General features: G+C 70.4%; 195 protein-coding genes, 1 pseudogene and 1 riboswitch (2 of these 197 only partly in view). Of the genes and pseudogenes, 92 read left to right on the forward strand and 104 right to left on the reverse strand.

The features are described 5' to 3' along the window. A protein-coding gene (locus BDK92_RS31695) for a helix-turn-helix domain-containing protein (protein WP_121160044.1) crosses the window boundary here: on the forward strand, positions 1–544 show its 3' end. The gene continues 650 nt to the left of window position 1, outside the view; 544 of the gene's 1194 nt are visible here — the last part of the coding sequence; its start codon lies off the left edge, out of view; its stop codon occupies positions 542–544. On the opposite strand, the gene cutA is transcribed toward BDK92_RS31695, so the two are convergent. Beyond that, positions 486–821 carry a divalent-cation tolerance protein CutA gene (gene cutA, locus BDK92_RS31700; RefSeq protein WP_121160045.1) on the reverse strand — a complete coding sequence of 112 codons (336 nt, stop codon included), beginning with the start codon at positions 819–821 and terminating at the stop codon, positions 486–488. The two genes, BDK92_RS31695 and cutA, sit on opposite strands and share 59 nt — an antisense overlap. A gap of 214 nt (positions 822–1035) precedes the next feature. Between cutA and BDK92_RS31705 the strand changes: the two genes are divergently transcribed. Genes BDK92_RS31705 through BDK92_RS31715 form a run of 4 tightly spaced genes read left to right on the forward strand, consistent with a single transcriptional unit; the run spans position 1036 to position 1935 of the window. Further along, the gene (locus BDK92_RS31705; RefSeq protein WP_147457188.1) at positions 1036–1260 is read left to right on the forward strand and encodes a hypothetical protein; all 225 of its coding nucleotides are present in this window, start codon (positions 1036–1038) and stop codon (positions 1258–1260) included. Then, positions 1257–1403, forward strand: a complete 147-nt coding sequence (locus BDK92_RS39350) for a hypothetical protein (RefSeq protein WP_170208760.1) — start codon at positions 1257–1259, stop codon at positions 1401–1403. Before BDK92_RS31705 ends, BDK92_RS39350 begins: the two co-directional genes overlap by 4 nt. Further along, positions 1403–1717, forward strand: a complete 315-nt coding sequence (locus tag BDK92_RS31710) for a hypothetical protein (protein WP_147457189.1) — start codon at positions 1403–1405, stop codon at positions 1715–1717. The genes BDK92_RS39350 and BDK92_RS31710 overlap by 1 nt, the downstream gene beginning before the upstream one ends. Next, the gene (locus tag BDK92_RS31715; RefSeq protein ID WP_121160048.1) at positions 1714–1935 is read left to right on the forward strand and encodes a hypothetical protein; all 222 of its coding nucleotides are present in this window, start codon (positions 1714–1716) and stop codon (positions 1933–1935) included. The genes BDK92_RS31710 and BDK92_RS31715 overlap by 4 nt, the downstream gene beginning before the upstream one ends. A gap of 113 nt (positions 1936–2048) precedes the next feature. Here BDK92_RS31715 and BDK92_RS31720 read toward each other — a convergent pair whose 3' ends face one another. The 4 genes from BDK92_RS31720 to BDK92_RS31735 all read right to left on the reverse strand — a co-directional run bounded on the left by BDK92_RS31720 (position 2049) and on the right by BDK92_RS31735 (position 7586). Continuing rightward, positions 2049–3539: an MFS transporter gene (locus BDK92_RS31720; RefSeq protein WP_121160049.1), complete on the reverse strand. Its 1491-nt coding sequence runs from the start codon at positions 3537–3539 to the stop codon at positions 2049–2051. 297 nt (positions 3540–3836) lie between these two features. Beyond that, positions 3837–4040 carry a helix-hairpin-helix domain-containing protein gene (locus BDK92_RS31725; RefSeq protein ID WP_246017599.1) on the reverse strand — a complete coding sequence of 68 codons (204 nt, stop codon included), beginning with the start codon at positions 4038–4040 and terminating at the stop codon, positions 3837–3839. Positions 4041–4146: 106 nt separating this feature from the next. Then, positions 4147–5166 (reverse strand): ribonucleotide-diphosphate reductase subunit beta, encoded by a 1020-nt coding sequence (locus BDK92_RS31730; protein WP_121160050.1) that lies wholly within the window; start codon positions 5164–5166, stop codon positions 4147–4149. Positions 5167–5213: 47 nt separating this feature from the next. Continuing rightward, entirely contained in the window at positions 5214–7586 is a 2373-nt protein-coding gene (locus BDK92_RS31735; protein WP_121162758.1) for a ribonucleoside-diphosphate reductase subunit alpha, read from the reverse strand. A 141-nt stretch (positions 7587–7727) separates the two neighbouring features. Continuing rightward, positions 7728–7957: riboswitch (cobalamin riboswitch) on the reverse strand. Between the two features lie 131 nt (positions 7958–8088). On the opposite strand from BDK92_RS31735, the gene BDK92_RS31740 reads away from it, so the two are divergent. Beyond that, positions 8089–9144, forward strand: coding sequence for a Gfo/Idh/MocA family protein (locus BDK92_RS31740; protein ID WP_121160051.1), 1056 nt, complete (start codon positions 8089–8091; stop codon positions 9142–9144). 90 nt (positions 9145–9234) lie between these two features. On the opposite strand, the gene BDK92_RS31745 is transcribed toward BDK92_RS31740, so the two are convergent. Next, positions 9235–10230, reverse strand: a complete 996-nt coding sequence (locus BDK92_RS31745) for an MBL fold metallo-hydrolase (RefSeq protein ID WP_121160052.1) — start codon at positions 10228–10230, stop codon at positions 9235–9237. Between the two features lie 185 nt (positions 10231–10415). After that, on the reverse strand, positions 10416–11297 hold the full coding sequence (locus BDK92_RS31750; RefSeq protein ID WP_121160053.1) for a serine hydrolase: 882 nt from the start codon (positions 11295–11297) through the stop codon (positions 10416–10418). Positions 11298–11358: 61 nt separating this feature from the next. On the opposite strand from BDK92_RS31750, the gene BDK92_RS31755 reads away from it, so the two are divergent. After that, positions 11359–12594, forward strand: coding sequence for a LysR family transcriptional regulator (locus BDK92_RS31755; RefSeq protein WP_246017357.1), 1236 nt, complete (start codon positions 11359–11361; stop codon positions 12592–12594). Positions 12595–12950: 356 nt separating this feature from the next. On the opposite strand, the gene BDK92_RS31765 is transcribed toward BDK92_RS31755, so the two are convergent. The 3 genes from BDK92_RS31765 to BDK92_RS31775 form a co-directional block, all read right to left on the reverse strand. Continuing rightward, positions 12951–14084: a hypothetical protein gene (locus BDK92_RS31765; RefSeq protein ID WP_147457190.1), complete on the reverse strand. Its 1134-nt coding sequence runs from the start codon at positions 14082–14084 to the stop codon at positions 12951–12953. 141 nt (positions 14085–14225) lie between these two features. Further along, on the reverse strand, positions 14226–15395 hold the full coding sequence (locus BDK92_RS31770; RefSeq protein WP_211349703.1) for a MalY/PatB family protein: 1170 nt from the start codon (positions 15393–15395) through the stop codon (positions 14226–14228). Positions 15396–15495: 100 nt separating this feature from the next. Next, positions 15496–18084, reverse strand: coding sequence for a M64 family metallopeptidase (locus tag BDK92_RS31775; protein WP_211349438.1), 2589 nt, complete (start codon positions 18082–18084; stop codon positions 15496–15498). Between the two features lie 375 nt (positions 18085–18459). Between BDK92_RS31775 and BDK92_RS31780 the strand changes: the two genes are divergently transcribed. From BDK92_RS31780 to BDK92_RS31790, 3 genes are all read left to right on the forward strand, one after another. Then, on the forward strand, positions 18460–19701 hold the full coding sequence (locus BDK92_RS31780) for a glycosyltransferase 87 family protein (protein WP_121160056.1): 1242 nt from the start codon (positions 18460–18462) through the stop codon (positions 19699–19701). Positions 19702–19785: 84 nt separating this feature from the next. Then, positions 19786–20433, forward strand: coding sequence for a nicotinamide riboside transporter PnuC (gene pnuC, locus BDK92_RS31785; RefSeq protein ID WP_121162761.1), 648 nt, complete (start codon positions 19786–19788; stop codon positions 20431–20433). Then, positions 20430–21512 carry an AAA family ATPase gene (locus BDK92_RS31790; protein ID WP_246017358.1) on the forward strand — a complete coding sequence of 361 codons (1083 nt, stop codon included), beginning with the start codon at positions 20430–20432 and terminating at the stop codon, positions 21510–21512. The genes pnuC and BDK92_RS31790 overlap by 4 nt, the downstream gene beginning before the upstream one ends. Before the next feature lie 6 nt (positions 21513–21518). Here BDK92_RS31790 and BDK92_RS31795 read toward each other — a convergent pair whose 3' ends face one another. Continuing rightward, complete coding sequence (locus BDK92_RS31795) at positions 21519–22235, reverse strand: M15 family metallopeptidase (protein WP_121160057.1); 717 nt, start codon at positions 22233–22235, stop codon at positions 21519–21521. A 181-nt stretch (positions 22236–22416) separates the two neighbouring features. Between BDK92_RS31795 and BDK92_RS31800 the strand changes: the two genes are divergently transcribed. Continuing rightward, positions 22417–25296: an AAA family ATPase gene (locus tag BDK92_RS31800; protein ID WP_121160058.1), complete on the forward strand. Its 2880-nt coding sequence runs from the start codon at positions 22417–22419 to the stop codon at positions 25294–25296. On the opposite strand, the gene BDK92_RS31805 is transcribed toward BDK92_RS31800, so the two are convergent. The 9 genes from BDK92_RS31805 to BDK92_RS31845 all read right to left on the reverse strand — a co-directional run bounded on the left by BDK92_RS31805 (position 25268) and on the right by BDK92_RS31845 (position 37943). Continuing rightward, positions 25268–27076: a thiopeptide-type bacteriocin biosynthesis protein gene (locus BDK92_RS31805; protein WP_121160059.1), complete on the reverse strand. Its 1809-nt coding sequence runs from the start codon at positions 27074–27076 to the stop codon at positions 25268–25270. The genes BDK92_RS31800 and BDK92_RS31805 overlap by 29 nt on opposite strands. Continuing rightward, complete coding sequence (locus BDK92_RS31810; protein ID WP_121160060.1) at positions 27073–28290, reverse strand: hypothetical protein; 1218 nt, start codon at positions 28288–28290, stop codon at positions 27073–27075. Before BDK92_RS31810 ends, BDK92_RS31805 begins: the two co-directional genes overlap by 4 nt. Positions 28291–28298: 8 nt before the next feature. After that, positions 28299–30269: a TOMM precursor leader peptide-binding protein gene (locus BDK92_RS31815; RefSeq protein ID WP_121160061.1), complete on the reverse strand. Its 1971-nt coding sequence runs from the start codon at positions 30267–30269 to the stop codon at positions 28299–28301. Continuing rightward, positions 30266–32116: a hypothetical protein gene (locus BDK92_RS31820; RefSeq protein WP_147457191.1), complete on the reverse strand. Its 1851-nt coding sequence runs from the start codon at positions 32114–32116 to the stop codon at positions 30266–30268. The genes BDK92_RS31815 and BDK92_RS31820 overlap by 4 nt, the downstream gene beginning before the upstream one ends. After that, positions 32113–33378 carry a lantibiotic dehydratase C-terminal domain-containing protein gene (locus BDK92_RS31825; RefSeq protein ID WP_121160063.1) on the reverse strand — a complete coding sequence of 422 codons (1266 nt, stop codon included), beginning with the start codon at positions 33376–33378 and terminating at the stop codon, positions 32113–32115. Before BDK92_RS31825 ends, BDK92_RS31820 begins: the two co-directional genes overlap by 4 nt. Next, complete coding sequence (locus tag BDK92_RS31830; protein WP_121160064.1) at positions 33375–36014, reverse strand: lantibiotic dehydratase; 2640 nt, start codon at positions 36012–36014, stop codon at positions 33375–33377. The genes BDK92_RS31825 and BDK92_RS31830 overlap by 4 nt, the downstream gene beginning before the upstream one ends. Beyond that, on the reverse strand, positions 36011–36766 hold the full coding sequence (locus BDK92_RS31835; RefSeq protein ID WP_170208761.1) for an ABC transporter permease: 756 nt from the start codon (positions 36764–36766) through the stop codon (positions 36011–36013). The genes BDK92_RS31830 and BDK92_RS31835 overlap by 4 nt, the downstream gene beginning before the upstream one ends. 1 nt (position 36767) lies before the next feature. Next, positions 36768–37670 (reverse strand): ABC transporter ATP-binding protein, encoded by a 903-nt coding sequence (locus BDK92_RS31840; protein ID WP_246017600.1) that lies wholly within the window; start codon positions 37668–37670, stop codon positions 36768–36770. Positions 37671–37745: 75 nt separating this feature from the next. Further along, a complete protein-coding gene (locus BDK92_RS31845) occupies positions 37746–37943 on the reverse strand; it encodes a thiazolylpeptide-type bacteriocin (protein ID WP_211349439.1) in 198 nt (65 codons plus the stop codon). Positions 37944–38392: 449 nt separating this feature from the next. Between BDK92_RS31845 and BDK92_RS40915 the strand changes: the two genes are divergently transcribed. Together BDK92_RS40915 and BDK92_RS31855 are read left to right on the forward strand one after the other, a co-directional pair. Further along, positions 38393–41239 (forward strand): ATP-binding protein, encoded by a 2847-nt coding sequence (locus BDK92_RS40915; protein WP_170208762.1) that lies wholly within the window; start codon positions 38393–38395, stop codon positions 41237–41239. 115 nt (positions 41240–41354) lie between these two features. Next, the gene (locus BDK92_RS31855; RefSeq protein ID WP_211349440.1) at positions 41355–41537 is read left to right on the forward strand and encodes a thiazolylpeptide-type bacteriocin; all 183 of its coding nucleotides are present in this window, start codon (positions 41355–41357) and stop codon (positions 41535–41537) included. Between the two features lie 121 nt (positions 41538–41658). Here BDK92_RS31855 and BDK92_RS39355 read toward each other — a convergent pair whose 3' ends face one another. After that, on the reverse strand, positions 41659–41826 hold the full coding sequence (locus tag BDK92_RS39355; protein ID WP_170208763.1) for a hypothetical protein: 168 nt from the start codon (positions 41824–41826) through the stop codon (positions 41659–41661). A 295-nt stretch (positions 41827–42121) separates the two neighbouring features. On the opposite strand from BDK92_RS39355, the gene BDK92_RS31860 reads away from it, so the two are divergent. Continuing rightward, complete coding sequence (locus BDK92_RS31860; RefSeq protein WP_246017359.1) at positions 42122–43063, forward strand: RNA polymerase sigma factor; 942 nt, start codon at positions 42122–42124, stop codon at positions 43061–43063. Between the two features lie 199 nt (positions 43064–43262). Further along, positions 43263–44099, forward strand: a complete 837-nt coding sequence (locus tag BDK92_RS31865) for a GNAT family N-acetyltransferase (protein WP_121160070.1) — start codon at positions 43263–43265, stop codon at positions 44097–44099. A gap of 147 nt (positions 44100–44246) precedes the next feature. On the opposite strand, the gene BDK92_RS31870 is transcribed toward BDK92_RS31865, so the two are convergent. Further along, the gene (locus BDK92_RS31870; protein WP_246017360.1) at positions 44247–45302 is read right to left on the reverse strand and encodes a LacI family DNA-binding transcriptional regulator; all 1056 of its coding nucleotides are present in this window, start codon (positions 45300–45302) and stop codon (positions 44247–44249) included. A gap of 143 nt (positions 45303–45445) precedes the next feature. On the opposite strand from BDK92_RS31870, the gene BDK92_RS31875 reads away from it, so the two are divergent. From BDK92_RS31875 to BDK92_RS31905, 7 genes are all read left to right on the forward strand, one after another. Further along, positions 45446–46753, forward strand: coding sequence for an ABC transporter substrate-binding protein (locus BDK92_RS31875; RefSeq protein ID WP_121160071.1), 1308 nt, complete (start codon positions 45446–45448; stop codon positions 46751–46753). After that, a complete protein-coding gene (locus BDK92_RS31880) occupies positions 46750–47748 on the forward strand; it encodes a carbohydrate ABC transporter permease (RefSeq protein ID WP_121160072.1) in 999 nt (332 codons plus the stop codon). Before BDK92_RS31875 ends, BDK92_RS31880 begins: the two co-directional genes overlap by 4 nt. Then, on the forward strand, positions 47745–48611 hold the full coding sequence (locus BDK92_RS31885) for a carbohydrate ABC transporter permease (RefSeq protein ID WP_121160073.1): 867 nt from the start codon (positions 47745–47747) through the stop codon (positions 48609–48611). Before BDK92_RS31880 ends, BDK92_RS31885 begins: the two co-directional genes overlap by 4 nt. 260 nt (positions 48612–48871) lie before the next feature. Then, positions 48872–50497 carry a glycoside hydrolase family 43 protein gene (locus BDK92_RS31890; protein ID WP_121160074.1) on the forward strand — a complete coding sequence of 542 codons (1626 nt, stop codon included), beginning with the start codon at positions 48872–48874 and terminating at the stop codon, positions 50495–50497. A gap of 339 nt (positions 50498–50836) precedes the next feature. Beyond that, positions 50837–52030, forward strand: coding sequence for an endo-1,4-beta-xylanase (locus BDK92_RS31895; protein ID WP_121160075.1), 1194 nt, complete (start codon positions 50837–50839; stop codon positions 52028–52030). A 93-nt stretch (positions 52031–52123) separates the two neighbouring features. After that, entirely contained in the window at positions 52124–53173 is a 1050-nt protein-coding gene (locus tag BDK92_RS31900; RefSeq protein ID WP_121162765.1) for a polysaccharide deacetylase family protein, read from the forward strand. 26 nt (positions 53174–53199) lie between these two features. Continuing rightward, complete coding sequence (locus tag BDK92_RS31905) at positions 53200–53790, forward strand: polysaccharide deacetylase family protein (RefSeq protein ID WP_121160076.1); 591 nt, start codon at positions 53200–53202, stop codon at positions 53788–53790. 72 nt (positions 53791–53862) lie between these two features. Here the strand turns inward: BDK92_RS31905 and BDK92_RS31910 are convergent, their stop codons facing one another. From BDK92_RS31910 to BDK92_RS31920, 3 genes are read right to left on the reverse strand one after another with little or no spacing between them, the layout of a single operon-like run. Next, positions 53863–54627: an ABC transporter permease gene (locus BDK92_RS31910; RefSeq protein ID WP_170208764.1), complete on the reverse strand. Its 765-nt coding sequence runs from the start codon at positions 54625–54627 to the stop codon at positions 53863–53865. An 11-nt stretch (positions 54628–54638) separates the two neighbouring features. Further along, positions 54639–55460 (reverse strand): ABC transporter permease, encoded by an 822-nt coding sequence (locus tag BDK92_RS31915; RefSeq protein ID WP_121160078.1) that lies wholly within the window; start codon positions 55458–55460, stop codon positions 54639–54641. A 2-nt stretch (positions 55461–55462) separates the two neighbouring features. After that, positions 55463–56416, reverse strand: a complete 954-nt coding sequence (locus BDK92_RS31920) for an ABC transporter ATP-binding protein (protein ID WP_121160079.1) — start codon at positions 56414–56416, stop codon at positions 55463–55465. A gap of 201 nt (positions 56417–56617) precedes the next feature. Between BDK92_RS31920 and BDK92_RS31925 the strand changes: the two genes are divergently transcribed. The 8 genes from BDK92_RS31925 (at position 56618) to BDK92_RS31960 (ending at position 69777) form a co-directional block, all read left to right on the forward strand. Continuing rightward, positions 56618–57133 (forward strand): DinB family protein, encoded by a 516-nt coding sequence (locus BDK92_RS31925; protein ID WP_121160080.1) that lies wholly within the window; start codon positions 56618–56620, stop codon positions 57131–57133. Between the two features lie 165 nt (positions 57134–57298). Then, a complete protein-coding gene (locus tag BDK92_RS31930) occupies positions 57299–58723 on the forward strand; it encodes an Nramp family divalent metal transporter (protein ID WP_121162766.1) in 1425 nt (474 codons plus the stop codon). A gap of 186 nt (positions 58724–58909) precedes the next feature. Further along, entirely contained in the window at positions 58910–59389 is a 480-nt protein-coding gene (locus BDK92_RS31935; RefSeq protein WP_246017361.1) for an RNA polymerase sigma factor, read from the forward strand. Further along, positions 59379–60779 (forward strand): WD40 repeat domain-containing protein, encoded by a 1401-nt coding sequence (locus BDK92_RS31940; protein WP_121160082.1) that lies wholly within the window; start codon positions 59379–59381, stop codon positions 60777–60779. The genes BDK92_RS31935 and BDK92_RS31940 overlap by 11 nt, the downstream gene beginning before the upstream one ends. A 103-nt stretch (positions 60780–60882) precedes the next feature. Then, on the forward strand, positions 60883–61062 hold the full coding sequence (locus BDK92_RS31945; RefSeq protein WP_121160083.1) for a hypothetical protein: 180 nt from the start codon (positions 60883–60885) through the stop codon (positions 61060–61062). A 102-nt stretch (positions 61063–61164) separates the two neighbouring features. After that, positions 61165–62934, forward strand: a complete 1770-nt coding sequence (locus tag BDK92_RS31950; protein WP_121162767.1) for a thiamine pyrophosphate-dependent enzyme — start codon at positions 61165–61167, stop codon at positions 62932–62934. Then, positions 62931–63938, forward strand: a complete 1008-nt coding sequence (locus BDK92_RS31955; protein ID WP_121160084.1) for an SDR family oxidoreductase — start codon at positions 62931–62933, stop codon at positions 63936–63938. Before BDK92_RS31950 ends, BDK92_RS31955 begins: the two co-directional genes overlap by 4 nt. Positions 63939–64152: 214 nt before the next feature. Further along, the gene (locus tag BDK92_RS31960) at positions 64153–69777 is read left to right on the forward strand and encodes a ThuA domain-containing protein (protein ID WP_121160085.1); all 5625 of its coding nucleotides are present in this window, start codon (positions 64153–64155) and stop codon (positions 69775–69777) included. Positions 69778–69904: 127 nt separating this feature from the next. On the opposite strand, the gene BDK92_RS31965 is transcribed toward BDK92_RS31960, so the two are convergent. Further along, positions 69905–70129 (reverse strand): hypothetical protein, encoded by a 225-nt coding sequence (locus BDK92_RS31965; protein ID WP_121160086.1) that lies wholly within the window; start codon positions 70127–70129, stop codon positions 69905–69907. Between the two features lie 151 nt (positions 70130–70280). On the opposite strand from BDK92_RS31965, the gene BDK92_RS31970 reads away from it, so the two are divergent. Further along, positions 70281–71699: an RtcB family protein gene (locus BDK92_RS31970; protein ID WP_121160087.1), complete on the forward strand. Its 1419-nt coding sequence runs from the start codon at positions 70281–70283 to the stop codon at positions 71697–71699. On the opposite strand, the gene BDK92_RS31975 is transcribed toward BDK92_RS31970, so the two are convergent. The 3 genes from BDK92_RS31975 to aceA form a co-directional block, all read right to left on the reverse strand. Next, positions 71700–72125 carry an archease gene (locus BDK92_RS31975; protein WP_121160088.1) on the reverse strand — a complete coding sequence of 142 codons (426 nt, stop codon included), beginning with the start codon at positions 72123–72125 and terminating at the stop codon, positions 71700–71702. 181 nt (positions 72126–72306) lie between these two features. Beyond that, positions 72307–73953 carry a malate synthase A gene (aceB, locus tag BDK92_RS31980; RefSeq protein ID WP_121160089.1) on the reverse strand — a complete coding sequence of 549 codons (1647 nt, stop codon included), beginning with the start codon at positions 73951–73953 and terminating at the stop codon, positions 72307–72309. Beyond that, on the reverse strand, positions 73953–75290 hold the full coding sequence (aceA, locus tag BDK92_RS31985) for an isocitrate lyase (RefSeq protein ID WP_121160090.1): 1338 nt from the start codon (positions 75288–75290) through the stop codon (positions 73953–73955). Before aceA ends, aceB begins: the two co-directional genes overlap by 1 nt. Positions 75291–75565: 275 nt before the next feature. On the opposite strand from aceA, the gene BDK92_RS31990 reads away from it, so the two are divergent. Continuing rightward, a complete protein-coding gene (locus tag BDK92_RS31990; RefSeq protein WP_121160091.1) occupies positions 75566–76990 on the forward strand; it encodes a short-chain fatty acyl-CoA regulator family protein in 1425 nt (474 codons plus the stop codon). A gap of 31 nt (positions 76991–77021) precedes the next feature. On the opposite strand, the gene BDK92_RS31995 is transcribed toward BDK92_RS31990, so the two are convergent. Next, positions 77022–78176, reverse strand: a complete 1155-nt coding sequence (locus BDK92_RS31995) for a magnesium and cobalt transport protein CorA (protein WP_121160092.1) — start codon at positions 78174–78176, stop codon at positions 77022–77024. Positions 78177–78323: 147 nt separating this feature from the next. On the opposite strand from BDK92_RS31995, the gene BDK92_RS32000 reads away from it, so the two are divergent. The 3 genes from BDK92_RS32000 (at position 78324) to BDK92_RS32010 (ending at position 81982) form a co-directional block, all read left to right on the forward strand. Further along, the gene (locus BDK92_RS32000) at positions 78324–78671 is read left to right on the forward strand and encodes an ArsR/SmtB family transcription factor (RefSeq protein ID WP_121160093.1); all 348 of its coding nucleotides are present in this window, start codon (positions 78324–78326) and stop codon (positions 78669–78671) included. Continuing rightward, positions 78671–79318: a cation efflux transmembrane domain-containing protein gene (locus BDK92_RS32005; protein ID WP_121162768.1), complete on the forward strand. Its 648-nt coding sequence runs from the start codon at positions 78671–78673 to the stop codon at positions 79316–79318. The genes BDK92_RS32000 and BDK92_RS32005 overlap by 1 nt, the downstream gene beginning before the upstream one ends. 174 nt (positions 79319–79492) lie before the next feature. Next, positions 79493–81982, forward strand: coding sequence for a beta-N-acetylhexosaminidase (locus BDK92_RS32010; protein ID WP_121160094.1), 2490 nt, complete (start codon positions 79493–79495; stop codon positions 81980–81982). Positions 81983–82085: 103 nt separating this feature from the next. Here BDK92_RS32010 and BDK92_RS32015 read toward each other — a convergent pair whose 3' ends face one another. The 3 genes from BDK92_RS32015 to BDK92_RS32025 all read right to left on the reverse strand — a co-directional run bounded on the left by BDK92_RS32015 (position 82086) and on the right by BDK92_RS32025 (position 84196). Further along, a complete protein-coding gene (locus tag BDK92_RS32015) occupies positions 82086–82688 on the reverse strand; it encodes a class I SAM-dependent methyltransferase (RefSeq protein ID WP_121160095.1) in 603 nt (200 codons plus the stop codon). Between the two features lie 121 nt (positions 82689–82809). After that, the gene (locus tag BDK92_RS41340) at positions 82810–83853 is read right to left on the reverse strand and encodes a T3SS (YopN, CesT) and YbjN peptide-binding chaperone 1 (RefSeq protein ID WP_121160096.1); all 1044 of its coding nucleotides are present in this window, start codon (positions 83851–83853) and stop codon (positions 82810–82812) included. After that, on the reverse strand, positions 83840–84196 hold the full coding sequence (locus tag BDK92_RS32025) for a hypothetical protein (RefSeq protein ID WP_121160097.1): 357 nt from the start codon (positions 84194–84196) through the stop codon (positions 83840–83842). The genes BDK92_RS41340 and BDK92_RS32025 overlap by 14 nt, the downstream gene beginning before the upstream one ends. 244 nt (positions 84197–84440) lie before the next feature. Between BDK92_RS32025 and BDK92_RS32030 the strand changes: the two genes are divergently transcribed. Continuing rightward, positions 84441–86117: a hypothetical protein gene (locus tag BDK92_RS32030; RefSeq protein WP_121160098.1), complete on the forward strand. Its 1677-nt coding sequence runs from the start codon at positions 84441–84443 to the stop codon at positions 86115–86117. Positions 86118–86291: 174 nt separating this feature from the next. Here the strand turns inward: BDK92_RS32030 and BDK92_RS32035 are convergent, their stop codons facing one another. From BDK92_RS32035 to BDK92_RS32060, 6 genes are all read right to left on the reverse strand, one after another. After that, the gene (locus tag BDK92_RS32035) at positions 86292–86831 is read right to left on the reverse strand and encodes a helix-turn-helix transcriptional regulator (protein ID WP_121160099.1); all 540 of its coding nucleotides are present in this window, start codon (positions 86829–86831) and stop codon (positions 86292–86294) included. A 352-nt stretch (positions 86832–87183) separates the two neighbouring features. Further along, positions 87184–88221 carry a glycosyltransferase family 2 protein gene (locus BDK92_RS32040; protein WP_121160100.1) on the reverse strand — a complete coding sequence of 346 codons (1038 nt, stop codon included), beginning with the start codon at positions 88219–88221 and terminating at the stop codon, positions 87184–87186. Beyond that, positions 88218–89231, reverse strand: a complete 1014-nt coding sequence (locus BDK92_RS32045; RefSeq protein WP_121160101.1) for a glycosyltransferase family 2 protein — start codon at positions 89229–89231, stop codon at positions 88218–88220. Before BDK92_RS32045 ends, BDK92_RS32040 begins: the two co-directional genes overlap by 4 nt. After that, positions 89228–90199, reverse strand: coding sequence for a UbiA prenyltransferase family protein (locus BDK92_RS32050; protein ID WP_121160102.1), 972 nt, complete (start codon positions 90197–90199; stop codon positions 89228–89230). Before BDK92_RS32050 ends, BDK92_RS32045 begins: the two co-directional genes overlap by 4 nt. A 12-nt stretch (positions 90200–90211) precedes the next feature. Further along, on the reverse strand, positions 90212–91261 hold the full coding sequence (locus tag BDK92_RS32055; protein WP_121160103.1) for an NAD-dependent epimerase/dehydratase family protein: 1050 nt from the start codon (positions 91259–91261) through the stop codon (positions 90212–90214). After that, complete coding sequence (locus tag BDK92_RS32060) at positions 91255–92568, reverse strand: aspartate aminotransferase family protein (RefSeq protein ID WP_211349705.1); 1314 nt, start codon at positions 92566–92568, stop codon at positions 91255–91257. The genes BDK92_RS32055 and BDK92_RS32060 overlap by 7 nt, the downstream gene beginning before the upstream one ends. A gap of 275 nt (positions 92569–92843) precedes the next feature. Between BDK92_RS32060 and BDK92_RS32065 the strand changes: the two genes are divergently transcribed. From BDK92_RS32065 to BDK92_RS32075, 3 genes are all read left to right on the forward strand, one after another. Then, the gene (locus BDK92_RS32065) at positions 92844–93845 is read left to right on the forward strand and encodes a glycosyltransferase family 2 protein (RefSeq protein ID WP_121160105.1); all 1002 of its coding nucleotides are present in this window, start codon (positions 92844–92846) and stop codon (positions 93843–93845) included. After that, positions 93842–94558, forward strand: coding sequence for a polysaccharide deacetylase family protein (locus BDK92_RS32070; protein ID WP_121160106.1), 717 nt, complete (start codon positions 93842–93844; stop codon positions 94556–94558). Before BDK92_RS32065 ends, BDK92_RS32070 begins: the two co-directional genes overlap by 4 nt. A gap of 93 nt (positions 94559–94651) precedes the next feature. Next, entirely contained in the window at positions 94652–95458 is an 807-nt protein-coding gene (locus tag BDK92_RS32075) for an AfsR/SARP family transcriptional regulator (protein WP_121160107.1), read from the forward strand. 58 nt (positions 95459–95516) lie between these two features. Here the strand turns inward: BDK92_RS32075 and BDK92_RS32080 are convergent, their stop codons facing one another. The 5 genes from BDK92_RS32080 to BDK92_RS32095 all read right to left on the reverse strand — a co-directional run bounded on the left by BDK92_RS32080 (position 95517) and on the right by BDK92_RS32095 (position 100975). Further along, positions 95517–96185, reverse strand: coding sequence for a class I SAM-dependent methyltransferase (locus BDK92_RS32080; protein ID WP_121160108.1), 669 nt, complete (start codon positions 96183–96185; stop codon positions 95517–95519). Positions 96186–96212: 27 nt separating this feature from the next. Beyond that, positions 96213–97217 (reverse strand): lysylphosphatidylglycerol synthase domain-containing protein, encoded by a 1005-nt coding sequence (locus tag BDK92_RS40595; protein ID WP_246017363.1) that lies wholly within the window; start codon positions 97215–97217, stop codon positions 96213–96215. After that, positions 97214–98281: a glycosyltransferase family 2 protein gene (locus BDK92_RS40600; RefSeq protein ID WP_246017364.1), complete on the reverse strand. Its 1068-nt coding sequence runs from the start codon at positions 98279–98281 to the stop codon at positions 97214–97216. Before BDK92_RS40600 ends, BDK92_RS40595 begins: the two co-directional genes overlap by 4 nt. A 196-nt stretch (positions 98282–98477) precedes the next feature. Continuing rightward, positions 98478–99590, reverse strand: a complete 1113-nt coding sequence (locus BDK92_RS32090) for an endonuclease/exonuclease/phosphatase family protein (protein ID WP_170208765.1) — start codon at positions 99588–99590, stop codon at positions 98478–98480. A 164-nt stretch (positions 99591–99754) separates the two neighbouring features. Then, positions 99755–100975, reverse strand: coding sequence for a glycosyltransferase 87 family protein (locus BDK92_RS32095; RefSeq protein ID WP_121162769.1), 1221 nt, complete (start codon positions 100973–100975; stop codon positions 99755–99757). 207 nt (positions 100976–101182) lie between these two features. On the opposite strand from BDK92_RS32095, the gene BDK92_RS32100 reads away from it, so the two are divergent. Continuing rightward, positions 101183–101677, forward strand: coding sequence for a DinB family protein (locus BDK92_RS32100; protein WP_211349441.1), 495 nt, complete (start codon positions 101183–101185; stop codon positions 101675–101677). A gap of 234 nt (positions 101678–101911) precedes the next feature. After that, a complete protein-coding gene (locus tag BDK92_RS32105) occupies positions 101912–106285 on the forward strand; it encodes a S8 family serine peptidase (protein ID WP_121160110.1) in 4374 nt (1457 codons plus the stop codon). Between the two features lie 81 nt (positions 106286–106366). Here the strand turns inward: BDK92_RS32105 and BDK92_RS32110 are convergent, their stop codons facing one another. Continuing rightward, complete coding sequence (locus BDK92_RS32110; RefSeq protein ID WP_121160111.1) at positions 106367–106639, reverse strand: DUF6289 family protein; 273 nt, start codon at positions 106637–106639, stop codon at positions 106367–106369. A 210-nt stretch (positions 106640–106849) separates the two neighbouring features. Here BDK92_RS32110 and BDK92_RS32115 point away from each other — a divergent pair, with 210 nt between their 5' ends. Further along, positions 106850–108424: an MFS transporter gene (locus BDK92_RS32115; RefSeq protein ID WP_121160112.1), complete on the forward strand. Its 1575-nt coding sequence runs from the start codon at positions 106850–106852 to the stop codon at positions 108422–108424. A 26-nt stretch (positions 108425–108450) separates the two neighbouring features. Here BDK92_RS32115 and BDK92_RS32120 read toward each other — a convergent pair whose 3' ends face one another. Then, on the reverse strand, positions 108451–108921 hold the full coding sequence (locus BDK92_RS32120; RefSeq protein WP_121160113.1) for a winged helix-turn-helix transcriptional regulator: 471 nt from the start codon (positions 108919–108921) through the stop codon (positions 108451–108453). Between the two features lie 54 nt (positions 108922–108975). Here BDK92_RS32120 and BDK92_RS32125 point away from each other — a divergent pair, with 54 nt between their 5' ends. Then, the gene (locus BDK92_RS32125) at positions 108976–109524 is read left to right on the forward strand and encodes a PaaI family thioesterase (RefSeq protein WP_246017365.1); all 549 of its coding nucleotides are present in this window, start codon (positions 108976–108978) and stop codon (positions 109522–109524) included. 62 nt (positions 109525–109586) lie between these two features. Here BDK92_RS32125 and BDK92_RS32130 read toward each other — a convergent pair whose 3' ends face one another. Next, positions 109587–111044 (reverse strand): aminotransferase-like domain-containing protein, encoded by a 1458-nt coding sequence (locus tag BDK92_RS32130; RefSeq protein WP_121160114.1) that lies wholly within the window; start codon positions 111042–111044, stop codon positions 109587–109589. Positions 111045–111289: 245 nt separating this feature from the next. On the opposite strand from BDK92_RS32130, the gene BDK92_RS32135 reads away from it, so the two are divergent. Next, on the forward strand, positions 111290–114472 hold the full coding sequence (locus BDK92_RS32135) for an AfsR/SARP family transcriptional regulator (protein WP_211349707.1): 3183 nt from the start codon (positions 111290–111292) through the stop codon (positions 114470–114472). 13 nt (positions 114473–114485) lie between these two features. Here BDK92_RS32135 and BDK92_RS32140 read toward each other — a convergent pair whose 3' ends face one another. After that, positions 114486–114980, reverse strand: a complete 495-nt coding sequence (locus BDK92_RS32140; protein WP_170208766.1) for a Calx-beta domain-containing protein — start codon at positions 114978–114980, stop codon at positions 114486–114488. Positions 114981–115192: 212 nt separating this feature from the next. Here BDK92_RS32140 and BDK92_RS32145 point away from each other — a divergent pair, with 212 nt between their 5' ends. From BDK92_RS32145 to mmsB, 10 genes are all read left to right on the forward strand, one after another. Next, positions 115193–115807, forward strand: coding sequence for a sporulation delaying protein family toxin (locus tag BDK92_RS32145; RefSeq protein ID WP_147457194.1), 615 nt, complete (start codon positions 115193–115195; stop codon positions 115805–115807). A gap of 22 nt (positions 115808–115829) precedes the next feature. After that, positions 115830–116525 carry an SdpA family antimicrobial peptide system protein gene (locus BDK92_RS32150; RefSeq protein WP_121160117.1) on the forward strand — a complete coding sequence of 232 codons (696 nt, stop codon included), beginning with the start codon at positions 115830–115832 and terminating at the stop codon, positions 116523–116525. After that, the gene (locus BDK92_RS32155) at positions 116519–117529 is read left to right on the forward strand and encodes a sporulation-delaying protein SdpB family protein (RefSeq protein ID WP_121160118.1); all 1011 of its coding nucleotides are present in this window, start codon (positions 116519–116521) and stop codon (positions 117527–117529) included. Before BDK92_RS32150 ends, BDK92_RS32155 begins: the two co-directional genes overlap by 7 nt. 445 nt (positions 117530–117974) lie before the next feature. After that, positions 117975–118961 carry a LacI family DNA-binding transcriptional regulator gene (locus tag BDK92_RS32160; RefSeq protein WP_211349708.1) on the forward strand — a complete coding sequence of 329 codons (987 nt, stop codon included), beginning with the start codon at positions 117975–117977 and terminating at the stop codon, positions 118959–118961. 252 nt (positions 118962–119213) lie between these two features. Continuing rightward, a complete protein-coding gene (araB, locus tag BDK92_RS32165) occupies positions 119214–120977 on the forward strand; it encodes a ribulokinase (protein WP_121160120.1) in 1764 nt (587 codons plus the stop codon). Continuing rightward, positions 120974–121651: an L-ribulose-5-phosphate 4-epimerase gene (locus tag BDK92_RS32170; protein WP_121160121.1), complete on the forward strand. Its 678-nt coding sequence runs from the start codon at positions 120974–120976 to the stop codon at positions 121649–121651. The genes araB and BDK92_RS32170 overlap by 4 nt, the downstream gene beginning before the upstream one ends. 2 nt (positions 121652–121653) lie before the next feature. Then, complete coding sequence (gene araA, locus BDK92_RS32175) at positions 121654–123195, forward strand: L-arabinose isomerase (RefSeq protein ID WP_211349442.1); 1542 nt, start codon at positions 121654–121656, stop codon at positions 123193–123195. 140 nt (positions 123196–123335) lie between these two features. Continuing rightward, positions 123336–124463, forward strand: coding sequence for a multiple monosaccharide ABC transporter substrate-binding protein (chvE, locus tag BDK92_RS32180; RefSeq protein ID WP_121160122.1), 1128 nt, complete (start codon positions 123336–123338; stop codon positions 124461–124463). Between the two features lie 106 nt (positions 124464–124569). Beyond that, positions 124570–126102 (forward strand): multiple monosaccharide ABC transporter ATP-binding protein, encoded by a 1533-nt coding sequence (gene mmsA, locus BDK92_RS32185; protein WP_121160123.1) that lies wholly within the window; start codon positions 124570–124572, stop codon positions 126100–126102. A 6-nt stretch (positions 126103–126108) separates the two neighbouring features. Beyond that, the gene (gene mmsB, locus BDK92_RS32190; RefSeq protein ID WP_121160124.1) at positions 126109–127377 is read left to right on the forward strand and encodes a multiple monosaccharide ABC transporter permease; all 1269 of its coding nucleotides are present in this window, start codon (positions 126109–126111) and stop codon (positions 127375–127377) included. Positions 127378–127495: 118 nt separating this feature from the next. On the opposite strand, the gene BDK92_RS32195 is transcribed toward mmsB, so the two are convergent. Beyond that, on the reverse strand, positions 127496–128230 hold the full coding sequence (locus BDK92_RS32195; protein WP_246017367.1) for a hypothetical protein: 735 nt from the start codon (positions 128228–128230) through the stop codon (positions 127496–127498). Between the two features lie 62 nt (positions 128231–128292). Continuing rightward, on the reverse strand, positions 128293–129306 hold the full coding sequence (locus BDK92_RS32200; protein WP_121160125.1) for a zinc-dependent alcohol dehydrogenase: 1014 nt from the start codon (positions 129304–129306) through the stop codon (positions 128293–128295). 202 nt (positions 129307–129508) lie between these two features. Between BDK92_RS32200 and BDK92_RS32205 the strand changes: the two genes are divergently transcribed. Beyond that, positions 129509–131221 carry an IlvD/Edd family dehydratase gene (locus BDK92_RS32205; protein WP_121160126.1) on the forward strand — a complete coding sequence of 571 codons (1713 nt, stop codon included), beginning with the start codon at positions 129509–129511 and terminating at the stop codon, positions 131219–131221. Positions 131222–131276: 55 nt separating this feature from the next. Here the strand turns inward: BDK92_RS32205 and BDK92_RS32210 are convergent, their stop codons facing one another. Next, on the reverse strand, positions 131277–132899 hold the full coding sequence (locus BDK92_RS32210; protein ID WP_121160127.1) for an ABC-F family ATP-binding cassette domain-containing protein: 1623 nt from the start codon (positions 132897–132899) through the stop codon (positions 131277–131279). A 288-nt stretch (positions 132900–133187) separates the two neighbouring features. On the opposite strand from BDK92_RS32210, the gene BDK92_RS32215 reads away from it, so the two are divergent. The 3 genes from BDK92_RS32215 (at position 133188) to BDK92_RS32225 (ending at position 134543) form a co-directional block, all read left to right on the forward strand. Then, positions 133188–133526, forward strand: coding sequence for a hypothetical protein (locus tag BDK92_RS32215; protein ID WP_121160128.1), 339 nt, complete (start codon positions 133188–133190; stop codon positions 133524–133526). A 102-nt stretch (positions 133527–133628) separates the two neighbouring features. Next, on the forward strand, positions 133629–133961 hold the full coding sequence (locus BDK92_RS32220) for a putative quinol monooxygenase (RefSeq protein ID WP_121160129.1): 333 nt from the start codon (positions 133629–133631) through the stop codon (positions 133959–133961). Positions 133962–133988: 27 nt separating this feature from the next. Beyond that, the gene (locus BDK92_RS32225) at positions 133989–134543 is read left to right on the forward strand and encodes a gamma carbonic anhydrase family protein (protein ID WP_211349443.1); all 555 of its coding nucleotides are present in this window, start codon (positions 133989–133991) and stop codon (positions 134541–134543) included. On the opposite strand, the gene BDK92_RS32230 is transcribed toward BDK92_RS32225, so the two are convergent. Next, positions 134530–135480, reverse strand: a complete 951-nt coding sequence (locus BDK92_RS32230; RefSeq protein ID WP_170208767.1) for an N-acetylglucosamine kinase — start codon at positions 135478–135480, stop codon at positions 134530–134532. The genes BDK92_RS32225 and BDK92_RS32230 overlap by 14 nt on opposite strands. A 128-nt stretch (positions 135481–135608) precedes the next feature. On the opposite strand from BDK92_RS32230, the gene BDK92_RS32235 reads away from it, so the two are divergent. The 6 genes from BDK92_RS32235 (at position 135609) to BDK92_RS32260 (ending at position 141836) form a co-directional block, all read left to right on the forward strand. Continuing rightward, entirely contained in the window at positions 135609–136526 is a 918-nt protein-coding gene (locus BDK92_RS32235) for a MurR/RpiR family transcriptional regulator (RefSeq protein ID WP_246017368.1), read from the forward strand. Beyond that, a complete protein-coding gene (locus tag BDK92_RS32240) occupies positions 136523–137284 on the forward strand; it encodes a sugar isomerase domain-containing protein (RefSeq protein ID WP_121160132.1) in 762 nt (253 codons plus the stop codon). The genes BDK92_RS32235 and BDK92_RS32240 overlap by 4 nt, the downstream gene beginning before the upstream one ends. 21 nt (positions 137285–137305) lie before the next feature. Beyond that, complete coding sequence (ngcE, locus tag BDK92_RS32245) at positions 137306–138727, forward strand: N-acetylglucosamine/diacetylchitobiose ABC transporter substrate-binding protein (RefSeq protein WP_121160133.1); 1422 nt, start codon at positions 137306–137308, stop codon at positions 138725–138727. Positions 138728–138733: 6 nt separating this feature from the next. Further along, positions 138734–139660, forward strand: a complete 927-nt coding sequence (locus tag BDK92_RS32250; RefSeq protein ID WP_342775863.1) for a carbohydrate ABC transporter permease — start codon at positions 138734–138736, stop codon at positions 139658–139660. After that, complete coding sequence (locus tag BDK92_RS32255) at positions 139657–140550, forward strand: carbohydrate ABC transporter permease (RefSeq protein ID WP_121160134.1); 894 nt, start codon at positions 139657–139659, stop codon at positions 140548–140550. Before BDK92_RS32250 ends, BDK92_RS32255 begins: the two co-directional genes overlap by 4 nt. 89 nt (positions 140551–140639) lie before the next feature. Next, on the forward strand, positions 140640–141836 hold the full coding sequence (locus tag BDK92_RS32260; protein WP_246017369.1) for a carbohydrate-binding protein: 1197 nt from the start codon (positions 140640–140642) through the stop codon (positions 141834–141836). Between the two features lie 117 nt (positions 141837–141953). Here the strand turns inward: BDK92_RS32260 and ypfJ are convergent, their stop codons facing one another. Beyond that, the gene (gene ypfJ, locus BDK92_RS32265; RefSeq protein ID WP_121160135.1) at positions 141954–142850 is read right to left on the reverse strand and encodes a KPN_02809 family neutral zinc metallopeptidase; all 897 of its coding nucleotides are present in this window, start codon (positions 142848–142850) and stop codon (positions 141954–141956) included. Positions 142851–143187: 337 nt separating this feature from the next. Here ypfJ and BDK92_RS32270 point away from each other — a divergent pair, with 337 nt between their 5' ends. Together BDK92_RS32270 and BDK92_RS32275 are read left to right on the forward strand one after the other, a co-directional pair. Further along, positions 143188–144771 carry a hypothetical protein gene (locus BDK92_RS32270; RefSeq protein ID WP_121160136.1) on the forward strand — a complete coding sequence of 528 codons (1584 nt, stop codon included), beginning with the start codon at positions 143188–143190 and terminating at the stop codon, positions 144769–144771. Between the two features lie 36 nt (positions 144772–144807). Then, positions 144808–145872, forward strand: coding sequence for an amidohydrolase family protein (locus BDK92_RS32275; protein ID WP_211349444.1), 1065 nt, complete (start codon positions 144808–144810; stop codon positions 145870–145872). 43 nt (positions 145873–145915) lie between these two features. Here BDK92_RS32275 and BDK92_RS39360 read toward each other — a convergent pair whose 3' ends face one another. The 5 genes from BDK92_RS39360 to BDK92_RS32295 form a co-directional block, all read right to left on the reverse strand. After that, positions 145916–146056, reverse strand: a complete 141-nt coding sequence (locus BDK92_RS39360) for an MFS transporter small subunit (RefSeq protein WP_170208768.1) — start codon at positions 146054–146056, stop codon at positions 145916–145918. Next, positions 146053–147477 (reverse strand): OFA family MFS transporter, encoded by a 1425-nt coding sequence (locus BDK92_RS32280; protein WP_121160138.1) that lies wholly within the window; start codon positions 147475–147477, stop codon positions 146053–146055. The genes BDK92_RS39360 and BDK92_RS32280 overlap by 4 nt, the downstream gene beginning before the upstream one ends. A gap of 170 nt (positions 147478–147647) precedes the next feature. Next, positions 147648–148982, reverse strand: a complete 1335-nt coding sequence (locus BDK92_RS32285; protein WP_121160139.1) for a YibE/F family protein — start codon at positions 148980–148982, stop codon at positions 147648–147650. A 93-nt stretch (positions 148983–149075) separates the two neighbouring features. Continuing rightward, positions 149076–151493, reverse strand: a complete 2418-nt coding sequence (locus BDK92_RS32290) for a M14 family zinc carboxypeptidase (protein ID WP_147457195.1) — start codon at positions 151491–151493, stop codon at positions 149076–149078. 281 nt (positions 151494–151774) lie between these two features. Continuing rightward, positions 151775–153385, reverse strand: a complete 1611-nt coding sequence (locus BDK92_RS32295; protein ID WP_121160141.1) for an amidohydrolase family protein — start codon at positions 153383–153385, stop codon at positions 151775–151777. A 203-nt stretch (positions 153386–153588) separates the two neighbouring features. Between BDK92_RS32295 and BDK92_RS32300 the strand changes: the two genes are divergently transcribed. Genes BDK92_RS32300 through BDK92_RS32310 form a run of 3 tightly spaced genes read left to right on the forward strand, consistent with a single transcriptional unit; the run spans position 153589 to position 158100 of the window. After that, complete coding sequence (locus BDK92_RS32300) at positions 153589–154245, forward strand: TetR/AcrR family transcriptional regulator (protein WP_246017370.1); 657 nt, start codon at positions 153589–153591, stop codon at positions 154243–154245. A gap of 34 nt (positions 154246–154279) precedes the next feature. Beyond that, positions 154280–156013 carry an ABC transporter ATP-binding protein gene (locus tag BDK92_RS32305; protein WP_121160142.1) on the forward strand — a complete coding sequence of 578 codons (1734 nt, stop codon included), beginning with the start codon at positions 154280–154282 and terminating at the stop codon, positions 156011–156013. 59 nt (positions 156014–156072) lie between these two features. Then, a complete protein-coding gene (locus BDK92_RS32310) occupies positions 156073–158100 on the forward strand; it encodes an ABC transporter ATP-binding protein (protein ID WP_121160143.1) in 2028 nt (675 codons plus the stop codon). Between the two features lie 66 nt (positions 158101–158166). On the opposite strand, the gene BDK92_RS32315 is transcribed toward BDK92_RS32310, so the two are convergent. The 25 genes from BDK92_RS32315 to BDK92_RS32435 all read right to left on the reverse strand — a co-directional run bounded on the left by BDK92_RS32315 (position 158167) and on the right by BDK92_RS32435 (position 186432). Continuing rightward, the gene (locus tag BDK92_RS32315) at positions 158167–161718 is read right to left on the reverse strand and encodes a ThuA domain-containing protein (RefSeq protein WP_121160144.1); all 3552 of its coding nucleotides are present in this window, start codon (positions 161716–161718) and stop codon (positions 158167–158169) included. Positions 161719–161932: 214 nt separating this feature from the next. Beyond that, the gene (locus BDK92_RS32320; protein ID WP_121160145.1) at positions 161933–162814 is read right to left on the reverse strand and encodes a sugar phosphate isomerase/epimerase family protein; all 882 of its coding nucleotides are present in this window, start codon (positions 162812–162814) and stop codon (positions 161933–161935) included. Positions 162815–162873: 59 nt separating this feature from the next. After that, positions 162874–164067, reverse strand: coding sequence for an ABC transporter substrate-binding protein (locus tag BDK92_RS32325; RefSeq protein ID WP_121160146.1), 1194 nt, complete (start codon positions 164065–164067; stop codon positions 162874–162876). Positions 164068–164143: 76 nt separating this feature from the next. Beyond that, positions 164144–165154: an ABC transporter permease gene (locus BDK92_RS32330; RefSeq protein WP_121160147.1), complete on the reverse strand. Its 1011-nt coding sequence runs from the start codon at positions 165152–165154 to the stop codon at positions 164144–164146. Continuing rightward, entirely contained in the window at positions 165151–166155 is a 1005-nt protein-coding gene (locus BDK92_RS32335; RefSeq protein ID WP_121160148.1) for an ABC transporter permease, read from the reverse strand. The genes BDK92_RS32330 and BDK92_RS32335 overlap by 4 nt, the downstream gene beginning before the upstream one ends. Next, positions 166152–167792: a sugar ABC transporter ATP-binding protein gene (locus BDK92_RS32340; RefSeq protein ID WP_121160149.1), complete on the reverse strand. Its 1641-nt coding sequence runs from the start codon at positions 167790–167792 to the stop codon at positions 166152–166154. Before BDK92_RS32340 ends, BDK92_RS32335 begins: the two co-directional genes overlap by 4 nt. A 131-nt stretch (positions 167793–167923) precedes the next feature. Further along, positions 167924–168943: a LacI family DNA-binding transcriptional regulator gene (locus BDK92_RS32345; protein WP_121162778.1), complete on the reverse strand. Its 1020-nt coding sequence runs from the start codon at positions 168941–168943 to the stop codon at positions 167924–167926. A 51-nt stretch (positions 168944–168994) separates the two neighbouring features. Continuing rightward, a complete protein-coding gene (gene yjfF, locus BDK92_RS32350; protein WP_121160150.1) occupies positions 168995–170011 on the reverse strand; it encodes a galactofuranose ABC transporter, permease protein YjfF in 1017 nt (338 codons plus the stop codon). Then, complete coding sequence (locus BDK92_RS32355; protein ID WP_121160151.1) at positions 170008–171057, reverse strand: ABC transporter permease; 1050 nt, start codon at positions 171055–171057, stop codon at positions 170008–170010. Before BDK92_RS32355 ends, yjfF begins: the two co-directional genes overlap by 4 nt. Then, complete coding sequence (locus BDK92_RS32360) at positions 171054–172580, reverse strand: sugar ABC transporter ATP-binding protein (protein ID WP_121160152.1); 1527 nt, start codon at positions 172578–172580, stop codon at positions 171054–171056. The genes BDK92_RS32355 and BDK92_RS32360 overlap by 4 nt, the downstream gene beginning before the upstream one ends. Before the next feature lie 83 nt (positions 172581–172663). Further along, a complete protein-coding gene (locus tag BDK92_RS32365) occupies positions 172664–173614 on the reverse strand; it encodes an ABC transporter substrate-binding protein (RefSeq protein WP_121160153.1) in 951 nt (316 codons plus the stop codon). A 996-nt stretch (positions 173615–174610) separates the two neighbouring features. Beyond that, positions 174611–175465, reverse strand: coding sequence for an ABC transporter permease subunit (locus tag BDK92_RS32370; RefSeq protein ID WP_211349445.1), 855 nt, complete (start codon positions 175463–175465; stop codon positions 174611–174613). Next, a complete protein-coding gene (locus BDK92_RS32375) occupies positions 175465–176403 on the reverse strand; it encodes an ATP-binding cassette domain-containing protein (RefSeq protein WP_121160154.1) in 939 nt (312 codons plus the stop codon). The genes BDK92_RS32370 and BDK92_RS32375 overlap by 1 nt, the downstream gene beginning before the upstream one ends. A 134-nt stretch (positions 176404–176537) precedes the next feature. Beyond that, positions 176538–177221 (reverse strand): response regulator transcription factor, encoded by a 684-nt coding sequence (locus BDK92_RS32380; RefSeq protein WP_121160155.1) that lies wholly within the window; start codon positions 177219–177221, stop codon positions 176538–176540. Positions 177222–177252: 31 nt separating this feature from the next. After that, the gene (locus BDK92_RS32385) at positions 177253–178440 is read right to left on the reverse strand and encodes a sensor histidine kinase (RefSeq protein WP_121160156.1); all 1188 of its coding nucleotides are present in this window, start codon (positions 178438–178440) and stop codon (positions 177253–177255) included. 178 nt (positions 178441–178618) lie between these two features. Continuing rightward, positions 178619–178945: an immunity protein YezG family protein gene (locus tag BDK92_RS32390; RefSeq protein WP_121160157.1), complete on the reverse strand. Its 327-nt coding sequence runs from the start codon at positions 178943–178945 to the stop codon at positions 178619–178621. 15 nt (positions 178946–178960) lie between these two features. Continuing rightward, the gene (locus tag BDK92_RS32395) at positions 178961–179401 is read right to left on the reverse strand and encodes a DNA/RNA non-specific endonuclease (RefSeq protein WP_170208770.1); all 441 of its coding nucleotides are present in this window, start codon (positions 179399–179401) and stop codon (positions 178961–178963) included. A gap of 169 nt (positions 179402–179570) precedes the next feature. Continuing rightward, positions 179571–180065, reverse strand: a complete 495-nt coding sequence (locus tag BDK92_RS32400) for a WXG100-like domain-containing protein (RefSeq protein WP_121160159.1) — start codon at positions 180063–180065, stop codon at positions 179571–179573. A gap of 5 nt (positions 180066–180070) precedes the next feature. After that, positions 180071–180394: a hypothetical protein gene (locus BDK92_RS32405; RefSeq protein ID WP_147457196.1), complete on the reverse strand. Its 324-nt coding sequence runs from the start codon at positions 180392–180394 to the stop codon at positions 180071–180073. 207 nt (positions 180395–180601) lie between these two features. Continuing rightward, positions 180602–180961, reverse strand: a complete 360-nt coding sequence (locus BDK92_RS32410; protein WP_121160161.1) for an aldo/keto reductase — start codon at positions 180959–180961, stop codon at positions 180602–180604. 304 nt (positions 180962–181265) lie between these two features. Continuing rightward, positions 181266–182444 (reverse strand): serine hydrolase domain-containing protein, encoded by a 1179-nt coding sequence (locus tag BDK92_RS32415; protein WP_246017371.1) that lies wholly within the window; start codon positions 182442–182444, stop codon positions 181266–181268. Between the two features lie 341 nt (positions 182445–182785). Further along, positions 182786–183436 (reverse strand): response regulator transcription factor, encoded by a 651-nt coding sequence (locus BDK92_RS32420; protein ID WP_121160163.1) that lies wholly within the window; start codon positions 183434–183436, stop codon positions 182786–182788. Further along, on the reverse strand, positions 183433–184860 hold the full coding sequence (locus tag BDK92_RS32425; RefSeq protein ID WP_121160164.1) for a sensor histidine kinase: 1428 nt from the start codon (positions 184858–184860) through the stop codon (positions 183433–183435). The genes BDK92_RS32420 and BDK92_RS32425 overlap by 4 nt, the downstream gene beginning before the upstream one ends. A 37-nt stretch (positions 184861–184897) precedes the next feature. Next, positions 184898–185698 (reverse strand): ABC transporter permease subunit, encoded by an 801-nt coding sequence (locus tag BDK92_RS32430; protein WP_246017372.1) that lies wholly within the window; start codon positions 185696–185698, stop codon positions 184898–184900. After that, the gene (locus tag BDK92_RS32435; protein ID WP_121160165.1) at positions 185695–186432 is read right to left on the reverse strand and encodes an ABC transporter ATP-binding protein; all 738 of its coding nucleotides are present in this window, start codon (positions 186430–186432) and stop codon (positions 185695–185697) included. The genes BDK92_RS32430 and BDK92_RS32435 overlap by 4 nt, the downstream gene beginning before the upstream one ends. Before the next feature lie 234 nt (positions 186433–186666). Here BDK92_RS32435 and BDK92_RS32440 point away from each other — a divergent pair, with 234 nt between their 5' ends. Together BDK92_RS32440 and BDK92_RS32445 are read left to right on the forward strand one after the other, a co-directional pair. Further along, positions 186667–187038: an HflX-like GTP-binding protein gene (locus tag BDK92_RS32440; protein WP_121160166.1), complete on the forward strand. Its 372-nt coding sequence runs from the start codon at positions 186667–186669 to the stop codon at positions 187036–187038. A 97-nt stretch (positions 187039–187135) separates the two neighbouring features. Beyond that, positions 187136–187618 carry a GNAT family N-acetyltransferase gene (locus BDK92_RS32445; RefSeq protein ID WP_246017373.1) on the forward strand — a complete coding sequence of 161 codons (483 nt, stop codon included), beginning with the start codon at positions 187136–187138 and terminating at the stop codon, positions 187616–187618. 172 nt (positions 187619–187790) lie between these two features. Here the strand turns inward: BDK92_RS32445 and BDK92_RS32455 are convergent, their stop codons facing one another. Continuing rightward, positions 187791–188264, reverse strand: coding sequence for a GNAT family N-acetyltransferase (locus BDK92_RS32455; RefSeq protein WP_121160168.1), 474 nt, complete (start codon positions 188262–188264; stop codon positions 187791–187793). Between the two features lie 364 nt (positions 188265–188628). Here BDK92_RS32455 and BDK92_RS32460 point away from each other — a divergent pair, with 364 nt between their 5' ends. Beyond that, positions 188629–189075: a glutaredoxin domain-containing protein gene (locus BDK92_RS32460; RefSeq protein WP_121160169.1), complete on the forward strand. Its 447-nt coding sequence runs from the start codon at positions 188629–188631 to the stop codon at positions 189073–189075. On the opposite strand, the gene BDK92_RS32465 is transcribed toward BDK92_RS32460, so the two are convergent. The 3 genes from BDK92_RS32465 to BDK92_RS32480 all read right to left on the reverse strand — a co-directional run bounded on the left by BDK92_RS32465 (position 189072) and on the right by BDK92_RS32480 (position 193209). After that, entirely contained in the window at positions 189072–189782 is a 711-nt protein-coding gene (locus BDK92_RS32465; protein ID WP_121160170.1) for a VOC family protein, read from the reverse strand. The two genes, BDK92_RS32460 and BDK92_RS32465, sit on opposite strands and share 4 nt — an antisense overlap. A gap of 391 nt (positions 189783–190173) precedes the next feature. After that, positions 190174–192561, reverse strand: coding sequence for an ATP-binding cassette domain-containing protein (locus BDK92_RS32470; RefSeq protein WP_211349446.1), 2388 nt, complete (start codon positions 192559–192561; stop codon positions 190174–190176). Between the two features lie 291 nt (positions 192562–192852). Beyond that, positions 192853–193209, reverse strand: coding sequence for a VOC family protein (locus tag BDK92_RS32480; protein WP_121160171.1), 357 nt, complete (start codon positions 193207–193209; stop codon positions 192853–192855). A gap of 269 nt (positions 193210–193478) precedes the next feature. On the opposite strand from BDK92_RS32480, the gene BDK92_RS32485 reads away from it, so the two are divergent. Next, positions 193479–194345 carry an oxidoreductase gene (locus tag BDK92_RS32485; RefSeq protein WP_121160172.1) on the forward strand — a complete coding sequence of 289 codons (867 nt, stop codon included), beginning with the start codon at positions 193479–193481 and terminating at the stop codon, positions 194343–194345. A 4-nt stretch (positions 194346–194349) separates the two neighbouring features. Here BDK92_RS32485 and BDK92_RS32490 read toward each other — a convergent pair whose 3' ends face one another. Together BDK92_RS32490 and BDK92_RS32495 are read right to left on the reverse strand one after the other, a co-directional pair. Continuing rightward, on the reverse strand, positions 194350–194958 hold the full coding sequence (locus BDK92_RS32490; RefSeq protein WP_121160173.1) for a hypothetical protein: 609 nt from the start codon (positions 194956–194958) through the stop codon (positions 194350–194352). Between the two features lie 145 nt (positions 194959–195103). After that, positions 195104–196183, reverse strand: coding sequence for a TetR/AcrR family transcriptional regulator (locus tag BDK92_RS32495; protein WP_121160174.1), 1080 nt, complete (start codon positions 196181–196183; stop codon positions 195104–195106). Between the two features lie 103 nt (positions 196184–196286). Here BDK92_RS32495 and BDK92_RS32500 point away from each other — a divergent pair, with 103 nt between their 5' ends. The 3 genes from BDK92_RS32500 (at position 196287) to BDK92_RS32510 (ending at position 200230) form a co-directional block, all read left to right on the forward strand. Further along, the gene (locus BDK92_RS32500; RefSeq protein WP_246017374.1) at positions 196287–197510 is read left to right on the forward strand and encodes a cytochrome P450 family protein; all 1224 of its coding nucleotides are present in this window, start codon (positions 196287–196289) and stop codon (positions 197508–197510) included. 90 nt (positions 197511–197600) lie between these two features. Further along, a complete protein-coding gene (locus BDK92_RS32505) occupies positions 197601–198554 on the forward strand; it encodes a hypothetical protein (protein ID WP_121162782.1) in 954 nt (317 codons plus the stop codon). Continuing rightward, entirely contained in the window at positions 198551–200230 is a 1680-nt protein-coding gene (locus BDK92_RS32510) for a M16 family metallopeptidase (protein WP_121160176.1), read from the forward strand. Before BDK92_RS32505 ends, BDK92_RS32510 begins: the two co-directional genes overlap by 4 nt. An 11-nt stretch (positions 200231–200241) precedes the next feature. On the opposite strand, the gene BDK92_RS32515 is transcribed toward BDK92_RS32510, so the two are convergent. Continuing rightward, a complete protein-coding gene (locus BDK92_RS32515; RefSeq protein ID WP_147457197.1) occupies positions 200242–201249 on the reverse strand; it encodes an endonuclease/exonuclease/phosphatase family protein in 1008 nt (335 codons plus the stop codon). 74 nt (positions 201250–201323) lie between these two features. Continuing rightward, complete coding sequence (locus BDK92_RS32520) at positions 201324–202106, reverse strand: TetR/AcrR family transcriptional regulator (protein WP_121160178.1); 783 nt, start codon at positions 202104–202106, stop codon at positions 201324–201326. Between the two features lie 95 nt (positions 202107–202201). On the opposite strand from BDK92_RS32520, the gene BDK92_RS32525 reads away from it, so the two are divergent. The 4 genes from BDK92_RS32525 (at position 202202) to BDK92_RS32540 (ending at position 207669) form a co-directional block, all read left to right on the forward strand. Further along, positions 202202–203191, forward strand: a complete 990-nt coding sequence (locus tag BDK92_RS32525) for an ATP-binding cassette domain-containing protein (RefSeq protein WP_121160179.1) — start codon at positions 202202–202204, stop codon at positions 203189–203191. A gap of 29 nt (positions 203192–203220) precedes the next feature. Next, the gene (locus BDK92_RS32530; protein WP_121160180.1) at positions 203221–204015 is read left to right on the forward strand and encodes an ABC transporter permease; all 795 of its coding nucleotides are present in this window, start codon (positions 203221–203223) and stop codon (positions 204013–204015) included. Positions 204016–204952: 937 nt separating this feature from the next. Continuing rightward, positions 204953–206863, forward strand: coding sequence for a DEAD/DEAH box helicase (locus BDK92_RS32535; protein ID WP_246017375.1), 1911 nt, complete (start codon positions 204953–204955; stop codon positions 206861–206863). Then, complete coding sequence (locus BDK92_RS32540) at positions 206860–207669, forward strand: SWIM zinc finger family protein (RefSeq protein ID WP_211349447.1); 810 nt, start codon at positions 206860–206862, stop codon at positions 207667–207669. The genes BDK92_RS32535 and BDK92_RS32540 overlap by 4 nt, the downstream gene beginning before the upstream one ends. A gap of 58 nt (positions 207670–207727) precedes the next feature. Here BDK92_RS32540 and BDK92_RS32545 read toward each other — a convergent pair whose 3' ends face one another. Beyond that, the gene (locus BDK92_RS32545) at positions 207728–209011 is read right to left on the reverse strand and encodes an SGNH/GDSL hydrolase family protein (protein WP_121160181.1); all 1284 of its coding nucleotides are present in this window, start codon (positions 209009–209011) and stop codon (positions 207728–207730) included. A 176-nt stretch (positions 209012–209187) separates the two neighbouring features. Then, positions 209188–209910 carry a haloacid dehalogenase type II gene (locus BDK92_RS32550; protein ID WP_121160182.1) on the reverse strand — a complete coding sequence of 241 codons (723 nt, stop codon included), beginning with the start codon at positions 209908–209910 and terminating at the stop codon, positions 209188–209190. Positions 209911–210041: 131 nt separating this feature from the next. Between BDK92_RS32550 and BDK92_RS32555 the strand changes: the two genes are divergently transcribed. Next, the gene (locus BDK92_RS32555) at positions 210042–210953 is read left to right on the forward strand and encodes an NADP-dependent oxidoreductase (RefSeq protein ID WP_121160183.1); all 912 of its coding nucleotides are present in this window, start codon (positions 210042–210044) and stop codon (positions 210951–210953) included. Positions 210954–211012: 59 nt separating this feature from the next. On the opposite strand, the gene BDK92_RS32560 is transcribed toward BDK92_RS32555, so the two are convergent. From BDK92_RS32560 to BDK92_RS32585, 6 genes are all read right to left on the reverse strand, one after another. Beyond that, positions 211013–212110, reverse strand: a complete 1098-nt coding sequence (locus BDK92_RS32560; protein ID WP_121160184.1) for an ABC transporter ATP-binding protein — start codon at positions 212108–212110, stop codon at positions 211013–211015. Continuing rightward, a complete protein-coding gene (locus tag BDK92_RS32565; protein ID WP_121160185.1) occupies positions 212107–212928 on the reverse strand; it encodes an ABC transporter permease in 822 nt (273 codons plus the stop codon). Before BDK92_RS32565 ends, BDK92_RS32560 begins: the two co-directional genes overlap by 4 nt. Further along, a complete protein-coding gene (locus tag BDK92_RS32570) occupies positions 212916–213845 on the reverse strand; it encodes an ABC transporter permease (protein ID WP_121160186.1) in 930 nt (309 codons plus the stop codon). Before BDK92_RS32570 ends, BDK92_RS32565 begins: the two co-directional genes overlap by 13 nt. A 7-nt stretch (positions 213846–213852) precedes the next feature. Further along, positions 213853–214983 (reverse strand): ABC transporter substrate-binding protein, encoded by a 1131-nt coding sequence (locus BDK92_RS32575; RefSeq protein WP_246017376.1) that lies wholly within the window; start codon positions 214981–214983, stop codon positions 213853–213855. Between the two features lie 398 nt (positions 214984–215381). Continuing rightward, on the reverse strand, positions 215382–215774 hold the full coding sequence (locus BDK92_RS32580) for a YybH family protein (protein ID WP_121160188.1): 393 nt from the start codon (positions 215772–215774) through the stop codon (positions 215382–215384). 103 nt (positions 215775–215877) lie between these two features. Further along, positions 215878–216219, reverse strand: coding sequence for a hypothetical protein (locus tag BDK92_RS32585; RefSeq protein WP_121162784.1), 342 nt, complete (start codon positions 216217–216219; stop codon positions 215878–215880). Between the two features lie 190 nt (positions 216220–216409). Here BDK92_RS32585 and BDK92_RS32590 point away from each other — a divergent pair, with 190 nt between their 5' ends. Both BDK92_RS32590 and BDK92_RS32595 read left to right on the forward strand, forming a co-directional pair. Continuing rightward, positions 216410–217462, forward strand: a complete 1053-nt coding sequence (locus tag BDK92_RS32590) for a hypothetical protein (protein ID WP_147457198.1) — start codon at positions 216410–216412, stop codon at positions 217460–217462. 72 nt (positions 217463–217534) lie between these two features. Then, a complete protein-coding gene (locus tag BDK92_RS32595) occupies positions 217535–219109 on the forward strand; it encodes an FAD-dependent monooxygenase (RefSeq protein ID WP_211349448.1) in 1575 nt (524 codons plus the stop codon). Between the two features lie 39 nt (positions 219110–219148). Here BDK92_RS32595 and BDK92_RS32600 read toward each other — a convergent pair whose 3' ends face one another. The 3 genes from BDK92_RS32600 to BDK92_RS32610 all read right to left on the reverse strand — a co-directional run bounded on the left by BDK92_RS32600 (position 219149) and on the right by BDK92_RS32610 (position 221290). Continuing rightward, on the reverse strand, positions 219149–220207 hold the full coding sequence (locus tag BDK92_RS32600; protein ID WP_121160190.1) for a hypothetical protein: 1059 nt from the start codon (positions 220205–220207) through the stop codon (positions 219149–219151). Between the two features lie 99 nt (positions 220208–220306). Further along, entirely contained in the window at positions 220307–220687 is a 381-nt protein-coding gene (locus BDK92_RS32605; protein WP_121160191.1) for a PadR family transcriptional regulator, read from the reverse strand. 93 nt (positions 220688–220780) lie between these two features. Beyond that, complete coding sequence (locus tag BDK92_RS32610) at positions 220781–221290, reverse strand: SDR family oxidoreductase (RefSeq protein ID WP_246017603.1); 510 nt, start codon at positions 221288–221290, stop codon at positions 220781–220783. On the opposite strand from BDK92_RS32610, the pseudogene BDK92_RS40605 reads away from it, so the two are divergent. Next, positions 221264–221350 (forward strand): annotated as a pseudogene (locus BDK92_RS40605) (MarR family transcriptional regulator); the annotation flags it as partial. The gene BDK92_RS32610 and the pseudogene BDK92_RS40605 sit on opposite strands and share 27 nt — an antisense overlap. A gap of 120 nt (positions 221351–221470) precedes the next feature. On the opposite strand, the gene BDK92_RS32615 reads toward BDK92_RS40605, so the two are convergent. Then, positions 221471–222160, reverse strand: coding sequence for a DinB family protein (locus tag BDK92_RS32615; RefSeq protein ID WP_121160193.1), 690 nt, complete (start codon positions 222158–222160; stop codon positions 221471–221473). A 93-nt stretch (positions 222161–222253) separates the two neighbouring features. Between BDK92_RS32615 and BDK92_RS32620 the strand changes: the two genes are divergently transcribed. The 8 genes from BDK92_RS32620 (at position 222254) to BDK92_RS32655 (ending at position 230650) form a co-directional block, all read left to right on the forward strand. Then, positions 222254–223012 (forward strand): hypothetical protein, encoded by a 759-nt coding sequence (locus BDK92_RS32620; RefSeq protein ID WP_121160194.1) that lies wholly within the window; start codon positions 222254–222256, stop codon positions 223010–223012. Between the two features lie 111 nt (positions 223013–223123). After that, on the forward strand, positions 223124–223516 hold the full coding sequence (locus BDK92_RS32625) for a GntR family transcriptional regulator (protein ID WP_121160195.1): 393 nt from the start codon (positions 223124–223126) through the stop codon (positions 223514–223516). After that, on the forward strand, positions 223513–224415 hold the full coding sequence (locus BDK92_RS32630) for an ABC transporter ATP-binding protein (protein ID WP_121160196.1): 903 nt from the start codon (positions 223513–223515) through the stop codon (positions 224413–224415). The genes BDK92_RS32625 and BDK92_RS32630 overlap by 4 nt, the downstream gene beginning before the upstream one ends. Beyond that, positions 224412–225407, forward strand: coding sequence for an ABC-2 transporter permease (locus BDK92_RS32635; RefSeq protein WP_121160197.1), 996 nt, complete (start codon positions 224412–224414; stop codon positions 225405–225407). Before BDK92_RS32630 ends, BDK92_RS32635 begins: the two co-directional genes overlap by 4 nt. Before the next feature lie 165 nt (positions 225408–225572). Beyond that, complete coding sequence (locus tag BDK92_RS32640) at positions 225573–226217, forward strand: GNAT family N-acetyltransferase (protein WP_121160198.1); 645 nt, start codon at positions 225573–225575, stop codon at positions 226215–226217. Positions 226218–226313: 96 nt separating this feature from the next. Next, a complete protein-coding gene (locus tag BDK92_RS32645) occupies positions 226314–226823 on the forward strand; it encodes a GNAT family N-acetyltransferase (RefSeq protein WP_121160199.1) in 510 nt (169 codons plus the stop codon). Positions 226824–226938: 115 nt separating this feature from the next. Further along, positions 226939–227619, forward strand: a complete 681-nt coding sequence (locus BDK92_RS32650; protein ID WP_121160200.1) for an antibiotic biosynthesis monooxygenase — start codon at positions 226939–226941, stop codon at positions 227617–227619. Between the two features lie 181 nt (positions 227620–227800). Continuing rightward, entirely contained in the window at positions 227801–230650 is a 2850-nt protein-coding gene (locus BDK92_RS32655) for a M36 family metallopeptidase (protein ID WP_246017377.1), read from the forward strand. Here BDK92_RS32655 and BDK92_RS32660 read toward each other — a convergent pair. Then, a protein-coding gene (locus BDK92_RS32660; RefSeq protein ID WP_246017378.1) for an HAD family hydrolase crosses the window boundary here: on the reverse strand, positions 230603–230686 show its final stretch. It continues 696 nt past the right edge of the window; 84 of the gene's 780 nt are visible here — the last part of the coding sequence; the start codon falls outside the window, past its right edge — the gene reads right to left on this strand; its stop codon occupies positions 230603–230605. The genes BDK92_RS32655 and BDK92_RS32660 overlap by 48 nt on opposite strands.

Here is a 230686-nt window from a genome sequence, read left to right on the forward strand (position 1 = left end):
GGGCGACGACGCGACGCCCGGCGTCCGGGCGCTGCTGCACAGCCGGAAGGCGTGGGCCCACGCGATCGCCGGCCAGGCAGGGGATGCGGCTAGGCACCTCGGTCTGGCGGAGAACTGTCTGACGGAGGCCGACGACCGGCCCGACCCGGACTGGGTGTACTGGGTCGATCGGAGCGAAATGGAGATCATGACCGGCCGCTGCTGGGCAGTGCTGCACCGGCCGCTGCGGGCCATCTCCGTCCTCGGGCAGGTCCTCGCCGCATACGACGACACCCACGCCCGGGACAAGGCGCTCTACCTGACGTGGCTTGCGGAGGCGTACCTCGACGCGAACGAACCGGAGCAGGCATGCGTCACCGCCGGTCGCGCCATGCGCCTCTCGTTCGGCGTCGGGTCAGTCCGGCCCGCGAAACGGCTCGACCTGTTCCTCGGCCGCCTCGCTCCCTACGCAGCACTGCCGTGCGTCGGTGACCTGCGTGCCGTGGCTAGGGAGTGGGCCCAGCAGCGCCGACTGATTGCCGGAGCCACTCCAGGCACTCGCTAGATCCCGCGACGATCGGGGTAGCGACGACTTGGGGGTTACTCCAGGGATGGCGTCCCAGCAGGTGTGCTTCCAGGGCGTCGTACCGGTCGGCCGTGGTGTAGAGCAGCAGCCGCCACTCCTCGGCGGTGCCCTGCTCGCCGAGGTGCCAAAACACGCTGACGACCGGACCGATCACCTGGGCGCTGCCGGCCAGCCGTGCCGCTACTGCGGACTGTGCGAGGTCGACGGCGGCGGCACGTGTCTCGGTTGCCGTGGCCACCTGGAGGTAGTCGCTCATCGCCGGAGCTTAACGTCGTCTGCGGACGGATCGGGTGAGGTGGCGGACACTGATCAGCTTTCGCCCACCGTAGCCAGAGGCGACGCTACTTGTGGGCGCGACGACCTTTCAGTGAGGGGTGTGCGGGGTCGTCGTGCCCACCCCGATCGTGCGGGGCGTGGTCGGCCGGCTCGCTCGTACCACGTCCCCGCACCTCCCTGACCTGAGGTGGGCGATGAACAGCACGCGACGGAAGTGGTTCCTGAACCCCGATGAGGCGGCGCCGGGCGACCAGTCCGCTCCGGCACCGGCGCCGGTGCCCACGCCGACGCCCGTGGTGGAGCGGTCGGCCCTGGAGTTGGTGACGCTCGCGGTGGGCGCGGCGGCGATCGGCGGCTCCCGCTGGTACGGTGCCCGGCCGGCCATGCCCCGGCGGAACTCCGGGCGGTGGCCGGCATGACCAGTGACGCTGAGCGGATGGTGCGCGAGGCGCTGCGGGTCACCGCCCAGCACGCCAACGGCGGCCGGTGCGAGCAGTGCACCGACACCGGGTGTCCCGCGCTGACCAAGGTGCAGGGCCTGACCAAGCCGGGTGAGTGGTGATGGGCGTCGTGCTGCGCGGCGTCGTGCTGCGCGACCTGGTCGTGGTCCTGGAACCGGGCGAGTGGTACGTCAGGTTCGGCGTCCCGGCCGCGACACGTCGCACGATCCGGCTCGGCGATGTCGACCGGATCCACACCCGGCTCACCGGACCGGACGGCAAGCAAGAGGAGATGTGGGTGTCCGGCCACAAGGGCGACTGCCGCCCGACCTGCGGCCGAGGATGCATTGCCGAGTACGTCGCCCTGGCTGCCGTCGAACGGGCGCTGGTCAAGCGGGACGGCCCGCTGGTGATTCGACCGGACGAGGCGTTGTGAGCCGGAACGAGGAGCGGACCGACCCGGCCGCCCTGCGAATGGCCGCTGATCTGACGTGGGCGCAGCACCAGCCGGGCGGGAACATCTATCGGCCCGGAACCTGCTGGCAGTGCACCCCGGGCGGCTGCGCCCAGTTGCGCTGGGCGGAGGAGGTCCGCGCCGGTCGGAACACGGAGTATCCGGAACCACGGCAACAGCCGGGGGCGATCGGCTGGTAGGCGCACAGTGACCGATGGGGACGACGGGGGGCGGGGTTGACGAAAGTCACCTACAACCTGTCACCGGGTGCGGTCGATGCGCGGGACGAGTTGGTTGTCGGGTGGCGGTCGCGTCATGCCGACGGACTCGCTCCGGCACTCGGTGGCCGGCGTGTGGTGGAGCGGCGGATCGTGGCGAGCAGCGGCGGGGAGTCCCACGCCGACTCGCCGCCGAACCAGCGTTGCACCTCCGGAGATGGCGGGCGTAGGCCGCCCAGCGGGTAGAGCGCGACCGCGAGCAGCGTTCCGCCAGCGGACACGCCGAGGCAGATCCAGAGGGCCACGCGGACGCCTTCCACGGGACTGTCGCCGACGGTCGCGGCGACGTAGAGCAGGATTGGCGCGATCATGAACGCGGCCACCGCCCGCAGCAGCTCGACGATCGCGAAGACCCGCTGAAGAGCCGCGTTGCGCAGCGAGAAGCCGGCGATGAACAGCGCCGGGGTGACCGACGCGCCGACGCCGACGCCGATCAGCCCCGTTGCGATCAGCGTACGGGTGGTGCTGGGTGGGACGCTGGCGGCGATGAGTGCGATACCGGAGATCAGCGAGAGCATCCCCACCAGCGCGAAGTAGTGCAGTGCTCGGGTGGTGAACAGCTTCGCGAACACGATCGCCGCGATCACCGCCCCGGCGAACTCAGGCAGGTAGAGCAGTCCCAGCTCGAGGGGCGAGTACCGATCCCGAAGCACGACGCCCGTCAACGCGACCGCGGGCACGGAGGTCGCCGCCGCGGACATGGCTACCACTATCCCCACCACCGGCAGTGTGCTCGTGAGGGGGCGCAGGATCAGTAACGGGCGCTTGGCGCGGTACTGCTGGATCAGCAGGATGACGATCAGCGCCAAGCCTCCGGCCAGCGGCGCCAGCGTGGCGGTGTCGAGAGATCGGCCAGGCAGGAACTGTGAGGCTCCGTAGAACGCGGCCACACAGCCGGCAGTGGCCAGTACGACGGCGACCGGGGAACGCGTGGCCGTGTGGTCGGCCGCCGGCACATCCTGAAAGGTCAGCAGTGACAGCAGCAGCGCCACGATGGCGATCGCCGCGATCACCCAGAACAGCGGCCGCCAACTGTTTGCCTCAACTTGGACCCCGGCGATCAGTGGGCCCAACGCGACCCCTCCGAAAATCGACAGGTTCAAGATCACTGCCGTCGGGGTGAGCTTCGACGGCGGGAACCCGGTGACCAGCGGAGGTACGGCAGCGATCAACAGGAGACTGGTGCACAGGCCCTGGAGTATGTGCCCGACGATGAACAGCACCGGCTCGGTCGCTGCCGCCGCGAACACCGAGCCGACCACGAGGAAAGTGGTGTAGATGAGCATCATCCGGCGCTGGGGCAGATGCTGGGCGGCCTGCACCGACAGCACAGTGCCCAGCGCATAGCCGGCGTTGGCCAGGCCCACCGCCAGGTTCGTCTGCGCCGTGCTCATGTCGAGATCCCGGGCGATGATCGGCGCGAGCGGATCCAGCGCCACCGAGACGACCAGGTACGGGACCAGCGCGGCGACGACCATCGCCGCCACCGCCGGGTAATTGTGGGCGAGCGGTCCTTTCCTCGTCATTCCGTCAGCCTCGTCATCCCGGCGGCCTCGCCGACGGACCCGAGCCGGTTGTGCTCGGCCGCAGGTCGCGGGCGCCGAGCACGGCTCGATCATGGTCCAGGGTCAGGGCGAGGGATCGCCCAACTCGGTGAGGACGGAGGCCGCTGTACGTTCATTGATCCGTGCTGGAGGCACCGATCGTCCCACCGAAGCTACCCGGCGAGAGGGTCGTATGGGCGCGATTGCGCCGAAATCGAACGCGACCAGCCAGGCCCCTCAAGGAAGCCCGACACCGGCGACGGCGACCCGGTCGGTCTGCTAACCCAGACTCAGGTTGTGCTGCTCGAGCGCACTCTGAACAATCCCGAGCGCTCTCGGCCCCATGCCGTGCAGCTTGGCCAGCTCGGCGCGCGGCACCCCTGCGAGGTCACCCAGGACCGTGTAACCAGCGTTGTTCAAGGCACGCGTCGCAGGTGCGCCGATCTTCGGCAAGGTGTCGAGGGAGGAATCCACGCCTTTCATCATGTCGGATCCGGCCCATGGCCGCGCCGACCCGGAGCCGGAATCCCGCCACCGGAGGGGAGCGGGCGGTGGGTGGGTGGACCGACGGCCCACCCACCCCGGCCGCTCAGAAGTCGTCGTCGAAGCTGACCGTGCCGCTGACACCCACCTGGTACGCCGACACCCGGCGCTCGAAGAAGTTCGACAGCTCCTGCACGTCCTGGAGCTCCATGAAGGCGAACGGGTTCTTCGACCCGTACAACGGGGGCAGGTCGAGCTGGGCGAGCCGCCGATCGGCGACGTGTTGCAGGTACTCGCGCATGTCGGGCAGGGACATCCCGGAGACACCCTGTTCGAGCAGGTCCTCGGCGAACTGCACCTCACACTCGACCGCCTCGGCGAGCATCTCCCGTACCTGCCGGGCCATCTCGTCGTCGAACAGGTCCGGCTCCTCCCGACGTACGGTGTCGACCACGTCGAACGCGAACGCCATGTGCATCGACTCGTCGCGGAACACCCAGTTGGTGCCGGACGCGAGCCCGTGCAGCAGCCCCCGGGAGCGGAGGAAGTAGACGTAGGCGAAGGCGCCGTAGAAGAACAACCCTTCGATGCAGGCGGCGAAGCAGATCAGATTGAGCAGGAACGCCCGCCGGTCCTCGCGGGTCCTCAGCTCACGCAGTTCGAAGATGGAGTCGATCCAGCGGAAGCAGAACTCGGCCTTGCGCCGGATCGACGGGATGTTCTCGATCGCGTCGAACGCGGCGAACCGCTCGCCCTCGTCGGGCACGTACGTGTCGAGCAGGTTCAGGTAGAACTGGACGTGCACGGCCTCCTCGAACAGCTGCCGGGACAGGTAGAGCCGGCCCTCGGGGGAGTTGACGTGCTGGTAGAGGTTGAGCACCAGGTTGTTGGCGACGATGGTGTCGCCGGTGGCGAAGAAGGCGACCAGTCGGCCGACCAGGTGCCGTTCGGCCGGCGAGAGCCGATCCAGGTCCGCCAGGTCGGAGTGCAGGTCGACCTCCTCGACCGTCCAGGTGTTCTTGATGGCATCCCGGAAGCGGTCGAAGAAGTGCGGGTACCTCATCGGGCGCAGGGTCAGGTCCATGCCCGGGTCGAGCAACATCGTGGTTCTTGCCGTGCTGGTCATCGTGGTGCCTCACTGTGCGTCAGGATCGTGGGCAGGAGTGGGTACGGCTACTGGCAGGCTTCGCAGGACTCCGGGTTCTCCAGCGAACAGGCGAGCGCCTCGGCGTCGACGGCCAGCGCCGGCCGGTTGATCGCCACGGTGGCCTGCTGGATCCGGGTCGCCGGCCGGGAACGCAGGTAGTAGGTGGTCTTCAGTCCCGACTTCCACGCGTACAGGTACATCGAGCTGAGCTTCCCGATGCTGGGGGCGCTCATGAACAGGTTCAGTGACTGGCTCTGGTCGACGAAGGGTGAGCGGGCGGCGGCGAGGTCGATCAGCGCCCGCTGGGGCAGCTCCCACGCCGTACGGAACAGCTCCCGTACCTCCGCCGGCAGTGCCGGGAGACCCTGGACCGAGCCGTCCGCGCGCTTGATCTCGGTGCGGATCTCCTCGGTCCAGAGACCACGCTCCTTGAGCTCCCGGACCAGGGCGGTGTTGATCTGGAGGAACTCGCCGGAGAGGGTCTCCCGCTTGAACAGGTTGGAGACCTGCGGCTCGATGCACTCGTAACAGCCGGCGATCGAGGCGATCGTCGCCGTCGGGGCGATCGCCACCAGCAGCGAGTTACGCAGCCCGTGGGCGGCCACCCGCTCCCGTAGCGTCGCCCAGCGCTCCGTCTGCGACGGGGTGACCCCCCAGAGATCGGGCTGGAGCTGGCCCCGGGCGGCCCGGGTCTGCGCGTACGCCGGATGCGGCCCGAACCGTGCGGCCAGCTCCGCCGAGGTTTCCAGAGCGGTCAGGTAGATCTCCTCCGAGATCCGGGTGGAGAGCTCCTTCGCCGGCTCGGAGTCGAACGGCATCCGGAGTGCGAAGAACACGTCCTGCAGGCCCATCAGGCCGAGCCCGACCGGCCGCCAGCGCGGGTTGCTCGCCGCCGCCTCGGCACTCGGGTAGTAGTTGATGTCGATGACCCGGTCGAGGAAGAGCACCGCGGTACGCACCGTCTCACGCAGCCGCTCCCAGTCGAGGTCGTCGCCGGCCAGGTGCGCGGCCAGGTTCACCGAGCCGAGGTTGCAGACCGCTGTCTCGCCGTCGCCGGAGACCTCGACGATCTCGGTGCAGAGGTTGGAGAGGTGCACCACGTTGCCCGGTTCGGCGGTCTGGTTGCAGAGCCGGTTCGACGGGTCCTTGAACGTCATCCACCCGTTGCCGGTCTGGGCCAGGGTGCGCATCATCCGTCCGTACAGGTCGCGGGCCTTGACCTGACGCACGAACCGGCCCGCCGCCTCCGCCGCCCGGTAGGTGGTGTCGAACTCGTCGCCCCACAGGTCCGGCAGCTCCGGCACCTCGGCCGGGTCGAACAGCGACCACACCTCGTCAGCCTCGACCCGGCGCATGAACTCGTCCGGGATCCAGTTGGCCAGGTTCAGGTTGTGCGTACGTCGCGCGTCCTCACCGGTATTGTCGCGAAGCTCGAGGAACTCCTCGACGTCCGGGTGCCACGGCTCCAAGTATACGCAGGCCGCGCCCTTGCGCCGGCCACCCTGGTTGACCGCCGCCACGCTCGCGTCCAGGGTCCGCAACCACGGCACGATCCCGTTGGAGAGCCCGTTCGTGCCCCGGATCAGCGCACCCCGGGAACGTACCCGGGACCAGGAGATGCCGATTCCGCCGGCGAACTTCGACAGCTTCGCCACCTGGGCGTACCGGTCGTAGATCGAGTCGAGTTCGTCGCGGGGCGAGTCGACCAGGAAGCAGGAGGACATCTGGGTGTGCGCGGTGCCGGAGTTGAAGAGCGTGGGCGAGCTGGGCAGGTAGGCCAGCGACGACATCAGCCGGTAGAACCCGATCGCCTCGGCCGGGGTCTCGGAGAGTCCGCAGGCGACCCGCAGCAGCCAGTACTGGGGGGTCTCCACGGTCAGCCGGGTCACCGGGTGGCGCAGCAGGTAGCGGTCGTAGACCGTACGCAGTCCGAAGTACTCGAACCGCAGGTCGGCCGTGGGATCGATCGCGTCGTCGAGCTTGCGGGCGTTGACCGACACGAACCGCGCCGTCTCGTCGCCGATCAGCCCCTGTTCGTGACCGAGCCGGATCGCCTGGCTGAACGAGGCGATGCCCTGGCCACGTACCTCCTTGTCGACGTATCCGGCGAGCAACCGGGCGGCGAGCCGGGAGTACTGCGGCTCCTCGCCGGTCATCGCCGCGGCGGTCTGGATCGACAGCCGGTCCAGTTCGGCCGTGGTCGCCCCGTCGTAGAGGCCGCTGATCGTCTTCGTGGCCACCCGTAGCGGGTCGATCTCGGTCAGGTCGTCCGCCCACCGCGCCACCGCCCGGACGATTTTCTGTACGTCGACCGGCTCGGTCGCACCGTTGCGCTTACGTACGTGCATCTGGGTACGGCGCTGCCCCGGTGCGAGTGGACCACCCTCGCCCGTCACCATCTCCGTGACCGTCACCTGTCACTCCTCGTACTCGTCGTGGACGAGGTCCGAGTGCGCAGGCAGGCGGAGACGCGCAGCCCACGGGGGCGCGTCGCAGCCGTCGACCGTCCCACGCGGTCTCGGACCGCCGCGCGCGGTTCGCCGGGCGCGGCGCTACTGGCAGGTCTTCGGACTCGCGGGCACGGCCACGGAAACCCGTGTCCTCCTACTGGCCGTCGCTTCCCAGGTGACCGGCGGACGCCGGTGCTCCCAGTGCTCTGTGACGGCGGTCGTTCCCACTCACCGCTGCGGGGCAGTCCCGGATTCACACCGGGTTCCCTGTTGCCTCAACCGGCTGGATGCCCGGCTGAACCAGTTGCGTCACGAACTATATATGGGGTGGCGGAGAAAAACGAACACCAGATGTCGTGTCGGTGTGTTGCTCGGGCTGCCGATTTCTGTCCCAACGCCCACGGGCCGACACCACCGACACCCTGCCGGGCGATGCCCTAAGGTTGCCCGGATGGCAGGCGAGACGTCCTTTGCGTTGATCGGGTTCGGCTGGCGGGCGCAGGCATTCTGGCGGTTGTCCGCCGCGCTGCCCGACGTGACCTGCGTCGGGGCCGTGGTCCCCACACCCCGGGCACTGCCGGTGCCGTACTTCGGTTCGCTCGCCGACTGCCTGGCGACCGCCCGGCCGGACTTCCTGGTTACCGCCCTGCCCCGAGCGGTGAACGCGGAGGTTGTCACTGCGGCGGTGGCGAGCGGCGTACCGGTGCTGACCGAGACCCCGCCCGCGTCCGATGTCGCCGGACTGCGTCGGCTCTGGGACGAGGTCGGCGGATCCGGCCTGGTCCAGGTCGCCGAACAGTATCTGCTGATGCCCGCACACGCCGCCCGCGCGGCGGCCGTCCGCTCCGGCATCATCGGTACGCCCACCCAGGTCCAGGTCTCCTCGACGCACCAGTACCACGCCGTCTCCCTCATCCGTGGCCTGCTCGGTGTCGGTCATGACCCGGCCACCGTTCGGGCGAGCCGGACCACCGCACCGCTGCTCGACCCGCAGACCCGCCAGGGCTGGACCGACGACCCGACACCGAAGCCGGCCACCACCACCATCGCCACCCTGGACTTCGGCCACGGTCGCTCCGGGCTCTACGACTTCACCGACAACCAGTCACGTAACCAGCTACGGTTCCGGCGGCTGCTCGTCCGGGGCACCCACGGCGAGTTGCGCGACGACGAGATTGTCCACCTGGCGGCACCCCGGACGATCGTGCGCACACCGTTGGTGCGGCGGCAGACCGGTCACGACCTGGACCTCGACGGTTACGACACCGGGACCATCACCCTCGGTTCCGAGGTCCTGTACCGCAACCCCTATCCGGGCCAGCGCTGGAACGACGACGAGATCGCCACCGCGCGCATGCTGCAGGCCATGGCCGCATGGGTACGCGGTGAAGGCCAGCCGCCGTACCCGCTCGCCGACGGGGCGCAGGACCACCTGATCGGGCTGGCGATCGAGGAGGCCGCCGACACCGACCGTACCGTCACCACGACCACCGAGGCGTGGGCCTGAACCGGCCGGATGATCCGCCGCGTCGACCGGCCGCTCGGTGCGTGCCCAGCAGGTTCGCCGGGCACGCACTGACGTGCAGCGGGTAGCCGGTCAGGCGAACCTGTAGCCGGTCAGGTATTCCGGCACCACGATCCTGGTCCCGGGGGCGACCCGCCGGATCGTCTCGACCATCGTCTCCAGACGCTGCCGGTCGGCCGGCAGGGCGGGCGGCGGATTCTTCAACTCCGTCTCGAAGTTGTCCCAGTGCACCGGCACCACGATCTCCGGGCGGTCCAGGGCCTCGATCAGCCGGGGCAGGTACGCGTGCGTCGCGTCGCTGGACGCCATCGCGATCATGGCGATGTCCGGTGCCAGTCCGGTCACGTTGCGCTCCACGAAGTCGCTGGCGCCCATGAGGAACACCTTCGGGCCGTCCTTGATTGTCAGCTGGTAGGCGAGGGTGTCGCCCTCCGGCAGGTCGGCGACCGTGGCCGGCTTCGGCGGCTGGCTCAGCCGGACTCCCGGGATACCAACCGAGTACGCCGCGTTCCGGCTGTGCAGGGAGGCGACGACCTCGACGGTGAAGTCGCCGAATTCGAGCACCTCACCACCCTTCACCAGACCGAGCTGGGCCGACGGGATGCCGGAGGCCAGCCCGAGCTGGTAGGTCGTCATGGTGCCGATGACCCGCGCCCCGGTTGTCGTGGCGATGTGCGGTACGTCGTTGAAGTGGTCCCAGTGCGAGTGGGTCACCAGCACCGTCTCCGGTCGGCCCACGTGCTCGGCGATGGTGGAGGCGGCCACAGTCAGTGGCGTCGCCGGGTTCATCCCGCCGTCGAAGAGACCGGTCCGGTACCGGCTCAGGTACGGGTCGACCAGCACGGTCCGCTGGCCGATGTCGATCCGCCAGCCGGCCGTACCGAACCAGCGGAATGTCGCGGCGGCGCTGGCACTGCGCGTCCTGGTCCGGCTCGTCGGGGCCGAGCGCCCGACCGCGGCGGCGGGTGTCGCCAGTCCGGCGGCCGAGGTGGCGGCCAGTCCGGTCGCGGCGGCGCCGACGGCGGCGGTCCGGAGCAGGTTGCGGCGGTCGAGTCGAGGTTCGGGCATGACGAGGTCCCTCCGATCAGGCTCGGTCGGGCAGTGGTGTTCCCGGCCGAGCGGACGAGTGCCGGAACTCAACCACCGGCCGGCCGCCACCGTCCAAGACCACCGGCCCGAAGCGCCGATATGTGTACGGATATCGGCCCTGCTCACGGCCGTGCGGCTGGTCGCCGTCGAGGTCGAAATCGAGATCACTGACCGCGCAGGAGCTCCACAGCGGTCCGGGCCGCCTCGCCCATCGCCAGGTCGACGTCGATCCGCCGGGTGTCGAGCTGCCGCATCCGGGCGAAGATCGCGATCGCGTACCGGCCGCCGTCGGGATACTCGGCGACGCCGGCCTCCATGTGCAGCCCGGGCAGCGTGCCGGTCTTCGCCGACACCCGTACCGGCGGCGGGAAGCCGGACGCGATCCGGGTCCAGAAGACCTGTCGGGCCATCAGGTCCCGGACCAGGGCACCTGTCGGTGGCGGGCCGGCCTCCTCCCGCCAGATCAGCCCGAGCAGACGAGTTATCTCCCGGGGAGTGCTGGACGTCGTACGCTCCGGGTCCAGCACCCGCAGGGAGCGGATCCGTTCGTCGGACAGGGTCGGGAAGACCCTGACGAACTCGGCGTCATCCCGGGCACCGACGTCGATGTACATTGATTCCAGCAGCTGTCGTGGTCCACCGACGATCCGGGTACGGGTCAACCCCAGCTCGGCGGCGAGCAGCGGCAGCAGGTCCGGCCCGATCCGCCGTAGCAGCAGGTCGGCTGCGCTGTTGTCGGTGACCGACATCGCGAAGTACGCGAGGTCCCGCAGCGACAGTTCGATGTCGTCGGCGCAGCCCGCCGTACCCCAGCCGCCCAACCTGTCCTCGGCCCGGACGACGACCCGCTCGGTCGGGTCGAGCTGGCCGGCCGCGGTCTGCCGGGCGAACTCCAACACCAGGAGGATCTTGAAGACCGAGGCGAGCACCACCTGCTCGTCGGCCCGGATCGCGACCTCGGCTCCGCTGTCGATGTCTGTCACATGCAGTTGGGCGTCGACACCCACGACGGTGAAGATTCGGTTGATACGTTCCAGGGTCGGCACGGACAACGACAGTAGCCTCCAGCGGATCTGCGCTGATATCCGAACGCATATCCTCGGCTCCGTGGACCTAGCGCGGCACCTGCGGCAGTTCCTTGTCGTCGCGGAGGAGATGCACTTCGGGCGGGCGGCCGAAATCCTGGGTATCGCCCAACCACCGCTGAGTCAGGCGATCCAACGGCTGGAACGGGAACTCGGGGTCGAACTCTTCGACCGGTCCCGGCGCCAGGTCAGCCTGACCACCGCCGGGCAGTTGCTCCTGGTCGAGGCGCCCGCGATGCTCTCGGCCGAGGAGCGGATCCGGGTGATGATGCGCAAGGCCGGCGAGGGTGAGATCGGTACGTTGCGAGCGGGCGTACCCCCGGAGACCCCCGCTGTCACCCTGCAGGCGCTGCTGACCCGGATGGTTGAGCGGGCACCCGGACTCGACGTCGACCTCCATGAGTTGACCAGCGCCGAGCAGCTCCGGATGCTCGCCGAGGCTCGGCTCGACGTCGGGCTGGTCCACCACCCGGTGGAGGTCGACGAGCTTCGGTTCGGTTCGGCCGTGACGGTCCGGCTGGGGGTGGTGCTGCCGCGCGCCTCACCCCTGGCCCAACTCCGCGAGGTCACCCTCGCCGACCTCACCGGTCACGACCTGGTCCTCTTCCCCCGTGCCACCGCACCCGGCTGGCACGACGAGATCCTCGACGTGTGTCGTCGGTCCGGCTTCACACCCCGACGGATCCGGCACGCCCGCAATCCGGATTTCCTGCTCGGCCTGGTACTCGGCCGGCACTGCGTGACGTTCGAGCCGGAGTCGACGGCCCGGCGTGAGCCGAGGGTCGCCTGGCGTCCGCTCGCCGAACCGGTGCTGAGCCGACGCACGTCAGCGGTCTGGCCGGTCCGGTCGCCGCACCCGGCCGCCGGGACGTTCGCCCAGGTCGCCACCGAGATCCTGGGCGGTCCCGCGCCGACACCCCCGGTGGTCGTCGCCCCGGACCGGATGCGGCCCTGGTCGATCGTCTACACGCCAAGCGACGTGCGGGACGACCCCGGGAGGTCACACCGAGTCGCGGATTGCGGCCAACCCGACGGCCACAAGCATCCCGAGCGCGACGAGGCCGATTCGCAGCCAGGGGACGTTTCGGACGGGCTTGACGCCCACGGAGAACGCCACGCCGACCGTGGCGGTCATGACCACACACATGGCGATGCTCAGTACCCGGTACGCCACGCCGTACTCCGACCACCACGCCCAGGTGCCAAAGACGGCTGGGGCGAGCAGGAGCATGCTCAGCCCGATCAGCGGAAAAGCTAGCTGCCAGCGTCTCCAGGGGCTGATCATCGCGCGCTGTCCTCGGACGGGACACTCCCAGAGGTGCTGTCCCCGTCAACGCGTGACTGTTCCCCCGCGTCTCGGAGCCGTCCCGCCTGCCGATCGATCTCGACACGCTCGGCTGGCGCGAGGTCGTCTCTCTGGGCCAGTGACTCGGCGAACGCGTCGCCAAGCGCCTGTCCGTACCAAGAGTGACCGGCAGCGGCACGAAGGTTGACTTCTCCGCCAAGGACGGAACGGGCCAACGATCCGAGTGGGTCGTTTGCGCCGCGAGTACGAGTGAGCGCCTTCAGCACTGCGCGGGCGAGGGGTTGCTGGCTGATGTCGTCGGTCATGCCCTATCCCTGGTAGCCGGCGGGGTGCCGATATGCCTTGAGGTCCGGTAGTGCGGCAAACTCCAGTCCGATCCTGACCATCGCGATCGTTCCTGCCATGCCTCGGAAAGTGGTTTCGGCGTTGCCGTAGATCTTCGAAATTTCCTTGTAGAGGCCATATGCCTGCCATGCGTAATACGCTGCCACGCTGTAGCCGGCGACCGCGCCGATCCCGGTTTCGATTGTTGCCGTGCCGACCACCGATGCCAGGTTGACGATGATGAGAACGTCGATGAGCTTGCTTATCAGGCTGGTTATCACAGCGTAGAAATGCTTGACCGCCTCAGCCGCCTGCAAGTAAAGGTCGGCGTATCGGTCGCAGGCGGGGCGCAGAGCCATCGCGGCAGCCCCGAGGGCGACCTGGAACTCCTGCTCCGCTTCTGCGGCCTGGCCGCGCCACACAGCAGGGACCCCGGCTGCGCTCGCGGTCAGATTGCGGCCGACGTCGAATATCGTGTTACCGACGATCCGCCATGCGGCGGCGCAGTGCACGTACGACTCCCAGTCACCGCTGAACGCGCTGCCCCAGCCCTCGAACGGGTCGTGGCCGAAAAGCCACACGCTGACCTGTCGTAGCCACGCAGCCGGACTGATCAGGTCCGTCAGCGGGTTGATCTGCCACATCTCGATGCTAGTGGCGTAGTTGGGTGGAACCAGGTGGCGGGCCGGTTCGGCTACGTCGGAGAAGGGTGGTCGCTCGGTTGTCGGCCAGAGGTCGGTTCGGCCGGTGGCCAGCATGCCTCGAATTGCAGCCGGATCTTGAGCGCCGGGATAGTCCTGGTCCAGCCGTGCGGCGGCCGAGGTGTCCGATGCGGCGTAGTCCCGCTGCGCCATGTTGATCTGGGTGGCGGCACTGCTTGTCAAGGCACGGAGACGTTCCAGGGCCTCGGTCATTCGCGTGTACGCGCTCTCGTGCGAGCCGGCGAAGATGGAGATCCAACCGCGTTCGTCGAACTCCAATTCGCAGTGCTGGATGGTGTACCGCAGTGTGTCGTCGGCGTCGCCGGATGCGCGGTGGAGCACGTTGTACAGCCCGTCGAGGCCGGCTGGGTCCACATAGAAGCCGCTCATGTTCCCCCGTCGAACGTCGGTCGGCACCTCGCGGCAGGCTAGTGGCGGGCGATCGCCAGAGTCAACGGTTCGTCGCCATCGGTAACGGATCGGACAGTGACGCGGTGAGCCGTCGATGCCCGCCGCCGCTGACGGTGCTCCTGGCGGGTGTTGTGTCTCCTGGCCCGGTCAACGTACGGCGGTGGCCATCCGACGCACCGCCTCGGTAATGATCTCCGGGGAGGTGGCGAGGTTGAACCGGACATGGCCGGTGCCTCCGGTGCCGAAGGCGGGTCCGGGCACGAACGCCACCCGGCCCTGTGCCAGGAACACCTCCGCCGGGTCGGCGGGCAGACCCAGGGCCCGGCAGTCCAGCCAGGCCAGGTAGGTGCCGTCCGGCGGCCGGTACCGAACCAGCGGAAGCTCCTCGGCGAGTAGTTCGCCGAGGAGCCGCCGATTGTCGTCGAGGCCCGCCAGCAGGCCGTCCAGCCAGGCGCCGCCGAGTCGTAACGCCGCGCTGTGGGCGATGACGCCGAGGTGGCTGGGGCCGTCGCCGACCTCCGGCGGCATCCGTGCCAGGTCGACCGCCGCCTCCGGTCCGGCCACCGCCACCGCCGCCTTGAGCCCGGCCAGGTTCCACGCCTTCGACGCCGAGAGCAGCGCGAAGGCGTTCGCCGCGGCCGGCACTGACAGGTACGGGACGAACGTCGCGCCCGCGTACACCAGCGGCGCGTGGATCTCGTCCGCCACGACCCGTACGCCGTGCCGCTCGGCCAACTCGGCGACCGTGGTCAACTCCTCGCGGGTGTGCACCGTTCCGGTCGGATTGTGCGGGCTGCAGAGCAGGTAGGCGGCGCGCCGCCCGCCGGCCACGGCGTCGGCGAACGCCCGGTCGAGGGCCTCCGGGTCGAGCCGGTGCCGCGCGTCCAGCGGGGCCTCGACGATCCGCCGGTCCAGGCTGCGCAGGAACTGGTAGAAGGGCTGGTAGACCGGGGGACTGACCACCACCGCGTCGCCGTCACCGGTGACCAGCTTGAGTACTTCGACGATGCCCATCATCACGTCCGGTACGACCGTGGTGTGTGCGATCTCGGGCGTCCAGCCCCACCGTTCGGTGGCGAAGCCGGCGAGTGCCTCCGCGTAGCCGGTGCCGTGCGGATACCCGGTGTCGCCGAGCGCGATGGCGGTGGTGAGCGCCCGGACGACCGGTTCGGCCAGGGGTACGTCCATCTCCGCGACCCAGAGTGGGAGCACGTCCGACGGGTACCGCCGCCACTTCTCGCTCGTACGGAGGCGTAGCTCGTCCAGCGACACGTGAAAGGGGCTGCCCACAGCCGCAGACGTTACCTCAGTCGTGATCGATCCGTCCCGTACCGGCAGGCGTGGACACCCGGCCGAAACGAGTGGTGGGCCGGCGCCCGGCCGGCCCACCACCTGTCAACGTGCGATCACGACGGGCTCAGAGCTTCGCGCAGTCACCGCTGCGGGCGCCGTTCACCTTGTTCGGCGCACCGAAGTCCTTGACCTGGGCGCTGTTGCCCGAGCAGCTCAACGCCCCGTTGAGCCGGTTGCCCACCAGCAGCGGCCCGTACGCGCCCGCCAGCCGGCTGTACCGCTCGTTCGCCGAGACCTGGGTGTTGTTCGACAGCGCGACCGCGCCGTTGAACGTGCTCCCGGCGATGGTCACGTCACGCGTGGTCCCGGTGATCTGGGCCGCCCCGTTCAGGGTGGAGCCGAACATCTGCACGGCCTGCGCACCGGCCGACACCAGCGTCCCGTTGATCGAGCTGTCCCGGACCACCAGGGACGCGCCGGCACGTACCGTCACCGCGCCGTTGACCTGGGCGTTCGTCAGACAGGTGACGCCCTGCTCGACGACCACCCGCGACTGCCGCCCGGTCAGGGTGGTGGTGCAGGCGGGGGAGGAGCCGGGCAACACGGTGGCCCGGTAGCTCTCGGGCGTACCGATGTTGCCGGCCGGGTCGATCGCCCGGTGCTCGACCAGGTGCGTGCCGAAGCCCGGTACGAAGCCGCCGCTCGGGTGGTCGTCCGGCAGGGTCTGCTCGAACGTGGCCCGGGAGAGCCCGCCGGTGCCGAGGTTGCCGTACGTCAGCGCCTTCACGCTCGTCCCGGAGTGGCGGAACTGGAACGGCGAGGAGGGCATCGGCTGTTCCGGGAAGCCGAAGTAGTTGAACCAGCCGTCGTTGTCCAACCGGAGCTGACCGACGACGTACCGCTTCTCGTCGTAGCCGGCCTGGTTGTCCTGCGGGTCCAGCCACATGTCCCAGCCGTCGAAGTAGACCGGGTGCTCCACTGCGCCGGGCAGCCGGGTCAGCGGCGCCGACAGCGTCCGGGGCGCGGTCGGCAGGGCGTTGTCGACGGTCCATTCGATCTGGTCGGAGACGCCGCCCGGGTCGGCCGGGTCGGTCACCCGCGCACTCAGCTTGTGGGTGCCGGGGGCCAGCTTCAGTGCAGCGAGGTCGAGGATCCGGCTGTTGCTCGGGTTCGGCAACGCCTTCCCGTTGAGCGACCAGGAGACGTCGACGATCCGGTCGGTCGGGTGGTTGGTCTCCACGAAGACGACCTCGTCGCCGGCGACCGGCTGGGTGGTGATCGTCGCCGAGGTGATGTCCGCCTCGGGGGCCGACGGTACGGCGGTGGTGTCTCCGACCGTCCACTCCCGGGTCTGCACGAACCGGGGTCCGTTGTAGCCGGAGTCCGAGGCGGTGTTGTTCGTCGACGGGTTCCGTACCCAGTCGATGCCGTCCGGACCCACCGGGTCGCGTACCTCGACGTGCACCACCGTGCCGGCGGGCAGATCGAGCGGGTCCAGGTCGAGGCTGCGGCTGTTCCGGGTGTCCAGTACGGGGCCGTCGGCCCCACCGATCCGCCAGGTCACCTGGAGCTCGTGGTAGCGCGGTTGTCCGGTCTCGACCCAGAGCACGCCGTCGCCGGGTACGGTGCCGAGCGGCGCCTGCCCCATGTTCATCTGACCGGCGTTGCGCATCCCGGTGATCCGGGCCACCATGTTCTCCCGGCCGATCTGGTCCAGGTCGAACCCGATCCACCGCATCATCGAGTGCTCGCTCGGACGACGCTGGCCGCAGGGGTACGTGCCGCCGCCCTCGTGCAACCCGATCGTGCCACCGGAGAGGCTTTCCTCGCCCAACCAGCGGAACCACTTGTGCTGGTCGGCGATCATCTGCCGCTCGTCCGAGTAGGTGGTGTGGTGGAAGCTGCTCGGCTCGTTGCCGGTGTAGCAGTTCCGGATCACGTCACGGGAGCTGTACGGGTACTCGTCGGCCAGGGTGCCGAGCGAGTGTCCCAGCTCGTGCAGTGAGATCAGTGGACCCTGCGGCGAGCCGCCGGAGGTGGTCGCGTTCGTGCCGCCGATCCCGCCGTACGTGAACGTGTTGAAGATGGCGAGCGACTGCACGTTCTGCGCCGTGCGGGGCAGGCCCAGCACGGGGGTGACGTACCTGTCCATGATCCGGTTGTGGGCCTGGTTGCCGGTCTCGCAGGGGTTCACCCCCTCCGGGTAGTAGCCGGCGTAGCTCTGGCAGTTCAGCGGCGCTCCGCCGTAGACCGTTCCCCGGGAGAGCGGGTCGGCACAGCCGTTCTGGTAGATCATCCGCAGGGCGGTGTTCTTCGCGTCGATCGGACCCTCGCGCTCACCGGTGTCCCGGATCGTTCCGTCCGGGTTCCGGACCCGCCCGTCCGGGTCGCAGCGGACGCCGTAGTCGATGGAGGCGAGCTCGACCGCGTACACGTTGATGTAGTCGCGGTAGGAGCGGAACGGCTCGGTGGCCCACATGACGGCGAGGTTGCGGTCCACGTCGGCGAAGAAGAGGCTCTGCTGGTCCGCCTGGTAGCCGTCACCCATGATGACCAGGTTGAGTCGTTCGGTGGCCGGGCCGGTGACCTGGATCGGATGAACCTTCGGCTCCGGCAGCGGCGCGTTGTCGGCCAGTGCGGCCGGGACCGGTCCGGCGACCAGCAGACTCGCCGCCAGGCCCGCCACCGCGAGCGTTGCTCTCCAGCGTCTCACAAGCTTCACCTCACCTTTCAGGTGCCGGTACGACGCCGGCACGCGACTGTCTGGCGGTGCTCGGAGTGGAATCCGCCCGGCCAACTCCAGCGGGGGCAGGAAGTGATCCGCCAACATCTATTCCGGGTCGCTGCACCGTATCCGCCGGCCTCGATCGACAGCACCGGACACCTGACGGAAGTTCCACGTACGCGCTCCGTCCAACGTCGTAACGGCGGCGAGAGCGGTCCTGTCGGGAGGGATGGCTGAACCCTGCGCCCGGTCTACAATCTGTCCGCCGACATTTACCTTGACGGATGGGTGGGGCGGGTGCCGACAACCGGTCGCGCGGGTGGAGAGTCGCACGGTAGAAGCCGGCTGTGGTCGACAGCCGGTGTGGTCGGGGTCTGGATCGCCACCCGGGCAGTGTTCGTCCTGATCTACGCGAACGTCATCAAGGCCCCGGTCGGGAACGTCTTCGCCGACGTGGCGCTCTACCATCGCTGGAGCGACGCGCTGCTGCACTGGCAGATCCCCCCTGACGACCCGATGTGGCAGTATCCGCCCGGCGCCGCCGCGCTCTTCCGGTCGCTGCGCCACATCGCGGGGGACTCGGTCCACTCGTACGAGATCACGTTCTTCACCCTGGCACTCGTCGCCGACCTGCTGGTCCTGCTCACCCTGCTCCGACTCGCCCGCGGCGAGGGGCTACTCCTCGGCGCCTGGGCCTGGGCCGTGGTCGTCCCGCTGCTCAACCTGCTGACGTACGCCCGGTACGACATCTTCGCCACCGCGTCCGCCGTTGTCGCGCTCGCCGCCACCGTCCGACGCCAGGTGGTCGCCGGTGCCGTTCTGGGTATCGGCGCTCTGATCAAGGTCTGGCCGGCGGTGCTGCTGATCAGCGCCAGGCCGTTCGCCGGTCTCCGGCCCGTGCTTTCCGGCTTCGCCGTGACGCTCGCGGTGCTGGGCGGTGTCCTCACGCTCGCCTTCACCGAGGCCTGGTCCGGTTTCACCGGCAACCAGGCGGGCCGTGGCCTCCAGATCGAATCGGTCGGCGCCACCCCACTGGTCCTGGCCCGCCTCGGCGACCACACCATCGACATCCGGTACGTCTACGGCGCGATGGAGTTCGTCGACCACCCGTTCGTACGACCCGCGACAGTCGGGCTTCTCGTCCTGACCCTGCTCGGACTGGGCTTCCTGGGCCTCTGGTGGCTCGCCATGGGACGGCGACTCGTCTGGAGCAGCACCGTCGGCTTCGACATCGCCCTCCTCGCGATCCTGATGACAGTGGTGACCAGCCGCGTCTTCTCCCCGCAGTACATGCTCTGGCTGATCGGTCTGGCGGCGGTCTGCCTTACCCGCCGGGACACCACGCAACGCGTCGCGTGCGCCCTGGTCATGGTCGCGACCGCGTTGACCAGTGCCCTCTTCCCGTGGTTCTACGCACAGGTGTCGACGGATCCCGACTGGCCGGGCACAGCGCTGCTGGTCATCCGGAACGCACTCGTCGTGGCGGCGCTCGGCATCGGCTTCCACACGCTGACCCGCGGTGCCGTACGGACACGGCCGGACACCGGTGGGACACGACCCGACCCGGTCACGAACACCGCGACCGGTAGCGACGTCATGCGGTGATGCGTGTGGACCGACGCCCTCGCCCGCCGCACCGCCACGACCTCCGTTAGCGTGAGCCGACTGCCGAGCGAACGGACGGGATCGATGCTGGACTGGCTCAACTCACCGGCGGTGACCACGTTCGGCGCCCCGACGTCCTGGGCGGAACTGCTCGGCTTCGCCACCGGGATGCTCTGCGTGCTGCTCGTCGTCCGGCAACACGTCGCCAACTGGCCGGTCGGCATCCTCAACGTACTGCTGCTGATGGTGGTCTTCTGGTCCGCCGGGCTCTACGCCGACGCCGGGCTGCAGACCGTCTACGTGCTGCTCGGTGGCTACGGCTGGTGGCGGTGGACGGCGCGCGGTGTCGACCACACCCCGTTGCCGGTACGCAGGACGTCCGGGGCCGAGTGGGTCGCGCTGGGGGTCGCCGGGGTCGCGCTCACCGGTGCGCTCTGGTTCTTCCTCGAGCGGTTCACCGCCTCGACGGTGCCGTTGCCGGATGCGGCCACCACCGCACTGTCGCTGCTGGCGACGTACGGCCAGGCCCGCAAGCTGGTGGAGAGCTGGTGGTTCTGGGCCGCCGCCGACCTGGTCTACATCCCGCTCTACGGCTACAAGGGCCTGTGGTTGACCGCGATCCTGTACGTCGGCTTCCTCGGTCTCTGCGCGCTCGGTTGGCGGGCCTGGCGGGCCGATCTGCGTGGCGAGCCGAGAGGCAGTGAATCCCTGGCCGCGTCGGTGAGCGGGTGAGCGTGCCCCGTCGTTTCGTACACGGGTTGGTGGTGGGGAAGTTCTACCCGCCGCACGCCGGTCACCACCACCTGATCGCCACCGCCGCTGCGGCCTGTGACCGGCTGACCGTGGTGGTGGCCCCGGCGAGCGTCGAGTCGATCCCGCTCGACCTGCGGCTCGACTGGCTGCGCGAGGTGCACGCGGCGACGCCCTGGGTACGGTTCGCCGGTGTGCTCGACGACCACCCGGTCGACTACACCGACCCGCTGGCCTGGGACGCGCACTGCGCCGTCTTCCGCAGTGCGCTCGACGCCCCGGTCGACGCCGTCTTCAGCTCCGAGTCGTACGGCGACGAGCTGGCCCGACGGTTCGGCGCCAGTCACGTCTGCGTGGACCCGGCGCGTGGCACGGTCCCGGTCTCCGGCACCGGGGTGCGGGCGGATCCGGTGGCGTACTGGCAGCATCTGGCGCCGCCGGTGCGGGCCTGGTTCACCCGCCGGGTGGTGGTGGTCGGCGCGGAGTCGACCGGCACCACCACGCTCGCCCGGGACCTGGCGGAGGCGTTGCGGGGGCGCGGGGGTCCGTGGTCGCGGACCCGTTGGGTGCCGGAGTTCGGTCGTGAGCTGACCGCACGCAAGCTCGCGGTGCTGCGGCGTACCGACCCGGCCGCGACCGTCTTCGACGTGACCTGGTCGCCAGAGGACTTCGCCGAGGTCGCCGGGACGCAGAACCGGGCCGAGGACGAGGCGGCCCGGTGCGGGGGACCGATCCTGGTCGGCGACACCGACTCCCGGGCCACCGCCGTGTGGGAGGAGCGTTATCTCGGCGCCCCGTCGGCGGCGACCGTCGCCGCCGCCCGGCGCCCGGATCTCTACCTGCTCACCGACCACGCGGGGGTGCCGTTCGAGGACGACGGCCTGCGGGACGGGGAGCACCTGCGCGGCTGGATGACCGGACGGTTCCGGGAGGTGCTGGGGGACAGCGGTGTACCGGTGCGGGAACTGGCCGGGCCGCCCGACGTCCGGCTCGCCGCCGCGCTGTCGGCCTGCGACGAACTGCTGGCCGGTGGCTGGCCGTTGGCCCCACCCCTGGGGTGACCCGGATCAGCCGCCGGTGCTGCTGAAATGTTGGTAGTCCGGCGCCCGGAAGTCGCCACCCCAGGACCAGCCGACCGCCGCGAACGCCCTGACCAGTGGGCCGTCGGGCACCGCGAGGCCCGGGTGGTCGCGGTCGCGATCGGCGTACGCGGCGCCGGCCGGTGGCAGCACCGCACCGTCGACCAGGTACGGGTTCTCCACCGGGTTGATGTCGATCGCCTGTCCGTACGCGTGCGCGGACCACTTCGTCGGACCGGTGGCCACCGCCGCACGACAGTTGAAGCCGGAGGTGTTGTCGTCGGCCATCGACCGGTCGTCGTCCCCGCCGTACGCGTCGACCGGGGTCATCCGCCGGATCGGGAATCGTTGGTCGTACAGCGAACGGAAGACGGTGACCACGTCCTTGGCGACCGTCCGGTTCACCACGATCGTGCCGGTGTGCGGCTGCGCGTCGAATCCCCAGTAGCTCAGTGTGAGCAGGTCGAGCTGGTTCGGGCCGACCGGGCAGCCGGGGCGCCAGCTCTGGGCGACGTCGGCACCGGTGACGGGTGCGACGCTGGCGACGAACTCCGGTGGCGGGCCGGTGCTGGTGGCAGCCGGTGCCGGCGGCGGGGTCGGGGCGGTGACGCCGGGTGCCGGCGAGGCCGGCGGTGCCGCGCAAGCCGCCGTCACCAGGGCGGGGAGCAGCACACCCAAGATCAGTTTGTGCCGGTTCCGACGCATTGCCGACACGGTACTCCGAGGGCGGCAGGGGGCCGTCGCGGCGGCTGAGGTCCCGTGACTTGGCGTACTCCGGGCCGAATATCGGCTTTCCGCCGTACGTCGTCCTTTCGCCCATGGTGCGCAGTTGCCGGCATGTGATTGGCTCGGCGCCGAACGTGATCATCGCCGGGAGGTCCTGCACATGATTGCCCCGAAACCGGTCGCCGACGCCCGCCCCCGACTGCTCGGACGAGAGCCCGAGATGGACCGGATGCGCCGGTTGCTGACCGGCACCGGGGAGCCGGTCTTCGTTGTGCTCACCGGGGATCCGGGCATGGGCAAGTCACAGCTGCTCGCCGCCTTCGCCACGGCGGCCACCGACCGACCGGCGCTGCTCGGCCGCGCCACCGAGTTCGAGCGCAGCGCCCCGCTGGCGCTGGTACTGGACCTCCTCGAAGACGCGGACCGGCACCCCGGCCTGGCCCGACCCGCCGGACGGCTGCGGGTTGCCCTCACCGCCCGGATCGGGCCGACCACGCCCGACGCGGCGGTCAGCGGCGCCGGGCCGGCAGCCGGCCTCGAACGGCACCTGCTCTTCCGCAAGATCCGAACCGCGTTGGAGACGACCGCGGCGACCACGCCGCTGCTCCTGCTCCTCGACGACGTGCAATGGGCCGACGACGCCTCGACGGCACTGATCGACTACCTGGTCCGGCATCCGCCGAGGGCCGCCGTGGTCACCGTCCTCGCCGCCCGTACCGGCCGGCTGCCGGCCGAGCTGCACCGCTCGCTCGACACCACCCCGGCACAGGTGGTCCGGATGCCGCTCGGTCCACTCTCGCCCGCCGACGCCGACCTGCTGCTCGCCGACCGACCGGCCGCGTACCGGCGCCGGCTGTACCGGGCCGGCGGCGGCAATCCGCTCTATCTGGAGATCCTGAACCAGCTACCCGGCCCGATCGTGCACGAGCTGGGCCGGACCCCGACCACCGGAGAGTCCGGCCCGGCGGCGATAGGCCCGGCGGCGATCGGCCTGGACGTCCTGATCGCCCGCGACCTACAGGCCCTGGACGGGTTGCCCCGGCGGGTCGTACACGCGGCGGCACTGACCGGTGCCGAGCTCGACGTGGCGCTCGTCGCGGCGGCGGCCGGTACGACCGAGGAGGAAGCCGCCGCCGCGCTCGACGAACTCGTGCGCCGTGACCTGCTCCGGGTCGTCAACGGAGAGTTGACCTTCCGACATCCGCTGGTCCGGGCCGCCGCCTACCGGATGGCCGGCCCGGCCTGGCGGGCCGCCGCACACGGCCGGGCGGTCGTCTACCTGACCCGGCAGGGAGCGCCGCTCTACCAGCGCGCCGAGCACCTGCAACACGCGGTACGCCCCGGCGACCTGGCCGGTGCGGAACTGCTCGCCACGGCCGCCGCCGCGACCCTGGAGACCGCGCCGGCGACGGCGGTCTGCTGGCTGCGGCCCGCGCTGCGGGTCCTGCCGGACGGTCCGGCGCTCGCCGAGCGGCGGGCGGAGCTGCGGTTGCTGCTGGCCGAAGCGCTGATCAGGACCGGACGGCTCGACGAGGCCCGGGAGATCCTGCATTCACTGGTCGCCGGGGCGAGCACGCTCCGATATCGCGCGGTCGAACTGCTGGCGGTCACCGAACGGGCGGTCGGTCGACTGGCCGAGGCCCGGGCGCTGCTCGGTGCCGCACTGGTCCGCGCCGACGCCGACCGCAGTCACGCCCGCGCCGGACTGCTGGTGGAGTTCGCCGCCACCGAGATGTTGCAGGGCAACTGGGACGCCGGGGTCGAGCGGAGCAGCCAGGCGTTGGCCCTGGCCGGCGACGACACCCGATCCGCCATCTCCGTCACCGCGACCACGCTGCTCGCGCTGAGTGAGCTGTACCAGTGCCGGTTCGGCCGGGGGTTCGAGTTGCTGGAGCGGGCGCGTCGGGGCACCGACGCGCTGACCGACGTGGAACTTCGCGGCGACCTGGGCGTGGTGGCGGCACTGGCCTGGGCCGAGTACCTGGTCGACCAGCACGAGGACGGGCTGCGACATGTCGAGCGGGGCCTGCGCCTGGCGCGCGCGTCCGGGCGTACCGGCCACGAGGTGTCGCAACTGTACGTGGTGCGGTCGGTGATCCACGCCCGTACCGGCGACGCCGCCCTGGCACTGGCCGACGTGGAGGACGGTGAGGAGAGTGCCCGCCACATCGACAGCCCGGAACTGCGGGCCTTCACCCTGGCGCTGAAGTCCCGGCCACTGCTCTGGCAGCGTGGTCCCGAGGCGGCCCTGCCGATCCTCGCCGAGCTCCGCCGCGAGCAGAGCATCCGTTCGGCGTGGTGGCGGGGGATCGCCGACCAGCACGAGGCCGAGGTGCTCTTCTTCGTCGACCAGACCCGTGCCTGCCGGGACCTGCTGGCGCGCCGACTCAGCCCGGACCCGACCGGGCTGGGGCCGTACGCACCCTCGGTGTACGCGTTGCGCGCGCAGGCGGAGGCGGCCTGTGGCGACCTGACGGCAGCCTGGGAGTGGTACGAGCGGGCGGCGGCCGTCGCCGCGACCGGGGCACCCCGCGCCCAGCTCGGCTGCGTGACGCGCACCCAGGCGGTGTTGTACGCGGCCGAGGGCCGGTACGCGCAGGCCCGTGAGGCGGGAATGGTCGCGGTCGAGCATTTCGAGGCGACGCGCCTGCCGATCGGTGCGGGGCTTGCCCGGACCGTGGTCGCCGACATCCTGGTCCGGTCCGGTGACTGGGCGGCGGCCAGCGACCAGTTGGGGCGGGCCCGTGAGGCGTTCGACGGTTGCGGCGCGCCCTGGCTCAGCCAATGGGTCGGACGGGAGCAGCGCCGAGCGGGCGCCCGACAGCCGCGCGACGCCGCCCGGGACCAGCTCTCCGGACGGGAACGGGAGATCGCCACACTCGTGGCCGAGGGGCTGACCAGCCCACAGATCGCCGCCCAGCTCTTCCTCAGCCCCCGCACGGTCGAGTCCCACCTGAACCGCATCTTCGCCAAACTCGGGGTGAGTACCCGGGCCGCGCTCGCCCGACTCGTCACCGCGGAGTCGGGTGTCGGTCGGTGACCCCGCCGGCCGGGCCGGGCCGGTCACGGCCGGCGCGACGCTCTCCGCCGCGCCCCAGCGGAAGGAGGTAGACGAGCAGGTCGTCCACCCCGTCGAGGCCGAACAGTTCGTGTGCCACGTCGTCGTAGAAGCCACCGATCGTGCTCAACTCCAGTCCGGTGGCCGCCGCGACCAGGGCCAGGTTCTGGGCCAGGTGCCCGGCCTCGGCGATGGCGAAGCGGAGCCCACGCAGCCCGTACCTCGGCCGCAGCGCGCCGAGTTCCACGTAGAGACCGAGCAGGGCGGGGAGTTCGCTGATGCCGACCCGGCCGCCCCCGGAGTCAGCGTCAGCGTCGGCATCGTCGAGCCAGGCCGAGGTGCTGGCCACCTCCGCCAGGCTGGCCGCCCGACCCAGCGGCCAGAGTGACCGGGTCACCCCGTCGACGTCGTAGCAGCCGGCCGGCAGTCCCGGCACGTCGAAGACGAGCAGTCGCAGCCGGGCCGCGCTGCTCGCGCCCGCACTCGGGTACGGACGGTGGACCAGGTCCATGCCGGTCCCGTCGGGCAGGACGATGCCGGTGGTCCGGGTGGCGGCGTACGAGCTCCAGAGCAGTGTGCCGAGGTCGGGCGCGGCGACCGGCCCGGTGAGTCGGCCCAGGGCGGAGCGGCGGCGCAGCAGTGCCTCACCGAGCGCCATCGTGGGCGGTAGCGCCGCCGGCAGCGGCACCGACCGGGCGGCGGCGCGGCGGCGTTCCCGGGGCCGTGTCTTCGCCGCCGGATCCTGGTCGGAGCGTCCGGGCAGCAACTTGCTCGCCTCGTGGTAACGCCGGTCCGGTGCCTCGGAGGTGTCGGCGAAGAACGGTGTGACCCCGTCCGGCGCCAGCGTGGCCGACGCGACCAGCCAGCAGAGGGTCCGCTCCTCCTCCGGTGTCACGCCGAGACGGTTGAGCAGCATGTGCAGTTGCGAGGCCCAGACCGGCAACCAGGGGTGGACCTGTTCGCCGGCCAGGCCGCGCCGGGCCCGGCGTACCGTCGCGGCCCAGTCCCGTACGACAGCCGGCCAGCCGGTGGCCGGAGTCCCGTCGGGCGCCGACAGCAGCCCGGCGATGGTCGACCAGCGGGCGGCGATCGCGCCGGACTGTCCGGTCAGGAGACCGGTGACCCGCGCCTGGGCGGCCACGGTCGGCGGCATCACCACCTCGTCGACCCAACGCCAGCTCATCGCGTGGGACCGCAGCCAACGGGCCGCGAGCAACCGGTCCAGCTCCAACGCCTGCGCGGTCGCGGTGATCAGGTCGACCGCCGCGGTGAGCCGTGCGCTGCGCTGGTTCGTGGCCGCCACCGTACGGACCGCCACCTCGCTCGAACGGCAGAAGACCTCCTCCGCGACCGGGAGCGCGGCCGGGCCGCCGTACCGGCCGACCTCCGGCAGGTAGTCGATCCGGCGTACGGTCCCGTGCGGTTCGAGGTCGTCGCGCGCTTCCAGGGCCAGCACCGGGTACGGTGCCGAGGCGATCGCGGTGCGGAACTCGTCCGGCAGCGCCTCGACGATGTCCGGATCGGCCCCGAGCAGTCGTAGCCGCAGGTGGGGGCCGCTCTCGGCGTACCTGATGTAGAACCAGTCGGCGATCCGGCCCTGTTCGCGGAGTACGTCCAGCCGGGGTGCGACGGTCTCCACCAGGAACCGGTCGAAGTGATCGGAGCGCCAGTACGCGAAGCAGTGCAGGCTGAGCCACTCCGCCGGGACCGGGCCGCTGTCCGTCTTCGTGGCGCCGTCCGTCATCGTGACGTTTCCCGTCATCGTGGTTCCTCCCCGGAGAGGCGGTAGGCGAAGCCGCCGAAGCGGGTGCGTCCGATCAGCAGGAGGTAGACGAAGTCGTGCCCTGCTGGGGCGCCCGCCGCCGCCTCCAGCCGGGCCTCGTAGACACTGCGTACCGGGCGGCAGAAGAGTCCGGCGACGGCGGCGGCCGAGGCGACGTGCTGCGCGACCGCGCCGGCGGTACGCAGCACCGCCCGATAGCCGGCGGCACCGCCGGTGGTCGCCGAGGCACCCAGGTCGGCGGTCATCACCCAGGCCACGTGCATCGCGGCGACGTCGGCCTGGGCCCGTTCGTAGCTGAAGGCGCTCTGCACCCGGTCGAGCGCGTCCCCGCCGACGAGTCGTTCCACGTGCGCGGCAGCGTCGACGGCGTACCAGCCGTCGGGATGGCCGGCGACCCGGCTCAGTGCGAGCCGGTGCCGCAACCGGCCGTCCCCGGCGGGTGAGCCCGGTGGCGGCCGCATCGCCGCGTGGGCCAGGGTGTGCAGGGTCTGCGTCGCGAGCGGGCGCGGGTCGGGCGCCACCCCGACCGGGTACGGACCCGAGCTTCGCGGCGCGGTGGCCCGACGCCACCAGCTTTCGGTGTCGGTGACCCGGTCGGCCTCCACATCGTCGCCGAGTGTGGCGTGGTCCGGGGATGCCGCGAGGACGGGGCCGAGCAGGAGCGCGTCGTCCTCGATGTCGGCGGCGAGTCCCAGGCCGGCGGCCGCCTCGGCCAGCGCGGCGAGGACGTGACCGGATTCCAGCACGGCGAGGGCGTCGGCCATCGGACCGTATCCGGCCGTCAGCCGCTCGGGGTGCCGGGTCAGCTCCAGCCGAACCCCGCTGTCGAGCCCCGGTTCCACCGCCGGCCCGCTCAGCAGCCGGCGTACCGGATCCACCCGCCAGCGCCGCCCCCGCTCCACCAGCCACACGTCCACCAGGAACGCCGACCGGGGTGAGGGATGGGCACGGTGGTCGTTGTACGGGTTCCACGGCTCCCACCGGCGCGGGCCGAGCGCGGTGGCGAGCACCCGGACCACCGCCCCGGCCAGCGGGCCGCGCTCCCCGACGGTGGCGAAACGGTGCCCGCCCGCCGTCGCGCGCGTGCGTACGGATGCCGCCCCGCCGCCCCGGACCTCCTTGCCGTGGCCGTGCGCGTACACCTCGGCCAGTACCTCCCTCAGGGCGGCGGTGTCGGGGGAGCGGTCGAACATGTCGGGCCTCACGGGAAGGGGTGCGGGTGCAGGGGCAGCGCCTCGTAGCGCAGCGGTGCCGGCACCCGGCCGAGCCGGTACGGCACCTCCAGCAGTCGTGGCAGGCCCAGGGTCCGGTGGTTGATCTGCCCGAAGGTCATCGGGAGCGTGCCCGGAACAATCACCTTTGCCGCGTACAGGCCGAGGCGCGCGGCGATCGCCGGATCGGTCTGGTCCACCGCGAGCACCTCCAACCCGAGGTCGCCGAGGCGGCCGACCGTCTCGTCGAGCGCGCGGCCGAGGTCGGGCGTCGGTGCCGGCAGGCCGGGCCAGAGTTCCCGCCAGTCGGCCGGGTCGCCGCCGTCGAACAGGAAGGTGTGCCGGGACGCCGCCTCCGGCAGCGTGTTCAGCCCGACGTGGTCGTCCAGGCTGTGCACCAGCTCCGGCCGGTCCAGCATCGGGCGGAGCCGGTCCCGGTCCAGGTAGTCCGGTCGAGACCGGGCCAGGTCCGGCGCGATCATCGTGTTCACGGTCGCCTCCGCGGCGGCGGAGCGCATCGCGGACAGGGGATTCGGGTGCGCCCCGGCGGCGAAGAACGCCACCGGAGCGCGCTCGTCGTCGCCCCGGTACCTCGTCATCGCGAGCACCGCCGGCACCCCGAGGTCGTTGGTGGCATCGAAGAGAAGCAGCTCGTACCCGATCCGCTCCAGGTCGTCGACCAGGTGGGGCAGGAGCGGGTCGTCGTCGGGCAGCGCGATCCGCCGCAGCGGGGTACGGGCGTACCAGGCCATCAGGAACGCGTCTCGTTCGGCAACCTCGAACAGCCCGTAGAGGATCGCCTCGGTGCGGCTGTTGCCGAGGCCGCAGCCGTTGGAACTCTCGTACAGGAACCGTGGCCCAGGTCCGCGTGGCAGCCCCCAGTACGCCACGTGTTCCGGCACCGCGACCGGGCGCCGGTGCCGCAGCGACCAGCCGTACACCCAGTGAACCCGCAGGTCCGGCCGGTACGCCGTGAAGTGGAACGCGGGGTGGTCGTGATAGCGCGGATCGTGCGGGCCGAGCGTGACCGGGTCGACCGCGATCTCCGGACCGAGTTCGGCGAAGGATGCCTCGACCACCGTCCGCCGTCGGCGCGGACGCATGCCGGTGAGCCGTTCGACCGCCTCGAAGAGCGCGACCCGTTCGGCTTCGGCGTACCCGACCGCGCGGCCGTAGCCGCCCTCCCGTACCGCACTCTCGCCGACCAGTTCGGCGGTGACCAGCGGCACCGGGAGGCGTTCCTCCCGGAAGACGTGGGCGACCGGACCGTACCGCCAGTCGAACAGGGAGTCGCGCAACCCACGGCGGCCGGTTCTCGGATTCGCGGCGCGCAGCGAACCCGGGTCCGTGGTCGGGTGGGGGCCGGTCAGGCCCTCGACCGGCTCGGGCCGGTCGTCGGGCAGCGGCCCGCAGATCTGGCAGCCGCCGCCGCGCGGGCGTACCCGGTGCGTGCTGCACGTCGCCCGATCGGCCCGGATCGCCACCACGGTGGCGTTGTACCGCTGCGGGTCGGCGAGCATCGCCGCCGCCACCGCGACCAGTACGGGACCGAGCACCGGAACCGGTACGCCACCGAGCCGCAGGCCGGGCACGCCGTGCGGAACCTTCGGACCCATGCTGGTCAACCGGGCCGACTCGGCGCAGCCGAGGCAGGTCGACGCGCCCGGGCCCAGCATCGGACCGACGAGCACCAGGCCACCGTCGAGACAGACAGGCAGCCAGCGGGCCGAGGTCTCCCACGCCCGTCGGGACAGCGTCTCGGCCACCTCGGGAGTCCACTGCGCCAGGGCGACCAGCGCCGTACCGCCCTCGGCGGCGAGTGCCGTCGTCAGGTCGTACACCGGGTGTCCGGCATCGGTGAGCAGCGCGGCCAGCCCGGACCGGGCCGGCTCCGCCTCGGCACCTGCCTGGTCGACGTTGATCGGGCGTGGGGCGAGCGCGTCCAGGGCGACCGTCGTCATGACCGCACCTCGACAACCTCGGCGACGCGCTGCGGATGGGCGCCCACGATCGTCGGCAGCCGGGTCAGCGCGAAGCCGGCGCGCAGCACCCCGGGGTCGACCATCGCCGTCAGCGGCTGCTCCGGTGGTGGCCCCACCAGTGGTTCCAGTGCCCGCTGGAGTTTCTCCTCGGCCTCGGCGATGCCGGCCGGCCAGTGCCAGTTCGGTGTGGACCGGCCGCCGGTGTCGGGTTCCGGGGGCAGCCAGCCGGGGGCCGCGCCGTTGAGCGTGATCCCACCGGTCGTGACCGCGACCCCGGCTGCCCGCGCCTGGGCGACGCCGGTGGCGGCGAGCGCGGCGAGTCCCACGGCGTCCGCCGCCGTGGCCTCGACGGCCCACGCCAGGACGGTGCCACCGGCGATGATCTCCGCGTGCATCGCGGTCGGTGCGAGCCGGCGCACCCGTACCCGCGCGTCGATGCCGAATCGCAGGGTCAACGCCTTCCACCAGCGGCGGGCGGCCGGCGAGTCGGCCCAGGACGATTCCGGTACGTCGGCACCGGGCAGCGAATTCCGCGCCGCGTGGACGGCACGGCGCAGTGCGACTCCGGCGGCGTGCCGGGCGTCCACCCCGACGACCCAACCGTCACCGGCGAGCCGTTCGGCCGCCCGGAGCCCGGCGTCCAATCGGGCCGCGTCGGCGGTGGCGCCGATGCCGAGCACCTTGTCGGCGATGGCCAGGGCGGCCGGCACCTGCGGTAGGTCCGCCGGTTCGGGTGGCGGCAGAAGCCCCAGTTCCGGATCGCAGAGCACGTCGAGGCGGCGCAGTGCGACCGCCAGGTCGACGGCAGCGGCCGGCAGGGCAGCGGCCGGCAGGGCAGCGGCCGGTCCGGCATCGGCGGGTTCGCGTCGGGCGCGATCCCGGACCCCGGTCGGTGCGGCGCCGGCGTCGCCGAGCCACGGGTGGTAACTCGCCCGCAGCGGGTCCATCCGGGCGACCAGCACGGCGGGGTGCACCGGTCCGGCCGGCTCCTCCGGTGGCGGACCGTCCGCGATTTTGATCTCCTCCGCCGGGTCGAGCAGGCCGCCCACCGAGGCGAGCAGGCGGTGCACCGCCGCCCCACCGACCAGCGCGGCGAGGGGTACGGGCGGGTCGGCGGCTGGTACGGCCCGCAGCCGACCGGCGAGCTCGGCGACCACGGCCGGCAACCGGCCCGCAGTGCTCACCGGGGTCACGAAGGCGACCTCGTCGCCGCAGCCGGCGCCGGTCGCCGCGACCACCCGGCCCTGCCGGTCACGGGCGAAGAGCGCTACCGTCCGCAGCTCTACCGCCTGCCCGACGGCGTCGCGACCGGCTGGCTCGGCGTGACCGGACGGCTCGGCGTGACCGGCTGGCTCGACGTGACCGGACGGCTCGTCGCCGCAGCGCACACCGGCGTCGCGGAGGGCACGACGCGCCGCGTCGGCCACCGGTCCGGCCCCCCGGACCTCGACGGTCACGTCCCGCAGCCGGGACCAGGTCGACGCCGGGGAAGCGGCAACCGCTTCCAACCAGCGGGCCACGCCACTCGGCGGCAGTTCCGCCACGCCGGACTCTCCCCAGCCCTGGGGCACCTCGACCAGCAGGTCGTGCGCGTGCAGCTGGTCGAGGAAGCCCTCGATCGCCCGGCGTACCTCCGGTGGCAGCCCGGCTGGCGCGGCGAGCTGGTCGCCGGGTACGCCCGCGGCAAGTTGTCCGGCGAGTGCCGACCAGACCCGCCAGAGACCGGCACCGCCCTCGATCGTGAAGCTCGACGCCCAACCCCTCACATGCACCCCGGTGGAGATCGGGGTGGCGAACACGGTGGGCCGTAGCCGGTGCACGGTCAAGATTTCGCTCCCTGTCCGATGATGGCGCCGCTGCCGCTGCCGCTGCCGCTGCCGCGATCGGGGTTGCCGTCGCGGGCCTCGGCGGCGAGGACCGCGAGATAGCCGTTCAGCCGCTCCCGCCAGGTGATGCCGGTGAGGCGCTCGGCGGCCCGGCTCATCAGGTACGCGGCCAGGTACCGTTCGACCGGCGTGACGTCGCAGATGGTGAGCAGCAGGTACAGCACGTTCGTGGCGAAGCGGTAGACGACGAACTCCCGCTGGTGCCGTACCCGGTTGAAGTCGATCTGTTGGAGCAGTTGGTGGTAGTCGCTGTACGCCGTACGCCGCTGCGGGTCCCACCGCCGGCTGGTGCTCTCGTCGCCCATGCCACGGGCCCGGGTCAGATAACCCGCGCCCGGTACGGGCGGCAGATGCCCCCGGTCGTACACCGGCTCGGCGAGTGTGCGCGCGGACCTGGTCCAGGCCAGCCAGGCGTCCTCGGCCGGATCCGCGGCCCCGCCACCGGCCACCCGGGCCACCGCTTCGGTGACCGCGTCACCGTGCCGCTCCCACTGGCGCTGGTAGCGCGCCCGCAGGGTGCCCTCCGGATCGGAGTGGAGCAGGAACTCCTCCAGGTGGGAGAAGAACGACTGGTGACCGTCGCCGAGCCCGAGCGGATACTGGCCGGCGTGGGCCGACATCGCCGCGACGGTCAGCCAGACCCGGGCGCTCGCGGTGTCTCCGGCGGCGCCGAGCCGGGCCAGCGTGGCACCGACGGTGGGCAGGCCGAGCCGGAGCAGCGCGGCACGGCAGCGCACCGCCTCGGTGGTTTCCAGCAGGTCGAGCATGCGTCCGTCGTCGACCTGCTCGATCCGTACCGTGTTGTCCGGGTGGATCGGCGTGTACGGCGGCGGGATGAGTTCCGCCTGCCCGGCCAGCTCCGAGCGGGCCAGCAGCGTGTCCGTCGAGACGTCCACCGTGGAGGGATGGATTGCCAGGTGTTCCCGGAGACGCCGCGCCATCCGGTTCGCCGCGCGGTCGACGGACGCGGCCGCACCGGTCAACTGCACCCGCAGGTGCGGACCGTGGCGCCAGTGCCGCTCGAGCTGGGCGAAGACGTCCGGGTGCTCCCGCCCGGCCGCGTCGATCGCCGGCAGGACGGCGTCCCGCAGCAGCGGGGCCTTCACCGGTTCGTAGTAGTAGCAGACGACGGCGGCGGTAGCTGCGGCGATCGGCGTGACCACGTGGCCGGGCAGCCCGTGCTGGTGACCGGCTTCGGTCATGACGCCCTCCGGTAGGTCTCGGTGACGAGTTCGACAACCCGTCCGGTGGGGCTCTGTACGCCGGGCACCGGCATCGCCTCGCTGATCTGCACCGCCGAGCTGTGCCGGCCCAGCAGGCGGGACAGGCAGCGCAGGTGCAACGCGTTGCCGAGGTCCACGTACTGCGGCTTGGGCCGGTCGAGGTAGTGGAACAGGTCTTCCGGGCGCCGCAGCGTCGCGCCGTCGGAGCTGAGGAAGACGTGCTCGGGCAGCCCCCAGCGGGCCCGCCCGCGCGCCGTGGCCAGCGCCGGCACCTCCCCGTCGGCGTCGAGTTCGGTCCGCCACCCGGCAACCCGGTCCGGCGGTACGGTCCACGACCGCCGGCTCAGCACCACGTTCCGGTAGCGCAGCCGGGGCCGTACGGCCACCCCGTCGACGGTGGCCGCGGTGGTCAGGTGACTGAGGTCGACGATCCCGCACCCGAGGTCGCCGTAGAGCGGGGCGAACCGGTCCGGCATCACGAACGGCACCAGGAACCCCAGGTACAGCACGTCGACGAACTGACCGCTGCCGCGGTGGCGCAGCCGGATCTGATCGGTTTCGGCGTGGTGCCACAGCTCCAGTTCGTCCGCGACGATGCCGCCCAGCGCCGGGTCCTCGACCACCTCGTCCGGTGCCACCAGCGGGTGCAGGTTGGCGTTGAAGCCGTTGACCGGCCGGAACTGCGCGAGCCGGGCGGCCGGGTCGAATGTGCGGCGCAGCTGGGCGGCGACGGCGGCGCCCGCGCTCGGGTGCACCAGGTCCAGGAACCGGCTGGTGAAGCGGCCGAATCCGGCGTACACGTGGTTGACCGCCAGCAGTGGGCCGGACGGGGTGACCGCCGGTTGTACGAAGAAGCTGTATGACGCCGGCCTCCCGTACGCCCAGCGGGGCACTGCCTCGGCCGCCTCGGTGAGCAGTCGCCGGTGCAGGCGCACCTCGGGTGCGCCGGGCTCGGCACAGGCGCGGATGGCGGCGGTGAGTGCGGCCCGTCCCTCGGCTAGCCCCCGCAGTTCGTCGGTGAGCAGGTGTTGCCGCTCGCCGGAGGCGGCCATTCGGCCGTCCACCCCGACCAGGTCGGCGGCCTGCCAGATGTCGGTCAGGTCGGCGGTGAACTCGGTCAGTTCGGCGCATCGTCCGCCGATCCCGAACTGGGCGACGAAGCGGTCCCGGAGCAGCCGGCGGACCAGCAGGTGCTGGTCGAAGAGTTCGACCAGGGCGCCGAGTTCGGGCAGGGTGGCGGCGGCGTCCGCGCCGTGCGTGGGCCCGAGCAGCATCCGGCCCCGTCGGCCGACGTCTTCGGTGAGCGGGGATGCCGGCGACTCCGGTACGCCGGCCTCGTCGCAGACAACCTGCCACCGCTGGGTGATCCGGTGGAGGGCCGCCGGTCGGTCGGTCGCGGTCAGCTCGGGGAACGTGTCGGCGTCGGCCTGGAGGTCTCGCAGGCCGGAGGCGAGCCGGGTCGCGTCGTGCCGGTCCAGCCAGTCGGCGAAGTCGCGTACCGCCGTGGCCCGCTGGGGGTCGAACGGGGCCACCGGAGTGAGCAGACCCGCCTCGACCAGGCCGCGTACGTAGGTGAGCGCGGCCGGCCCGGTCCGCTCGGCGGGGCCGGGCAACCGGGCGGCGAGTGTGCCGGCGAGGTCGGCCGGGGCGGCACCGGCCGGACCGGCGGCCCGGACCGCCGCGACGACGAGGTCCAGCGGTCGGTTGTGCGCCAGCCCCACCTCCTCCTCGCGCTGCACGGCCAGCCGGTGGGATCCGGGCACCGGCACATCCCGTCGGAAGACCACCCGGCCGTCGAGCAGCCGCAGGCCGGGGGCGAGGCGGTGCGGCAGTTGGTCGCGGCGGGGCGCGGCGCCGAGCACCGAGGCCGTCACGGCGGCCAGCGGTGTCCGGTTCAGTGCGGTCACCGCCACCGGGGCACCGGCGTCGACCCGTTCGGCGGTGTCCGGACCGGCCCAGCCGGCCCAGGCGACCTGGGTGAACCAGGACAGTGGGCTGGTTTTCGAGGAGGCCCGCAGGGCGTACCGCAGCACCGTCGGCTCGGCCTTGCGCGCCCGGCTGTCCGGGTGGGCGCCGGAGGCGGCGACCCGGTCCACCCCGCGCAGCAGGTCGGTGCCGATCAGGGTGACGGCGCGTCGTACCTCGTCGTGGCGGCAGATGCCGGCGAGCGCCTCCCGCTCGGCGGCGAGCGCGGCCGGCGCGGCGGCCGCGACGGTCCCGGTGAGCCGGGCGATCTCGTCCTGCGCGCGCAGCCACTCATCCAGCCCGGGTACGCGTTCCGCGAGGTCGCCCAGCGCGGACCGGGTCGTCGTTCGGGGCAGCCGTCCGTTGTGGATGTCGCGGCGCAGCGGCAGCACCACCGTGCGGTGGAATCTCGGGTCGTGTGCGGTCGCCGTGTCGTGCAGGGCGTCGCTGAGTCCGGCTGCCGTCGCCCCCGCCTCGGCGCTGCGCTGGACGAGTTCGGCCAACGCCGACCGGAACGTGGCGGACCCGGCCGGCGCCGTCGGGTACGGCACCGCGGCCATCCGGACCAGCGCGTACGGAGCCAGTTCGGTTGCCGGAGCCCGTTGGAGGGTGTCCGGATCGGACACGGCGGCGATGGGGGCGGGGCTCATCCGTACCGCACTCCCTCGTCGCGTCGGTAGCCGTCCCGGGCCACCAGCGCGAACAGCACGGTCCAGGCGGCGAGCAGGCCGATCATCCACGGCGGCGTGGTGATCTGGTCGGCCCGGCCGATCGCGCTCAGGACGAGGTGCAGGTATTCGTGCGTGGGCAGGTAGGGGGCGACGGCCTGGACCGCGCCCGGCAGCATCTCGGCCGGCACCAGCAGGCCGCCGCAGAACGCCAGGATCAGGAAGACGATGTTGCACACCATGGCGGCGGCCGGGGCCGGCAGCCGGTAGCCGAGCGCCATGCCGAGCAGCCCGAACGGGATCGCGCCGACCACCACCACGCCCAGCCAGAGCGGCCAGATGACCACCGGCAGCTTCAGGTCGGTGGCGAGCCCGGCGACCACGAGCAGCGGCAACCAGCTGACCACGTTGAAGACCAGGACGTAGAGCAGCCGGCCGAGGAAGCGGGTCAGCACCGCGATCGGCAGCAGTCGCAACCGCTGCTCCCACGGGTTCTCCCGGTCGGCGGCGACGCCGGCGGAGAGCGAGATGAGGGTGACGTTCAGCGTGGTGAAGAGCAGGAAGGGGGTGACGACGTACTCGCTGCCGAGCCCCTGGCGGGCCAGTTGACCTGCGGAGGTGAGCCCGAACAGGAGGAAGAAGAGCATCGGGAACAGCAGCCCGGGGACCCAGTACATCGGCACCCGGACCATGTCGCGCAGGTGTGCGCCGGCGTGGAGCAGTACGTATCGCATGTCAGGCCGTCCGAAGTGGCTCGTGGCTGGGTTTGGCTTCTGCTGCCGTACGGATCGCCTCCTCGAGGCCGACCCGGTCGACCCGGATGGCGCGGAACGGCACGTCATGTCGGACCAGGGCGCGTACGGTGGCGTCCGGGTCGGTGGTGTAGAGCCGGGTACGGGCTCCGACGGGTTCGATCCGGACCGCGTGTGCGGTCACCGGCTCGGGCAGTGGACCGGGCACCTCGGCCTCGACCAGGTGCAGCCCCACGTTCGCGCACACCTCGTCCACGCTGCCCACCTGCGACACCTGGCCGCCGGCGATCACCACGACGTGGCTGGCGAGGCGTTCGACCTCCGGCATGTTGTGGCTGGTGAGCAGCACCGAACGCCCCTCGGCGGCGACCTTCTCGATGGCCGCCCAGAGCAGGTCGCGACTCTCCACGTCCAGCCCGGTGGTCGGTTCGTCGAGGAACACCAGATCCGGGTTGCCGACCAGGGCGGAGGCGAGCACCACCCGGCGGCGTTGTCCGCCGGAGAGGGTGCCGTTGCGGCGATCCCAGATGCCGGCGAGGTCGAGCCGGTCGGCGAGTGCGGTCGGGGCGATCGGGTCCGTGTAGTGCGCCGCCAGCAGGTGCAGGGTCTCGGCGACGGTGAGCCGCCAGGGCAGCGCCGTGGCCTGGGGCGACAGCCCCAGCCGGGCCCGTACGGCGAGGCTGGCCGGATCTCCGCCGAGCACCTCGACCCGACCGGAGGTGGGCCGGCGCAGCCCGGCGAGGATGTCGATGGCGGTCGACTTTCCCGCGCCGTTCGCACCGAGGATCGCGGTGACCCCTTGGGGGATGGCGATCGACACGGCGTCGAGCGCGACGATCCGCCCGTACGTCTTTGTCACGTGATCGAGGCGGGCGACGACTTCCATGGTCACTCCAGTGGGGTAGGAGGATGAGGGGGTACCGGGGCCGGTGCCCCCTCCTCCGGTGATCGTGTGGGCCTGTCAGCCGCCGGTGGAACCGTCGTCCGGGTTCACGCTGCCGCCGCCGCCACAGGACGCGCAGCAGGACGAGGACCCACAGGTCGACGACGCGCTGCACGAGCTGGAGCCGGACGACGCTCCGGTCTCCGGCAGCGCCACCGAGTCGCGCATCGACGTCACGGTGATGTCGTCGAGGTCGAGGTCTGCCAAGTCAAGCATTTCAATCATTTCCTTCACCTCCTGATCGGGCTCCCGCCGGCTGTCCGGTCAGGCGACCGGAGGGCTGGCGGGGCGAGGTGAACTCTCACATCTGTTCAGCGGAACCAGCATCCGCGAAATCCCCCATTCACCGATCCGGATCGATTTCCGTCGCCATTCGAACGCCCATCACGCTGCGGCCCGGCCGAACCGGACGGATCGCGGATCGCCGGACCGTGCCGAACCTGCTCCGGCCACTGCCGACGCCCGTGCCGGCCTGGTGCCGCGCGGCCCTGGTCGGCGGTGCCGGCTCGACCCGCGTACGGGGACCGGTGCGCATTTTGGCCACTGTGGACGGAGGCGTTGCGTAGTTTCGCGGATGTTCCGTACTCGGTCGTACCGGCAGCCTCTCCTTTGTCGATCATGCGCACGGGCACGAGGGACGGGGTAGGGGCGATATGGGGCATTCGATGACGGTGGACCACCTGATCGGGCGGGAAACCGAGCGCACCGTGTTAGGCAAGATACTGGCTAATCCACCCCATCAGTCCGTATTCGTAATGGTCGAAGGTGATACCGGAATCGGTAAGAGTCGCCTGCTCGCCGAATTCATGGCCGCCGCCACCCAACGCGGGTACGCCGTACTGAATGGCCGCGCCAGCCAGTTCGAGGTGGGGCTCCCGTTCGGCCTGCTCTTCGACGCCCTCGCCAGGGAGCAGGCGTCTCCGGTGCTCGCCGCGCGAGGCGGCCCCGCCTGCGAGAGCCTGGTCCAGTTCGCGCACTCGGTCGGTGCCGACTGGCGTACGAGCACGGTGCGCGTGAGCGACGGGCCTACTTTCCCCGTGCTCGGTGTCGAGCGCCACCAGCTCTACCGCACCGTACGGGAGGTGCTCGCCGAGATCGCCGGGGGCGGCGGCCTGGTGGTGGTCCTCGACGACGTGCACTGGTCCGACGAGGCGTCGGTGGAACTCCTCGACTACCTGGTCCGCCATCCCGTCGATGGCCCGCTCGTATTCGTCCTGGCCTACCGCACCGGACAGTGCCCGGTCCGGCTCGCCCTGCAACTCGGTCGCGCCCACCCGTCGCCAACCCACCTGCCGCTCGGCCCGCTCTCTCCGGCCGACGTCGACGCCTGGTTTCCCGACATGTCGCCGCAGCGTCGCCGCTCACTGTACGAGGCGAGCAGCGGCAATCCGCTCTACCTCGAGATCCTCGCCGCCGGTACGGACGCGGTGGTGCTCGACGCGGGATGTGCCCCGGCGGTCGTCGACGACCGGGTGGCCATCGCCCTCGACGCCCTGGTCACCGCCGAGCTGTGTGGGCTGCCCGGCACGGAGCGGCTGACCGTGCAGGCCGCCGCGCTGGCCGGTGAGGAGTGCGACCCGGTGCTGGTCGCCCACGCTGCCGAGATCTCGGTGGCGGTGGTCACGAACGCCCTCGACGCGCTCGTCCGACGGGGAATCCTCCGACAGGTCGAGGGCCGGATCGTGTTCCGCCACCCGCTGGTGCGCGCGGCCGCGTACCAGAGTGCCGGCGTGGCGTGGCGACTGGCCGCGCACGACCGGGTGGCCCGGCACCTCGCGGCCGAGGGCGCCGGCCCGGTGCGTCAGGCCCAGCACCTGGAACACTCCGCGCGGGTCGGGGCCGAGCACGCCGCCGAGGTGCTGGCCGCGGCGGCGGAGGCCACCCTGGACAGCGCCCCGGCGACCAGTGTGCGCTGGCTGCGCGCCGCGCTCCGGGTCACCCCGGACCGGGTCGACACCGCACAACGGCGCGCGGCGCTCCGGCTGGCCCTGGCCCGGGCGCTCAGCATCTCCGGCCGACTCGCCGACAGTCAGCGGATCCTGCACGACCTGATCGGCGATGCGCCGCAGTACCGATGTCCGGCGACCGAGCTGCTCGCCTCGACCGAGCGCATGCTCGGCCGGCTCAGCGAGGCGCGGGCGCTGCTCTCCGGTGAACTGTCCCGACCGGGCGGGGCGGGCGCCTGTACGGAGGCGACGCTGCGCCTGGAGTTGGCGGCCACGGAGATACTGGCGGGCCGCTTCACCGACGCGGCGGAGAACGCGGCCCGGGCCGGTGAGCTGGCCGGGCAGGAGGATCACCGGGGGTTCGCCGCCGCCGCCAGCACCCTGCTCGCCCTGGCCTGGCTGCTCGACCGCCGTCCGGGGTACGACGCCCGCGGGCAGCTCGTACGGGCCCAGTGGGCGGTGGACGGCCTCGATGACGGTGCGCTGCGTGGCGTGATCGACCTGGTGCCGGCGATGGTCTGGGCGGAGGTGCTCTGCGAGGACAGTGACGCCGCGGTCCGGCACCTGGCCCGGGGTTTCCGGGTCGCCCGGCGGTACGGACGCGGCCACGTTCTGCCCGAGTTGTACCTGGTGCGGTCCGTCCTGCACGGCCGGCTCGGGGACCTGCGGCAGGCCCAGCGTGACGCCGAGGACGCCGAGGAGATCGCCCGCGCCCTGGGCAGCGAGGAGTTGCGGCGGTTCGCGCTGGCGATCCGGGCACCGCTGCTCGCCTGGCGCGGCGGGCCGGTGGCGGTCGCCGGCCCGCTGGCTGAACTACGTGCCGCTGCTCCGCTACGTTCGCGGTGGTGGCGTTCGGTGGCCCAGGCCGGGCTCGCCGGGGTGTTGATCGAGATGAACGAGCCGGAGTCCGCCCTGGCGTTGTTGACCGAGGGCGGTGAGCCGGCGCCGACCGCGGAGGGTCTGGCGCTCGTCGCCCGGGCCCAGGTGCTCTGCGGTGACCTCGGCACGGCGCAGGAGTCCCTGGACCGGGCGGTGGGGTCGGCCGAGCGGAGCGGTTCGCATGGCGAGGCGGCGGCGGTGGGTCAGGCACGGGCGGAACTGCTGGCGGAGCGCGGTGACGTGGTGGCGGCGGTGGACGCGGCGCGGTTGGCCGCGACCGCTGCCGCGCTGGCCCATCAGCCACTCCGCGAGGGTCAGGCGCTGGTGACCCTGGCCACCATGCTGCACCGCGCCGGTGACCTGGCGGCGGGTCGGCAGACCCTGGGGGAGGCCAAGCACCGACTGGCGTGGTGTGGGGCGGACTGGCTGGTGGGTCGGGCGACAAATCTGCAGCGGCGGTTCGCCGCCGCCCATCCCCGCCCCCGCGACGTTCGACCCGATCCGCTGTCCGGTCGGGAGCGCGAGGTGGCCGTGATGGTTTCCGAAGGGCTGAGCAACCGCGCCATCGCCACCCGGTTGTTCCTCAGCACCCGGACGGTGGAGTCACACGTATCCAGGATCTTCGTCAAACTCGGTGTCTCGACCAGGGCCGCCGTCGCGCGCCACGTGTCGTTGGCCGACCGCTGAGCCGTACCCCGGTTGCCGGTGTTCTCCCGGATGCTCGCGACGGCCCGGAACTGACACGGTGGTCTTCGCCCCCGCCCGACCCGGGCGGGGCCTGCCTGGAGAGGAGTGGACTTCCGTGGAGCTCGACGTCTTCGACCTGGACGATCTGGACCTGGACGACATCACCGTGACATCGATGCGCGACGCGGTCGCGCTGCCGGAGACCGGCATGTCGTCCTCGGGCGACGCCGCCGCCGCGTGCTCCTGCTGCGGTTCCAGCTCGTGCTGCCCGAACATCGACACCTATCAACCGTACTGACCGTCTGGCCGCCGCTTCGGTCGGCCGTGACGAGCGGCCCGGCGCAGACACGACGGCGCCCTGGTGGCCCGGGTGGGGACCGTTCCTGAGTCACCCGGGCCGGCAGGGCGCCGACTGTCTGTTACCAGGTGCCGCCAGCACCGCCCCCGCCGCCGCTGCCGCCGCCCCACTCGAACGGGCCACCGTCGGCCGAGGCCGCACCGGCGCTCAGCGCGAGCGCCGCCGCACCGGCGGCGATGATCACCGCCGCGCGCAGGGCCTTCCGGCCCGTCTTGGTCTTCTTGCGCATCAGGTCCTCCTGTGCTCACTGTCCGTGCCCGGGTCGGGCCGGATCCGGCTGGGACGTCGCGAAGCGGGCCGCAACCGCACGCACCACTGTGCCGGCGAAGCCGGTCGGCCAGGATCCGGGCGATCACCTAATCCTGTCGCCGGTCGGTAGCCAGGTCGGCCCAATGCCTGTTCCCCCGGTACGGGTAGCTTTGTCCTGCCCACTCGGGTGTCGTGCCAGGTCGGCCGGCTGGAGGAGGTTCGCTTCCACGGGCGGGTCAGGTGGCGACATCCCGAGCGGTCGGAAGGGGCATGGCGTGATTTCAGCCGAGAAGTCAGATGCTGAGCTGGTGCATGTTGCCCGCTCGGGAGATGTCGCCGGCCTCGGCGCACTCCTGCATCGGCACGAGGCCGGGATGAAGGCCGTCGCGGTGAGCCTGCTCGGTTACGGGCCCGACGCCGAGGACGCGGTCCAGGACGCGATGCTGGTCGCCCTGCGGCGGATCGACGGGCTCCGGGAGCCCGCGGTGGTGGGCGACTGGCTGCGGTCGATCGTCCGGAACGGGTGCCGCAACCGGCTGCGTGCCTCCCGTCGGGTGGTCCTGCGCGACTTCGCGGCCCTCGACCTCCCGGCCGCCGCGCCGAACCCGGAGCAGCTACTCGAGCAGGCGTCGTTGCGGGACTGGACCTGGCACGCGGTCAACGAACTGTCCGAACCATTGCGGCTGGTCACGCTTCTGCGCTACTTCAGCGGAGCCTCCTCGTACGAGGAGATCGCCGCCCTCTGCGGGGTGCCGGTCGGCACCGTACGCAGTCGGTTGAACCAGGCACGGCGCAAGCTCGCCACCGCTCTGCGGGACACGGCCGACCTCGCGCACGAGGACTCGGCGGCGCTCCACGACACCTGCCGACGCCAGTTCGAGGAGGTGCTGGCGGCGGCGGGACGGGGCGAGTTCGAGCGGGCCGTGCGGGAGTACTGGTGGCCCGACGCCGACTTCATCCGGCCGAACGGGGAACGCCGCACCGAGCGGTCGTACCTGGTCGAGGCCATGGAACGGGACCTGGCCGCCGGCGTACGTCAGCGGATCACCGGTGCGGTGGCGAGCCGGGACGTGATGGTCTGGGAGGCGGCCCTGATCGACCCGCCGGACGACCCGGAGCACTGTCCGCCGGCAGTGGTCTGGCTGCACAGCGTGCGTGCCGGCCGGACCAAACGGCTGCGCCTGTTCCACGCCCCCCGGGCGGCGGTGGCGAGCTGAGCGGGCGGACTCCGGCCCGGTGCCGGGCCCTGTGGTGTGCGGTGACGGCCGGGTAGTTCGATCGACGGCCGGAGCGGTTAATCACACGGGCGGAGCTTGGCGGACAGCGGTGTCGGCGGCACCATGAGAACGACACCGAACGCATTTGGTGCTGATTCGGGTCGCTTATCAAATTCGCACTGAAGGAGCAGTCTGTCCGATGGATCGGGAACAACTGGGCCGGCTCGCAGAACTCGCCGAAGCGGAGTTCATGCTCCAGTACGTGGCCGGCGCACCTCAGACTGCCTCGTCCGCGCTCGGAGTCAGCCACGAGCGGATCGGCGGTGGCGTGGCCCTCTCCCTGCTGCGTGCCCCGACCCCCTACTGGAACAAGGCGCTCGGGTTCGGCTTCGAGGAGCCGGTGACGCGGGACCTGATGGACCGGGTGTTCGGGTTCTACCGCGAGCAGGGGACCGAGGTCGCCACGATTCAGATCGCCCCGGACCGGCTGCCCCGTGACTGGGACGAGATCCGGGCGGCCGAGGGTCTGGAGCCGGGCGGCGTGATCATCCAGTTCGCCTGCGAGATCGACTCGTTCCGGATCGACGGCGCGACCGACCTGCGGATCGGGCTGGTCCCTTCCGACGACGCCGCCCAGTGGGCCTCGGTGCTCATGGACGGGTTCGGATGGCCGCCGGGCGGCCCGTTGGCCGAGTTGCTCGCGGCGACGGTGGGCAACCCCAGCTTCCGCGCGTTCGGCGCCTGGGACGGTGACCAGGTGGTCGGCGCCGCCGCGCTCTTCGTACACGACGAGGTGGCGGTCCTGTCCGGAGCGGCGACCCGGCCGAGTCATCGGGGGCGGGGTGTGCAGTCCGCGCTCATGGCGATCAGGGCCGGTGCGGCGGCCGAGGCCGGCTGCCGCTGGGTGGTCGCGCAGACTGGTCGGCCGGCGACGGGCTCGGTGAACCACTCGCTGAACAACATGCTGCGCGGCGGTCTGCGCCCGCTGTACGACCGGCAGAACTGGATCCGGCGGGCGGCGCCCGGCGGACAGTGACGACACCGGCCACGCGGCAACGTCACCGGGACCTCGATTCTGTCGGGGTCCCGGTGACGTCTCGTCGCTGGCTGCCGCGTACCCCGCCGCTCACCCGCCGAGCGGTAGCGGCCCCTGCCTACCGCGCGAACTGCTCACCGCGCGAACTCAGCCTCCCGCCGTGGCGGTGTGGGCGGACAACGGCAGGCTCCGCAGCGCCGGGGGATAGCGGCGGCAGGACGCGCGGACGACCAGTTCGGTGGGGAGCCGGATGTGCGTGTCGCGCTCGACGCCGCCGATCAGGTCGACGAGCAGGCGCAGAGCCTCGGCGCCCATGCGTTGCAGCGGTTGCATGATCGTCGTCAGCGGCGGGTTGACCAGCGCGGACTCCGGCACGTTGTCGAATCCGATCACGGACAGGTCGTCGGGCACGGTGAGTCCCATGCCCCGGGCGACGTCCATCGTGGATATCGCGGAGAGGTCGTTTCCCGCGAAGACCGCGGTCGGTCGGTCGGGGAGGGCGAGCAGCTCCGCGGCCGTACCGGCGGCGCTCTCGATCCGGAACCCACCGACCCGTACCAGCCGCTCGTCCACCGCCACGCCGGCGTCGTCCATGGCCTTGCGGAAGCCCGCCTCGCGCAGGCGTGCCGACTCCAGGTCGGGGCGTCCGCTGATGTGCCCGATGCGTCGGTGGCCGAGCGACAGCAGGTAGTTGGTCGCGAGCATGGCGCCGGCGAAGTTGTCGGAGTCGACGGTGGGCAGGCCGGACGGGCCGGTGTGCGGGTCGACCGCCACGACGTGGAAACCCTGTTTGGTCTCGACCACGGTCGGCGTGACGATCACGGCTCCGTCGATGAGTGTTCCGGACAGCCGGGCCAGCGAGCGCCGTTCCCAGCCTATGGCCGCGCCGTCGCCGTCGCCGCCGGAGTAGGCCAGCAGTTGGTAGCCGGTGCCGGCGACCTCTCTGGACGCCCCCTTGAGCAGCTCGGTCGAGAACGGCTCGAATTCGGCGACCAGGATGCCCAGCACGTTCGTACGGTGGCTGCGCAGGCTCTGTGCCCCCAGGCTGGCCTCGTACCCGAGCTGGTGGATGACCTCTTGGACACGTTCCACCGTCGCTTGCGCCACGCCGTACCGGCCATTGATCACCTTGGATACTGTCGCCACGGAGACGCCGGCCACACGGGCCACGTCCGACATCTTGACACGCTGCGGGAACGCCACGGAGACGATGATAGAGGGCTCTCCGCGCCCCGTCGCGGGGGAATCGAAAACGTTATCGACAACGGTTGACACCACGTTACGGGACTGTAAAACTCGCCATCAGTCCGAGTACCGCGACTGCCTGACAAGTCGAGGAGACATCGATGACGATCAAGCGCCGCGCTGGCGCCGTCCTAGCGCTGTTTTTGACCAGTGCACTGCTTGTCGCCGGGTGCAGCGGCGGCGACGACGCAGGCCCCTCCGATGATGAGCCATTCAAGAACCCGGTAACCCTGACCTGGTGGCACAACGCCTCGCAGGACGGGCCCGGCAAGACCTACTGGGAGAAGGTCGCCAAGGACTTCTCCACTCTCCACCCGACCGTCAAGATTGAGATCGAGGGGATCGAGACCAACCAGCTCCAGCGCACCCGGCTCCCCGCCGCGCTGCTGAGCAACGACCCGCCGGACATCTTCCAGGCATGGGGCGGCGGCGAGATCCGCGAGCAGGTGGAGGCCGACTACCTCAAGGACATCACCAACCAGGTCCAGACCGAGGTCGCCAACATCGGTAGCGCGGCCGAGATCTGGCAGGCGGGCGGCAAGCAGTACGGCCTGCCGTTCCGGATGGGCATCGAGGGCATCTGGTACAACAAGGACATGTTCGCGCAAGCGGGCATCGCCGCTCCTCCGACCACGTTCGAGGAGCTCAACGACGCGGTCACGAAGCTCAAGGCCATCAACGTCATCCCGATCGCCCTGGGCGCCGGTGACAAGTGGCCCGCCGCGCACTGGTGGTACAACTTCGCGTTGCGCGCCTGCTCGGTCGACACGCTGAAGAAGGCGTCCGCCGACACGGTCTTCGATGATCCGTGCTTCCTCAAGGCGGGCCAGGACCTGAAGACCTTCATCGCCACCAACCCGTTCCAGTCCAACTTCATCGCCACACCGGGTCAGAACGATCCGACCAGTGCGAACGGCCTGCTCGCCAATGGCAAGGCCGCGATGGAGCTGATGGGTGACTGGAACAAGGGCACCCTGGAGACCGTCGCCCAGGACCCGGAGGCCCTCAAGAAGTTCCTCGGCTGGTTCCCCGTACCGGCGATCTCCGGTTCCGCGGGTGACCCGAAGGCGGCCCTCGGCGGCGGCGACGGGTTCGCCTGTGCCAAGAACGCCCCGGCCGAGTGTGTCGAGTTCCTCAAGTACATCGTGAGCACCGACGTGCAGAAGGGCTATGCCGAGACCGGCACCGGCCTGCCCGTCACCAAGGGCGCGGAGGCCGGCGTGGCGGACCCCGCGCTGAAGTCCATCCTGGAAGCGACCTCCAGCGCGACCTACGTACAGCTCTGGTTGGACACGGCCTACGGCAGCACCGTCGGCACCGCGATGAACAACGCAATCGTCGCCATCTTCGCCGGCACCGGCACCCCTGAGCAGGTCGTCTCCGCAATGAAGGCGGCCGCGAGCAAGTGACCGCTCCCAACCCGACCCTGAACCCTGCCGGCGGCGCGTCCGCGCCGCCGGCAGGCGGCCGGCCGCCCGGGCGTTCGTCCAGCCGCGCGGCCGAGACCCGACGCAAGTGGTACGAGATCATCGGACTCACCACGCCGGCGGTGATCGTCTATGTGATGTTCGTGCTGGTTCCGATGGGCTTCGCGGTCTACTACAGCCTCTTCCGCTGGCGCGGGGTGGGACCGCCCACCGACTACGTCGGTTTCGACAACTACGTGCTCGCCTTCCAGGACCCGATCTTCCTCGACGCGTTGCGCAACAACAGCATCATCGTGGTCGGGTCGCTGCTGATCCAGGGCCCGATCGCCCTGGGCGTGGCCCTGCTGCTGAACCGCCGCTTCCGTGGGCGCACCGCGTTCCGCCTGCTGGTGTTCGTGCCCTACGTGCTCGCCGAGGTCACCGTCGGCATCATGTGGAAGCTGATCCTGACCGACGGCGGCACGCTCGACGGGCTGCTGCGGTCACTGGGGCTGGGCGGTCTGGTGCAGGCGTGGCTCGCCGACCTCGACATCGTCATCTGGACGATGCTGTTCGTTCTCACCTGGAAGTACGTCGGCTTCGCCATCATCCTTCTGCTCGCCGGCCTGTCGAACGTGCCGCACGAGCTCACCGAGGCAGCCGAGATCGACGGCGCGAGCTGGTGGCAGATCCAACGTCACGTCACGCTTCCGCTGCTGGGCCCGACGATCCGGATCTGGATGTTCCTGTCGGTGATCGGCTCGCTCCAGGTCTTCGACGTGATCTGGGTGACCTCGGTGCCCGCGGTGCGGTCGCTCGGCGCGTCCGGCACCATGGCGACGTACATGGTGGACAACGGCTTCTTCGCCCGACTGTGGGGCTACGGCAACGCGGTCGCCGTGATCCTGTTTGTCATCTCGTTCGTCGCGGCGCTGCTGTTCCAGCGCTTCCTCCTCCGTCGTGACATCCAGGGCGCCATCACCGGAAGGGTGAACTGATCGTGGCCGCGAACGCCGTCCTGCCCCCGTCCTCCAAACGCCGCCCGGTGTCGTGGAGCAGTCCGCTCACCTACGCGCTGGCGCTCGCGGTCGCGGCCGTGTCGATCGCCCCGGTCGTCTACGTGATCGTCGGTGGTTTCCGTACCACCCCGCAGATCGTCGCGGACCCGGCCGGGTTGCCCGACCCGTGGGTCTGGGACAACTACGCCAGGGTGCTGACGCAGAGCGACTTCTGGGGGCAGGCCTTCAACAGTGCGGTGATCGCCCTGGGTACGACGCTCGGCGTCGTGGTGCTCGGTGTCTCTGCCGCGTTCGTGCTCGCCCGGTACACCTTTCGCGGGCGGGAGGGGCTCTACACCTTCTTCACCCTCGGCCTGCTCTTTCCGGCCGGCGCGGCGATCCTGCCGCTCTACCTCATGCTGCGTGACCTGAATCTGATCAATTCCTACTACGCGGTCATCCTTCCGCAGGTCGCCTTCTCGTTGCCGCTCACGATCGTGATCCTGCGTCCCTTCCTGGCCGCCGTGCCCCGCGAGTTGGAGGACGCCGCCGCGATCGACGGCACGGGCCGGATCGGCTTCCTCTGGCGCATCATGCTGCCGCTGTCGCGGCCCGCGCTCGTCACCGTCGGGGTCCTCGCGTTCGTGGCGAGCTGGAACGCGTTCCTTCTGCCGTTGCTCGTCCTCGGTGATGTCAGCCTGCACACGCTGCCGCTGGGGGTGCAGAACTTCTCGAGTCAGTACACCTCCGACACGGCGGGAATCCTCGCCTTCACGTCGCTGTCGATGTTGCCGGCGCTCATTTTCTTCACGCTCGCCGAGAAGCAGATCGTCGGGGGCCTGCAGGGTGCGATCAAGGGCTGAGGACGGTGTGCCGTCATGATCCATCCGGTCGAGGTGATTCGCCACGATGGCGGTCGACGGTGGAGAGGGGCATGGCTGCGCAATCGTCGCTCGTGAGTCGGCACTTCTGGTCGGTGGGGCGCGCGTGTCGAGCCGCGCGCCCATGATCGAGGACCGTCCACTGCCGACTCACGCCGTTCTCGTGATCGATAACTTCGATACATTGGTTCCGAAACTTCCGGAAAGCTGCCGGAAGCTGGATCATCAGAGGGGAACAAACTATGTCGACCGAGTTCGCGGAGGTGGCGACAGCCACCGGGTCGATTCGCAACCCGATCCTCACCGGCTTCCATCCGGACCCGTCGATCCTGCGGGTCGGCGACGACTACTACCTGGCCACCTCCACCTTCGAGTGGTATCCGGGGGTGCGGCTGCACCACTCGCGTGACCTGGTGCACTGGCGGGCGCTGGGTGGTGTGCTCACCGAACGACGCCTGCTCGACCTGAGCGGCACCGGTGACTCCAACGGGGTCTGGGCGCCCGACCTGACGTACGCCGACGGCGTGTTCTACCTGGTGTACAGCGATGTCGCCAGCTTCGCCAGCGGCTACTGGGACCCGCAGAACTACCTCATCACCGCGACCGACATCAACGGCCCGTGGTCTGACCCGGTCCCGCTGCACGCGCATGGTTTCGACGCCGCGCTCTTCCACGACGACGACGGCAGCAGTTGGCTGTTGGCGATGAGCGCCGACTGGCGTCCCGGTCGGGACCGCTTCGGTGGCATCGAGATCCAGCGCTACGACCGGGCCAGTCGCCGGCTCGTCGGCAAAGCCCGGCTGATCTTCGACGGCACCGAGGTCGGGCTCACCGAGGGTCCGCACGTGTACAAGCGCGACGGTTGGTACTACCTGTTGACCGCCGAGGGCGGCACCAGTTGGGAGCACCAGGTCACGATGGCCCGGTCCCGTAGCCTGTTCGGCCCGTACCAGTCCGACCCGGATGGCCCGCTGCTCACCTCCGTCGGGCATCCCGAACTGCGGTTGCAGAAAGCCGGTCACGGCAGTCTCGTGCAGACCCAGACCGGGCAGTGGTACCTCGCGCACCTGGTGGGGCGTCCCTACACCCCGCTGGGCAACTGCGTCCTCGGTCGGGAGACGGCCATCCAACAGGTCGACTGGCCCGTCGACGGATGGCCGGTCATTCCCGGCGGCCACCCCGCCGACGAGGTCGCCATGCCCGACCTGCCCGCCCACCCGTGGCCGGAGGAGCCCGCCACCGACCACTTCGACGCCGGGAAACTCGGCACGGCCTGGTCGACACTGCGCCGTCCGGCGACCCCGGACTGGGTCGACCTGACCAGTCGCCCGTCCCACCTGCGTATCTTCGGTGGCCAGTCGCCGGTCGGCCGGCAGCGGCCGAGCCTGGTCGCGCGTCGGGTCGGTGCCACCCACTGCTCGCTGGAGACGGTCCTGGAGTTCGACCCGGCCGACCACCGTCAGCTCGCCGGCATCACCGGCTACTACAACACCGCGAATTGGTACTACGCGTACGTCACCCGGGCCGACGACGGCCGGCGCACGCTCGAGGTGCTCAGCTGTGACGGTGGTCGGCTCACCGCGTACCCCGAGCTGAGCCGGGATCTCGGCGCGGTCGGGCGGGTGGGACTGCGGGTGACGTTCGACGGGCCGACGCTGCGCTTCGACTACCACCTCGGCGAGGGTTGGTCGGGGGTGCCGGCGGAGTTCGACGCGACCACCCTCTCCGACGAGCATGCCGCGATCGTCGTCGACGGTGAGCCGGCCGCCTGGGGATTCACCGGCGCCTTCCTTGGACTCTGGGTACAGGATCTGGGCGCCGACGGCGCGTACGCGGACTTCGACTACGCCACCTACCTCGAACACTGACCCGTTCCGGTACATCAAGGCGTGGCTTGCTGAGCAAGCCACGCCTTGATGCCTTTCTGAAACTTCCGGGATGATTTCTACGGCTTACATCGCTCTTTTCAAGGCACTTTCCTGCCTCAGGTCTGTTGACGCTCATCGATTGCAGTCGTAAGGTTTCGGCAAAGTTACGGAAGACCGGGGCGCGTACGGCGCAGCTCCCGTCCGCGTACCCGCACCGCTGCTTCGGCAAGCGACGAAGCGGTTCCTGCCTGCCTGAAACACCCGTCCGCTCGACCGCCACCGCCCGGAACCCGTTCCCCGGCCCCGGGCGGGACCCGTCCCAGTCCCGAAAGGACGCTGATGAAGTTGAGACGATGGATCGTCGTCGGTGCCGTTGCCCTGGCGACCGTCGGCACGCTGAACAGCCTGCCGGCGTCCGCCGGTGGCCAGCCCCGACCCGCGGACCAGAGTCTGCGTGCCCTCGGCATGCGCCACGATCTCTACATCGGCACCGCGGTCGACATGGCCGCGCTGAACGACCCGGCCGACCCGCAGTACCGACAGCTCGTCGGCTCGCAGTTCTCCTCGGTCACCGCGGAGAACGTGATGAAGTGGGAGAGCCTGGAGCCGACCCGGGGGACCTACAACTGGGGCCCCGCCGACCAGCTGATCGCCTACGCGAAGCAGAACAACCAGCGGGTCCGTGGTCACGTACTGGTGTGGCACAACCAGTTGCCGGGCTGGCTCACCACGGGTGTCGCCGACGGCTCGATCGACACGGCCGAGCTGCGTGACATCCTGCGTAACCACATCACCACCGTGGTCAAGCACTTCAAGGGCAAGATCTGGCAGTGGGACGTGGTCAACGAGGCGGTCAGCGACCCCTGGGACAACCCGCCGGCTCTGCACTACAAGGGCTTCTGGGCCCAACACCTCGGCCCCGGGTACGTCGCTGACGCGTTCCGGTGGGCCCGTGCCGCCGACCCGAACGCGCTGCTGTTCTACAACGACTACAACATCGAGGCGTTCGGTTCGGGCAACCCCGCCGACGACAAGACCCAGTTCGTGTACGACATGGTCAAGCGGCTACGGGCCACCGGCGTGCCGATCGACGGCGTGGGCAGCCAGGGCCACCTGGGCACCCAGTACGGCAACTACGACACTCTCCAGGTCGCCGACGCCCTCGAACGCTTCGGCGATCTCGGCCTGGCCACCGCCTTCACCGAGGTCGACGTACGCAGCCAGATGACGCCCGGGGTGCAGGCCGGGGACTCGAACGAGATCAACCCACGGTTGCAGGCGTCGGCGGCGAACTACAGCGTTCTGCTGCAGGCGTGTCTGTTGAGCCGGCACTGCCTGTCGTTCACCGTGTGGGGCTTCACTGACCGGCACTCCTGGATCCCGGGCTGGTTCGACAATCCGCCCGAGGGTCTGGCCACGCTCTACGACGAGAACTACCAGCCGAAGCGGGCGTACCAGACGGTGAAGGCGGATCTGATCTTCGCCGGTGCACCCCACGTGCTGCCACGCATTCCGCAGAAGCCGCGCCGGTAGGCGCGTACCGAGGACCCGGTGCGGCCGTCCCGTCCCGTCCTGTTCGGCCGGCCGCACCGCGTCACCGCCCTCCTTCACCCCAAGGAGCTGGTCATGTCACCCAGACGCCACCCCTCCCGGTCGGCCGCCGCCGTCCTCTCCGCGCTGCTCGCCGCCGTTGGCGGGGCCGCGGTCCTGCTCGGCGCCGGCCCGTCGCTCGCCGCCCCGAACTGTAGTAACGGCTATGTCGCCCTGACCTACGACGACGGGCCCAACGGAGGAACCACCACCAGCCTGCTCAATGCGCTCACCGCCAACGGCGTACGCGCCACCTTCTTCAACATCGGGCAGAGGGCGCAGCAGAACCAGGCGCTGGTCCGGGCTCAGCAGCAGGCCGGCATGTGGATCGGAAACCACAGCTGGACCCATCCGCACCTGACCCAGATGAGCGCCGCGCAGATGACCTCCGAGCTGAGTCAGACCCAGCAGGCCATCCAACAGGCGACCGGCACCGCGCCACGGCTCTTCCGGCCTCCGTACGGCGAGACCAACGCGACGCTGCGATCGGTCGAGTCCCAGCTCGGGCTCACCGAGGTGTTGTGGAGCGTGGATTCCCAGGACTGGAACGGCGCCAGCACCGCCGCCATCGTGCAGGCCGCGAGCAGCCTGCAGAACGGTGGCGTGATCCTCATGCACGACGGCTACCAGACAACCATCAACGCCATCCCGCAGATCGTCGCGAACCTGACCAGCCGTAACCTCTGCGCGGGCATGATCTCCACCAGCACCGGCCGGGCGGTGGCGCCCGACGGTGGCAACCCGGGTCCGACGGCCACCTCTTCGCCGCCCCCGCCCGGCGGAGCCGCCTGCACCGCCAGCTACCGGGAGACGCAGCGCTGGGGTGACCGTTTCAACGGCGAGGTCACCATCCGGGCCGGCGGCACCGCCCTCACCAGTTGGACGGCGACCGTGACCGTACGCAGCCCACAGCGGGTCGCCACGGTCTGGAACGGCAGCCCCAGCTGGGACAGCAGCGGCACTGTCATGACCGTCAGACCCAGCGGCAACGGCAGTGTGCCGCCTGGTGGCAGCACCACCTTCGGCTTCACCGTGATGGCCAACGGCAACTGGGCCGCTCCGACGGTCTCCTGCCGTACCCCCTGACCCGACGGAAGGAAGGCGGACCCGAGATGATCGACACCGCCAGCGGTGACGGCAACGTCGTCAGTTACACCTTCGATGACGGACCGAACCCCGCCGACACCCCACGACTCCTCTCGGTCCTGCGCGAACATCACGTCAAGGCCGTGTTCTGCCTCTGGGGGGAACACGCCGTGGCCCACCCCGACCTGGTACGCGAGATCGTGTCCGCCGGTCACACCCTGGGCAACCACGGGATGCGACACGACGACATGGGCGGCTGGACTCCGGAACAGATCGAGGCCGACCTTCGGGACACGAACACCGCGATCCGTGCCGCGGTTCCCGGTGCCCGCATTCCGTACTTCCGTGCGCCCTTTGGCAGTTGGGGCCGGACGCCGGCGGTGGCCGCCCAGATGGGGATGCAGCCGTTGGGCTGGCGGCTGGCCATCGCCGACTGGGCACCACCCGGCACCGAGACGCTGGTCGACCGCCTGCTGACCGGCGTGACGCCCGGTGCGGTGGTGCTGATGCACGATGGCGGCGGTGACCGGAGCCAGACCGTCGACGCCGTCGAGCAGACCGTTCCGCTGCTGACGTCGCGGGGGTGGCGTTTCACCCTTCCGGCCCGAGCCGGCTGAGGGCTCTGTCCGGCTCCGACCGTGGTGGTCGGGCGGGAACCGTGCCGGCCGGTCCGGCGGGGCTGGCGCGGATCAGGTGAGCAGCATGCCGCTCAACCGACGGACCGCCAGCCACGTCCCGCCCACCCCCATCGCCACCAGGTACGCGACCGCGCCGAGCATGCCGACGCCGAGCTGCCCGGTGGTCAGCCCGCGCAGCAGTTCGATGCTCTGGTAGAGCGGCAACGCGGCGACCAGCGCCTGCACCGCTGTCGGGTACACCGACAGCGGGTAGAAGGTCGTCGCGAACAGGAACATCGGCAGCATGCAGAGTTGCAGGTACTGATGGTGGTGCGGTTCGTCGATGTACGTCGCCGCGGCGAGCCCGGCGGCCGAGAAGGCGAAGGCGATCAGCACGGCGGCCGGTACGGCGAGCACCGCCCACCAGGAGTGGACCATGCCGAGTGCGGTGATGACCAGGAGGAAGCAGGTGGCGGAGAGGGTGCTGCGCAGCACCGACGCGGCGATCTCGCCGACCGCGATGTCGCCGGTCCGCATCGGCGTGGTCACGATCGCGTCGTAGAGCTTGTCGAAGCGCACCCGCCACCACACGTTGCTGGTGGTCTCGTTGACGGCGCTGTTCATCGCCGAGGTGGCGAGCAGGGCGGGTGCGACGAACGCGGCGTAGCGGCTGGCGTCGCCGCCGGTCGCGCCCCCGTCCACGAGCTGCCCGATGCCGATGCCGACCGACAGCAGGTAGAGGAAGGGCTCGAAGATTCCGTTGACGACGAGGTTCCAGGGGCGACCGTGACGCAGCACCCACAGGTGGCGTAGGACGATCAGGTGCGCGGACGACAACGGTCGGCTCCCTACGCGTAGAGGTTGCGTCGGTAGTTGCGGCGGGCGAGCAGGTAGCCGGCGGTGACCAGGGCGCTGAGGTAGGCCACGTGTGCCAGGCTGGTCGGCCAGGTTGCCGTACCGAGGCTCAGGGTGCGGCAGAGATCGACGCCGTGCCAGAGCGGCGTGACGTAGACGACCGGGCGCAGCGCATCGGGCAGCTGCTCGACCGCGAAGAAGGTGCCGGAGAAGAGATAGAGCGGCATGACCACCCATTTGAAGATCCCGGTCACCGGACCGACGTCGGTGAGCGTGACCGCCCAGGCGGCGGCCGGCAGGGCGAACGCCATACCGGTGAGCGTCGCGGCCAGCAGGGTCAACCAGACCAGCGGTGACCGGGCCGCTCCGAACGCCACCATCACCAGCAGGAACGCGGCGGCGCTCAGCGCCACCCGTACCGTCATGAAGAGCAGGTGGCCGTGGAGGATGTCCTCGGGCTCCAGTGGCGTACCGGCGGCGACCGGGTAGGCGCCGCCCGGTCGGCGGCTCCAGCTCACCGGGAAGGCCGCCTCGATGATGCCGTTCTGCATCGACGCGGCGGCGAGCATGCCGGGGGCGAAGAACGCGAGATAGTCGACCCCGCCGAGCACGGCGCTGTCCGGGCTGATCAGCCGGCCCAGTCCGAGACCCATCGCGATCAGGAAGAGCAGCGGGTTCGCCACACTGATCACCACGGTGCCGCGCCAGGTCCGTCGGTAGCGCAACGTCCAATAGCGGTACGCGCGCAGCGCCCGCTCGGTCCCCGTACCCGTGCCCGTCTCGCGGCCGACCGGGGTGATGATTCCGGTGGTCATCCTCAGTCCACCAGCGTCCGGCCGGTCAGCGCGAGGAAGACGTCCTCCAGGCTCGCCCGGCGCACCATCGCCGTGACCGGGCTCAACCCCAACTGGTGTACGACACCGAGCGCCGTTTCGCCCTCGGCGGTGTACCAGAGCAGCCGGTCGGGCAGTGCCTCCAGTCGGTCCCGGACACCCGCCGCCTGTAGCTTTTCCAGTGCGGTGGCCTGCTCGCCGATGCCGAACCGCAGTTCGAGGACCTCGCGGGTCGAGTGGGTGGCGATCAGTTCGGCCGGGGAGCCGTGCGCCACGATGCGGCCGGCGTCCATCACCACGAGCCGGTCGCAGAGCTGTTCGGCCTCGTCCATGTAGTGGGTGGTGAGGATGAGGCTGACGCCCTGTTGCTTGAGCCGGAACAGTCGGTCCCAGAGGATGTGCCGGGCCTGCGGGTCGAGGCCGGTCGTCGGCTCGTCGAGCAGCAGGATCTCCGGCTCGTTGATCAGGGACCGGGCGATGGTCAGCCGGCGTCGCATCCCACCGGAGAGTGCTTCCACCCGTTCGGCACCGCGCTCGGAGAGCTGGGCGAACTCCAGTAGCCGGTCGGTGCGGTCCGCGATGACCTGCTTGGGGAGGCCGAAGTAGCGGCCGTAGATGAGCAGGTTCTCCCGTACGGTCAGCTCCCGGTCCAGTGCGTCGTCCTGCGCTACGACGCCGATCCGGGCCCGGATCCGCCGGCCGTCCGTCACCGGGTCCATGCCGAGCACCCGCAGCGTTCCGGCGGTGGGAGGGGAGACACAGGCGATCATCCTCATGGTGGACGACTTGCCTGCGCCGTTCGGGCCGAGAAACCCGAAGGCCTGGCCACGATGGAGGGTGAAGTCGATGCCGTTGACCGCGGTGAAGCTCGGGGAGCGGCGATCGCGGGGCGGGTAGCGCTTGACGAGGCCGACGGCCTCCACGAGGAGAGCGGTCACCCGCCGAGCGTATAAAAACAGGACAGCGACATGCAAATATTTAACAGAATGCCGCAAGAAGCAGGATGACTCGCTCGGCTGGTGTCGTCGTGGAGTCAATCCGGTGATCGCCGGTGATCGCCAGCGCGCCGGTCGATACCTCCGACCCTATCCGGATAATCGGGCTGCGGTGACGTGTCGATCCGGGTAGCGTCGGCCGACATGTCCTCACCTCCCCGGATCCGCCCCCCATTCGTGGCCGACGAGCGGACCCAGCTTCTCGGCTGGTACGACATGCAGCGCGCGATCGTGCACTACAAGTGCGAAGGGCTCTCCGACGAGGACGCGCACCGATCGCTGCTGCCGACCTCGCCGTTGATGACCATGGCCGGCATCGTCTCCCATCTGCGCTGGGTGGAGCACACCTGGTTCGAGGTCCTGTTCCTCGGTCGACCGGCCGACGGGCCGGCGTTCCAGGAGGGGCCCGAGGCCGCCGACATGATGGTCGAGGGGATTCCGATCGGCCAACTGCTGGCCGACTACGAGCGGCAGTGCGCGATCTCGAACGAGATCATCGCGAGTCACTCGTTGGACGAGGTCGGCCAGCACCCGGACTTCAGGTCGGCGGCGGCGACCCTGCGCTGGATGGTGATCCACATGGTCGAGGAGACCGCCCGGCACGCCGGCCACATGGACACCATCCGCGAGCTGCTCGACGGTGAGACCGGCTACTACTGATCCGACCCCCGGGGTCAGCACCAGCTTCCGGTGCCGGCCCACCGTGTGCTCGTGGCCGTGATCGCGGGCACCCAGGATACGTATCGGTGTGCGACGATGTTTTGAGTGGGTTTCGGTGCCCGCTCACTCCGGGTACGGGCAGGACCCACCCCCCTGGAGGTCCACATGACACAGACCGCCCCCGACCGCTTCCCCACCCGACATCTGCCCCGGGTGAGCGTCCGGGACCTGCCCGAGCCGCCCACCTCGGCCTGGCCGGTGATCGGGCCCGGGGTGATCGCCGCCGGAGTGGGGCTCGCCTCGGGCGAGTTCATCCTCTTCCCCTACATCGCCTCCCAGGTGGGACTGGTCTTCCTCTGGGCCGCCGCGGTCGGCATCGTCACCCAGTGGTTCCTCAACATGGAGATCGAGCGGTACACCCTGGCCACCGGCGAGACCGCGCTCACCGGCTTCTCCCGCTTCTGGCGGCACTGGGGTCTGGTCTTCGCGCTGATGGTCTACTTCGCGAACCTCTGGCCCGGCTGGGCGTCGAGCTCGGCGACCATGGTGACCTACCTCTTCGGCGGTGACGCGACCTGGATCGCGATCGGCATGCTGGTCGTGATCGGGCTGACGCTGACCCTGGCGCCGGTGATCTACACCGCGCTGGAACGGGTCGAGTTCGTCAAGGTCGGGCTCGTGGTGGTCTTTCTCGTGGTCGCGGTGATCTTCGCGGTCAGCGCCGACGCCTGGCGCGCGCTGCCGGACACCGTCACCGCACCGGAGTTCCCCACCGAGCTCGGCTTCGCGTTGATCCTCTCCGCGCTCGTCTTCGCCGGTGCGGGCGGCGGGCAGAACCTGGTGCAGAGCAACTGGATCAGGGACAAGGGCTTCGGCATGGGCCGGTACGTGCCCCGCCTGGTCAGCCCGGTCACCGGTCGTCCCGAGGCGGCGCCGGACGCGGCCGGATTCGTCTTCGAGCCCACCGAGGAGAACCTTGGCCGGTGGCGGCGCTGGTGGCGGTTGGCCAACCGGGAGCAGTTGGTCACCTTCGTACTGATCTCGTTCGTCACGATCGTGCTGATGTCGATGCTCGCCTACTCGACCGTGTACGGCACACCCGGCCTGGCCAACAGCGTCTCCTTCCTCAAGGTGGAGGGGGAGCGACTCGGTGACTCGGTCGGCCCCTGGTTCGGCACCCTGTTCTGGGTGATCGGCGCGGTCTCCCTCTTCGCCGCCGCGATGGGCATCGTCGACTACACCAGCCGGCTCGCGGCGGATGTGCTCAAGACCTCGTACCTGCGCCGGCATTCCGAGAGCCGGATCTACTTCGTACTGGTCTGGGGACTGGTCGGGCTCGGCTGCGCCATCCTGCTCGCCGGGTTCGACCAGCCGCTGCCGCTGCTGGTCGTCTCCGCCTGCGTCGGCGGGTTGATGATGTTCATCTACTCGATCCTGTTGCTGGTGCTCAACCGCCGGGTGCTGCCCCCACAGATCCGGCCCCGCTCGTTCCGGGTGGCGGCGTTGGTCTGGGCGGTCCTGCTCTTCGGGGTCTTCTCCGCGCTGACCATCTGGCAGCAGGGCGAACGGCTCCTCGACTGGCTGCGCTGACGGGTGCGGTGCCCTGGTCAGCGGTGCGCGGGGACCACGGCGCGGCCGGCCCGCTACCAGGCGGCGCCGACCTCGTCCGGGTCGCCGAGGTAACCGCTGACCATGGCGCCGTCCGGGAGCGACCGGCGGAAAACCCCGACGCGCACGCAACGAAAAGGCGCAGGTGTGCGCCCTACAGATGTGTTGGTGCAAACGCCCGCGCACGCGGAGGCGACCTTTGACGCGGTGTACGCCGCCCACTACGTCGTGCTGGTTCGGCTCGCCTACGTCACCACCGGCAGCCGACAGGTCGCGGAGGACGTGGTGCAGGAGGTCTTCATCGAGTGGCTGCGGCGGATCGACGACGTCCGTGAGCCGGTGCCGTACCTGCGCCGGGCGGTCGTGTCGCGGTGCACCTCGTGGCTGCGCCGCCGGATCGTGGAACGCCGGCACAGCACGGTCGACCAGGGGCCACCACCACTGCCGCCACCGGATGGCACGACCACGGCCGTACGCGCCGCGCTGACCCGGCTCAGTCACCGGCAGCGGTCGGTGGTCTTCCTCCGGTACTACCTGGACCTCCCGGTGGACGAGATCGCCGCCACGTTGGACTGCCGACCCGGCACCGTGAAGTCACTGCTGCACCGTTCGCTCTCCGCCCTGCAGGAGCACCTCGATGACGAGTGAACCCGACCGCCGGATCACGGCCGGGCTGCGGCAGGTCGCCGATGCGCTCCCGGTCACGCCGCCCCCGGTCGGCCAGCTGCGCGCCCGTGCTTTCCACCGTGCCTCGACCGGCAGAGCCGCCTGGCGCCGGCCCGCGTTCGCCGCCGCCGCGGTGCTCGCCGTGCTGGTGGTGGTCGCCCTCCTCCCCGTTCCCGGCACCGGCGGACGTGGGTGGGATCCGGCGAGTCCGGCCGTCAGCCCCACGTTGCCGCACCGGTTCGCCGGCATGTCACTGCTGACCGCGTCGGTGTCGACCGCACCACCCGGCCCCGCGATGGCGCTCTACGGTCAGGGGTCACTCGGCACCCGGCTGGGCACCAGTCAGGTGCTGGTGCTGGGCGTGGACGGGCGGACGTACCGCCGGCTCGACCTGGCCGAGCAGCGCGGCGCGACGGGCGACGACGGTGAGTGGCATGCGGCCGGGGTGCTGCTCGCACCGGACGGCACCCGGGTCGCGGTCGCGAGCGAGCAGCGCGTCGACGACGGGTTGGAACTGGTCGACCTCCGGACCGGCGCCGTCCGGCGGATCCCGCTCGGCCGGCCGGTCACGGTGCGGCTGCTCGCCTGGACCCCGGACGGCTCCCGCCTGGTCATCTCCATGGGCGACGGGGCTCTCGACGGGTCGGGTTCCCGCAACGGCCGGCTGGCCGTGGTCGACCTGGGTAACGGGCGGGTGAGCATGGTCGGCCAGGAGTTGCTGCCGGATCCCTACCTGAAGGTGGCGGTCTCGCCGGACGGGGAACTGTTGGCCGTGCCGACCGGACCGGGTCGGGTCGCCCTGGTCGATCTCACCGGTGTCGTACGGCGCAGCCTCACCCTGCCCGAGGGCTACTACCTGGACAGCCCGGCTGCCTGGTCGCCCGATGGTCGGCTGCTCGCCGTCCAGCATCTCGGTGCGGTACGGGGTGGACTGGCCTTTGTTGACGTGACCGGTGTGGGCGCTCCGACGCCCGCGCCGCTCTCGGCTCTGGCGCACCCGGCCGCACTGCTCGGTTGGGCGTCGGAGCGGGCCGTGCTGGTCGGGGTGGAGGGCGGAGACTACGAGATCGTCGAGCGGTCGGTGGACGGCGCGGTTACCCGTACCGTCGCCCGGGCGGGTCAGGGACCGGGTCGGATCGGCCGGGTCGACGGGTTGCAGCTGGCCAAGGGCCTGCTTGAGGATCTCCGGGTGGCCGAGGTGGGCGGTCCGGACCGGGGGCCCTGGCCCCGCTGGTGGATCGTGTCCGTCGCGGCCCTCGTCCTCGGTGGCTGCTGGCTCATCCGGCCCCTGCGACGCCGGGTGACGCGGATGCTGGCCGGCTCGGCCGCACCGGTCGACCGCCCGGCCGCGCATGACCCTGACCGGGAGTGAGCGTCCGGATCGAAGTCAGGCTGTATGTCCAATATCTTGCGAAAGGTGAGCTATCGTCGGCTTGGCGCGGGCGACGGTCGGGGGGCGCGAGGGGGTGCGGCGCATGGCTCACGGACGCCTCGGTGACGTGGCCACCGGTGTGGTCGGCGACGCCGCCGGCACCGTGGTCGATCCGAAGCAAGGGCTCCAGCGGCTCAAGGGAGGGCGTCTCGGTCCGGCGCTGGTCGTGGTCGGGGTGGCCCTTGTCGTCGGCTATCTGATCGGACGTTGGTCACGCCGCTGACCGGTCATGTCCGGATCAACACGGAACCGGGTCGACGTCACCGGTGGCAGGCGTCGTCGGGCGATCGGCGACGCGGCCGCGCCACGGACACGGGGAGCACTGATGCAGGAGATCGTCGGGGAAGCGCTGGCGAAACGTCTGATCGACTGGGGTGTCGACACCGTCTTCGGACTGCCGGGTGACGGCATCAACGGTCTGATGGAGGGCTTCCGTCGCCAGCGTGAGCGGCTGCGGTTCGTGTTGGTCCACCACGAGGAGGCCGCGGCGTTCATGGCGACCGGACACGCCAAGGCGACCGGCCGGCTGGGCGTCTGCGCCGCCACCTCCGGCCCCGGAGCGATCCACCTGCTCAACGGTCTGTACGACGCGAAGATGGACCACGTGCCGGTGTTGGCGATCACCGGTATGCAGGAGACCTCGGTGCTGGGTACGCAGTACCAGCAGGAGGTGCAGACAACCCAGCTCTACCAGGACGTGGCCGGCGCCTACAACCTGATGGTGACCAACCCGCAGCAGGTTCCGGGGGTGGTCGACATCGCCATCCGGCACGCCCTGGCCAAGCGCACGGTGGTGCACCTGACCTTCCCGAACGACATCCAGGTGGCAGCGGCTGCCGCGGACCCGTACCGGCATGTCAGCCCGGGGGCGCCCCCGGCCAGCAGTCCGGTGCTCTCCCGGCCGCCGGCTCCTGCGGCAGACGAGGAACTGGGGCGGGCGGCCGCCGTACTGGACGCCGGCCAGAAGGTGGCGATGCTGGTCGGCATCGGCGCACGGTACGCCCGGGAGGAGGTGCTGGCGGTCGCCGACGCCCTGGGCGCGCCGATCGTCAAGACACTCCCCGGTAAGCAGGTCGTCCCCGACGAGCACCCGTTCACCACCGGCGGCCTGGGGCTGCTCGGCACCAAGCCGAGCGAGGAGCTGATGGAGGAGTGCGACACGCTGCTGATGGTCGGCACCTCGTTCCCGTACGGCAGCTACCTGCCCTCGCCGGGGCAGGCCCGGGTGGTGCAGATCGACCGGGACGCCAGCCAGATCGGCATCCGGCTGCCGGTCGAGGTGGCGGTCACCGCCGACGCCCGGGTGGCGCTGAGGCAACTGCTGCCGCTGCTGCGGCGCCACGACGAGCGATCCTTCCTCACCAAGCACCAGCGGGGCCGCGACACCTGGCGGGAGGAGATGAAGGCGCTGCAGGACCCGGGCCGTACCCCGATCGCACCGCAGTACCTGATTGGCTGTGTGGATGAACTGGCCGCCGACGACGCGATCCTGACCTGCGACTCGGGCACCATCGCCACCTGGTCGGCGCGACACTGGACGATCCGGGGCGGGCGGGAGTACTACCTCTCCGGCAACCTGGCGTCGATGGCGCCGGGGCTGCCGTACGCGATCGGGATCCAGCTCGCCCACCCCGGGCGCCAGGTGATCGCGTACGTCGGTGACGGTGGCTTCGCGATGCTGATGGCCGAGTTCCTGACCGCGGCGCGACACGAACTCCCGGTCAAGGTGATCATCAACAACAACAACGCGTACGGGCAGATTCTCTGGGAGCAGATCATTCTCGGCTATCCGGAGTACGCCGTACGTCATCCGGAGCCGGAGCCGGACTTCGCCGTCTGGGCGCGCAGTTGTGGCGGGTACGGGGTCAAGGTGACTGATCCGGGTCAGTTGCCCGGGGCGGTCCGGGAGGCGTTGGCGTACCCGGGGCCGGCGCTGGTCGACTGCAGTGTCAACCCGAACGAGCCGCCGATGCCGGGCAAGGTCCGGTACGAGCAGGCGAAGGAGTTCACCGAGGCGTTCCTGCGGGGTGAGCCGAACCGCATCGCCACGCTCGCCACGGTCGCCCGCGACAAGATCAACGAGTTGCGCAAGTGAGCCTGGTCGCCGTCGTCACCGGAGCGAGTGCCGGGATCGGTCGGGCCACCGCCCGCGAACTCGCCCGTGACGGTGCGAAGATCGCGCTGCTCGCCCGAGGCTCGGTCGGGTTGGCGGCGGCGGCCGGGGAGGTCCGGGCGGCCGGCGGGGTGGCCCTGCCGATCGAAACCGACATGGCCGACTACGCGCAGGTCGTGGCGGCCGCCGCCCGGGTCACCGCCGAACTCGGAGACATCGACCTCTGGATCAACAACGCCTTCACCTCGGTGTTCGCGCCGTTCGTCGAGATCACACCGGAGGAGTTCCGCCGGGTGACCGAGGTGACCTATCTGGGCTTCGTACACGGCACCCGGGTCGCCCTGGACCACATGCTGTCCCGGGACCACGGCACCATCGTGCAGGTCGGCTCGACGCTCGGATACCGCTCGATTCCGTTGCAGTCGGCGTACTGCGGTGCGAAACACGCGATCGTCGGCTTCACCGAGTCGCTCCGCTGCGAGCTGCTGCACGACCGGAGCCGGGTGCGGGTGACCATGGTGCAGTTGCCGGCCGTCAACACCCCCCAGTTCGACTGGGTCCTGTCCAGGTTGAGCCGGCCCGCCCAGCCGGTGCCGCCGATCTACCAGCCCGAGGTGGCGGCGAGGGCGATCGTGCACGCCGCCCGTCGGCCCGGTCGACGGGAGTACTGGGTCGGAGCGTCGACGGTGGTCACGATCCTGGCCAACCGGATCGTGCCCGGGATCCTCGACCATCACCTCGGCCGGACCGGGTACGCGTCCCAGCAGACGGAGCGGCCCACCGACCCGGACCAGCCGGTCAACCTCTGGCAGCCGGCAGACGGCGAGAGGGGTGCGGACTTCGGCGCGCACGGGTCGTTCGACCACCGGGCCCACCGGCACAGCCCGCAGTTCTGGCTCTCCCGGCACCGTCGTTCGCTGCTGACCGGCGCCGTCGGGCTGGCCGTCGGAGTGGCCGCGGCCGGAGCGGTGCTGGGTCGACGCTGAGCCGGCGAAGGTGCACCGAATTCTCCGGCTGGGCCACGATGATCCACAGTGGTACGTCAAGATCGGGTGACTTCTCGATCGAAGGGGTTGACGCCTCCTTCGCCCGGCAGGCAGAGTCCCACCGGTACAGACGAAAGACTCGGCGGCCTTTCGGTGACAACCCCCACAGGTGCGGCGGCGCGCTCCTCCTGACCGACCTCGTGAAGGAGCACCCATGCGCCGACGCCTCATCGCGTCCGCCGCCAGTGCCGCCCTTGTCCTTACCTCACTCGTCGCGATCGCGGCACCCGCCGCCGCCGCGCCCACGGCCCAGGCCGAACCGATCCTGCAAGAGGTGACCCTCGCCAAGGGACCGGCCGCGATGGGCGAGCCGATGGCACTCACGGTCCTGCCCGACCGGACCGTGCTGCACACCTCGCGTGACGGGCGGATCTTCGCCACCGACACACTCGGCAACACGATCCTCGCGGCGACCCTCCCGGTCTACAACCACGACGAGGACGGTCTGCAGGGCATCGCCGCCGACCCCGACTTCGCCACCAACCGGTGGATCTACGTGTACTACGCGCCGGTGCTCGCCGCCACCCCGGCCGGCGACGCCCCGGCCAACGGCACGGATGCCGACTTCGCCCGCTGGCAGGGCCACAACCAGCTCTCCCGGTTCACCGTACGCACCGACGGGACCGTCGACCTGGCCAGTGAGAAGAAGCTGCTCCAGGTCACCGTCGACCGGGGGATGTGCTGCCACGTCGGCGGCGACCTCGACTTCGACGCCCAGGGCAACCTCTACCTGACCACCGGTGACGACACCCAGCCCTGGTCCTCGGCCGGCTACACGCCGATCGACGAGCGTGACGGCTTCAACTGGGCCTTCGACGCCCAGCGCAGCTCCGGCAACACGAACGACCTGCGCGGCAAGCTGCTCCGGATCCACCCGGAGGACGACGGAAGCTACACCGTCCCCGCCGGCAACCTCTTCGCCCCGGGGACGGAGAAGACCCGCCCGGAGATCTACGCGATGGGGTTCCGCAACCCGTTCCGGATGTCGGTCGACAAGGCCACCGGCGTGGTCTACGTCGGCACGTACGCCGCCGACGCCGAGGTCGCCGACCCGAACCGGGGCGACGGTGGACACCAGGAGTTCGAGCGGATCACCGGCCCCGGCAACTTCGGCTGGCCGTACTGCCAGGGTTACAACTCGCCGTACAACGACTTCGACTTTGCCACGTTCACCTCGGGGCCGAAGTTCGACTGCGCCGCGCCAGTCAACCACTCACCGCACAACACCGGTCTGACCGAACTGCCGCCGGCCCAGCCGGCCTGGATCGCGTACGACGGTGGCCTCGACTCGCCGCTGGGCAACGGCGGCGGCCCGATGGCCGGCCCGGTCTACCACTTCGACCCGGCCCTCGACTCACCGACCAAGCTGCCGGCGAGCTTCGACAACAAGTTCTTCGCCGGTGAGTTCACCCAGGACTGGATCAAGACGATCACCGCCGACGGTGACGGCAGCGCCGGCACGATCAGCGACTTCCCGTGGACCCACAAACACATCATGGACCTGGCGATGGGACCGGAGGGCGCCCTCTACGTGCTCGACTACGGCGCCGGGTGGTTCAACGGGGACGAGAACTCGGCGCTCTACCGGATCGAGACCGCCCCGAACGGCAACCGTGCCCCCACCGCCGTGGCCACTGCGGACCGTACCTCCGGGCCGGGGCCGCTCACGGTCACGTTCGGCTCCGCCGGATCGAGCGACCCCGAGGGGGACGCGCTGAGCTACTCGTGGAGCTTCGGCGACGGCGCCACCTCCACCTCCGCCAACCCGAGCCACACGTACGCGGCCAACGGCACCTATCCGGCGAAGCTCACCGTCCAGGACCCGGCCGGCAACTTCGGCAGCGCCACGGTCACGATCACGGTCGGCAACACCGTTCCGACGGTCACCATCAGCGGCCCGCCGGCCGGTTCGGGTTTCGCCTTCGGTGACCCGGTGCCGTACCAGGTGACCGTGACCGACCCGGAGGACGGCACGATCGACTGTACGAAGGTCGTGGTCAACTTCGTGCTCGGGCACGACGAACACGGTCACCCGATGACCAGCGCCACCGGCTGCACCGGTGTGCTCCAGACCACCGCGAACAGCGAGCACGGGCCCAGCGACAACCTCTTCGGTGTTATCGACGCCGCCTACACCGACGGCTCCGGCCTGGTCGGACACGCCCAGGTCGTGCTCCAGCCCCGGCACCGGCAGGCGGAGCACTTCGCGAACTCCAGCGGCAACCTCGCCGTCTACCAGAGCCCGGCCAGCGAGGGCGGGTACGTCGGTGCGATCGACAACGGCGAGTGGATCTCGTTCGACCCGTACCACCTGGTCGGCGTCACCGGCTTCAGTGCCAGGGTCTCCTCGGCCAACGCCGGTGGCACACTCGCCTTCCGGACCGGCTCGGCGACCGGACCGGTGGTCGGCTCGATCACCGTGCCCGGCACCGGCGGCTGGGACAACTTCGTCACCGTCAACGGCACGATCAGCGGTGCCAGCGGCTCCGGGCCGCTCTTCCTCACCTTCGCCGGTGCCCCCGACCAGGCTCTGTTCAACGTCGACAGCTTCACCTTCACCGGCGGCGGCACCGCCAGCAGCGACCTGGCCCGCTACCGCCCGGTGACCGTCTCCTCCACCTACGAGGACTACCGGGTGGGGAGCCTGGCCGTCGACGGCGACGCCACCACCCGCTGGTCGAGCGAGTACGCCGACCCGCAGTGGATCAGGGTCGACCTCGGCGCGGCGCACGAGCTGGCCCGGGTCCGGCTGAGCTGGGAGACCGCGTACGCGACCGGGTACGAGATCCAGACCTCGCTCGACGGCGACAACTGGACCACCGTGCACAGCACCACCAACGGCAACGGCGGCGTCGACGACATCGAGATCAGCGGCACCGGACGCTACGTGCGGATGTACGGCACCGCACGGGCCACCGGCTGGGGCTACTCGCTCTTCGACTTCAACGTGTACGGCCCGTCCGAGGAGGAGAACCCGCCGGAGACGTACCAGGTGATGGTCTTCTCCAAGACCGCCGGCTACCGGCACGAGTCGGTCGAGGCCGGCATCTCCGCGATCGAACAGCTCGGCCGGGAGAACGGCTTCCGGGTCGACTCGACCGAGGACGCCACCTCGTTCACCAGCGCCAACCTCGCCCAGTACGAGGCGGTGGTCTTCCTCTCCACCACCGGTGACGCGCTCAACAACGAGCAGCAGGCGGCGTTCGAGGCGTACATCCGGGGCGGTGGTGGTTTCGCCGGGGTCCACGCGGCGGCCGACACCGAATACGACTGGCCGTGGTACGGCGGGCTCGTCGGCGCCTGGTTCGACTCGCACCCGGCGACCCAGCCGGCCACCGTCCGGTTCGAGGACCGGGCGAACCCGTCCACCGCGCACTTCGCGCCGAGCTGGACCCACACCGACGAGTGGTACAACTACCGGACCAACCCCCGGGCGAACGTCAAGGTGCTCGCCACCGTGGACGAGTCGACCTACAGCGGCGGCGGGATGGGGGCGGACCACCCGATCACCTGGTGCCAGGAGTACGACGGCGGCCGGGCCTGGTACACCGGAATGGGGCACACCACCCAGTCCTTCGGCGAGGAGAACTACCTCAGGATGCTGCTCGGCGGCATCCGGCTCGCCGCCGACCAGGCCGACGCGGACTGCCGACCGGAGACCGGTTACACCGCGCTGTTCGACGGCACCCAGCCGACCTTCGAGCAGTGGCGACAGGCCGGCCCCGGCGGGTTCACCCTGGACAACGGCACGCTCACCTCGTTCGGCGGGATGGGACTGCTCTGGTACCCGGCCCGGACGTACAGCAACTACTCGCTCAAGGTCGACTGGATGATGCCGGGCGACGACAACGGCGGCGTCTTCATCGGGTTCCCGGACCCGCAGGGCGACCCGTGGAAGCCGGTCTCCGACGGGCACGAGATCCAGATCGACGCCACCGACGCCGACCCGACCCGGACCACCGGCAGTGTGTACAGCCTGAAGGCCCCGGACACCGCGCTGCGGGAGGCGAACCTCAACCCGCCGGGGGAGTGGAACACCTACGACATCCGGGTGCACGGACAGCAGGTCGAGGTCTATCTCAACGGTGTGAAGCTCACCGATTACACCAGTTCCCGCAACATCGCCGAGGGCTTTTTCGGGGTGCAGAACGACGGCGCCGGAATGGACATCAGTTACCGCAACATCCGGATCCGGACCGACGGCATCCCGACCGGTGAGGACCTGGCGCGGGACCGGCTGGTGACCGCCTCCTCGGTCGAGCCGGACTCGTCCCACCTGCCGGGCAACGCGGTCGACGGCGACCCCGCCACCCGCTGGGCGAGCGAGCACCTGGTCGACCCGCAGTGGATCACGGTCGACCTCGGTGCCGAGTACGAGCTGGAGCGGGTCCGGCTCGCCTGGGAGGCGGCGTACGCCAGCGCGTACGAGGTGCAGACCTCGACCGACGGCAGCACCTGGAACCGGATCTACGGCAGCACCACCGCGGACGGCGGCGTGGATGACCTCACCGTGGCCGGAGCCGGTCGCCATGTTCGGGTGTACGCCACCGCACGGGCCACCAACTGGGGCTACTCGCTTTACGACATCAACGTCTACGGCACCCCGGTCGAGGAGCCGGAGCCGGACACCACCGCCCCGGTCACCCGGGCCGACGTCGCCGGACCCGCCACCGGCGGCTGGTTCACCTCGGCCGCGACGGTAACTCTGACCTCGACCGACGAGACCGGCGGCAGCGGGGTCGGGTCGACCGAGTACCAGGTCGACGCGGACCCGACCTGGACCGTCTACACGGGGCCGGTGCAGGTCACCGGCGACGGCGAGCACGTCTTCCGCTACCGGTCCACCGACCGGGCCGGAAACGTGTCGGCACCCGGCGAGGTTCCGGTCCGGATCGACGGCACCGCTCCGGTCAGCACGGCGGCGTTCGCACCGGCCAACGACAACGGCTGGCATGCCGGGGCGGTCCCGGTGACGCTCGCCGCGACCGACGCCGGTTCCGGGGTCGGCCCGCTCGAATGGTCGCTCGACGGTGGGCCGTGGACGGCGTACGCCACCCCGGTCGACGTCACCGGCGACGGCCAGCACGAGTTGCTCTACCGGGCGAAGGACGCCGCCGGCAACCTGGAGACTCTCAAGTCCGCCCTGGTGCGGATCGACGGGACGAAGCCGACGGTGATCGTCTCCGGGCTCGCCGACGGGCAGCTCTACGGCGACAGCCAGGACGTCCGGGTCACCTTCCAGGCCGTCGACCCGACCTCAGGTCTGGCCGCCACGGTCGGCACCCTCGACGGTGCGCCGTACGCCAGCAACACCCTGCAGGCCCTGTACGAGCTCAGCCTGGGTCTGCACGAGTTGACGGTCACCGCCACCGACAAGGCCGGCAACACCAGCACGAGTTCCGTACGGTTCTTCGTCACCACCTCCTTCCGGGACATGGGCAACCTGCTCGACCGGTTCAGGGCGACGGAGCGGCTCAGTGCCAAGGCGCACCGGCAGCTCGTCAACAAGCTGGCGGCGGTACGTGACTCGGAGGCGGCCGGCAACGACAAGCGGGCGGTCCAGCAACTCGCCGCCTTCACCGAGTTGGCCTCGGACGCGGTGCTCGTACCCGACGCCGACGTACGCGGGGTGCTGGTCCGCGACGCCGACGCGATGATCGTGCTGCTCGGTGGCGCGGCCAGCACCGCCGGTGTCGCGGCGAACGAGGGCCGGCAGCTGAAGGGCGCCGGCCGTCCCGACGGCGACACCACCCGCGTCCCCAGGGGCGGCAGGCTCTAGCCAACCTCAGGGGTGGGGGAGAGCCGCCGGTCGCGACTTCCCCCACCCCCCGGGTACGGCAGTGTGTGTTGCGCCGGGCGGACCCGCACGTAGCCATCAGAGTCGATGAGTGGACGTTGAGAAGTGGTCAGCCGCCAGCGGCGCTGCCGGTCAGACTGCGGACCAGTTCGAGGGCACGAGCGGCCCGATCGATGTCCTCGCGCTGTATCTGATCGATGAACTGGCGCACGTCGTCATGCTCGGCGGCGTCTTTCTTGTACTGCTCGTAGACCTGGCCACCCTTGAGCGCGTGGTACTGGATCGAGACCAGGTTGTAGACGATGTCGTCCGCGTGCTTGTGGGAGTTACCCATGGTTTCTCCTGTCCGATGATGCGCAGGGTCGGGCACCTCCCTTAATACCGTGGACGCCGGGGCGTCGCCTGGCATTGGCCATCATTCGCGCTGGAAGCGTCGATTCGCTGACCCGGGTGTGTCGACCCGTCAATCGGGTAGCCGGCGTCCCATGGAACTGGTCGAGGAGTCGCCGTACCGGTTCCGGATCGACCAGCGGGATCCGATGCGGGTGCCGGGGGTGGTCTTCGCGTCCCGTGCGCTGCTGCCCGACATCGCCGGGGACCGGTCGCTGGAGCAGGTGGCGAACGTCGCGACCCTGCCGGGCATCGTCGAGGCGTCCTATGCGATGCCCGACGTGCACTGGGGATACGGGTTTCCGATCGGCGGTGTGGCCGCCACCGATGTCGGGGCGGACGGCGTCGTCTCACCCGGCGGGGTGGGTTTCGACATCTCCTGCGGGGTCAGACTGCTCACCGCCGATCTTGACCGGACCGCGCTCCCCGCGTTGCTGACGGGACTGATGGACGGCCTCGACCACGCCATCCCGCGCGGGATGAGCAAGGGCGCGGTCTGGCAACTCGATGGACGTGCCCAGCTCGACGAGGTGATGCGTGGCGGTTCGCGGTATGCGGTCGAGCGGGGCCATGGTGTCGAGCGTGATCTGTACCGGTGTGAGGACTACGGTGCGGTGACCGACGCCGACCCGGGCCAGGTGAGCGAGCGGGCCGTGCAGCGCGGGCAGGGCCAGGTGGGCAGCCTCGGCTCCGGCAACCACTTCCTCGAGGTGCAGGCGGTCGACGAGGTGTACGACGAGCCGGTCGCGACGGCGTTCGGACTCCGGGCCGGTCAGGTCTGCGTGATGATCCACAGCGGTTCACGGGGGTTGGGGCATCAGATCTGCACCGACCACGTCCGGGTCATGGAGCGGTCCATGACCCGGTACGGCATCGAAATACCCGACCGGCAGTTGGCGTGCAGCCCGGTCTCGTCGCCCGAGGGCCGGGCCTACCTGGGCGCGATGGCCGCGGCCGCGAACTACGCACGGGCCAACCGTCAGTTGCTGACCGAGGCGACCCGGCGGGTCTTCGAACAGGTCGCGGGGAGTGGACTCGATCTGGTCTACGACGTCTCGCACAACCTCGCGAAAATCGAAACCCACGGGTACGACGGCACGCAGCGGCGGCTCTGTGTGCACCGCAAGGGCGCCACCAGGGCATTGCCGCCCGGGCACCCGGACCTGCCCGCCGACCTGATCGAAGTGGGGCAACCGGTGCTCATTCCCGGCTCGATGGGGACCGCCTCCTACGTGCTCACCGGTGCCGCCGGTGGGCCGGCCTTCGCGTCGACCTGCCACGGTGCCGGCCGGGTGCGGAGCAGGAAGCAGGCCACCAGGGCCGTACACGGTCAGGACGTGCGCAGCCAACTGGAGGCCCGGAACATCGCGGTGCGTGGGGCATCGCGCCGAGGACTGGCGGAGGAGATGCCCGAGGCGTACAAGGACGTCTCGGCAGTGGTCGAGTCGGCGGAACGGGCCGGGCTGTGCAGGCCGGTGGCCAGGCTGCTGCCGCTGGGCGTGGTGAAGGGCTGATCACACATCGAGGGTCACGGCACACGACCAGCCTGCCCCGTCGGGGGCGAACCGTAGTTCGTTCAGCGAGACGGCCTTCGGCACCGCGCCCACCAACTCCACCCCGTCCGTGTCGGTCGTACGCCACCGCACCGTCAGACCTCCGTGGAAGGCGTGCACCTCGGAGTCGAGCGGAAGCTCGCCCTCGGTATCCAGGCGATAGATCACCTCGTCGAGTACGGCGACCAGAGCCTCCTCGTCGTTGCCGGGTTCCACCCTGAACTCCGCCATCCCGGTCGGGTGTGCGCCCTGCGTGTCGGCGAAGGTGTCGACCAGCGCGTTCACCGCCTCGGCCAGGCATCGCTCGCGCGACGGTGCCCACGCCTCGATCCGTACGTCCGCGGTATGGGGCACACAGCGATGCCCCTGGGGCGATCGTTCCTTCATCTCCCGCTCCGCTCACTCCGTGGCGCCGGTTCCGGGCCGCCGGTCCCGTCGGCCGCTCCCACTGGCATCATCCACGGCCTTGCGGGTCACGCACTGGTTCTTCCAACTCACGCTGTTCGCCTTCCTGAGGGTCTCCTCTTCCGGCGCCCGCCCGGGGGCGTCCGGTCACGCGGATGACCGGTTACGCGGATGACCGGTGACGCCTTCCGACCAGGTGCGTCGCGTACGCACCTGGGGTGAAGAAGGTCGGCAGGGTCTCGGCCAGCGCGGTCCGTACGAAGATCTCCTCGGCGTCGTCCCACCGGTGCCCGGGGTCGTCGGTTGAGGTACGCGCCGCCGCGACCTCCTCGGCGAGCAGCTTGCGGACCAGTTCCTCGTCCACCGTCCGTCCGTCGGTGAGCCGGGTCCCGGTCTGAGTCCACTGCCAGACCTGACACCGGGCGATCTCGGCGGTCGCCGCGTCCTCCATCAGGTCGAAGATCGCCACCGCGCCGTTGCCGCCGAGCCAGGCGTCCAGGTAGCGCAGTGCGACGGCGATGTTGTTGCGCAGCCCGGCCTCGGTGACCACACCGCCCGCCCCGGCGATGTCGAGCAGATCGTCCGCACCCACCCGGACGTCGTCGCGGAGACGGTCGAGCTGGTGGGGCCGGTCACCGAGCGCCCGGTCGAAGACCTCCCGGCAGACCGGCACCAGACCCGGGTGGGCGACCCACGAGCCGTCGAAGCCGTCGGCCGCCTCCCGCTCCTTGTCCTGACGCACCTTCGCCATCGCGACGGCGTTGGTCTCGGCGTCCCGGCTCGGGATGAACGCGGCCATCCCGCCGAGGGCGTACCCGCCCCGCCGGTGGCAGGTCGACACCAGCAGTTCGGTGTACGCGCGCATGAACGGCACTGTCATGCTCACCTGGGCCCGGTCGGGCAGCACGAACCCGGGCCGGTTCCCGAAGGTCTTGATGACGCTGAAGATGTAGTCCCATCGGCCCGCGTTCAGGCCGGCGCAGTGCTCACGCAGTTCGTACAGGATCTCTTCCATCTCGAACGCGGCGGTGATGGTCTCGATCAGCACGGTGGCCCGGATCGTCCCGTGCGGAATCCCGAGCAGCCCCTGGGCCAGGGTGAACACGTCGTTCCAGAGCCGCGCCTCCAGGTGGCTTTCCAGCTTCGGGAGGTAGAAGTAGGGTCCGCTGCCCCGGTCGAGCGACCGCTGCCCGCAGTGGAAGAGGTACAGCCCGAAATCGACCAGGCTCGCCGACACCGGCCGCCCGTCGACCACCACGTGCTTCTCGACCAGGTGCCACCCCCGCGGTCGGACCACGATCGTCGCCGGCTCCGGTCCGACCCGGTACCGCTTACCCGTGGCCGAGGTGAAGTCCAGCCGCCCGTCGATGGCGTCGCGCAGGTTCAGCTGCCCGCCGACCAGGTTCGACCAGGTGGGCGAGAGGGCGTCCTCGAAGTCGGCCAGCCAGACCTGGGCACCCGAGTTCAACGCGTTGACCGTCATCCGTCGGTCCGGTGGCCCCGTGATCTCCACCCGCCGGTCGACCAGTCCCGGTGCGGCACCGGCCACCCGCCACCTGTCGTCGGCCCGGACCATCGAGGTCTGCGCCAGCCAGCCCAGCGTCTCCTCACCCCGGGCCAGCCGCTCCCGGCGCCGGGTCCGTTCCACCAGGAGTTCAGCCCGCCGGCCGGCGAACTCCGCGTCGAGCCGGGCCACGAACGCCAGCGCCGCAGGGGTCAGGATCTCGTCGAACCGGTCGGTACTCCCGTCGACCGGCGGACCGTCCGCCGCCCCGGCGACGGTGATCTGGGAACGCATGGTGGTCGACATCAGGCCACCGTCCGGGTGAACTGTTGCTCTTCGGTCGACCCGCGCAGGGCCACCGTGTCGCTGGTCGGGTTGATCACCGTACTGATCAGGTCGAAGTAGCCGGTGCCGACCTCCCGCTGGTGCCGGGTCGCGGTGTATCCGGCGGCCTCGGCGGCGAACTCCCGCTCCTGGAGTTCGACGTAGGCGGGCATGCCGTGGGCGGCGTACTCGTGGGCCAGGGCGAACATCGAGTGGTTCAGCGCGTGGAACCCGGCCAGGGTGATGAACTGGAACCTGTATCCCATGTGGCCCAGCTCGCGCTGGAACTTCGCGATCGTCGCGTCGTCGAGGTGCTTGCGCCAGTTGAACGACGGCGAGCAGTTGTACGCCAGCAACTGGTCCGGGTATTCGGCCTTGACCGCCTCGGCGAACCGGCGGGCCACGTCCAGGTCCGGGGTGGAGGTCTCCATCCAGAGCAGCTCCGCGTACGGCGCGTACGCCAGGCCGCGCGCGATGCACGCCTCCATCCCCGGCCGGACGCGGAAGAACCCCTCGGCAGTCCGCTCACCGGTGATGAACTTCCGGTCCCGTTCGTCCACGTCGGTGGTGATCAGCGTCGCCGCGTCGGCGTCGGTACGAGCCATGATGAGCGACGGCACGTCGGCGACGTCGGCGGCGAGCCGGGCGGCGTTCAGGGTCCGGATGTGCTGACCGGTCGGGATCAGCACCTTGCCACCCAGGTGGCCGCACTTCTTCTCGGAGGCGAGCTGGTCCTCCCAGTGCACCGCCGCCGCGCCCGCGCCGATCATGGCGGTCATCAGCTCGTACGCGTTGAGCACCCCACCGAATCCCGCCTCGGCGTCGGCGACGATCGGGACCAGCCAGTCGATCGGACCGGGGCCGCCTTCGGCGTACCGGATCCGGTCGGCGCGCAGCAGGGCGTTGTTGATCCGGCGCACCACGGCCGGCACCGAGTTCGCCGGGTAGAGGCTCTGGTCCGGATAGGTCTGACCGGCCAGGTTGGCGTCCGCGGCGACCTGCCAGCCGGAGAGGTAGATGGCCTTGAGACCGGCCGCCACCTGTTGCACGGCCTGGTTGCCGGTCAGCGCCCCGAGCGCGGGGACGAAGTCCTCGGTGTGCAGGGACTCCCAGAGTCGTCGCGCCCCGCGCCGGGCCAGTGTCTGCTCCTCCACCACGCTGCCGCGCAACCGGAGCACGTCCCGTGCCGAGTACGTGCGCCGGATGTCGCGCCAGCGCGGGTCCTGCTCCCACTGCCGGGTCAGTTCGGCGGCGCGGGCGTCCTCCGCCAGTGCCCCGGTGGTCGTACCCGTCGTCTCGGGTCCCGTGAACCTGTCCATCGCCCTCGTCCTTCCATCCGGCTTCGTTTGTCGGTCGGCTGACCGCGTGGTTCGCGTTTCGGTCCGCTGACTGCGCGGTCGGTTGACCGCGCGGTCGCTTGACTACGCAGGTTTCGCTTGACTCAGCGCGTCGTATGAACCGACCGTGACACAGGTGAAAGCGCAGGTCGATGGCCCCAATCAGCTAACAGTTGCGAATCTTTGTCGCTGTTTTGCGAAGGTTGCGAAGCCGATGTTGGCAAACTGGCGGCCCTGAATGTGGAAGGGAGACGTCGATGAGCAAGAGCGTGGCGGGCGCGCGGCTGCGCAGACTGCGCGAGGAACGGCGGATGACCCAGGCCGCCTTCGCCCGGATGCTCGGGATCTCCCCGAGCTACCTCAACCAGATCGAGCACGGTTCCCGACCGCTGACCGTGCCGGTGCTGCTCAGCATCAGCGAGTCACTGGGGGTGGATGCCGCGTACTTCACCACCCACGACACCGCCCGACTCACCGCCGAGATCCGCGAGGTCTCCTCCGACGACACGCTCCGCATCGACATCCCGGTCGAGGAGGCGGCGGAGCTGGCCCAACGGCTGCCGCACACGGCACACGCGCTGGTCACCATGCACCGGCGTTACCGCCAGCTCGCCGACCAGTTGGCCGCGCTCACCGGCGACCGTGAGCACGAGTCGGGGGAGCTGGAACCGGGACCGCACGAGGAGATCCGGGACTACTTCTACCAGCGGCACAACTACATCGCCGAACTCGACGAGGCGGCCGAACGGCTCGCCGCCGTGATCGGCATCCGGGCTGGTGACATGCGCCCGGTGCTGACCCAGCGGCTTGGTGTGCACGGCATCCGGGTCCGGGTCGGTGACCCCGGTTCCGGCGACGACGCAGAGGAACTGCACCGGTACGACCCGAGGACCCAACTGCTGCGACTGCACGGTTACCTGCGTCCGGGGCAACTGGCGATCCGGATGGCAACCCAGCTCGCCTTCGCCGAGGTGGGGGAGACCCTCGACGACCTGGTCGAGGCGGCGTCGCTGAGCAGTCCGGAGTCGGAGACCCTGGCCCGGATCGGGCTGGCCAAGTACTTCGCCGCCGCACTCATCCTGCCGTACCAGAATTTCCACGGGCGTGCGGAGGAGTTCCGCTACGACCTCGACCGGCTCGCCACCCACTACGGCGTCGGGTACGAAACCGTCTGCCACCGGGTCAGCACCCTGCAACGGCCCAGGGCCCGGGGAGTGGCCTTCTCGTTCATCCGGGTGGACCGCGCGGGCAACATGTCCAAGCGTCAGTCGGCCACCGGCTTCCACTTCTCGCGTACCGGCGGGACCTGCCCGCTCTGGAACGTCTACGAGGCGTTCGCCGCGCCCGGGCGGATCCTGACCCAGATCGCCGCGATGCCGGACGGTCGCCGGTACTTCTGGATCGCCCGGACCGTCACCCGCGCGCCCGGTCGCTACGGCCGCCCCGGCAAGTCCTTCGCCATCGGTCTCGGCTGCGACCTGCGTCAGGCCGGGCGTCTCGTCTACTCGACCGGGCTCGACCTCGACGACGCCGACGCGGCCGTGCCGATCGGCATCGGTTGCAAGGTCTGCGAGCGCAGCGCCTGCCCGCAGCGGGCGTTCCCGCAGATCGGGCGGGGGCTGTCGATCGACGAGAACCACAGCACGTTCGCGCCCTATCCGGTGGCGGACCCGGACCGCTGAGCCCTGTTCACCCACTCGACGGGGCCGCCGGTCAGAGCCAGTTGCGACCTTTGAAGACCAGGTAGAGGCAGGTGCAGACCAGGGCCATCAGGGCCAGCGCGAAGGGGTAGCCGAACGTCCAGTGCAGCTCCGGGATGTGGTCGAAGTTCATCCCGTAGATGGTGCCGATGAGGGTTGGCGCGAAGAGGATGGCCGCCCAGGCGGAGATCTTCTTGACCTCCTCGTTCTGCGTGTAGCTCGCCTCGGTGAGGCGCTTGACCTCCTCGTTCTGGGCCTGTGAGACCAGCGTCGCGTTGAGCGTACGGATGTCGGTGAGGATCTGCCGGAAGCCGTCCACCCGTTCGGCGGCGGTGGTGGCGTGGTCGGCCACGTCCCCCAGGTAGCGCTGCAACTCCTCGTCGGTGCCGTGCTTGGCGAAGCCGGCGGCCAACCCCTGGAGGATGTCCAGCAGCGGTCGGGAGGCCCGCTGGAACTCGATCACCTCTCGGGAGAGCTCGTAGATGCGCCGGGTCACCTTCGGGTCGCCGCCGAAGACCTCGGTCTCGATCTCGTCGATGTCGTGCTGGAGCCCGGCGACCACGGGCGCGTACCCGTCCACGACCGCGTCCAGGACCGCGTACAGCACCGCCTCCGGGCCGCGGCGCAGCAGGTCCGGGTCGTTCTCCAGGCGGCGGCGTACCGCGGCGACGTCGGGTGCCTCGCCGTGGCGCACGGTGAGGACGAAGTTCGGGCCGACGAAGACGTGCAGTTCCCCGAAGTCGACCTCCTCCAGGTCGTCGAGGTAGCGGGCGGCCCGGAGCACCACGAAGAGGGTGGCGCCGTACCGTTCGAGTTTCGGTCGCTGGTGTGCGACCACCGCGTCCTCGACCGCGAGTTCGTGCAGGGAGAATTCCTCGGCGACCGCCATCAGTTGGGCTTCGGCGGGTCGGTAGAGCCCGATCCAGGCCATCGCGCCCGGCTGTTCCCGCAGTTGCTGGCGGGTCCCGGCGACGCTCTCCGGCCCGGGGACACGGCGCCCGTCCCGGTAGATGCCGGAGGTGACGACGCTCGCTTCCACCGGTGCCGCGCGTGTCTCGGCCCGCGGGTCCATCGACAGTTCGGGTGGTGGCGACTGGAGGTAGCGCTCACCCGACCGGCGTCGGCCGCGTTTGGCTGGCCGCCGGGCACGTGACCGCCAGTCGGACATGCGGGCCCTCCGTTGCCAGGGTCTGAGGTTCTCCTCCCACAGTCCCAGAACTGGCGGACGCCCGGACCGGTGCTGGCCAACTAGCGGTCGGCGAGCGGTCGAACGATGTCGGGAGAACCTGTGTACAGCGATCCATGAATACAGTCAATGCTGTACTGTCACGGCGTGGAAGCGCTGACGTACGGCCAGGTGCTGGCCCGGTTCGGGCACGCCCTGTCCGACCCCACCCGATCCCGGCTGCTGCTCGCGCTCCGCGACGGCCCCGGTTATCCGGCGGAGCTGGCCGAGCTGCTGGGAGTGACCCGGCAGAACCTCTCCAACCACCTGGCCTGCCTGCGCGGGTGTGGCCTGGTGGTGGCGGTGCCGCAAGGACGGCGGACCCGCTACGAGCTGGCTGACCCGCGCCTGGCCCACGCCCTGGGAGACCTGCTCGGCCTGGTGCTGGCGGTCGACCCGGCGGCGTGCGCGCACTCCGACGAGCGGGAGTGCTGCTGATGACCACCCCGCTCGCCGGCCCGGCCGCCGCGTCGCCCCCGACCCCCGGCCCGGGGCGTCGCGCGGTGCTGACCCGGCGGGTCCGGCTGCTGGTCGCCGCCACCATCACCTACAACGTGGTCGAAGCGGCGGTCGGCATCACCGCCGGAGTCGCGGCGTCGTCGAGCGCCCTGATCGGCTTCGGCCTGGACTCGCTGATCGAGGTGTCGTCCGCGGCGGCCGTGGCGTGGCAGTTCGCCGGCCCCGATCCCCGGTCCCGGGAACGGATCGCACTGCGGTCGATCGCGCTCTCCTTCTACGCGCTGGCGGTGTTCGTCACCGTGGACGCGGTACGGGCCCTCGTCACCGGTGGTCCGGCCGAGCACTCCTCCGTCGGGCTGGCCCTGGCGGCGATCTCGCTGGCGGTGATGCCCCTGCTCTCGTACGCGCAGCGCCGGTCCGGCCGTGAGCTGGGCTCACGTACGGCGGTCGCCGACTCGAAGCAGACGCTGTTGTGCACGTACCTCTCCGGCGTACTGCTGGTCGGGTTGGCCCTGAACAGCCTCTTCGGCTGGTCGTGGGCGGACCCGGTGGCGGCGCTGGTGATCGCGGCGGTGGCGGTCCGGGAGGGACGCCTGGCCTGGCGTGGCGACACCTGTTGTGACTGACGCAATGTAAGGACTCTTTACAGTACGTCTACCCGGTGCCTATCATTCGGCCAGCGTCATTCACGTTGATCACTCAAGCCGCGCCGGCCGCCCGCCACCACTGCCCTGCCGACACCGACCGCGAGCGGTCGCTGCGACGGCGGACGCCGCGCACCCCGAGCAGGGAGCGTGACAATGCAGACGTCCGGCCGGTTGCCAGGCACAGGGGACAGGTGGATCACCCGACGGGGGAGACGGCGACTCGGTGGTGCCGCGCTCGCCGTCACGCTCGCGCTCCAGACGGTGGCGCTCGCCGGCCCGTCGACCGCACCAGCGCTGGCCGGCACCACACCGGCGCTGGCCGGCACCGCACCGGCGGGGGCGGCCCAGGTCGTCCCGGTCCCGGTCAGCACCGAGCCGGTGCCGGGCCAGACCTTCGTGGTCGGATCGGAGACCCGGATCGTGGTAGCGCCGGGCGGCGTGGGAGCCGTACCGGTGGCGGAGGGCCTGGCCGCGATCATGCGGCCCTCGACCGGCTATCCGCTGCCCGTCGCCGACGGTGCCTCCCGCCCGGGAGACATCCTGCTCGGCCTGACCGAAGCGGCCGACCTCGGCGACGAGGGCTACCGGATCGACGTCTCGACCGCCAACGTACGGGTCGAGGCGGCCGAGCCGGCCGGGCTCTTCTACGGCGTGCAGACCCTGCGCCAACTGCTCCCACCGTGGATCGAGAGCCCGACCGTACGGCCCGGCCCGTGGACCGTCTCCGGTGTCCGGATCACCGACACCCCCCGGTACGACTACCGGGGCGTCATGCTCGACATCGCCCGGCACTTCCAGACGCCGGCCACCGTCAAGCGCCTGATCGACCACGCCTCGACGTACAAGATGAACGTGCTGCACCTGCACGTCAGTGACGACCAGGGCTTCCGGATCGCGATCAACGGCCGTCCCGAACTCACCACCATCGGCGGCCAGTTCTCGATCAACAACGATCCCGGTGGCTACTGGACCCAGGCCGAGTACGTCGACGTGGTGAACTACGCCGCCGCCCGCTTCATGACCGTCATTCCCGAGGTCGACTCGCCCGGACACACCAACGCGATCGTCATGTCGTACGCCGGCCCGCAGGCCAACCCGGCGCTGCCGGACATCAACTGCACGAACCGTACGCCGCCGCAGTGGAACCTCACCGGCGCGGTCGGTTACAGCGCGTTGTGCCCGGAGAGCCCCAACACCTGGGCGATCCTCACCGACATCACCGCCCAGCTCAGCGCGATGAGCCCCGGCCCGTACTACCACCTGGGCGGCGACGAGGTGCCGGCGTCGACCCTCGCGCACGCCCGGTACGTCGACTTCGTCGACCGGGCGGCCCAGGTCGTCAAGGCCCAGAACAAGATCGTCATGGGCTGGTCGGAGATCGCCGCCGCCAACTTCGACCACCCGGACGCGCCGGACGCGGTGGCCCAGTACTGGAACAACGGGAACCCGACCGGCGCCGCCGGTGACACCGCCCGGTTGGCCGTACAGAAGGGCATGAAGGTCGTCATGTCGCCGGCCAACCACACCTATCTCGACATGCAGCAGTTCGTCGGCAGCCCGCTCGGGTTGAGCTGGGCCGGCCGGCTCGACGTCTCCCAGTTCTACAACTGGTCCGGCAACACCAGCGACCCGGCCACCTACATCCCGGCGCGGACCACCGGCGGCGTCACCCTGCCCGCGGTGACCGACACGGACATCCTCGGCGTCGAGGCGCCGATCTGGTCCGAGACCCTACGTACGCTGACCGACATCGAGTTCCAGGTCTTCCCCCGGATGCCGGCAACGGCCGAGATCGGCTGGTCGCCGAAGGTGCACCCGGACCGGAACCTCGCCTCGTTCGTCGGCCGGCTGGCCGCGCACGCGCCCCGCTGGCAGTTGCTCGGCCAGAACTTCTACCCCTCCCCGCAGGTGCCGTGGCGGGTCGACGTGGCCGCGCCCGACCGCACCACCGCCGACCGTACGGTCGGTGGCGAGGTCGCGTCCGTCGTCGCCCCGGGCACGACGGCCGACCAGGTGTCGGTGACCGTCGACTGGGGCGACGGGACCAGTTCACCGGCGACGCTGAGCGGCACTCCGGGCACGAACAAGAGCGTCAACGGCATCTACTCCGCCACCGCGGGCCACACCTACGCCCGCGACGGCGTCTACCGGGCCACGGTCACCGCGACCAGGCCGGGCGGCGTCCCGACCACCGCCGAGTTCACCGTGACCGCGACGAGCTGCACCGCCACGGTCGCCGGCACCAGTCGCGGTCCGCTGGTGGTGGCGGACGGGGTCACCTGCCTGGCCGGGGCCACGGTCTCCGGACCGGTGGTGGTACGCCCCGGCGCTTCCCTGATCGCCACCAACGCCTCGATCCAGGGCCCGGTGACCGCCACCGGCGCGGTTCTGGTCGAGTTGCTCGGCGGGGTGGTCAACGGGCCGGTCAGCATCACCGGGACCACCGGCGACGTGATCGTGGAGCGGGTCGGGGTGAGCGGACCGCTCGTCCTGCACGGCAGTGCCACCGGTCCGGCGCCCCTGATCTCCGGCAGCACGATCAACGGCCCGCTCTCCTGTACGGCCAACAGCCCGGCGCCGGCCAACAACGGCCTGCCGAACACCGTGCGCGGTCCGACCTTGGGGCAGTGCACGGGTCTCTGACCGACCGCCGCCCACCGGCGGACGGTGGTGCGGGCGGCGGGTCCGGCCGGAATCCCGGTCGGGCCCGCCGTCAGGCCCGGCGGCGGAGCACCGTGTGACCGGGTCAGACGGGGCGGCGGAGCACCGTGACCGCGAAGTCGGCGTCCTCCTGCCAGGGGCGCAGGTCCCAGGTGGCGAAGCGCTGTTCCCGCCGCAGGCCGACGGCGGACGCGTGCTGGTCGAAGTCCTCCAGCCGGTAACCACGGTCGGCGCCGAAGCCGACCACCACCGGCCCGTCCGGGCGTACGTGTGCGGCGATCCGCCGCAGTACCTCCTCCTCGGTGCCGGGCGCGACGAACGTCATCACGTTGCCGGCGACCACGACCGCGTCGAACGGTTCCGGTTCCCCGGCCGAGGGCAGGTCGAGTTCGGCCAGGTCACCGACGAGCAGGGTGAGGTCGGGGTGGTCCGCGCGGGCGGACTCGACCAGGGCGGGGTCGGCGTCGACGCCGACCACGTGGTGACCGCGGGCGGCGAGCGCGGCACCGACCCGGCCGGTCCCGCAACCGGCGTCGAGGATCCGGGACGCCGGCGCCACGATGGCATCCAGCAACCGTGCCTCGCCGGCAAGGTCCGCACCCTCGGCCGCCAGTCGGCGGAACCGGTCGATGTACCACTGTGAGTGTCCGGGTTTGGTGTCGGTCACCCAGCGCGTCGGTCGTCCCATGCCCCCACCGTAGACACACTGACAGCAGCATCGACGGCCGGCCGGTCAGCCCGTTCGGGCCTGCGGCTGAGCCGATGACCCCGATCTCGGTCAGGGTGACCAGCGGCAGCCCGGCGGGGAGTCAGCGGTCGGGCCGGCGCCGATCCGTACGGTCCTGGAGCAGTTGGACCGCCTCGTCGACCCGGCCCGCCTCGGTGAGCAACGCGAGCAGGAGCCCGACGGCTCGCCAGTCGTCCTCCATCTCCTCGCGGAGCAGGTCGATCGCCTCCTCGACCCGTCCCTTGCCGACCAGCAGGCTGGCCAGTTCGGTACGGGCGGCAGGCTCGCCCTGGTCGGCGGCGAGCCGCCAGAAGTGTTCGGCGTCGTCGGTGTGACCCTGTTCGCGCAGGAGGGCCGCGAGGCGGGCGGCAGCGTGCCCGTTGCCGTTCTCGGCCCGGATCCGGAGTTCCTCGGTACGTCCACGGTCGGCCAACAGGTCGGCCAGGATCCGGCCGGCGCGGGATTCACCGGAGTCGGCGAGGTCCCGCAGGTAGCCGGTGGGATCGGGGACGGGAGAGATGCCGGATGCCTCCGCGCCGAAGAACCTGCTCCCGCCGAACTCCTGGCGGAGGTGGTCGTCGAGGTCGTCGGCGAGTTCGATCATCGCCTGGATCGCCAGCAGCAGGTGGGTTGGCTGGAAGTCCTGTCCGAAGACGGGGATGGAGGCCCAGATCGTGTCGCCGGTGCAGTAGATCCGACCGATGATCATCCCGTTGGTCAGGTCGGAGAGTCGCCGGTAGAGCGTTTCGGTCGGCTGTACCCCGGTGAGCAGCGGGGAGAAGACGTCCACCAGTGGTGGGTCCTCCTGGGCCCGTACGAAGATGATCGCCGAACCGGCACGGATGCCGATGTCCCCGTCGGAGTCGACCCGCAACTGGTCCGGTTCGGTGCCGAGCAGGTGCGCCAACACCCACTTGACCCGTTCGGCGAGTTTGTCACCGTGTTCGGTGTGCCGGTCGAGGGCATGGTTCCGACCGTTCGAGGCACCCGTACGGGCGACCGGCCGGGCGGCGAGCGCGGCGGCGAGCCGGGTACGGGTCGGCAGCGGCGCGGAGGCGGTGGTGGTGGAGGGCTGGGCCGACAGGGCCCAGGCCAGCCGTCGGCGGAAACTGTCAGGCGGCGTCATCATCGCTTCCCCCCGACTGGACGTCCTCTCTCGAGGGTTGGTCCAGCACCCTGATCTGGTCGAATATCTTGGCGATGACCAGGGGGGCCGCCACGCCGAAGGTGAACGTGGCGAAGGCGGTGGTGGCCAGCCCGCCGGCCCAGGCGGCGGCCGCCAGTCCGGTGCCGGCGAGCGACCGGAGCGCCACCGCGAACAGCACGATGGGGCGGTCGCGTTTGTCCCGCCAGGGCCACTGCCAGCGACCCTTGGACTCCGTCGTGGGTCGCATCATGGCGTAGAGGTTCAGCGCCTCGGAGACGGCGCTGCCGACAAGTCCCCAGATTGCGGCGATCCATAGAGACACGTCCCTACTGTACTGATCGTGGTCGCACGCCTACCTACCCGGTGCCGGCCCGGTAACGACCCCCTGTGCGACCCCCGTTCTGCCCGACGGTACCGGGCGGGGACAAGAGGGCGTTGTGCCAAATGTGTGAAGTCTTCATATAAGCCCGCATTGCCGGGAATCTCCACCTACGGTGATGATCAGTGGCCCCGAGCCCGTTTGGTGGCCCGTCGGCCAGTCACGTAGGAGGAAGGAACAGCCAGTGATGATGTCCAACCAACTACCGGAACACCAGGATGCCCCGCGCGGTGCCCAGGACGACCGTTCTGTGCCGTCAGGCAAGGCTCGGCGGGTCCGCAGGTACGTCACCGGTGCGGTCAGCCTGGCTGGTGTGGCCAGCCTGGCTGCCGTGGCAGGAATGAGCGGTGCGCCTGCCGTGGCCAGTGCGACCGACGCGCTGGGACTGCCGAGGCTCTTCATGAGCACGGACGGTGGCTACGACGATGGTGGCTACGACAATGGCGGCCAGGATCCCGGAGGTTGGCGTCCGGAGTGGGACAAGGACGCCAAGCAGGTGGGGTGCGACTCGAACGAGCTGATCTCGGCGTTGGTCGAGGCGAACACGGGGCGCGGCGCCAAGCTCAAGTTGACCAAGGGGTGCACGTACAGCCTGACGGTGTACCAGGGGCCGGACGGGCTACCGGTGATCACCCAGCCGGTCGCGATCAAGGGCGAGGGGGCGAAGATCGAGCGCGCGGCGAACGCCGACCCGTTCCGCATCTTCAACGTCGGCACCGGCGGCGAGCTGACCCTGCATGACCTCACTGTCGCCGGCGGGGATGACCGGAGCGGCGACGGTGGCGGCGGGCTGCTGGTCCAGGCCGGTGGCAAGGCCGTGCTCGAGAAGAGCGCCGTGGTCGCGAACCGCAGCACCAGCTCCGGTGGCGGGATCGCCAACTACGGCATCACCGCGCTGCTCTCCGGCGAGGAGAAGGACCAGAAGCACGGCGACGACCAGAAGCACGGCGAGGATCCCGAGCAGTCGAAGGACGGGGAGTCGCCGGCTGCCGAGGCTGAGGGCGCTGCCGTGGACGGCGCCACGGTAGAGCCCGCGGACGGTGCGGACGCGTCCGACGCCACTGGCGGAAGCGAGTCGGGCCCGAACGACTGGACCGACGGGGGCTGGAGCAAGGACGGCTGGGACCACGACAAGAGCGAGTACGTGACCAAGGTCAGTGGTAACAGCGCCCAGGGAGCCGGCGGCGGGATCTACAGCGGGGGCCTCCTCGTCGTGGACGGCGCCGAGGTGAGCCGGAACAACAGCGCCCGGGACGGCGGCGGGATCTCCAACACGGGCGGCACCGCCTCCGTGACCCGGAGCAAGGTCTCGAACAACGTCTCCGTGGGACTCGGTGGCGGCATCCACGCCGGCTTCGGCGCTGTGACCAAGATCGTGTACAGCGGGGTGATCGGGAACGAGAGCACCGGCCCCAGCGCGGCCGGTGGCGGCATCCAGAACTACGACTCGTCCCTGTACATCCGGCACAGCGAGGTCGTCCGCAACAACGCGGGTGGCCTGGCCGGCGGTATCTACAACGGCGGTGGCCGGGCCGTGGTCGAGCAGACCAAGGTCAGCGAGAACACCGCCCAGTCCAACGGCGGCGGGCTCTACAACGTGGACGGCACCATGGTCGTCCGTAAGAGCCTCGTCGACTCGAACCGTACGGTCGGTGTCAATTCGGTCGGCGGCGGCATCTTCACCGTCGACGGGAGCCTCGCGCTCACCGAGAGCCGCGTGGCGCGCAACGACGCGGTGAACCCGCCGGGTGGCATCTTCGCCGACGGCACGCTGGTGACGGTGGACGAGCGGACCGTCATCGTCAACAACCGGCCGACGAACTGTGTGGGCAGCGGGGATCCGGTGCCCAACTGCTTCGGCTGACCGGCTCGCATCGGTGAGACCGCCGTCCGGGGTCGAGGAACGCACTCGGCCCCGGACGGCGGTTCGCCACGTGCGGGTGCGACCACCGTACGGGCAAAAAGAAGGGCCGGGCATCCACGGGGGGAGATGACCGGCCTTTCTGGCACCAATGTAAGCACGATCGCGGCGATCGCGCTACCCGGGAATGGGATCAACTGCCACGGGGGTCGGGCGGGGCGTCTCGATCCGGTCGAGCCCTTCGAGCTGTCGACAGCGTTCGACGATCTGCTCGATCAGCTCGGAGGTGTCGGCGGAGAGCCCCTGCTGCCGTAGCACCCAGCGCAGGGCCACCCGACCTACGTCGAGCTGGCGCAGCTCGTTGAGCAGGTCGATCTGCTCCTGCACGTTCCGTGCCGCCCGGCGGTCGATGAGGAATCCCGGATCCACGCCGAACGCCCGGGCCAGGGCCAGGATGTGGGAGGCCCGGGGATCGGTGGTCACGCCCCGGCGCATCTCGCCGATGTAGGCCGCGCTGATCGTCGGCGCGTCAGGATCCGTCGCGGCCGCTTGATTGATCTTGTTCGCGATCTCCCTGATCGTGTACCGGCGTCCGGGCTCGTCGTTCACGCCCAACTCCTCGGCGGTGGGCCGGATGTTGTCGAACAGGTACTCGAGCTTCCCGGCCAGGGTGTCGAGGTCGGGCAACTCGGTGCCGCACGGGCTCTCCTCGACCATCGTCACTCCTTGGGTGAACGACCGATGAACGCTCGTACGGTACCGCCGTCGGCCGGAGAGGCAACTGTTGAGACGGTTTCCAATACGGGCGTATGCTCACCGCCGTCGCGCGCAACAGGCGTAGCCTGAAGGACGGAACTTACGCAACGGGTGTGCCCTGGGGCGCGGCGGCCGTCGATACGGCGGATGGATGGAGGCGCTCGCCGCCACGGCGGCAACGGGGGAGTGTTCTCGCCATCGCCGCCGATGGCCGTGGCCGCCCAGGGCTGCTGCGTCAGCTCGCAGCCCTGGGACCGCCCGATCTCCGCTCGAAGGCCGTGCCGCCGCCGTCCGAGGACGACGACCACCGCCGTCACGCCGGCCCCGGCAGTGCCCTCCCCTCGACCGGGAAGGAAGCGTCGTAGAGCTGCCGGAAGGTTCGCGAGCCGAGCCACTGGAGCGCGCCGGTGGCGACCCCGAGCGTGATCGTCACGTTGACCACGAAGTGCAGCCCCGCGAAGAAGAGCAGGAAGGGCAGGCCGTGACGGCGGTACACGAAGGCGTACATGCCGGCGTCGCAGGCGAGGGAGGCGGCCAGCAGCCCGATCGGCAACACCGCCGCCCACCCGCCGATCAGCAGCGGCGCCACGAGCGTCGGTAACACGGCGAACGCGGCCAGGCTGCCCCAGGCCCGGGACGCCGTTTCGAAGCCCTTGCCGAAGCGGCGCGCGCGGGCGTACAGCGGGATCCGTAGCCGGCCCCGGTGAAACAGCTTGCGCAGCAGCCCGCGCAGCTCGTGGTCGTGGTCGTGCCGGCCGCGTACGGCCGAGGTCAGCACCATCCGGTAGCGCCGGGTCAGCCGGTAGCCGTAGTCGACCTCCTCGGTCTGCCGCAGCGCCGGGTTGAACGGCCCGATCTCGTCGAAGACAGCGCGTCTGATCAGGCAGACCGCGGGGAACAGGAATCCGATGTCGCCCTCGGAGCTGATCGACCAGTAGTGGTACTGGAGCCCTCGGTACCGGGCCACGGCGGTGTCGTGCAGCAGCGGCTCCGGGTCCTCGATACCGCAGACCGCGCCGACGTCCGGCTGGTCGCCGAGCAGACGTACCGCGTTCGCCACCGCGTCCGGGGCCATCACCAGGTCGGAGTCGACGTAACAGAGCAACTCTCCGCCGGTGTTCGCGGCGCCGATGTTGCGGGCCTGCCCGCAGCCGCCGTTCACCCCGGTGCTGACCACCCGCACCCCGAGCGTCTCGGCGACCTCGACCGACTGGTCCGTGCTGCAGTCGTCGACGACGAGGATCTCGATGTTCGGGTACGTCTGGTCGAGAATGGAGCGCAGGCACAGGTCCAGTGACTCGGCGTAGTTGTAGTTCGGCACGATCACCGAGACGAGCGGCATCGATCTCATCGGGCGACCGCCTCCGGGCGCTGGTAGAGCCGGCGGAACCGGCCGGAGGTCAACCAGGCCACCACACCGCTGAACGCGGCGGCGGCGATGACCAGGTTCAGGAAGAAGTGCATCGCCACGAAGTAGACCAGGAACAGCGGTCCGCGTTCCCGGGCCACGAACCGGTGCATCGGCAGGTCCCCGGCGACGAACGCGGCGAAGGTCACCAGGGGGACCAGCAGGAACGCCGCTCCGAACAGCGCCGGCAGGACCAGGGCGACGACGGTCGCCAGCGCGGCGATGCTCACCCACGCCCGGGGACCGCTGCTCAGTCCGCCGGGGAACTCCGGCTTGTGGGCGTACATCGGGATGTGCAGGGCGGTCCGGGTGAACACCTTGCGGACCAGCACCCGCAGCTCGTGGTCGTGGTCGTGCACGCCGCGTACCCGGGGGGTCAGCCAGATCTGGTAACGCTGGGCCAGCCGCAGCCCGTAGTCGGCGTTCTCGGTCTCGCGCAGCCGGGGGTTGAACGGGCCGATCTCGGCGAAGACCCGCGCCGGCACGGCGAGCAGCGCGGTGTAGAGCGTCATGATCCGGCCTTCGTCGGCGATCAGCCAGTAGGACTGTTGCAGGCAGCGGTACTCCTCGACCAGGCTGTCGCGGATCAGCGGCACCGGGTCGTAGTTCCCGCAGACGGCACCGATCTCGGGGTCGGAGCCGAGCAGTTCCACCGCGTTGGCGACGGCGTCCGGCTTGGCCGCCACGTCCGAGTCGATGAAGAAGAGGATCTCGCCGGAGGCGTTCGCCGCGCCCAGGTTGCGGGCCGCCGCCGGTCCGGAGTTCACCGGCGTACGGAGCACCCGTGCGCCGTACGACTCGGCTACCCGCACCGAGTCGTCGGTGCTGCAGTCGTCCACCACGATCAGTTCGAGGTTCGGGTAGGTCTGTTCCTTGACGGAGGTGAGGCACAGGCCCAACGCGCGGGCGTAGTTGTAGTTCGGCACGATGACCGACACGAGCGGGTTGTTCACTTGTCCATCCATCTCAGCAGTTCCGGATAGCGGGCAGCGACCTCCGCGACGGCCAGCGTCGTACCGATCAGCACGGCACTGGTCACGATCATGCGGTCCCGGAGCAGGGCCCGGATGGGGTCACCGCCCAGCCGGAGAACCAGGACCGATTGAAGGTAGCGGAAGGCGGCGAGCAGGCCCAGCGGCACCGCGACCGCCAGCACCACCGGGCGGTACGGGTCGATCGGCGCCTCCATGTGCAGGTAGAACAGTCCGGTGGCGGCGGCCAGCGAGGCGTTGAGGCCGAGCAGGTGGTCGGCGAGCAGGACGTTGTAGCCGGCCAGCGCCGGGCGGTGGGTGACCCCGGCCGAGGACAGTTCGGCGCGGCGCTTGCCGAGCACCAGCACCAGGCAACCGGTGAAGACAGCGGTCAGCAGCAGGCCCGACGGCTGGCCGCCGGCCGCGGCGTAGCCCTGGAGCACGCGTAGTACGAACCCGGTCGCGATCACGCAGATGTCCAGCAGCGGCAGGTGCTTGAGCCGCCGGCTGTACGCGGCGCTGAGCGCGAGGTAGGCGAGCAGCGGCCACCAGGACATGGCCGGTCCGGCGAGGACAGTGACGGCCAGCAGCCCGGCCAGGCCGGCGGCGAGCAGCCAGGCCGCCGGCAGCGGAACCAGGCCGGCGGCGATCGGACGGTGCCGCTTGACCGGGTGCGCCCGGTCCAGTCGGCGGTCGGCGATGTCGTTGACGACGTAGATCAGGGACGAGGCGAGCGTGAACGCCACCACCGCCCAGCCGGTACGCAGCAGCGTCGGCCCGTTCCAGACCGGCGCGTCGACCAGCGCCAGCGGTACGGCCAGGAGGTTCTTGACCCAGTGCCCGGGGCGGGTCAACGTGATCAGGTGCCGGGCCAGTGCGGGTGCGCTGGTGGCACGGCCGGTCGCGGGGGCCGGGACGGCCCGTTCGACCGTGGTCTCGACGGCGGTCATGATGCCCCCGGCTCAGAAGAAGATCTTCGCGAAGGCCAGGGCACCCTGCCGCCAGGGATCACGGCTGGTCCGCCCCCGCTGTGTGGCGCGGCCCGTCCCGTCCCCGGACGCGTCCGGTGGGACCTGGTGCCGCTCCTCCCGCCACCATCGGTAGGTGTGCAGGATCGCGTCGGCGTTGGAGAACTTGGGCGAGAAGCCGAGACGCTGCCGGGCCTTGTCGATGCTCACGTACGAGTCGCCCATGAGTTTGTGCAGCAACCGGCCGTACACCGGGGAGAGCCGGGTGCGTTCCAGCAGGCCGAGCGTGGCGAGCGCGGGGCGGGCCGGCAACGACACCACCCGTTTGCCGTGCCCGGCCGCGTCCAGCACCGCCTGGAAGTCCTCGCGCAGGGTGCCGAACCGTTCCGCCCCGAGGTTGTAGGTGTCGTTCGCCACCTCGTCCGGCGCGTGCAGCACGGTCACCACCGCGTCCACCAGATCCTCCACGGCGAACATCTGGATGCGTACGTCGCCGCGGCCGAGGACGGGGAAGTTGCGTCCCTCCTCGGCCCACTCGAAGAGCATGGCGAACAGTCCCATCCGTCCGGGACCGAGAAAGGTCTTCGGGCGCAGGATCGACACCAGCGCCCCGTCGGCCCGGTGACGTTCGGCTACCTGCTCGGCGGCGGCCTTGGCCGCGCTGTACGGGTCGACGGGTGCGCGGGGGTGTTCCTCGGGGGTCGGCACCACCTTCGGCAGGCCGTACACGGCGGTGGAGGAGATGTGGACGAGGTGACGTACCCGGGCCCGACGTGCCGCGCCGAGCACGTTCTCGGTGCCGTCCACGGTGATCGAGCGGATCTCGTTGGTGGGGTAGCTGGGCAGGGCGGCGGCGCAGTGGATCAGGGTGGTGGCGCCGGTGGCGGCGCGGGCCATCACGGCCGCGTCGCGGATGTCGCCGACCACGCTGACCCCTGGGCCCGGGCGCAGGTCGACCCCGCGTACCTCGTGTCCGTCGGCGGCGAACCGCTCGGCCAGCCGGCCGCCGAGCATGCCGGCGGCCCCGGTAATCGTGATCACCACAGCGACGACCCCACCTTCTGTGCGACGAACCGGGTGACCAGCCGGGTAAGGCCGTGGCTGAGGACCTCACCGAGCGCGTCGGTGGCGCGCTGCACGTCGGCTGGTTCGGTGACCAGCGAGGGGCCGAGGATCAGCGGGTTGAGTCCGTTGAGGGTGTAGTAGGTGAAGATCTGGTGGTCCTGGTAGAGCGCGTTGATCACCGCGCAGGTGACCAGCTTGGCCTTGAATCGCGGGTCGCGGGCCATGCCGGCGGGGGCGATCCGGGCCACCAGGTCGAGGATCTTCGGCCCACCGTCGATGTGTACGCCCCAGAGCGCGCCGGCGCCGGCCACCCGCCCGACCGCGTCCGGGAACTCCTTCGCCAGGCGGTGCAGGGCCGGTTCGAGTACGCGTTCCAACTCCCGGGCCCGCCCCGGGTAGTCGTCCTCCACCACGATGTTGATCGCCTCGAGCGCGGTGACGCACTCCTCGCCCATGCCGTAGTACGTGGTGCTGGTGCTCTGTAGCAGCGCGTCGGTGAGGTTGTCGTACGCCTTGCGGAAGATCGGCTGCCGGGCGACGAAGGCCGAAATGGACGACTTCCCGCCGCCAAAGGACTTGCTCGTGGTGAGTACGTCCGGCACCAGACCGGGGTAGCGCATGAAATAGAACAGGCTGCCGGTCTTGCCCCACCCGGTGTAAATCTCATCGAAGATGAGCACAATGTCATGCCGGTTGCAGAGCTCACGGACTCCACGCAGGAACTCTTCGTCGCACCACTGTATGGTGGACGCGCTGAACGGCTCGACGATCAACGCGTAAACGTCATCGGGATGCGCCGACACCGCCGCCTCGACCGACTCCAGGTCGCCGTAGGTAAAAGGAACAATGCCGGGAATGGTGGGGAAGGCGAACTGCGGTTGACCGGTCAGGCCGCCCGACCCGAGCAGCTTGCCGTGGAATCCGCAGTCGGCCCGGAGGATCTTCTGGCGCCGGCCGCCGTGGTACTTGTAGGCGAGCTTCACGGCGCCCTCGACCGCCTCCGCGCCGGAGTTGGGCAGGAATGACATGGAGAGGTCGCCGGGGAGCAGCTGGGCCAGGTTGTGCCCGAGCGCCGCCAGGTAGGGCGAAAAGTACGTCTTGTGCACTTCCATCCGCCGTTGCTCGGCGAACCGCTGCCGAGCCGCGAGTATGCGGGGGTGGTTGTGCCCGTGGTTGAGTACGCCGACACCACCGGTGAGGTCGAGGATGCGCCGCCCGTCGTGCAGCACCAGGTACGCGCCCTCCGCGTGATCGACCAATTCGCGGCCGAACCCGAAGGAGGTCATGAGGCTGACCTGGCTGGAGTTCACGTATCGCCGATAGAGGTCATGCACCTCACGAACAGTGAGCCGGTCGCAATCGTCGAGGCTGACCAAATTGGACATACTGCGACGCTATAGTTCGGTCCGGAATCTTTTCTGGACCGGTCCTGGACGGAACCTTGACTACGTAAGGCAACGCTTGCCAGTGTGAAACCGGGTCGATAGCGTGGTCGCGGCACGATCGTTTTCGATGCGTCAATGTCCTGACCATTCACCCCCGCCCTGGTGAGGTTTTGATCATGCGTCCGACGGTGTCGGTCATCATCCCCGCGTACAACAGTGCCAAAACGCTGCGGGCATGCCTCGAGGCCGTCTACGCACAGCGACATCCGGTCACCGAGGTCATCGTCGTCGACGACGCGAGCGCCGACGAGACCCGGGCCATCGCCGGGGAGTTCCCGTGCCGGCTGCTGGTCTCCGACCGCAATCGCGGGCCCGCCGCCGGACGGAACCGGGGAATCCGGGCCAGCAGCGGGGAGCTGCTCTTCTTCGTCGACTCGGACTGCGCCCCGGAGCCGGACGCGCTGGAGAACGCCCTCGCCATCCTCCGGGACCAACCCGACGTCGCCTGCGTCCACGGCATCTACGCGCTCCGCCCGATGTTCGACGACGGGCCGGTCGAGGCGTACCGGCTGCTGCACGGCCACCACTGGCGGCTGCGTAACGTCGGCCGGGTGCGTACCACGCTCTTCGCGGTCTGCGTGACCCGTCGAGTGGCGTTCGACGAGGTCGGCCTCTTCGACGAGAACCTGCGCGCGTCCGAGGACGTCGAGTTCGGCGACCGGCTCGCCGGCCGGTACGCGACCGTACTGACCGACACCGTGGTCTGCCGACACGACGACGACAGCCACCTCGGAAAGCTTCTCCGCAAGCAGTTCGGGCGCTCGCAACTGCTGGTCCCGGTCGCCCTCGCCGAGCGTGGCCCCGCCGGCATCCGCGCCAACACCCCGGCCGGTCTGCTGACCGCCCTGCTGGTGCCGCTCACCGTGCCACTGGTTCTGGTCGACCCGCTCTTCCTGCTGCTGCCGCTCGGCTTCTTCGGACTCTTCGCCGTCGCCGAACCGGCGTTACTGCGATTCGTCCTGCGTCAACGCGGCCCCGGCTTCGCGGTGTTCTTCTACGGCGTACATCTGCTGGTCCAGTTGAGCGTCGTCGCCGGGGCCGCGGTCGGCGGGCTCCGGCACCTGGCGGACCGGGACTTCGGCCCGACCCGGGTGGCGCCGGTGGAGCCGCGCCGATGAACACCGCTCCGGACAGTGTCGCCCCGCCCTGGGCGTACCTCTCCGCGCAGGCGTTGCACTATCTGTTCTTCGCCGTCCGGGGCCAGCAGTTCCTGCGTCGTCAGGCCACGGTCGGCGGCCGCCACTGGCCGGCGTTCGGTGTGCCGGGCCCGGGGGTGGCCCTGACCATCGACGACGGTCCGCACCCCGAGTGGACGCCCCGAATGCTCGACCTGTTGGACCGGCACCAGGTCCGGGCCACCTTCTTCCTCATCGGCGACCGGGTACGCGAGCGGCCGGAGCTGGTCCGCCGGATCGTCTCCGCCGGGCACGCCATCGGCAACCACTCGATGTCGCACCCGCAGCCGTTCGCGGCGCTCGCGCGGCCCCGGCTGCGGGCCGAGATCGCCCGGACCCAGGTCGAGATCGAGGACGCGGTCGGTCTGCGCCCGGTGCTGTTCCGAGCCCCCGGTGGCAACTGGTCCCCGGACGTCTTACGCACCACCGCGGATCTTGGGCTGACCTCAATCGACTGGACGGTTAACCCAAGTGACTGGCGCAGCCCGGGCGTCTCCCGGATCATCCGTTCCCTGTCCCGCGGCCGTTCCGGTCAGGTGCTGCTCTGCCACGACGGCGGGGGAGACCGTTCACAGACCGTCGAAGCCCTCGACACCGTGCTGCCCCGACTACTCGGCCGCGGGCTGCGGTTCGTCATCCCCGGCGACGGTCGGTAGCCGGTGAGTGCGCTGGAGCGGTCCCCACCGGAGCAGTGCCGCAACCGTTGGGAAGCCGGGCCACGCGGTCGACAGCATGAGTGGGAGAGACCTATGCCGGACGATGACCTCTCGATCTCGCTCCTCGGGCCGATCAGGGCCGAGCGCTGCGCAGTGAATCTCTACCTCGGGACGCCCCGGCAACGGGAGGTGCTGGCAGTGCTCGCGCTGCGCAGCGGCATGGTGATGTCGGTAGCGCAGATCGTGGACGCGATCTGGATCGGGCGCCGGCCGAACTCGGTGGAGAACATGGTCCACACGTACATCGGACGGCTGCGCCGGGTCCTGGAACCCCCCGGCCGCCGACCCGCGCTCGCCCGGGTGCTGCGCTCCACCCGTCCCGGGTACACCCTCGACATCCCGGACGGCTCGGTCGACATCACCCGCTTCGAATGGGACATCAAGCTGGCCCGCGCCGCCCGTGCCCAGGCCGACCTGCCGCAGGCGCTCGGACTGTTCCAACAGGCGTTGGGGCGATGGTCCGGACCGGCGTTGCAGGAGGCCACCGGACCACTCGCGGAGGCGGAGCGGATCCGCCTGACCGAACTGCGCCAGGACGTCGTCGAGGAGACCACGGGCGTACGGCTGCTGCTCGGCGACGACGAGAACCTGATTTCGGAGCTGCGTTGGATGCTGGCCGAGCAGCCGATGCGGGAGCGGCTCTGGGAACTGCTCCTGGTCGCTCTCGGGCAGACCTCGCGCCGGGCGGAGGCGCTCACCGCCTTCGAGGACGCCCGGGTCACCCTGGCCGACCGGCTCGGCGTCGAGCCCGGACACCAGTTGCAGGACCTGCACCGTAGGTTGCTGCGGAGTGAGCCGGTCGCGGTACGCCCGTGGTGGGACCGGCGCGTCTCGGTCTGACCGGGTGATCGGCCACTCCGGGGCAACGGTGTGACCGGTCACTCCGGGACAGCGGGGATCAGGACCGCGCGGCCTCGCCGGTCAGCTCCCCGGGCGACGGGTTCGTGGCCTGGGACGGGGCCGCGAGGACAAAGAGGGCACCGGCCGGCCCGTCGCCGAGCCGGGTCGGGAGCTCCGCCACCAGAGGTAGGCCACAGCTCCGGATCAGGCGGACGAAATCCTCGGTCTGGGACACGTCGTAAACCTGCACCACGATCCGTCCACGCGGGGTGAGCAGCTCGGGCAGTCGGCGCAGCAGCGCCACCGACTCGGTCTCGGACAGGTAGTAGATGACCTCGCGCAACAGGATCGCGTCGTAGCGGTCGGTGGACCGGAAGTGGCGGATGTCCGCCACCTCGAACGAGGTGTCCGGCCGGTCGAGCGCTCGCGCCTGCGCGATCGCCTTACGACTGATGTCGACCCCGTGGTAATGCCGGTACCGTCCCGGCGTCAACGGCAGGTTGGCGCTGGTGCCGCAGCCGAGGTCCAGGATCGTCGGTCGGGGTGCCCACGACTCGATGAGCGACAGCGGTACGGTGCCGTCGGACATGCCGTCGAGATAGTTCCAGAGCCCCAATGCGTACTGGGTGTCCCACATTGCCGCGTTGATTCTGCGATTGGGGCGGACGAATATCCGTACCGGTATTCTGGTCAGCCGGGACAGGGCATGGAACAGTCCTTTGGGCATGGGATCACCGACATTCCTCGACGTGATTCAGGTGACGGACGGATCGGGTACGGAACGGGTCGCCCCGGTTGCCGAATCGGGTACGGCACCGTGGCGACGGTGCATGTACTGTGCCAACGCCAGGCCGCCGGCACCGATGGCGACCTCGCTGAGGGCACAGACCAGTCGACTGGCGAGCACCACCGGGGTGGCGATCGACACCGGCATCACCGTCGCGAGGCCGACCATGAGCACGGCCTCCCGTACGCCCAGCCCGTCCGGGACGACCATGACCAGGAGGCCGGCGACCGTGGCGGCGGCGAACCCGGCCACGCAGATCAGGTACGACCGCACCGGCGGGGCGCCGGCGGTGACGGCGAGGAGCCAGAGGTGGTGCCCGGAGACCACCCAGGACAGTGACTGCGAGGTGATCGCCCGACGCAGTCCGGTCGACGAAGCGCTGACCTGCGGCGGTGGCCGCCGCAGCAGCCGACTCGCGGCGGTGAGCCCCCGGTCGAGCAGGTGCGGCCGGGCGAAGAGGATCACCAGTGGGACCGTGGCGAGCAGCATCCAGGCGGCGCTGCCTCCGAGCAGGGCCGGCCCGGCGGCGAGCCCGACCGTCATGCCGGTCAGCGCGACGACCGCCCAGCTCAGCACGAAGACGCCGGCGAGCCGGACCGGCCCCACGTTGATCTGCTTGCCCAGCCGGAGCAGCACCGGCAGGGCGATGAACCGGCCCGGTACGAACTTGGCGAGGAAACCCACGAAGAAGATCCGGTACGCGGTCCACCGGCCGACCGGGGCACCGAGGTCGACGAAGAGGGCCCGCCAGGAGACGAGCCCGAGCAACAGCCCGGACGCGTTGATCAGGACCGCGACGACCAGGGCGGCTCCGACCTGCACCGGGTCGAGTTGGGCCGCCAGGGCCCGCACCGGCGCCCAGTCCTGGTCGCGTACGAACAGCACCAGGCCGATCGCCAGCCCGACCACGAAGACCACGACCAGCACCTGGTTCAGTAGCCGCCACCAGCCGAACCTGCCCGGGGCGCTCATCGCTGCGGCTCCGGCGCCATCGGCCGGAACCGACCGGGACGGGCCCGGCGGGCGAGTGCGCGAGCGACCCCGACGGTCAGGCCGACGAACTCGGTCAGGTGGGTGAGCATGCGCATCACCGCGGCGAAGAGCAGGAAACCGGGCCCGCGTTCGCGTCGGGCGAAGTTGAGCAGCTCGCGGTCGGCGGTGAGGAAGACCGCCAGCAGCCCGAGCGGCACGGCGAGCAGCCAGGGGGAGAACAGGGCCAGCGGGACGGTGACGACCGCCAGCGAGCAGGCCAGCATGCCGGCGACGGCCCCGAGGTCGATCCGGTGCGGCGTCCGCCCGTCGTCCCGACGACCGGTCTGGGCGGCCGCGCCGGGCGGGTCGGCCGCCGGTCGCGGGGTCCACCGGGCCACCACCACCGCGTCGGCGTAGGTCAGCGCCCGGCGGTAGAGCTCGGACACGTACGGCCAGAGCCGGTCCACGTCGTCGTGCCGGCCGACCACCTGGTCGCTCATCCGGATCTCGTACGTCGCCGGCAGCCGGGTGCCGAACTCGATGTCCTCGGCGTCGCGTAACCCCTCGTCGAAGCCTCCTACCAGCTCGAACACCTCTCGAGGTACGGCGGTCAGGGCGAACATGGTGGAGGTTGTCAACCCGGCGGCACGGCGCCGCCAGAAGTGCTCGAAGAGCGTCTTGTAGGACTCGACCGGCCCGTCCGGGAAGAGTGGGTGCAGGTCGTAGATGCCCTGGACCACCCCACAGTGGGGATGCTCGCGCAGGACCCGCAACGCGTTCGCGAGCGCGTCCGGCGCCAACGCGATGTCGGAGTCGACGAAGAAGAGCACGTCCCCGGCGGCCCGCGCCGCCCCGATGTTGCGCGCCGCGGAGACGCCCATGTTGGTCGGGAGGCCGACCAGCGTGCAGTCGAACTCGGCGACGATCTGTCGTGACCGGTCGGTGCTGGCGTCGTCGACGACGAGCACCTCGGCCGGGGCGTGGGTCTGCGTGTGGACAGCCGCCAGGCAGGCCCGGATCGTCTTTTCCTTGTTGTAATTCGGAATGACCACCGACACTCGCACAAATCGAGGCTAGCGCCGACGCGGCCGGAAAACAATGGCCGTAAATGTATTCGTCGAGCGGTGTTCGGACTTCTGTACGCGGCCCGGCGTACGACAATTTCGCACGTCCAATTCCGTGTCGCTATCCGATGTGGAGCGACACGGTGACGGCGATCTCCGCGACACCCGGAAAGGAATTGGGGGTGCCCGTCCGAGGTCAGCCCGGCGATATCACCAGTTCCTGTGCGCGGTGGTCGGAGATTCCACCGGCCGAGCCGAACCGGTAGGAGTGGACCCGGACACCCGGCGAGACGAACGCCCAGTCGAGCCGCCAGAGCCGGGGCCACGGGGGAAGGTCGGACCAGGACGCCGGATACAGCGAGCGCATCGCGTAGCTGGCGTCGCGCAGCCCTCCCGGGAGCTCCCGCAGGTCACCCATGGCAGGGCTGGTGTTCAGGTCGCCGGCGAGCAGGACCAAATTGTCGTTGGCTGCCACGTCCCGGGTCAGCGCCCGCAGTTGCGGCTCCCGCTGACGGTGCTGCTCCCGAAGAACTCGGTAGAAGTCCGGGTGGAACGGGCCGGTGTCGGGCGACAACTGCACCGGCAGATGCGAGTTGTACGTCGACAGCACCCGTCCGTCACCCAGGTCCAGGTCGGTACGGAGGGTCTTGTACAGCCAGTGGTCGGTGGAGCCGGCCGCCGGTGGGGGCATGTCCGGCGCCACCAGTGGGGTCTGCCGCAGGATCGGGAAACGGGAGAGGGTGACGAGTTCTCCGACGAGTGCGACGTGGAAGCCGGGGAACTCGGCGCGCAGTCGGCTCGCCGCCGGGTCGAGCGGTTCCGGCGTCTGCGCGTACCAGTACTCCTGGAGCAGGTAGACGTCGGCGTCGGCCTCCCGTAGCAGGCGGTAGAGCGCCTCGGTCTCGCCGCCCTCGTCCCAGTAGCCGGTGTTCCAGGAGAAGACCCGGATCGCGTCCGCCGGGGCCGGGCCGTCGCCGCCGCCCCAGGCCCGTACGTTGACCCCGGACTGGGCCGCGCCCAGCAGCAGCGCGGCGGCGGCGAGCAGCGCCACCGGCCGTCGCGACCGGCGGCACGGCGCCGCGCCCACGGCCAGCACCACCGGGACGACCAGGAAGAGCAGCGGCGGAATGGCGTCGACCGCGAGCCAGAGCCACCACCGGCCGCTGAGCACCAGGTGCGCCACGGTGAAGGTCAGCCAGAGCGCCCCGGCGGCGACCAGGGTCGAGTAGAGCCACCAGCGCCAGCCGCGCCGGGGTCGGGTCGGCTGCTCGACCGGACCGGTCGGCGCCTGTGGTGCGGTGACCGTCACGCGGCCCTCCACGGACCGGGTCGGGACCGGGGCGGCGGCGTCGTGCCGGCGACCGTACCCGTGCTTGCCAAGGACATGACGTGACGTTACCGATCGGGCGGGGCTTTCTTCTGGACCGACCCTGGACGGAACCTTGACTACGTTCGGCGACGGTGGGCGTTCGGTCATACCGCACCGATCCGGGACCGACCACGCAGGTGGAACGGAAGGTAGCCGAGCGCGGCGAGCCCGAGCAGTACGTAGAGGTTGCTGTAGACCAGCGCGGGCCCGTGGAAGTGCAGGTCCCAGCCCTGGAAGCCGGCGAGCACCCAACTGGTGGAGGCGACCAGGACGAGCCAGACCGCACCGGCGACGGCGAGCCCTCGCCGGCTCTGGACCGACCACGAGCGCCCGGCGAGGAGGACCAGCGCGGGCACCCACCAGACCCAGTGGTGGTGCCACGAGACGGGGGAGACCAGCAGGCCGGTCGTCGCGCAGGTGAGCACTCCGAGCAGGTGGTCACCGGACCGGGCACACCACGCGGCGAGGGCGACGCCGGCCACCGCGACCAGCGCCGCCATCGGGAGCCACACCCCCTGGACGTCGGCCGAGTCGGCGAGTCGGGCGAGCGCGCCGTGCAACGACTGGTTCAGGATCGTACGGGGGTCGCCGGTGACCCGGGACGAGTCGAGCAGCGCGCCGCCCCAGAACCGGGACGAGTCCGCGGGATGCCAGGCGAAGCCGACCGCCACGGTGGCGAGGAACCCGGCCAGTGCCGTACCGGCGGCTCGCCAACGACCGGTCGCGACCAGGTAGAGCACGAAGATGAGCGGGGTGAGCTTGATCCCGGCGGCGACGCCGACGCCGAGCCCGTACCAGCGGCGACTGGGATCGCCGGTCAGGTCGAGGAGCACGACCAGCATCAGGAAGAGGCCGACCTGCCCAGCCTGGAGGTGCCCGGAGACCGCGAAGAGCGGCAGCGCGGCCACCGTGGCGACCAGCACCGGCAGCGTCGCCGACCCGGTCGTCGGTACGCTCGCCCGCCAGCTCCCCCGGATCACGGTCAGCAGCGCCAGGACCGAGGCGAAGGTCCAGAGCCCGATTCCGACGTCCACGCCGAGGTGACCGAGCGGCTGGAACAGCAGCGCCGCGAACGGCGGGTACGTGAATCCCAGTTCGATCCCGTCCGTGCCCCGGACCACGGCGTCGTACAGGTTCCCGTCCCCGGTCGCGGCGGCCGAGGCGCCGGTGCGGTACGCCGCGAGATCCCACCAGAACTGTCCGGTGAATCGGTGGACCACCACGGCGCCGGCGGCGACCAGTGCCGCGAGTACCACCGGGGCGAGGGTGGCGAGCGGGCGGCGGGGCCGGAGGCCACTCGGCGCCTCCGTGGTCAGAGCGGACATCGGCACCGCGTCTCCCCTCGGGTTCGCCAGCGAGGAAACGGTAGCGAGCGCGGCCCTACGGTTCCTGGAACCGACCTGGATTACCCAGCGTCGTCGATCAGCGGATCGGATCGCCCGAGCGGACCGCGCCGGGCGGTGCCGGCAGTGAGAAGTGTCAGTGCCGTCTGAGATCCTGCCGCGGTTCAAAAACTCTGAGCGGGGAGGGGCGTGGGCCGGGTGGACGACACCGAGAAGAACGCACTGTCGATGTTCCTGGAGGCGCAGCGTGCCAGCGTGTTGGCGATCGTCGACGGCCTCGACGCCGAGGCCCTGACTACTGTGGTGCTGCCCTCGGGCTGGACACCGCTGGGTCTGGTCGAGCACCTCGGTTATGCCGAGCGGCACTGGTTCCAGGAAGTCGCCGCCGGTTCCGTCGAGCCGCTGGAGTGGCCCGATGACGACCACGCGCCACTGACCACTCCTCGGCCACCGGCGGTCGTCTTCGCGTTCTACCGGGCCCAGTGCGAGCGCTCCGACGCCGTGCTCGCGTCCACGCCGCTGTCAGCGCCGCCGGTGGGACGTCACCCTGATCCGTTCGGGGCGGAGATCACGGATATGCGGCGGATCGTCCTGCACATGATCGAGGAGACCGCGCGCCACGCGGGTCACCTCGACATCGCCCGTGAGCTGCTCGACGGAAGGACCGGACTCGGGCCTCGGTAGGCCCGTCGGTTCCGCCTGCGGTTCGACTCAACTTCCGGGCCTGACGTATTGATCTTGGGTGCTGTTGATCAGAGGATGACCGGGGTCCGGTGTGGATGGCCGTGGATGGCCGAGCACCGGTCCCGGCGGTACCGGACATCCCGGCCCCGTCGATGCCGGCGCCACGATCCCATCGGGCGCCGCTGGACTGGAGGAGAGTTGTCAGCACGACACACACGTCGAGGCGCGGGACGGATGCTCCGACCCGCGGTCGCCATCGCGGCGGCAATCGTCCTCGGCTTCACGGCCCAGCCGGTGGTCGCCGTCGCGGCCCCGGCTTCGGCTCCGGTCGACAGCCAGGTGCTCAGGGAATCGTCCGGCACCGGCGGTACGACCTTCATGGTCTACCTGAAGGAGCGGGCCAAGCTGGACGCGGCGGCGAAGCTCCGTGACGCCGACACCCGCTCGGCTGAGGTGCACCGCCAGTTGACCGGGACCGCTGATCGTACCCAGTCGGGCCTGCGTGCCCTGCTGAACACCAAGCGGGCGCGGTACACGTCGTACTGGATCGCGAACGCCCTGCGGGTCGAGGGGGACCGGGCTCTGGTCGAGGCGATCGCCGCCCGACCCGAGGTGGCCCGAATCGACCCGGTGCGGACGTACGAGGTGGTCAGGCCCGCGCCCGGGAACACCACGGCCAAGGCCGGCGCGGCCGGGGCCGAGTGGGGGATCGCGAACATCGAGGCGCCCCGGGTGTGGGACGAGTTCGGTGACCGGGGTGAGGGCATCGTGGTCGCCAACATCGACGGCGGCGTCCAGTACGACCACCCGGCCCTGGTCGGCAAGTACCGGGGAAACAACGGCGACGGGACCTTCACCAACGACTACAACTGGTACGACCCCTCCGGTGTCTGCACCGGAGAAACACCGTGCGACACCTCCGGCCACGGCACCCACACCATGGGCACGATGGTCGGCGACGACGGTGCCGGCAACCAGACCGGTGTCGCGCCCGGCGCGAAGTGGATCGCGGCCAAGGCGTGCGAGGGCTCGTGGTGCTCGGACGCCTCTCTGCTCAACGCGGGCCAGTGGATGCTGGCCCCGACCGACCGCAACGGCCAGAACCCGCGCCCGGACCTGCGGCCCGACATCGTCAACAACTCGTGGGGCGGCGGCCAGGGCAACCTGTGGTACAAGCAGGTCGTCGACGCCTGGCGCGCGGCCGGCATCTTCGCGGTCTTCTCCGCCGGCAACTCCGGTCCCGCCTGCAACACCGCCAACTCGCCGGGCGACTACCCCGGGTCGTACGCGGTCGGTGGCTTCAACGCGACCAACCAGGTCTACTCGTACTCCAGCCGGGGTAGCTCCTCGGCGGACGGCGGAATCAAGCCGAACATCTCGGCGCCGGGCGAGGACGTCCGGTCCACCTGGCCCGGCAGCGGGTACACGACCATCAGCGGCACCTCGATGGCGGCCCCGCACGTCTCCGGGACGGTGGCGCTGATCTGGTCCGCCGCGCCGAGTCTGCGCCGTGACCTCGCCGCGACCGAGAAGCTGCTCGGCGAGACCGCCACCGACGTCGACGCGACCGAGTGCGGCGGTACCGCCGCCAACAACAACGTCTTCGGCGAGGGCCGACTCAACGCGTATCAGGCGGTGCTCAAGGCGCCGCGCGGCGACGTCGGCCGAATCAGCGGTCGGGTCACCGACGCGGCCACCGGCGAGCCCCTGTCCGGGGTCACGATCACGACCGGCGGACCGCACGGGGTGACCGGGACCGATGGCGACTACACGTTGAGCCTGCCGCCCGGCGAGCACACGCTGACCGCGAGCGCGTACGGCTACACGAGCCGGACCGTGGCGGTGACCGTGGTCGTTGGCGGCTCACTCACCGAGAACTTCGCGCTGGCGGCGCAGCCGATGGTGACGGTCTCGGGTCGGGTCACCGACGGCTCCGGCCACGGCTGGCCGCTCTACGCCAGGATCGACGTCAGTGGACGGCCCGGCGGCCCGGTCTTCACCGACCCGGTCACCGGTAGGTACTCGTTCACCGTGCCCGCCAACACCGCGTACACCCTCGGCACCACGGCCCAATACTCCGGATACCGGAAGGTCACCAGCACCGTGCCGGTGGCAGACGTGGCGAAGACGGTCAACATCAAGGTCCCGGTCGACCACGGCTGCACCGCCGCCGGCTACTCGGGCAGCTTCACCGCGCCGCTGTTCGCCACCGAGACCTTCGACGGCACCAGGGTGCCGGCGGGTTGGTCCGTGGTCAACCGCACCGAGTCTCCCGGCTGGGCCTTCGACGACCCGGGCAACCGGGGCAACTCGACCGGCGGTAGCGGTAACTTCGCGATGGTCGACAGCATCCGTCAGGGTCTCGACGCCCGCCAGGACACGGATCTGATCTCCCCGACGTTCGACCTCACCGGGATCGGTGCGCCGTATCTGCGGTTCAACAGCGACCTCTACGCCACCGCCACGGACGACATGGGGGACGTCGACGTCTCCACCGACGGCGGTACCACCTGGACGAACGTCTGGCACGGTGACGACTACCGGCGCGGCCCGGTCCAGGAACTGGTTCCGCTCGAACCAGCCGCCGGCCAGGCCGACGTCCGGGTGCGGTTCCGCTACAGCGCCAACTTCGGCTGGTGGTGGGGGGTCGACAACGTCGAGCTGATCAATCGGGCCTGCACGCCGACCCCGGCCGGCCTGGTCGCCGGGTTCGTCACCGACAAGAACACCGGTGCCGGACTCAACGGGGTCACCGTCGCCAGCCCGGACGCGTCGGCCGAGCGGGCGGTCACCACGGCGACGCCGCAGGATCCGAACATCTCCGACGGGTTCTACTGGTTCCTCTCCACCCTGACCGGGCCTCACCCGTTCGAGGCGAACCTGCGGCCGTACCAGGCGGTGCGGAGCGAATTCGCGATCGAACCGGACCGGGTGAACAAGGCGAACTTCGCCCTCAAGGCCGGGCGGATCACCGTCAGCCAGACCACCGTCGAGGCGAACCAGCCGTACGGCAGCACCCGGAGCACCTCGATCACGTTGAAGAACACCGGCAGCGCACCGGCGACGGTGGAGGCGCTACAGCGTGCCGGGCAGTTCGAGGTGCTCGCCCCGAAGGCGGCACCGCTGGTCGAGCGGCGGGTCTCCGGCATCTCCAAGGGCATTCACGCAGTCCCCTCCGCCGGCACCGGGGGGTCGGCTCCCGGTTCCCCGAACGCCGAGCCGCAGGCGACCGACCCCGCGTGGAGCCGGATCGCCAACGCCCCGGCACAGATCTCCGACAACTCGGCCGTCAACCTCGGTGGCAAGGTCTACTCCGTCGGTGGCGGCTCGGGTAGCGGATCGGAGCGTTCCACCTGGGTGTACGACCCGGACACCAATGTGTGGAGCGGGTTGCCCGAGATGCCCAGAGGTCGGGCCAAGGCGTCGGCGGCGGCGGTGAACGGCAAGATCTACGTGCTCGGTGGCTGGTCCGCCGAGGGCTCCCTGATTCCCTCGGTGGACGTCTTCGATCCCCAGCAGGGCACCTGGAGCACGCTCGTCGGTGTGCTCCACCCGGCGCCCAGGGCAGCGGCCGGCACCGCCGTGGTGGATGGAAAGATCATCATGGTGGGTGGCTGTGCCGACGCGGACTGCACCGACACCAGGGACCTGGTGACCTTCGACCCGAGCAGCCGTACCTTCACCACCGGGGCCGACTACCCGGTGGCCGTGTCGTACGCCTCCTGTGGCGCCATCGGTAGCGGCGTCTACTGCGCCGGTGGCATCTCCACGCAGACCTACCGGGACACCTACGGCTACGACCTGGCCGCCGACGCCTGGACGAGGCTGCCGGACCTGCCGATCGATCTGTGGGGTTCGCAGACCACCGTGGCCGGCGAGATGCTGATCGTGTCCGGCGGTGTGACCGCGAACTCGAGTGCGGTCACCAACCGGACGATCGCGTACGACCCGGCCAGCCAAGCCTGGCGGGACCTGCCGAACGCGCAGGTCGCGGCCTTCCGGGGCGCGATGGCCTGCGGGGTGTACAAGATCGGTGGTGCCCTGGGTGCCACGGTCACCAGCGAGTCCGAGCGGTTGAGCGGATTCGGCGACTGCTCGACGGCAGCCGCGCCGTGGCTCCAGACGACGCCGGCCAGCTTCACCCTGGCGGCGGGCGCGTCGAAGACGATCACGCTCACCCTGACCGCGACGCCCGAGGCGGGCATTGACCAGCCCGGCACCTACCGGGCCCAGATCGGGTTCCGGGCGGACAGCCCTTATCCGGTGCCGACGGTCGACGTCAATGTCGGAGTCGCCGCACCCGCTGACTGGGGCAAGATCCAGGGAACGGTGACCGGCCAGAGTTGCGCAGGTCAGCGGCTGCCGCTGCCGGCGACCGTCCGGTTCAACCTCGCCGGTACGGGTGGCAGGACCGGTTACACGCTGCGGGCCGACGCCCAGGGGCGTTTCGTGTACTGGCTGCCGGCCGGCACGTACCAGGTGGTGGTGAGCCGGGAGGGCTGGACCCCGAAGGTCAAGCAGCAGAGGGTCGACGCCGGTTTCACGCTGACGTACGACGTGGTGCTCGCGACGGCCTCGTCCTGTGGCACCCGGGCGGGTGGGATCTGACCGGAGTGCTGGCGTGACGTGACGGCGGTGGCCGTCGGACCCGACGGGGTTCGGCGGCCACCGCCGCGTGGCTGACGTCGGTCAGAGGGGTTCGGGGCACTGTGCGCTGGCCAGTTCCAGCCAGCGGGTGGTGATGCCGAACGAGTCGGTGGTGCCGTCGCAGAACCTGGTCCGGCCACCGACGACCGTCTCGAAGGTGGCGGAGCTGTAGTAGATGTACGTGCACTGGTATCCGGCCTTGCAGACCGGGATGGCCTGGGCGGGTGAGGCGGGGCCGACGAGGGCGGTGGCAACACCGGCGGCTGCCGCCACCATGGCGAAGGTCCGACGGAGCATGAGCTTGCGACGGGGCACGGTTCCTCCCAGTGTCTGTCCACTTCGGATTGCGGACTCGACACATTCTGTGGCGGTCGTCCGTCGAGAGCAATGGGTAGCCGGAGGATTCCGTAGAGTGCCAGCATCCGTAGAACCGGCACGAGCACGTATCGCGAACGCGGTATACGCCCTGGCAGACGCCATGATCGGCGAGGACTAGCCTGGGAGGCCCGTACCGAAGGAGCAGCGATGAACCCGACCCGCGACGACCAGGTCGGCGGCCTGGTCCGGTACGGCCAACCCGCCGGCCGTTGGGTGCTGCTCGCCACCGTGCTCGGCTCCGGCCTGGCCTTCGTCGACTCGACCGTGGTCAACATCGCGCTGCCCCGGATCGGTGACGACTTCCACGCCGGTGCCGCCGCCCTGCAGTGGACCGTCAACGGATACACGCTCAGCCTGGCCTCGCTGATCCTGCTCGGCGGCTCGCTGGGTGACCGGTTCGGCCGCCGTCGGATCTTCGTCGTCGGCGTGGTCTGGTTCGCCATCGCCTCGCTGCTCTGCGGGCTGGCGCCGAGCGAGGAGATCCTGGTCGCGGCCCGCGTCCTGCAGGGCATCGGCGGGGCGCTGCTCACCCCGGGAGCGCTCGCCATCCTCGGCGCGTCGTTCCATCCGGACGACCGGGCCAAGGCGATCGGGGCGTGGTCCGGCCTGGGTGGCATCGCCGGTGCCCTCGGGCCGTTCCTCGGGGGTTGGCTGGTCGAGGTCGCCAGTTGGCGGCTGGTTTTCCTGATCAACGTACCGCTGGCGGCGGTGGTCGCGCTGGTCGCGATCCGGCACGTACCGGAGTCGCGTGACCCGGACGCGCCCGACCGGTTCGACGTCGTCGGATTGCTCACCGGCGCGGCGGGTCTCGCCGGTCTCACCTACGGGTTCACCGCGTGGCCGACCGCCGGGCCGCAATCGCCGACCGTGCTGGTCACCCTGGCCGTCGGAGTCGCCGGGATGATCGGATTCGTGGTCGCCGAGCGGCGCTCGTCGCACCCGATGCTGCCGCTGGAGGTCTTCAGGATCCGGGCGTTCAGCGCGGTGAACCTGGTGACCTTCGCCGTGTACGCCGCGCTCGGCGGGGTGTTCTTCCTGGTTGTGTTGAATCTCCAGGTCGTCGTGGGGTTCAGTCCGCTGGCGGCGGGCACGGCGATGCTTCCGGTGACCGTGCTGATGCTGCTGCTCTCGGCGCGCGCCGGGGCGCTGGGGCAGCGCATCGGCCCGAGGATCCCGATGACGGTCGGGCCGGCGGTCTGCGCCGGGGCACTGGTGCTGCTCGCCGGGGTCGGGTCGCGGACGTCCTATCTCACCGGGGTTCTGCCGGCGGTGCTGCTGCTCGGCCTGGGACTCTCCCTGACCGTGGCACCGCTGACCGCCACCGCGCTCGGTTCGGTGGACGAACGGCACGCCGGCATCGCCAGCGGCGTCAACAACGCGGTCGCCCGCGCGGCCGGTCTGCTCGCGGTCGCCGTCCTGCCGCTGGCCGCCGGGATAGGTGCCGGCAGCCTCACCGACGCCGCCGACCTGGGACCGGTCTACCGGGTGGCCATGCTGATCTGTGCCGGTCTGCTGCTGCTCGGCTCCGTGATCGCCCTGGTCGGTGTCCCGTCCCGGCTTCCCGGTCAGCGGCAGTCGGCGGAGCCGGACGTGCCGTCTGGCGCCGACGATCCGATCAGTCCGGTACGGGTCCACTGCGCCGTGGACAGCCCGCCACTGCACCCGCAACCGACCGACGGGCCGGTTGCCGGCGGCCGGGCCGGGGCGTCGGAACGACGGTAGCCGGAGGTGCTGGCTGCGCGGCCCGGTCAGCGACTGTGGAGTCCCGGGCCGGGCCGGGGCACCACGGCCCGGGGCGTGTCCACCTCGTGTCCGTCGGCGCAGCGCAGCTCGATCCGGACCGGCGCCTCGCAGTCCCGGTGCGCGGCGACCAGGGGGGAACCCTCCGGGTCGGCGAGGTAGCGGTCGCCCCAGGACAGGAGTGCGACAAGCACCGGCCAGAGGTCGAGTCCCTTCTCGGTGAGTCGGTATTCGTGGCGCTGCCGGGCACCCGGCTCCCGGTACGGTTCCCTCCGCAGCAGCCCTTGGTCGACGAGTCGGGTGAGCCGGTTCGTCAACACCTGCCGGGGGATGCCGGTTCGTTCACGCATGTCGTCGAAGCGGCGTACGCCGGTGAAGATCTCGCGGAGCACCACCACGGTCCAGCGTTCGCCGAGGATCGCCATCGCCCGCGCGATGGTGCAGTTGTCCAGCTCCCAGTCCAGCGGTGTCGGTGTCACACCGTCAGGCTAGGTCTTGTTGACAGACTCAGCAACGCCTGCGACGCTGCGTCTGTGACTCAGACTCAGCAGGCCGGCGCCGTGGACGAGATCGCGCAACCGGGACCGCGCAGCCGTACCTTCACCTGGTCCGACCCGGCGATCAACGCGGCGAGCCTGGGGCGGCGCAGCGGCCTCGAACTGCTCCGCTCGATGATCGCGGGAGAGTTGCCGCCACCACCGGTGATGCACCTGATCGACATGACCCGGATGACGGCCGACGAGGGCCGGGTGACCGTCGAGATGCCGGTCCACGAGTTCCACTACAACCCACTCGGCAGTGTGCACGGCGGGGTGCTCTCCACCCTGCTCGACACCGCCGCCGGCTGCGCCGTGCACAGCACGCTGCCGGCCGGGATCGGCTACACCTCACTCGACCTGAACGTGAAGTTCCTCCGCCCGGCGACCGTCGCGTCGGGCGTACTGCGCTGCGAGGGAACGGTGCTGCAACGCGGACGACGTACCGCGCTGGCCGAGGCGAAGGTGCTCGACACCACCGGCAGGCTGATCGCGCACGCCACCTCCAGTTGCCTGATCTTCGAGCTGGAAGCACCCACGGCCTGAGTCGGGAGCCGGTGAAGCCCATCCCGGCCCGGCCGGCACGGGCTTCTCACCCGAAGCGCCGGCTACCTCGCGGTGGCGAGGACGTCGACCAGGCCGGCCATGCTCAGTCGCAGCTCCGCGTCCGGTTGGTGCCCGAAGCCGATCACGAGCGCCGGGGGAACGGCGCGCCCCGAGAAGTGGTACGGCGACAGCGTCGCCACCCGTACCCCCTGGGCGAGCGCCAGGTCGGCGACCCGACGCGGGTCGAGCCGATCCGGCAGGTACAGCACCTCGGTGTTGACCGCGTTCGCGGCGCCGAGCCGGATCCGGCGCAACGGGGCGACCGAGGACTCGACGATCCGGCGCCGAGTGGCGAAGCGGCGACCGAGCCGGTGCATCAGCCGGACGATCACCCCGTCGCGCAGCAGCGACGCCAGCGCGAGCTGGGTCAGGTACGGGGGCTGCCCGGCGTACTCGCCGAGCAGCCGACCGACAGTGGCGGTGAGATCGCGCGGCACCAGCGCGTACCCGAGGTTGAGAGCCGGGGTCAGCAGCTCGCAGAAGCCACCGACGAGGACCGACCGGGCACCCGCGGTCCCGTACAGCCGGGGTAGCTGGCTCACCGTGGGACGGAACACCGCGTCGCAGGCGATCTCGACGACATGCCCGCCGCTGCCCGCCGCCCACGCCACCGCCGCCCGGCGTCGTTCCGCCGAGAGCACATGTCCCAGCGGGACCTGGGCGTCCGCGCTCAACACGATCGCCCGGCAGGCCGGCCCCACCCCGTCCAGACGGGCACCGTCGCGGTCGACCGGCAGCGCGGCCGGGCGCTCCAGGTCCCCGCCGGCCGCCCGGTGCAGGGCCGGTGGTACCGGTTCCTCGATCGCCACCTGGCGGCCCCGCAGCCCCAACGCGTCCAGCACCAGCCGCAACCCGTGCGCCGTGCCGCCGGTGATCACCACGTCCCGGCCGGCGAGCGGCACACCCCGGCTCCGGGCCAGGTGCTCGGCGACCGCGCGGCGCAGATCGGGTAGACCGAGCGCGGGCAACGGCTGCGCCGGCGGCCGATGGAAACTCGCCCGCCGCCAGGCCGCGCGCCAGGCGGGCAGGGGGCAGGCCTCGATGTCGACCTGTCCCGGCCGCAGGTCGAGCACGCCGGGCCGGCCGGCCGGTACCGGAGGACGGGTGGATGCCGGCCGGTCCGCAGGGCCCGTCAGCCGGCGGGCGTCCAGGGTCGTACCGGCCCGCCCCGACCGGCCGTCCGGCTGACGTGGCGCCGGGCGACCGGCGACGTACGTCCCCGAGCCGGGCTGGCTCTCCAGGTAACCACGGGTGAACAGCAACTCGTACGCCGCGGTCGTCACCCCACGGGAGACGCCGAGCAGCGCGGCGAGCGTCCGGGTCGACGGCAGTTGCGCACGGCGGGCCAGCAGGCCGTGTTCCACGGCGGTGCCGACCTGCGTGGCGATCTGCTCGTGCAGCGGTTCCCGACTGTGCCGGGTGACCGTGATCGGAATGGTGAGGATGGTCTGGTGCCGCATGAACCCAGGTCTACGGAACCCGGGCTGCGGCCCGGTTGTGCCACGGTTGTGGCGGGCCGCCGACGCTTGCGGCGGATCTAGGTCAATTGCTGTCCATCGATCGGGCCTGGACCTATGCTGCGGGGGAGGCGACTTCGTGACGCGTGTTCGCCCGCGCGGGAGGGGGGACCGTGGGGGGCACGTCGGCGGCCGGAGAAGCCACCGTCCCAGCCCCGGGCCAACCGGTCGGGGTGAGCCCGGCGGTGGTGCTCGCCGCCGACGGGGACGGGGACAAGCCGGCGCGGCGGCAGGTTCGCCTGCTCGGGCCGGTGGAGGTGCTCGGCCCGGCCGGCCCCGCGTTGCTCGTCGGGGCGCGACAGCGCGCCGTGGTCGGACTGCTCGCACTGAAGGCCGGCACGGTGGTGCCGCAGTGGCGGCTGGTCGACGCGCTCTGGGGACAACACCCACCCCGTACGGCGGTCAAGTCGCTGCACAGTCACGTCGCCCGGGTCCGGTCCGCGCTGACCCTCTGCGGCCTTCCCGACGTGCTGGTCACCCGGGAGTCCGGGTACGCGCTGCGGTTGGCCCCCGAGACGGTCGACGCGATCCGCTTCGAGGAGTTCGCCCGCCGGGGCCGCGACGCCCTGGCCGCCGGGGCGCCCGAACGGGCCGTCGCCCGGCTGCGTGAGGGCCTGGGACTCTGGCGACACGAGGTCGCACTCGCCGACGCCGAGCCGACCGGTTGGGGCGCGGCGGAGGTGGACCGCCTCTCCGAGGTGCGGCTGGCCGCGATCGAGGACCGGTGGGACGCGGAGCTCCAGTTGGGTCGGCACGTCGACGCGGTCGGCGAGCTGGAGCGTCTCCTGGTCGAATACCCGTCCCGGGAACGGTTGGTCGCCCTGCTGATGCTGGCGCTCTACCGCTGCGGTCGACAGACCGACGCCCTCGACGCGTACCAGCGGCTGCGGGCCGGGATCGCGGAGGAGTTCGGCGTTGATCCCGGTCCGGAACTGGCCCGCCTGCACACCCGGATCCTCCGCCGTGATCCGGGCCTCGACCCCGAACCGGCGCCGGTCACCGGGCCACCGGCCGCGCCGGTCCCCGCCGGGCCGACCGGCGCCGGGCGCGTCGTCGCCGCCGGGATGCCCACGGGTACGGAGCCGCCGGCCGGGCCGCCGATGCCGACACCGATGCAGCTACCCGCGCCGGTCGGGTTCTTCACCGGCCGGGCACCGGAACTCTCCCTGCTGGACCAACTCCTCGACGACCCGGGCGGGGACCTGCGGCTGGCCCTCATCTCCGGTCCAGGGGGCATCGGCAAGACCGCGCTCGCGGTGCAGTGGGGCCGTCGGGTCGCCGGCCGGTTCCCGGATGGGCAGCTCTTCGTCGACCTGCGCGGTCACGACCGGGAGTCGACGCTGCCACCTGGGCACGCGCTCTCGCACATGCTGCGCAGTCTCGGCGTACCGGCGGACCGGATTCCGGCCGAGCTGACCGAACAGGCCAGTCTCTACCGTTCGCTGCTGCACGGCCGCCGCATCCTGATCGTGCTCGACAACGCCGGCACCGCCGACGACGTACTGCCGCTGGTCCCCGCCAGCGTCGGCACCATGCTGGTGGTCACCAGCCGCAGCGCCATCGCCGCGCTCAACACCCATCACGCCGTCTGTGCGGTCAGCCTCGACGTGCTGCCCGACCACGAGGCGCTGACCGTGCTGACCCGGCTGCTCGGCGTCGGGGCGGTGCAGCGGGAGCGGGCCGCCGCGGCTGAACTGGTCCGGCTCTGCGACCGGATGCCGTTGGCGCTGCGGATCGCGGCGGCGAAGCTGGCGAGCCGGCCCAGTCGTACGATCGGGAACCTGGTGACGGAACTGGCTGGCGCGAACCGGCTCGACGCGCTCACCGTCGACGGCGGCTCGCGCAGCGTACGGACCGTCTTCGCCAGTGCGTACCGGGCGTTGAGCGCACCCGCTGCCCGGCTGTTCCGGCTGCTCGGCCTCCACCCCGGCCCGACGTTCCACACCCTGCTCGCCGCCGCCGTGGCCGACCTGCCGCCGCAGGAGGCGCGGCGGATCGTCGACGAACTGGTGGTGGCGCACCTCGCCGTCGAGACCGGCGTGGACCAGTACCGTTTCCATGACCTGATCGCGCTCTTCGCCCAGCAGTGCGCGGCCGTCGACGAGACCGCGTCGGGGCGGGAGGACGCGGTGCTGCGGATCGTCGACTGGTACCTCGCGGTCGCCACGGCCGCGAACCGGGTGCTCGACCCGGGCCGGGACCGGGTCACCGCGGTGCTGCGCCACCCACCGGCCGAGCCGCCGTTCCCGGCCGAACACCACGCCGCGCTCGCCTTCCTCGACGCCGAGCGGGGCAACCTGCTGCCGATCACCCGGTACGCGGCGGAACACGGCCTGCCGACCGCCGCGTGGCAGTTGACGTACCTGTTGATCGGTTTCTACGACTCGCGGGGACACTGGCCCGAGCGGGTGGAGATGTGCCGCTTCGCGGTCTCCGCCGCCCGGCAGATCGGGGATCCGGCCACCGAGGGGCTGATGCTCAGCGGGCTCGGCGTCGCCCACATCATGGCGCGCCGTTTCGACGCGGCGCTGACCAGCCTGCACGAGGCGCTGCCGCTGATGTTGGCCAGCGGCGACCAGCGCGGGGCGGGGCACGTCTACAACAACATCGCGGCCGCGTACAGCGGGTTGCGGCGGTTCGACGAGGCGGTCACCGCGTTCCGGCACGCGCTCGCGATCCACACCGCGAGCGGCTACCGGCTCGGCATCGCCCTGGCACTCAACAACACCGGCCACACCTATGTACGGATGGGTCGGCCCGAGCGCAGCGCTGCGGACCTCGCCGAGGCGCTGGCGATCGCCCGGGAGGTCGGCAACCCCCGGCTGGAGGCCGCGGTGCTGCACAGTCTCGGCGAGGCCGATCTCGGCCGTGGTGCGCTCGACGAGGCGCTCGACCATCTCGGCCGGGCGCTCCTGGTCTACCAGGCGATCGGCGACCGCCGGTACGAGGCGGAGACGATGAACGGCCTCGGGCTGGCGCTGCTGCGCAAGGGGGACCCGGTCGCCGCGACGAGCCCGCTGCGGCGCGCTCTGCTGCTCACCCGTGACCTCGCCGATCAGCACCTGGAGGCGGTCACCCGGCACAACATGGGGCAGGCGTACCTGGCGGCGGGTGACCTCGCCGCCGCAGCGGAGGAGCTGGGGCACGCGCTGGCGCTGCGTGGCCGGATACCGGACCCGTACGAGGAGGCGCGGGTCCGACGTGACCTCGGGGAGCTGGGGCGGCGCCTCGGTGACCGGACCGGCGCGGAGCAGCACTGGCGGCTCGCCGTGACGCTCTACCGGCGGGCGAACGCGGTCGCCGAGGCGGGAGAGCTGGCCGTGCGTCTCGAACGGGACGCACGGCCGGTCGCCGCTCCGGGTACCTACTGACCCTTCGGTGTGCCTACCGATCTTTCGGCGGGGCACCGTCCTTGATCACGACCTCTGCCCGGCCCTGGCCGATGGTTCCGGTGGACGGGTCGGAGATGCTCACCGTGAACCACTCGTCGGGTTCCCGTCGGTTGTCGGCCTGGATCTGCACCGGCACCTCGATGCCCTTCGCGCCGGCGGGGATGGTCACCCGGCGTTGCTCGATCGCGAGGTAGTCGTCCGGCGCCACCGCGGTCCCGTCGGTGGTGCGGAACAGCACCGTCACCGGTTCCTTCAACGGCTGCGACAGGGTCACGGTGACGATGGCCGTGCCGCCCCGCTCAGCCGTGGTGGCCGGTACGTCGACGGGAATCTGCTCCCAGCAGATGGTGCCGTTGACGGAGACCAGTACCCGGTCGTCCTCCGGGTCGCAGCAGGCGTGGCTGGCGGCCGGGGTCAGGCCGAGCAGCGCCGTGGGGATTACGACGGTGGCGGCAAGCCTGCCGACTCGCCAGCGCGTACGTGTCATCGGGTCCTCTCCTTCGATTGCCCTGTGAGCCTCCATTAACACCGTCGGCGGTTGTGGCGGGGTTGTGGCGCACGTCGATGCCCTTCCCGTCCAGAGCCACTACGACGGCGAAGTGTGCCCGGAACCGGTCCTGTCCGTCGCCGCCCGGCCCGGCTGATCCTGATCGCAGGCGGCTGCCGAGGGGGCAGTCGCCGCATCGCAGGTCAGAGAGGGTGAACGAGTTGGTATTCATCGACGCAGTTCGAAGGCGGTGGGTGTGGGCGGCGGCGCTGTTCGCGGTCGTCGCGCTCGGCATCGGGTACGCCGGCCAGGTGCGGGCGGACGCACCGGCGGCGGCCCCGGCTTACCAGGCCGTGGATCTCGCCGACGCGATCCTGTTCGCCGACGGTCCGGCGGCGCGGCATCTGGAAGGGCTGGAGCGGCCGTCGATCGAGTGGACCGAGGAGGCGAAGCGTTCCAAGGAGGCGATCGGCGAGGCGATCAGCCGTGACGGGAAGTGGGGTGAGTCGTTCGCCAGCCGGGTCCAGTCGGGTGACCCGAACCAGATCGCCCCGGCGCTGCACGACCTCGGGGTGAAGTCCCGGCTCGCGCTGGACGACCTGTGGGGTCGGGACACGATGGACAAGGCCATGGAGGCGGCGGTCGGCGGCTCTGCTGTCAGCACCATCCTGGCCTGGCAGCGGTATGTGGTCATCTACCGGATCATCGTGATCGTCCGGCACATCTACGTTGTCTGGTCGCTGCGCGTCGACGACCGGTTTGCCACCGGCAACCTGCCGGACGAGATCACCATCCGCACGATCGCGCAGAACCTCAGCGTGCGCTGACCCAGGGACGGAGGGAAGCCTGATGGATACCAGCAGCGCGGTGTGGCAGCACCGCACACCGGCGGAGAGCGCCGGCACAGTCGAGGACACGGACCGTCCCGAAGCGACCGACGACGTCGACGGGACCGCCGTCGCGGGTCGTGACGGCCAACCGGACCCGGAGTCGTCCGCCGGGGACCGGGCGGATCTGCGGCTCGGCCGGAGCATCGCGTCGTTGATCGCGCTCGCCGCGGTCGCCGTGGTGTACGTGCTCCACGCCGCGCTGCCGGCCACCCCTTTCGAGTTGCCGTTCGGGAACCCGCAGGCGTTCCGGACGGTGGTTCCGGAGGGCTGGGGTTTCTTCACCATGAGTCCGCGTACGCCGGATGTCCTGGTCTACGGTGCCCGGGCCGACGGCGACTGGCGCCAGTTGACCGTCGGCGCGCATGAGGGACCGGCGAGCCTGATGGGGTTGAACCGGCGCAACCGGTCGCAGGGGACCGAGGTGGCGATCGTGGCCAACCAGTTGCGGCCGGAGGAGTGGAGCGCGTGTGAGCGGGAGCCGCTCGACTGTCTCTCGGCCCTGCGTCCCCGGGAGGTCCCGGTGGCGAACTTCTCCACCCTGCGGAGCGTCTGCGGTGAGGTCGGTCTGGTGATGCAGGACGTGCTGCCGTGGGCGTGGCGCGGGTTGCCGACGGAGATGCCGTCCAAGGTCGTACGGGTGGTGGTGTCATGTTGACCCGTTGGTTGGTCTCGCTCGGGCGGTGGGCCCGACCGAGGTTGGCCGAGGCTCCCTGGGGTTCCGGCCTGGGCCTGGCCCGTACGCTGCTCGCCCTGGCCACCCTCGGTACGTTGCTCGCCACCGCGCCGTCGGTGCTGATGTCGCCGTTGGCCGACGGGAGCCGGGGACCGGTCTGCGCCGGTCCGATGCAGGCGGGTGTGTGGTGCGTCGTGCCGGCCTGGCAGGGCGAGGCGGCCCGCTGGTTGAGTGTGGCGATCCTGCTGGTCGTCGCCTCCGGTTGGCGACCTCGGTTCACCGGTGTCCTGCACTGGTGGGTCTCCTGGAGCCTGTTGGTCAACGCCTCGATCGTGGACGGCGGTGACCAGGTGGCCGCGGTCCTGACCCTGCTGCTGCTTCCGGTGACGCTGACCGACCCGCGTCGTTGGCACTGGCAGCGCCCGCCGGACCGGGAGCCAGGTCTGGCCAGGATAGTCGCTTATGTTGCTCTGATCCTGATTCAGATTCAGGTGGCCGTTCTGTACCTGCACGCCTCGGTGGCGAAGCTCGGCGTACGTGAGTGGGCCGACGGGACCTCGATGTTCTACTGGCTGCGCAACCCGACCTTCGGTGCTCCCGACTGGCTGCGTCCACTGGTCGACGTGATCACCGACTCCTCGGTCGGGGTCGCGCTGCTCACCTGGTCGGCGGTCGCCTTCGAGTTCGCCCTCGCGCTGGCGATCCTGCTCGGCCCGGCGGCCCGGCGTCGGTTGCTGGTCGGCGGGCTGATCTTCCACGCGATGATCGCGGTCGCGATGGGACTGATCAGCTTCAGTACGGCGATGAGCGCGGCTCTGCTGCTCTACCTTCTGCCGATCGGGCGGCACCTGCCGTTGCCCGCAGCGGTGGTGCGGTTCGGTGGGCGCCTGGCACTGCTCTGGTCCCGCCAGCGGTCGCGACGGCGTGAGCGGCGGAGTCCGGAGTTTCCGACCGTGCCGTCGGTCGGGCGACCGGTCCAGTGGTGAGGGTGCCTGTCTGAGGTGGTGGGGCGGTATGGATCGGGGCGTGTCCCGTCGGCGGACGGGACACGCCCCACCGCGTGTTCTCGAGGTCTCGGCGTTCGCCTGTCGGCGTGGCCGAACGGTTGCGCGGAGGGATCGGCACTCTTGACGACCGCATTGTTATCGCTAACATGATCGCAGTCAGGGGCCGTCAACTCCGTTGGGAGAGGAGCGAGACCCGATCCGGTTCCTCCGGTGTACGACATGACGCAGAGTGTCGATCCGGGCGGGGCTCACCGGTGTACCGAGCCGGTTCGCTGTGGTTACCCGTGCGACGGGCTGATGAATCCCGTGCGGTCACCCGACGATAATCGGTGCCCGAGCGGCGCTCGTTGCCCGGGGCGGTGACATGCGAGCAATTCCCGAATGAGGTAGCGAAGTGGATAACAGGATGGCGCGCAACCCCGCGATGACCGACGTCGCGCGGCTCGCTGGGGTGTCCCACCAGACGGTGTCCCGGGTCCTCAACGACCATCCGAACGTCCGCGAGCAGACCCGCAGCCGGGTCCGCGCCGCCATCGCGGAGCTGGGCTACCGACCGAACCGGGCGGCCCGCACCCTGGTCACCGGGCGGTCCCAGTCGATCGGCGTGGTCACCCAGAACTCCACCCTCTACGGCCCGGCGTCGTTGCTCGCCGCGTTCGAGCAGGCGGCGGCGGAGTCCGGCTTCGCGGTGAGTGTGGCCAGCGTGAGCGTCCTCGATCAGCCGTCCATCGCCGAGGCGGTCACTCGGCACCTCGACCACCGGGTCGCCGGGATCATGGTCATCGCACCGGTCATGTCGGCCAACGAGGCGTTGGACGCGTTGCCCGCGGACGTACCGCTGGTGACGGTCGACGGCGACCCGGATCGGTCGGCCGCGCTGGTCACCGTCGACCAGGTCACCGGCGCCCGGGACGCCACCCGGCACCTGCTGGACGCCGGTCACCGGACGGTATGGCACGTTTCCGGTCCACCCGAGTGGTTTGACAGTGCCGGCCGGATCGAGGGTTGGCGGCAGGCGCTGGAGTTGGCCGGGGTTGAGGTGCCGCCGTTGATGCCGGCCGACTGGACGGCCGCGTCGGGTTACCGGGCCGGGCAGATGCTCGCCCGGATGCCGGAGGTCTCCGCGATCTTCGCGGCAAACGACCACCTGGCGCTCGGTATCCTCCGGGCGATGAACGAGCGGGGCCGTCGGGTGCCGGAGGAGGTGAGCGTCGTCGGCTTCGACGACGTGCCCGAGGCGGCGTACTTCATTCCTCCACTGACGACGGTCCGGCCGGATTTCCGGGCCGTGGCAAGGGCGAGCCTCTCCCTGCTGTTGGAGCAGATCGAGTCGGGTCGAGCGACCACCGAGCGGTACACGGTCGCGCCGGCGCTGGTTTCCCGGTCCAGCGTCGCCCCGCCGCCGCGCTGAGCCGGGTGACACTGGTCCTGCCCGGTACGGCCACGCCCACCGGGCCCAGCCGGTAGCGGCGACCGCCCGGTGTCCGGCGGGCAGCCAATAGGTAACGGAATGTAGTCAAGTGGGTTACCTCCAACCGCTCCTTCGTTACTGAAATGTTACGGCGCCTGGTTGACCCGAGAATTGTTAGCGATAACACTCTGGGTCCGAGCCTGCGATCCGAGGCCACTGCCCCTGCCCGTCCGCCCCTCGAAGGTGCCAGACATGCCGATCGATCCGTCAGAAGCGCTCGTAGTCGGAGTCGACTATGGGACGTTGTCCGGCCGTGCCGTCGTGGTCCGGGTGGCGGACGGCGCCGAACTCGGTTCGGCGGTGTTCGAGTACCCGCACGCCGTACTCACCGACACGTTGCCGGTCGGCGACGTCCGGCTCGGCCCCGACTGGGCACTCCAGGTTCCCCAGGACTACGTCGACGTGCTGCGGTACGCCGTACCGGCCGCCCTGGCCGATGCCGGCGCGGACCCGGCGGCGGTGATCGGCATCGGCACCGACTTCACCGCCTGCACCATGGTCCCGACCCTCGCCGACGGCACACCCCTCAACGAACTGCCCGCGTTCGCCGACCGCCCGCACGCGTACGTCAAGCTCTGGCGCCACCACGCCGCCCAGCCGCAGGCCGACCGGATCAACGAACTCGCCGCCGCGAGGGGCGAATCCTGGCTGCCCCGCTACGGCGGGCTGATCTCCTCGGAGTGGGAGTTCGCCAAGGCGCTGCAACTGCTGGAGGAGGACCCCGAGGTCTACTCCACCATGGAGCGCTGGGTCGAGGCCGCCGACTGGATCGTCTGGCAGCTCACCGGCAGCTACGTGCGTAACGCCTGTAGCGCGGGCTACAAGGGCATCCTCCAGGATGGTCGGTATCCGGACCAGGAGTTCCTCGCCGCGCTCAACCCGGGCTTCGCGGACTTCGTCACGGCCAAGCTCGACCAGCCGATCGGCGCCCTCGGCGCCGCCGCCGGCACCCTCAGCGTCGAGGCCGCCGCCTGGACCGGACTCCCGGTCGGCATCCCGGTCGCGGTCGGCAACGTCGACGCGCACGTCACCGCCGCCGCCGGCAACGCCGTCGAACCCGGCCAAATGGTCGCGATCATGGGAACCTCGACCTGCCACGTGATGAACGGTGCCGAGCTGCGCGAGGTACCGGGCATGTGCGGCGTGGTCGACGGTGGGATCGTCGCCGGCAGCTGGGGTTACGAGGCCGGCCAGAGCGGTGTCGGGGACATTTTCGCCCACTTCGTCGAGACCCAGGTGCCCGCGAGCTACAGCGAGGCCGCCGCGGCCGACGGGGTGACCGTGCACGAGTACCTCACCCGGCTGGCCGCGACCCAGCGGGTCGGTCAGCACGGACTGGTCGCCCTCGACTGGCACAGCGGAAACCGTTCGGTGCTGGTCGACCACGAGCTCTCCGGACTGCTGCTGGGGGAGACCCTGGCGACCCGCCCGGAGGACATCTACCGGGCCCTGCTCGAGGCGACCGCCTTCGGCACCCGGACCATCATCGAGACCTTCGCCGGTGCCGGCGTGCCGGTCTCCGAACTCTTCGTCGTCGGCGGCCTCACCAAGAACAAGCTGCTGATGCAGATCTACAGCGATGTCACCCGGCTGCCGCTGTCGCTGATCACCTCCGCCCAGGGGCCGGCGCTCGGCTCGGCGATCCACGCGGCGGTCGCGGCCGGGGCCTACCCCGACGTCCGCGCCGCAGCCGCCCGGATGGGGCGGGTGGAACGTGCCGTCTACACCCCGGACGAGGCAGCCGCCGCCCGCTACGACCAGCTCTACGACGAGTACCGCCAGCTACACGACCATTTCGGCAGGGGAGGTAACCGGGTGATGCGCAGGCTGCGTGCGATCCGGCGGGAAGCCATGGCCGAGGCGACCACCGCCGGCACCGACGCGGAGGCGCTGACCGGCGCCGCCTCGAACGGTGCGGCCGACGGTGCTCCGCAGACCCCGGCGGTGGCCCGGTGACCGTCACCGAATCCGTCGCCACGACGATCCGTAGCATCCGGGCACAGGTCGCCGCGCTCCACGCCGAACTGCCCCGCAACGGGCTGGTGGTCTGGACCGCGGGCAACGTCTCCGCCCGCGTACCCGGCGCCGACCTGCTGGTGATCAAGCCGTCGGGGGTGAGCTACGACGAGATCACCGCCGACAACATGGTGGTGACCGACCTCGACGCCAACCTCGTCGACGGCGAGATGGCCCCCTCGTCGGACACGGCCGCGCACGCGTACGTCTACAAGCACATGCCGCACGTGAACGGTGTCGTGCACACCCACTCCACGTACGCGACCGCCTGGTCGGCGCGGGCCGAGCCGATCCCGTGCGTACTCACGATGATCGCCGACGAGTTCGGCGGGGAGATCCCGGTCGGCCCCTTCGCGCTGATCGGTGACGACTCGATCGGGCAGGGCATCGTCACCACCCTCAGCGGGCACCGTTCGCCGGCCGTGCTCATGCGCAACCACGGGGTCTTCACCATCGGGGCGAGTGCCCGCGCCGCGGTCAAGGCCGCGGTGATGTGCGAGGACGTGGCGCGCACCGTGCACATCGCCCGCCAGCTCGGCACCCCGCTGCCGATCGCGCAGAACGACGTCGACTCGCTCTACGCCCGATACCAGAACGTGTACGGGCAGGCGTGACGATGCCCGGGACAGGAGGATCCACCATCAGTACCACCACCACTCCCCAGATCTGGTTCCTCACCGGTAGCCAGCACCTCTACGGACCGGAGACGCTCCAGCAGGTCGCCGAGCAGTCGCAGGAGATCCAGCGGACCCTCACCGCGACCGGCCCGGTCGCCGCCGAACTGGTGTGGCAGCCGGTGCTCACCGACGCGGCCGCGATCCGCCAGGTGATGCTCGCGGCGAACGCCGACCCGGACTGCGTCGGTGTGATCGCCTGGATGCACACCTTCTCGCCGGCGAAGATGTGGATCAGCGGGCTCGACGTCCTGCGCAAGCCGCTGCTGCACCTGCACACCCAGCTCAACGCGGCACTGCCGTGGGAGTCCATCGACATGGACTTCATGAACCTCAACCAGGCCGCGCACGGCGACCGGGAGTTCGGGTTCATCCAGACCCGGCTCGGGGTGGCCCGCAAGACCGTCGCCGGCCACGCCTCCGACCCGGCCCTGGTGGCCCGGATCGACGGCTGGGCCCGCGCCGCCACCGGCTACGCCCACCTGCGTACCCTGCGGCTGGCCCGGTTCGGCGACAACATGCGCGACGTGGCCGTCACCGAGGGCGACAAGGTCGAGGCCGAGCTGCGCTTCGGTGTCTCGGTGAACACGTACGGCGTCAACGACCTGGTCGAGCTGGTCGACCAGGTGGCCGATGCCGCGATCGACGACGTGGTCGCCGAGTACGCCGAGCTGTACCGGCTGGCTCCGGGACTCGGCCGGGGTGGCGACCGGCACCAGGAGCTCCGGTACGCCGCCCGGATCGAACTCGGACTGCGCCAGTTCCTCACCACCGGCGGCTTCGGCGCCTTCACCACCAACTTCCAGGACCTGGGCGGGCTGCGCCAGCTTCCGGGTATCGCCGTACAGCGGCTGATGGCCGACGGCTACGGCTTCGGCGGCGAGGGCGACTGGAAGACCTCGGCGCTGCTCGCCACGGTGAAGGCGATGGGCGTCGGCACCGGGCGGGGAACCTCCTTCATGGAGGACTACACCTACCACTTCGGGCCCGGTGAGCCGAAGATCCTCGGCGCGCACATGCTGGAGGTCTGCCCCAGCATCGCCACCGGCCAGCCGTCGTGCGAGATCCACCCGCTCGGCATCGGCGACCGGGAGGACCCGGTCCGCCTGGTCTTCGACGCCCAGCCCGGCCCCGCCGTGGTGATCGGCCTGGCCGACCTCGGTGACCGGTTCCGGTTCGTGGCCAACGAGATCGAGGTCGTGCCGCCGGACGAGCCGCTGCCCAGGCTGCCGGTCGCCCGCGCGGTCTGGAAGCCGGCACCGTCCCTCTCCACCTCCGCCGAGTCGTGGCTGACCGCGGGTGGGCCCCACCACACGGTGCTGACCCAGGCCGTCGGGGTGGAGACGCTGCAGGACTTCGCGCACATGCTCCGCACCGAGCTGCTGGTGATCGACCAGCAGACCACGACCGCCGGTTTCGCTGACCGGCTGCGGTGGAACCAGGCCTACTACCGGCTCGCCCAAGGGCTGCCGGGCAGGGGATGAGGCCGGCCCACGGCCCTGTCCGCACTACCCGTCGACGGGCCACCGGCCCGACGACACCAGAAAAGAACGAATCGCGGCGACCTGCACATCGGAATTCCTTGAACCCGGTTGACCCGCGCTCTGTACTCAAAGGAGAGAACATGAGATTCGTACGGCTCGCGTCGGTGGCTGGCGCCATCACGCTCGCCGCTGCCCTTGCGGCCTGCGGCTCGAGCACCAAGACGGTCGACCAGGACGCCGGAAGTGGCGACAACTCGGGTGCCCTGGTCGGCGTCACCATGCCGACCCGCTCCTCGGAGCGGTGGATCCACGACGGTGACAACGTCAAGGCCGCCCTGGAGAAGCTGGGCTACAAGGTCGACCTGCAGTACGCGGAGAACGACATCCCGACCCAGGTCAACCAGATCGAGAACCAGATCACCAAGGGTGCCAAGCTGCTGATCGTCGCCTCGATCGACGGCACCGCGCTCACCACCCAGTTGCAGGAGGCCGGGGACAAGAAGATCCCGGTCATCTCCTACGACCGCCTGATCCGCAACAGCCCGAACGTGGACTACTACGCCACCTTCGACAACTTCAAGGTCGGCGTCGAGCAGGCCAACTCGCTCCTGGTCGGCCTGGGCCTGAAGAAGGCGGACGGCACCGACGGCGAGGCCAAGGGCCCGTTCAACGTGGAGCTCTTCGCCGGCTCGCCGGACGACAACAACGCCACCTTCTTCTTCAACGGCGCGATGTCGGTCCTGCAGTCGTACATCGACAAGGGCACGCTGGTGGTGAAGAGCGGTCAGAAGGACTTCAAGACCGTCGCCATCCTGCGCTGGGACCCGTCCACCGCGCAGAAGCGGATGGAGGACCTGCTCTCCAAGACGTACAACGGCGGCACCAAGGTCCAGGGCGTGCTCTCCCCGTACGACGGGCTGTCGATCGGTATCCTCTCCGCGCTGAAGAGCAACGGGTACGGCACCGCCGGTCAGCCCTACCCGGTCGTGACCGGCCAGGACGCCGAGCTGGCCTCGGTGAAGTCGATCATCGCCGGTGAGCAGTACTCGACCGTCTACAAGGACACCGCGCAGCTCGCCGACGTCACGGTCAAGATGGCCGACGCCGTGCTCAAGGGCGGCAAGCCCGAGGTGAACAACACCACCGACTACGACAACGGCAACAAGGTCGTCCCGTCGTTCCTGCTCCAGCCGGTCGTGGTGGACAAGTCGAACTACCAGAAGGCCCTGGTCGACTCCGGCTTCTACACCGCCGACCAGCTGAAGTAGTCAGCACCGCGTGGTCCTGCCGCCGGTTCCGGGACCGGGCCGGCGGCAGGACCGACGTGTCATCGCGGCGGTAGGGCGATCAGCACGGCCCGGAGGGACCACAGGCATGACCGACGACAACATCCTGCGGATGCGCGGGATCACCAAGACGTTCCCCGGGGTGAAGGCGCTCCAGGACGTCAACCTGTCCGTACGCCGGGGCGAGATCCACGCGATCTGCGGCGAGAACGGCGCGGGCAAGTCGACTTTGATGAAGGTGCTCTCGGGCGTCTACCCGCACGGGTCGTACGAGGGCGAGATCTACGTCGACGGTGAACTGGCCAAGTTCGCCGACATCAGGCAGAGCGAGCAGCGCGGGATCGCGATCATCCATCAGGAGCTGGCGCTCGCCCAGCAGCTCTCCATCGCGGAGAACATCTACCTTGGCAACGAGCTGGCGACCCGTGGACTGATCGACTGGAACCGGACCAACCACGAGGCGGCCGTACTGCTGCGTCGGGTCGGGTTGGCCGAGAACCCGGTGACGCCGGTGCTCGACCTCGGTGTGGGCAAGCAGCAGCTGGTCGAGATCGCCAAGGCGCTCTCGAAGAAGGTACGGCTGCTGATCCTCGACGAGCCGACCGCCGCGTTGAACGACGACGACTCCGCCCACCTGCTCGAACTGCTTCGTGGGCTGCGTGACGAGGGCATCACCTCGGTGATCATCTCGCACAAGCTGAACGAGGTCAGGGAGATCGCGGATCGGATCACGATCCTGCGCGACGGCCGCTCGATCGAGACGCTGGACCCGTCGGTCGAGGAGGTGAGCGAGGACCGCATCATCTCCGGGATGGTCGGCCGGGCGCTGGAGCACCGCTTCCCGCCGCACGAGCCGCGTATCGGCGAGGAGGTCCTGCGGCTTGAGGACTGGACCGTACACAGCCCGACCCAGCGGGGCCGGGTGGTGGTGTCGAAGGCGAACCTGACCCTGCGCCGGGGCGAGATCGTCGGGCTGGCCGGACTGATGGGCGCCGGCCGGACCGAGCTGGCGATGAGCGTCTTCGGCCGCTCCTACGGCAGGGACATCTCCGGTCGCATCCTCAAGGACGGCAAGCCGATCGAGCTGCGCTCGGTACGCGACGCGATCCGGCACGGAATCGCGTACGTCACCGAGGACCGCAAGCGGTACGGCCTCAACCTCATCGACGACATCAAGCGCAACGTCTCCGCGGCCGGGCTGCGCAAGCTCGCCCGTCGGGGCTGGGTGAACGAGAACGAGGAGTACCGGGTCGCCAACGACTTCCGGGCCAGCATGAACATCAAGGCGCCGAGCGTGGCGAGCATTACCGGCAAGCTCAGCGGCGGCAACCAGCAGAAGGTCGTGCTGTCCAAGTGGATCTTCACTGATCCGGACGTACTGATCCTCGACGAGCCGACCCGCGGCATCGACGTGGGCGCGAAGTACGAGATCTACACGATCATCAACCGGCTCGCCGACGAGGGCAAGGCGGTCCTGGTCATCTCCTCGGAGCTGCCGGAGCTGCTCGGCCTCTGTGACCGCGTCTACGCCCTCTCGGCGGGGCGGATCACCGGTGAGGTCAGTCGGGCGGAAGCCACCCAGGAACGACTCATGCAGTACATGACCAAGGAACAGGAGTAGACCCCGATGAGCAGCATCGCACCCGCGAGCGCCGATGCCGGTGCCGGTGCCTCGGTGGGCGTCGGCGACCCGCGGCCACCGGACGGCAAGCCACTGCGTCGATTCTCGCTGAACCTCCGGCAGAGCGGCATCTACGTCGCGTTCGCCCTGATCATCGTGTTGTTCTCGGTGCTCACCGGTGGCGACCTTCTGCAACCGCAGAACATCTCGAACATCATCGTCCAGAACTCGTACATCCTGATCCTCGCGATCGGGATGATCCTGATCATCATCGCCGGGCACATCGACCTGTCGGTGGGATCGGTGGTCGCGGTCAGCGGTGCGATCGCCGCGGTGCTGATGGTCGAGCACCACGTTCCCTGGCCGCTGGCGCTGCTGATCACCCTGGTGGTCGGTGGTCTGATCGGGGCGTGGCAGGGCTTCTGGATCGCCTACTTCGGCATCCCGGCCTTCATCGTCACGCTCGCCGGCATGCTGCTGTTCCGGGCGTTGACCCTCACTGTCCTGGAAAACCAGGGCATCGGGCCGTTCCCGGACGAGGTGCGGACCCTCTCCAACGGGTTCACCAGCGGCTACTTCGGCAACATCGGCCTCGGGCCGCTGGGCGGGGCGGACCTGTTCAGCCTCCTGGTCGGCGTGGTCGCGGTGGTCGGTATTGCCGGCACCCAGTGGCGTACGCGTAAGGCTCGGCTCGGCTACCAGCAGACCGTCGACCCGATGCCGATCTTCCTGCTGCGGATCATCGCGGCGGCGGCGGTGGTGCTGGCGGTCGTGGTGCAGTTGGCCCGGTTCAAGAACCTGCCGTGGGTGCTCGTGCTGCTGGCGGTGCTGGTCCTGGGGTACTCCCTGTTGACCAACCGGGTCGTGTTCGGCCGGCAGATCTACGCCGTCGGTGGCAACCTGCAGGCCGCGACGCTCTCCGGCGTCAAGGTCAAGTCGGTGATCTTCTGGATCTTCGTGAACATGGGGGTGCTGGCGGCCCTGGCCGGTGTCATCTTCGCCGGACGACTGAACCAGGCTGGTCCGACCGCCGGTAACTCCTTCGAACTCGACGCCATCGCGGCCGCCTTCATCGGTGGCGCGGCGGTGCAGGGCGGCGTGGGCAAGGTGATCGGTGCCATCACCGGTGGCCTGATCATGGGCGTGATCAACAACGGGATGTCCCTGATCGGTGCGCCGAGCGAGCAGGTCATGCTGGTCAAGGGCATCGTGCTGCTGGCCGCCGTGGCCTTCGACGTCTGGACCAAGCGGCGGGCCGGGCTGGCCAGCCGCTGAACCGGGACGGCCCGGGCGGCCGTCGATCCACGAGACACGCCATGACGGCGGTCGGCGCCGAACCGGCACCGACCGCCGTCGGCGTACGTCGTCGGGGAACATGGCCCCGGTCGTGCGCTCAGCGCCGCAACATGGCCAGGCCGTGCACGACCGACCGTACGGCCATCGGTCCGCCCACGCCCTTCGAGACCTGCCGCATCGCTCCCGGTACGTGCCGCATCGCGCCCGACGCCTGCCGCATCGTCCCCGGTACGTGCCGCATCACCTTCGAGGCGTACGCCGTCGGGCCGGACGTGCGGCGTACGCCTCGGGCCCGTCGCATCATCCCTTGCCAGACCTGGCCCGGTTTCTGCTGTTCTCCGGCGAGCGCGGTGACCACGATCAACGCGCCGGTGAGGGCCGGGATCGCCCACTGCAGCACCCGAAGTTGGCGTTGGCTGGACGCGACCTGTCGGGGTGTCTCGTGACTGGGCTCGGTGGTTCCTTCGACCGGCGTGCCGCCGGCTTGTTGCAGCTTCATGCCGAGCATCCGGCTGTATCCGGTCACCGCCAGCGCCGCGATCGTGAGCCCGGTCTTGACCAGGCTCATCCTGGCCACCCCGGCCTGGGCGATCACCCGTGGGCTCTCGGTCACCAGTTCGCCGGCGGCACCGGCCACGTGGGCCCCGATCGCAGCGGCATTGACCGGGGTCCACCTGGCCCAGCCGGCCGAGGCCACGCCGAGCCGCTGTTTCGAGTCGTCCACCCGCGCTGCCGCGCTGTTGACGCCGACCGCTCCCATGAGCGAGCCGCCGAACCAGGCTGCCAGCCCCAGATCGTGCATCGAGCGCAACACGGTGTGTCGTTCGGACATCTGATCCCTCCCACCTGGTGAGGATCGGCGCTTACCCGTCCCTCCGGGGACTAATCCAAGGGTCAGCGGCGAGGGTCGACGTGCACCTTGGGCCCCGGTCCGGCGTCGTCGGGCAGTTGGCCGGCGAGTGCCGCCCCTACCTGTGCGAGACCGATGGTGGCGGCGACCAGCGGTCGGGGGTCGACGGCTCCGCTGGCGTACCGGGCGATGGTGCCGGCGAGCCCGGCGGAGCCGCCGAGGATGCCGACCGCGGTCACGTCCTTGAGCGCGACTGTCCGGGTGTCGACCAGGCTCGGAGTTCCGGCCAGGCCGATGTAGACCACCCGTCTGCCCGGTTCCACCAGCGAAAGGGCGCGGGCGGGCAGCGCCGGGTCGTTGGCGGCGTCGATCACCGCGTCCCAGGGCAGATCGGGGATCTGGTCGCCGGTCCAGACGCCGGTGAAGCCCCGGGTGCGGGCGAACTCCAGGGACCGGGGCGACTTGCCGACCACGTGCACCTCGATGCCCTCGGCTCGGGCGAACTCCGCCACCAGCAGCCCGATCGTGCCCGGTCCGAGCACCAGCACCCGGTCACCCGGCTCCAGTGCTGCGCCCTGGACCGAGCGCAGCGCGTTGCCGCCCGGCTCGACCAGCGCACCGGCTGTGTCGTCCACCTCGTCCGGCAGCGCGTGCAGGGCGGTCACCGGTACGGCCAGTTGCTCGGCGAGCGCCCCGGCGAAACCGCCCCGGATGCCGATCTCCGAGCGGTCCGCGCAGACGTGGCCGTACCCGCTGCGGCAGCGCCGGCAGTGGCCGCAGCCGAGCATGGTGTCCCCGGTGACCCGGCGGCCGATCCAGCCGGGATCGACGTCGCGGCCGACCGAGGCGACGGTGCCGCACCACTCGTGCCCCAGCCGCATCGGGTACCGCGCGTGGCCCTGGTGCAGGTACGCCATCTCGCCGGTGAAGAACTCGATGTCGGTGCCGCAGATGCCGACCCGGGACACGTCGACCACGACCTGACCCGGCCCTGCCCGGGGCGGCTCGACCTCCTCGACCGCACTCTGGTGCGCGCCGGTGACCACGAACGCCCTCATCCGTGCCGTTCCTGGTCCTCGGCGTCGTACCCGCTCTGCCGGATGGGTGTGAGTTCCGCGTCCGGCTCCGTCACAGTCGTCCGGGTCTGTCGGGAGCCGATCTGCGGACCGGTGACGAGGTGTTCCGTAGCGGATCTTGGGTAGCCCCCAGCACGGTCCAAATCGTAGACTGACGTTCCAGTAATTGGAAGGCGGTCACCTGGTGGGACAGCGCAGCGCGCAGTGGTACAGCGGGACCGATCGCAACGCCTACATCCATCGCGCCTGGATGCGCCGGGGCCTGCCGACCCATGCCTTCGACGGCCGCCCGCACATCGCCATCGCGAACACCGCCTCCGACCTCACCCCGTGCAACGCCCACCTCAACGAGGTCGCCGAGAGCGTCAAACAGGGGGTCTACGAGGCCGGCGGCATCCCGCTGAACCTGCCGGTGGTGTCGTTGGGGGAGACCCAGGTACGGCCGACCGCGATGCTCTGGCGGAACATGGCCGCGATGGCGACCGAGGAGATGCTCCGGGCCAACCCGATCGACGGCGTCGTCCTGCTCGGCGGCTGCGACAAGACCATCCCGGCGCTGTTGATGGCCGCCGCCTCGGTCGACCTGCCGGCCGTCGTCGTCCCCGGCGGCCCGATGATCACCGGCACGTTCCGGGGCGTGGCGCTCGGTTGCGGCACCGACGTGTGGAAGCTTTCCGAGGAGGTGCGCGCCGGGACCCTCTCCGAGCAGCAGTTCCTCCGGTCCGAGTCGTCGATGATCCGCAGTCGCGGGCACTGCAACACGATGGGGACCGCGTCCACCATGGCCCTGCTCGCGGAGGCGCTCGGCGTCATCATCCCCGGTGTCGCCGGCACCCCCGCACCGGACAGCCGGCTGCTCGAATCCGCGCACGACACCGGTCGGCTCGCGGTCGAGATGGTCAGCGCCGAGCGCCGCCCCAGCGACCTGCTCACCCGGGGGTCGTTCCTCAACGCGATCGTCGCGCTGGCCGCGATCGGCGGCTCGACCAACGCGGTCGTCCACCTGCTCGCCATCGCCGGTCGGCTCGGGATCGAGCTGACCCAGGACGACTTCGACCGCACCGGCGCGAACGTACCGCTGCTGGTCGACCTCCAACCGGCCGGCCGGTTCCTGATGGACGACCTGCATCGCGCGGGCGGGCTGCTGGCCGTGCTGCGTGAGGTCCGCGACCTGCTCGACCCGGACGCGCTGACGGTCACCGGCCGCCCGCTCGTGGACTACCTCGACGGGGCCCAGATCTGGGACCCCGAGGTCATCCGGGTACGCGAGGAACCGCTGTTGCCGCAGGCCGGGATCGCCGTCCTCTACGGAAACCTGGCCCCGTCCGGTGCGATCATCAAGCCGGCGGCGGCGTCACCCCGACTGCTGACGCACCGGGGACGGGCGGTCGTCTTCGAGTCGATCGAGGACCTGCACGCCCGGATCGACGATCCGGATCTCGACGTCGACGCAGACTCGGTGCTGGTGCTGCGAGGCTGCGGACCCCGGGGCTATCCGGGCATGCCCGAGGTGGCGAACCTGCCGCTGCCGGCCAAGCTCCTCCGGGCCGGGGTCCGGGACATGGTGCGGGTCTGCGACGGCCGGATGAGTGGCACCGCGTACGGCACCGTCGTGCTGCACGTGACGCCCGAGGCGGCCGTCGGGGGCCCGCTGGCCTTGGTCCGTACCGGTGACGTCATCGTGCTCGACGTCGCCGCGCGCCGCCTGGACGTGGACCTGCCGGCCGAGGAGTGGGCGCTGCGTACGCCCGCCCCGGAGACGGTGCGGGCGTACGCCGAGCCGGCGCGCGGTTGGGAGCGGCTCTACGTCAACACGGTCCAGCAGGCCAACACCGGCGCGGATCTGGACTTCCTGCTCGGGTCGAGCGGACACCAGGTCGCCCGCGAATCCCACTGAGGCGGCCCCTCCTGGTGATCCCCGGGGACGACGACGCCGAACCCGACCGCCTGCGCTAGGTGCGCCGCCCGGACAGGTGGAACTCGCGCCCCGGCCACCGGGAGCGCAGCCACCGGTCGTGGCTGGCGACCACGATCGCGCCGGGGCCGGTGCCGAGCGCCTCCTCCAGTTCGTCGGCGAGCCGGGGCGAGAGGTGGTTGGTCGGCTCGTCGAGCAGCAGCAACTCGGGCGGGTCGGCCACCAGCAGGGCCAGGGCCAGCCGGCGGCGCTGGCCGACCGACAGCTGCCCGACCGGTCGGTCCAGGTCCGGCACACCGATCAGACCGAGCGAGAGCAGCGGTACGGACTCGGCACGTTCGGCGCCCAGCGCCAGCTCGTAGCTCTCCCGTACGGTCCGGTCCGGCCGGTCGAAGACCGTGTCCTGGGTCAGCATGCCGACGGTCAACCCCGGCCGCCGCCGTACCTCGCCGACGGCTGCCAACCGGCCGGCCAGTACCGCGAGCAGGGTCGACTTCCCGGCCCCGTTCGCGCCGGTGACCAGCAGCCGGTCGGTGGCCGGCAGATCGAGGCGGTCGAGGGTGAGTCGGCCGGGCACCCGTACGTCCCGCAGTGACAGCAGCATCCCGTCGGCGGACGCGGTGGCGAGCGCGGTGGCCCGGAACCGCAGCGGCTCCGGTGGGCGGCCGACCTGGTCACGCTCCAACTCGTCGAGCCGGCGGGCGGCGTTGCGCACCCGCCGCGAGATCTGGTTCTGCACCCGGCCGGTGGTGTGGCCGTAGCCCATCTTCTCGTTGTCGCGCTTCACCCGGCCGGGCGCGACCCGGTAGGCGGTCACCTCGACCGAGCGGCGCAGTTCGGCGAGTTCCGCCTGCTCCTCGGCGAAGCGCCGCTGCCAGCGGTCCCGCTCCGCCCGTTTCTGCGCCTGGTAGGCGGTGTAGTTGCCGCCGTACCTGGTGGGGCCGTCGACGGCCGGATCGAGGTCGATCAGGTCCGTGCAGACGGCGTCGAGGAACGCCCGATCATGGCTGGCCACCACGACCACCCCGGGCAGGCCGCGTAACTGCTCCTCCAGGAAGGTCGCGGCGCTGTCGTCCAGGTGGTTGGTCGGCTCGTCGAGCAGCAGCGCGGCGGGGCGTCGCGCCAGCAGGGCGGCGAGTGCGAGCCGGCCACGTTGCCCGCCAGAGAGGGACCCGAGTTCCCGGTCGTGCGGGACCATCCCGAGGCCGAGCCCGGCGAGGACGATGTCGGCCCGGCGGTCGGCGTCCCATGCCTCGTGCTCCTGCGCCTGGTCGAGCCGCTGCCCGTACGCGCCGAGCAGGTCGGAGTAGCCGGGGGAGCCCTGCTCGGCGGCGGCGAGCGCCCCGGTGAGCCGGTCCAGGTCGGCGAGGATCTCGCGGGCCTCGCGCAGCGCGTCGTCGAGCACATCGGCGATGGTCGACCCGGCGTCGAACGGCATCTCCTGGTGCAGGAAGCCGAGGTCCGAGGGTCGGACGACGGTGCCGGTGTCGGGTTCGTCCGCCCCGGCGAGCAGCCGCAGCAGGGTGGACTTGCCGACGCCGTTCTCGCCGATCAGACCGATCCGGTGCCCGGGGGCGGCGGTGAGGGAGACACCGTCGAGCACCCGACGGGCGCCGAGCGTACGGACGAGATCATGGGCGAGCAGTGCGGAACCGGACATGCGACACCACCGATTGGCTTGATCTTCCGCCCGCCGGGCAGTGCCTCGGTCGCGGGCGCGGGAAGTGTCGGTGGCTCACATCGCGGACGAGCCTAGGGGAGGGCGGAAGCCACCCGCAACCGATTAGCGCACCTCCCCACCTGGGGAAACCTGGCGGGTTCTCATCTCGCGTACAGGTTTCCGGAAGGTTTCTCCCGGTACGGGGTGGTGCAATTGACGGGTCGCCGGGAGCTCGCGTCTGGGGCCGCCGGTGGCCGAACCGGACCCTGTCTCGCGAAGGAGCACCCGATGCGCTGGCTGTCCCGGCGGCGACTCACCGCCGACGATCACACCCCGACCAAGCTCGACCGGGAGGCGAACGCGGACGACCTCGCCGCGTTGGACGCGTTCATCGTCGACCGCCGTGGCGTCGAGTTGTACCTCGAACCCGAGACGACCGCCACCGACACGACGGTGGTCGCCATCGCCGACGACGGCGAGTGGATCCGGCGCCGTACCGGTTCGCCCCGGGCCGCGCAGCGGTTGGCGCACCGGCGTTCGGTCCCGCTCTACGAGGCGGCCCGGGTCGGTTACCCGGAACGGATGCGGGCCTGGAACCGCAACCACCCCGAGCGTCGGATGCGTTGAGGTCACCGCGCCGGTTGCGAAGATCACGACGACCCGCGGCGTATTAGGATCCCCGGGTACGGGCAACCGCCCGCCCGTCGCGCCGAGTGGAGAGAGATCAAGATGATCTTCATTACCGCGAAGTTCCGGATTCTGCCCGAGTACGCCGACCAGTGGATCGAGATCGCCGGTGACTTCACCCGGGCGACCCGCGCGGAAGAGGGTTGTCTCTGGTTCGACTGGTCCCGCAGCGTCGACGACCCGACCGAGTACGTCCTGGTCGAGGCGTTCCGCGACGGCGACGCGGGGGCGGCGCACGTCCAGTCCGAGCACTTCCGGCAGGCCCAGCGGGAGCTCCCCTCGCACCTCGCCGAGACGCCCCGGATCGTCAACACCACGATTCCGCAGGACGACTGGTCGCTGCTCGGCGAGATGGCCGTACCCGAGCGCCACTGATCCCGGTTATGGCCGGGGGAGACGCCCGTGTGGACTGACGGATTGGTCCTCGACTACCAGGACCGAAGCCCCGAGATCGACCCGGCGGCGTGGGTGGCGCCGGGCTCTGCGGTGATCGGCTCGGTTCGGCTGGCGGCCGGGTCGAGCGTCTGGTACGGCTCCGTGCTGCGCGGCGACACCGAGCAGATCACCATCGGAGCGGGCAGCAACATCCAGGACGGTTGTGTGGTGCACGCCGATCCGGGTTTCCCCACCACCGTCGGGTCCGGCGTGTCGGTCGGGCACCGGGCGGTCCTGCACGGCTGTACGGTCGAGGACGGTGCGCTGGTCGGGATGGGTTCGGTGGTCCTCAACGGGGCGCGGATCGGGGCTGGTTCGCTGGTCGCCGCCGGGGCGGTGGTGCTGGCCGGGACGGTGGTGCCACCCGGTTCGCTGGTCGCCGGGGTGCCGGGTCGGGTCCGGCGGGAGCTGACCGAGCCGGAGCGCGCCGATCTGGGTCGTACGGCGCGGCAGTACGTCGAACGCAGTCGCGCGCACGCCGAGTCGGCCCGGCCGAGCGGGCAGGGCCTCAACCGGGACTGACCAGCCGGGCGTGGATGCCATTGCCGGCCCGGGGTTCGACCAGGCGGGTGGCGAGCCAGGCGGCGCCGGCCGCCCCGTCACCGGCGATGACGCCCGGTTGCCCGAGCCGGTCGGCCAACTGACGTTGCACGTTCTCCCGGATCTCCGGCACCCCGCCGAGTACGCCACCGGCGAGCACCACCGGTCCGGGTGCCGGGTGCAGGGAGACCAGGGTGTCGGCGAGCCGGTGCGCCGCGGTGCGGAGGATGTGGCGGGCGTCCGGGTCGCCGTCGCGGGCGGTGCGGGCCACCGCCGGTGCGATCGCCGCGACCCGGTCCCGGCTCAGCTGGTAGATCCGGGTGACGAAGGTGTCCGGTTCGGTCGTGCCGACCTGGGCGCAGACGGCGCCGCCCAGTGAGCCGTCCCGGGGTGGCGTGCCCCGGTAGAGCGCCCGGGCGGTCGCCTTGACGGCGGCCAGGCCGAGCCAGTATCCGGAGCCCTCGTCCCCCAGTAACCAGCCCAGACCGTCCGCGATCCGGATGATGTTCCCTTCGTGCAGCACCGCGGCGACCGCTCCGGTGCCGGCGATGAGCACGGTCCCGGTGTTGGCCGGGGTGCCGGCCGCGAATGCGACGAGCGCGTCGCCGACCGGCCGGACCGGGCAGCTCAGCCCGAGGCGGGACCAGTGGCCGGCGTAGACCGCGCCGACCGACGGATCGGCAAGTCGTGACACCCCGGCGAGTCCGACCACGCCACCGACGACCCGGGACGGGTCGTGTCCGGTGAGCGCGGATCCGATCGCCGCGCCGAGGGCGGCGGCCGCCTCGACCGGGTCGACCGCGACCGGGTTACCGGCGTCGGACCGGCCCCGCCCCACGATCCGGCCGTCCAGGGTGGCGACGACGGCGCGGGTCGTCGTACCCCCGGCGTCGGCACCGAGGACGAGGGGAGTGGTCACCCTGCCGATGGTGCGGGCTGGTCGGCCCGGTCCACAAGGGTACGGATCGAAAAAGTTAAAGCTATTGACTCGATGGCCAATGTGGTCATAGTTTTTCTCACCAACACGCAGCGGTGAAAGGAATGTTGATGGAGGAGAGCGGACTGCTGGGCCGGGTGCGCACCGAGTTGAGCGCGCTGCCGGTCGCCCTGCAGCGGGTCGCCGAGCAGATCCTGATCGCCCCGGAGGAGGCCGCCCGGGCGACCATCATCGACCTGGCCGAACGCGCCGGCACCTCCACCGCCACGGTGACCCGGTTCTGCCGGGTCTTCGGCTACCGGGGCTACGCCCAGCTGCGCGTCGCCATCGCCACCGAGACCGGTCGCGCCGCACAGGCGCGTTGGGACACCGACATCGACCGCGAGATCGGACCCGACGACCCCCTGGACCACCTCCTCGAAGTGGTCGCCAACGCCGACGCGCGGGCGATCCAGGACACCGCCGGTCGGGTCGACCTCGCCGCCGTCGACCGGGTCGCCGCCGCCGTCGCCCAGGCCCAGCGGGTCGACCTCTTCGGCTTCGGCAGCTCCGGCAACGCGGCCCGGGAGATGGCCTTCCGGCTGGAGCGCATCCGGATCCCGGTGTGGCACCGTGCCGACGCCCACAGCGCCCTGACCAACGCCGCCCTGCTCGGGCCGGGCGACGTCGCGATCGGACTGTCGCACAGCGGGCGTACCCGCGAGGTCATCGAGGTGCTCGCCGAGGCCGCCGACCACGGCGCGCTCACCGTCGCCGTCACCTCCTTCCCCCGCTCGCCACTGGCCGAGGTCGCCGACGTGGTCATGACGACCGCCGTCCAGGAGACGACGTTCCGGCTGGCCGCGCTCTCCGCCCTGCACTCCCAGTTGCTGGTGCTGGACCTGATCTACGTCGCGGTGGCGCAACGGACGTACCAGCGCACCACCGAGGCGTTCGAGGTCACGGCGCGCGCCGTCGACGCGCACCGGCTGCCGGACGAGTCGCACCGGGCGGTTCGTCGCCGGGTAAAAACCACGGAGGGGTCATGACCACCACCACCATCAGCGCACCGGCCTACCTCACCGCCGTCACCACGGCGATCGGGCGGGTCACCGAGAGCCAGTCCGACGGCGTACGGGCCGCGGCAACGCTGATCACCACGGCACTCGACCACGGCGGCGTGGTGCAGGCGTTCGGCTGCGGACACTCCGAGGCGCTCTCGATGGAGATCGCCGGCCGGGCCGGGGGACTCGTCCCCACCAACAAGATCGCGCTACGGGACCTCGTCCTCTACGGCGGCGCCGACCGGTCCGTACTCGACGACCCGCTGCTCGAACGGGATCCGGCGGTGGCCCACCGGCTCTACGAACTGGCGCCGGTGAAGCCCGACGACGTCTTCGTCCTGACCTCCAACTCCGGCGTCAACGGCGTGATCGTCGAGTTCGCCCTGCTGGTCAAGGAACGCGGCCACCGCCTGATCGGGATCACCTCACTCGACCACACCGCCCGGGTGGAGTCCCGCCATCCGTCCGGGCGACGACTGGCCGACATCGCCGACGTGGTGCTCGACAACGGCGCACCGTACGGCGACGCCGCCCTGCCCATCCCCGGCGGCGGTGCCGTCGGGGCGATCTCGTCGATCACCGGTGCCCTGCTGGCCCAGCAGATCGTCACCGAGGTCGTCGCACACCTGCTCGCCGCCGGACAGACCCCGCCGATCTACCTGTCGGCGAACGTGCCCGGCGGCGACACCCACAACAACGAACTAGAGGCGCGGTACGCCGGGCGTATCCGACGCACCGCCTAACAGAAGGCGAGGCCGCCGACCATGGACCCCTCTTCCACCCCGGTCGTACGCCGTACCAGTCGGCGACGCCTGTTGCAGGCCGCAGGTGTCGGCCTGGCCGCCCCCGCGCTCACCGGCTGCGTCACCAGCGGCGGCAACGACGACGACGCCGCCGTCGCCAAGGGCCGGACCAGCGCCGAGAACCCGCTCGGCGTACCGGAGAAGACCCCGCTCGAGGTGGTCATCTTCAAGGGCGGGTACGGCGACGCGTACGCGACCAACGCCGAGGCGCTCTACCAGCAGCGTCACCCCGGCGCGACGATCGACCACAAGGGCATCCAGAAGGTCGGCGAGGCGCTGCAACCCCGGTTCGTCGCCGACACCCCGCCGGACGTGGTCGACAACACCGGTGCCGGTCGGCTCGACCTCGCCACCCTGGTCGGCGCGGGCAAGCTGACCGACCTGGCAGAGCTGCTCGACGCCCCCTCGATCGACGACCCGGCCCGGAAGCTGCGCGACACGCTGCTGCCCGGGGTGGTGGAGGACGGCACGCTCGACGGGAAGGTGTACTCGCTCAACTTCACGTACACCGCCTGGGGTCTCTGGTATTCCAAGCCGCTCTTCGACCGGCACGGCTGGAGCTACCCGACCACCTGGGAGGCGATGCTCGCGCTCTGCGCCGAGATCAAGAAGGCCGGCATCGCGCCCTGGACGTACCAGGGCAAGTACCCGGAGTACCTCAACGACCCACTGCTGGCCATGGCCGCCAAGGCGGGGGGTCAGGACCTGGTCAGGGCGGTCGACAACCTGCAACCCGGCGCCTGGAAGCAGCAACCGCTGCTCGACGCGGCCGGCGCCGTCGCCGAACTCGCCGGACGGGGTTACCTGCTCTCCGGGTCGGAGGCGCTCTCGCACACCGAGTCGCAGGCCGCCTGGTCCCAGGGCAAGGCCGCGTTCATCCCGTGCGGGTCCTGGCTGGAGGCCGAGCAGAAGGGGATCACCCCGGACGGCTTCGACATGGTGATGGGTGCGGTGCCCGCACTCGGCGCGGGCGACAAACTACCCTTCGGCGCGCTGCTCGCGGCGAGCAGTGAATCGTTCCTGGTGCCGGCGAAGGCGAAGAACCCACGCGGCGGGTTGGAGTTCCTGCGGATCCTCTTCTCCCAACCGGCGGCCCGCAAGTTCGCCGAACTCAACAGCACGCTGCCCAGCGTCGCCGGGGCCACCGACGGGCTGACCGTGAGCACCGGGCTCGGGTCGGTCCGCGGGGCCGTGGCGGCGGCGGGGACGAACACCTTCACGTACCGGTTCCGTACCTGGTACGCCCCGCTGGCCAAGGCGGTCGACGACGCCACCGGGGAACTGGCGACCCGACGGATCAGCCCGGCGCAGTGGGCCGACCGGATCCAGCAGGCGGCCGACGCGATCGCCAAGGACACCACCGTCACCAAGTACCGCCGGTAGCCACCGATGGCGGCCATGCGGCACGGCAAATACCGGTTCCTGGCCGGCGCGATCCTGCCAGGGCTGCTGCTGTACGCGGTCTTCGTGCTCTCCCCGTACGCGCAGGCGTTCTACCTCTCGCTCACCGACTGGACCGGAGTGTCGGGCCAGGTGACCTTCGTCGGGCTGGAGAACTACCAGCGGCTGCTCGACGACCGGTCGTTTCTGGCGGCGCTGCGCAACAACGGGCTGATGCTGCTGGTCGTACCGTTGGCCACCATCGCCCTCGGGCTGCTGCTCGCCGCGCTGGTCAACTTCGGCGGTCGCCGGGGCAGCACCATGCTGGCCGGAATCAGGGGCGCCGAGTTCTACAAGATCGCCTATTTCTTCCCGCAGCTGCTCTCGCTGCCGATCATCGCCATGCTCTGGCAGTTCGTCTACCACCCCAACGAGGGACTGCTCAACGGCTTCCTCCGCGCGGTCGGCCTGGACGCGCTGGCCCGCGCCTGGCTCGGCGAACCCGGACTGGCGCTCTGGGCGGTGATGGCCGTCCTGGTCTGGTCGTCGGTCGGGTTCTACATGGTGCTCTTCTCCGCCGCCATGGAGTCGATCCCGCGTGACGTGCTGGAGGCCGCCGTGCTCGACGGCGCCGGCCGGCTCGCCACCCTGCGCCGGGTGATCGTGCCGCTGCTCTGGGACAACGTCCAGGTCGCCTTCGTCTACCTGGGCGTACTCGCGCTCGACGGGTTCGCCATCGTGCAGATCATGACGGTGGGACCGGGCGGCCCGGACGGCGCCACCGAGGTCATCGGGCTCGGCCTCTACCGGAGCGCGTTCACGTACGGCAAGTTCGGCTACGCCGCGGCGATGGGCGTGGCGCTCTTCTTCCTCACCCTGGCCTTCGCCGCGATCGCACTGCGGGCCAGCCGACGGGAACGGGTGGAGCTGTCATGACCGCTCTCGTCGACCGGCCGGCGCGTCCGGCCACCGGCCCCCCACCGAGTGGCCCGGTGGCCCGCCCGGGACGGGTCACGGACCGGGCCGCCCACCTCTTCCTCGTCGGCTGGGCGGTGCTGGTCACCGTACCGCTGCTCTGGGCGGTGCTCAGCTCGCTCAAGACCGACCGGGAGATTCTGACCAGCCCGTGGACCCTGCCGGCGCAACCGCAGTTCGACAACTGGTCCCGGGCCTGGACCCAGGCCTCCATCGGCACCTACTTCGTCAACAGCGCGATCGTGGTCGGCTGCGCGCTCGTGCTGACCATGCTGCTCGGCTCCCTGGTGGCGTACGCGCTGGCCCGGTACACCTTCTCCGGCAACCGGCTGCTCTACTACCTCTTCGTCGCCGGCATTCTCTTCCCGGTCTTCCTCGCCCTGGTCCCGCTCTTCTTCGTGGTCAAGCAACTCGGGCTGATCGGCACCTATCCGGGGCTGATCCTGGTCTACAGCGCGTACGCGCTGCCGTTCACCGTCTTCTTCCTGCACTCGTTCTTCCGGACGCTGCCCACGGCGATCGCCGAGGCCGCCTTCCTGGACGGCTGCTCGCACGCGGGGGTGTTCTTCCGGGTGATGCTGCCGTTGGCCCGGCCGGGGCTGGTCAGCATCGCGATCTTCAACTTCCTCGGGCTGTGGAACCAGTACCTGCTGCCCCTCGTCCTCAATCCCGACCCGGACCGGTACGTGCTCGCCCAGGGGCTCGCCGCGCTCTCGGTCAGCCAGGGCTACCGCAGCGACTGGAGCGGCCTGTTCGCCGGGCTCACCATCGCGATGCTGCCGGTCCTCGCCGCCTACGTGCTCTTCCAACGCCAGATCCGCTCCGGCCTCACCGCCGGCGCGGTGAAGTGACACCCGCTCCGGCTCTCCCACCCGGCACCCCACGGCCGACCACCGTAGTCCGGCCGTACCCCTTTCCTGTTCCCCCGTGAGGAGACCCCGTGTCCACGAAACCCACCGCGAGAAGTCTCGCGGCCGGTGCGGCGGCCGTACTGGCCGCCGGAACCCTCGCCGGCCTCACCGCGACCGCCTCCGCCGGCACCGCACCGTCGGACGCCCCCGCCATCGCCGCGAACTGCGGTGTGCTCTTCGACGACTTCGCCTACTCGTCGTCGTCCGACCCGGCCATCGCCGCCCGCAACTGGACCGTACGCACCAACTCCGGTGGACCGGGCGTACCCGGTGCGGCCTGGCCGGCGGCGAACGTCAGCTTCCCCACCGACGCCGGACAGAAGGTCCTCCAGCTCACCGCGAAGACCGACGGCACCGCCGGCGGCACCAGCCACTCCGAGTTCTTCCACCAGCGCAAATTCTTCGAGGGGACCTACGCCAGCCGGGTCCGGTTCGCCGACACCCCGTCATCGGGACCGGACGGGGACCACCTGGTCGAGACCTTCTTCACCATCACACCGCTGGACCGACCGCTCGACCCGAACTATGGCGAGATCGACTTCGAGTACCTGCCGAACGGCGGCTGGGGCGAACAGGGGCCGATCTTCTACCAGACCACCTGGGAGACGTACCAGAACGAGCCGTGGCAGGCCGACAACACCCACACCGCGCAACGGACCAGCTTCAACGGCTGGCATGACCTGGTCTTCACGGTCTCCGACGGGCGGGTGAAGTACTACGTGGACGGTGTGCAGGTGGCCGACCACGGGGACCGGTACTACCCGGAAACCCCAATGTCGATCAACTTCAACCTGTGGTTCATCGACCTCACCGGGCGGACCGGCACCGGGCTGGCCACGTACGTCCAGCAGGTCGACTACCTCTACTACGCCGACCGGGAGGTGATCACCACCGCCGAGGCGAAGAGCCGGGTCACCGCGTACCGGTCGGCGGGCACCAACCACGTCGACACGGTCGGCACCGGTGGCACCTGCCCGACGACACCGCCCACCTCGACGCCGACCACCCGCCCTCCGACGACGCCCCCGACCACCCGGCCGCCGACCACGCCGCCGACCACCGCGCCACCGGCCAACTGCGCCGCCGCGCCGGCCTGGGACTGGGGCACCGTCTACCTGGAGGGCGCCCGGGTCAAGCACAACGGTCGGCTCTGGCAGGCCAACTGGTGGACCCAGGGCTCCGAGCCGGGCCTGACCGCCCAGTGGCGTGACCTCGGGCGCTGCTGAACACGGTCACGCGGAAGCGACGGCACCTCCGCGACATGCACAACGAGGCGGGCTCCTCCGCCGGCCGGACCGTACGGCATCTCGCCGTGTCGGCACCGGTCGGCGGGGGAGCCGCTCCTAGCGTCCGCTGCCGAAGGTGTCGCAGGCGGTCGGGTCGCCCGTGTCGTAGCCGCGCTTGAACCACTCCTGGCGCTGTGCCGAGGTGCCGTGGGTGAACGCGGACTCGTCGATCTGTCCACCGGAACGCTGCTGGATGGCGTCGTCCCCGATCGCCGCCGCCGTGTCCAGGCCCTGCTGGATGTCCTCGTCGGTGATGCTGGTGAAGATCTTCTCGCCGCGCGCGTCGGCGGTGCCGGTGGCGTTCTTCGCCCACGCGCCGGCGAAGCAGTCGGCCTGCAGTTCGAGTGCGACCGAGAGTTGGTTGGCCTGGCCCGGGTCGCGGGCCTGCCGCTGGCGCAACTGTGCCTCGGTGCCGAGCAGGTCCTGCACGTGGTGGCCGTACTCGTGGGCGAGCACGTACGGCTGGGCGAACTCGCCCGGGGCACCGAGCTGGTCGGCGAGCTGCTGGTAGAAGGTCAGATCGATGTAGACCTGGTCGTCGGCCGGGCAGTAGAACGGGCCGACACCGGAGTCCGCTGCGCCGCAGCCGGTGTTCACCGCCTGCTCGAAGAAGACGGTGTCCGACTCGGTGTACGTCTTGCCGAAGGACTCCGGCAGGGCCCGCTGCCACCAGTTCTGGATCGAGTTGACGTACAGGGTGTTGCGGCAGTCGAGCTTGCGCAGCGCGTCGTCGGCCGCGCACTGCTGCTGGATCGCGGTGTTGTCACCCTGCTCGTCGCCGTTGTTGGTGAGGGCGTTGAGCCCGAAACCGCCACCGACCAGCGCGACGAGGACGGTCACGATGACGCCGACCAGGCCACCGCCGCCGCCGAGGGAGATCCCACCCGGTCCGCCCGACCCTCGTCGGTCCTCCACCTGACTGGTGTCGATCTCCGCGTTCTCGTTCAGCTCCATGTCGGCTCCAGTTCAACGGGGGGCACCGCTGGTTGATTTACCCGGGTCTGTCCTTGTCTGGTGCTGGAACGGATCCCGTTGGCGGTCCGATACCCCGCGCGCCAGATCGGTAATCCCGGCCCGGGCGCCACCGGCGATCCCGCTGGTCATCGGCGCGGTCTTCGCGCTGGTCGGCGGCATGCTAGATTCCGCGCGTCCCAATCCGCCCTTGTCGCCCCGGTCGTGACGGTCGCTACGGTCGTCGGCGCAGGGCGGAAGTCGGTCGCAGCCCGGACCCGGGGCGGGTTCCGGCGATCACCGTACCGGCCGCGCCGGTCCTACCGAGGAAGTCGCCCTCATGACCACGCTCGCTCCGAACCGACCCACCGAACGCTGGGAACGGTTGCGGCACTGGGGTACGGATCGTACGAGGCGACTGCCCGGGGAGATCGGCCACCTGCTGCGCCGCCACTGGGCCCTCGTCCTGCTCCTGCTGGCCGGTGTGGTGCTGCGGCTACTCGTGGTGATCGCCTACAACCCCGCTCTGTGGTACCAGGGCGACAGCCAGAGCTACCTGGGACTGGCCTACCTCAAGGAGCCCGGCACGATCCGGCCCTACGGGTACAGCTTCTTCCTCAGCCTCCTGTTGGACCTGCACTCGGTTCGACGGATCATCCTGATCCAGCACCTCATGGGGCTGGCCGTGGTGATCGCCGGGTACGTGTTCCTCCAGCGTCGCGGCGTCTCCCGACTGGTCGCCACGCTCGCCGTGGCACCGCTGCTGCTCGACGCGCGTACCGCGGCGCTCGAACACTTCCTGCTCGCCGAGACGCTCTTCACCAGCCTGGTCGTGCTCGGCATGCTGGCGCTGACCTGGCGGCAGGTTCCCGGCTGGCTCGGTGTGCTGGTCGCGGCCGGGGCGTTCTCCTGGGCGGCGACGACCCGGTCGATCGGGATGGTCGCGGCGGTGGTGCCGGTGCTCTACCTGCTTCTGCGTCGGGTGGACTGGCGCAAGACCGGGGCGTTCGTCGCCATCCTGGTGATCACGCTCGGCGGCTACGTGGTCTGGTACCACGGCCACCACGGCCAGTACTCGTTCGGCACGTACGGATCCCGGTTCCTCTGGGCCCGGACCATGACCTTCGTCGACTGCGACAAGCTCGACCTGACCGACGAGGAACGGCTGACCTGCCCCGACCAGCCCATCGACAAGCGGCTTCCGCCGGACATGTACCTGTGGGGGCCGGGCAGCAAGGCGGAGTTCAAGACCATGCCGGACGAGGTGTTCGGCTCCTTCGCCAAGAAGGCGATCCTGGGTCAGCCCCTCGACTACCTGCAGCTCGTCGCCAAGGAGACCTGGCAGACGGTACGACCGGGGCCGTACCCCGACGACCGCGTCGCCTGCATCGCGAGCGTCTGGGACTTCCCGAAGATGGACGACACCGGCTGCGCACCCCACATGGCACCGCAGAACCCGGCCAAGCGCCGCTTCGCCGGGCTGGCCCGGGACCACGAGCACGCGCTGATGAACCCGCTCAACCGCTACTCGGCGGTGGCCACCGTGCCGGCGACCCTCGTCGGCCTCTGCTTCCTGCTCGCCGTGGTGCTCGCCTTCTACCGCCCCAGAGCCTCGAGTTGGCGCGACTACCTGAACCCGCTGGCCTGGGTGACCCTGGCCTTCGGCATGATCATCGGCAGTGTCGCCACGTCGATGATCGACCCCCGCTACACCGTGCCGTCGCTACCCCTGGGGGTGATCGGCGCCGCGTTGGCGTGGCAGCGGTTCCGGGCCGCCCGGCAGGCACCCGACCCGGCCACGCCGCAACCGTCCGTGCCGTCGCAGTCCTCCGGGGCACCGGAGACGTCGACGGCGGCGGCCTCGGCGGAAACGACCGTTTCCGCCACCGGATCCGAGCCGCCCACGGACGTGCCGGCGCGGTGACGGCTCGGTGACGCCGGCCGGGTAACGCTGGCCCGTGTGACGATCGACGTGCACGGCCATCTGAGCCCGCCCGAATCGAGGCTGCGCTATCCGATGCCCCGTACGCTCGGGCAGGTCGAGGAGATGATCTCCGCGAAGCTCGCCTGCGGCGTACGGGCCACCATTATCGGGAGCCCGGTCGGCGGCGGAGCGATGGTTCCCCTGCCGGGGGTCGACAACTACGCGCAGAGCGAGGACGACCTGGCCCGCCACGACGCGTGGCTGGCGGGCCTGGTCGACCGGTACCCCGAACGGCTGCGCGCGTACGTCTACGTCAACCCGTTCGGCGGAGCCGCGCACCTGCACCGGGTGGCGCAGACCGTACGCCAGCCGCAGTTCGTCGGGTTGATCGCGAACACCAGCGTCGCCGGCCGCTACCTGGACGCACCCGAGGCGGAGGACTTCTTCGCCCTCGCGGCGGAGGTGGACCTCCCCGTCCTGCTGCACCCACCCGCGAAGCCGGCGGCCGGTGCCGGCCTGGAGAACCTGCTGCTGATCGAGCAGTTGGGGCGGTTCGGTGACGTCACCATCGGGTTGGCCTGTTGCGTGCTCGGCGGTTGGTTGGACCGTTTTCCCGGGCTGAAGCTGATCGGTCCGACCGCGGGCGGTGCCCTCGGACTTCTGGTCGAGAAGCTCGACCGGATCATGCGGCCCACGCACTGGGACGGTGCTCCCGCGCCGCCGCAGGGCCCGTCGCCGCAGCAGGACCGCCCAGCGGCCGGCACGGCCCGAAGCGCCATGGGGCCGCCCCGGCTGATGCGGCGGCTGGCCGCGCTCGCCGCCCCGCCGAGCAGTTACCTGCCCCGGATCTGGGTGGACACGGCCACGCCGAGCGCGAACGCGGTCGACCTGGCGCTGCGGATCTTCGGCCCGGACCGGGTGCTGTTCGGCACCGACTCACCGCCGCTGCCGCACTCCGAGTCGGGAGCCACGCTCGACCTGCTCGACCGGCTCGGTGTGACCGGTGCGGTGCGGGACGGGATCGGCGAGGGCAATGCCCTGGCCCTGTTCGGCGACCGACTGCCGCCGGCCCCGAGAGACGCCGTGGCGAGTGGCCGCTGACGACCCGGGTGGGCGTCCCGCCGCACGGGACGCCCACCGACGGTCAGTGGGTGAAGAGGTTCACCGCGGTCCGCGCGGTCTGCACCACGCCGTAGCCGAGCAGGACGACGACGAGCAGCCAGGAGAGGGTGAGGCGGAGCCGCTGCCGGCCGACCGTCGGCTGGGTGTCCTCCGTTGCGGTCATCGGCTTGGCTCCTTCTGCGCGACGGTGCTGGCGGGTTCGGCCGGGACGTGCGGGGCGAGCGGTTCGTGGAAGCGCTCGGGCACCGGGCGGATGAGCAGGTTCGCCACGAACCCCACCGCCAGTACGCCGACCATGGTGAGCAGCGCCGGGCGGTAGGCGGCGGCGGTCAGCGTGCCGGGTTTGCCCTGGGCGTCGAGGAAACCGTTGATGATCAGGGGTCCGGCGACCCCGGCCGCGGACCAGGCGGTGAGCAGCCGGCCGTGGATGGCACCGACCTGGAAGGTGCCGAAAAGGTCCCGCAGGTACGCCGGGACGGTCGCGAACCCGCCGCCGTAGAACGAGAGGATCACGCAGGCGAGCAGTACGAAGAGGGCGGTCGAGGCGTGCCCGACGGTGGCGAGCAGCGTGTACAGCACCATTCCGCCGCCCAGATAGAGCAGGTAGATGGGCTTGCGGCCGATCAGGTCGGAGGTGGACGACCAGACGAACCGGCCGGCCATGTTGAACAGTGAGAGCAGTCCGACAAAACCGCCGGCGGCGGCCACCGCGACGGTGGAGACGCCGTTCTCCCGGAAGAAGTCCTGGATCATCGGACTGGCCTGCTCGAGGATGCCGATGCCGGCGGTGACGTTGCAGAAGAGCACCACCCAGAGCAGCCAGAACGAGCGGGTCCGTACCGCGTTCGAGGCGGACACGCTCGCCCGGGTCACGAGCGGCTTGACCGCCACCGTGGCGGGGTCGAAACCGGCCGGTCGCCAGCCGGGCGCCGGCACCCGGACGTTGACCACCCCGAACATCATGATGACGAAGTAGCCGAGTCCGAGGGTCAGGAAGAGCCCGACCAGGGCGCCGCCCGAGGCGACCGAGCCGGCGTTCGCCGGGTCGTAGCCGGAGTCGTAGAACGAGAGCAGTTGCCGGGAGAGCGGGCTGGCCAGCAGGGCCCCACCGCCGAAGCCCATGATGGCCAGACCGGTGGCGAGCCCCGGCCGGTCCGGGAACCACTTGATCAGGGTGGAGACCGGCGAGATGTAGCCGATGCCGAGGCCGATGCCACCGAGGAAGCCGTAGCCGAGATACACCAGCCAGAGTTGTGTCGTGGCGATGCCGAGGGCGCCGACCAGGAAGCCGGAGGCCCAGAAGCAGGCCGAGACGAACATCGCCTTCCGGGGGCCGTTCGCCTCGACCCAGGTGCCGCCGACGGCCGCGGAGAGTCCGAGCATCACGATGGCGATGCTGAAGATGATGCCGATCGCGGTCTGGCTGGCGTCGAAGTGGCTGATCAACGAGTTCTTGTAGACACTCGTCGCGTACGCCTGCCCGATGCACAGGTGCACCGAGAGCGCGGCGGGCGGGATGAGCCAGCGACTGTACCCCGGTGGTGCGATGGTGTGGGCGCGGTCGAGCGCCGAGAGAAATGGCACGTGACACCTCTTTTCCGAGCCACTGCGCGGGGGATCGTCAACGGGCGGCGGTGTACGCCAGCGGCGTTGATTCACGCATACCGTGCGGAACCGTACCGCCGGGGTGGGCCGCTGGCGCCGAACGTGATCATCTGCGCGATGGGCGGTCCGACCGGTGAGCCGAGCGGTGCCTACGCCTGCTGACTGGCGACCGGATCGGGACGTACCGGATCGTCGTTGTCGTTGTCGTTGTCGTTGTCGCCCGACGCCGGCCCCGGTGCCTCCGGCCCGGCGCGACCGACGGCCTTCACCACCGCCACCGCCACCGCGGTGGTCAGCGGGATCGCCAGCACCAGCCCGATCGAGGCGACCAGGGTACGGACGATCTCCTCGGCGATCTGCGCACTGGTCAGTACGGCGAGCACCGGCCGGTCGTACGCGTTGATCAGCAACATGATCGGTAGCGCGGCCCCGGCGTAGGCGAACGCGATGGTGTAGACCGTCGAGGCGATGTGGTCCCGACCGATCCGCATGGCGCTGCCGAAGAGCTGTCGGGCCGACCGCTCCGGGGCGAGCTCGTGCAGCTCCCAGACCGCCGAGGACTGGGTGATGGTCACATCGTTGAGCACGCCCAGCCCGGCCACGATGATGCCGCAGAGCACGATGCCGGAGAGGTCGACCTGTCCGTTGTAGACGGCCAGGGTCACCCCGTCGCTGTCGCCGAGCCCGGTCAGGTGCGCCGCGCCCGCCGCCCAGAGGCCGAGCCCGGCGGTGGCCAGCAGCCCGAACAGTGTCCCGGCCAACGCGGTCGTGGTCCGTGCCGAGAAGCCGTGGGCGAGGTAGAGGACGACGAACATGATCGCCGCGGCGCCGACCAGGCCCACCAGCAGCCCGGACTCGCCGACCAGCAGTGCGGGCAGCATGAACTTGATGATGACCAGGTACGCGAAGCCGAGGCCCAGCAGCGCCTTCAGTCCACGCATCCGGGCGACCGCGACCACGAGCAGTGCGAACACCCCGGCGAGAATGCCGATCGGCAGCGTACGGGCGAAGTCGTAGAACGCGTACATCGCCGGCCCGGTCTGGTGGTTGAAGACCCGGATGACCTTGATCCGGTCGCCGGCCTCCAGTCCGCTGCGGTACGACTCCGCCGGCACCTCCACGGTGACGATGCCGCCCGCTTCCGGCCCCGTCTCCAGCCGGGCCTGAACGGTCGCGCAGGTGACCATCCGGGGTCCCGCCTCGGGGCCGTTGCGCTGACCCGGGGCCGGACACTCGTACGGCGCCACGGTCTGCACCGTCGCCTCCGGATGGCTGAGTTCGCGCCCGCTCGTACCGGGGGCCGCGCTGGTGACCTGCTCGCCGCCGGGCCAGAGCAGGAGCAGGCCGACCAGGGTCAGCACGGCGAGCGGGGCGAGGATCAGGGTCAGTGGCACCAGTGCCCGACGGCGGGCCGCCACGCTCGCGGCTCTGTCGACCGCTGGCGCCGTACCGGGCGTTTCCGTGGAAGGGATGTGCGAGTGCATCTGCCGCTCCGGCGTTCTCTGCTGGTCAGGTGGTCGGGGTAGGCGCGTGGCCGCCGACCCGGGGGTCGACGGCCACGCGGAACTGCTGGTGGATCAGCTCTTCGGTACGTTCAGGACCTTCTCCTGGACCGTGCCGACGTTGCCGGCGATGTCGACGGCGAGCCAGCGAACGGTGGTCTTCGCGGTGACGGTGATCCGCTCCGCACCCTCCCGGTAGCCGGCGAAGCCGAGCTTCAGCGACGAGGTGGTCGGCTCACTGCCGTCCAGGGTGTAGTAGACGTTCGCCGCTTCGCTGGTGGCGAAGGTGAAGTCGGTCGTACCGGCACCCTTGCTCTTCACCACCAGTTCGGCGGTCGGCTTGGACTTGTCCGCCGCGTACGCCTTCGCCACCTCGAGGATCGCGATCTGGCCGCTGGAGAACTCCATCGCCTCCTCGTGGCCCTCGCTGAATTCCGGCTGGAAGCCGACGGCGTCCCAGCGGTTGGTGGCGGGGTTGTACTTGTCCGCCCCGACCTCGAAGTTCCAGGCGATGATGCCCTTGTTGTACCAGTGCGCGTCCGCGCTGTTACCGGCCGCCGAGTAGAGCACGTCGGTGGTCGGCCCGGTACGACCCGGCCAGATCGCCGTGCCCCGGTGCGACTGGACCGCGCTGAGGATCTTCGACGAGGCGTTCCAGAAGAAGTTCTCGGTGCCGAAGTCGGTCCGGGGCAGCACCTCGCGGCCGGCGGTCTTGTACGCACCCGGAGCCCACATGAAGTACCCACCGTACGAGTGGGTGTTCATCGAGAACTTGATGTTCGGGTACGTGTTGATCAGCCAGTCCTCGTTCTTGGCCTCCGGCTCGGACTGCTCGCTCGGGCCCGCGTACGTGCCGCTGGTGCAGCTCGACGAGGCACCGTTGTAGCCGTCGTAGAACGAGCCCACGTTCTGGTTGCGGTTCAGGTCGACGCCCCACGAGTTGCGGTTCGCCGGGTCGGCCGTCGCGTCCGGGCAGTGGTTGGTCATGTTCTTACGCTGCGAGTTGAAGTCGTACATGCTGTAGTGCGCGCCGTCCGGGTTGACCACGGGCAGGATGAAGATGTCCAGCCCGTTGACCAGGTTCCGGGTCTTGGCGTCCTGCTCGTAGTTGCGCAGCAGCCGCTCGGCGGTCTCCAGGCAGGTGATCGGCGTGACCCACTCCCGGGCGTGCTGCTGGCAGTAGAGGTAGACGCCCGGCTTGGAGCCGTCCTTGGCCCGGCCGATCCGCAGCGCCTTCATCTGGAACGGCTCGCGGGAGATGCTCGGCGGCGCCTGGAGGTTGTCGCTGAGCCGGGTGGCTCCGGCGGTGGCCACCAGGCCGGCACCGGCGTTACCCCGGTAGGTGCTCGCGGTGAGCAGGGCGGACGCGGCGGCGTCGGCGTTCAGCGCCGCGACCACCTGAGCGGCGGTGCTGGTCAGCGCGCCGGTGCCGTCGGTGGCGAGCGAGACCACCACGGTCTTGCCGGCGACCAGTACGGTCAGCGGCTGGTTGGCGGCCCCCGGGTTGATCAGCGACACACTGGTGTCGTTGCCGCCCTCGTGGCCCCACGCCTTGGTGGTGACGTAGAAGGTGCTCGCCGCCGCCGTGCCGAACTGGGCCTGCGCCTTGCGGCGGTAGCCGTTGGTCAGGTTCGGCAGGTCGATGATCTGGGTGATCTTCGGGAACTCCGCCGCGAGCCCGACGATCCGTTCGGTGATCTCGGTCGGGTCCATGTAGTGGTCGACGAAGTCGGAGACGTAGTGCTCGTCCGGCGCCTCCTTCGGCTTGCCCAGCCACTGGGTGACCGACGCCTTGACGGTGCCGCCCTTGCTGCTGGTGAAGGTGACCCGGTTCGGCTCCGCCGTGGTCAGCGCGAGCGGGGAGGTGAACCGGTGGTACATGTACTGGCCGGCGTCGGTGAACCGGGACATGGTGGCGGTTCCGCCGGAGGCCGGCGGGGTGTCCATGCCGGTGTCCCAGCTCGCGGTGATCACCGTGGCCGCGTCCGCTCCCGCGTCCGACTTGACCTCGAACGAGAGGAACCGGTTACCGTCGAGGCTCGTGAACCACTCGGCCCGCAGCACGGTGAGCTGGTCGTCGTCCAGGGCGGCGGCGTCGACCGCCGCGATGGCGGCCTTGCGCTCGGCGACGTTGGCGCGGTAGTCGTCCTGGTCGGAAATCTTGCCCTGGACGTCGAAGCCCATGGCGCGCAGCGCCGTGGTCTCCTCCGGGCTGAGGACGGCGTGGACCTCGATGCCGTCTTCCAGTGGCTTGTTGTACTCGACGAGGTCGACGCCGAGGTCGGCGAGGCGGTCCACCTCGCCCTTGTCGGCGGCGACGATGCGCATGAGCGCGACGCCGTTCTGTTCGGTGCTGGACTTCCGGCTCGGCTCCACCTGCCCGTTGTCGGCGGGGCTGGCGAGCGTCGGCAGGGCGCCGAGGAGCAGCGCGGTCGGTACGGTGAGTAGGGCCACCAGACGGCTTGCTCTGGCCGGTCTTCTGATACTCCTCATCAGAGGCATCCTTCGGTCGACGCGTGCACGGAGACCGCCCACGGCAGGTCGATTGCCGGGGCGGTCGTTGATGATCACGTTGCGCGAAGTCTGTTGTGTGCCGCGTCACCTTGTCAAGGATCATGAATGCGAGGCTGATCGATCAGTGGTTGATCCACGGCCAATCGTCGATCTTGGACTGTCCGTGCGCCGGAACGAGGTTCAGCCGAAGGTGCGGCGAGACCTGTCTGGCCAGCGGCGCGTCGCGCGCCGATCCACCGGCGTACGAGATGTGGGCGAGGCTAGCGACCGCCTTGGCGGACCCGGCGTGCCGTCGGGGTGGGAAGGGCGGGATGGCAGGGGCAGGAGGGGGCGCGGCGGGCAAGGGTGGGGTTCGCGGCGGCGGACTCGACGTCGGCGAGCATCCGGGAGCGCTGGGCGGACGTGATCAGGCGCCCCCGGGTGACGACGGCGTGGATCCGTCGGGTGTTGCGGATGTCGGCCAACGGGTCGGCGTCGAGCAGCACCAGGTCGGCGACCCTGCCCCGCTGGACGGTGCCGGTGGTCTGCTCCTCGCCGAGGTAGCGCGCGGCGTTGCGGGTCACGCTCTGCAGCGCCTCCAGTTCGCTCAGGCCGGCGTCGACCAGCAGGGCCAGTTCGTCGTGCAGGCTGAACCCCGGGAAGCAGTACGGGTTGCCGCAGTCGGTCCCACCGACGATGGCCACCCCGGTCCGCTGCGCGTGTCCCACCAGCCGTGACAGGAACTGGAAGAACTCGCGCTGCCGTACGGTCCGTTCCGGCGTGTTGGGCGCGAAGATCTTGACCCGTTCGGCCCAGGTCGCCCGGTACGACGCGGGCATGTACCTCATCCGGGGGTCGGCGGCGAACGTGTCGGCGGGGGAGTTCACCACCCGGTTGACCGCCAGCGTCGGCGACAGCCAGGTCCCGTTGCGGGCCAGACGCCGGAACAGCCCCACCGCCCGGCGCAGGCTGAAGCTCTCCGTGGCCTCCCACTCCCACTCGCGCATCAGATAGAAGTACGCGGTCGGGTCGGTGACCGGGGTTTCCGCGATCCGCTGGGTGAACTCCCGTTCGCGCAGCGAGGTCGCCACCGGGAGGCCGAACAGGTGCTCGAACGAGCGTTGCCCCAGGTCGCTCGCCTCGGCGGCGGTCACCCGGTAGGGCAGGTGTCCGGCGACCGGCAGCCGCTGGCGGCGGGCCTCGTCCATGATCGCGAAGTACGCGTCCCGCCCGAGGTAGGAGTAGACCTTGACGAAGTCCGCGCCCTCGTCCCTGGACCGGCGTACGGCGGCGCGTGCCTCGGTCGGCGTACGGACCAGGACGGCCGGGGGACCGAGGATCGTCGGGGGCTCGTCGATGATCGGGCTCGCCACCCGCATCCGTGGTCCCAGGGCCTGCCCGGCGTCGATCCGCCGGCGTAGCGCCTCCACCTCGGGGTAGCCCCACATCTCCCGGATGCCGGTGACCCCGTTGGCGAGGTGCAGGGGCGGGAAGATGTCCTCGTCGACGGTGCCGTGCGCGTGCATGTCCCAGAGCCCGGGGATGACGAACTTGCCTCGGGCGTCGACGATCCGTACGCCGTTGGTCCGGGGTGCCGGCCGGCCGCGGATCAGGCTGACGATCCGGTCACCGGCGAGGACCACGCTCGTGTCGGGTCGGGGACGTGCGTTGGTGCCGTCGATCACCGTGGCGCCGGCGAGCACCATGATCGCGGCATCGGCCGGGTCTTCGGCCCAGACCTTCGGCGCGGCGGCGAGGAGTGCGCCGCCGGTGGCGGCGACGCCGACGCCGCCGAGGGAGAGCCAGCGCAGGAACTCCCGCCGGCTCGACTCCGGAGCGGTGGTCGGCTCGGGTGCCGTGCTGGCAGATTCCGGGTGTGCTGCTTCGGACATTCCCTCTTCCCTTCGGCCCGGACGACAGGAGGGCGGCAGGAGGGTGCCGCGGCGGAGCGCGACCCTAATCTAACGGCGCCGGCATCCGGGTCGACGAGACCTGTCGGCATGCCGACCCGCCGCAGCCGGCACCTTTACGGCCGGGGCGCGGAGCGGGAAAAAATCATTTGTGAGTGAGCCGCTCACTCAGTTACTGTCGCCCGGTGCCTTCCACTCTGCCCCCCGACGCGTCCTCCGGGTCGGGCCGGTCGCCGCAGTGCGGACCGGGCGCCGGGCGGGCCCGACCGCTGCCCCCCGACGAGCGTCGCGCCGCACTGATCGCCGCCACGCTGCCGCTGGTCGGTGAGCACGGAACCAAGGTCACCACCCGGCAGATCGCCGAGGCGGCCGGTGTCGCCGAGGGGACGATATTCCGCGTCTTTCCGGACAAGCAAGCGCTTATTCAGGCCGCCGTCGCCGCGGCACTGGACCCCGAACCGGTCTGGGCGGAGTTCGCCGAGGTAGATCTCACGCTGCCGCTGCGGGAGCGGCTGGTCGAGGCGACCACGATCATCCAACGGCGCCTGATCAGGGTGCTCAACCTGCTCACCGCAGTCGGCCTGAACTCACCGCCGCCAGACCGGGAGGCGCACCAGGCCCGGGTCCGACCCACCAACGAGCGGATCCAGGCGGAGGTCGCCCGGATCCTCGAACCCGACCATGACCAGTTTCGTTGCACCGTCCAGGAAGTGGCGCGGCTGCTCCGGCTGCTGATCTTCACCGGTTCCCATCCACTGATCAACGATGGCGATCCGCTCTCCTCGGAGCAGATCGTCTCCCTCCTGCTCGATGGCGTCCGCCACCCGGCGGAACCGTCATGACCGGCCGCCGCATCCCTGATTCGGGGGGTCACCGATGCTGACTCGTCTACTCCGTACCTATCTACAGCCGTACCGCCGGCCGCTGACCGTGGTGGTGCTGCTGCAACTCGTCGGTACCATGGCCTCGCTCTACCTGCCGAGCCTCAACGCCGACATCATCGACCAGGGCATCGCCCGGGGCGACACCGGCTACATCGTCCGTACCGGCGGCTGGATGCTGCTGGTCAGCGCCCTACAGATCGCCTGCTCGATCGCGGCCGTCTATTTCGGCGCCCGGACCGCGATGAGTTTCGGCCGGGACGTACGAGCGGCGATCTTCGGGCGGGTGATGAGCTTTTCCGCCCGCGAGGTCGGCCAGTTCGGCGCCCCCTCGCTGATCACGCGTAACACCAACGACGTACAACAGGTGCAGATGCTGGTCGTGGTGACCTGCACCCTGCTCGTCGCGGCGCCGATCACGTGCGTCGGCGGTGTGATCATGGCGTTGCGTGAGGACGCCGGCCTTTCCTGGCTGATGCTGGTCTGCGTACCCGTGCTGGTCCTCGCCATCGGCATGATCATCCGCAAGATGGTGCCCCAGTTCCGGCTGATGCAGACCCGGATCGACACGGTCAACCGGGTGCTGCGGGAACAGATCTCTGGCATCCGCGTCGTACGGGCGTTCGTCCGCGAGCCGTACGAGACCCGCCGGTTCGACGCCGCCAACGCCGACCTGACCGCGACCGCGCTGCGTACCGGTCGGTTGATGGCCTTGATCTTCCCGATCGTGATGCTGGTGCTCAACGCCTCCAGCGTGGCGGTGCTCTGGTTCGGCGCGTCCCGGATCGACGCGGGTCAGATCCAGATCGGCGCGCTGACCGCCTTCCTGAGCTACCTGATGCTGACCCTGATGTCGGTCATGATGGCGACCTTCATGCTGATGATGGTGCCCCGGGCAGCGGTCTGCGCCGAGCGCATCGTCGAGGTGCTCGACACCGACTCCTCCGTCGTGCCGCCGAAGCGGCCGGTCACCGAGGTCAACGTGCACGGCGACCTCGAACTGCGCGACGTGCGATTCCAGTACCCCGGTGCGGCGGCCCCGGTGCTGCGCGACATCTCGTTCCGCGCCCGCGCGGGCCAGACGACGGCGATCATCGGCAGCACCGGAGCGGGAAAGACCACCCTGCTCGGCCTGGTACCCCGACTCTTCGACGCGACCGGCGGCACGGTACTGGTCGACGGTGAGGACGTCCGGGACCTCTCCCCGGACATCCTGTGGCAGCGGATCGGCCTGGTGCCGCAGCGGCCGTATCTCTTCACCGGCACCGTGGCGAGCAATCTGCGGTACGGCAACCCGGACGCCACCGACGAGGAACTCTGGACCAGCCTGGAGATCGCCCAGGCCCGGGACTTCGTCGAGGCGCTGCCGGAAGGGCTCGAGGCACCGGTCGCGCAGGGCGGGACGAACCTCTCCGGTGGTCAACGCCAACGACTGGCGATCGCCCGCGCGCTGGTCCGCCGGCCGGAGATCTACCTCTTCGACGACTCGTTCTCCGCGCTCGACCTCGGCACCGACGCCCGGCTGCGGGCGGCCCTGCGACCGGTCACCGCGGATGCGGCCGTGATCATCGTGGCCCAACGGGTCTCCACCATCGTCGACGCGGACCAGATCATCGTGCTGGAGGACGGGGCGATCGTCGGGATCGGCCGCCACCAGGAGCTGATCGAGACCTGCCCGACCTACGCCGAGATCGTGGAGTCCCAGCTGACCGTGGCGGCGGTGGCATGAGCGGCCAGCCGGCGCCAGACCAGACCCGGGGTACGGCAGACCAGACACGGAGTACGGGGATGAGCCAGCAGACGACCGAAACGACCCCGGCGCGGTTGCCCGCCGCCGCTCGCCGTGGTGGCGGCCCACCGTGGATGGGCGCGGGTATGCCGGCCGAGAAGTCGATGAACTTCCTGCCCTCGGCCAAGCGGCTGATGGGCCGGTTACGGCCGCACCGGCTGCAACTGATCGGGGTGATCACGCTCGTCGTCGCCAGCGTGAGCCTCAGCGTCATCGGTCCGAAGATCCTCGGCCACGCCACCGACATCATCTTCTCCGGTGTCATCGGCAAGCAGTTGCCGCCGGGGACGACCACGGAACAGGCGGTTGAGGGGGCACGCGCGGCCGGAAACGACTCGTTCGCCGACATCATCGCCAAGGCGAACGTGCTGCCCGGGGTCGGCATCGACTTCGACCGGCTCGGCCGGGTGCTGCTGCTGGTGATGCTCCTCTTCGCCGGTGCCAGCCTGCTCTCCTGGCTGGCCGGCTACATCCTCAACGGCGTGGTTCAGCGGACCGTCCGGCAACTCCGGTCCGACGTCGAGGACAAGCTCAACCGGTTGCCGCTGCCGTACTTCGACAAGCAGCCCAGGGGCGAGCTGCTCAGCCGGGTGACCAACGACATCGACAACATCTCGACGAGTTTGCAGCAGACGCTGAGCCAGTTGCTCACCTCGCTGCTGACCGTGGTCGGCGTGGTGGTCATGATGTTCGTGATCTCGCCCCTGCTGGCGCTGGTCGCGCTGGTCGCGGTGCCGCTGTCGGTCTGGGTGACCAAGCAGATCGCCAAGCGGTCGCAGAAGCAGTTCGTCGCCCAGTGGAAGCACACCGGTGCGCTGAACGGCCAGATCGAGGAGGCGTTCACCGGCCACGAGCTCGTCAAGGTCTTCGGCCGGCAGCGCGAGATCGAGGCGTCCTTCGCGGCCAAGAACGACGAGTTGTTCAAGGCGAGCTTCGGCGCCCAGTTTGTCTCCGGCATCATCATGCCGTCGATGATGTTCATCGGGAACCTGAGCTACGTGGCGATCGCGGTGATCGGTGGCCTGCGGGTCGCCTCGGGCGCGATGAGCCTGGGTGACGTCCAGGCGTTCATCCAGTACTCCCGGCAGTTCACCCAGCCACTGACCCAGGTGGCGTCGATGGCGAACCTGTTGCAGTCCGGCGTCGCCTCGGCGGAGCGGGTCTTCGACCTTCTCGACGCCGAGGAGCAGAGCCCGGACCCGGTCAAGCCGGCTCCGCTCACCGACCGGCACGGCCGGGTCGAGTTCGAGCGGGTCTCCTTCCGGTACGAGCACGACAAGCCGCTGATCGAGGACCTGTCGCTGGTGGCCGAGCCCGGTCACACGGTGGCGATCGTCGGCCCGACCGGCGCCGGCAAGACCACCCTGGTCAACCTGGTCATGCGCTTCTACGAGCTGGACTCCGGCCGGATCACGCTGGACGGGGTCGATCTCACCGAGCTGCGCCGGGACACGCTCCGGTCGGAGATCGGCATGGTGCTCCAGGACACCTGGCTGTTCGGCGGCACGATTCGGGAGAACATCGCGTACGGCAACCCGGAGGCGAGCGAGGAGCAGATCCTCGCGGCGGCGAAGGCGACTTTCGTCGACCGCTTCGTACGCAGCCTGCCCGACGGTTACGACACGGTGATCGACGAGGAGGGAAGCAACGTCAGCGCTGGTGAACGGCAGCTGATCACGATCGCCCGTGCGTTCCTCTCCAACCCCTCCCTGCTGATCCTGGACGAGGCGACGAGTTCGGTCGACACCCGTACCGAGGTGCTGCTGCAACGGGCGATGGCGGCGCTGCGGTCGGACCGGACCAGCTTCGTCATCGCGCACCGGCTCTCCACCATCCGGGACGCGCACCTCATCCTGGTGATGGAGAGTGGTCGGATCGTCGAGCAGGGTACGCACGCCGAACTGCTCGCCGCCGAGGGCGCGTACCACCGGCTATACCACGCGCAGTTCTCCCAGCCGGCGATCGACGTGGACGAGGCGACGCCGCCTCCCGCCGTACCCGGCGCTCCGCTGCTGCGCCAACGTTAGGAAGTAAGGAAGGGCCCCTTGTTAACGCTATGCGTTAACAAGGGGCCCTTCCTTACTCTCGGGAACTCAGGCGACCTGGGTCAGTCGCCACCTCTGGTTGGCCCCGCCGCCACAACCCCACTGGATCAGCGTGGCGCCGTCGTTCATCGAGTTTCCGTTGACGTCGAGGCACTGCCCCGAGTGGGCGGCCCGCAGCTCGTAGACGCCCCCGGACTGGGCCACCGGCTGCCACCGCTGACTCGCCGCGGTGCCGCACGGAACCTGGCTGACTCCGGTGCCGGCGGCGGTGGAGCCACCGGTGACCGCCATGCATTTTCCACTGTGTACGGCCTTGAGCTGCACCGTTCCGCCACCGGCGTCGACCGCCTGCCAGCGCTGGTTGGTGCCACCGGTCGCCGCCCACTGGTGCACGACCGCGCCGTCGGCGGTCGACACCCCGGAGACGTCGGCCAGTTTGCCGCTGTGCGTGGCGGTGAGCGTCCAGGTCCGTCCGGCAATGCCCCCGGACGGCGTGGTGCCGACACCGGCCCCGCCGAAGGTGAACGAGTCGACGTCGAAGTTGTTCCCCACCGACGACTTGAAGACCATGTACAGCTTGTGGGTGCCGGTCAGCGCGGTGACCGGTACGGCGGCCTGGGAGACGTACGTGTCCCAGCCGCCGGTGCTCGCCACCGGGGCGGTCGCGAGCAGTTGACCCGTGGGGGAGTCGGCCCGCAGTTCGATCGAGCCGCCACCGCTCGGGCTGGAGAGGCGGTAGCTGACCGAGGTGATGCCCTGCAGGCTCATCGGGTCGAACATGATCCAGTCGTTGTTGCTGACGTCGCCGATCCGTTTGCCACTCTCGGCGCCCGCCTGGTCGATCACCCGTACGCCGGACATGCCGGTGAAGTACTCCGCCTGCTTGTGTTTGGGTTGCAGGATCGTGTTCGCGTAGCCGGTCAGTCGGGCCACCGATCCGGCACCGTTGTCCTGGTAGCGCGCGTTGAGCACGTAGTAGAGGTTGGCGCCGTCGGGGTGTCCGCCGAGCAGCTCCGTGGAGACGGTGCCGGAGCAGCCGGCGTAGTCGCTGGTCGGGTGCTGGTGGTCGTCGTGCCCGAGGGCGGGGTTCATGAAGACCTGGGTGCAGTTGACGGTGCCGTCCTCCGGGTCGGTCACCGACACCGTGTAGGCGACCTGTTGACCGAAGTCGAGCATGCCGCCGTTGGGTGGGCCGGTGATGGCGACCGTCGGCGCGGTGTTGCCGACCGTGACGGGGACGTTGGCGAACGCGCTCTTGCCGGTGTTGTCGGTGACGGTCAGCCGGGCGGTGATGTTGCCGTTGCTGGTGTAGACCCGCGACGGGTTGGGCGCGGTCGAGTCGGTGCTGCCGTTGCCGTCCAGGTCCCAGGCGTACGTGATCACGTCGCCGGGGTCCGGGTCGTACGAGCCGGCGCTGGAGAACTGCACGGTCAACGGGGTACGCCCGTTGTTCGGGGTGGCGGTGGCCTTGGCGATCGGTGACCGGTCGCCACTGGAGTAGTCGATCCGGTAGAGCCCGGAGTCGTTGTTGCCGCCGCCGAAGTTGGCTCCCCATTCCAGCAGGTAGAGCGAACCGTCCGGGCCGAAGCGCATGTCCATCGGCTTGTTGAAGAAGACGCCGGGCAGGAACGGGTTGATCTTCAACAGGCCGCCGTTGGCGTCGAAGTGGATCTCCTTGACGTAGTTGCGGGCCCACTCGTAGAAGAAGTGCACCCCGTCGTAGTACGCCGGGAACTTGGTCGGCGAGGTGGAGGCGGCGTTGTAGCGGTAGACCGGTCCGCCCATCGGTGCGGCGCCGCCCTCACCCAGTTCCGGGAACTCCGGCGAGGTGCCGTAGCCGTACCACACCTGGGGCTGGACCAGCGGGGGCAAAGTGGTGAGGCCGGTGTTGTTCGGCGAGTTGTTGACCGGTGCGTTGCAGTTGAACTTCGCCCCGACCACGCCGGTGTCCGGGTTGTACGGCGCGTACGCCTGGTTGTTGCCGTGGCAGAACGGCCAACCGAAGTTGCCCGCCTGCTTGATCACGTTGATCTCGACCAGCCCTTCCGGGCCCCGGTTGGTGGCCGGCCCGCTGCGGTCGGGTCCGTAGTCGGCCATGTTGATCCAGCCGGTCTGCGGGTCGACCTGGAACCGGAACGGGTTGCGGAAGCCCATCGCGTAGATCTCCGGGCGGGTGTTCGCGGTGCCGGGGGAGAAGAGGTTGCCGCTCGGAATGGTGTAGGTGCCGCCCGGCTCCGGGTGGATGCGCAGGATCTTGCCGCGCAGGTCGTTGGTGTTGCCGGCGGAGCGGGCCGCGTCAAGGAACGACCTGCCGGAACGCCAGTCCAGCGGGGCGTAGCCCTGCCAGGCCGGGTCGTAGTTGGGTGGTGTGTCGTCGCCGACCGACAGGTAGAGGTTCCCGCCCGGCCCGAAGGCGACGTAACCGCCGGTGTGGCCCGGTTCCGGGTTGGTGCGGGACCGGTACGCCGGCACGTCGAGCAGGACCCGTTCGCTGGCCGGGTCGAGGGTGTCGCCGTTGACCGTGAACCGGGAGAGCCGGTTGATGTCGGTGGTCGCGGCCGACGGAGAGTAGTAGAGGTAGATCCAGTTGTTGGTGGCGAAGTTCGGGTCGAGGGCCATGCCGACCAGGCCGTCCTCACCTCCGGTGTAGACGCTCAACGTGCCCGAGGTGACCGTCGAACTGCTCGCCGGTTTGAAGATCTTCAACTGGCCGGCGCGCTGGATGTAGAAGACCCGCCCGTCGGCGGCGATGTCGAGCGCCATCGGGTCGACGGTGTTCTCGTCGAGCGCGACCTTCTCGAAGTTGCCCCAGATCGTGCCGCCGCAGTCGCCGGGCTTGTCCCCGGCGGCCCACTGCACGCCGCCGAGCAGGTGCTGACGGAAGAGCGTCTCGCTGTACGAGGAGGCGGCGTGCCCCATCGCGGTGGTCCAGACCCGGCCGCCCTCGGCCTCGCGGCACCAGGAGATCGGGTGGTCGGCGCCCATCGCCGCGCCGCCCGGGTTGTAGGTCCGCTCGTCGGCGGTGACCAGGACGTGCACGTCACCGCGCGGATTGCGGTCGAAGTTGTACCACTCTTCGCTGCGGTTCCACCGGTCCGGTAGGCCGACCGTCGAGGGGTGTGCCCGGTCGGCGACGTGTGCGGTGCCGGGCAGCACCCCGGGGGAGTGTTCGGGCATGTGGGCCCCGCCGTTGACGAGGTTGTCCCACCAGGGGAAGGAGCTCTCGATGCCCATGTCGGTGGCGTTGTGGATGGCGGCGATGCCGCCGCCGGCGGCGACGTACCCCTGGATCGCCTGGCGTTGGGCGTCGTTGTCCCAGACCATGCCGGAGGTCTGGAACATGATCACCACGTCGAAGGTGGCGAGGTTGGCCGGGGTGAAGACCGCGGAGTCTTCGGACGCGACCACGGTGAACCCGTTCTCGGTCGCGAGCTGGTTGAACATGGCGATGCCGGCCGGGATCGAGTCGTGGCGATAGCCGGCGGTCTCGGAGAAGAGCAGTGCGCGGAACGGTGCGGCCGAGGCCGGCTGGGCCGGTAGGACGAGGAACGTGAGCAGTACGGCGATGGACGTGGACAGGGCTGAGAAACGGCGACGCATGCCGTCTCCTTCCGACGGGCGGCGGTGGTGGTGGTGCGACCGCTCGAATGCGCCGCCGAACAGGGGACCTTCCCCCGCGCATTCGTCTCGCGGTTCCAGGCTGACCCTAAAGATCTATCTATGTCAATGTCTTAATTTCCGCTGATGAGAGACGGTATGGGCAGCCGCCACCCGCCCGGCGCGACAACACGCCGGGCCCACCGGACGCCCCGGATCAGCGTCCCGCCGCTGCCGGCGTCTCCCGTCCGGCGAGCAGGGCCCGCAGGAAGGCAAGCCCCGCCGTGGCCAACTCGTCCTGGCTGGGCGCCAGCGGACGCCAGATCGCCGCCGCCGTCGCGATCGTACGGTTCTCCGAGGTGAACGACTCGATGCAGAGCGGGCCGGCGTACCCCACGTCGGCCAGCGCGGCGACGATGCCCGGCCAGTCCAGGTGGTCCGCTCCCGGCGCGCCCCGGTCGTTCGCGCAGACCTGCATGTGCGCCAACCACCGGCCGGCGGCCCGCAGTGCGGCCGGCAGGTCGCGCTCCTCGATGTTGAGGTGGAACGTGTCCAGCGCCAGGCCGAGGCCCGGGCTCTGCACCGCCTCCACCACCTCCAGGCCCTGCTCGACCGTGTTCACCAGGCTCGTCTCGAACCGGTTCAGTGGCTCCAGCGCGAGCGTGACCTGCTGTGACGCCGCGTACTCGGAGAGTGGTCGCAGCCGCTCCACCAGCCGCCGGATCGTCACCCGACGGTCGGTCGGGTCGAGCGGCCAGGTCCGCCCGACCGGGGCGTAGACCGGACCGGCGACCACCCGCGCCCCGATCCGGGCCGCCGCCCGGACACAGGCCCGCAGATATTCGGCGGTCGCCTCGGCAACGTCCGGGTCGTCGGTCACCAGGTCCCGGCCGGGTGGCATGACCGCGCAGGTGGTGGCGGTGAGACCGAGCGAGGCAAGCAACTCTTCGGTACGCCCCGGATCCCAGTCACCCGGCGACTCGATCGGCAGCTCGATCGTGTCGAAACCCCAGCCGGCGATGCGTGGGGCGAGCACCGCGAGCCGGTCGTCGGTGAGTGGGGAGACCCAGATCCAGGTGTTGGCGCCGATGCCGTACACGCCTGCTCCTTTCGGTGGTCCGGGGCCGGCGGCGGCAACCACCGGCCCCGGAGGATCAGCTACTTACCGCCCCAGGCACCGGGGAAGCCGGGCATCTTCTCGCAGCCACAGAGCGCGTAGTGCAGCGGCGGCATGTCGGGCAGCACGTACTGCGCCAGGTTGGCGTCGGTGATGGTCGGCTGCGGCAGCACCCACTCCTTCGGCACCTGCTTGCCGGCGAGGATGTCCACCGCCGCGATCACCGGCGTACGCCACTGGTACGTCGGGTAGGTGGCCGCGATCGCGGTCAGCTTCTTCTCCTGCCAGATCTTCAGGAAGTCCTGCTGGTCCTCACCGTTGATCGGCGGCACCTCGGCGCCGGCGTCCTCGAACGCCTCGATCGCGGCGACCGAGGTGGCTCCGGCGTCCATCCAGACGCCGTCGATCGAACCGAACCGTTCGATGTAGTCGTTGACGATCGTCTTGACCTTGGCCGCGTCGCCGTCGGTGAACTCGACCCCGACGACGTTGGCACCAGCCTGGTCGAAGACCACCTTCGCCGCCGACCAGCGGGTCTCCAACACGTCGACGCCGGGCAGGATGCGCAACGCGAGGATCTTGCCGCTCTTCTTGACCTTCTCCACCAGGAACTCGGCGGCGGTCGCGCCGAAGGCGTAGCCGCCGATCGGGTGGATGAAGGTGGTGGCGCAGTCGGTTTCCACACCCCGGTCGAAGACCACCACCGGCAGGCCGGCCGCGCACGCCTTCTCGACCGCCGGAGTGAGCGCCTTGGTGGTGTTCGGCGAGACGATCAGCGCGCTGCACTTGTTGCCGGCGATCAGCCCTTCGATGTCGCTGATCTGCTTCTCGTCCTTGCCCTCGGCGTCGACCGCGGTGAGCGTGACCCCCGGGTGCAGCTTCGCCTCGGCCTGCATCGTGGTCCAGCCGACCTGCCGCCACGGGTTGTTCACGGCGGCGTTGGAGAAGCAGATGTTGTGCGGACCGGGCTTGGTGAACTTCGCCGTGTCGGTCATCTGCGGGGCGATCGCCTGCAACCAGGGCGAGTCGGGTGGGCCGGTGGGACTCATCTCGCGTTGCTTGACCTGCTCGTCGTAGTCGGCCTGGACGAAGAAGGACGACTGGGCACCGGTGCCGCTACCGGCCGGTCCGCCGTCGCCCTCCCCGTCGTCGGGGGCGGTGGAGTTGCAGCCGGCGAGGGCCAGCACCGCCGCCGCGCCGAGTGCGAGACGGCGCAGTGTGGTGGGGGAACGCATCGGGCCTTTCTCCTTCCGGTTCAGGAAAATGCGTGGAGCTTCAGTGAGCGGTGGATTGGCTCTGACCCGTCGATGGTCAGCCCGAGCGGCGCATTCTGCGTGCCGCGTACGCGGCCGCGCCGATGATGATCACGCCCTGCACCACCTGCCGGAGCGACTGGGCAAGGCCGAACTGGTTGAGTAGTGAGAAGAGGGCCTGGAGGGTGAGCGCACCGGCGATCGCCGCACCGACGCTGCCCCGGCCCCCGCCGAGCACCGCGCCGCCGAGCACGACGGCGGCGATGGCCTGGAACTCGTACCCGACGCCCGCCTCGGCGGTCACGCCGGTGGCGCCGCCGAGCAGGACGCCTGCCACCACCGCGCAGAGCGCGGAGATGACAAACGCGGTGGTACGGACCCGACGTACGTCCACACCGGAGAGCGCGGCGGCGCGCTGGTTGCCACCGGCGGCGTACACCTGGTGGCCGAAGCGGCTGTGGCTGAGCAACCACCAGAGCCCCACCCCGACCGCGACCAGGATCAGCACCGCGTACGGCAGCATGGCCAGGCCGAAGACCCCTTCGACGCCCCGCCGGCCGAGTTCGCGGAAGTTGTCGGCGAGTGAGCCGCGCGGCGCGCCACCGGACCAGAGGAAGACGGCCCCGTTCAACACCAGCAACATGCCTAGCGTGGCGATGAACGAGGGCACCCGCAGGCGGGTGGTGACCAGGCCGTTGACCAGCCCGACCAGCGCACCCCCGGCGAGCAGCAGGAGGAGCAGCCACCAGGTGTGGCCGGCTTCGCCGTCGGAGAGCCGCGCGGCGACGACCACCACCGCGGTCACCAGTGCGCCGACGGAGAGGTCGAACTCCCCGGCGATGATCACATAGACCTGGCCGGCGGCGAGGATCGCCAGCGGAGCCGACCGGCGCAGGAAGTTGGCGAACGGATCGGGCTCGATGAAGACCGGGTTGCGCCAGGCCAGCACCGCGATCACCACGAGCAGGATGACCCAGATCGGTGGTACGGCCCGCAGCGCGGTCCAGACCCGCCGTCCGGTCGCGCCGCCCCCCGGTACGTCCCGCGCCGCTTTGTCGGTGACGGTCACAGCCCCGCCTCGTCCCGCCGGGTGCGCCTCGCGTAGAGCGCCACCGCCCCGACGATGATCAGGCCTCGGATGAGGGTCTTGAGGAAGGCGTTCACCTCGTACTGGTTGAACACCTGGTCGATGACGGCCAGGATCAGCACCCCGGCGAGGGTGCCGGCGACCGTACCCCGGCCGCCGGCGAGTGCCGTACCGCCGACCACCGCCGCGGCGATCGACTCCAGGTCGTAGCCGCCGTCGGTGCCGACCCACGGGGCACCCGAGCGCAGCCGGCTGACCAGGAACAGCCCGGTCAGTACGGCGGTGACGCTGCAGAGGACGTGTGCGGTGACGATGACCCGGGCGGACCGGACCCCGGAGAGCCGGGCCGCCTCCTCGCTGCCGCCCACCGCGTAGAGGTGGTATCCGAACCGGGTGTGCCGCAGCACCCACCAGGCGCCACCGACGACCGCGAGCAGCAGGATCACCGAGACCGGCACCGGTCCGACCGCGTTGTAACCCAGGCCCTGGAAGGCGCGGGGGACGGAGCCGGTGAAGTTGGTGAAGAGGGCGTTGAGGATGCCGCTGATCACCAGCGAGGTGCCCAGGGTGGCGATGAACGCGTTCACTCTCAGCCCGGTGATGACCAGGCCGTTGACCAGCCCGATCAGGACGCCGAGGGCGAGTGTGACCAGCACCCCGAGCACCATCCGGTCCGGGTCGCCCTGCATCACGAAGGAGGCGACGACCGCGGTCATGCCGACTGTGTACGCCACCGAGAGGTCCAGTGAGCCGCCGATCAGGACGATGGTCTGGCCGACCGCGACCAGCCCGAGCGCCACCGACCGGACGGCCAGGTTCTGGAGGTTGCTGACCGTCATGAACGCGCCGCCGTCGAGTTCGACCAGCAGCCAGGCGACGGCGAAGACCCCGCCGAGGACGAACCAGACCGGGGCGCTGGCGAAGCCGCCCCGGAGCAGCGGACCGGTCCGGTCCAGCGTGGGGGAGAGGGTCCGCGCGGTCATCGGGCGACCCCTTCCGTCGTACCGTCCTCGGTCGAGGTCCGGACGCCCGCCACGCCCGCGATCTCCGCGCCCGCGACGGCCGCGACCTGCGCGGCGTCCGCGGCACCGGTCGGGTCGACCTCACCGGTGGCCAGCAGCATGATCTCGGCTTCGCTGGCGCCGGCCGGCAGGGTGCCGGCGATGGTGCCCTGGCGCATCACCAGGATCCGGTCGGCCATCCCGATCACCTCCGGCAGCTCGGAGGAGATCATCAGGATCGCCACGCCTTCGGCGGCGAGTTCCCGCATCAGCTCGTGGATGCTCGCCTTGGCGCCGACGTCGATGCCCCGGGTCGGCTCGTCGAAGATCAGGACGGTCGCACCGGTGCCGAGCCACTTGGCCAGTACCACCTTCTGCTGGTTGCCGCCGGAGAGGTAGCGCACCTCCCGATGTGGCGTGCCGCCGCGTAACTGCACCCGGTCCAGTAGGTTTCGGACCATGGCGGGGGTCGCCGTACCGCGCCGGCCGGCCGAGCCCATGGCCCGGACCGCGAGCAGACTGTTGTCGCGCACGGAGAGCGGCAGCACCAGGCCCTCGGATTTGCGGTCCTCGGTGAGCAGGCCGATGCCGCACCGGATCGCGTGGCGGGGGGAGCGGAGCCGGCGCTGCCGGCCGTCGACGGTCAGCGTGCCGGTCGCCAGCCGGGTCGCGCCGAAGAGCAGCTTCGCCAGCTCGGTGCGGCCCGATCCGGCCAGCCCGGCGAGGCCCACGATCTCGCCGGCCCGCAGTTCCAGGTCGAGGTCGTGCAGGGGGCCGGCCGAGCCGCCGCGCAGCGCCAGCCGGACCGGACCGATCTGCTCGGCGGTGGCCCGGGGCGGGAAGTAGTGGTCGAGTTCCCGGCCGACCATGAGCCGTACGAGTTGCCTCGGTTCGACCTGCGCGGTCTCGACCGTGTCGACCCGTCGACCGTCCTTGAGTACGGTGATCCGGTCGGTCAGCTCGAAGATCTCCTTGAGCCGGTGCGAGATGTAGAGCACGGTCAGACCGTTGTCCCGCAGTCGGCGGATTCGGGTGAAGAGCGCGTCGACCTCGTGTGGGGAGAGCGCGGCGGTGGGCTCGTCGAGCACCAGGATCCGAGGCTCGAAGGAGAGCGCTTTGGCGATCTCGACGAGTTGCTGCTGTGCCACCGGTAGCTGTCCGACCGTGGCGCGGGGGGCGATGACGTCGGCGGCGCCGAGACTGGCGAGCAGTCCGGTGGCGGTGGCCTCCATCGCGCGGCGGTCGACGCCGAGCCGTCGGCGTGGTTCCCGGCCGAGCCAGATGTTCTCCGCCACGGTCCGTTCGGGCAACAGGTTGAGCTCCTGGTGCACGATGCTGACGCCCTCGTCCAGGGCCTGTCGGGGATGGCCGAACCGGACCTCGGTGCCGTCGATCGATATCCGGCCGCCGTCCGGCTGGTACGCCCCAACCAGGATCTTCATGAGTGTCGACTTGCCGGCGCCGTTTTCGCCCATCACCGCGTGGATCTCTCCACGACGGCAGTCAAGGTCCACATGATCGAGGACGGTCACTCCGAAAAACCGCTTGGTGATTCCCTGCATCCGTAGCAGGACCTGGCCCGGGGGCTCATGGTGCTCCGTCGAATCAGCGTCCGTCATCCGCGCTACCCCCGCGTCCGGCGACTCTTGGCATCGAAGACTAGGCATTCATGGCAGTCATGTAAAGCGAAAGTTACGTGTGAAGCTTTAATACTTTCGTCCGCGTGACCGAAAGTTCAAAAGATCGTCCACTAAAGGGTGTCCTCTGTGGATCTGACCGGCTCGGGGGGCGCGGTGCTGCCCCGTTCGACCAGGGTCGGCGCCACCGCAGCCACCTCCGATGTGGTATCCGGTCCGTCGGCCAGCTCCAGCAGGCGCAGCAGGGCCGCCATGCTCCGGCGCCCCACCTCGTCGAAGTCCTGGCGGACGGTGGTCAGCGGCGGAATGAGAAACTCCGCCTCCGGGATGTCGTCGAAGCCCACCACGCTGACCTCCCCGGGCACCCGTACGCCCCGCTCGTGCAGCGCCCGGAGCAGACCGAGCGCCATCTGGTCGTTGGCGGCGAAGACCGCCGTCACGTCGGCCTGCTGGGCCAACGCCTGCCCGGCGGCATAGCCGGAACGGGCACTCCAGTCACCCGCGATCATCGCCGGCACCGGCCGGCCCGCGTCGCGTAGCGCGGCACGCCACCCCTCGACCCGGTCCCGGGCCTCCAACCAGTCCGGCGGACCGGCGATGTGCCACACCGTACGGTGTCCGAGCGCCAGCAGGTGCTCGACCGCGAGCCGCGCACCCGCGACCTGGTCGACGCCGACGACCGGGGCGCCGCCGTCCAGGCCGGCCTCCACCGCCACCGCTGGCAGCCCGGCCGGCAGGCTGTGCAGCGCACCGGCCGCCTCCAGTTGCGGGGCGATGATGATGACACCCTCCACCGACTGCTCGGCGAGCGCGTCCACGGCGGCGAGCACCCCCGCGCGGTCGATCCGTTCCAGGGTGGCGATGCTGACCCAGTAACCGGCCGCCCGGGCGGCCCGCTCGATCCCGTACAGGGTGGAGGCCGGGCCGAAGAGGGTGGTGTCGAAGCTGACCACGCCGAGCACCCGCGACCGGCGCCGGACCAGGCCGCGCGCCAGGGCGTTGCGCCGGTAGCTCAGCTCGGAGATCGCCGCCAGCACCCGGTCCCGGGTCTCCGGGCGTACGTTCGGGTGGTGGTTGAGCACCCTGGACACGGTCTGGTGCGACACCCCGGCGAGGCGTGCGACGTCCGCCATGACGGCCGGACGTCCGTTCGTCGGCGTCACCACTCCCGCCGCCCGGGCCGGTTACGACGCACGCCGGGAGACCGCTCGTTGCAGCAGGATGAAGGCCGCCAGCAGGACGCCGATGACGATCTTCGTCCACCAGGAACTGAGGTTGCCCTGGAAGGTGATGATCGTCTGGATCAGGCCCAGCACCAGCACACCCAGCACCGTGCCGAACAGGTAGCCCGATCCGCCGGTGAGCAGGGTGCCGCCGATCACCACCGCGGCGATCGCGTCGAGTTCGAGACCGGTGGCGTGCAGCCCGTAACCGGAGAGCATGTAGAAGCTGAGCAGTACGCCGCCGAGCGCCGAGCAGAACCCGCTGATGGTGTAGACCGCGATGCGGGTACGCCCGACCGGCAACCCCATCAGCAGCGCCGACTGCGGGCTCCCGCCGACCGCGTAGACGTCCCGCCCGAGCCGGGTGTACGCCAACACGTACGCCGCGCCGAGCACCACGACCAGTGCGATCAGCACACTGGTCGAGACGAAGAAGCCGCCGGCTCGGAGCTTGCTCTGCGCCATCGTGGTCCAGAACCCGTCGGTGATCGGGATCGAGTCGGTGCTGATCACGTAGCAGAGACCGCGGGCCAGGAACATGCCGGCGAGGGTGGCGATGAACGGCTGGATCTCGAAGAAGTGGATGACACACCCCATGGCGAAGCCGAAGGCGGCGCCGATCAGCAGCACCAAGGGAAGCACCACTCCAGGTGGCCAGCCCCGCTGCTCCAGCAGCGACGCCGAGATCATGGTGGTCAGTGCCACCACCGCCCCGACCGACAGGTCGATCCCGCCGGTGAGGATCACGAACGTCATGCCGACAGCGACGACCAGCAGGAACGCGTTGTCGATGAGGACGTTCAGCAGCACCTGGGTGTCGGAGAAGCCCTCGTAGTTGACCGCGCCGAGGCCGTACATCAGGGCCAGCAGGGCGAGCGTCGCCAGCACCGGCAGGTAGCGCCGCCGGGCGTCGAGCAGGCGGGGCAGGGCGGCACCGGCGGTGCTCGTACCTGTTTTTGTCTCGCCGAGGTCGATCATGCCGGGACCTCCAGCTTCGGTGCCGATGCGGTGGGCGCCGGCGGGTCGGGATGGCGGCGCCGGGCGAACACCCGGTTCCGGAAGGCGGGCGACTGGGCCAGGCAGAGGACGATGACCACGACCGCCTTGAACAGCAGGGTGGTCTCGGGAGTGATGCCGATGGTGTAGATCGTGGTGTCGAGGGTCTTGATGATGACCGCGCCGAGCACCGTGCCGGCGATGGAGAACCGGCCTCCGGCCAGCGCGGTGCCGCCGATGACCACGGCGAGGATCGCGTCGAGTTCGATCAGCAGCCCGGCGTTGTTGCCGTCCGCGCTGGAGACGTTCGAGCTGATCATCAGGCCGGCGACCCCGGCGCAGAGCCCGCAGAAGACGTACGCGCTCACGATCAGACGGCGTGACCTGATGCCGGCGAGCCGGCTGGCCCGGGGGTTTCCGCCGACCGCCTCGATCAGCAGGCCCAGGGCGGTACGCCGGGTGAGGGTCACCGCGATCGCCGTCACCACCACGGCGATCAGCACCGAGAACGGGAGGGTGAGCCAGTACCCGGCACCGATGAGCCGGTACGGGTCCGAGGTGATGGTGATGATCTGCCCACCGGTGATGAGCTGGGCGATGCCCCGACCGGCCACCATCAGGATCAGCGTCGCGATGATCGGCTGGATGCCGACGGCGGCGACCAGGAAACCGTTCCAGAGTCCGAGCAGGAGCGACCCGAGCAGCGCCAGCCCCACGGCGAGGAGCACCACCGACACGCTCTGCTGGTTGTCCTGTTCGCTGATTCGCAGGCAGGCCAGGGCGCCGGCGATCGCCACCACCGCGCCGACCGAGAGGTCGATGCCGCCGGTGGCGATGACCACCGTCATGCCGAGCGCGACCAGCACCAGGGGCGCGCTGAGCCGCAGGATGTCGATCAGGCTGCCGTAGAGGTGGCCGTCGCGGAGCTGGATGGAGAAGAAGCCCGGGGTGAAGGCAAGGTTGCCGAGCAGTAGCAGGGCGAGGATGGCCAACGGCCAGAAGAGGCGGTGTCGCAGCAGGTTCGTCATGCCGGTGCTCCGCCCGCGATGACCGCCATCACCCGGTCGGCGTCGAGGTCGCCGGTGTTTTCCAGCTCGGTGACCAGGCGCCGGTCCCGGAACACCGCGACCTTGTGGCTGAGCCGGAGCACCTCCTCGAGTTCGGCGGAGATGAAGAGCACAGCCATTCCACCGTCGGCGAGTTCGACGACGAGGCGTTGGATCTCGGCCTTGGCGCCGACGTCGATGCCCCGGGTCGGTTCGTCCAGGATCAGCAGCCGGGGCTCGGTGATCAGCCAGCGGGCGAGCAGCACCTTCTGCTGGTTGCCGCCGCTGAGTGTGCGGACCGGTAGTTCCGGGTCGGCGGGTCGGATCCGCAGCGCCTGGACGTACCGATCGACCAGTTCGTCCTGGCGGCGCCGGGGGATGGGGCGGGACCAGCCGCGACTGGCCTGGAGGGCGAGCACGATGTTCTCCCGTACGGTGAGCTCTTCCACCAGGCCCTCGGTCCGGCGGTTTTCGGAGCAGAATCCGATGTGGTGCGCGGTCGCGGTGTGTGGGCCGCGCAGCACGACCGGTTTGCCGTCGACGAGGAGCTCTCCGTGGTCGGCGCGGTCGGCGCCGAACAACAGCCGAGCCGCTTCGGTGCGACCGGAGCCGAGCAGGCCGGCCAGCCCGACCACCTCACCCTGGTGGATGGCGAGGTGGTACGGCTCGATCGAGCCGTTGCGTCCCAGTTCACGCGCCTGCACGACCGGGGCGCCCTGCTCGATCGCGGCCACCGGGGGTTTGGGTTGCTCGTCGAGCTGTTCGAGTACGGCCAGTTCGCCGCCGATCATCTTGCCGACCAGGTCGAGCTGGCTCAGCTCGGTGGTGCGGTACTCGCCGATCAGCCGACCGTTGCGCAGCACCGTGATCCGGTCGGAGATCTCGTAGACCTGGTCGAGGAAGTGGGTGACGAAAATGATCGCCATGCCCTCCTCCTTGAGCTGTCGCATCACCCGGAACAGTTGCGCGACCTCGGCGGCGTCCAGGCTGGAGGTGGGTTCGTCGAGGATGAGCACCTTGGCGGAGATGTCGATCGCCCGTGCGATCGCGACCATCTGCTGGATGGCGAGCGAGTGGGCGCCGAGCGGGCTCGACACGTCGATGTCGAGGTCGAGCCGGCGGAGCCGGTCGGCGGCCCGGCGGCGCAGCTCGGACCAGCGGATGTGTCCGAACCGCCGGGGCTCGCGTCCGATGAACATGTTCTCCGCCACGGAGAGGTTGGTGCAGAGGTTGATCTCCTGGTAGACGGTGCTGATGCCGGCCTGTTGGGCGGCGAGCGGTCCGGCGAACGCGACCGGCCCACCGTCGAGTTCCATGTGACCGTGGTCGTGCTGGTAGACACCGGTCAGCACCTTGATCAGCGTGGACTTGCCGGCACCGTTCTCGCCCATCAGGGCGTGCACCTCGCCCGGAAAGAGGCGGAAGTCGACGTGGTCCAGGGCGACGACCCCTGGGAAGTGCTTGCCGATGTCGGTCATCGTGAGGATCGCCCGGCCTGTTGCCATGGCTGAAGCCCTTCTCCCGTGCGGTGGGCGGGTCGCCCCGGCGGTACGTGCCGGGGCGACCGGTGAGCCGTCTGCCGCGTCGTTCAGTACTGGCGGTTCGGCAGTGCCGCCTTGGCCTGCTCCTGGGTGAAGGTGGTCTCCTCGGTGAGCACCCGCTGTTCCACGGTCTCACCGGCGACGACCTTCTTGGCCAGGTCCATCAGTTGTGGACCGAGCAGCGGGCTGCACTCCACGATGTAGTTGATCTTTCCGTCGGCGAGGGCCTGCATGCCGTCCTTCACCGCGTCGACTGTCACGATCTTGATGTCGACGCCGGGCTTCTTGCCGGCCGCCTCGATCGCCTCGATCGCACCCAGGCCCATGTCGTCGTTGTGCGCGTAGAGCACGTCGATCTTCGGCTGTGCCTTGAGGAAGGCGTCCATGACCTCCTTGCCCTTGGCGCGGGTGAAGTCACCGGTCTGGGAGGCGATCACCTTGAACTTCGGCTCGGTGCCGATGACCTTGGCGAAGCCCTCCTTCCGGTCGTTCGCCGGAGCGGCGCCCGTGGTGCCCTGGAGCTCGACGATGTTGACCGTCTCGGGCTTGCCCTCGTACTCCTTCTTCAGCCACTCGCCGGCCCGTTCGCCCTCGATGATGAAGTCGGAGCCGATGAAGGTCTTGTAGAGCGACGTGTCCGGCGAGTCCACCGCGCGGTCGGTCAGGATCACCGGAATGCCCGCGTCCTTGGCCTCCTTGAGCACGGTGTCCCAGCCGGATTCCACCACCGGGGAAAAGGCGATCACGTCCACCCGCTGCGTGATGTAGCTGCGGATCGCCTTGATCTGGTTCTCCTGCTTCTGTTGCGCGTCGGAGAACTTGAGTTCGATGCCGGCCGCCTTGGCGGCCTCCTGAATGGACTTGGTGTTGGCGGTACGCCAGCCGCTCTCGGCGCCCACCTGCGCGAATCCCATTACGATCTTGTCGTCGGAGCCGCCTCCGGCGCCGCTGTCGCCGCCGCATGCGGTCAGCGAGGCGACCAGGAGCAGGCCACCCATCGCCGCCGCGGAAATCCTTCTGAACACCGCTTTCTCCTCACCCGTCTGGAACGTGTCGTGGGGTGGCGTCGAGGGGACATCCGCCGCCTGGTGTCCCGCGTCCCCGGCCCCGATGAGCCGATTGGTCGTGTCGCATGGGGCTGGTCGGGGCGGGGGTATCCGCCCGGAACCAACCGCCCACTGATCGGTTGCCGACCGGTGTCGGTCGACCGCAGGTGCTGTCTGGGGCCGCTGTATGGCCCTTGCGTTTCGGTAGTGTTAACGCTCTCATCGCGGCCGTCAAGGGTTTCCTTCGACCGCGACCGATCTGTGATTTGACACGGATCCAGAGCGGGCCATAGATCATCGCGAGGGCGTAGACATTGAGCAAACGGCCTGTTAGCGTTCACATCCAAGCGTCTGGGCGACACGGCTCAGGTGCCGTTTCGGCCTGGCCTGACCGGGTTTCGCAGCCGCCGCACCGGTCCGGCCTCCATCGCGTACGCCCGGGCACGCTGGTCGCCTTGATCGCAGTGGCGACACCGCGCATCGTTCGTAACGGCGATCGGGGACGGCGGATGTCGCCCCATCTGCTCGTTCAGGCTCGCGAGGCCGGCAGCAGGTCACGCGACGGAACGAAGTACAGGTCCAACACCACAGTGACGCCCATGAGGGTAGTGGCGATGATCGTGGTGGTGAGGGGGGACAGCAGCGGGGTGAGCGGTGCCAGACCGGCGAGTAGGGGGGAACCCGATCAGTTGAGTCCAGGCGAGTCTCCCGAACAGGACCTGACCGCCCTCGTCGCCGAGCTCGTCACCAGCCGACCGCCATCGGCGCCCGCCGTACGGCAACGGCCTGCAGTCCAGCAGTAACTTGTCGGTTCGGTGTCGTGATGCCTCCCACCGACGAAGACGAACACCGCCTGCCACGTTGGGGGGATCGTGGCAGGCGGTGTTCGTGTTCGGGAAGGGCTCAGGGATCTTCGAGTAGCCGTGGGCGATTGGTGAGCGGTGTCGGTTACGCGTCGCGGCGCTTGAGCATGACCGCCGCCGCGGCGAGCGCGGCCACCACGTAACCGGCGAAGACCGCCAGTCCGGCCCACGGGCCGAGCATCCCGGCGCTCGGGGTGACGGCCATGAAGGACTCCCCGGCATGCGACGGCAGGTACGGTCCGACCGTGTCGTTCCAACTGCTCGGCAGGAGCGGGAAGAGTCCCGGTACGACCAGCATCGCGCCGAAGAGCGCGGCGATGGCGGCGGCGGTGCCGCGCAGCAGCGCGGCGAGAGTCAGGCCGAGCAGGCCGACACCGGTCAGGTAGACGGCCGCCCCGATCACCGCCCGGAGCACTCCCGGGTCGAAGAGGCTGACGCCGTGCGTACCCATGATCTGCTGCCCGCCGAAGAAGGCCGCGAGCGTGCCGACCAGCATCAGGGCCAGCGTGACGCCACCGAAGACGATGGTCTTGCCCCAGAGCACCGGTAGCCGCTTGGGCACCGCGGCCAGGGTGGTCCGGATCATTCCGGTGGAGTACTCGCCGGCGACCAGGAGCACCCCGATCACCCCGATCACCAACTGCGCGAGCTGTACGCCGCCGAGGCTGGCACTGACCGGATCGCTGGTCCCGCCGGCGCCGAGCCCGATCGACTCGCCGCCGACATGTCCGGCGGCGACGGCGGCGAAGAGCAGGCCGAGCGCGACCACCACACCGAACGTGGCGAAGAGGCTGACCACGGTCGAACGCAGCGACCTGATCTTGATCCACTCCGAGAGGATCACGCGGGCGAGGGTGACGCGTCCGGTTCGACGGCGGTGCGTGACCGGCATGGTCGGTGCGCCGGTCAGCAAGCGGGGTTCGAGTGCCGTGCTGGTCATCAGGCCGCCTTTCCGGCGAGTACGGGCTGCTTCGGGGTGGTCGCGGAATACTCGACCGAGTCGTGGGTCAGCTCCATGAATGCCTCCTCCAGCGATGCCTGCTGAAGGGAGAGCTCGTGCAGGGTGAGACCGGCGCTCGCGGCCCGGTCCCCGATCTGCTCGGTGCTGAGCCCGCAGACCTCCAGCACTCCGCGCTCACCACTGCTGATGGTCACGCCCGGACCCGCGAGCAACTCGCTGAGCTGGTGCGACTGGGGGGAACGGACCCGGACACTGGTGGCGGAGGCGAGCCCGCAGAAACCGTCCATCGGCACGTCCGCGATCAACCGGCCCCGGCCGACCACCACCAGATGCTCGGCGGTCAACGCCATCTCACTCATCAGGTGAGAGGAGATGAAGACGGTACGACCCTCCGCGGCCAGCCCCTTGAGCAGGTTGCGGATCCACCGCACCCCCTCCGGGTCCAGCCCGTTGACCGGCTCGTCGAGCAGCACCGTCTGCGGGTCACCGAGCAGTGCCGAGGCGATGCCGAGACGCTGCCCCATGCCGAGCGAGAAGCCACCGGCGCGCTTGCGGGCGACCTCGCGGAGGCCGACAAGGTCGATCACCTCGTTCACCCGGCGACGCGAGATTCCGGTGGTGGCGGCGAGGGCCAGCAGGTGGTGGTACGCCGACCGCCCGGTGTGCACGGCCTTCGCCTCCAGCAGCGCGCCGATCTCGTGCAGCGGCGCGGCGTGGTCGGCGTACCGACGGCCGTTCACGGTGACGCTGCCGGAGGTGGGTGCGTCCAGACCGACGATCATCCGCATGGTTGTCGACTTGCCGGCACCATTCGGGCCCAGGAAGCCGGTGACGATGCCGGGCCGGACGGTGAAGCTCAGATCGTCCACCGCCACCTTGTCGCCGTACCGCTTCCCGAGGTTCTTGACTTCGATCATGCTTGAAGGCTCCTTGTCGGGCTGTGCCGCACCAGCGGCGCATGGCCACAACCATCGCCTCTGCTCGGGGTGCGCGTCGTCGTCCGGCCGCAGACACCTGACGTACTGCGATGGCGGTATAGCCGGATGGTTGCTCAGCGTGATGGAGGCTCGCTGGGGCGGACCAGCCCGCTCTGGTACGCGATCACCACGAGCTGGGCCCGGTCCCGTGCGCCCAGCTTCGCCATAGCGCGGTTGACGTGCGTTTTAGCGGTGAGTGGCGACACCACGAGCCGCTCGGCGATGGCGTCGTTGGAGAGCCCCGCGGCGACCAGCATGAGGACTTCGCGCTCACGTTCGGTCAGCGTTTCGAGTTGAATGGGAACGTTGGCGGTGGCCGAATCCTCCGGCTGGGACAGGAACCGGGCAATCAGCCCCTTGGTTGCCACCGGGGAGAGCAGGGCGTCTCCCCGGGCCACCACCCGGATCGCGTCCAGGAGTTCGGCGGGGTCGACCCCCTTGCCGAGAAAACCGCTCGCTCCGGCCCGGAGCGCCTGGAGGACGTACTCGTCGACCTCGAACGTGGTCAGGATGAGGACCCGTACGCCGACCAGGCTCTCGTCCTCGGTGATTTGTCGGGTTGCCTCCAACCCGTCCAGTTCCGGCATTCGGATGTCCATCAGGACCACGTCGGCACGGGTTGTCCGGGCCAGCGCCACCGCCTCGACCCCGGTGGTCGCCTCACCCACCACCTCAAGATCCGGCGCCGAGTCGACCAGCACCCGGAATCCGGCCCGGATCAGGTTCTGGTCGTCGGCGAGCAGCACCCGGATCGTCATCGCTCCTCCTGGCGTACCGGCACCCGGATCGTCATCGCTTCTCCTGTCGCGCCGGTAGCACGGCTCGGACCCCGAAACCGCCGCCGGTCAGCGGACCCGCCTCCAGCGTGCCGCCGACCGCGGTCACCCGCTCCCGCATGCCGAGCAGCCCGTGTCCGGTCCCGGCGACCGGCCCGGCGGCCGGCTCTCCCGGCCCGGGATCGTTCTCCACCTCGATGGTGAGATCGTCCGACCGGTACGTCAGCCGCACCCGGGCGGCGCCGCCGCCGTGCTTGTGCACGTTGGTCAGCGACTCCTGGACTACCCGGTACGCGGCGAGGTCCACCGCCGCCGGCAGTGGAAACGGCTGACCCGCCAGGCGCCACCGCACCGCGAGCCCGGTGCGGTGGAACGAGTCGACCAGTTCCTGCAGGCGGTTCAGGGTGGGGGTCGGCTCGGTCGGCGCGGCGGCGTCGTCGGACTGGCGCAGTACGCCCAGCACCGTGCCGAGTTCGTCCAGCGCCGCCCGCCCGGCCCGGCGTACGTGCCCCAACGCCTCCTCGGCGGCCGCCGGATTGGTGCGCAGCACGTGCCCGGCCACCCCGGCCTGTACGTTGATCAAGGCGATGTTGTGTGCCATCACGTCGTGCAGGTCCCGGGCGATGCGCAGCCGGTCCTCGGCCACCCGCCGTCGGGCCTCCTCCTCCCGGCTCTGTTCGGCCCGGGTGGCACGCTCCTCCACGGCGACGATGTAGTCCCGGTGGTTGCGTACGGCGTCGCCGATGGCGGTGGCCAGCCCGCTCCAGAGGGCGAGCACCACCTTTTCCGAGTCGAGCCAGGACCCGTTCGACGAGGACCAGATCGCGCCGGCGACCAGGAGCAGCGCGGTGAACGTACCGGCGAGGATCGCGGTGAGCCGGTTGGTGGTCGCGGCGACGGTGTAGACCGCGATCACCACCGCGAAGGTGGAGAGGTTACGGGCGGAGCCGAAGGCCACCGACGCCGCCGTGGCCGCGCTGCAGAACGCCAGTACCGGCAGCGGCCAGCGTCGACGCAGCGCCACAGCGGCGCAGACCAGGGCACTGAAGGCGATCTCGCCCGCGCTCAGCTCGCCTCGGGCGGGGGAGGGGTCGAGCAGGGGTTCGCCGATGCTGATGACGAAGAGCCCCACGGCGGCGGCGGTATCAAAGGCATAAGGGTGGAACCGGGCTGTCCGCCGCCACCACCCCATATCCCACATACCGTGACGTTACGTCAACCCCGGCCGGGTCGTCCGTGGCCGCGTACAGGACCGTCGAGGCGGCGTGGACTATCCGCCCGTACGTCCTCGAAAAGCCACGCCGCACCGGAGCGAACCCGTTCCATGACACCTGGGCGGATCCTGTCCGCTTTCCCGTTCGACGGTGCGCCGGGCGAAGCTAGGATGCGTAGGAGAGATCGACGTCGAACTGCCCGTCGCGCTCGACGGTGAAGGTGATCCCCTGCCAGGCATCGTGCCCGTCCGCGACCATGAGGTTGCGCAGCGAGACGAACGCGTCGCTGAGCTGGATGATTTCCTCGAAAGGCTGCTCGTCAAAGGGGAAGTGACCCGAGTTACCCGCAGCGGTCCGCCATTGAATGCTCACACCGGCGGATTCTTCGCCGAGGTCCCCGGTGGCGATGATTTTCACGGCGTCGGCCGGCATCAGCTTGAACAGGATGCCACCGATCGTGTTGACCACCTGGTCTTGGTTCTCGTCAAACATGCCGTCTGTTCCTAACTATTTGTTTCTGAATGGTACGACGACGGGCGGCTGATTGTCGATCTGGTACGTGACCAGCAGATGCGAGGGGCGCAGCGAAGACGAGCCTGGTGGATAGAACGTTCTACCGGAAACCTGTACGTCAGATCCCGCCTTCAACGCGTTCGCCCAGGTGTTCTCCATCTTCTTCCAGTCGGACAGGTTGATCGTCCGATCCATCGGGACCAGGTTGATCCGTTCGCCCGGCCCTCGGAAGATGTGCGCGAAAAGGTGTCCACCCTGGTCGGTGGACAAGCGGTCGCTCCCGCCGGAGACGCCCTGCTGATAGCTGTTGCGGTTACCGTGGGCGAGTTGGAGCTTGCCGCCGAATGAGGACACGCGGCCCTTGCCGTCGGTGCTGTACCGGTAACCGGTATGACGTTCCACATAGTGCATGTTGGGTTGGAGCGGCCGGTTCACCGTCCTGTTCCAGCGGCGGGGGCGCCCGGCTTCGAACTCGATGGTGTCCGCGTTGATCCGCCGTACCCTCGGTGCCGGGAGGCGGCGTGCGGCGGCGCCGATCGGACCACGGACGGTGGGTGCGGAACGACTGCTCCCGGAACCACCGCCGGTACGCCGGGTGCGGCGACTAACCATTGAGAACGGCTTCGGTCGCCATGCTCACCAACTGGTCCAGGATCATCGAGGTGATCTGCTTGAAGATCGGAATCTCCAGTAGCGAGGCGCCGAACGTGGCCACGGCGGTGGCGATCGCCTGGGCGATCTGGATCGCCAGGATCACCAGCTGCACGATGATCTGAATCTTGAGGGCGAGGACGATGACGGCGCAGACGATCAGCCCGGCGCCGACCAGGGTGGCGCCGGTGACGCCCTGCTGGAGTGTGTCGAGGGCGTTGCCCTCGCCCTTCCACCAGTTCTGGAAGGCGCTGACCGCCTCACCCTGGTTCTGCTCCCACATCTGTGCGGCCGACATGTCGGCGGCGGCGCCGGCCGCCTCGATCTGTGGGGCGAACGACAGCCAGAGCTCACCGAGGCGGAACAGTTGCTCCTCGTCGGAGGTCGGCCAGTCGTAACCGAGCATGCCGAGGATGGACACCAGTTCGCCGGGAAGTTGAAGACCCATCGCGGTCAGCCGAGGGTCCGGCCGAAGTTGTCGAACATGCTGGCGATGTCCTTCTCTGTCTGCTCGTACGCGTCGGCCATGACGTTCAGGTCGTCGCCGGCCGAGGAGATCTCGTCCGCGACTGTGTACCAACAGTCGAGCGCCCACTGGGCGACGGCGACGTACGCGGTGCCGATGTAGGTGCCGATCGTGTCATCACCCCAGGCACCCTCGTACGCGGCAGTCGCCTGCTCGAACGCGGCGAGCTGGTCGGCGAAGCTGCTGCCACCGCTGAGCAGGGACTCCCCGGTGGCGCGAACGGAGTCCGGTTGGATCTCGAAATCGGGCACGTCATCTCCCCCGTACACCCGATGATCTCGTCGCGCGGAATCCTACCAACCGGTCACCCGCCACCACGGGCCTCGGCGGACGCTCCAACAGGGACACCCCTTTTGCTGCACCGGCGTCCAGTCTCAGGGCGCCCGCACCCCAGAGGTTATCTGTCCAAGACGGATGGGGGTGGGGAGCCGGGCGGAGACGAACACGTCGCGTCGCGCCTACTCCTTGATGCCCGCGTCGAGCGCCGCCCGGCGGTCACCCGCCACCGCGCCGACCGGAATCGCCTGGTCGAGCGTTGCCAGCGTCGCCGGGTCCAGGCGCAGTGCGGCGCTTGCTACGTTCTGCTCCAGGTGTGCCTGCCGGCGGGTACCGGGGATGGCGGCGATGTCCCCGCCCTGTGCCAGCACCCAGGCCAGCGAGAGCTGTCCGGAGGTGATCCCGAGCGTCGCGGCGAGCGCCTCGACCCGCTGCAACAGCCGGAGATTATGGTCGAGGTGACCCTCCTGGAACCGGGGGAACATCCGGCGTAGGTCGGTCTCCGCCAGCTCGTCGATCGAGCGGACCGCGCCGCTGAGCATCCGGCGGACAGGGAGCCCTTCAGGGCTGCCTACGCTGCGTCTTCGGATACCCGCAGCCGTCCCTGATCGTGCTCTGCCGCGCTGGATCGGTGGCTGGCCGAGCGTGGAGTGCGATTGCTACGACGTTGTCCACGCAACACCGACCTGACTCCACCCAGCGCCTCCGCGCCGCTGTCGGCGCGGAGGCGTTGCCGTGCGCCTACAAGCCGCGTGAACCAACGCATCCACCCCCGGTCGACGACGCCGCGAAGATCCTCGCCGCCGACCGGGTAGGTCGAACTCCCGTTCTTTCCCCCGATGACCGTCAGCCGCAGATCAGGTCGTCGAGCAGTGCCATCTCCCGCTGTATGACAGCCTCTGCCCGGTCTGGGTCGGCCAGCTCGGTGGCCAGGTACAGGACCGTCGAGCGGTGGCCGTCCGGGGTGACCGCGGCGAGGGTGCTCATCCCGGGCATCGAGCCGACGTGCGCCCAGGAGCCGCCGCACCGGTTGGGTATCCACATGATGCCCAGCCCGTAGCGGATGCCTGGTCGGATTCCCTGGAACCCATCGGCCAGCACGGTCTGCTGCAGCTCGGCCGTCTGTCCGGGCCGCAATAGCTCGCCGCGCCCGACCGCCTGCCAGAAGCGGGCCAGGTCGGTGGTGGTGCTGACCAGGCCGCCGGCCGACGCCGTCACGGTCGGATTGAAGACGGTCGTGTCGACCAGCGGCCCGCCCGGCGCGAACTGCCGGTACCCCTCGGCATGCGGCTGGGGCAGGGTCGGCCGGTCGCCGGGGTAGAACGTACGCGTCAGGTGCAGCGGCATCAGGATCCGGGAGCGTACCTCGGTGTACCACAGGTGTCCGGTGACCCGCTTGATGAGCATCCCGGCCACGAGGTAGTTGGTGTTCGAGTAGCTCCAGTGCGTGCCGGCGGCGAACAGCGGCGAGTGGCGCATCGCGATCGCCACCAGTTGCGCCTCGGTGTAGTGATCGAAGCGGTGCGCCAGGAACTCGTCGGCCGACTTCAGCGCGGCGAGGTCGTTCGTGGCGTCGTAGAGGCCGCTGGTGTGCTGCAGGATCTGGCGTACGGTGACGCGCCGGCCGTCGTTGCCGTTGCCGTTGATGACACCGGGCAGCCAGCGTTCGATCGGGTCGTCCAGTTCGATCCTGCCCTCGCCGACGAGTTGGAGCAGCACCACCGACACGAACGTCTTCGTAGTGCTGCCGATCCGGAAGTACCCGTCGACGGGCGTCGGCGCGCCGGTGTCCAAGTCGGCCACGCCGCTGCCGGCCACGGTCACCCGGCCCCCGTCGCGGACCAGACCCTGCGTCCCGGATACGCCGAGGTCGTGCAGATCGTCGAGGCCGTGCTGGAGCATCGTGGCCGTGGCCGTGGCCGTGGCCGTGGCCGTGGACCGGTGATCCGGGGCCGGCGGCGCGGCCGACCCGGCCCCACCGCCGACCGCCGCGGCCAGCACCGCGCCAACCGCCACGGCCGCCACGACCCTCCGCCACCTCACCGTCCTCTGGACTGCGGAACGTGCGCTCACATCGAGGCTCCTTTCGGGAAAAGCAACTGTTCCCAAACCGTACGAAGAACCTCGATGCCCTCACCAACCGGAAAACCCGAAACTCGACATTGGGGCTAGCCCCCACTACCCGCCAAGAAGACCGCATAGCCAACGCGATACAACTGTTGACAGACCCTGGGCCGGCAGCGGCTCGCAGAGCAATTCTGATGGGTGGTTCGTAAGATCCTGGCCGTGGATGCAGCCGGGGGCTGCCCTCGAGCGCTGCGATCAGGGTGGCCCACTGCTCGTCGCGGGCAGGGGTCGGTGCGGATTTACGAGCTCAGGTAGCGCAGGACCGCGAGGACGCGGCGGTTGTCGGCCTCGTCCGGGGGCAGCCCCAGCTTGTCGAAGATGCTCGCGACGTGCTTTTCCACGGTTCCACCGGTCACCACGAGCGCGCCAGCGATGCCGGCGTTTGAACGCCCCTCCGCCATCAGCGCGAGCACGTGACGCTCGCGCGCGGTGAGCGCGGCCACGCCGTCGGCGCGGCGGCTGACGCGCAGCAGTTGGCCGACGACCTCGGGGTCGAGCGCCGTGCCGCCCGCGGCGACCCGCTCCAGCGCATCGGCGAACTCGGCGACGTCGGCCACCCGCTCCTTCAGCAGGTACCCGGCGCCCGCCGCGTTACCTTCCAGCAGCCGGGCCGTGTACTTGGTCTCGATGTACTGCGACAGCACCAGCACCCCGGTGCGGGGGTGCTGGCGGCGGATCTCGAGCGCGGCACGCAGCCCCTCGTCGGTATGCGTCGGGGGCATCCGGATGTCGGCCACCACGACGTCGGGCTGATGGTCGGCCACCGCGGCCAGCAGCGCGTCGCCATCACCCACGGCAGCGCACACCCGGTGGCCGTGGTCCTCGATCAGTCGGGTGAGCCCCGCCCGGAACAGGGCCGCGTCCTCGGCGATGACGACCCGCGCATTCATGCGCGCAACGGTAGCTCGACGGTGATCTTCGTTGGGCCGCCGGGCGGGCTCGCGATCGTGAGCCGGCCGTCCACCACGGCGACCCGCTGCGTGAGCCCGGACAGGCCGCTGCCCCGGGCCGGGTCGGCACCGCCCGTGCCGTCGTCGGCGACGCTGAGCAGCAGCACGTCCCGCTGTCCGGCCGCCCGGATGGCGAGCCTGTTCGCGAAGCTGTGCTTGGCCGCGTTGGCCAGCAACTCGGCGGCACAGAAGTACGCGATGGTCTCGATGGCGGGAGTGGGCCGGACCGGGATGCTGACCTCCAGCTCGGCCGGGATCGCGCTGTCGGCGGCCAGCGAGGCGAGGGCGTCCGCCAGCCCGTTGTCGAGCACCGGCGGGTGGATCCCGCGGACCAGGCTGCGCAGCTCGCCGAGAGCGTCCTTAGCGCCCCGCAGCGCGGCGTCGACCAGCTCGCGGACAGCCGCGGCGTCCGGAACCTCGCCGCTGTCGCCAAGCTTCTCCCGAGCCATGCCGAGGTTCATGGCCAGCGTGGCCAGCCGGATCTGCGCACCGTCGTGCAGGTTCCGCTCGAGCCGCCGCAGCAGGGCGGCCGAGTCGTCCACGGCCAGCGCCCGGCTCAACTCCAGGTCGTGAACCCGCTGCGCCAGCCGCCCGGGCCCGAGCAGGCCCCGGATCAGCCAGGCGTCGGCGGACGTGACGGCCCTGGTAACCCACGGGGCGGCCAGCAACATCGCCGCTCCCGCCGCGGCGGCGGCAAATGTGCCGGGGAGGGTCGCGACGACGAACGTGCCGTCGCCGAACAACCCGAACGGCGTGAACACCGGCACCGGGCTCAGCCGGACCCCCGGCGGGTGGTTGCGGAACGCCCCCCACAAGAGCGGGTAACTCAGGTTGAGCAGCCCGCCGATCCAGAAGAACACGGCGTACAGCTCGATCAGGCCGACCGGCAGCTTGGCCAGCAGGTAGGCCATGACCCGCCAACCGGCCCCGTCGCGAGGGCCCGGGCCGGGCCAGGCCCGACCGCCGGGGGTCCGCCGCACTGGCGGCGGCGCCCCGACTCGTACCCCGAGCAGCCGGGTCGCGAGCATGCGCTGCAACGAGCCGAGCCTCCGGGCCGCCGTTGTCGACACCAGCAGCACGAGCAGCAGTCCCAGGCAGACACCGGCGGCGGCCACCTCGACCGCGGACGGGTTGCCCTGTGCGCCATCGGCCGCCAACCAGATCAGGTCCACGGTGAGAACGAAGAGCACCAGCGGACTGACCACGGCTAACGGCAGCCCGGCCAGGCAGAACAACAGCTCGCGACCCTGACGCCGGGTAAACGGCGCCAGGACCGCCGCCCGGGCCGCCGCCCAAGGACTCCTGACCCGACCCTGGTCGCCCGACAGTGCGTCCACTGTCGGTGTGGTCACCGGAAGGTCCATGCCGTCATTGTCCTACCCGCCCCGGCCTGCCTTCTGCTCACGCGTCCCGCTTGGCCAGCAGCCACCCGCCGATCGCCAGTGCGACCAGGGCGTAGAGGCTCAGCACGCCGAGCCCGGTCCACGCGGACAGGAAGTCCGGGCAGGACGCACCGTCCGTACCGCAGGTCACTGGCTTGGTCGTGCTCAGCGAGTTCCCCACGATCAGGATCGGCATGTACGACGCCACGCCATGCGCGATGAAGCCGATGAACTGCGCGACGACGTACACGCCGGCCACCAGCAGCCCGACCGCGGCCGCGCTGTGCCGGATGATCGCGCCCAGGCCCAGGCCGAGCAGCCCGATCAGGCAGAAGGCGGCCCCGGTCACCGCGACCGCCCGAAGCACGCCGGGCTGGCCCAGCGTGGGTGCCGCGACGCCGTGGCGCAGCGTGGCCCCCACGGCGAAGAACGCGATGAACGACGCGACCTCCCCGACGATCAGGGTCACGGCCCCGAACACCGCTGCCTTCGCCGCCAGAACCAGGGGGCGCCGCGGGACGGCGGCCAGCGTCGCCCGGATAGTTCCCGAGGTGTATTCGCTGGTCATGGTCAGCACGCCGAGCACGCCCGTCAGCAGCAGGCCGGGGACCACGCCGGCAAGCGCGTTGTTGGTCACGTCCCCGGAGGCGTTTCGGGTGTTCAGGCCCACAGCGACCCCGATCCCGACGGTTCCGGCGGCCGTGACGGCCAGGGTCCACCAGGCGGAGCGCAGGCTGCGCAGCTTGATCCACTCCATCCGGGCCGCCTGCGCCAGCCCGTAACGGCCGCTCGGCACGCGGGTCTGAGCAGTCGTGGTCATGACGTGACCTCCTTCGTCTGGTTCCCCTGATACTCGACCGCTCCGCTGGTGAGCCGGAAGAACGCGTCCTCCAGCGACGCCGACCCGGCCGACAGTTCGGCGACGGTCGTGTCCGCGAGCAGCCGCCCCCGGCCGATCACCACCAGCCGCTCGGCGGTCAGCGCCATCTCGCTGATCAGGTGGCTGGACACGAACACCGTGCGGCCCTGCGCGGCCAGCGACTTCAGCAGGTTGCGGATCCAGCGGACCCCCTCGGGATCCAGTCCGTTCACCGGCTCGTCCAGCAGCAGCACCCCCGGATCGCCCAGCAGTGCCGCGGCGACCCCTAGCCGCTGCCCCATCCCGAGTGAGAACTTCCCGGCCCGCCGCCCGGCCGCGCTGGTCAGGCCGACCATGTCGAGGACCTCGTCGACCCTGGCCCGCGGAATCGCGTTGCTGGCGGCCAGCGCGGTCAGATGACTGCGAGCGCTGCGGCCCGGATGGAACGCCTTGGCCTCCAGCAGCGCCCCGACCTCGCGCAGCGGCCAGCGCAGCTCGCGGTAGCGGCGCCCGCCGACCCGTACCTGGCCGGCGTCGCATCGGTCCAGCCCCAGGATCAGCCGCATGGTGGTGGACTTGCCCGACCCGTTCGGGCCCAGGAAGCCGGTGACGCTGCCCGGCCGCACGTCGAAGCTGAGCGCGTCGACCGCGACCGTCGGTCCGTATCGCCTGGTGAGATTCCGGGCCTCGATCACCCGAACTCCTTCCGTCGTTGGTGCCTACGGAAGATCACGCTAGGCACGCGGCCGCCCGGGCGGGACCCGGCTGACAGCCGTCTTCCACTGGGGGATTTCCCCCAGGCAGGACGAGAATGCGTGGTCGGCGATGCCGGCAGAGGCCGCAAACCCCTGCTGCGCCGTGCCGTGCCGGACAGCAGGCGAGATGGAAAATGCTGTCGCCCCAACCGGCCTGCCTGCGATCCTGGCCGAATGCCCCTCATCCGTGTGGTCGTCCTCGTGGGTCTCTTCTCGGCCAAGGTCCGCGACTACCAGGAGCAACTCGATGCCCTTGAGCGCCAGGTCCAGGCGCTCGGCATCCAGGTGCACGGACGATTCGTCCAGCGCAGGGGCATCTCCGCCGGCGGGGTGCGGCTGCTGACATCGCCGCTGTCCCGCCGCTTCCTCCTCGGGCCCGGGAAGCTGGAGCAGGTCGTCGCGGCCTGTGAAGCCGGGAACGTCGACGCGGTGGTGTTCATCAACGAACTGACCACGCATCAGGCCAGATCGCTCACCATCCGACTCGGCCGCCCGGCGCTCACCCGAGCTGACGTCATCCGATCCGCATCCGGTCGGCTGTGTTAGTGACCGTTTGCCGGCTTGGTGACCTCGGTGGTCGAGGTCATGGGGGAGTCTCGAATCCGGATGCCTGATGGTCAGCCATCTGCGATAGTTGCGCGCTGTGAACAGGGCTGGTCTTGTGTTTCGTCGTGCGGGCGACTCCGATGCGGCCGACATGGCCGACGTGTGGCTGCGTTCCTTCACGGCCGCGCTGCCGACCGTGCGCCGCGCGCACGGCGATGACGAGGCGCGCAGCTGGTTTTCCCAGGTGGTCGTGGCGCAGTACGAGAGCTGGGTAGCCGTCACCGACGGCTCCGTGATCGGGCTCCTGGTACTTGATGGCGAGGAACTCGAACAGCTCTACCTCGACCCGTCGTGGCGCGGCCGGGGGGTGGGCGACCGGTTCATGGACTTGGCCAAGCAGCAGCGGCCCGACGGCCTGGGACTGTGGACGTTCCAGGTCAACGGGCCAGCCCAGCGGTTCTACGAGCGGCATGGATTCGCTGCGGTCGAGCACACCGACGGACTGCGCAATGAAGAACGTGAGCCGGATGTCCGTTACACCTGGCGGCCTCAGGAGGGAGCCCGCTTCAGGCAGCAATAACTCGCCTCGGCGACGTCCAGGCGTTCGCTGGTCAAACGCCCACGGCCGTGGCTGGCGCGCCGCGGCTCGCGATCGACGACGTCGCGTGGCCGGTTTCGTCGCCCACCCGGAGCGCGTCACGCAGATCGACGTTGGCTCGGAATTGGCGTGGCAGGGACCACGCGCCCGGTGACTAACCGAGGCGCAGCACGGTTTCCTCGATCTCGGTGTTCCGCGCGTTTGCGTACGAGGTCTCCACGCCGACGATCGTGAAGCCCGCCTTGCGCAGGACCTTGAGCGATCCGACATTGTCGCTGGCGGCGCGCGCATACAGGGGCCGGACCGAAACCGTGTCGAGGAGGAGGGCAAGGGCTTGGCCGGCGATGCCTTGCCCCCAGACAGCGCGGTCGATCCAGTAGGTGACCTCGGTGTCGCCTTCGATGACGAAGCTGGCGATGCTGCCGACGAGGTGTCCATCGCGGGTCACCGCACGCAGGGTGACGTCAGGCAACGTCATCAACTTCGACATGTGGGTGTCGAACGCTTCGCGGTCGTTGGGGTCCTTGGCGGTGAAGGCGGCCATCTGGACCGACTCGGCGTCGCGCATCTGGTCGAACAGCGTGTCGAGGTCAGATTCGTCGATCGGTCGCAGTGCCACATCTGCCACTGGTTCTCTCCTCACGGTGGTCCCCCCCCGGCTTGCGGGCGCAAGGTATCAGCGGCCTCCGACACCTCCGGCTCACGTGGTGCGCGTTTGCTCTGTCTGCCGCCAGCTCGCGCAGCTCATGGCACGTTGCGACACACGGCTACGCTCAGCCACCGGCGACGGCCAATCAGCTCTCCAGCAACTGTCCGCCAGCGGGGATTTCCTACTGGTCGCGGGGATGCACGCGAATCGGGGTGCCACCGGTGGCACGCCGGTCATCGTCGCTGTTGCGGCGGATGAGCAGTGTGCAGCCCCGATGATCAGGCGGTGGTCGTCTCTGCGCTGCCCAGCGCCGGGTGCGACCGATCGGGTAGTGTGCGGCGCCATGCTGCGTGGATGGCGGTCAGCCGGTTTCATGCTGGGATGTGGTGTGCTGCTGTCGGCGGTGCTCTTCGTCGACCGCTCGCCGGTGGTCGGCGTCGCCGTGCTGGTGATCTTCGGCGCGCTGGCCGTACGACTGTCGCCGCTGATCTTCCCCCGTCCGACCACCGCCGCCGAGGCGCAGGCACTCAGCGCGAACGACGGCCGGGCGATCATCTACTGGCGGCCCGGCTGCCGCTACTGCCTGCGGCTGCGTTCGCGGCTCGGACGGGAGGCCCGGCGGGCGTACTGGGTCGACATCTGGCGCGACCCGGCGGGCGCCGCCGCCGTACGGGCCGTGACCGGGGGTGACGAAACCGTGCCGACAGTTGCCCTCGGGGGCGAGTCGTTCGTCAATCCCGATCCGGAGTGGCTGCGGCAACAACTGGCGCGGACAGCATCGCCCTCCTAGTCCCAGCAGAGGCAGAACGGCTTGCCGGCCGGGTCGGCGTAGACCCGCCAGTTCTCCCCGCCGGAGGAGAGCGAGGTGGCGCCGAGCTTGCGTACCGCCGCCTCGGCCGCGTCGACATCGTCGACCGTGACGTCGAAATGGAACTGCTGCGGATACGCCGGATCGGGCCACTGCGGCGCGTGGTACTCGGTGATCTGCTGGAACATCACCGGCTGCGCCCCGTCCTCGCCGACCATCGCCATGCCCTCACTCTCGTACGTGACGGGCTTGCCAAGGAGTTTCGCGTAGAACCTGCTGAGATCCTTCGCGTCCGGGCAGTCGAGCATCACGCCCATGAGTGTGGTCTCCTGCTTCGCCGGGAAGAGGCACAGGTCGAACGGGTGCCCAGCCGGGTCGGCCAGCGTGTACCACTTCTCGTTCCTGCGCAGCAGTTCGGCGCCGAGCTCGACCGCCTTCGCCGAGCCGGCGTCGAGGTCCGGCACGCGCAGGTCGAGGTGCGCCTGCTGCGGGTGCGCCGGATCGGGCCACCGAGGCGGTACGTGTTCGGGGCTGCGCTGGGCGGCGATGCGCCAACCGTCCCCGGTTTCCATCGTGATCCATTCGTCGTCGGCGTACTGCTCGGTCCACCCGCCGAGGGCGGTGTAGAACGCGGCGAGCCGCCGGGCGTCGGGTGCGTCGAGCACCAACGCGCGCAGGGTCCCGATCATCGGACACTCCCTCCTGGATCACCACTCGTCGTGCCCGGGGACGGCTCGCCCGTACCCTCGAAGGGCGGATGCGGACCGGGGGCGGACGGCGCGGCCTAACCGAGCCGGTCCACGCCGCGGACCTGGCGCGCCGTGATAACGACCCTAGCCGTCTCGCCCTGCGAGTGCCCGACGCCGCCTCGATCCATCGTGGCACCGTGTCATGCGGGCCGCAGACATTGAAGTAAATGCGATTGCGTCGCGGACCTGGCTGATCCATCTGCTGGCGGCCTTCGCCCCCGGCCGGGTCCCCACCCGACCGGAGCGTGGACGATTACTGCCCCCAGAGGGGTAGGAAACGGCCACAGCTTGGCCGAACCCTGGCCGGTGGGCAGGGTTCGGCCAGGCCGGGTCAGGCGCGGACGTAGGCCGCGAGATGCTCGCCGGTGAGGGTGGAGCGGGCGGCGACGAGATCGGCGGGCGTGCCCTCGAAGACGATCCGGCCCCCGTCGTGGCCGGCACCAGGCCCGAGGTCGATGATCCAGTCGGCGTGCGCCATGACCGCCTGGTGATGCTCGACGACGATGACCGACTTACCGGCGTCAACGAGTCGGTCGAGCAGACCGAGCAGGTGCTCGACGTCGGCGAGGTGCAGGCCGGTGGTCGGCTCGTCGAGGACGTAGATGCCGCCCTTCTCGGCCATGTGCGTGGCCAGCTTGAGTCGTTGCCGCTCACCGCCGGAGAGCGTCGTCAACGGCTGGCCGAGGCTGAGGTAGCCGAGCCCGACGTCGGCGAGCCGGCCGAGGATGCTGTGCGCGGCGGGCGTACGCGCCTCGCCGGTGCCGAAGAACTCCTCGGCCTCGGTCACCGACATCGCGAGCACCTCGCTGATGTCCCGACCGCCGAGGTGGTAGTCCAGGACCGACGGCTGGAACCGCTTCCCCTCACACTCCTCGCAGATGGTGGCGACGCCGGCCATCGTCGCCAGGTCGGTGTAGATGACGCCGGCACCGTTGCAGTTGGGGCAGGCACCCTCGGAGTTGGCGCTGAACAACGCCGGCTTCACGCCGTTGGCCTTCGCGAACGCCTTCCGGATCGGGTCGAGCAGACCGGTGTACGTCGCCGGATTGCTCCGGCGCGAGCCCCGGATCGCACCCTGGTCGATCGAGACCACACCCGCGCCTGCCGGGATCGACCCGTGCACGAGCGAGCTCTTGCCGGAGCCGGCGACGCCGGTGACGACGACAAGCGCTCCGAGCGGGATGTCGACGTCGACGTCGCGCAGGTTGTGCGCCGCCGCGCCACGGATCGGCAGTGTGCCGGTGGGGGTGCGTACCGTCTTCTTGAGGGCGGCCCGGTCGTCGAGATGGCGGCCGGTGAGCGTGCCGCTGGCCCGGAGTCCCTCGACGGTGCCCTCGAAGCAGACGCTGCCACCCCCGGTGCCGGCGCCGGGGCCGAGATCGACGACGTGGTCGGCGATCGCGATCACCTCTGGCTTGTGCTCCACGACGAGCACCGTGTTGCCCTTGTCCCGCAGTCGCAGCAGCAGGTTGTTCATCCGCTGGACGTCATGGGGGTGCAGGCCGCTGGTGGGCTCGTCGAAGACGTAGGTGACGTCGGTGAGCGAGGAGCCGAGGTGGCGGATCATCTTGACCCGCTGTGCCTCGCCGCCCGACAGCGTGCCCGACGGCCGTTCGAGCGAGAGGTAGCCCAGCCCGATCTCCACGAACGAGTCGAGGGTACGTCGCAGCGTCGCGAGCAGCGGCGCCACCGACGGCTCGTCGACGCCGCTGACCCATTCGGCCAGGTCGCTGATCTGCATCGCGCACGCGTCGGCGATGTTGATCCCGCCGATGCGTGACGAGCGGGCCGCCTCGCTGAGCCGGGTGCCGTCGCACTCGGGGCAGGTCGTGAAGGTGGCGGCCCGGTCCACGAACTCCCGGATGTGCGGCTGCAGCGCCTCCCGGTCCTTGGCGAGGAACGACTTCTGGACCTTGGGGATCAGCCCTTCGTAGGTGAGGTTCACGCCCTCGACCTTCACCTTGGTCGGCTCCCGGTAGAGGAAGTCCTGCATCTCCTGCTTGGTGTACTCGCGGATCGGTTTGTTCGGGTCGAGGAAACCCGACTCGGCGTAGATCCGTACCGTCCACCAGCTGTCCGACTTCCAGCCGGGGATGGTGAGCGCACCCTCGGCGATCGACTTGGAATCGTCGAAAAGCTGGGTGAGATCGATGTCGGAGACCTCGCCCCGGCCTTCGCAGCGCGGACACATGCCGCCGGTGCGGGCGAAGGTCTGTTTCACGGTCTTGCCGGCACCGCGTTCGACCGTGATCGCACCGCTCGCCCGGACCGAGGGGACGTTGAAGGCGAACGCGCCCGGCGAGCCGATGTGCGGCTGCCCGAGTCGGCTGAAGAGGATGCGCAGCATCGCGTTGGCGTCGGTGGCGGTGCCGACCGTGGAGCGGGGATCGGCGCCCATCCGCTGCTGGTCGACGATGATCGCCGTGGTCAGCCCTTCGAGCACGTCGACCTCGGGCCGCGCCAGTGTCGGCATGAAGCCCTGCACGAAGGAGCTGTAGGTCTCGTTGATCAATCGCTGCGAGTCCGCGGCGATCGTGTCGAACACCAGGGAGCTCTTGCCCGAGCCGGAGACGCCGGTGAACACCGTGAGCCGGCGCTTCGGGATCTCGATGCTGACATCCTTGAGGTTGTTCTCGCGCGCCCCCTGCACGCGGATCAGATCGTGGCTGTCGGCAACGTGCGTCGTCGCAGGCGACCGCGGGTCGGTGCTCGTGGCCATGCTTATCGTCTCTCCATCTGTCGGGCGGGTCGCTGGGCCCCCGGGCAGGCAGCGTGTGCCCGGGGCGTCAGACCACCAGCGGCCGTCGCGCATCAGCTCGCGGTCGTTCATTTTGTTCGCCTCGCGCCGGGCCTGGAAGCGGCGCGGGGGAGATGCGGAACCAACGGTACGGCGTGGCCGGCGCACGAGGGTCGAAGCCGGTACGCGTGGCGAACCAGGCGCCCCGCTCCCGCGGCGGCGTGCGCTGCTCGGTGTGGCGACGACGCGGAGCGCGGGAGCGGGAGCGGGAACTCAGCGGTCCTGGAGCAGCCCGAGTACGTTGCCGTCGGGGTCGGTGACGGTGGCCACCAGGCGGCCCCCACCGACGTCGTGCGCGGGCTCCTGCACGGTGGCACCCGCGGCGGTCACCTCGGCGAGCTTCGCCTCGATGTCCGGCACGTGCCAGTAGGCCACCGGTGAGGTCATGCCCTGCGGTCCACCGTTCGGCACCAGCCCGATGTGCTGGCCAGCGGCCTCGAAGCCCACGTAGTAGGGCCCGTCCGTCTGCGGCGGTACGCCGAGCAGGGCGGCGTACACCTTCTTGGCCGTCGCGAGGTCGGAGACGGGGTGCAGCACGGTCCTGATTCCCGGCGCGGAAGAGCTGGTCATGGTCACTCCTGAAGTCATGGGTACGGCAGTCACGCTAGCCGCGGCCCGGCGACCGGCGCTTCTCCATTCGTGATCGATCCGCTCAGCGCATTCCTGTCGCTCGTGGTCTCCACGATAGGTCGGCCGGTCGGGCGGTGGCTGGTCCCGCCGCTACCAGGAACGCGGGGGTACTGCCAGGCGGTGCCGGACCGGTGCAGAGTCGTAAAACACGGGCTAGCTGAAACGATACGGATAGTCTGAAAGGCGTCAAAGATACCGAAAGAGGCGAAATGGCTAACAACGTTCCCGGTGGCGCCCTCACTCCCGCCGATGGCCTCACCATCGCCCGGATGGGCTACGGGGCGATGCAGCTGGCCGGACCCCACGTCTTCGGGCCTCCCAGGGACCGGGACCAGGCGATCGCGGTGCTTCGGGAAGCGGTCGACCTCGGCGTCAACCACATCGACACCGCCGACTTCTACGGCCCGGCGATCACCAACGAACTCATCCGGGAAGCCCTGTACCCGTACCCGTCCGACCTTGTCATCGTCACCAAGGTCGGGGCCCGTCGGGGCGAGGACGGCTCATGGCAGCAGTCGCTGGCTCCCGACGATCTCAAGGCCCAGGTGTGCGAGAACCTCCAGCGCCTCGGTCTGGACGTGCTCGACGTGGTCAACCTGCGGGTCGGCTCGGCGGAGGGCACCTCTGACAAGTCCGTCGCGGAGCAGTTCGGCGCCCTGGCCGAGCTGCGTCAGCAGGGCCTGGTCCGTCACCTCGGGCTCAGCGGTGTCTCGGCCGCCCAGCTCACCGAGGCGCAGGCGATCGCGCCGGTCGTGACGGTGCAGAACCTGTACAACCTCGCCAACCGGCAGGACGACGCGCTCGTCGACCGGTGCGCGGCGGAGAACATCGCCTTCGCGTCGTTCTTCCCGCTCGGCGGCTTCAGTCCGCTCGCACACGACACCCTGGTCGACGTGGCGGCCCAGGTCGGCGCCACCCAGCAGCAGGTCGCACTCGCCTGGCTGCTGGAGCGATCCCCCACGATGGTCGTCATCCCCGGCACCTCGTCCGTCGCCCACCTGCGGGAGAACATCGCCGCCGCCGACCTGAAGCTTCCCGCCGACGCCATCGAAGCACTCGACACCATTGCCGGATGACCGGTCAAGCGGTAAGCCAGATCGATGTCCGGTTGATGTACACGACCTGCGCGGCGAAGGCGGCCACGGCCACCGCCGCACCGAGCGCGATCGCCAACCCGAGGGATCCACTCAGCAACGCGGTCAACAGGGTCGCGCTCAGGCCGATCAGCAGTCCGTTGACCGCGGCCACCATCGCCGCGGTGGTCAGCAGCAGTTGCCAGCGAGCGGGTCTGCTGGCCACCGCCGCGCCGATCGCCGGCTTGTCTGCCTCGCCGGTCACCGAGTCGGCGAAGAAGGTGTACTCGCCGGCGAGCCGGCGGTGGTAGTAGGAGCGGATGTGCTGGATGCGTTGAAGGTCCAGCGAGTTCTCCCGCATGGTCTGGACCAGCCGGCCGAAGGTGAGCAGCCCGACGATCACCAGGGTCGGCAGCACCGCGCCAAGGTACGGCTTGATCAGTTGAGCGCTGCTGGAGACGAAGCCCAGCCCGATCAGGGCGGCGGAGAGTAGCGACATGAAGACGGTCGCCCGGCCGACCGACTCGGTGATAGTGGCGCTGCGAGAGGTCTGGAGCACGAAATGCTCGGTGGTCAGGGCGGTGAGCAGCGCCTGCTCGCGTGCGTTCTCATCCATGCCGCTGTCCCTTTGCGCTGGCCGCCCCCCTCATATCATCCGGGACGGGACTCTTGGTGCAGGGCGGTTCCGGGAAGAGGCTGGCCGACGGGAGCCGGGTCCCCCCTCTTGATCGAAGCGCTGGCGATTGGCCGCCGGTCCCGCCCTAGCGCGGGGAGAGCGGGAGGGCGGCGGCGTGGCAGGCGCCCCAGCCGTCCGCGCGCGCCACGACGCGGCCCTTCCGGATCGCGACGGCGGTCGAGGTGGCGTCGCTGACGGCGGGTACGCCGGCCGCCGAGGCGACGAGGCCCTGCCGGTCGTGCACGATCCGCAGCCGGGGCCAGGCCGACTCGGGGACGGCCTGGCGCAGGCAGGCGCGGAGTTCCGCGACGGTCAGCCGGGCCAACGGCATCAGCTCGTCGGGGGCGCCGCTGACCAGGACGGCGGTCACGTCGACGTCGGGCGGGGCGGCACGTACCGCCTCTTCGATCGCGGAGATCCGGTGCAGTCCGAGGATCGCCACCACCCCGTCACCGTTCAGTCGCACGGGTTCGTCGCGCAGGGCATCGGTCGAGGGCGGTGGCGACCACGGCTCGTCGGCGGGTCGCGCCTGCGGTATGTGGGCGAGATGCGGCACCTCCCACCGGTCCTCCAGGTCCAGTTCGGCGACCTGTTCGACGGCGCGTACCAGGTTGAACGGCTCGACGAAGCCGGGCGCCGCGGCGGCGAGCTGACGTGCGCCGTGCAGGGTGGTGAGCACGGTCTCGGCCACCCGTACCCGGCGACCGGTGGGCGTGCCGGCCCGGTGCAACCGTTCCAACGCGAGCCCGAGCAGGATCGCGTCGAGGTGCATCAACTGCGTGTACGGCAGCCGGGTCCGCTCGGCTGCGAGGACCTCGGGAATGAGGTCCATGCCGAGTCGGGCCGCGCCCGAGGAGTCGGTGGCGAGGGGGAGTCGCGCCAGCCACGCGCGGGCGAACTCGGCGAGCGCCGTGCGCGGCGAGTCGCCCTGGGCCCGGTACGGGGGTTCCGGCGGGTTCTCGGCCTCCTCGGCCAGTACGGCGAAGTAGAGCGACTGTTTGCCGGGAAAGTTGGAGTAGACCGCCCCCCGGGTGAGTTCGGCGCGCTCGGCGATGTTGTCGATCTTCGCGTCCCGGAAGCCGCGCTCGATGAACTCGTCCCGGGCGGCGGCGAGCACCTTGGCACGGTTGCGTTCCTGCATCTCCGCCCTGGTGAGCCGACCCATCGTTCTCCCTGTTTCGCGGCGTTGCCATCCGTGTGGATTGAAGATACCGTCACCACTCAGATGGTAGGACCATCTGACATGAACATCTGAGATGGGAGTCGTGGTGAGCGGTACCGGAGACGATCTGAGCGGCGTTCCCGAGATCGACCTGATGAACGCCGACGTGCTGACCGACCCCTTCACCGCGTACGGGCGCGCCCGGGAGCAATCGCCGATGGCGCGGATCGTCGGACCCGGATTCGGCCCGATCTGGGCCGTCACCCGCCACGAGGAGGCGCGTGCGATGCTGACCGATCCCCGGTTCGAACTCAACGCCGCCAGCTTCACCCGGCCCGACGTACCGGAACACTGCCTGGCCTACATGCGGACCATGCAGGAGATGGACGGCCCGGAGCACGCCCGGTTGCGCCGGCTGGTGTCGCCCGCGTTCACCGCGCGCCGCGCCGCCGAGTTCCGGCCACGGATCGAACCGATCGTCGACCGGCTCCTCGACGACCTGCCCCGCCACGCCGAGAACGGTGTGGTGGACCTGCTCGTGCACTTCGCCCGGCCGCTGCCGATGGACGTCATCTGCGAGCTGGTCGGCGTCCCCGAGGACGACCGTCCGCATTGGCGGGAGTGGGGCGCCGCCGTCGCCGCCGGCTGGGGTCAGGCGTTCGCCGACGCCATTCCGGGCATCATGGCCGGCGCCCGGGCCGTGGTCGCACACCGGCGCGCCGAGCCCGGCGACGACCTGGTCTCCGACCTCATCCGCACCCAGGCCGAGGCGGACGACCAGCTCAGTGACACCGAGCTGATCACCCTGGTCTGGCACCTCGTCCTGGCTGGACAGACACCGACGAACCTGATCACCAACGCGGTGCAGACGCTGCTCGCGCACCCCGGGCAACTCGCCGCCCTCCGCGCCGACCCCGGCCTCATGCCGGGAGCGGTCGAGGAACTCACCCGCTGGTCCGGACCACAGGTGATGACCATTCCCCGGTACGCCCGGGAGGACGTCGAGCTGGCCGGCGTACGGGTGGGCAAGGGGGAGCCGGTCACCGCCGTGATCGTCGCCGCCAACCGCGACCCACGGGCCTTCGCCGACCCCGACCGGCTCGACGTCGGCCGAACCGCAGGGATAGCCGCCCACCTCGGATACGCCCACGGCCCGCACTTCTGCCTCGGCGCCGCACTGGCCCGGACCCAGATCGAGGTGGCGTTGACCGGGCTGCTGCGTCGCTTCCCCGACCTGTCCCTCGCCGACACGGCGGGGCCGGCGGCCCGGATCCCCGACCCGGGCACCTGGCGGCTGGCCGCGCTGCCGGTGACCCTCTCCAACGGCTGATGTCGTGCGGTCAGGGTGCGTGTGAGCAGGGGCGACGTCGGCGTTCGGCCTGACCACACGGCCGATCTGAGGCTGGTTATGATCTTCGCCATGCCTGCCGCCCCCACCCTGGCACCGACAATGGACCTGGCCGCCGCCTACCCCGAGATAGTCAGCCTCCGGGCCGCTCTGCTGGCCGGCGACTGGGCCGCTGTGCAGGCGATCCTGGCCGAACACGACCCCGCCGCGCGCACCCGGCTGATCCGGCTGGGCGCGGAGACCTCCGCCGCCGCCCCCTTCCTGCGCGAGCGGGTCAAGGCCGACCCGAGCGACACCCTCGCCGCCGCGCTGCTCGCCGGTCGGCTGATCGAAGATGCCTGGGAGGTACGCACCGGCGCCCGGGCCGAGCACGTCAGCCGGGAGCAGTTCGCCCGCTTCCACGAGATCCTGCGCGACGCCGAACGGCTCCTGATCGACGCCGCCGCGTACGACCCGAGCGACCCCGCCGTCTGGACCCAGCGTCTGATCACCGCACGAGGGTTGCAACTGGGCCAGTCCGAGGCCCGCCGGCGCTACGACCGGCTCGCCGAGCACCACCCACACCACCTGCCGGCACAGTCGCAACTGCTCCAGCAGCTCGCTCCGAAGTGGAGCGGCTCGCTGGAGGCGATGCACGCCTTCGCCCGTACCGAGATGCTGGCGGCGCCAGAGGGAGCGCCGAACGCGGTCCTGGTCGTGGACGCGCACATCGAGCACGCGCTGCTCACCCTCAAGGGCGACGACCGTGCACGTCACTTCCAACGGGCCGACGTCAAGGAACAGGTCCACGAGGCGGCGTCCCGCTCGGTGCTGCATCCGGCGTACCAGCGGACCGTCGGCTGGGTCTCGGTGGAGAACACCTTCGCCTTCATGTTCACGATGATGGACGACTACGTGCCCGCCGCCCGGCTCTTCACCGGGCTCGGGCACCTGGTCAGTGAGCTGCCGTGGGCGTACCTCGGCGACCCGGTCAAGCTCTTCGGCGAGTTCCGGGACCGCGCGATGAAGAAGGGCGGTACCCGATGATTCGCCAGACCGAGGTTGACGGCGTAGCGACGCTGATCGCCCCCACCACCGGACCGATGCACGCCGGGCTGATGTTCCGGGTCGGCCAGGCCGACGAGACACTCGCCCGCCGGGGCATCACCCACCTGCTGGAGCACCTGGTGCTCTTCCCGGTCGGCACCGCCGACTACCACTACAACGGGGCCACCGGCAGCGTCGTCACCTACTTCCACATGCAGGGATCCGCCGCCGACATCACCGCCTTCCTGGTCGGGGTCTGCCGTTCGCTGCGCGACCTCGCCACCGACCGGCTGGAAACCGAAAAGACCATTCTGCGTACGGAGTGGAGCGGCCGGAACGGTTCGGCGACCGAGGGGATGCCGCTCTGGCGGCACGGTGCCCGCGACTACGGCCTGGTCAGCTACCCCGAGTGGGGGCTGTCCGGGCTGACCGCGGCGGACCTGCGGGACTGGGCGGACCGGTACTTCACCCGGGAGAACGCCGTGCTCTGGATCGCCGGCGACGAGATACCGGCCGGTCTCACCCTCGACCTGCCGTCCGGGCAGCGTCAACCGGTGCCGACCGCCTCCACGGCGTTGCCGTCCACACCGGCGTTCTTCTCCGGCTCGACCGGCGCCACCGGCCTCGACGCGGTCGTGCCGAGGAGTGCTCCCGCCCGGGTCTTCAGCGGCGTCCTGGAGCGGGAACTCTTCCGTAGCCTGCGCCAGGAGAGCGGGCTCTCGTACACCGCCGCGACGAACTACGAACCCCGGGGCGACAACTTCGCCGTCATCACCGCGATCGCCGACGCGCTGCCGGAGAAGCAGGACGCGGTGCTCGGCGGCTTCGTCGACGTACTGGCGAAGCTGCGTGTCGGTCGGATCGACGAGGCCGACGTGAGCGCCGTGGTCGCCAAGGCCACCGATTCGCTCTCCACCGGCGAGGCCGACGCCGCGCGCCTGCCCGCGGCGGCGTTCAACCTGCTCACCAACCACCCGACCCAGTCCGGCGACGAGGTCGCCCGGGAGTTGAAGGCGGTCACCGTCGAGCAGGTGCACGAGGTGACCAAGGTCGCGCTCGAATCGGCGCTGCTGATGACCCCGTACGGGCGGACCGCCGACTGGGCCGGCTTCACCGCCGCCCCCACCGGCTCGTCCGAGGCGCTGCGAGGTACGACGTACCAGGGGCTGGGCGACGTGTCGACGCGGCTCGTGGTGGCCGACGAGGGCGTGAGCCTGGTGCCGAAGCAGGGTTCGCCGGTCACCGTACGGTTCAACCAGTGCGTGGCGATGCTGGCCTGGCCCGACGGTGCCCGACAGCTCATCGGCGGCGACGCGATCTCGGTCCGGATCGAACCGACCCTCTACCGGGGTGCCACCGCCGTGAACGTCGACGCGCAGGTGCCGCCGGGAGTCCGGGTGGACCTGCCGGCCCGCGATCCGGATCAGATTCCCCACCCGGAGACCGCGACCGCCGCGTCCGTGCCGGCGTCCGGTGGCCGGATCACCCCCAACCGGCTCCAGGTCGGCGCCCTCGGCCTGGTCGCCCTCGTGGTCGGCGCGCTGGCCCTGGGCGTCACCGTGGCGATGATCGTCGGCGCCATGGAGTTCCGCCTGTTGCCGGCGATCGGTGCCTGGATCATCGCCGGCTACCTCGGTAAGGCATTCCTCGCCAAGTGGCAGGGCGACCGCGAGTAGGACCCGCCGGGTCAGGGGTTGAAGCTGACGAACCAGCCGTGGTGGTCGGTGTGATGCATCTCGTACGTGCGGGTCTGCCCGACGTGGAGATCGCCGCTGGCCATGAGTTGTTGCACGCCGCCGTCGCCGGTCTGCTGGTAGCCGGCGGGGACGCAGGTCAGCACGTCCGGCGTGCCGCCGGGGACGAGGTTGAGGTCCCCGGCGACGACGACCGGGGCCACCGAACCGACCACCGCCCGCATGGCGGGCACCTCGACCTGCAGGAGTCGCCGGCACTGTCCCAACGCGACAGTCGGTGACACGTACGTCAGGTGCGTCGTGCAGGCGTAGTAGTTGTCGACCACGGCCACGCAGAGCCAGGCCCGCAACTCGTCCGGGAGGCCGCCCTGATCCGGGTAGAGCCCGTTGAACACCGAGACGCCGTGCCAGTTCCCGGCGCCGACCCGGCCGAGGATCCCGATGCCGTACTGGTCGCCGTTGCGGCACCGGTAGGGCTGTGAGCTGTCGGCCGGGTCGCCGGCCGGTTGGAACGCCCAGAACACGTGGTCGTCCGGGAAGTTCTCCACCATCGCGGGGTAGAGGGTGGTGGCCACGTCGTCCCGGCAGATCTCGTTCAGGGTGACGATCTGCGGGCGCAACGCGGTGATCGCCGAGAACGCCTCGCCCACCGCCCGCCCCTTGTTGAGCTGCGGGTAGCAGGCGGCCTGACCGCTGTTGCAGAGATTGAGCTGCAACGCGCTGAGCGGCTGCACCGCCGATCCGTCGGGTCGGCCCGCGCGGCCGTCCAGCACCGCGTCGAGCACGCCGAGTTCGGCGCAGGGCCCCTGGCCCGCCCCGGGGCAGAAGGTGCGTATCTCGGGTGTCGTCCCGACCGCCGCCCGGTGCCGACCGGATTGCGTGAGCGTGTGCCCGGCGAAGGCCGCCACCAGCACTAACACACCGAGGAAGGCGATGATGCGCAGCCGGGACCGGCGGCCTGCGGCGGCCCGCGGCCAGGAGCGCGTCGGCCCAGATGTCATGCGTACGCCGCTCCGCCCGTCACTGGACGGTGACCCGTCGATGGCCCGAGATCCTGCCCCAAGATAGCCGACGTTCAGTGGACGCCCGTACCCCCAGCCGAGGGGTTGGTACGCCGGACGAAGACCTCGATCCCGTCGAGCACCCGTTCCAGTCCGAACTCGAACGCGCGGGTCGGCTCGTACGTCCCCTGGTTCGCCTCGCCGGCCGCACTGCCGACCGCGCTCGCGACCGGGTAACTGTCCGGGTCGAGGACCTGTTCCAGCAGGGGTGCCTGGGCGGCCCACCACTGTTCGTCGGTCATCCCGGTGCGCCGTTCGACCAGTGCCGCCTCGACCGCGCCCCGGGCCGCCCCGGCGACGTAGCCGAGCAGCAGGGTCAGGACCGAATCCATCTCGACCTCGGTCAGGCCGATGTCGGTCAGCGCGCGGAGTTCGTAGTCGTACTTGGCGATCAGGTGGGGTCCCATCGGTGGGCGCTGTACGGCCATCTCCAGCATCCACGGGTGTCGTTGGTAGGTGGCCAGGTTCTCCCGGGCGATCTGTTCGAGTCTGCCGCGCCAGTCGAGGGTGCCCTGGTCCGGGCGGGCCATCCGCCCCAGCACGGTGTCGAGCATGACGTCGACGAGTTCGGCCTTGCTCGGCACGTAGGTGTAGAGCGACATCACCCCCACGCCGAGCCGTTCGGCGAGCTTGCGCATGGAGAGGGCGGCCAGACCGTCGGCGTCGGCCAGCTCGATGGCGGTGTCGACGATCCTGTCGACGGTCAGCCCGGACCGGGGCGCGGGTTTCTCCGGCCCCCGCCAGAGCAGGGCGATGCTGCGGGCCGGGTCTCCGCCGCCGGTGTACTCGGTGGTCATCTCCGCTCCCCAGGGTGCGCGCGGTGCGGGTTGGCAGGCGCCAACCGTACGGTGTACGGTCTGTTCCGTACACCGTACGATTCTAAGGGGTCCGGATGGCAGAATCAGCGGCAGCGGTACACGTCGAAGGTCTGGTCAAGCGCTACGGACCACGCCCCGCCCTGGACGGCTTCGATCTCCGGGTCGCCGCCGGCACCGTGCACGGACTGCTCGGCCCGAACGGCGCCGGCAAGACCACCGCCGTACGCATCCTCAGCACGCTGCTGCGACCCGACGCCGGCCGGGCCCGGGTCGCCGGCTACGACGTCGTCCGTGACCCGGTCGCGGTACGCACCCAGATCGGGCTGGTCGGCCAGCACGCCGCCGTGGACGAGATCCTCAGCGGCCGGCAGAACCTGGTCATGTTCGGCCGGCTCTACCACCTGCCGGCCGCGACCGCCCGACGCCGGGCCGACGAACTGCTCGACCGCTTCGGCCTCGCCGACACCGGCGGCAAACCGGTCGGCCGCTACTCCGGTGGCATGCGCCGCCGACTCGACCTCGCCGCCAGCCTGATCCTCGCCCCGCCGGTGCTCTTCCTCGACGAACCCACCACCGGGCTCGACCCGCGAAGCCGGGCCGAGGTCTGGACGGCGATCCGGGACCTGGTCGCCGGCGGCACCACCGTCCTGCTCACCACCCAGTACCTGGACGAGGTCGACCAGTTGGCCGACCGCATCTCCGTGGTCGACCACGGCCGGACCATCGCCGAGGGCAGCACCGACCAGCTCAAGTCCCGACTCGGCGGAGACCGGATCGACGTCGTGGTCCGTTCCGGCGACCAACTACCGGTGGCCGCCGCCGTCCTCACCGGAATCGCCAGCGCCGCGCCCGAGGTCGACCCGGACACCCGGCGGATCAGCGCACCCGTCAGCGACCGGGTCACCGCGCTCACCGCAGTCGTCCGGGCGCTCGACACCGCCGGCGTCGACGCCGAGGACATCGCGCTGCGCCGGCCCACCCTCGACGAGGTCTTCCTGCACCTGACCCACACCCCCACCACGGACGCGAGCGCCGTCCCGTACGACCGGAAGGTGACCGCGTGACGACGCTTGCCCCGCCGCCGCCCCGATCCATGCTCGGCCGCCTGCGCTGGGCCGTCGTGGACGGCGCCACGATCACCCGTCGCGACCTGGCGCACTGGGCCCGGCAACCGTGGCAGATCGTCATCGCGCTGCTCTTCCCGGTACTGACCGTGCTGATGTTCGGCTACCTGCTCGGCGGCGGGATGACGGTCCCCGGCGGCGGTGACTACCGGGAGTTCCTACTACCCGGCATGTTCGCTCTGACCATGGTCTTCGGGCTGGAGACCACGTTCGCGGCAGTCGCCACCGACGCCGCCCGGGGCGTCACCGACCGGTTCCGGTCGATGCCGATGGCACCCTCGGCGGTGGTGGTCGGGCGCGGCGCCGCCGACCTGCTCAACTCACTCGTCGGGCTCGCCCTGATGATCGGCTGCGGGCTCGCCGTCGGCTGGTCCTGGCATCAGGGTCCGGCGCGGGCGGCGGCGGCGATCGGGCTGCTCCTGCTGCTCCGCTTCGCACTCCTCTGGGTCGGCATCTTCCTCGGCCTGCTCGCCCGGGGGCCGGAGGCGTTGGTCGCCGTACAGATCCTGGTGTGGCCGCTCGGCTTCCTCTCCAACACCTTCGCCGCCCCCGAGACCATGCCCGGCTGGCTCGGTGCGATCGCCGAATGGAACCCCCTCTCCTCGACGGTCGCCGCTACCCGGGAACTCTTCGGCAATCCCGGCTGGGGTGGTGAGTCGTGGGTCTCCCAGCACGCCCTCCTGATGGCGGTGCTCTGGCCTACCCTGCTGCTCGTGGTCTTCTGCCCCCTCTCCGTACGCCGCTACCGCAGGCTGAGCGCATGACCGGCAGGCTGGCACCGACCCGCGAGGCGAAATACGACGCGGAGGCACCGACCGGCTCCGTCGAGGAACCGGAGCGGGTTCCCCTCGCCAGGTGTGCCGTCCTGTTCGAGCCGGCCGATCCGCCCCGGGCCGCGACGATGGCGTTCTGGGCCGCAGACGGCGTACCGGAGGCGGTAGGCGCGACCGGCGAGCTGACCGTGGTCGCACCCGACCCGACCGACACCGCCACGATCACCGCGCGCACCGTCGCGGTCCGCCGACTTCCCGTACGCGACGCCCTGCCGCTGCTCGTACGGGCCCGACGGGACAGCGCCGACGCGCACCCGAGCGCGGTCTTCTGGGGCGCCGCCGCCGACGAAGCGCTCCACCTGGTCGGCCGGGGGCGGCTGCTGCCGGGCATCTCACCGGGCGGCTTCGACGCCTGGCGGATCGGCCCGTACGACGAGTCCGACCGGGCCCGGGTCGCCGCCCTCGGCGCTGCCATGCCGGCTGTCGCCCGGGCGCTCCCACTGCCCGAACCGGGCCCGCCCCGGCTGCCCGACGCGCTCACACTCGTGCGCGCGTTCCTCGACACGGTCGCCGACACCCTGCCCCGCCGCCCCGACGGCACCGGTGCGTACTCCGCCGACGAGCCCCGGTACGTGCCGCAACTGCGCGACTGGGCCGGGGAGACAGCCGCCGTGGACAGCGGGATACGGCTGTCGCTACGGGTCGAGGCGGACCCGGACGACGTCGGCACCGGGCCGTTGCGGGCAGTGCTCCAGGTCGCCGACCGGGCCGACACCGGCTCGTTGGTGGACGCCCGTACGCTCTGGGACCGAACCGGCGCACCCGGCCCACGGATCAGCCACCCGGAGACCGTACGCACCGACACCATGCTCGCCGTACGCCGGGCCGGACGGGTCTTCCGCCCCTGCTGCGGCTGCTCGACGACGCGGTGCCGGACACCCTGCTGCTCGACGACGACGAGATCGACGACCTGCTCGGCGGTGCTGCCGCCCGGCTGGCGGCGGCCGGGGTGGCCGTGCACTGGCCCCGGGAACTCGCCGCCGACCTCAGCACCACCGCCGTACTCGCCGGCTCCGGCCGGCAACCACCGGCCAGCGTCGGCGGCCTCTTCGGCGACGGCCGGCTGCTGGAGTTCAACTGGCAGGTGGCGCTCGGCGGAACCACGCTGACGCCGGCCGAGATGGACCACCTGGCCGAGGCGCACCGTCCGGTCGCCCGGTTACGTGGGCGCTGGGTGCTGGTCGACCCGGAAACCGCCCGGCGGGTCCGGCAGCGGGCACTGCCCGCGCTCCATCCGGTCGCGGCGCTCGGGGCCGCGTTGACCGGCACGGTCGACGTCGACGGGCGCCCGGTCCCGGTCGCGGCGACCGGCTGGCTGGAGGAGCTGCGGTGGCGGGTCGCCGACCCCGACGGCGGTGCCGAGCCGGTGGCCGCCCCCGACGGCCTGGCCGCGACGCTGCGCGACTATCAGTTGCGCGGGCTGCGGTGGCTGATCCGGATGACCTCGCTCGGACTCGGTGCCTGCCTCGCCGACGACATGGGACTCGGCAAGACGGTCACCCTGATCGCGCTCCACCTGCACCGTCAGCGGGAGCCGGAGAGCGCGGGTCCGACCCTGGTGGTCTGCCCGGCCTCGCTGCTCGGCAACTGGGAACGGGAGATCCGCCGGTTCGCCCCCGGCGTGCCGGTACGTCGGTTCCACGGTGCCGTACGTGACCTCGACAGCGCCGACGGCTTCGTCCTCACCACGTACGGGACGATGCGGGTGGACGTCGCCCGGTTGGCCGGTCACGGCTGGGGGATGGTCGTCGCGGACGAGGCCCAGCACGTGAAGAACCCCGCCTCGGACACCGCGAGGGCGCTGCGGGCCATCGGCGTCCGTACCCGGGTGGCGCTGACCGGCACGCCGGTGGAGAACAACCTCGCCGAACTCTGGGCGATCCTCGACTGGACCACACCGGGGCTGCTCGGCCCGCTGCCCGTCTTTCGGGAGCGGTGGATGCGTCCGGAGGGGACCGCCGACCTGGACCGGTTGGCCCGGCTGGTCGGCCCGTTCCTGCTCCGGCGGCGAAAGACCGATCCGGGTATCGCCCCGGAGCTGCCGGCGAAGACCGAGACCGACCAACCGGTGACGCTCACCCCGGAGCAGGCCGGTCTCTACGAGGCGGTGGTCCGGGAGACCCTCGACCAGATCCGGGGCAGCACGGGTATGGCCCGACGTGGACTGGTGCTGGCACTGCTCACCGCGTTGAAGCAGATCTGCAACCACCCGGCCCACTACCTGGGCGAGGAGGAGCCCCGCCTGTCCGGCCGTTCCGGGAAGCTGGAACTCCTCGACGAACTCCTCGACACGATCCTCGCCGAGGACGGTGCGGTGCTCGTCTTCACCCAGTACGTGGCAATGGCCCGACTGCTCGAACGGCATCTCGGCGAGCGTGGGATCAACACCCGGATGCTGCACGGCGGCACCCCGGTCGGGCGGCGTGAGGAACTGGTGGCGGAGTTCCAGGGCGGTGGCTTCCCGGTCTTCCTCCTGTCGCTCAAGGCGGCCGGCACCGGGCTCAACCTGACCCGCGCGGACCACGTCGTGCACTACGACCGGTGGTGGAACCCGGCCGTGGAGGAGCAGGCCACCGACCGGGCGTACCGGATCGGACAGACCCGACCGGTGCAGGTGCACCGGCTGATCGCGGAGGGCACGGTGGAGGACGTGATCGCACAGACCATCGCCGAGAAGCGGGGCCTGGCCGACGCGGTCCTGGCCGGCGGCGTCGCGGCGCTCACCGAGCTGACCGACGACGAACTCGCCGAACTGGTCTCGCTGCGGGACCGCCCGTGAGCGGCGACGAGGTGCTGGGCTTCCCGGCGTTCCCGAAGGGAATGACCCGGGTGCCCCGGTTCGCCCGCTCGTGGTGGGGACGGGCCTGGCTGACCGCGATGGAGGAGACCGCGCTGGACACGATCCAGCTCCGCAAGGGACGGCGGTTCGCGTACGGCGGGCACGTCGGCTCGATCACGGTCAGCCCGGGCCGGCTCGCCGCCACCGTGTACGGCGACGACGGCGGCGCCTATCAGACCGTGGTGGAGGTCGAGCGCCTCGGCGACGAACAGTGGGACCGGTTCGTCGGCGCCGTCACGGCGAAGGCGGGGCACCTCGCCGCCCTGCTTGACGGGGATGTGCCGCGCGAGCTGGTCGAGGCGGCCCAGGATGTCGACGTACGGCTGCTGCCCGGTCTCGGTGAGCTGCAACCGCACTGCTCCTGCCCGGACTGGGAGTTCCCGTGCCGGCACGCGGCGGCCCTCTGCTACCAGGCGGCCTGGCTGATCGACACCGACCCGTTCGTGCTGCTGCTCCTGCGTGGACGGGGCGCCACCGAACTCCTCGGCGACCTGCGCCGTCAGCCCCCGGAGCCAGAACCGGAGCCGGTCACCGCACCGGCCGGCGTCACCGCCGCACAGGCGTACGCGCTGCCGGTGGCGGCGCTGCCGCCCGTACCGCCGGATCTGCCGGAGCCGGCGGCTGACGCGTTGTTACCGACGGTCGTACCCGGTCCCGGGGTGGAGCCGGTGGCGCTGCGACGGCTGGTCGCCGACGCGGCCCGGCGCGCGCGGGCGCTGCGCGCCGGGAGTGGTCGGCCCCGGTGACGGTGGGCCGCCCCTTCCGTTCGATGACGCAAGGGGCGGCCATATCGGGCGGGTTGGCTCAGGAGATGGTGATCGTGCCGTTGCCGGACCGCACACACGCGACGGTCCGATTCGGGGTTGCCGCCGCGCCGGCCAGGCACTGCCCGAGTACGGCGTGTCCGGCCGCGTTCGGGTGCCACGACTCCTGGCAGGTCTGGAAGTACGAGACACAGCTGTTCGCGATCCGCTGGATGGCGATCTTGTCGTAACCGGAGAGGCTGGTCAGGGGCACCCCGGTCGGTCCGTCCTGGAGCCGGATGGGCGTGGCGAGGGTGCCGGTCGGGCTGTTCGCGCTCTCGCAGAGCCGCGCGCCGTCGAAGGCCCGCTGGACGTTCAGATACACCAGGTCGGCGCTGGGGAACTCGGTCCGCATCGTGTTCGCCACCGACTGCACGAGGGTGCCGAGGTTGCCCGAGAAGAGGTGACCGGCGGCGAGGCTGGCGCGGTGGATCGGGCAGCCGCCGGCGTACCGCTCCGCGCCCAGGTCACGGAACTTGTCCCGGCTGTCGTCGCGCCCGTCCTCCTCGTGGAACTTCGACTCCAGGTCGAACGGCAGCGGGTTGGTGTAGTCCTGGAAGACGATCCGGTGCTGCCCGTCGGGGTCGACCTGGTCGAGCGTGGTGAGCAGTTGCCGTACGGCGTTGGTCGTCTCGGCCGTCGCGGCGCTCACCTGGGCCGGCGTGGCCAGGTCCCCGGCGCTGCACGGCGCCTGCTCGACCGGGCCACCGAGGTAGGCCCAGAACTCCCACCAACCGGTCCAGGCGTCGGCGACGAACCGGTTGGCGCACTTCGACGCCACGTCGCCGAACGTGAAGGAGCTGTTGTTGGACCCGAGCCCGACCAGCACCAGGTCGATGTCGTTGGTCTGGGCGACCGCGCGGAGCTGGTCGAGCTGAGCGGAGACGTTCCGACCGCTGGTCCGGTTGATCGAGGCGCTGGCGATGTCGTGCGGCTGCCCGCCTGAGCAGGCGAGGTTGAACCGGGCCTGGATTCCCGGCAGGTTCGCCTTGTGCAGCGAGGCGTTGGCGGACCGGTGGCAGAAGAACGCGTTGTTGTTCGGCGCCGACCAGCCGGGGAACTCCTGGGGGACGCCGTTGACGTCGGCGACCGAGGTGTACGCGCCGGCGCCCTCGCCGCTGACGAAGCTGTCGCCGAGCGCGACGGCCGCGGTCGGTAGGGCCGCCACCTCGGCGACCGGTCTGGCTGCCGCGCTGGATCGGTCGCTGGTGGCCGACAGCGCATCGACCGCGCTCACGGTCGCGACGAGCGCGACCACGAGTGCGATCCGACGGATCTTGGACATGAATGTGTCCTCCCTGCTGAATCGCAGAATGCGAGATATCTTCGCGACCGCGATCAGACCATGCCCCGAGCCTGTCGTCAACGATCGATGTCCGGGCACCGCTGACCCGCGCCGGATCGGTCGGCGGTGGAGTCGGAGGCGAGGCCGGCTCCGGCCCCTCGGCGCTGCGAGGGGCGTCAGCGCCGTACCGCGTCCACTTCGGTTGGTAGCTGGCCTGCCAGGTCGGCGAGGTCGGACGCGACGATGTCGAACTGGTCCGTCGGGTCAGGGGCGGTGCCGCCAGGGCGGGCGACGTACGCGGTCATCAGCCCGTGCTCCGCCGCGGCCCGCAGGTCCCAGGGGTGGGTGGCGACCATCATCGTCCGGCCGGGGTCCAGGCGCAGCATCCGCAGTGCCAGCCGATAAACCGCCGGATGCGGTTTGTACGCCCGGACGAGTTCACCCGACAGCACGCAGTGCCAGCGCAGCCCGCCCTGGCGGGACAGGTCGGCGAGCGTCGGGAGATCCGCGTTGGAGAGCGCCACGGTCAGGAACCGCTCGGCGAGACTCGCCAGGGCCGCGGCGGAATCGGGCCACGGCCGCAGCCGGTGTCCCGCCGTCGCCAGTCGCTCCAGCGCGGGGCGGTCGAGCGGTATCCCGTGCTCCGCCGCGATCTCGTTGATCGTCGCCCGGCGGACCTGGTCCTGCGACGTCCAGGCGATCTCACCGGCGTTGACCAGGCGCTGCTGTTCGCTGATCCGGCGCGCCCACTCCCGGGACAGTCGGGTGGACTGCGACGGGTCGGACCCGGCCTCGGTGAGTGCCGAGCCGACCTCGTCCGCCACGGATCCCGTCTCGTCGACCAACGTGCCGAGTACGTCGAAAAGGAGGGTGCCGACCCGCCGCCGTTCACCAGCCACTCGCCGAGGCTATCGCTATTCGGCTGTTTCATATCAAACACGGGCATCTTCGTCGTGCTGCCTCTTCGAGGTTGACCTCAACATTTGTTGAGGTTGGAGACTGTGCTCTCCGACAACGAGGGGACGGATCGATGCAGGTTGCGGCGTTAACGGAGTTCGGCGGCCCGGAGGTGCTCCGGCTGATCGAGGTGGAGACCCCGCAGGCGGGTGCGGGCCAGGTCCGGGTCCGGCTGAGGGCGGCCGGGGTGCAACCGTACGACTGCGCGGTGCGGGCCGGCTGGACACCGCCCGGGGTGTCGCCCGGCTTCCCCCGCATCCCCGGCAACGAGTTCGCCGGGGTCGTCGACCAGATCGGTGCGGGGGTGACCGGGGTCGAGGTCGGCGCCGAGGTGCTCGGCTTCGGGCAACTCGGCTGCTACGCGGAGCACCTGGTCGTCCCGGCCGACCAGATCACCGGAAAGCCGGAGTCGATGCCGTGGACGGTCGCGGGCGGCTTCACCGCCGGTGCCCAGACCGCCCACATCGCCCTCCAGGCACTCGGCGTCGGAGCGGGAGACCTGCTGCTGGTGCACGGAGCGGCCGGCGCGGTCGGCACCGTCGCGGTGCAACTCGCCCGGCTCTGGGGCGCCACCGTGATCGGCACCGCCCGCGAGGAGAACCACGACTACCTGCGCGGGCTCGGTGCCATCCCGGTCGCGTACGGCGACGGCCTGCGCGAGCGGGTCCTGGAGCTCGCCCCGGACGGGGTCAGTGCCGCCCTGGACGGTGCCGGCGGGGACGCGCTGCGGGTCTCACTGGAACTCGTGCCGGACCGGCAGCGCATCCTCACCCTGGTCGAGCACGGCCAGGCCGAACCGCTCGGGATCCGGGTGACGCCCGCCCTTCGCTCGGCCGAGCGCCTAGCCGAACTTGTCGAACTGCACCGGCGCGGTCAGCTACGGATCCACGTCCGCGAGACGTTCCCGCTGAATCGTGCGGCGGACGCGCACCGGGAGGTCGAGACCGGGCACGGCCGGGGCAAGGTAGTGATCACCATCGACTGACCGGGGTCATGGGGACGCCCCGGCACGGGACGTCCCCACCTCCGACATCTGTGGACGGGTCAGTTCGCCAGCGCCACCGGCGCCGGGTGCAGCTCGACCCGGACCGCCGTACCTGGGGCGTAGTCGGCCAGCCGGGCGCTGGAAACCTGGGCGACCACCAGGGTGTCGTCCGGCATCGCGACGGTCACCCGGCTGATCGGGCCGAGGAAGCTCGCCGCGAGAACCCGCCCGGTGCCGTCCGGGTCGGCCACCAGGTCGACCGCCTCCGGGCGGACCAGCGCGGTCACCGGCGCGTTCGGGTCCGACGGCGCGTCGCCCGGTTCGACCAGCGGCAGCGTCGCACCGAGCACCTCCACCCTGTCGGCACTGACCCGGCCAGGCAGACGGTTGCTCAGCCCGACGAAGTCGGCCACGAACGCGCTCGCCGGACGCAGGTAGATCTCCGCCGGTGGCCCCAACTGCTCCAGCCGGCCACCGCGCATGACACCGACCCGGTCGGCCACCGCCAGCGCCTCCTCCTGGTCGTGCGTGACAAAGAGGGTGGTGGTGCCGACCTCGATCTGGATCCGGCGGATCTCGTCCCGGAGCTGAACCCGTACCTTGGCGTCGAGCGCCGACAGCGGCTCGTCGAGCAGCAGCACCCGGGGCTCGATGGCGAGCGCCCGGGCCAGCGCCACCCGCTGCTGCTGCCCGCCGGAAAGCTGGTGCGGGTACTTGTCCGCGTGGCCGCCGATGCCGACCAGGTCGAGCATGTTCCCGGCCCGCTCACGCCGGGCCGCCGCCGGGCGTCCACGCAGTCGGAGCCCGAACTCGACGTTCTCCCGCGCGGTCAGGTGCGGGAAGAGGCTGTACGCCTGGAAGACCATCCCCATGTCCCGCCGGTTGACCGGACGGTCCGTGATGTCCTCGCCGTCGACCAGCACCCGACCCGAGTCGGCCTCCTCCAACCCGGCCAACACCCGCAGCGCGGTGGTCTTGCCGCAGCCGGAGGGGCCGAGCAGCGCGACCATCTCGCCGGGGGCGAGTTCGAGGTCGAGCCCGTCCAACGCGAAGGTGTTGCCGAAGCGGCGATGCAGGGCCTCGAGGCGCACCGTGACGCCCTGCCGGGCGCCGGCGCGGGCGCCGGGCGCGGTGGCGACGCTGGTCGTACCGGTCACCGTGTCTCCTTCGGGGAAGTCCGGCGTCGACCGCCGACGAGGGACAAGAACATCAGTAGGACGAATGCGAGCACCAGCGCCGTCAACGACACCGCGACCGACATCGTGGCGCTGCTCTTGCCGAGCAGGTTGATGGCGACCTGGAGATTGCTCCGGTTGAGCAGGGAGGCGATGGTGAACTCGCCCAGCACCAGCGCCACGGTGAGGAACGCGGCGGAGAGCACGGCCGAACGGATGTTTGGCAGCACCACCCGCCAGATCACCGTGGCCCAGCTCGCGCCGAGGCTGCGGGACGCCTCGGCCAGGGTCCGTACGTCGATCGCGGAGAGCCCGGCGTCGATCGACCGGTACGCGTACGGCAACACCAGGATCGTGTACGCGAAGGTGAGCGTGAGCGGGGAGACGCCGAGGAAGTACGTCACCCAGGCGTAGACCGGGGCGAGTCCGACCACCAGCACGATCGCCGGGATGGTCAGCGGCAGCAGGCAGACGAACTCCACCAGCCGGCGCAGCCGGGGCAGCCGCAGGCGTACCCAGACGACGGTCGGGACCAGCAGCAGCAGGGTGAGGGCGACGGTGAGCAGGACCAGCCCGAACGAGGCGGTGATGCCGGCCGACAGGTCCGGGTACGTCTCGCCGAGCTGTCGCCAGTCCAGCAGCAGTTGCCAGGTCTCGAAGGTCACCGAGCCGTTCGCGCCCCGGGTGGTGAACTCCAGCATGGCCAGCAGCGGCAGCAGGAAGAAGATGCCGAGTCCGGTGATGACGGTCCAGCGGAAGGCCCGCTGACGCCGGGCGCGGCGTCGGATCACCCCAGCCATCGCGAACTCCTTCGCTGTAGCACCGCGTAGAGCCACATCACCAGCGCGACCACCACGATCATGCCGAGTGCCATGGCCTTGCCCAGGTTCTGCTGGCCGAGGATCACCTCGCTGGTGAGTGCGCCCCGGATCTGCAGCGGGATGATCGGGCTGCCCTGGCTGACCAGCGCGGCGGCGGTGGCGTACGCCGAGAAGGCGTTGGCGAAGAGCAGCAGCGTCGCGCCGAGGAACGGGGGAGCGAGCAGTGGCATCGCCACCATCCGCCAGTACTGCCAGGTCGAGCCGCCGAGGCTCTCCGCCGCCTCGCGCCACTGTGGACGGATGCCGTCCAGGGCGGGGAGGAAGACGATGACCATAAGCGGCACCTGGAAGTAGGTGTAGACGAGGAGCAGGCCCGGCAGTTCGAAGAGCCAGACCCCGTGCGAGTAGATGTTGATGCCGAGGTTGTCCTGGAGGAAGACGGTGACGAAACCGCTCAGCCCGATCGTGGCGACGAACGCGAAGGCGAGCGTCACGCCGCCGAACTGGGCGAGCACGCCGGCCGCCGAGGTGACGACCCGGCGCAGCACGCCGTCCGGCTTCGCGGTGACCAACGCGTACGCGAGCAGCCCGCCGAGGACCGCGCCGACCAGTGCGGTGACGGCGGAGAGCAGGATGCTGCGTCCGAACGCCTCCAGGATGTACGAGGTGCCGACCGCCGACAGGTTGTCGAGGGTGAAGCCGCCGCTGTCGCTGGTGAACGCGCCGATGACCACCACCAGGGTGGGGATCGCCAGGAACACCACGACGAACGCGAAGAACGGGACGACGCCGAGCAGATCACGGCCCGGCAGGCTGGTCCGGCGCCGGGAGGCCGGGACGGGCCGAACCCCGGGCGCGGGCGCCACGGGGTCCGGGTGTGGCGTAACGACGGTCATCGTCGCCTCAGCCCACTGCCTTCGCCCAGTTGGTGGCCAGGCTCTCCTTGGCCTTCGCGGTCTGCGCCTCGGTGAGGAACACCGGCTCGCCGCTGGTGACGGGGAGCTTGCCGTACGCGGCCTGGTCGATCGTCCCGGCCTTGGCCATCGCGTCGGCCCGGACCGGACGCGCGCCACCGCCGAGCCACAGGTTCTGGCCCTCGTCGGAGTAGAGGAACTCCTGCCACAGTCGCGCGGCGGCCGGGTGCGGGGCGTCCTTGCTGATCGCCTGCACGTAGTAGGAGCCGACCACGGCGTTCGACGGGACCACGGTCTTCCAGTCCATCTTGCCCTGGAGCTTGGCGCCCTGGGCGACGTTCAGGTAGTCCCAGTCGATGACGACCGGGGTCTGGCCCGACTCGACCGTGGTCGCGGTCGGGTCGACCGGCAGGAAGTTGCCGGCCTTCTTGAGCTGGCCGAAGAAGTCGACGCCCTTGCTGACGTCGTCGGCCGAGCCGCCGTTGCCCAGGGCCGCCATCACCACGCCGCTGAAGGCCGCGCCGGCCTGGGTCGGGTCGCCGTTGAGCGCGACCTTGCCCTTGAACTCGGGCTTGAGCAGGTCGGCGACGCTCTGCGGGGCGGGCACCTTGCTGCTGTCGTAGCCGATCGACATGTAGCCGCCGTAGTCGTTCACCCAGGTGCCGTTCGCGTCCTTGAGCGCGGCCGGGATGTCGTCCCAGGTCGCGACCTTGTACGGCGCGAAGAGCGCGGTGTTCGCCGACGCGACCGCCCCGCCGAGGTCGAACACGTCCGGCGCGCCCTCCTGGCCCTTGAGCTGCTTCGCCGCGTTGATCTCGTCCTGGCTGGACGCGTCCGGCTGGGCCGAGTTGACCTTGATGCCGTACTTGGTGTTGAACGCCTTGATGATCTCGCCGTAGTTGGCCCAGTCCGGCGGCAGCGCGATCACATTGAGCTGCCCCTCCTTCTTGGCCTCGGCCACGAGCTTGTCGAGACCACCGAGGTCGGCCACGCTGGCGGCCTTGGCCGCGTCGCTGTTCGACGCCGCGCTCTCCTTCTCCGGGGGCGCGCAGGCGGCGATGGCCAGCGCCGTCGTGGACGCGGCCAGTAGCGCAACTGTTCGGGCAACCGAGATTCGCACACTTCCTCCTTCTACGCCGACGCGGCGTTCGACCAGCCCGCACACTGCGCATTTTCGGCAGTCGTACGCTCGCGGCCGGTCCCGCACATCATGCCTGGCCGCAATCATGTGATCACCGAGGTAAATCGACGCTTCGGTGAACGATTGGCGTTGTCTGGTGGAACGATCGGCGGCACAGCGGCGCGGATAGGTGATATCGGCGGCAACTGCCATCGACTGTCCGAAAATGAACAGACGTCTCCCATGCTCATGCGAGCAGTGGGCGACCAGATTGTCCGTGATGGATCAGGGGCTCCGAGCCGATTCCGAGGCTCTTCCGTTACTTCTCCGAGCTGCCGGTTATAGGTGCGGAGAGTCGGTCGGCAACGAGGAAAGAGTTTTCCTCGTCGGAGCCGGAATCATCCCTGACCGGGCAGTGCGGAGTGTTGTCCCGGTGGCCAGAAAGGCCATTCCTCGAATACGCGGCAACGGCCGTCGTCGGCGAAACGCAGAATCCACAGATCGCGGAACTGCTCGGTGACCGGAAGGCCGTACCGCACCTCAAGGCGGACCACGGCGGTCTCGCCGTCGATCGCGACCACCTGACTGGTCATGCCGAACACCTCGTCCGGCCCCTCCCGCTGGGCCTCCCACATCCGGGCGATCGCCGCCAACCCGCGCACCGGCTCCAGATACGGTCCCTGCTGGTAGCTCGCGTCCTCGGTGAAGATCGTCGCGAGCGTCTCCGTGCCCGCCGTACGCCACGCCCGCTCGTACGCCGCGATCCAGTCCGTCAACCGTTCCCGGTCCATGTCAGTCAGCTTGCCACGCCACCGGGTCAGCCGGCCCGCGAACGGGCGCGTCCGCGCACCTGGAGGAGCGTCAGCCCGCCCCTGCCGGGCGCCCTGCGAAGCCTCACCGCCAGAAGACCGCCACCGCCGCGTTGGCCAGGGTGAGCACGATGATCCCGAGGAAGTGTCCCCGGTTGACGGCGTCCCGCTTACGGGAGAAGAACACCATCGTGAAGATCGCCAGCGCGATCAGCAATTTGGTGAGGAGCTTGGCCGGCGACGGTTCGTCACCGTCACGCAGCGGCGCGGCGAGACCCAGGCCGGAGAGAAGCTGGATGACCGCACCCCAGAGCATCGCGGGGTTGATCCGTATCGTGCCGCTCACGTACTGGGCGATCGAACCGCCCAGCAGCAACGCGAAACCGATCAGGTGGACGTAGAGCAACACCAGGCGTAGGGCTTCCACGGCGGCCATTGTTCCCCATGCCCCGCCGACCCGCTGACCCGCCTCACCACAGGCTCAACCGGCCGGCGTCGGTGCGGGCAACGCCGGGTCGCCGTTCGGACCCCTCATCCGCTCCCGGTAGACCGAAGTCACCCGATGCGAGACTTCGGTTGGTAGCTCGCGTGCTGGCCGGCAATCCAGACTCGTCGTTATGACAGAGTCCCAGCCGGCCCAGCCCACGCGGCGAACCGGGCTTGCCCGGCGGGTGCTACCCGCCGTCGGGCTCGCCCTCCTCGCCCCGTGGGTGGCCGAGTACCTGATGGGAAGCCACTCGGTCCGTGACCTTCCCCTGATCGTCTTCCTCGTGCCGATGTACGGCGGCGGTGCCCTGCTGGTCCGCGAGGTGTCCCGCCGCGCCGGCCGGGGCTGGCCGACCATCCTGTTGCTCGGGCTCGCCTACGGCGTGATCGAAGCCGGACTGCTCGACCAGTCCCTGTTCAACCCCGACTACTCCGGTTTGGACTTCCAAAGCGTCGCGCCGATTCCGGGCCTCAGGGTGAGCGCCTACTTCACGCTGTTGTTCGTCGCCGGGCACGCGATCTGGAGCATCGGTGTGCCGATCGCCATCGTCGAGTCCCTGGTTCCCGACCGGGCCACCACCCCCTGGCTCCGTACGCCGGGCCTGGTGGTGGCCGCCCTGCTCTATCTCGGCGGCGGCGCCATCATCTACACCGAACTGCGGTCGACCGAGAGTTTCCAGGCCAGCACGCTCCAGTCCACCGTCGCCGCGGTGGCCGCCCTCGCGCTCGTCGTCGCCGCCTTCACCGTCCCGCATCGCCACGCCCCCGGTGCCGAGGCGCCGCACCGCCCGAGCCGGCCCGCGATCAGGGCGCCCGAGCACCGGTTACCGGTGCTGCTGCTCGCCCTGGTGGTGTCCAGGCTGCTCTGGATGCCCGAGAACTGGCTCGGGGTCGGGATCACCGCCACCCTGCTCGCCGGCACGACCTGGCTGGTCCTGCGCTGGTCAGCAAGTCCACAATGGTCTCAGGGACACCGGCTGGCGCTTGCCGGGGGCGCCCTGCTGGTGCACGCCTGGGACGGCTTCCACCTGCACCCATGGCGGGCCATTTCACCGGGCGAGGAGCTGGCCAGCGACATCCTGTTCACGCTCGCGGCGATTACCCTGCTACTGGTGACGATTCGGCGCGTCCGGCGTCATCGGCGACGGGTCGAGGAGTCCCCGTCGCTGCTCGCCGCCGGATAGGCCGACCAGCACGACCGCGCCGGGTGCCGGGTGCCGGGCGCCCGGCGGATCGGATGCGCTACGGGGGTGGCTGTGACCGGTGGAGCGGACCGTTCCGACGTCGGCGGTGACATGGGCCTCGATACGGCCGGCGTTGACGTCCTGGTGGCCGGCTGTGGACCGGTCGGCGGGGTACTCGCCGCACTGCTCGGCGCGTACGGGGTCCGGGTGCTGGTGGTCGACCCGTACACCGAGCCCTATCCCCGGCCGCGCGCGGCGATGCTCGACGCCGGAGTGCGGCGGATCCTGCGCCGGGTGCCGGGACTGGCCGACGTCGAGGGCTGGGCCACGCCGGTGCGCCACGGGCGGGTGCTCGGACCGGATCACCGCGTGCTGTTCGACGCCCGCATTCCCGGCGACGAACTCGACCCACCCGCCGCCGTCCTGATCGACCAGCCACGACTGGAGACGGCGGTCCGGGCCAGCCTGTCGGCGGCACCGACGGTCCGGTTGCGGCTCGGGCGGTCGGTGGTCGGCGTCGAGCAGACCGACGAGCACGTCGAAGCCCTGCTCGACGACGGCGGTAGGGTCCGGGCGAACTGGCTCGTCGGCTGTGACGGCGCCGCCAGCGCAGTACGCGGCCTGCTGGGTGTGGCGTACGAGGGGGTGAGTTTTCCGGAGCCGTGGCTCGTGGTCGACGCGTCCAGCGCCCCGATACCCGACGCCGAACCGTCGTTCGCCTACGTGCTGGACCCGGCCCGACCGCTGGTGACCATGTCCCGTGTCGGGGCCCACCGCTGGGAGTGGCTGGTGCTGCCGGGGGAGGACCCGGCCACGATGGTCCAGGACGGGGAGATCCGCCGGCTGGTCGGCGCCTGGGTCGACCCGGATTCGGTGCGGATACGCCGCGCCTCGGTATTCACCTTCCACGCCAGGATGGCGAGCCGGTGGCGGACCGGTCGGGTCCTGCTCGCCGGTGACGCGGCGCACTCCATGCCACCCTTCGTCGGACAGGGACTCGGCAGCGGCATCCGCGACGCCGCCAACCTCTCCTGGCGGCTCGCGCAGGTGGTGCGCGGAGTCGACGACCCGGTTTCGCTTGACGGTTACGAGCGGGAGCGACGCCCGGACGTACGGGCGACCACGGCGATGGCGCTACGGATGGGGCGGATCGTGCAGAATCGCGGCCGAGTGGGCTCCGCGCTGCTCCGGTCGCTGATCCGTACCGCCGGTGCGGTGCCGGGACTGGCGGCGTTTGTCGGCCGGCACGGTCAACCCGCTGAGCGTCTGCCCCGGGGCACGGCGGGACGCCACCCGGGCGCGGGTCGCCTGCTGCCCGACGCCCGGCTCCGTACGCCGACCGGCACGGTGCTCCGCCTCGACGACCTGCTCGGCAACCGCTGGGCGGTGATCGGGTACGGCGGTGACCCGTACTGGCACCTGGACGCGGGCGCCCGGCGGTGGGTGTCCGATCGCGACGCGATGGTGTTCGCCCTCGTGCCGCGCGGACGGCGGAGCCCGAAGGGACTGGACTGCCCCGTTTTCGAGGATCTGGACGGCGTGTTGTCCCGGCCCCGCCGGCAGGCGGTCACGATCGTCCGCCCGGACCGGTTCCTGCTCGGCACCCTGCCGGTGCCGTTGTCCGTCGCCCGTCTGACCGCCCCCTGAAACGCTGCCGAGCCGCTGCTGCCGGCGCTACCGCTGCCGTTAGCCGGTCGCCAGGCCGGCTGGCTTCGACTCGCGCCGAGGCAGCAGGGCGAGCCCGAGTACGCCCAGCGCGGGCAGCAGGGCGAGCAGCGCGGGAAGCCTTCCCAGGTAGGCGAAACCGAGCCAGGGCGGCGCCGGCATCCACCCCGGGTCCTCCAGTGCGGACACGACGACGACCAGCGTGCTGATCAGGAAAGCCGGGAACATGCCGACGAAGACGAGACCGACCTGTAGGCCGACCAGCACCTGCACGAATCGGTGTCGGCCCGCCGTACGACGGCTCACCCACCCGGCGAGCAGCCAACCGACGAGTGCACCGACCAGGCCACCGAGTACGGCCAGCGGGAGCGGGGTGGTCGGCCGTGCCCGGACGATGGTCAGGTCGAGCCGTGGCGTGGCCCCGGCGCCGAGGTCCGAGTACCAGACGGTCAGTCCGTCGCGGCGGGCGTACAGCGTTGCTCCCTCGCCGAACGCGCGTTCGCCGTGGAACTCCACGTCGCTCACCTCCCACCCGCTGGCATCGAGGCGGCCACGGACGTCCGAGGCGAGTGTGCGTGCGTCCTGGTCGGACTCGAACCCGAACTCGACCCGACCCGGGGTGTAGTCGTCTCCGCCACTGACGATGGTCCAGGCATCGGTCGGGTCGTCGTAGAAGAAAAGCTCGTCCCGGCGCATCTGGTGCACCGGTAGCCGGGTGGGCAGGGCGGTCCGGGCGATCGCGGCGGCCTCGGCGGAATCCGGGAGGGGGCGGGCGGCCTGCCAACCCAGCCACGATCCGGCAACGGAGCCCAGGAAGCCGAAGAGCAGGGCGGTGAAACCGGCGACGATCACGATCCCGCCGCTGGTCGGTCGGCCGAGCCGGCAACGCAGCCCGTGCCGGAGCAGGTTCGCCGCCTCCCGTACGGCTGGCCGGCGGCGGCCCGGCGGCGCAGTGGCCAGCAATGTGTCGAGCAGCTCCTCGCCCCGTTCGCGCCGGTAGTCGGACGGGTACGCGAGCAGCAGTCGACGGTAGTGGAGGGCGAGCCGGTGGTCGGTGCGCGGCTGCTCGGGACCGGTCATGGGGGGAGTCCTTCGTGGGATTCGGTTACCACGGCGCGACGGTCCGGCCAGGGAGCTGCCGCGCGGTCCGGGGCGTTGGGTGATGCGACCAGAGTCTCGTCACGATGGCTGCGTGGCAGGGCCGCCGAGCATCGGTGGGTGGGCCGGGTGCGGGGCGATTCGGGAGCGGCGCTGCCGCAGTCGTTCGCCTGCCGCAGCCGTGTTACGAAGCTGTCGGGCCAGGTCGCTGTCGAGTGCGCGCACGCCGTCCTCGGTGAGGCGGTAGTAGCGGCGTTGCCGCCCGTCGACGGTCTCCTCGCGGTCCGGTTCCACCAGCCCCTCGGCGGTGAGCCGGTCCAGTGCGGCGTAGAGGGTGCCGGCCTGCAGTGTCACCCGCCCCTCGGAGAGCGTCGTCACCTCCTGGATCACGCCGTAGCCGTGCAGGGGGCGCACCGCCAGCGCGGCCAGGATGAGAAACGTGGGTTCCCGCAATGCCGCCATGGGGACCCAATATAAAGATGATCTGTACGTGGGGTCAATCCTCGCTCGGGTGGATGGATGGATCGCCGACGGCGCTCGATCGTGCCGGTCGCCTCAGCGCCCCAGGTACGCCCCGCCGTTGACGTGGATCACCTGGCCGGTGAGGTGCCCGGCCGCAGGGGAGGCGAGGAAGGCGATGGTCGCCGCGACGTCGTCCGCGGTGCCGGCCCGTCCGTTGCGGGTGGCGGCCACCCGCCGGTCGACGCCCTCGGGGGTCATCCGGTCACGGAAGAACTCGGTGTCGACGATCAGGCCAGGAGCTACCACGTTGGCGGTGATGCCACGCGGGCCGAGTTCACCGGCGAGGGAGGCGGTCCACGCCTCGACCGCGGCTTTGGCCGCCCCGTACGCCCCGGCGCCCTGGCGGGCGTAGACGGCATCGCGAGCGCCTGGGCCAGGGAACGCCCCGGCACACCGGTCGAGTCGATCGGCGTCATCACCCGGATCTGGCGCATCGGTAAGATCCTCAATGACGAGCGACGACGTACCCTGACCCGTCTCGACATCGACGCGGCCACGCTCGACCTGCTCAGCACCCTGCGCCGGGCCGGCCCGCCCTACCAGCTGGCCCCGAGTGAAATCGCCCGGCTCTCGCTGGTCAGCGCCGGGGCGATCTCCCAACGGGTCAGCCGCGCCGAACAGGACGGACTGGTCGGCCGGGAAAAGTCCGGCCCGGACGGACGGGGCGTGCTGGTCACCCTGACCGACGCCGGACACCGCCTGCTGGACCGATCGGTCGACGAACTACTCGAACACGAACAGGGCCTGCTCGACGCCCTGACCCCGGTTCAGCGTGACCAGCTCACCGGCCTGCTCCGGATCCTGCTCACCGACCTCACCACCCGGCTCGGCCCGCGGATCCTTCGCCGTAACCGGGCTCAGGTCGGAAACCGACGTGGATTGGTTCCCGGTTGGGCCAGCGGCCCGCAGCAGGCGGAGCTGGCCGATCTCGGCACTGTTCTTCATCAACTCCGCGTTGACCCAGGCCACCATCCGCGCGACCGGGTGCCCGTCCTCGGCCTGCCAGGGGAAGGTCGCGGGGCGGTCCAGGTCCTCGTCACCGAGCCGGTCGAGGACCGCCACCCAACTGGTACGGAGACCGCGCAGCCAGGTGATCGTCCCGTCCAGGTCACCGGGCCACCCGACATCGGTACGGTCCCGTGGCGCCCGACCCTCGACGTGGTCGAGAGTGACGCTCCACCACCAGCCGAGGTGCCAGGTGATCCAGGCGATCGTCGGCACCGGAATCGGATCCGGTTCGGACTCCGACCAGTCCGGCACCCATACGCCGGTGGCGTCCGGCCGGACCGTCCAGCAGAGCTCGGCGGGCTCCCAGAGCAGGTCGGTCGACTCCAACCGGTCCAGGTGGTAGTCCAGCAGCGACCAGGTCAGGTCGAACTGCCAACGCAGCAGTTCAGTTCGGGATGGCGACACCGGGCGATCGTCGCACCGGGACCGACACCTGGCGAACGATTACCGCCCGCCCGCCCGCCTGCCTGCCCGCCCGCCCGGCGGTACGGTGCGACGGTGACAACCGACCTCCACCGGTTCGGGGACGCTGGCCCGGCCTTCGCATCCCCGTCGCAGCGCTCCCTCGACTACTACCTGATCCTGTCCGAGCCCGGCCGCGCTCCCTCCTCGGCCAAGGTGGACGGCATCCTGGTCGAGGAGTTCGAGTTCGCCGAGGACAGTTCGACGATCGCGTTGCGCGGTGCGGGCTGGACGGCCGGCGAGTGGTGGGACGCGACCTCCTTCAGCCGTCGGCTACGGACGGAGGAGGAGCTGCGCCGCCGGCTCGTCACGGCGCGCCGTGACCGCGTCGAGCACGTCTATCGACGGTTCGGTACGGGGGAACTGCCCGCCGAGACGACGCTCCGCTCGTACTTCGGCGTCGGCGATTCGTCGGTCTTCTCGCCGCCGCTGCGACTGGGCCTCGCCGAGGCAGGTGACGGGTTCGACGAGACGCGGGTCTACCGGATTCTGTTCACCAACGATCTCAGCCGGGACGGCCTGGCCGCGCTGTTGGACGGTTGGCGGATGACGGTCGCCGAGGACGTCTCGCGGCCGGCGACGCGGGTGGTCGGTTCCGCGCGGCTCCGGGTCGCCGACGACCTGTTCACGTGGGACCTGCGCCGGGTCGGCCCCGGTGTCGCCTGGGCGGTGGATCTGACCGCCAACCTCGCCGTCGCCGGTGCCGGTGAACGGGTCGGGCCGCTGCTGCGGGTGTTGACGGCGGCAGCCCGTGACCAGGGTCTGATTCCCGTGACGATCGATCGCTTCTCCTGATCGGTCGGGGCTCGCGGCGTACCGCGCCTTCTTCTGTTGACAGCTTGGGCTTGACAAGCGGCACCTCTCGTACCCCTAATGTACTAGCATCCTAGATGAATAGAGCAAGACATGATCGACTTCCACCTGAACCTTCGCTCCGGGGTCTCGCCGTACATGCAGCTCGTCCAGCAGGTGCGGCAGGCGCTGCGACTGGGTCTGCTCACCGTCGGCGATCAGCTTCCGACGGTGAAAGACGTCGTGGCGAAGCTGGCGATCAACCCCAACACCGTGCTCAAGGCCTACCGCGAGCTCGAACACGAGGGGCTCGTCTCACCCCGACCCGGGCTGGGCACCTTCGTGACCCGGACCCTGACCGACGACGACTCCCTCGCCGCGCACGAGCCGCTCCGCCGCGAACTGCGGGACTGGATCACCAGGGCGCAGCGGGCGGGCCTGGACGCCGAGAGCATCGAAGCACTGTTCATGACCACATTCCGGAGCGCCACAGAGGTGAAGAGATGACGCCGGTTCTGCGTACCAGAGGGCTGCACAAACGTTACGGGCGACGCCATGCCCTGACCGATGTCACCCTGGACATCCCGCCCGGACGGATCGTGGCGCTGGTCGGACCCAACGGGGCCGGCAAGTCCACCCTGCTCGGCCTGACCTGTGGCCTCCTCACGCCGACGGCGGGCACCATCGAGGTCCTCGGAACCCGACCCGCCGCCGACGCGGCCGGCCTGGCCAAGGTGGGCTTCGTCGCCCAGGACACCCCCGTCTACGCGGGGCTCTCCGTAGCCGACCACCTGCGTCTGGGTGCCCGACTCAACCCGGGCTGGGACGAGGGGCTGGCACAGCGACGGATCAAACAGATCGGCCTCGACCCGGCGCAGAAGGCCGGACGACTCTCCGGTGGACAGCGGGCGCAACTGGCGTTGACCATCGCCGCCGCCAAACGTCCCGAACTCCTGATCTTCGACGAGCCGGTCGCGGCGCTGGACCCGCTCGCCCGGCGCAACTTCCTCCAGAGCCTGATGGAGTTCGTCGCCGAGCTCGAGGTCAGCGTCATTCTCTCCTCGCACCTGCTCAGCGACCTCGAACGGGTCTGCGACCACCTGGTCGTGCTGGTCGCGTCCCAGGTGGAGTTGGCCGGAGAGGTGGACGACCTGATCGCCGCCCACTACCGGATCGTCGGGGCTCGCGGCGACTTCGACGCCCTACCGCCGGAGATCGAGGTCCTCCTCGCCGAGCACACCGCCCGGCAGAGCACGCTGACCGTACGAACCAGCCAACCGCTCCCCGTCTCGATCCAGAACGCGGAACACCTCGACCTGGAGGACATGGTCCTCGCCTACCTGACCCGGGCGGCGTACGGCCCGGTCGACGACCTCGCGGCGCGCGTACTGGAGGCACAGCGATGATCTGGCTGACCTGGCGGCAGTTCCGGGCACAGGCCCTCACCGCTTCTGGCGTACTTGCCGCGCTCGCGGTCTACCTTCTCTTTCTCGGGCTGGCGATCCGCAACTCCCATGCCGACCTGACCGACTGTCCGAACGTCGCTGGCTGCTCGATCAACGTTGCCATGTCCGACTTCAAGCACCAGTACTCTCCTTTTCTCGGGCTCACGGGCGCACTGCTCATCGCGGTTCCCGCGATCATCGGGACCTTCTGGGGCGCTCCTCTGATCACCCGTGAGCTGGAGACCGGCACTCACCGGCTGGTCTGGAACCAGAGCGTCACCCGCACCTACTGGCTCGCGGTCAAGCTGGTGATCGTCGCCCTCGCCAGCGCGGTCGTCACCGGGGCACTCAGCCTCCTGCTGACCTGGGCCGCGAGCCCGTACGACGCGCTGCTCGGCGACCGGTTCAACGCCTTCTCCTTCGCCACGCGCAACATCGCCCCGCTCGGCTACGCCGTGTTCGCCTTCATACTCGGCACCACCGTGGGCCTGATCGTCCGCCGGACCCTGCCGGCGATGGCCATCACCCTGGCCGTCTTCGCCACGTTCCAGATCCTGGTGCCGGCCGTCGTCCGTCCACACGTGATCCCACCCGTGACGGAGCAGGTGGCCTTCACCACGGAGGCGCTCCAACAGGCTGATGGCCTGGGAATCAGCGATGGCGCCGTGCAACTCGTGGGTTACACCGTCCCGGGAGCCTGGGTCCTCTCGAACACGATCCTGCGCAACGCTGCCGGGGAGCGGATCAGCCGTGGGGATCTCGAAGACTGCATGAGAGGCAACCTGCGACGCGACGCCGAGTGCCTGGAGGCCAAGAACCTTCACTTCACCGTCTCGTACCAGCCCGCCGACCGCTACTGGACCTTCCAGTGGCTGGAACTCGCGGTCTTCCTTCTGCTCGCCGGGCTGCTCGCAGGTTTCGCCTTCTGGCGTATCCCCCGGGGCGTCAACTGACCGACTCCGCGTGGGGTCGGCGCCAGTCCCGCTGGTCGTCGACCCCGGTGTCGGACCCGACCCGATGTCGACCCCCGTTCGCGCCGCGCCGGCCGTACGATGGCTGACCAGTTGGTGCCCGACCCGCCCGTGGGCATCTCCGCGAGAACGACAGGTGTCGACGCCATGCGCATTCGTCCCTACCGGCCCGGTGACTTCGACGCGGTCGGTGACATCTGTATCCGTACGGCCGATGCGGGGGAGGACGCCAGCGGCTCGTACGTCGACCCGGACATCCTGCCGGACATCTTCGCCCACCCGTACGCTCACCTCGAACCGGATCTTGCGTTTGTGCTCGACGACAGCGACAGCGACAGCGACAGCGACGGGGACGGGGACGGGGACGGCACCGGACGGGCGGTCGGGTACGTGCTCGGCACCTCCGACACGGCCAGGTTCGTCCGCCGGTTCCGCGACGAGTGGTTGCCCCGGGTCGGGGACCGTTACCCGGCCCCGGCGGGTGAGCCGAGCACGCCCGACGCGGTGATGGCACGCCTGCTGCACACCCCGGAACGGATGCTCCTGCCCGAGCTTGTCGACTACCCGGCTCACCTGCACATCGACGTACTGCCGGGGTACCAGCGCGCGGGCCACGGCCGAGTCCTGATCGAGACCCTCACCGGGGCACTGCGCCGGACCGGGGTGCCGGGGCTGCACCTAGGGATGATCACCACCAACCGGAAGGCCCGCGCGTTCTACGACCGGCTCGGTTTCCACGTCGTCGAGGTCGCCGATCCCGGTCCGCTCACCTACCTCGGCCTGCGCTTCTGACCGGGCCGACCGCGCTGCGGATGCTGAGCTGGTCGACGTGTCCGGCGGTGGATTTCGCGACGGCAGGTGCCGGCACGGGCGGGGTAGGGTCGCGTGATGGCGACGCTGACGACACCGCGGTTGCTGCTTCGGGAGATGACCGTCGATGACCTCGACGACATGGCCGCGCTGCTCGGTGACCCCGAGGTGATGCGCTACTACCCGCGATTGCTGACCCGGGGCGAGGCCCTGGGCTGGATCGAGTGGAACCGGCGGTTGTACCGGGATCGCGGCTTCGGGCTCTGGATCATGTCGGCGCGCGACAGTGGCGAGTTCGTCGGTGATTGTGGACTGACCGTGCAGCGGGTCGACGGTGTGGAGGAGATCGAAATCGGCTACCACGTACGGGCCGATCTGCAGGGCCGGGGGTTCGCCTCCGAGGCGGCGCTCGCCTGTCGCGACTACGCCAGGGACGTGGTAGGGGCGGAACGACTGATCGCGATCATCAACCCGGAGAACCTGCCGTCCCAGCGGGTCGCGGAGAAAATCGGCCTGGCGTTGGAGAAGCGTACGACCGACTGGGGTGCCGGTCTGCGGGAGCAGGTCATCTACGCCGGCTCGTGGTAGGGCGGGTACGCGCTGGGTGTGGTCGTACGGCCGATGTTGTCCTTGACCTCAACAACTGTTCGGGTTCTAGCGTCGGTTCTCGACAGCACCACACCGAGCTACCGAGGGGCCGAACATGCGCGTCACCGACCAGCTTCCCGACCTGACCCGTACGGATGTGGGAGTCGCACTCTCCGACGAGTGGGTGCTCGGTACGCCCGACCGGCAGCGCGCCGCCGCGGAGGCGCTCGTCGCCGCGTGGCGGGAGGTCGCCTGGCCGGCTGGTCTGCTCTCGTACGCCATCTACCTCGACACCGACGGCGAGCTCATCCGCCACTACTCGCAGTGGACCGACGACGCGGCGGCCGACGCGTTCGTGCGCGCCGGTCAGGCGTCGATCGTCGACCGGACCGACGCCGTGGTGCCCGGCATCGACCGGCGCGACCTCGCCCGGTACCGGATCTACCGGGGCAACCGTGCCGACGACGGTCGGGTCCCGGGCGCGGTGGTGGCCGTCCGGGTCGACGCCGAGAGCGCCGACCAGGCCCGGGTCTGGGTCGACGCGGTCTTCGACGCGCTCGCCGCCGACGACCATCTGCCCGCCGGTGGCATCGGCGGTTTCTTCCACATCAGTACGGACGGTTCCCAGGTGTTGAACTATGCCGAGTGGACCAGTCCGGAGGCGCACCTGGAGGCGCTGGCGGCCAACGGTGATGCGATCTCGAGCGGGCCGCTGTGGGCTCGGGTCTGGGCCATGGACGGGGTGCGTCAGGTGAGTGTGCGGCGTTACCGCCTGTACCGGACGCTCACGAAGTGACGGCGGGGTCCGACAGCCGTAGCAGAAGACATCGATGATTTTGAACGTGTGTCGGACGACGCACCGTGAAGTGATCCGTACCGTCGGTCAAAACCTTCGGTGCCGGCTATCGCGCTGCGGGCTGGCGCTGGCAAGTCGAAGATCCCACGCCCCTCGTACATCCGCCACGAAGGGAGCACCAGTGCCCGTAACCTCCCCGACCTCCCGGCTCCGCCAACACGCGGCGTTTCTGCTGGTCACCACGCTTGTCGCGGTCCTGACGCCGACGCTGGCACCACCCGCCTGGGCCGCGCCCGACGACACCTCGGGAGACTCGGCGCAGGCCGGGCGCAACGCCCTCTTCCTCACCGGGCCGAACGAGGGCAAACCCGAGACCATCGCGATCGACTACCTGCGGACCAACCCCGCCCGGTACGGCGTGAGCGACGCCGACCTCAGCGACCTCGTGGTCTCCTCCCGCACCACCAGCCAGCAGAGCGGGGTGACCCACGTCAACCTCTCCCAGCGCTACCAGGAGTTGGAGGTCTTCGGCGCGACGGCGACGGTCAGCGTCGCCTCCGACGGCAGTGTCATCTTCGTCGGCCACAGCCTGCTGCCCGCCCTGGCGGCAAAGCCCTCCGGTAGCGCGGTGTTGGACGCCACCGGCGCGGTGAAGGCGGCGGCCGACGCACTCGACCTGCCCGAGCCGACCAGTCCGCGGGTGCTCGACGACGCTACCGGTCGCGCCCAGCGCACCGTCGTGTCCGGCAGCGGCATCTCCGACGAGCCGATCCCGGCCCGGCTGGGCTGGCAGCGTACCGACGACGGACTGCGGCTCGCCTGGCAGTTGGTGATCGACGACTCGACCGACTCGCACCTCTGGAACGCCACCGTCGACAGCGCCTCCGGCGAACTGCTCAACGTGGACGACTGGACAGTCCACGACGCGCCCGAGCAGCTCGCCGACACTCTGGGCCGGCACACCGCCCCGACCTCGGGAGGTTCGGGGCACGGGACCGTGGTCGGCCCGCAGTTCCCGCCCCGCAGGGTCGACGACGGATCGAGCTACCGGGTTTTCACCTTCCCGAAGAACGACCCGAACGAGGGACCGCGCACCCTGGTGACCAATCCGGCCGATGCCACCGCGTCCCCGTACGGTTGGCACGACACCGACGGGGTGGCGGGACCGGAGTCCAGCGCCACCGAGGGGAACAACGTACGCGCCTACGCCGACCGGGACGCCAACAACCAGCCCGACCCGGGCAGCGTTCCCGACGGGGGAGCGGGGCTCGACTTCAACTTCCCGGCGAACCTGGACGAGCAGCCGCAGACCTACACCGCCGCCGCCGTGGCGAACCTCTTCTACTGGTGCAACATCGTGCACGACCTGACCTACCGCTACGGCTTCGACGAGGCCGGTGGCAACTTCCAGGTCAACAACTACGAGCGCGGCGGCGTCGGCGGCGACGACGTACGGTGCGAGGCGCAGGACGGCTCCGGTCAGAACAACGCCAACTTCTCCACCCCCGCCCAGGACGGTGGTGCGCCCCGGATGCAGATGTTCCTCTGGCCGGGCAACCAGTTCGGGCTGCCGAACGCGGTGACCATCGGATCGGGCTCGGGTGCCAGCACCTACCAGGCCGAGTACGCCCGCTTCACGCCCGCTCCCACCAACGCCGGCTTCGCCGGCCAGGTCGTCCCCGTCGACGACGGTGTCGAGACGCCGGGCGACGGCTGTACCGCGTACACCCTGCCGGCCGGCGCGATCGCGCTGCTCGACCGGAGCAGTGCCTGTACGTACTACACGCAGGTGGTCAACGCCGAGGCCGCCGGCGCTGTCGCCGTGGTGGTGGCGAACAACGTCGAGGGTGCCCCGGCGGTCATGAACGGGTCGGTGAACCCGCCGGTCGGGATCCCGGCGGTGATGGTGAGCCAGGCCGACGGCGCCACCATCCGGGCCGGACTGCCGGCCTCGGGGCGGGTGCACCGCAACACCGACCGGCCGGCGATGCGCGACGCCGCCTTCCGCTCGGAAACGATTTTCCACGAGTACGGTCATGGTGTCTCGAACCGCCTGACCGGTGGCCCGACCGTCAACTGCCTCACCGGCCAGGAACAGATGGGCGAGGGCTGGAGCGACTTCCTCGCCATCGTCTCCCTGATCAACCCGGATCTCGACGATCCCGAGGGCCCGCGTGGCTACGGCCAGTACGCCCAGTTCGCCGACAGCCGGTCGGGCGACGGCTTCCGGCCCCGCCCGTACTCCCGGAACATGGAGATCCAGCCGTTCACGTACGACAGCATCAAGACCGGTGCGTGGCTGGACGGTACGTCGCTGGCCGCCCCGCACGGGATCGGCCATGGCTGGGCCGCCGTGCTGTGGGACATGACCTGGGACCTGATCGACCGGCACGGGCTCAACCGCAACGCGTACGGCGACTGGCGCACGGGTGGCAACAACCTGGCCATGCAGCTCGTCATCGACGGGTTGAAGATCCAGGGCTGCGGGCCGGGATTCGTGGTCGGCCGGGACGCGATCATCGCCGCCGACGCGGCGTTGACCGGTGGCGAGAACAACTGCACGCTCTGGGCCTCCTTCGCCCGTCGGGGCCTCGGCTACAGCGCGGTGCAGGGCACCACCGGGCGGGACGACAACTCCGCCGCGTACGACACCCACCCGTCCTGCGAGCGTGGTTTCACCAACCGAACGGCCAAACCCGCCCTCAACTCGGTGAAGGCGGGCTCGACCACCCCGATGCAGTTCGTGCTCGGCCGGCACCGGGGGGACCGGGACATCCTCGCCAGCAACTCGCCGTACTCCCGGCTGGTCGACTGCCAGACGCTGGCCACGGTCAACCCGGACGGGACGATCACGCCGGGACCGCTGCCGGTGAAGGCCGAGACCCCGGGCCGTTCGAAGCTGTCGGCGAGCGGACACGGCCGCTACACCTACCCGTGGAAGACGGACCGGAGCTGGGCCGGGACCTGTCGCGAGTTCGTCCTCTCACTCGAGGACGGGACGCAGCACCGCGCCTACTTCCAGTTCCGCTAGTGGTTCGCTGGACCGGGGTCCGCAGGGACCCCGGTC

This window comes from Micromonospora pisi (assembly GCF_003633685.1).
In the GTDB taxonomy this organism is placed as follows: Bacteria; Actinomycetota; Actinomycetes; order Mycobacteriales; family Micromonosporaceae; genus Micromonospora_G; species Micromonospora_G pisi.

Bases quoted from the DNA above. Each gene is read 5' to 3' on its own strand.
- BDK92_RS32645 (WP_121160199.1), top strand. From the start codon at position 226,314: ATGGCGACGCTGACGACACCGCGGTTGCTGCTTCGGGAGATGACCGTC.
- BDK92_RS32425 (WP_121160164.1), bottom strand. From the start codon at position 184,860: ATGGACCTTCCGGTGACCACACCGACAGTGGACGCACTGTCGGGCGAC.
- BDK92_RS31875 (WP_121160071.1), top strand. From the start codon at position 45,446: ATGACGATCAAGCGCCGCGCTGGCGCCGTCCTAGCGCTGTTTTTGACC.
- BDK92_RS31895 (WP_121160075.1), top strand. From the start codon at position 50,837: ATGAAGTTGAGACGATGGATCGTCGTCGGTGCCGTTGCCCTGGCGACC.
- aceB (WP_121160089.1), bottom strand. From the start codon at position 73,953: ATGTCGACCACCATGCGTTCCCAGATCACCGTCGCCGGGGCGGCGGAC.
- BDK92_RS32380 (WP_121160155.1), bottom strand. From the start codon at position 177,221: ATGACGATCCGGGTGCTGCTCGCCGACGACCAGAACCTGATCCGGGCC.
- BDK92_RS32095 (WP_121162769.1), bottom strand. From the start codon at position 100,975: ATGTCCGCTCTGACCACGGAGGCGCCGAGTGGCCTCCGGCCCCGCCGC.
- BDK92_RS32345 (WP_121162778.1), bottom strand. From the start codon at position 168,943: ATGGCGGACGTCGCACGCCTCGCCGGGGTGTCGCACCAGACCGTGTCC.
- BDK92_RS32545 (WP_121160181.1), bottom strand. From the start codon at position 209,011: ATGTCCAAGATCCGTCGGATCGCACTCGTGGTCGCGCTCGTCGCGACC.
- BDK92_RS32220 (WP_121160129.1), top strand. From the start codon at position 133,629: ATGATCTTCATTACCGCGAAGTTCCGGATTCTGCCCGAGTACGCCGAC.
- BDK92_RS32640 (WP_121160198.1), top strand. From the start codon at position 225,573: ATGCGCATTCGTCCCTACCGGCCCGGTGACTTCGACGCGGTCGGTGAC.
- BDK92_RS32590 (WP_147457198.1), top strand. From the start codon at position 216,410: ATGACAGAGTCCCAGCCGGCCCAGCCCACGCGGCGAACCGGGCTTGCC.
- BDK92_RS31810 (WP_121160060.1), bottom strand. From the start codon at position 28,290: ATGTTCGACCGCTCCCCCGACACCGCCGCCCTGAGGGAGGTACTGGCC.
- BDK92_RS39355 (WP_170208763.1), bottom strand. From the start codon at position 41,826: ATGCGCAAGAAGACCAAGACGGGCCGGAAGGCCCTGCGCGCGGCGGTG.
- BDK92_RS32065 (WP_121160105.1), top strand. From the start codon at position 92,844: ATGCGTCCGACGGTGTCGGTCATCATCCCCGCGTACAACAGTGCCAAA.
- BDK92_RS32600 (WP_121160190.1), bottom strand. From the start codon at position 220,207: ATGACCGGTCCCGAGCAGCCGCGCACCGACCACCGGCTCGCCCTCCAC.
- BDK92_RS31865 (WP_121160070.1), top strand. From the start codon at position 43,263: ATGGATCGGGAACAACTGGGCCGGCTCGCAGAACTCGCCGAAGCGGAG.
- BDK92_RS32495 (WP_121160174.1), bottom strand. From the start codon at position 196,183: ATGGGTCGGCTCACCAGGGCGGAGATGCAGGAACGCAACCGTGCCAAG.
- BDK92_RS32005 (WP_121162768.1), top strand. From the start codon at position 78,671: ATGACCACCCCGCTCGCCGGCCCGGCCGCCGCGTCGCCCCCGACCCCC.
- BDK92_RS32335 (WP_121160148.1), bottom strand. From the start codon at position 166,155: ATGACCGCGCGGACCCTCTCCCCCACGCTGGACCGGACCGGTCCGCTG.
- BDK92_RS40915 (WP_170208762.1), top strand. From the start codon at position 38,393: ATGACGGTGGACCACCTGATCGGGCGGGAAACCGAGCGCACCGTGTTA.
- BDK92_RS39350 (WP_170208760.1), top strand. From the start codon at position 1,257: ATGACCAGTGACGCTGAGCGGATGGTGCGCGAGGCGCTGCGGGTCACC.
- BDK92_RS32440 (WP_121160166.1), top strand. From the start codon at position 186,667: ATGCCCCTCATCCGTGTGGTCGTCCTCGTGGGTCTCTTCTCGGCCAAG.
- BDK92_RS31730 (WP_121160050.1), bottom strand. From the start codon at position 5,166: ATGACCAGCACGGCAAGAACCACGATGTTGCTCGACCCGGGCATGGAC.
- BDK92_RS32070 (WP_121160106.1), top strand. From the start codon at position 93,842: ATGAACACCGCTCCGGACAGTGTCGCCCCGCCCTGGGCGTACCTCTCC.
- BDK92_RS31970 (WP_121160087.1), top strand. From the start codon at position 70,281: ATGGAACTGGTCGAGGAGTCGCCGTACCGGTTCCGGATCGACCAGCGG.
- BDK92_RS32075 (WP_121160107.1), top strand. From the start codon at position 94,652: ATGCCGGACGATGACCTCTCGATCTCGCTCCTCGGGCCGATCAGGGCC.
- BDK92_RS32520 (WP_121160178.1), bottom strand. From the start codon at position 202,106: ATGACCACCGAGTACACCGGCGGCGGAGACCCGGCCCGCAGCATCGCC.
- BDK92_RS32505 (WP_121162782.1), top strand. From the start codon at position 197,601: ATGCCTGCCGCCCCCACCCTGGCACCGACAATGGACCTGGCCGCCGCC.
- BDK92_RS31930 (WP_121162766.1), top strand. From the start codon at position 57,299: ATGACACAGACCGCCCCCGACCGCTTCCCCACCCGACATCTGCCCCGG.
- aceA (WP_121160090.1), bottom strand. From the start codon at position 75,290: ATGGACAGGTTCACGGGACCCGAGACGACGGGTACGACCACCGGGGCA.
- BDK92_RS31890 (WP_121160074.1), top strand. From the start codon at position 48,872: ATGTCGACCGAGTTCGCGGAGGTGGCGACAGCCACCGGGTCGATTCGC.
- BDK92_RS32310 (WP_121160143.1), top strand. From the start codon at position 156,073: ATGAGCCAGCAGACGACCGAAACGACCCCGGCGCGGTTGCCCGCCGCC.
- BDK92_RS31815 (WP_121160061.1), bottom strand. From the start codon at position 30,269: ATGACGACGGTCGCCCTGGACGCGCTCGCCCCACGCCCGATCAACGTC.
- BDK92_RS32030 (WP_121160098.1), top strand. From the start codon at position 84,441: ATGATGTCCAACCAACTACCGGAACACCAGGATGCCCCGCGCGGTGCC.
- BDK92_RS32515 (WP_147457197.1), bottom strand. From the start codon at position 201,249: ATGACATCTGGGCCGACGCGCTCCTGGCCGCGGGCCGCCGCAGGCCGC.
- pnuC (WP_121162761.1), top strand. From the start codon at position 19,786: ATGCTGGACTGGCTCAACTCACCGGCGGTGACCACGTTCGGCGCCCCG.
- BDK92_RS31725 (WP_246017599.1), bottom strand. From the start codon at position 4,040: ATGAAAGGCGTGGATTCCTCCCTCGACACCTTGCCGAAGATCGGCGCA.
- BDK92_RS32195 (WP_246017367.1), bottom strand. From the start codon at position 128,230: ATGTCCGAACGACACACCGTGTTGCGCTCGATGCACGATCTGGGGCTG.
- BDK92_RS31830 (WP_121160064.1), bottom strand. From the start codon at position 36,014: ATGAGCCCCGCCCCCATCGCCGCCGTGTCCGATCCGGACACCCTCCAA.
- BDK92_RS32010 (WP_121160094.1), top strand. From the start codon at position 79,493: ATGCAGACGTCCGGCCGGTTGCCAGGCACAGGGGACAGGTGGATCACC.
- BDK92_RS31795 (WP_121160057.1), bottom strand. From the start codon at position 22,235: ATGCGTCGGAACCGGCACAAACTGATCTTGGGTGTGCTGCTCCCCGCC.
- BDK92_RS32370 (WP_211349445.1), bottom strand. From the start codon at position 175,465: ATGACCAGCACGGCACTCGAACCCCGCTTGCTGACCGGCGCACCGACC.
- BDK92_RS32235 (WP_246017368.1), top strand. From the start codon at position 135,609: ATGGAGGAGAGCGGACTGCTGGGCCGGGTGCGCACCGAGTTGAGCGCG.
- BDK92_RS32565 (WP_121160185.1), bottom strand. From the start codon at position 212,928: ATGGCTGGGGTGATCCGACGCCGCGCCCGGCGTCAGCGGGCCTTCCGC.
- mmsB (WP_121160124.1), top strand. From the start codon at position 126,109: ATGAGCAGCATCGCACCCGCGAGCGCCGATGCCGGTGCCGGTGCCTCG.
- BDK92_RS32105 (WP_121160110.1), top strand. From the start codon at position 101,912: ATGCTCCGACCCGCGGTCGCCATCGCGGCGGCAATCGTCCTCGGCTTC.
- BDK92_RS32250 (WP_342775863.1), top strand. From the start codon at position 138,734: ATGGCGGCCATGCGGCACGGCAAATACCGGTTCCTGGCCGGCGCGATC.
- BDK92_RS31735 (WP_121162758.1), bottom strand. From the start codon at position 7,586: ATGGTGACGGGCGAGGGTGGTCCACTCGCACCGGGGCAGCGCCGTACC.
- BDK92_RS31840 (WP_246017600.1), bottom strand. From the start codon at position 37,670: ATGGAAGTCGTCGCCCGCCTCGATCACGTGACAAAGACGTACGGGCGG.
- mmsA (WP_121160123.1), top strand. From the start codon at position 124,570: ATGACCGACGACAACATCCTGCGGATGCGCGGGATCACCAAGACGTTC.
- BDK92_RS32635 (WP_121160197.1), top strand. From the start codon at position 224,412: ATGATCTGGCTGACCTGGCGGCAGTTCCGGGCACAGGCCCTCACCGCT.
- BDK92_RS32375 (WP_121160154.1), bottom strand. From the start codon at position 176,403: ATGATCGAAGTCAAGAACCTCGGGAAGCGGTACGGCGACAAGGTGGCG.
- BDK92_RS31900 (WP_121162765.1), top strand. From the start codon at position 52,124: ATGTCACCCAGACGCCACCCCTCCCGGTCGGCCGCCGCCGTCCTCTCC.
- BDK92_RS31705 (WP_147457188.1), top strand. From the start codon at position 1,036: ATGAACAGCACGCGACGGAAGTGGTTCCTGAACCCCGATGAGGCGGCG.
- BDK92_RS32040 (WP_121160100.1), bottom strand. From the start codon at position 88,221: ATGAGATCGATGCCGCTCGTCTCGGTGATCGTGCCGAACTACAACTAC.
- BDK92_RS32525 (WP_121160179.1), top strand. From the start codon at position 202,202: ATGGCAGAATCAGCGGCAGCGGTACACGTCGAAGGTCTGGTCAAGCGC.
- BDK92_RS32240 (WP_121160132.1), top strand. From the start codon at position 136,523: ATGACCACCACCACCATCAGCGCACCGGCCTACCTCACCGCCGTCACC.
- BDK92_RS32355 (WP_121160151.1), bottom strand. From the start codon at position 171,057: ATGACGAACCTGCTGCGACACCGCCTCTTCTGGCCGTTGGCCATCCTC.
- BDK92_RS31720 (WP_121160049.1), bottom strand. From the start codon at position 3,539: ATGACGAGGAAAGGACCGCTCGCCCACAATTACCCGGCGGTGGCGGCG.
- BDK92_RS32430 (WP_246017372.1), bottom strand. From the start codon at position 185,698: ATGACCACGACTGCTCAGACCCGCGTGCCGAGCGGCCGTTACGGGCTG.
- BDK92_RS32340 (WP_121160149.1), bottom strand. From the start codon at position 167,792: ATGACGGACGCTGATTCGACGGAGCACCATGAGCCCCCGGGCCAGGTC.
- ngcE (WP_121160133.1), top strand. From the start codon at position 137,306: ATGGACCCCTCTTCCACCCCGGTCGTACGCCGTACCAGTCGGCGACGC.
- BDK92_RS32490 (WP_121160173.1), bottom strand. From the start codon at position 194,958: ATGGATGAGAACGCACGCGAGCAGGCGCTGCTCACCGCCCTGACCACC.
- BDK92_RS32160 (WP_211349708.1), top strand. From the start codon at position 117,975: ATGACCGACGTCGCGCGGCTCGCTGGGGTGTCCCACCAGACGGTGTCC.
- BDK92_RS32255 (WP_121160134.1), top strand. From the start codon at position 139,657: ATGACCGCTCTCGTCGACCGGCCGGCGCGTCCGGCCACCGGCCCCCCA.
- BDK92_RS32325 (WP_121160146.1), bottom strand. From the start codon at position 164,067: ATGCGTTCCCCCACCACACTGCGCCGTCTCGCACTCGGCGCGGCGGCG.
- BDK92_RS32050 (WP_121160102.1), bottom strand. From the start codon at position 90,199: ATGACCGCCGTCGAGACCACGGTCGAACGGGCCGTCCCGGCCCCCGCG.
- BDK92_RS31940 (WP_121160082.1), top strand. From the start codon at position 59,379: ATGACGAGTGAACCCGACCGCCGGATCACGGCCGGGCTGCGGCAGGTC.
- BDK92_RS32470 (WP_211349446.1), bottom strand. From the start codon at position 192,561: ATGGCCACGAGCACCGACCCGCGGTCGCCTGCGACGACGCACGTTGCC.
- BDK92_RS39360 (WP_170208768.1), bottom strand. From the start codon at position 146,056: ATGACCGCAACGGAGGACACCCAGCCGACGGTCGGCCGGCAGCGGCTC.
- ypfJ (WP_121160135.1), bottom strand. From the start codon at position 142,850: ATGGAGCTGAACGAGAACGCGGAGATCGACACCAGTCAGGTGGAGGAC.
- BDK92_RS31975 (WP_121160088.1), bottom strand. From the start codon at position 72,125: ATGAAGGAACGATCGCCCCAGGGGCATCGCTGTGTGCCCCATACCGCG.
- BDK92_RS31745 (WP_121160052.1), bottom strand. From the start codon at position 10,230: ATGCCCGAACCTCGACTCGACCGCCGCAACCTGCTCCGGACCGCCGCC.
- BDK92_RS31825 (WP_121160063.1), bottom strand. From the start codon at position 33,378: ATGACCGAAGCCGGTCACCAGCACGGGCTGCCCGGCCACGTGGTCACG.
- yjfF (WP_121160150.1), bottom strand. From the start codon at position 170,011: ATGATCGACCTCGGCGAGACAAAAACAGGTACGAGCACCGCCGGTGCC.
- BDK92_RS31800 (WP_121160058.1), top strand. From the start codon at position 22,417: ATGATTGCCCCGAAACCGGTCGCCGACGCCCGCCCCCGACTGCTCGGA.
- cutA (WP_121160045.1), bottom strand. From the start codon at position 821: ATGAGCGACTACCTCCAGGTGGCCACGGCAACCGAGACACGTGCCGCC.
- BDK92_RS32150 (WP_121160117.1), top strand. From the start codon at position 115,830: ATGGATACCAGCAGCGCGGTGTGGCAGCACCGCACACCGGCGGAGAGC.
- BDK92_RS32060 (WP_211349705.1), bottom strand. From the start codon at position 92,568: ATGACCTCCTTCGGGTTCGGCCGCGAATTGGTCGATCACGCGGAGGGC.
- BDK92_RS32580 (WP_121160188.1), bottom strand. From the start codon at position 215,774: ATGGACCGGGAACGGTTGACGGACTGGATCGCGGCGTACGAGCGGGCG.
- BDK92_RS32155 (WP_121160118.1), top strand. From the start codon at position 116,519: ATGTTGACCCGTTGGTTGGTCTCGCTCGGGCGGTGGGCCCGACCGAGG.
- BDK92_RS31845 (WP_211349439.1), bottom strand. From the start codon at position 37,943: ATGCTTGACTTGGCAGACCTCGACCTCGACGACATCACCGTGACGTCG.
- BDK92_RS32460 (WP_121160169.1), top strand. From the start codon at position 188,629: ATGCTGCGTGGATGGCGGTCAGCCGGTTTCATGCTGGGATGTGGTGTG.
- BDK92_RS32035 (WP_121160099.1), bottom strand. From the start codon at position 86,831: ATGGTCGAGGAGAGCCCGTGCGGCACCGAGTTGCCCGACCTCGACACC.
- BDK92_RS32200 (WP_121160125.1), bottom strand. From the start codon at position 129,306: ATGAGGGCGTTCGTGGTCACCGGCGCGCACCAGAGTGCGGTCGAGGAG.
- BDK92_RS32285 (WP_121160139.1), bottom strand. From the start codon at position 148,982: ATGCACTCGCACATCCCTTCCACGGAAACGCCCGGTACGGCGCCAGCG.
- BDK92_RS32555 (WP_121160183.1), top strand. From the start codon at position 210,042: ATGCAGGTTGCGGCGTTAACGGAGTTCGGCGGCCCGGAGGTGCTCCGG.
- BDK92_RS32480 (WP_121160171.1), bottom strand. From the start codon at position 193,209: ATGACCAGCTCTTCCGCGCCGGGAATCAGGACCGTGCTGCACCCCGTC.
- BDK92_RS32630 (WP_121160196.1), top strand. From the start codon at position 223,513: ATGACGCCGGTTCTGCGTACCAGAGGGCTGCACAAACGTTACGGGCGA.
- BDK92_RS32315 (WP_121160144.1), bottom strand. From the start codon at position 161,718: ATGCGTCGCCGTTTCTCAGCCCTGTCCACGTCCATCGCCGTACTGCTC.
- BDK92_RS41340 (WP_121160096.1), bottom strand. From the start codon at position 83,853: ATGACGCCGCCTGACAGTTTCCGCCGACGGCTGGCCTGGGCCCTGTCG.
- BDK92_RS32650 (WP_121160200.1), top strand. From the start codon at position 226,939: ATGCGCGTCACCGACCAGCTTCCCGACCTGACCCGTACGGATGTGGGA.
- BDK92_RS32465 (WP_121160170.1), bottom strand. From the start codon at position 189,782: ATGATCGGGACCCTGCGCGCGTTGGTGCTCGACGCACCCGACGCCCGG.
- BDK92_RS32000 (WP_121160093.1), top strand. From the start codon at position 78,324: ATGCTGTACTGTCACGGCGTGGAAGCGCTGACGTACGGCCAGGTGCTG.
- BDK92_RS32115 (WP_121160112.1), top strand. From the start codon at position 106,850: ATGAACCCGACCCGCGACGACCAGGTCGGCGGCCTGGTCCGGTACGGC.
- BDK92_RS40595 (WP_246017363.1), bottom strand. From the start codon at position 97,217: ATGAGCGCCCCGGGCAGGTTCGGCTGGTGGCGGCTACTGAACCAGGTG.
- BDK92_RS31950 (WP_121162767.1), top strand. From the start codon at position 61,165: ATGCAGGAGATCGTCGGGGAAGCGCTGGCGAAACGTCTGATCGACTGG.
- BDK92_RS31740 (WP_121160051.1), top strand. From the start codon at position 8,089: ATGGCAGGCGAGACGTCCTTTGCGTTGATCGGGTTCGGCTGGCGGGCG.
- araB (WP_121160120.1), top strand. From the start codon at position 119,214: ATGCCGATCGATCCGTCAGAAGCGCTCGTAGTCGGAGTCGACTATGGG.
- BDK92_RS32140 (WP_170208766.1), bottom strand. From the start codon at position 114,980: ATGACACGTACGCGCTGGCGAGTCGGCAGGCTTGCCGCCACCGTCGTA.
- BDK92_RS31965 (WP_121160086.1), bottom strand. From the start codon at position 70,129: ATGGGTAACTCCCACAAGCACGCGGACGACATCGTCTACAACCTGGTC.
- BDK92_RS32570 (WP_121160186.1), bottom strand. From the start codon at position 213,845: ATGACCGTCGTTACGCCACACCCGGACCCCGTGGCGCCCGCGCCCGGG.
- BDK92_RS32420 (WP_121160163.1), bottom strand. From the start codon at position 183,436: ATGAATGCGCGGGTCGTCATCGCCGAGGACGCGGCCCTGTTCCGGGCG.
- BDK92_RS31990 (WP_121160091.1), top strand. From the start codon at position 75,566: ATGAGCAAGAGCGTGGCGGGCGCGCGGCTGCGCAGACTGCGCGAGGAA.
- BDK92_RS32215 (WP_121160128.1), top strand. From the start codon at position 133,188: ATGCGCTGGCTGTCCCGGCGGCGACTCACCGCCGACGATCACACCCCG.
- BDK92_RS31805 (WP_121160059.1), bottom strand. From the start codon at position 27,076: ATGACGGGAAACGTCACGATGACGGACGGCGCCACGAAGACGGACAGC.
- BDK92_RS31945 (WP_121160083.1), top strand. From the start codon at position 60,883: ATGGCTCACGGACGCCTCGGTGACGTGGCCACCGGTGTGGTCGGCGAC.
- BDK92_RS32270 (WP_121160136.1), top strand. From the start codon at position 143,188: ATGACCACGCTCGCTCCGAACCGACCCACCGAACGCTGGGAACGGTTG.
- BDK92_RS32510 (WP_121160176.1), top strand. From the start codon at position 198,551: ATGATTCGCCAGACCGAGGTTGACGGCGTAGCGACGCTGATCGCCCCC.
- BDK92_RS32390 (WP_121160157.1), bottom strand. From the start codon at position 178,945: ATGTTTGACGAGAACCAAGACCAGGTGGTCAACACGATCGGTGGCATC.
- BDK92_RS32400 (WP_121160159.1), bottom strand. From the start codon at position 180,065: ATGGGTCTTCAACTTCCCGGCGAACTGGTGTCCATCCTCGGCATGCTC.
- BDK92_RS32290 (WP_147457195.1), bottom strand. From the start codon at position 151,493: ATGAGGAGTATCAGAAGACCGGCCAGAGCAAGCCGTCTGGTGGCCCTA.
- BDK92_RS32295 (WP_121160141.1), bottom strand. From the start codon at position 153,385: ATGTCCGAAGCAGCACACCCGGAATCTGCCAGCACGGCACCCGAGCCG.
- chvE (WP_121160122.1), top strand. From the start codon at position 123,336: ATGAGATTCGTACGGCTCGCGTCGGTGGCTGGCGCCATCACGCTCGCC.
- BDK92_RS32365 (WP_121160153.1), bottom strand. From the start codon at position 173,614: ATGGGTGGCCTGCTCCTGGTCGCCTCGCTGACCGCATGCGGCGGCGAC.
- BDK92_RS32080 (WP_121160108.1), bottom strand. From the start codon at position 96,185: ATGCCCAAAGGACTGTTCCATGCCCTGTCCCGGCTGACCAGAATACCG.
- BDK92_RS32625 (WP_121160195.1), top strand. From the start codon at position 223,124: ATGATCGACTTCCACCTGAACCTTCGCTCCGGGGTCTCGCCGTACATG.
- BDK92_RS32360 (WP_121160152.1), bottom strand. From the start codon at position 172,580: ATGGCAACAGGCCGGGCGATCCTCACGATGACCGACATCGGCAAGCAC.
- BDK92_RS31710 (WP_147457189.1), top strand. From the start codon at position 1,403: ATGGGCGTCGTGCTGCGCGGCGTCGTGCTGCGCGACCTGGTCGTGGTC.
- BDK92_RS32130 (WP_121160114.1), bottom strand. From the start codon at position 111,044: ATGCGGCACCAGACCATCCTCACCATTCCGATCACGGTCACCCGGCAC.
- BDK92_RS31995 (WP_121160092.1), bottom strand. From the start codon at position 78,176: ATGTCCGACTGGCGGTCACGTGCCCGGCGGCCAGCCAAACGCGGCCGA.
- BDK92_RS31835 (WP_170208761.1), bottom strand. From the start codon at position 36,766: ATGCGATACGTACTGCTCCACGCCGGCGCACACCTGCGCGACATGGTC.
- BDK92_RS31960 (WP_121160085.1), top strand. From the start codon at position 64,153: ATGCGCCGACGCCTCATCGCGTCCGCCGCCAGTGCCGCCCTTGTCCTT.
- BDK92_RS32605 (WP_121160191.1), bottom strand. From the start codon at position 220,687: ATGGCGGCATTGCGGGAACCCACGTTTCTCATCCTGGCCGCGCTGGCG.
- BDK92_RS32385 (WP_121160156.1), bottom strand. From the start codon at position 178,440: ATGTGGGATATGGGGTGGTGGCGGCGGACAGCCCGGTTCCACCCTTAT.
- BDK92_RS32530 (WP_121160180.1), top strand. From the start codon at position 203,221: ATGCTCGGCCGCCTGCGCTGGGCCGTCGTGGACGGCGCCACGATCACC.
- araA (WP_211349442.1), top strand. From the start codon at position 121,654: ATGCCCGGGACAGGAGGATCCACCATCAGTACCACCACCACTCCCCAG.
- BDK92_RS31915 (WP_121160078.1), bottom strand. From the start codon at position 55,460: ATGACCACCGGAATCATCACCCCGGTCGGCCGCGAGACGGGCACGGGT.
- BDK92_RS32305 (WP_121160142.1), top strand. From the start codon at position 154,280: ATGCTGACTCGTCTACTCCGTACCTATCTACAGCCGTACCGCCGGCCG.
- BDK92_RS32485 (WP_121160172.1), top strand. From the start codon at position 193,479: ATGGCTAACAACGTTCCCGGTGGCGCCCTCACTCCCGCCGATGGCCTC.
- BDK92_RS32210 (WP_121160127.1), bottom strand. From the start codon at position 132,899: ATGTCCGGTTCCGCACTGCTCGCCCATGATCTCGTCCGTACGCTCGGC.
- BDK92_RS32410 (WP_121160161.1), bottom strand. From the start codon at position 180,961: ATGCTCAGCGGCGCGGTCCGCTCGATCGACGAGCTGGCGGAGACCGAC.
- BDK92_RS32015 (WP_121160095.1), bottom strand. From the start codon at position 82,688: ATGGGACGACCGACGCGCTGGGTGACCGACACCAAACCCGGACACTCA.
- BDK92_RS31905 (WP_121160076.1), top strand. From the start codon at position 53,200: ATGATCGACACCGCCAGCGGTGACGGCAACGTCGTCAGTTACACCTTC.
- BDK92_RS31925 (WP_121160080.1), top strand. From the start codon at position 56,618: ATGTCCTCACCTCCCCGGATCCGCCCCCCATTCGTGGCCGACGAGCGG.